Here is a 228,460-nt window from a genome sequence, read left to right as displayed (position 1 = left end):
AGACTCCGGAGAGATAGAACTTGCTGGCAAGGTAGTGTCCATTCGCCGCCCAGCCGATGCCGAAGCGCTGGGTATTGAAGTCATTCACCAGGACCGCCATTTGGCTGGCCGTCTGACCGTTGCCGAACAGTTGTACCTTGGCACGTCGAAGAGTGCTGGGCTGTGGCGTAACGAGCGCAAAGTGCAGGCAGCAGCACGTGCCGACATCCTGCGCACCACCGGACAAGAATTGGATGCTGCAGCGTTTGTTGATGAGCTCAGCGTCGCCCAGCAGCAGCTCATCCAAATTGCCCGGGCCGTGCTAGCTGAACCCAAGGTACTGATCCTAGATGAACCAACAGCGCCCTTGGCCAACGAAGAAGTAGAACAACTCTTCGGCACCGTCCGACACCTGCGCGATCAGGGCGTGGGAATTATTTTCATCTCCCACTACCTACAAGAACTGCAATCGATCACCGACCGAATTACGGTGCTACGCAATGGCAAAAATGTCGGTGATGCAAGTTTCGCGGCCGGAGACAGCATTGAAGATGTCATCGGGCTGATGCTCGGTAACCAAGTTAATGAGTTTTCACACCAGAGAACTCGGGCATCAACCAGTGCTGATGCCCCGGTACTTGAATTAGCTGAACTATCGGTGCAGGGAAAGCTCAACGGAATCAACCTCACGGTGGCGCCTGGCGAAATCGTCGCAGTCACAGGACTACTGGGGTCGGGAATTGAGGTGCTGGCCGATGCCGTTACCGGCAACCTTGCACACACAGGCTCCGCGCTATTACATGGCAAAGCGGTCACTTCTGCCGCTGATTTTGTCTCCCGCTCTGGAGCCTACGTCCCGTCGAACCGGCACCAAGATGGCATCTTCTTGCGCAATACGGTGCGCGAAAATATTGCCGCCGCAAGCCTACGCAAACTGGGCCGCCGACTTGGCCTGCTCGATCCGAGCAAAGAACGCGAGGTGTCCAAGGAACTGGTGCAACGTCTAGATATCCGCCCGGCCAATGTTGAAGCAGTAGCCTCCGGTCTATCTGGCGGTAACCAACAGAAGAGCGTCTTGGCCCGATGGTTGGCCAAGGGGTCCGACGTGCTGGTCTTAGACCAGCCAACCTCCGGTGTGGATGTCGGAAGTCGCGCACATATTTATGCGCAAATTTCCCAATTGGCTCAGGACGGGGCCGCGGCGCTGGTGGTCAGTGTGGATCTGGAAGAAGTTGTGGGGCTCGCCGATAGGGTACTGGTGCTTTATCGCGGGCGTATCATCGCCGAACTACCAGCTGGCCAGGCGAGTACCGAAAAGATTTTGCAGTTGGCTTCCAGCGGGCAAGCTGCTCAAAACCCACTCGAAGAGGTGAACGCATGAGTTCTACCCTGACTCCCGTAAGCCAAGATCCCGTGAGCGCCGAGCGCTCGGTGCGTACCAAGAAACCAAGCTTCGCGGCCTGGATTGGCTATGCCGGTATTGCCGCTGTGCTTCTGCTATTTATTTTCGGTTCGCCGTACTTTTTGACTGCTTCAAATATTCTCACCATCTTGACCCAGGCATCGGTCTTCGGCATCGCCGGGGTGGGGCTGGCCATTGTCATCATCGCCGGCGGGGATGATGTGCTTAATGGTGGTATCGATCTGTCCACCGGTGCGGTGGCAGGACTTTCTGGAACGGTCACCGCTCTGGCGGCGGCCAGCGGAACACCGGGGTTCTTAGCGGTGCTTTACGGTGTGCTGGTCGCTACCGCGATCGGTATTATCAACGGCATTTCTGTCACCTTGGGTTTACGCCCGCTGCTTGCCACCTTGGCCACCATGGGAGTGGCAGCCTCCCTCGAACTGGTCTTCAGCCAAAACCTCAAGATCGCTGTAACAGGTGGCTTTTTTGAAGCTGCCCGCAGCAGCGTATTCCTCGGCATTCCTCTGGCAGCCTGGTTGATGGTGCTCGTCGGCGTCGTGGGCTGGTGGGTTTATAGCAAAACGAGCTGGGGTGTGAATTCCTACGCCGTGGGCCAGAATCCGACGGCAGCCCGGGTGGCTGGGTTGGATCCGCGCAAGTATCGCCTGGCTAGCTACGTGCTCAGTTCCGCATTGGCCGGGATCGCCGGAACACTGCTGGTGGCTCGGCTTTCAGCCGCGGTCCCCGGAATTGGAACCCAAATCCTGTTGGACATCATTCTGGTCGCCTACATGTCCATGATCTTCTCGCGCAGGCGGTTGGTCAGCGTTGTGGGCACCATCTTGGCTGCGGTCTTTGTTGCCGCCCTTGATAACGGGTTGACCCTCTTGGGTGTGGCCAGCCAATGGGTGGGCGCGGCCAAGGGGCTACTGATCTTGCTGGTATTGGCCAGCGTGACCTTGCGCGGAAGGAACAACCGATGAATACCACGCAGACCTTGAGCGCACCGCCGGCTCCACGACCGCTGACCCCGCCGGCCAAGGGGCCTAGGAAGCGTGGCACCCTTCAGGCTTCTCGCCTGGTTGCCCCAGCCACGCTGGCATTGATCCTGATCGTCTTCTCGGTGCTCAGCCCAGTATTTTTTAGTGTCGGAAACCTGGTGGGGATCCTGGGGCAAGTGGCTTTGCTGGCATTAGTTGCTATTGGCCTGACCCTCGTGGTGCGCGCCGGCGGCATTGACCTGTCCATTGGGGTGGCCCTGGATTTGGGAGCTCTGGCTAGCGCCTGGCTGATCAATGATGGGTACCGAGCCTGGGTGGCCGTCGTGGGTGGATTGCTCTTCGCCCTAGCTGTGGGACTGGTCAATGCACTACTCATTGTCATTTTGAAGATCCCAGCGTTTTTGGCCACCTTGAGTGTGTGGTTTGTGGGCACGAGCGTGCAACAACTGCTTACCGGTGGTGGGGCACCGATCTATCTTTCGGCACCCCTAGTACCCGATGGTTTTGCCGTGATTGGTCGGGGATACTTCCTCAACATTGATGCCGCCATTATTAATGCGGTCACCATCGCTGTGCTGGTGGCGCTCTTACTGGGCATTACCCGCTATGGACGCAAGCTCACCGTGGCCGGTGAACAACCTAGCGCAGCAAAGATCTCTGGGCTGCGCGTTAATGCGCTGATCGCCAGTGCCTATCTGTTGTGTGCGGTGATCGCCGGATTTGCCGGCATCGTGTTGGCCGCACGCTCCAATGGTTATGTTCCCGGCAGTGGTCAGGCCTATTTGATGGATGCCATCGGGGCGGTATTCATCGGGGCCACGATCTCTCGCTATGGGCGTGTGTCCGTGGGCGGAACGCTGATTGGTGTAGTGATTTTTGGCTTGCTGGATAACGGACTGAACCTGATCGGACTGTCCTTCTTCTTCCAGGACCTGGCCCGTGGACTCGTACTGCTGGCCATCTTGCTCGCCGCCGTCGTGCTCGGGCGAAACCAGGGTCAATCGTCCACCGGGATTTTCGCCCAGCTGCGCACTGCTAAGAAGCACATATCAACCACAGGAAAAGGAAACAGTAACTCATGAGCCAGCGCATTCACCTCAACGCCTTCGACATGACCTGCGTGAGCCATCAGAGCCCGGGACTGTGGCGCCATCCGCAGAATCGAGCCGATGAATACAACACCCTGGAATATTGGGTGGAGCTGGCGCAAACCCTAGAACGCGGTGGTTTTGATGCGTTGTTCTTGGCCGACGTCTTGGGCATTTATGATGTGTACCAAAACTCCAGTGGCCCAGCCCTATTAGATGCTGATCAGGTTCCATTGAATGATCCGTTCATGCAAGTTTCCGCGATGGCCGCGGCTACCAAGAACCTTGGCTTTGCGGTGACTAGTGCGCTGACCTATGAACAGCCTTATGCGTTAGCCCGTAAATTCTCTTCCTTAGATCACCTCACCCGTGGCCGGGTTGGCTGGAATGTGGTGACGAGCTATCTGGAGTCGGCGGCACGAAATTTGGGGATGACCCGCCAGCTAGATCATGATGCACGCTACGACATTGCCGATGAATTCATGGAAGTGGTCTACAAGCTTTGGGAAGGCTCCTGGGAAGAGGGAGCAGTCGTCAAGGACCGGGAACGTGGGATCTACACCGATCCGAGCAAGGTGCACCCGATTAACCATCAAGGTCAGCACTTCAATGTCCCGGGCATTCACCTTTCAGAGCCATCGATTCAGCGTACGCCGGCGATTTTCCAGGCAGGTGCCTCATCTCGTGGTCGTCGCTTCGGTGCACAACATGCCGAAGGGATCTTCCTGAACTCCATTAATACTGCCGTCACCCGCAGGCAGACCGATGCGATCCGTGACGAATTTGAAGCGGTGGGCCGGCCTCGAAATGCTGCAAAAATTTATGCCCTGATGACGACGGTGGTGGCTGATTCAGATGCGCAGGCAGAAAAGCTTTACCGTGAGTACCAGTCCTATGCCTCACGTGAAGGGGCTATGACCTTCTATGGCGGATGGTCAGGTTTGGATTTGAGCCAGTACGCGGTGGATGAAGAACTGAAATATCTGGAGACCAACGCGGCCCGCTCCGCCCTGTCGATTTTTACCACCGCGAACCCAGAACAGAAGTGGACACCGAATTCGATTGCCGACTACCTCGGCGTGGGTGGCATCGGCCCGGTCCTGGTGGGTTCGGCCGAAACAGTGGCCGATGAAATTGAGCGTTGGGTGGATGAGTCCGGGCTGGACGGAATCAACCTGGCCTACGCCATCACCCCGGGATCCTTCGAGCAATTCACCGACTTGGTGGTTCCGGAGCTACGCAAGCGTGGACGAACCTGGGCCGGCTATGAAGGGAATACGCTGCGCGAATATTTGGCCGGAGAAGGACAACGACGAGTTGCTGACGATCACCCGGCAGCGGCCTACCGTGGGGCTTATGCTGGCCAAGCTTCCGCAGCAGATTCCAAGGCTAGTCAAATCCCAGAGGCTGTTTTAGGCGCCAAATGACATATGAGTAAATATGACGGAATTTTATTACCGTTTCAGAGCGGTGAACGTGTCGAAAAATGACGATGTTCCGTCCTGTGACCTCGTGACTTCCGCCAGCCATCGCGCGGTGATTCACTGAAAGAACACACCATCCAGAGCGGCTGAGAGACCTGGCTCCGCGACGCCGCAGCAAACCTGCATCCCGCAGTAAGTGCTAACGCCAGGTTCGATGGATCTGCAGAAAATTCTGCGTCCTTCGGAATCCACAGTCCTAAGGAGAACGAAGATGACGGTTATCAGTACCCAGCTACCGCGCGTGCCTTACACCGGCACCGCCGATGAAGCCGAGCTTAATCACTGGCGCGAGATCGCACAAAAGGTCGCCGACCAGCTGGCTACCGACGCCCTAGAACGCGACCGCAAGAATGCTCAGCCCTTCGCTGAGGTGCAGTTACTGCGTGAAGCTGGCTTGTTGAACCTGCTGGTGCCGACCGAATTTGGTGGCGCCGGGGCACACTGGGAGACCGCCTTTGAAGCGGTCCGCATCTTGGCAACGGCCGATGGCTCAATTTCTCAGCTGCTGGCCTACCACTACGTGAACCAGTCGGGCATTGCCTTCTACGCGGCGCCTGAAACCCAAGCCCAGTGGTGGCAGCGCACCGTTGAGGGCGGCTGGCTGTGGGGCGATTCGGTCAACCCGGTTGATCCCACGTTGACCCTCGTGCCTGAGGGTGATGGCTTCCGCCTCAATGGTGCCAAGCGGTTCTCCACCGGTTCCGGGGTAGGCGAGGTTATCGTCATCAACGCGGAAGTCACCGAGGGCGAACGCAAGGGCCAGGTGCTGGCCTTCATCATCGACCGTGACCGTGAGGGCCTAGAAATCGTTGATGACTGGGACTACCTAGGCCAGCGACTGAGTGCGTCGAACTCGCTGAAGTATCACAATGTACGCATCGAGCCGACTGATCTTCTTGGTGAAGTCACCGATGAGCCGGTCTCGACCCTACTGACCCCGGGCATCCAGCTGGCCTTCGCGAACTTCTACCTGGGTATTGCTGAGGGTGCCTTGGCCCGTGGCAAGCAGATCTTGTTGGGGCGCAAGAACGCGTGGCTGTTCTCGCAGGCTGAGACCTATTCCCAGGATCCAATCTTCCAGCGCACCGTGGGTGAGCTCAAGGCACGAACTGCTGCCGTGGCAGCGTTGACCGAAAAGCTGGGCCGCAAATTTGATGCACTGCTCTCCAAGGCAGGGGAGGTGACGCAGCCCGAGCGTGCGGCGTTGGCTGTTGAGATTGCTGAAGCGAAGGTGGTGTCCACCGAGGTAGGCGTTGAGGTGGCCAACCGGATCTTTGAAGTCACCGGATCGTCGTCGACTGCGAACAGTGTTGGCCTAGACCTGTTCTGGCGCAATGTGCGCACCCACTCACTGCACGACCCGGTGGACTACAAGAAGATTGAGGTCGGCGCGTACTTCCTCCGCGGAGAATCTCAGCCACTGTCGCTGTACACCTAAAAACTTTTCTACAGATAGGAAACTGAGATGACTGTACTTGCCACAGGTAATCGGTTGAACCAGCTCAAAGCCCGTTTCGCCCCTCTCTTTGAACAGATCGCGGACGGCGCTGCCGAACGTGACCGCAGCGGTGAACTGCCCTATGAACAGGTTGCCCAGCTGGCTGCCGCCGGGTTCGGCGCGATCCGTGTCCCTGAATCTCATGGTGGGGCAGGGGCCACGCTTCCCGAGCTCTTTGAACTCTTTGTTGATCTGGCCGCCGCCGATTCAAATATTGCCCAAGCGCTGCGCGCGCACTTCGCTTTTGTGGAAGACCGACTCATTGCCACCCCGGGCCCGGGACGCGATAAGTGGTTGGCACGCTTTGTTGATGGCGAATTGGTGGGCAACTCTTGGACCGAAGTCGGGACGGTGAAGGTCGGGGACGTGATCACCAAGGTCACCCCGGATGGCGAGGGTGGCTTTAAGATCAATGGCACCAAGTACTACTCCACCGGTTCCATCTTTGCCGATTGGCTAGACACCTATGCCGAGCGTACCGATACCGGCAAGCGCGTCATCGCTGCAGTGAATCGCCACCAACCAGGCGTGGAGTTGGCCGATGACTGGGATGGCTTTGGGCAGCGCACCACCGGTACTGGAACTTCCACGTTCACCGATGCGATTGTGGCCGAAGAAGATTTGATCGACTTTGATACGCGCTTTAAGTACCAGACCGCTTTCTATCAGCAGGTGTTGTTGGCGGTGCTCGCCGGGTCGGCTAAGGCTGCCGAGCGTGACTTCGCCGCTGAGCTGAAGGCTCGCAAGCGGACCTTCAGCCATGCTGCAGCCAATGTGGCGGCCGAGGATCCGCAGCTATTGCAGGTGATTGGTGAGGTGTCGGCGGCTGCCTTTGCTGCTGCGGGAACCGTGGAGCGTGTTTCGCAGTCCTTGCAGGGCGCTTATGAATCGGCGTTGGCGCTCCAGGCCGGTCAGATTTCATTGGAAGATGACGAGGCGGCCAATGATGCTGCCGAGTTGGCCAGCGCGCAGGCCCAGGTAGTGCTCACCCCGTTGGTGCTCAACGCCATCACCCATGCCTTTGATGCGTTGGCCGCTTCGGCGACCAGTGTCTCGAAGAACCTGGACCGTCATTGGCGCAATGCGCGCACCGCGGGCAACCACAATCCGTGGGTGTTCAAGGCGCGTTTGATTGGAGATCTTGCGGTCAACGGTACCGAGCTGCCACGCGTCTGGGCTATCGGAGCTTCCAAGTAACCACGATTGATCTTGCAGGCCCAGCATTCTTTGCCGATGCTGGGCCTGCAGTGTTTAACGGATCGCAGAACCTGTGTGGAGCCTGCGCTGAAAGGCAAGCTGTCTTAAACCGTGAATTCTTTTGGGTCAGATAAGCTTGCCGAGTTGGCACAAACTCAGGAGGGTCATGTCTGAGCACGAACGCAGCCGGTTGGAACGCTGGTTATTGCCGCAGGGCAAAGAGCCTGACCCACGTTTTACCCTTGCCAATGAGCGTACCTTTTTGGCGTGGATCCGAACCTCCTTGGCATTTCTTGCCGGTGGCACGGCCCTTGAAGCTTTTGCGACTGATGCGTTTCCAACACCGTTGCGCACCTGGCTGGCTGTACTGATCATTGGCATCGGCATCCTGATTGCCGGTGGGGCTGCCATTCGCTGGGTTCGAGTTGAGCGCAGTATGCGTTCGGGACGTCCTTTGCCGATTCCGGGCATCGTGCCCTTATTAGCCTTCGGCGCGGTGCTGGCCTCACTGACGGCTGTGGTCATTATTCTGGGGTTGGGCAGTTGAGGGAAGAAGCCCCTGAGGTCAGCGATCCTGGATTGCAACCTGAGCGAACGGTGATCGCTTGGAGCCGGACCATGATCTCCTTTTTGGTGGCCAGCGCGGTGTTCCTGAGGTGGTTGCCACACTATGGGCTGGGCATGATTTTGTTGCTTTCACTCTCCTCGGCTGTAGCCTTCGGAATTCTCTTTTCGCAACGCGCCCGGTACCGAAAAATGCTTCAGGGCGTGCGCGCTGAGCGCCTTCGTGCAGATGTTGTTGCCGTGGTACTTACCTCTTTGATGATTATGGCGATGGGTGTGTGCGCCATCATCATGGTGATTGAAGATAATTGAACCGCTAAATGAATAGCGTGGCTAAGTGTCGTGGATGTCACTAGAAAATGAGAGCCGTGACACTGGTGTACGAAACTAGAATTGTTGAAGACTTTCAACAATTTTGAGGAACACCATGACCGCTCAGGGACAACCAAAAAGCCCATTCAACTTCATTCAGGTCGTCATCGCCGCACTGGGCGCCGGCTACCTCAACGCCATTATCTTCTTCATCGGTATCGCATCTGGCGCATCCATGAAGGTGGGCTCCAACCCTGAGAAGGTTGTCGGATTCGACAACATCTTGCAGTTCACCTGGTTGCCACTGCTGGTCTTCGGCCTTGTTGTCTTCTTGATTGGCCGCGCTAAGAAGGGCTTCGTCAAGGTTGCCCAGTGGATCGGTTTGATCATCGCCGTTGTTTCGATGATCTCCCCAATCATGATCTCCGCAGACGTGGCCACCGGTGTGACCCTGAGCGTGATCCACGTAGTGACCGGCGCTGCCTGGTTCTTCGCCGTGCATTACGGCAACAAGAAGCTCCACGTAGCTTCCAAGGACGTTGTCGTGGCCTAAGGCTGCAAGACACATAAAGCTTCGGCGCCGCAGGTGAAAACCTGTGGCGCCGAAGCTATTAACAAGATGTTCGCATTGGTGCGGGCGCTTCTGGGCGCCTGATCGCTAGGTGAGGACGAGTGCAGCTCGGTAGCGTTGAGACTCAAGCACCGACATGGCATCTAATTCTTCTGGCACCACGGGCAGACAGGTCGCATCAACCCAGCTCTCGGAACTGCTTTGATTCACCCACGAATCTTCGATGACCAGGACGGGACTTTCTGCAGTGCCGGTCACCCCGTGGCACAGGACCCAATGCGGAACGTCAAAGCCCAACATCTTGTCCAGAGACACCAAAAGTAATACGCGGGCTCCATTGGCCACAGCATCCTTGATCTCACTAATTCCGAGACGCTGAGTGCTGATATCAAGCCCTTCGGTATGAGCTCGAAGTCGTGATTGCCGTTGAAGAATTTCACGCCAATCACGCTCGGCCTCGGGATAGTAATCCACCATCACCGGTTGATCAGTATCCAGCCACACTTTCACCTGGCTCTGCGGCCAACGCTGAGTCAGCGTGAGCCCCAATTCAATTGGTTCACAGGCCATAAAGTTGGTGGCCTGACGCCACAGCAACAGCTCTGCGATGCGCAGTTCCTCAAGAGTCTGAATGCTCGATGTTTCATGGTGTGCGGTCAGCGAAGCAACTGCAGCGCAGGTGAAGTTCTCACTTTGCTGGTAGTGGGGAGCCTGAAGATATTGGGCAGGGTTCAACCAATGAACCAAGCCGGCAACTGGCGCTGATCCGGCGTCTTGCCCAGCCCTGCGTGGAGAAGGGAGGCGTTCGAATCCAAGCTCTTGGGCTACGGCGAAAAGCTGCGGATCTTCCGTCCACAATTCCCATTTGACGCTGGCAAGACCTTGCCGCTGGGCAACATTGAGAACCTCACTGACAACCCGCTTTCGCTGCTGTTCAGAGCACACAAGAACGCTAGAAATTTTCACATACGCACCGGCAGAACGTGCCGTGAGCAATGCACATCCTTCAAGGACACCATCAACTGATTGAACAGTTAACAGCCTCGCATTAGCGGAGGATAAATCACGCTCCCAAACATCCTCCAAAGCACCCAGCTGCGACATTTGCTTCGGATGTACGGACGGGTCAAAGTCTTGGATCGTGACCTCAGATGCCGATGAATGGGTCATGAATACTTTCTGTTGTGTGGTGGTCGAGACGAAGCAGAGTGATCAATGAACACTAACTACGTGAACGATAGAGCAGCCAAATGAAATACGGCGTGCCCAGCAGGGACACCACCAGTCCGGCGGGAATCTGCGCTGGAGCAATCACAGTTCGTCCCACAGCATCGGCTAAAGCTACCAAAAACGCCCCGAAGAGAATCGACACTGGAACAAGTCGGTGATGGCGAGAACCAACCAAGGACCGGGCCAAGTGCGGGGCGATCAACCCAACAAAACCAACAACACCTATGGCCACCACACTCAGGGCAGCCAGCAGTGCCGCGATGGCTAGGGCAATGAGTCGGGTGGGCGCCGTGGCAACACCTAAAACCTTGGGCAGGTCCTCATCTACAGCGAGAAGATCGAGCTTGCGGCTCATGAGCAGAACTATTGGAAGAGCCAGCACCAGCGCCACGGTTACAGGGATAACATCGGTGAATTCTCTGCCGTAGGTTGATCCGGAGAGCCACGTGTAGATTCGCGGTGTCTCCCACGAGTTGATACTCAGCAGCAAATAGGTGGTGACTGCGGAGAGCGCGTACCCCGCCCCGATGCCGATGAGCACAAATCTTTCCGGGGAGAAGCCTTTACGCCAGGCTAAGGCCGCGATCGCTACGAAGGTCGCCAAACCGGCAACCACCGCAAAAATCACCAGCAAGGATCGAGAACCGCCAAAAATGGTCACCACAATGGCCGCACCCAATCCGGCACCGGCGGTGATGCCCAGAATTCCTGGTTCTGCCAGCGGATTACGTACCGTGCCCTGGACTAGGCAACCCGCAAGTCCCAGTGCGGCACCGGCACACAAGGCCGCCGTGGTTCGTGGAGCACGTTCGGAGAACGCCCTGTCGATGAGTGTTGGCGCGGCATCTTGCAGCCACAAGGCCAAGTCGCCTAACCGCAGCAAGATGCTTCCGGATAACAATCCAATGACCGTCACGAGGATCAGTAACACCACACCCAGTACAAGGGCGAAGATGAAACGACGACGGCTGCGTAGCTTACTGGCCACCTGCAACGGGTTACGCGAATTTGAAGCTTCCGGCAATCTCAGGGCGAGGACGATAATAAGTACCCCACCCAAGACCGCAGTGGGGACACCGGTGGGAATGGATGCCGCGCCCTGCGCGCCGAGCAGCGCACGGAGCACTACATCGGCTAACAGGATCAGTAAAGCCCCAATAAGTCCGGTCGCCGGGAGCAAAAAGAGCTGGCGACGTAACACCGTGAGTTTGCGTGAGAGTAGACGCGCAAGTACCGGGGCGCCGAGACCCACAAACGCAATAGGCCCGGCAAGTGAAACGGAGACGCCGGTAAGAACCACTGCGCAAAGGAGGGCGAAAATACGGGTGGATCGCACCGGGATTCCCAGCACCATCGCGTTTTCATCCCCAAGAGAAAGCACGTCGAGTCTGCGAGAGAGCAACAGGCAAACGGCAAAGGCAATCAGCATCACCGGCAGGCTGCGCAAGAAGGCATCGAGATTTAGCTGAGCGAGCGAGCCTGACCCCCAGGCGAATAGCCCGGTGGTGTTTTCCTTAAAGAGCAGCAGGACAATTCCGCTGCCAGCTTCCAGGGCCATCGCAATGGCTGAACCAGCCAAGATGAGCCTGGTGGTGGCACTTCCGGAACTGCGTCCGGCCAGCGCAAGGACAACGCCGGCGGCGAGTAAACCACCGGCAAAGGCGACAAGACTGGAGGCCAGCGTCGATAGGCTCAAGCCCAGAGCAGCGACAATACAGAGCGCAAAATAGGCGCCAGAGGTGACCGCTAAGGTATCTGGCGAGGCTAGTGGATTGCGGGTCACCGATTGCAGTAGAGATCCTGCGACCCCCAAGGCGAGCCCTACCGCAGCGCCCGCGCACAGGCGTGGCAAGCGGGAACCGGTGAATATCTCGGAGGCTTGGACCCCTCCTACGCTGGTGTTATCTCCGGTCAGTGCCCGCAATAGTTCTGAGAACCCCACTCCGGAAGTTCCCTGAGTTAAGTGCCAGGCACCGACCACGAGTACTGCGACCAGCAAAGTCGCCAGTACCCCCACCCCGGCCGCGACATGGGTGCCGTTGACCGGGGTGATCGATGGTTGAGCTCCGGGAGTCGGAGCATCAACACCGCTGGGTAGTGCTGGCGACTGTGTGGTTTGTTCTGCAATCTTCATGAAAGCGGTGTACTACTTGGCTTTCGAAGTGGAGGTGATGGCGTCGGTGAAAGCATCAACAGCTTGGCTGGTGGACTTTGGTCCGCCGGCGCCCCAGATGTTCGGGAACTGGTAGGTGCGGCCTTCCTTGACGGCGGTCAGGTTCTGCCAGATCTTGCTGGATTCAAGTTCGGTGGTCCATCCGGTACCGGCATCGTTGGAGTAGAAGAGATTGGCTTCTCCGACACCGGCCAAGCCTTCCACATCGGTCTGGGCCAGCCCATATTCCTTATTCACGCCACCCGAGCCGAAGGACTCATTGATTTCATCGTTCCAAGCTGGGGTCAGCCCAAGTTCCTTGCCCAACTCGGTGAACAGTGCGCCATCGGTGTACGGGCGGATGGTGAGATTTGAGCCTTCAACCCAACCGTCAAAGAACAGGAAGTCGGTGGTCTGAGGTTTCACGTCAGCCACTTCCTGCTTCTTCTGAGCCAGGTGGTCATCGAATTCCTTCAGCACTGCCTCGGCACGCTCGGTGCGGCCGGTGGCGGTGGCAACCTGAGAGAAGACATTCTTCATGTTGCCGATGGGATCTGAGGAATCATTGCCCTTCAGGGCGAGGACCGGCACGTCGCCCTTGTCCAGCTGGGAGAGTACAGGGTCGTCTTCGCTGAAGGCATCAACGATGATCAGATCCGGGTTCAGTGCATAGATGGAATCTAGATCTGGTTCGCCGCGCTCGCCGACTGATTCAACGCCTTCAGGCAGTTTTTCGGCACTGACATAGGTGTTGTACCCATCGGGCGAAGCGACACCGACAGGGTTAACGCACAGGGTCAGTGCGTCTTCAATTTCCTGCCATTCGAGGATTACTACGCGCTCGGCGGGCTTGTCCAGGTTCAGGGACCGTCCGAGGTCGTCTGTCATTGATATTGGGTCGGTGCTGGTTTTGGTGGTGTCTTCCGAGCAGCTTGCCGAAGCGGCGGTCGTGTTTTGTGCGGCTTCTGAGCTGGAGGTATCGGTGACACCGCAGGCTGTTGCGGAGAGAAGCAGCGCCAGGGCGGACAGGCCGGTGACAGTGCTACGTGCGAGTGTAGACATGAAATTCCCTTGATGTTGTAGGTGTTGGTAGTAAAAATGTGGGTCAGCGTTGTTGGTGGCGACTGACTGGTTCAATGCGCAGCATTCCGGTGTTGAGATCGGTGTGTACCTGCACGGTGATCTCATAAACCTCTGAGAGGTTTTCGGCCGTGAGGACTTCTGCTGGTGTTCCGGAGGCGTGAACCTGTCCGTGGTTCATCAGAACCAGTGAATCGGCTAGGGCGGCTGCTTGGTTCAAATCGTGTAGGACGATGCCGATGGCTAGAGCATTCTCTCGTGCTAGGTCATGAACGAGATCCAATGTTTCGACTTGATACCTCAAGTCCAGGTGGTTGGTTGGCTCGTCTAAGAGCACCACATTGGTTTGTTGGGCGAGGCATACGGCCAGCCAGACGCGTTGAAGTTCACCGCCGGAGAGTTCTCCTGCAGCTTTGTGAGCCATATTTGTGGTTCCGGTCAGGTCCATGGCCCGTGCAATAGCGGCGCGATCTTCAGGGGATAGGCCGGCGAATCCGCGTCGGTGTGGGTGGCGGCCAAAGGCGACAATATCTGCCACCGCTAAGCCCTCAGGGGTGGCATGGGACTGGGAGAAGAGCGTGACTTCGTGGGCGAAGTCTCGCCCATTCAGGGTGCTGATTTCACGTGGTTGGCCGAGTGGGCCGGTCAGCGTGATGGACCCTGCTGCGCGCTCGTGCAACTTGGCCATGGAACGTAGCAAGGTGGATTTTCCGCTGCCGTTGGGACCGATGAGCGCGGTGATTTCTCCCGGCGCCAGGCTGATGGAGGCGCCCTCAACCACGGTGGTTTTGCCATAACGCAGCACAACGTTCTCGGCGTGCATGCTACCGGTTGCACTGAGCGTGTGTGCGGTCATGGCAGCCACGTGGTGTTGTTAAAGGACAAAATACGTCCGTGCTGAGTATGGATTTTCACTTAGGTAAGTCTAAGTTAAGTCTCTACTGTCAGCAATCGATGATTCCTGACAGATAATCAGGTTTTTCGGTCAAATATTCGTATTTCCGCTAGTAAATGCGCCAGGAGTGGATCCCATAATGCGGCGAAAAGCGTCAATAAAAGTGCTTGGCTGCGCGTAACCTAAGAGATCCGATACGTCCTGAACGCCTTCGCCGCTAGCCAGTAATTCTAGGGCGCGATGAATCTTCACCGCTTGGCGCCACTGCGCAAAAGACAGCCCGGTGGATTCTCTGAAAGCCCGAGTAATGGTGCGTGCGCTTACGCCGCTGTCCGTTGCCCACTGCTCAAGAGATCGATGATCTGCAGGCTGAGCTAACAATTGATCGGCGATGGCGCGGATTCGTGGGTCATCGGGAAGTCGCAGTGCTAATTGGTTTTCAGAAGGCTTGAGCACGTCAAAAACTACAGACTCCGCTCTGGCCCGGGCAGCTTCGTCGAGATCTTTCTGGGAGAGGTGGATCAATAAAGATTCCAACAAAGGTTCCATCGTGACGATTGTCGGTTCTCTAAATGCGGGCGATGTCCGTTCAAGGGAAAAGAAGGCACTGAAGAGCTTAATGCGCGCGGTCAGTCGACCACCGTGGAGCTTTCTGGCGGGGATCCACAAGCCGTACCCTTCGGATACGGTGAAGATCTGCCCTTCAATTTGGGCGGTGAGCGTCCCCTCGCGTGCCCACAACAACTCATGGGCCTCATGGAAATGAGGCTCCCACTCCGTAGATACCTCAATGGCGTGCGCTTCACTCAGAATCACAAATGATGAAGTGGCTCCACTGGGCAAGGCCGTTGCCTGTGCCAAGGCAGTATCTGGCTCACGAGGCCAGGCGCCGAGCCTAGACGCTGGGGTGGATGGGTTGGTCATGTTAGAAGTATAGAAAGCGAAGCTGGCCGGAGAATAAGCCGGTGACGTTGATGCTCAGTTTGATTGTGGGCTCAATACGTAGTGGTCAAGCTGGTCGGTGTGGACGGTGAGAGTGAATCCGCGCTTGGTGAGTAACTTCGCGGAGATCGTATTTCCTGGAGCGACTCCTGCACTGAGCGTCGTGAGGCCAAAGAGTTCAGGAACCATGACTAGGGTTTGATCCAGCATCGTCCCGCCAACACCACGTCCCCAGTGCGCGGGGGAGACCCAGTATCCAATTTCAATGCTGTTTTCCTGACGGGTGGAAAAGACGACCCCAACCGCTTGCCCCGCCATACTCGCCACGAACCAACGCGATGCGCCAACTTGATTCAAATCATCATGCTGCAGTGCAGAGACGATGCAAGCATCGATGTCCTGCTGATTCCACGGTTTCCCGTAACCGATAAAGCGAACCACTCGTTCATCTGATGCCAGGGTGGCAAAAAACTCTGAGTCGGTGCCTGAAAACGGACGCAGCAGCAGCGATGAAGAGGTCAATATGTGCTCACTTTCGGTAGTGAAGAAAACAATAGCGGTGAGATGGATTCAGCGACGAGTTCTGGTGACGAAGTGGCTCAACCGTGGGCGACAATCTGAATCATCAGCGCGGTAATGATGGGTTTCTGAAATGCGGTAGGAGAGGGGAAGATATAAGCTATGAAAAGTATTGTTGCGATCTTCCGGGGCGATAGCTGGCGTAGTGAGCGCGCTCGTCTCTCTTTGCAGTATGTCGCTTGGGCAATCGTTGCTGTCGCAACCAACTTGATCTTGATCCTAGCCGGTTGGCCTGCAGCACCATGGCGATTTCTGGTAGCCATTTTTGCCGGACTTCTGGGATCGGTCATTATGCGTTACTTGCTCGGCAAGGCTAAACCGCAACCAATTCAGAAGTAGACTCCAACAACTAGGTAATACCGTCGCTCTCAGAAGCCAGATTGGGCAGGACGACAAAGCTTGTTTTCCGGATAACGGCGCGAGTAAGGCCTGTCGCCTTGCGGAATCTTGATGAGATTCAGCATGTCAACAGCGCACATTTTGTATCACCTACCAGTAAGCATCATGCAAAAAATTGAAATTTCGACACTCAGCTACTCCTATTCTTCTAAAGCCAGAATCTTACAGAATCTGAACGTCACCTTCATGCCAGGACGAACGGCTTTGTTGGGTCCAAACGGTGCAGGAAAATCCACGCTACTGTCACTTATGGCCAGCGTAAATTCCCCCTCCGCGGGGACAGTTGAGTTGTCGACGCCTCGCGGAAAACGAATCAGTTCCCGTCAATTGAGTAAGTACCGCCGGTCCGTTGCGTGGTTGCCGCAAGACTTTGCACCTGTCTCCGGGCTCAGTGTCTTGGAGCACGTCTGGTATGCCGGGTGGTTAAAGGGGATGTCGCGATCTGCAGTGAAAGAAGCGGCTCCAACGGCACTGGCTTCAGTCGGGCTAGAAGCATTGTCTGCTAAAAAAGCGACCGAGCTATCCGGGGGACAACAACGGCGGCTGGGGATCGCTGGTGCGTTGATTCACCGGGCGAGTGTGGTGCTCCTCGACGAACCCACAGCGGGTCTTGACCCCGGGCAGCGTGATCGATTCCGACAAATTCTGGCGTCACTTGATGATGACCAAATTACGGTGGTCTCCACACACCAGACCGAAGACATCGATGGGTCATTTGACTACGTGGTAGTTCTTGTTGACGGAGCTGTCAGATTTAGTGGCACCGTTGGCGATTTTATGGCTGTGGCGCCATCCAGCGCAGTAGATCCTCGAGATCGAGTTCGGCTGGCTTACGCTACGTTTGTTGAAGGTGAGATCTAAGGGTGCTTCCTATATCTCGGCGTCCAGCTTGGTGGCTTCTTGCTCCCTGTGTGGTCCTAGCAGCGTTGTATGTACAACAGTATGTTTCTGAAGACAGCATTATCGCTAATGCGCAGGCAGCAGTTGCTGCTTCGGCTTTATTGCTAATCTTTTCTGCGTCATTAGTCAGTGTCTCGGCTGCTTTAGAGGTTGGGCGTGACAGGGCAAGTCGAGGAATGATGGAGACCGCAGTGCGGGGCAAAATGGCAGTTGTTGCTGCCCGCCTGTGGCCCAGCCTTGTAGCTGGCGCCATCGTTCAATTCGTGGGGATTCTCTTACTTTTGGGCAAAGCTGGTTCCTCACCTAATAGCTTCCCCGTCCTTATCGCAATCGGATTGCTCTGTGCTTTGCTCTTCCATGCTGGCATCGGAATTTTCCTCGGCACTTGGATGCGACCACGTTTTGCGGTTCCGTTGGCTTTGGCAGTCTCCTACCTGTGGCTCGGATTCGCGTGGTCCTTTGATTTTGTGCCAGTGAGGTACTTGGCAGGGCTTGCCTTGGACGGTTGCTGTTCCCCAACTGAAACCATTGACACCGCAGCAGTTGTTGCTCTGATGGTGTTTTCGATTCTGGGCTTCATCGGCTTTGTTGTTTTGGCATCGGGAGTCAGCGACCGAAAGCTGCTTCCCCGTGGGCGAGCAAACTGGTTGCGCGTAGCCGCAGGTATGTTGACGATAGTGCTGGCTACATCTTTGGGTATTTTTGTCGCCCGCGACGTGGCAGTAAACCCAGTGGTACCTCGCCCGATTTCGGAGACTGAATGCTCTACTACTGTTCCAGAGGTCTGTCTCTTTCCTACGCAGCTGGCACGTGGCGATACTCGTCAGGTTTATGCCGACACATTCGCGGCGCTCTAGAACCAAGGAATGCCGAAGGTCAACAAAGTCATTTCCGCTAGCACTGAACAAGAACCGGTCTTATCAAAAGCGGGCGTTGCCAACGTTGTGGCAGCTCCGGGGCAGTCCCGCCGGAGCGCGCTAGAATCTGCTGCCAGCACCTATGCTGTGGCTCTTTCCTACATGTAGTGCCCGGAAGATACTTCCCCCGATATCTACGGGTGGGAAGAAGTATTAAAAGTTTGGTCTGTTCAGGTGGCAGCTCAGCAGGTACTTAGCCCTAGTGAAAGGGCAGGTCTACCAGATGCGAGCACCTTAGAATCGATTTCGATTCCGGGAGAAACTAATTTTTCAGGGCAGTGGGACAAGCTGAATAGGCTAGACGACGAGTCCCAGGCACAATGGGCCGTGGCAGCATATGGCCAGCTCAGCAAATGCCAGCTTCCCGAACCGGTAAATGTTGGTACCAAATGACATGGGCGTTAAAGGCACGACGCTATTGGGTGATTATTGTTGTCGCCATCGTGGCAAGCGTAGCGGGAACCACGGCGGGGAATGTTGATCTACCCATACCGTTCCTTAGCTCGTTGTTGGGGCCATCATCCATGCCTGCGGCTGTGATCCCTAGCTTGGTTTTGGCAGTGGTAGCTGGCGCGATGATTCAGTCTGCTGAGTTGTTTTGGACGGCCACGTCAGTAAGAAATGTCGTTGCACATTCGATGGTTTCGGCGGTGGGAATTATCGCAGTTGTAGTGTTCACGTCGATCCTGACAGGAACGTTTGTACACGATTACGCATCAGCTTGGCTACTGGTCAGGGACGTCGTTGGCTTCTTGCTGTTCTGGTCCTCCGCGCGGGCGCTTGGAGCCCGGCGACTCGCCGGGCTCGTTCCGGTAGTTTATTTGTTGCTTGCCTCAGCGTTTGCTCGTAATTCTGTGGGTGAAGTTCGAGGGTGGGCGTGGATCTTGGAAAGAAACCTAGGGAATCCATGGGCGATCGCTACGCTCGTCCTGGGCAGTTTACTGACCGTGATATACGTTCTTCGGCAGAGGCCTTTAATAGGCAGAACTACCAGTGCGCGCGACTAGCCAAACTTCCTTCCGCTGTCCAAGGTTGCCTGCGCTTGCCGTAACAAAGGTTCATCCACCATTCGCCCGTCCAAAGAAAAGACCCCAGGATGCTTTTTAGCCTCTGCTAGAACGCGTTCGGCCAGCTTCACCTCGGCAGCGGTGGGCGCATAGGCCTGACGAATGATCTGCATTTGATTCGGATGAATTGACGCTTTGGCGGCAAAACCAGAGGCCTTGGCATCTTGAGATTCTATTAATAGCCCTGCGGTGTCAGGGATATTCAAGTACACCGAATCGATGGCAGCTTTCTTATTTGCTACGGCATGGATCAGGACTTGAGACCGCGCAAAACTAGCTATCTGACGGTAGTTTCCGTCATCATGGCGTGAAGAGGTTCCACCGAGTGAAGCGATCAGATCCTCAGCGCCCCACATGAGCGCCACCACGTTGGGCGCCGCCGCAATCTGTGCAACATTGGCAATGCCGGCGGCCGTTTCGCACAGCGCTACCACCTCGTAGTCGGTCAGTTGTGCTGGTTCGGCTTGTGACTCGACCTTGGGCAACATCACCGTGGTGTAGTTGGTTTGCTTTAGGGCCTGCAGGTCATTGGCGAAGTGCTCGGTATCCACCGGGTTCACTCGCACGATGGTGCGCGCTGGATCCAGAGAACTTTGAACTAATGCCACTCGCGCGGCGTCCTTGTTCTCAGGGGCGACGGCATCTTCTAAATCAATAATCACAGCATCGGCGCGCTGCGCTGCCTTAGCATAACGCTCGGGCCGGTCACCGGGGCAGAAAAGAATTCCTGGACCCATCAAGAAATTACCCATTGTCAGCCGCTTTCTTGGAATCTTCGTGGGCTTGTTTGGTCCACATCAGGCAGGTGCGCGTGGCGGTTGCAACGATTTGTCCGTGCTGGTTGCGTCCGGTGTGCGTCATTGATGCTAAGCCCTGACCTGGACGCGACTTTGAGGGACGTAATTCGGTGATTTCAGTTTCCGTATAAAGAGTGTCACCGTGAAACATCGGATGCGGGAAACGCACATCGTTGATTCCCAACTGCCCAACAATAGTTCCCTCAGTCAGCTGAGCTACCGACTGACCGATCATGGTACTCAAGGTCAGCAAGGAATTAATCAACGGTTTTCCAAAGGGCTGGGTGGCAGCCCACGCAGCATCGAGGTGCAGTCCCTGATTGTTCATGGTCATCGTGGTGAACGCGATGTTATCCGCTTCGCTCAGGGTCCGTCCTGGCTTGTGCGCGTAACTGGCGCCTAGGACCAGCTCATCAAAATACAGTCCGCGCTGTTCAATTCTTGGACCGCTCATGCCGAATGCTCCTGTTCTTTGACTTCACTTGGTTCAACGCTGGCAATGACCTGTTGAGCCTTAACCGTGTCGCCAGCCTTGAGCGCTGACAGACTAACAACGCCATCGGCCGGGGCGAGTAACTGATGCTCCATTTTCATGGCTTCCACAATCGCCAGTACTTGCCCGGCAACAACCTGTTGTCCATCACTGACCTGCACCGAAATGACGGTGCCTGGCATGGGGCTGAGAACGTCAGGAGAATAGTGACCCGACTGCTTGGCAAGTGTTGCTAGCTGACGTTCCAACAGTTCTTCGCGGGGCACTTTACGCACAGCGGCACTGAACCCGGACTCGTTGAGCCACAGCGTTTCATCGGGAGCAAAAGCATGCACGATTAAGGTGCGTTCCTGATTGATCTGGATGTCCGTGCCGTATTCGGTTACGGAAAATTCTTCGTCGGCAATAGTGACCTGGGTGCCTTCGGTGGTTGGTTTCAGCCTGGTTTCCACCAGTGCCTGGCCATCATCAAAATATTGGGTGATCGCATGGTGCCGCTGTGCCCGCCACCCATCACGTGCTCCCCAAGGTGTGGCGGTGGCCGGTAGTTGCCTGTAGGCAAGGTGGGCTGCCAAAGCTAGCTCGCGCGGTCCGGGTGTACGGAAAACGAACCGGTCCATGGTGCGTTCAATCAGGTTGGTATCCAGCTTGCCCGCGAGAACATCCTCATCGGCCAACAGCAAACGTAGATACTCGTTATTGGTGAGCACCCCTAGAACGACGCTGCGTTCCAGGGCCTGATCCAAGCTCTTGAGGGCTGCTGCTCGGTCTGGTGCCCAGGCGATCAGCTTAGCGAGCATGGGATCGTAATGGGCGCTAATTTCTAGCCCATCGCGCAGTGAACTATCTACCCGTATGCCCTGTGGCTCACGAACTTTCAGGATCGTACCCACCGAGGGCAGGAATCCCGATGCTGGGTCTTCTGCATAGAGCCGGGCCTCGATGGCGTGGCCTTCCAAGGAAGTGTCTTCTTGGCTAAAGTCCAGTGCCTGGCCGGCAGCAATGCGTACTTGCCAGGCCACCAAATCCAGTTTCTGTCCCTTGAGACGCACTACTTCTTCGGTGACAGGATGTTCCACTTGCAGCCGGGTATTCATTTCCATAAAGAAGAATTCGTCAGGGTTTTCATCACTGACCAAAAACTCGACGGTGCCTGCCCCCACGTAGCCCACCGAGATGGCAGCGGCCACCGCGGCCGCACCGATGCGTTCACGGATCTGCGCCCCTTGGGCAAGGTTTTCAAACAGCGGAGCAGGAGCCTCCTCAATGACCTTCTGGTGGCGACGTTGTAACGAGCACTCGCGTTCGAAAAGGTGCACCGTATTCCCGTGACTATCAGCCAGTATTTGCACCTCAATATGCCGAGGGTTGCGCACCAAGCGTTCAAGGAACAAGGTGTCATCGCCAAAGGCGTTCAGCGCGGTGCGCCGAGCACTAGCTAGGGACTCAGGTAAGTCCTCCAGGGACTCCACGGCGAACATGCCCTTGCCACCACCGCCGGCCGAAGGTTTGATCAGCAGCGGGAAGCCAACCTCGGAGGCAGCAGCGAGAAGCTGTTCATCAGTTAGGCCGGGTTCAGCGATGCCAGGAACCACCGGAACCTGATGGGACTGCACATGATTTTTGGAGCGAATCTTATCGCCCATGAGATTGATGGAGTGCACCGGTGGACCAATAAAGGTAATACCGGCAGCCTCTAAGGCACGAGCGAAGTCCACATTTTCGGAGAGGAATCCATAGCCCGGGTGAACCGCTTGGGCGCCGCTCACTTTGCAGGCATTGATGACCGCGTCGATGTTCAAATAGCTCTCATGCGCGGGGGCGGCTCCGATGCGTACGGCGGTATCGGCCAGGGAAACATGCAGGGCCCCGGCATCGGCATCCGAGTAGACCGCGACGGATTTGATGCCCAGAGTGCGTAGGGTGCGGATGATGCGCACAGCAATTTCTCCGCGGTTAGCCACCAGGACCGTATCAAAGAGTTGGGGGTTCATACTGAGCTCTCCTGACTACATCCGGAAGAGACCAAAACTGGTCTCTGGCAGTGGGGTGCGGGCACAGACATCGAGGGCCAAGCCGAGCACGCGGCGAGTCTCGGCCGGATCGATCACCCCGTCGTCCCATAAACGTGCGGTGGAATAGTACGGGTTGCCCTGGGTTTCGTACTGTTCACGAATCGGAGCCTTGAAGCGTTCTTCCTCTTCGGCGCTCCAGGTTTCTCCGGCCGCTTCTAGCCCGTCACGTTTGACCGTGGATAGCACCGAGGAGGCTTGGTTGCCACCCATGACTGAGATGCGCGCATTGGGCCACATCCACAAGAAGCGTGGGGAGTAGGCGCGGCCACACATCGAGTAGTTGCCGGCGCCGAAGGAACCGCCGATGATGACCGTCAGCTTGGGTACTCGGGCGGTGGCTACGGAGGTGACCATTTTGGCTCCGTGTTTGGCAATGCCATCGGCCTCATAGTCGCGGCCCACCATGAAACCGGCGAGGTTCTGCAAAAACAGTAGGGGGATGCCCCGCTGATCGCAGAGCTCGATAAAGTGTGCACCCTTCACCGCGGATTCGGAGAAGAGCACCCCATTATTGGCAATGATGCCCACCTGGTGGCCGTGGATCTGCGCGAACCCGGTGACCAGGGTGGTGCCGTATTCGGCTTTGAATTCATGGAATTTGCTGCCATCGACCAGTCGAGCGATGACCTCGTGCACATCATAGGGCGCGTTCACATCCACCGGGACAATGCCGGCTAATTCGCTGGCGGGATACAGTGGTTCGGTGACCGCTGAGGTGATGTCCCAGGCCGGGGTAGGGTTTGGTGGCAGGGTGGCAACGATGTCGCGGATGATCATCAACGCGTGCTCATCATTTTCGGCCAGATGATCTACCACCCCGGAAGTCTTCGCATGCAGTTCGCCTCCGCCGAGTTCTTCGGCGGTGACCACTTCACCGATGGCGGCCTTGACCAGGGGTGGGCCGCCTAAGAAGATGGTGCCCTGGTTGCGCACAATGACACTCTCATCGCTCATTGCTGGCACGTAGGCGCCTCCTGCGGTGCAGGATCCAAGGACTGCAGCCAGCTGCGGAATTTTCTTGGCGGAGAGCTGTGCCTGGTTGAAGAAGATCCGACCGAAGTGCTCGCGGCCGGGGAACACTTCATCTTGCATGGGTAAAAATGCGCCTCCAGAATCCACCAAATAGATGCAGGGCAGGCGATTCTCTAGGGCGATTTCTTGAGCGCGTAAATGCTTTTTTACGGTCATCGGGAAGTAGGTTCCGCCTTTGACGGTCGCGTCGTTGGCGATGATCATGACGTGCCGGGAGTGCACCATTCCGATGCCGGCGATCATGCCGGCTGCCGGGCTGGCCCCGTCGTACATGTCTTCGGCGGCCAAGGGCGCGATTTCGAGGAAGGGCGATCCCTCATCAAGGAGTTGATCCACGCGCTCGCGGGGCAGTAGCTTGCCGCGATCCTTGTGACGGTTACGGGATTTTTCGGATCCACCGAGCTCGGCGCGGGCAAGGCGTTGCTGTAATTCGGCGAGTAGTGGTGCATTGGCTTTGGCGTTGAGCTCAAATTCCGTGGGATCCAGGTGAGAAGAAAGCGTCTTCACTTTTCAGTCCTTCACTTCAGGTTCGCTGGCGATGTTCGGGGGTGTGGGAAGGTCTTTGCTGGCCAGTGGCGCTTCGTTGGACACCGCGAGCATGCGCATGGCTAGGGCGATGAAGTTCAGTTGGACTTGCGGTAATGAGAGCCGGCCGTCCCGGCGGTACCAGTGGGAGGCTCCGGTGCCCATTTCCATCATGGCTAGCCTGGTGATGCCCAGATCCACAGTGCTAAACACGCCCTGCGTTGCGCCTGCTTGAAGGACCTGGGCAAAGAGTTGTTCGTACTCATCACGTAGGCCCTGCATTTGCGCCGCATTTTCGGCGGTCAAGGCGCGCATTTCATGTTCGGCGACGCGCGAGGTTTTGGGGTTGGTGGCGGTGAAGCCGACGTGGAAGGCGACGAGTAGGGCCAGTTGTGTAGTGGGGTCATTGCTGGTGGCCAGGACCTGACGGGCACCGTCGATCATGGAGTTCAGGCAATTTTTGATGATGCCTACCAGTAGTTCTTCTTTGCCGCCGACATAGTGATAGAGCGTGGCTGAATTCAGACCCACGGCGGAACCGAGTTCACGGATTCCGGTGGCGGCAAAGCCTCGTTGCGCGAAGCAAGAGACCGCCGCTTGCTGGACTGTTCCCAGTTCCAATGGACACCACCTTGTGTTCCCAATCAATCGATTGATAGTGTCCATCCAAATCGAAAACCTGTGTGGTGTCAATCACTTTTGTGATGGGTTGTGAAGTCATGCTCGGTCCAAGGGTGCGAAATATTCGGGAATTCGTTTATGAATCAAATGCAGAACAATAGACTTCATGATGGTATTTACCAAAAAATCTGAGTTAATGACATTCAGGTGCCCACGAATTACGACCGGAGAGCACTATGCCACAACCCATTGACAGCGTCGTCAACACCAGCGCAACCAGCCGCAGAAAGCTGATTGCTGGTGCGACCGGCCTGCTAGCGCTCGCAAGACTCAGCGCCTGCGCGAACGAGAAAACCGTACAAGCCGCCACCGCCAAACACGTCTCCGCTCCCAAGACCTCAGACGATGTGCTCATAGAACTCACCGAAGGCAATAAGAGATTCGTTGCAGGGCAGGTGCAGCGCCCAAACCAGGATTCGCATCGGCGTGATGAGCAGGCCGAACACCAGAGCCCCTTCGCCTTGGTCCACGGGTGCGTGGACTCGCGAGTCACCCCGGAGATGCTTTTCGACAAGGGGATCGGAGACCTCTTTGTCACCAGGACCGCGGGTGCGGTCCTGGATGACACCCTGGTGGGCAGCATGGAGTTCGCCGTTTCCGCGCCCTACTCGGTGCCCCTTCTGGTCATCCTCGGTCACACCGCCTGCGGCGCGGTGACCGGAACCCTCAAGGCCATGGAAGCCAACCCGGAGGATCCCGCGTTGCCCGGCGAAATGGATGATTTCGCAGAACAGATCGCTCCGGTAGCCCGTCGCCAGAAGGTTTCGGGATTCGGCAGCGAGGCGGTGGACCAAGTGGTGAAAGCTAATGCGCTCGCCGTTGCCAGGCAACTCGTGGAACGCTCGGCGATCATCAGCAAAGCTGTGGAGGAGAAGCGAACCCGTATCGTTCCGGCTCTCTATGACCTGGAATCCGGGGAAGTGAGCTGGCTGGAAGCATAGTCCTGCGCCGAGCTCGAAGTTAAAGCGAAATCCCCGCCGGTTATACCGACGGGGATTTCAACGATCATCACTCGCACCTTCAATGAGGTAGTTACTACGTTACTCAAGCTTTCTATGCTCGGGCTGAGCACAGGCTTCGCAGTGGCAATGTATCTCGGTGCGAAAGCGAGAAGTTAATTGACGAGGTAGCTACGCAGATCATCCAGGATCTGCGAGGCGCCAGTTGGGCCGAGGCCCAGGAACCAGACGTCGTCGTTCACGCGAATGGCCTGATCATTCTGCACGGCCTTGAGCTGCTTCCACAGTGGGCCCTCGATCGCGGCCTTTTCGCCGGTCGCCTCAGGGGTTCCGTAGGAGGTGTAGAAGATCCAGTCCGAGTCAGCGTCGGTCAGGTTCTCTGCGGAAATTTCCGCGGCCAGGTCATCAATGTTCTGGTTATCTGGACGCTTGAGCCCGGCATCGTTCAGGATGACACCAATCAGTGACTTGTTGGCGTAGAGGCGAATCTTCTCTGGCATGAAGCGCAGCAGTGAAATCTCAGGATCTCCCTGCACGTCATTGCCCAGGGCGGTGGCCTTGTCCTGATAAGCGTTCAGGGTTTCTACTGCCTTGGTTTCTTCGCCGAGTGCTTCACCGGCAAGCAGGAAGTTTTCCTTCCATGGGAAGCCTGGGCGAATCGAGAACACGGTTGGTGCAATGTCGTTGAGCTGGGAGTAGAGCTTATCGGCACGCAGCTGAGAACCAATGATTAGGTCTGGTTTGAGTGCCGCGATGGATTCCAGGTTCAGTTCCTGAATGGTGCCCACGGTCTTGGCATCCTTGACCTTATCGGCCAGGTAGCTAGGGATCGGGCTGGAACCCTCGGTGGAAGGAATGCCCACCGGGGTGATGCCCAAGGAGACCACGGCATCTAATTCACCGGTATCTAGAACCACCACGCGCTGAGGCTTGGATTCTAGGGTGGTGGTGCCATTGGCGTGGGTGATGGTGCGGGGGAACTGGCCTGCTTCGGCGTCGGAACCGAACTTGGCGGTCTCTTCATCTGCGGTGGTGAAGTGTTCGCCGCCGATGGCAACGTCCTTATTGCCGGAGCTGGTATCGGTGGTGGACGCGCCGCAACCGGCGGTCAGGCCGACTAGCGCAAGGGCGGTAGCCGAAATCATGGTGCGGCGCCACATGGAGCCGATCTTCAGAAAATTCACATCGCAAATATACCTTATTTTGCTAAGGCTAACCAAAGCATTTTGTCGCTCATTGAAACAGAAACACGGTAAAGTATTCACGTTCCCCGCATTAGCTGAAACGAAGGGCGCCGGTCATTAGCGCTAATCTCAAACGGCCCACAACCCCTGCGCCCCACACCGTCGGCGTCGGTCGACAGCTGGTTCTTCTTGTCGGGTTGGCAGTGATCTTGCTGTTGTTAGTTTTGGTATCTCTGGCTATCGGATCACGAGCCTTGCCCATCGATGTGGTGATACAGGCGCTGACTGATACGGAAGCCACCGTGGAGCGCAGCATCGTTGTTGAGTCTCGACTGCCGCGGGCCATACTGGCTGTACTTGCAGGACTGGGCTTGGGAATTTCTGGGGTACTGGCGCAAAGCCTGACCCGCAACCCGTTAGCCGAACCCGGAATTCTCGGAGTTAACGCCGGAGCCTCTCTGGCCATTGTCGTTTCCGTAGGATTCCTCGGCGTGCAGGGTTTTAACGGGTACGTGCTCTTTGCCTTCCTCGGTGCGCTACTGACCACCGCCGTGGTTTATCTGGTGGGAATGCCCAGGCCCGGATCCAGTGATCCGGTGCGGCTAGTGCTTTCTGGTGTTGCTATCGGAGCGGTGCTCACCGGTGTAGGCACCGCGTTATCCCTGGTTAAACCACAGGCCTTTGATCAGTTGCGTGCATGGACCATCGGCTCCTTGCAGGGCCGCGATTCCTCAATTGTGCTGACCCTTGCCGGATGTCTTTTAGTCGGTGTCCTGGTGGCGGCCAGTTGCGCTCGTTCGCTAGATACCTTGGCGCTGGGCGAAGACAGCGCCCGTTCCCTGGGAACTAACGTGGGACGGACCCGAATACTGGTGCTGCTGGCCATCACGATACTGGCCGGGGCGTCCACGGCAGCGGTGGGTGCCATTGGATTTATCGGGTTAATGGCACCGCATGCGGCCCGGCGACTGGCCGGGGCACATACCGGATGGATCATGGCCTTTACCGCGCTGATCGCCCCGATGCTTTTGCTCTGCGCCGACATGCTCGGACGAGTGATGCTTCCCGGAGAACTGCAAGCCGGTGTTGTCGCGGCGTTCCTCGGGGCACCGTTGCTGATCATGATTGCTCGTGGACGTAAGGCGGTGGCCCTGTGAGTGTAAAAACTAAACTGCGTGCACCGAGCACCGTACTGGTCTTGCTGGCGTTGTGCCTGTTGGTTTCGGTGTTTGCGATCTCCGGTGGCGAGTATCAGATGACGCCATGGCAGGTGCTGAAAGTACTGTTTGGTCAGGGTGAAGGCATTGAGAACATGGTCATCTGGCAGTGGCGCATGCCTCGGGCCGTGGCCGCATTGCTCTTTGGGGCGGCCTTGGCTCTCTCCGGCGCGGTCTTCCAATCATTGACCCGGAACCCCTTGGGATCTCCGGACATCATTGGTTTTTCCACCGGTGCTTACACCGGCGCGCTGATCACGCTTACGGTGCTCGGCGGTGGATTTGTTGCCACCAGTTTGGGAGCTCTGACCGGTGGATTGCTTACCGCGCTCTTGGTGTACCTGTTGGCTTGGCGTAACGGTACCGCAGGGTTCAGATTGATTCTTGTGGGCATCGGTATATCTTCGGTGCTGGCCTCGTTCAACCATTTTTTGGTGCTCCGCGCAGAACTTGATGTGGCCATGGCCGCCGCCGTCTGGGGGGCCGGAACCCTGAACGGATTGACCTGGCAGTCGGTAACCCCAGTCGGAATTCTTGTGGTGCTGGTGTCAGCGCTACTCTTAGCTAACTCGTCGCAGCTTCGAATGCTGCAGCTAGGTGATGACCTGTGCCGGGCGCTGGGCATGCGGGTAGAACGCACCAAATTGTTATTGGTCGTGCTGGCGGTGTTCCTTGTTGCCGCGGTGACATCTCTGGCCGGTCCGATTGCCTTTGTCGCCTTGGTAGCCCCACAAATTGCTCGTCGCCTCGCCGGAAGTGCCGGACTGCAACTAGTTCCTACGGCACTTGTTGGAGCACTATTGCTTGCGTCCAGTGATCTATTGGCCCAGCGCTTGTTCGCCCCGGTGCAATTACCGGTGGGCGTGGTCACCGTCTGCTTTGGCGGTCTGTACCTGATCTATTTGCTGAACCGACGAACAACGAAGGTGTAGGTTCTTCACGGCCGCGACGTTGTGAACCGCGGGGGACTAGCCCGCGATGATCACCTCAACGTTGGCTTTTTTGAAGGGGGCGAGTTGAGTTTTATCAGCCTGCGCGTCGGTGATCAGAGTCCAGCCTTCGGGCAACATGGCCCAAGCGTGGAACGGGTGCTGATTGAGTTTGGAGCTGTCGGCCAACACAAAAATGCGCTGTGCTCGGGAAGCCATTTTTTCTTTGAGACGCGTCTGAACCAAGTCTGCTTCGCAGATGGCCTCAGGGGTCACCGCGTCAGCTCCGAGGAACACGGAATCAAAGCTCATTCGCTCCAGAGAATATTCGGCCAAGGGTCCCACAAAAGCTGCACTGCGATGTCGCAGGGTTCCACCGAGGCATTCAACATGAACCGATTCCGCCTCGGCTAATTCCTCCACCACCACAAGGGAGGTGGTGGCTACGGTGAGCTCGCTGGCATCACGAAGTTCGTGGGCCAGTGCAGCGACCGTGGAACCTGAATCAAGCAGGATGGTTTGCCCTTCGGACACCAAGGCGCGTGCCTTGCGTCCAATGGCGCTTTTGACAGCAGAATTCTCCATGTTGCGTTGCCGGAAGGTGGACTCGATGACCGGAGCCGTCAGTGGCATGGCGCCACCATAGGTCCGAGCGATCTTGCCCTCGACGGTTAGTCGAGAAAGATCACGACGGATCGTTGAAGCGGTCACGCCGAAGCGCTCGGAGAGTTCCTCAACACTGGCCAAACCACTGGTATTGGCTAGTTCAAGGATCTGCCCTTGGCGTACCTTTGCGCTGGTTGACATGAGTCCCTTTCCCTCCCGGCACGGTGAATCTGCTACGCCGAGTGTATCGGCATTGCTGTAGTTCCTTTACTTGACCGGAACCGATGCCAAATTCACTGACTGCTGTAGAGCCTCAATCATGCTGCCCACCTCAACAATGCCCTTGCCGGCAATATCAAAAGCGGTGCCATGGTCAACTGAAGTACGGATCACGGGCAAGCCCACGGTGATGTTCACGCCAGCTTCAATGCCAAGAACCTTGACCGGGCCATGACCCTGATCATGGTACATGGCGACAATGAGGTCGTAGTCGCCACGGCCAGCTAGGAAGAAAGCGGTATCGGCAGGCAGGGGGCCGATCGCGTTAATTCCCTCTGCCTGAAGCTTTTCAAGTGCGGGGATGATCTTTTCTTCCTCTTCGCCATAGCCGAAGAGGCCATTCTCGCCGGCGTGCGGGTTGATGGCGCAGACGCCGATTTTAGGGTTGGGATTGCCCGCCCGAACCAGTGCTTCATGACCACGGCGGACGGTGCGTTCAACCAGTCCCGGTTCGATTTTCTTGATTGCGTCGATCAAGCCGATGTGGGTGGTGACGTGAATGACCTTGACCTTAGGCGTTGAAAGCATCATGGATACCTCATCAACACCCATGAAATGGGCAAGTAGTTCGGTATGCCCTGGGTAGATGTGTCCGGCTTCGTGCAAGGCGGCTTTGTTCAGTGGCGCGGTGCAGATGCCTTGAATTTCACCGCGCATGCCCAACTCACAAGCGATCCGGATGTAGTGATAGGCGGCGTTACCTGCTTCGGCAGAAACCTTGCCCCATTCGAGGTCTTCAGAGAGCAGGTGTGGGTCGATGACGTTAATACGACCAGGGGTGAACTGAGCTTGAGAGACTTCGGTGATTTCCACGATGTCTACTGCCAGACCCAAAGCTTGGGCGCCAAGGTTCAAGCGGTGACAATCGCCGATAACAATCGGGCGACTGATCTTGTAGGCGTTCTCATCAATGAGGGCTCCGACGGTGACCTCGGGGCCGACGCCGGATCCATCGCCCATGGTGACTGCGATAAATGGTCGTGTATCTAGGGTGGTGGTGCTCATGGATGTTGACTCCTGTGAAAGAGGGGCGCGGAGGTTGCGCAGGGCGGTTAATGCTTGGGGGAGTATGTTTGGGCTTCCGAAGGAGCCGGGTTTTGATCCAACGAGGCGGCCATCGGACGCTTGAGAGATGACTACTCCGGGTTCTAGCTGCTCAAGTGGTGTTAGCGACGTGACGTTGAGGTCATCAAGGATCGCGCGGGCCGTTTCTCCACCGGTGAGGAAGAGGTCTGACTCGGGGTGTTCGGCAAGAAAGCCGGCAGCCTGCTGGCGTAGTTCTTGAAGAACAAGTGCTGGCTCAGAAGCATTGCGCGTTGCGCGCAAAATAACTGCTTCGCCTGGTTTGGGTGACGGCAACTGATTTACTGACTCTTCGCAGGGAATCCCTGCGTTCTCAGCAATATCAAGTTGTTTACCTGATGGGCCGGAGGCTGAACCCACGACCCCAAGAATTGGGCGAACCGCGGTGCTTGAGTTGGCAGATTCCTGTGCAGAATTTTGCGGTGAAGCTGTCGTGGCCGAGGCTAAGCTACTGGCCAAAGCCGCGTTAAGAGCTCCCGTACCGACCAGGACGCTGCGTTCAAATATCTCGGGGTGAGTTTCCCGTAGCTCAAGCCAGGCCTTGGCGATGGAGGATAGATCTTCTTCCGTCGCGCAGTCGAGAATGGCTGTTGAAGTTGAGCTCACGGCGGCAAGAAGGCGCGGTGCTAAGTCCTCATCCCTCGGGTCAGAAACAAGGGTGCTCTCCAAATCGCCGAGTAATTCCGCGATAGATTCCGGTGCTTCACGTGGCTCAACTTGCCAAGCGTCGGTCGCGGAAAGCGGAAGTCCGTCCACGAGAGGTTTGCCGTTCTCAACGACCCGATTCATGTGTGGCAGTGCGCCGGCGATGATCAGTTTGTACCCGTTGTTAGCCAGGGCGGTGAGTTCTGCATTGAGATTGCCGCGCCATAATGAATCGATCTTTTTGAAGATGATGGTGTCGACTGATTTCATATGGCTTAGTGACTGAATGCGCTGGTAGGCCGCGGTTGGTTCTAGATAGCGACTGTCGGTATCTACAACGAGGCTTTGATGCGTTGTCTTCGATGGGATCGCTGTGTAATCCAGTGAAATCTTTGTTGAGAATCCGTACTCGTTCCATGGTGAAGAGACTTCGCAGGCTCCGGAAAAGTCGTCTGCGAGAATCAGGAAGTTCTGGTGATCCTTGGTCATCTTGGTGCTTGTCACCTCCTTGAATTTACTCCCGGAATCTTCCGGGGGCCGGTGTGCTTTTGAAATCATCATGACACAGTTGCGCGAAATGCGCTATGCCTATTGCGCATTTCGCGCAACCGTGACAAAGTGACATGAGTTACAAATCACGGTGAGTGAATGGCCCTGCATCCAAATGGGGCAACGCGCTCCAGAAAGTCGATTGGGAGGTCGAAGATGACCGGACGATTCTCAGCTCCTGGGATGTCCAGACGTCAGCTGTTAAAGCTGGCCGGGGCCGCGGGGCTCTTTGCGGCGGTGGGTGTCAGTGCCACCGCGTGTGCAGGTCCTACTGGTTTGCCGGGCAAAGATACGCTGACCCTAGCCCTCAACCGTTCTTTGGTGTCGTTGGATAATAAGTTGAACCAGTTCGACGCGGCGGTCACCGTACAGCGCGCGGTCCGCGAAGGGCTCACCGCCATCGGCCCAGACATCTCTCCGATTCCTGTGCTTGCCGAGTCAATGGAAATGACTTCAGATACGCGCTGGACCGTCAAACTGCGTGACGGTATCACCTATTCCGACGGACGCCCGGTCAAGCCCAAAGACGTGGCCACTGCACTAGAAATGTATGCGAAAGTGCAGGGGTCGTTCGTTGCCAGCTTCTTCCCGGAATTTCCTACCGTCACCGAAGTCGACCAGCGGACCTTCTACCTAGATTCCAAGGGTCCCATCCCCATCTTGGATGCGCTCATGGCATTGATCCTGATTTCTCCTGCTGAAGATAACAAGGCAGAAGAACTACAAACCGGGGTGGGCACCGGACCCTATGTTGTACAAGCCTTTGACCGTGGCGCGGGTACCTACACCCTGATCCGTAACGAGAAGTATTGGGGCGAAGCGGCCTCAATCAAGCAGGTTAATGTTCGTTTCCTTCCTGAAGAGTCTTCTCGTGTCATTGCCCTTCGAAGTGGCGAAGTCGACGTGATCGACTCGATTTCACCGAACTCCATGGAGCAGTTGCAAGGGCTGCCGGGCGTCAGCATCGAAACCGCCTCATCTCTGCGCCTGAACCAGATTTTCTACAACTTCCGCAAGCCAAAATCCCACCCACTCTCGGATGCGAAAGTCCGTGAAGCACTATCGTTCGCCATCGATGGCAATGCACTGGTCCACGATGTCCTCATTGACACGGTGGAACAGGCACAGGGAGTGACCCCGACCAGTTTGTTTGGCTACGCCAAGACTGGAGATTACGTTTACGACCCGACCAAGGCCAAGTCGATGCTTTCGGAGCTCGGTGTTGATGACCTGAAACTCAAGATCATTTGGGAGACCGGCGAGTTCCCTTCAGACACCGCCATCATGGAAGCCCTGGTGCAGATGTTTGGGGATATCGGAGTAAAAACCGAACTCCAGCAATTTGAACCTGGCGGAAACATCCTGCAATGGCGCCAAGGTAAGGAAGGTGACTGGGATTTGCTCGGCAATGGTTTCTCCAGCCCCACCGGTCTAGCCATCACGATGTTGCAGGGTATGTACGCCGGCACCGCTGAAAAGGAAAAGACCCGAGACACCTACCAGGGCTACGTCAACAATGACGTGGAGCGCAAGATTGCTCGCGCAGCCTCGGAGGTAGATCCAAACAAACGTGCCAACTACCTTAAGGTCGCCCAACAGGCAGTGTGGGATACCTGGCCTTGCGCGTGGGCCTTCACCCCTAAATCAATTCTTGCCCGCCGTAACCGCGTGCAAAACCTGGAACTATCCGCCGCCAACGCCTACCCGCTGGCCCGCGTGGGATTGGAGAGCTGAGCTGTGTTGACCTATCTTCCAAAACGCATCGGGCAGGGACTTCTGACAGTGTTCCTCACCGTGTCAGTAGTCTTCCTCCTGATCCGTATGGCACCGGGTGACCCGGCAGCCTCTTTCGCCGGCCCGCTGGCCACCAATGAACAGCTCGCCGCGGTGCGAGAACAATTTGGCTTGGATAAGCCACTGTTGCAGCAGTACGTGATCTTCATCGGACAGTTGTTCACCGGTCACCTAGGCCAGTCGTATTCATTCCAGGCCCCTGCAGTGCAGGTAGTGATGGACCGCTTGCCCTACACATTGACGCTGGCTACCAGTTCCATTTTGTTGGCTGCCCTGGTGGCCATTCCCCTGGGCATGTGGATGGCACGCCGTTCAGACACGGACGCCGAACTTGGCGTGAACGTGCTGACCATCGCCGGACAGTCCATGCCTGACTTCTGGACAGGCATCATGCTGCTCACCGGTTTCTCGGTGCTCATTCCACTGTTCCCAGCTTCTGGCTTCACCACTTGGGGTGGTCTCGTCTTGCCGACTATCACCGTTGCGATCCTGCAGATTGCTTTGGTTTCACGCATGGTCAAACGTGAAATGGTCACCAACTTCAACGCACCCTACTTGAATATTGCACGTTCCCGTGGCGTCAGCGAACGAGTGCTGACCTGGAAGTACGCTCTAGGAAATGCTGGAATTCCGGTATTTACCGCACTGGGTACCCGCTTTGCTGCCATGCTCAACGGTGTGGTGGTTGTTGAAGTAGTCTTCGGCTGGCCCGGTGTGGGTTCGCTGATCGTCCGCGCTCTAGAAACCCGCGATTACCCCCTGATTCAGGCCACCGTGCTGATCACCGCCCTGCTGGCCGTGGTGGTTCAGCTATTGATCGACCTGGCCTACCCACTGCTGGACCCACGGGTCCGCCTCGGAAAGGCAGCTTCGGCATGAGCACAACAATTTCTAACCCCACACAAGCACCGCAATCCGCACGTAGTTCAGCGGTCACCAAGCAGATGCTTAAGAAATCTTCGGCTGCTCGACGGGCTCGTTCAACCCGGATCAAACTCTGGCTGGGCACCATCTTGACCCTGGTGGTGGTCGTACCGATCGCTCTGGCGAATCTCCTACCCATTGCCGACCCCAATATGCAGGATCTCGGTGCCCGCCGTTTAGCACCGCTCGTTGATGGGCACCTATTTGGAACCGACCAGCTGGGACGCGATTTGCTCGCCCGCGTACTCTTCGGCGGTCAAACCTCGCTGATGATCGGCGTGCTGGCAGTTGTTGTCTCCGGGGCCATCGGTGTGATCCTCGGATCCATTGCAGGGTTCTACGGCAAGTGGGCCGACGTCATCATTTCCCGTGTGCTTGAAGCACAAATGTCACTGCCACTGCTGATGATGTTGCTGCTCGTGGTGGCACTATTCGGACCTTCCATCCCAGTGATTACCGGTGTCATCGCCATCGCCCAATGGCCTGAAGTCGCACGACTGACCAGATCATTGGTGTTGGTGGAACGAGAAAAGCCGTATGTGGATGCGGCCAAGACCTTGGGTCTACCCAAACTGCGTATCTTGGCTCAGCACGTGATCCCTAATGTTTTCAAACAGGCCAGCCTGGTGATCCTGCTCTTGCTGGCACAGGCAGTGCTCCTAGAAAGTGCCCTGTCCTTCCTGGGAGCTGGACCTCAGCGTCCGTTCTCCACCTGGGGCCGCCTGATTTCTGATGGTCAGGACTACATCACCACTTCGTGGTGGATGGTCACGTTGCCAGGTCTGTTCATCGTGGTACTGGTGGTCGGGGTTAACCTGCTGGGTGATGCCTTGCGTGACGGTAACCTGCGCCGCTCTTCAAAGAAGGAGGGTAAGTGATGAAGGATCAAGACACCGCAGTTCTCGAAGTCTCAAACTTCACCGTTGAACTCATGACCGACAACGGCATCTTCAAAGCCGTCAATAACGTCAGCTTCCGAATTGGCCATGGCGAAACGGTCACCATCATTGGCGAATCCGGCTCGGGTAAGTCCACCACCGCCATGGGACTGCTTCAATTATTGTCTCAGGGACTGGCCGCGTTATCTGGTCAGGTGAAGATCAAAGGTGAAGACGTTTTAGCTAACCCCAAGGCGATCACGAAGTTCCGTGGTCGTGGCCTAGCTTTGATCCCGCAGGACCCGATGACTGCGCTGAACCCGGTGGCGACCATTGGTTCTCAACTGCGTGAAGCGATCAAGGTTGCTGGACGTATTACCGGTAAACAACAGATGCAAAGCAAGGCCGTGGAGCTGCTCGAACAAGTACGCATTCCGCGGGTTGAAGAGCAACTGAAGAAGTTCCCGCATCAGCTTTCCGGAGGCATGCTGCAGCGTGTGCTGATTGCTATTGCTCTAGCCAGCGAACCAGAGCTACTGGTGGCCGATGAGCCAACCAGTGCCCTGGACGTCACAGTTCAGGCAGGAATCTTGGATTTGTTGTTGGAACTACAGCAGACTCGTGGGATTTCTGTCTTGATGATTACGCACGATATTGGCGTGGCAAGGCTAGTTTCAGACACTATTCATGTGATGAAGTCTGGCAAATTCATTGAGTCCGGTCCGGCAGCGCAGATTGTCGATGCACCGTCTGAAGAATATACCCGCGCTCTGCTCTCGGCTGTACCTCGGCTCGGTGAGTGGGATGAAACTTCGATGGTTGCCAAGGGAGCATCATGAATCAGCAAGCACCGTTCTTGTCGGTTAAGAACCTGACCGTTGAATATGCAACACGTGATGGCGTGTTCCGTGCCGTCGATGATGTTTCCTTCGACGTGCAGCGTGGAGAAACACTAGCCGTAGTTGGTGAATCCGGTTGTGGTAAATCCACCATCGCGAAATCCATCATGCGACTGATCAAGCCGGCTCACGGACAGATCCTGCTCGATGGCACCGACCTGGTAGCGCTCAATGACAAGCAGCTACGTCCCTTGCGACGCAAGTTCCAAATGGTCTTCCAAGATCCCTATGGTTCATTGGATCCCAGCCACAGTGCTGAACAGATCATCACCGAACCTCTGCGGATCCATAAAGAAGGAACACCAAGTGAGCGCACCAAGGAAGCGCTTCGACTCTTGGACCGGGTAGGGCTGCCAGAAACCGCGTTGCATAAGCGTGCCAATGAATTCTCCGGTGGACAACGCCAACGTATTGGCATCGCCCGAGCACTGGCCTCGAAACCAGAACTGCTCGTCTGCGACGAAGCTACCAGCGCACTGGATGTCTCAGTCCAAGCACAGGTACTCAAATTACTCTCCGAGATTCAGGAAGACACCGGGATCTCCTATGTCTTCATCACCCACAACCTGGGTGTGGTGCAAGAAATTAGCCAACGGGTCATGGTGATGCAACGTGGAAAGCTCGTTGAGCTTGGCACCACCGAGCAAGTGCTCACCACGCCTGCCGAAGAGTACACGCGTAGGCTTCGCCGGGCCGCCCTTGACCCCAGCGTGATGGAAGGCGTGAAACCACGCCACATCTTGGCCGGACTGACTAGCTGAATTAGCAACTGACGAACGAGGAAACAAAGACGATGCAAGAGAAAAATCCGGCCCAACTGGTCCTAGGAACGATGACCTTCGGGGATACCGCAGACGCGGCAGCCAGCGAAGAAATGCTCAATGTGGCTCTGGACGCGGGGATTACCCACATCGACACCGCCAATGCTTACGTTGGTGGTGCTACCGAAGAACTGCTGTCCACCTTGCTTCAGGGCAAACGCGACTCAGTGTTCCTTGCCTCCAAGGCAGGGATGCCTCATGCTGACGCCGGAGAGGATTCCCCACTATCTCCGGCGGCTCTGCGCCGCAGCGTTGAAGCGTCGCTACGAAGGTTGAACACCGACCGTTTGGATCTGTTCTACCTCCACCAGCCTGATTACGTTGCTTCGTTGGAAGACACCCTAAGCGAAGTTGCCAAGCTGTACCAAGAAGGCAAGATTCTCTCCTTGGGTGTTTCTAACTTTGCAGCCTGGCAGATTGCTCAGGCCAGCCACGTTGCCGAATCCGTGGGCGCACCCCAGCCGGTGGTAGCGCAGCAGTTGTACAACTTGGTGGCGCGACGAATCGAAACCGAGTATTTGCCATTCGCGAAAGCTACTGGGGTGCAGACCATGGTCTACAACCCACTCGGTGGTGGATTGCTCACCGGACGCCACAGTTTCGCGCAACAACCACAAGAGGGACGCTTCGGCAGCTCTCGACTGGCCAGCATGTACACCGAACGCTACTGGGATGAAGACCTCTTCAAAGGCATCGAAGAACTGACAGCACTGGCCAAGGACGCCGGCATCACCCTGATCGAGTTGTCCCTGCGCTGGCTGGCCTACCACCAGGGTGTTGACTCCCTCCTGCTTGGTGGCTCCAAAGCCAGCCAGCTGGAATCCAATATTGCCGCCATCGCCAAGGGGCCATTGGAACAATCCCTCGCTGATCACGCCGCCGCAGCCACCGCTTCGCTGCACGGCCCAATGCCTGCTTACAACCGCTAAACAGAAAGAGAACCCACCCCATGACTTCAGCAGTTGCCACCGAATTTGCCCGTAAGATCCGTGACCGTGAACCGGCCGTCGGCTACTGGGTAGTGCTAGATTCACCCGTATCCACCGAACGCATCGCCCGCCTGGGCTACGACTACGTTGCCCTCGACGCACAGCACGGCCTAATTGGTTATAACGGTATGCTCACCGGGCTGATGGCCATTGACGCTTCAGGCCAGGCCTCCGGTGTGGTGCGTGTAGAAGCCAACAATGCCACCGCCATTGGTAAGGCATTGGATGCTGGCGCTGTCGCAGTGATTGTGCCACTGGTCAATGATGCCCAAGACGCCGCCGATGCGGTGAAATACGCCAAGTACCCACCTCACGGAATCCGCTCCTACGGACCAATGCGCTCTGCGCTACGTGTGGGCCCTGTCCCGGCAGAATCAGATGCCACCACGATGGTCTTCGCCATGATCGAGACCCCCGGCGGCCTGGAGAACGTCGAAGAAATCGCTGCCGTTGAAGGGCTAGACGGACTGTATGTAGGTCCCAGCGACCTTGCCCTAGCCATCGGTGCCGCTTTCCCCGGCGATCCTGCCATCAAGGATGAATTTGAAGCAGCTCTGAAGCGAGTCAGCGCGGCAGCAACACAAGCCGGCATCGCCGCCGGTATCCACAATGCCAACGGTGACTTGGCCCAGCAACGCTTGGGCGAGGGCTACACCTTTGCCACGGTGGCTTCGGACCTGACCCATTTGGAAGCAACGGCAGCAGCCCACCTGCAGCAGGCTCGCTCCTAGCCACCCAACGAGACAGCAAGGAAACAGACAATGTCGTTGACCGAATTCTCCACCATCACCACCGACGGGCAGGTCCATCAGGACGGGCCGCTAGCCTACGCCTACCTGCCAGCACCTACAGTGCAATCGCACGCAGCCAACTTGATGACCCTGGGTAACGGAAACCTGGGTTGTGTCTGGTTTGGCGGAACCCAAGAAGGAGTAGCGGATATCAGCATCTACTTCTCCACCTTGCAGCGTTTGTCCGAGGGAGAGTGGGCAGAAAATTGGTCAGCGGCACAGCAGTTGTCCTTCGATAGCACTCGTTCGGAGCAGAACCCGATTCTTTACCGTCACGGTGAAGAATTATGGCTGCTTTACACCGCCCAGCATGCCGGAAACCAAGACACCTCAGAAGTGCGCCGTCGTATTTCCATGGACGATGGCAACACCTGGTCAGAACCGCAGACTCTGTTTGCCGCTACCGAGCACGGCGGTGTTTTTGTCCGTCAGCCACCGGTAGAGGTTGATGGTCGGCTGTTTGTGCCGGTCTTCCGCTGTGCCACCGTTCCGGGACAAAAGTGGGTGGGAGACTTTGATGACTCCGCGCTGATGGTCTCAACCGACGGCGGAGCAACCTGGGACGAACAAATTATTGAGGGGTCCACCGGTTGTGTGCACATGAACATTGCGGCGCTCGCCGACGGCACTCTGCTGGCACTCTATCGCAGCCGTTGGGCTGACTGGATTTATGTCTCGCGTTCTGAAGACGGTGGGGTGAGTTGGAGCGTGCCGGAGCCGACCGAATTGCCGAATAACAATTCATCGATTCAGTTCGTTTCCATGAAAGATGGACGCCTGGCGTTGATTTATAACCACTCTCAAGCCGATGAACAGACCGAACGACGTCTATCTCTGTATGACGAGATTGATGATGAAGGACTCGACTCCAACGTTGATGGCCCGGTGGTCTTTGAACCGGTAGCTACTGAAGATACTGGTGTACGCAAAGCCTTCTGGGGCACCCCGCGTGCACCGCTGACGGTGGCGATCTCAACGGACAATGGCCACAGTTGGCCACACCGTCGGAACCTTGAAGTAGGCGATGGTTATTGCCTGTCCAATAACTCTCGCGAGGGTCTGAACCGAGAGTTCTCCTACCCTTCCATCCATGAGGGTGCCGATGGGGCATTGCACCTGGCTTACACCTATTTCCGTCAGGCGATTAAGTACGTCCGCATTGATCCGTCATGGGTTAGTGCCCAGGAGGTGGACGCTGATGCCTAGCGCACTGGTGACCGGTGTCAGTTCAGGCATTGGAGAAGCGATCGCTCTTGCCTTGCTTGATGCTGGCTATGAGGTTACGGGTCTGAGCCGTCGAGAACCCGGAATCGACAATGCCCGGTTTAGTTGGCGAAACGTTGACTTAGGCGATTTGAATCAAGTTCAAGATGTTGCCAAGCAAGTGGCGACTCCAGATCTATTGGTTCATGCCGCGGGCTTCATGGCTACAGGATCTTTGGGGGAGCTCAAGGCCAAGGATTTGGCAGGTATGCACGCGGTTCACGTGCAGGCTCCCATGGTGCTGGTTAATGCGCTGGCACCAACGATGGGCGATGGTTCGCGCATCGTGCTGATTGGTAGTCGCACCATGAGTGGTGTTGCCGGAAAGAGCCAATATGCTGCGACCAAGTCGGCCCTTGTTGGGCTATCGCGTAGTTGGGCCATGGAGCTGGCGCCGCGGGGGATCACCTGCAATGTGGTAGCCCCGGGCCCGACGGACACCCCGATGATGGTGGATCCACGACGTGCCGGAGTTCCACCGGTTACCCCGCCGTTGGGTGCGTTGGTGGATCCTGCCGATGTGGCCGCGCTGGTGTTGTTTTTGGCTGGGGAGCATGGCAAATCGATCACCGGCCAGGTGATGACCATTTGTGGCGGTGCTTCGCTTAAGGGCTAGAAAACAAACCGTACGGAAAATGTGGTCGCGTGTAGTGATGGCTTTACGCGACTACATTTTCTCGAAACCTGCTAGTGCACAGCTTCGAATCTACTTTGGAAGTTGGCACGGTCTCTGGATTGCGCGTGAGCTCATGTTGGAGCGACGCCTTGCCCGTGTATGTGAATATATAGTGGCGTATAACAAGAACTTATACATGCCTATATTTTGTTAGGACGAGGCAGCGTCCTTGAGCCTAGACCCAATCCTTATCATCTGGGAGCGGGTATGGCACCAAGGTGTTGGCCGGTCGTAGCTTCGTAAGTTTCGCCCTTGATCCTTCTCATCTAGTGGTCCAGCTCTAACGATCGTTGTAACTCCTGATCGTTTAGGGTGTGGCAATGATCGATAGAAACCACCCTTCGAAAGTAAAGCTAGGCGCGCACGCCAATTTTCCGTTCAATCATCATCGCGAGAAGGCTCACCGCAATCGCCTGGACAGCGAGCAGGTTAATGAGCACAACCAACTGCACTAGGCCCGCTTCTAGTGGGCTGGCGCCACCAAGGACCAAACCAACAAAGGCCCCGGGAAGAGTCACTGTGCCCACAGTCCTGGTTTGGTCCAAACCGGGAAGAAGCGCTTCGGCAGCAACTGGACGGCCCACTAGATTGCGGGCTGCGTTCTCGGGGAAGCCCAAGGCCAGGGCGGCTTCGACTTCACCAGCGCGCTGGCTCAGCTCCTGTTCGATCCGTCGACCTGCCAAGTTTGTCGCACTCATTGTGCCACCGATGAGTTGACCGATGACGGCAATGACGGCCAGTGGGGTCACCGGAAGTACCCCGAAGCCAAACATGAGTTCCACCACCGGTGCGACGCCACCGAAGATGACACTGGCCGGGACCCACCAACGCACCGTTTCTATGCGTTGGGTGGAGGTGAATACTGCGACCCCCAGCATCAAGAGCAACAGTGCGATGGTCAGTATCCACGAGGTGGAGACCTGACTGATGATCAGGGCAATGAGAATCAGCTGAATCAGGGCGCGCCCTGCTGCCGAGAAGATCTTCTTCGCCGACAGGTCCAAGAAGCGACTGGTAATAATCCCCGTGGCGCCGACCACTATTGCCAGCATGACCCACATGGGCCATCCGGTGTTTAAGAGTGTGCTGTTCACTAGTGTCCTTCTATATTCGGGTCTAGCTTAGAGCACCAGCCTTTTGAGCCTTAGTAGTACACCGCCAAAGGACCATTGGGACCTGGGACCACATTTACCGGCGTCTCAAATACTTCGGTAAGGATCTCATCTTGCATGATCTGTTCCGGGGTACCAAACTGAACGACCTTGCCGTGCTTCATGGCGCAAATGTAGTCGGCATAGTGACCGGCGAAGTTGATGTCGTGCAACACGATCACGATGGTGCGATTCAGCTCTTGGGCCGCACGCTTCAGGTGCTGCATCATGATGACCGAGTGCTTCATGTCCAGATTGTTCAGCGGTTCATCTAAGAGAACGGTATCGGTGTCCTGCGCCAACACCATGGCCACGTAGGCGCGCTGGCGCTGTCCACCGGAAAGCTCATCGAGGTAGCGGCCTTCCAATTCAACCAGATCCAGGAAGTCGATGGACCGCGAGATGATTTCTTCATCCTGCTGGTTCAGTCGTCCCTTGGAGTGGGGGAAACGTCCGAAGCCCACCAGCTGACGCACGGTCAGTCGGGTGACGAAGTGGTTTTCCTGGCGCAGGATCGAGACGATCTTGGCCAGATCTTTGGAATTGGTTTTGGTGACGTCGTAGCCCGAGACTTCGATGCTTCCCTCGTCAATGCCCAGTAGGCGACCCACCATGGTAAGCATGGTGGATTTACCGGCGCCGTTGGGGCCGACCAGCGCGGTCAGGCCTCCGGTGGGGATTTCTAGGGTCACCGGGCCGATGGCCACGGTAGAACTGTACTTTTTGCTGACAGCGTTGAGGGTAATCACAGTCGGCCCTTTCGCAGGATGAAGATCAAGAAGGTAATGCCGCCCACGGCTTCGATGATGATGCCCACCACGCCCTGGGCGTAGAACAGGTTTTTCATGATGAAGTAGGCCCCGGCCAACACAACAAATCCGACGAGGAATGACATCGGGTAAATATAGCGGTGGTCGTACGTGTCGGCGAGCTGGTAGGCGAGGGTCGCAACGAGGAAGCCTAAGAAGGTCAACGGGCCAATCAGCGCGGTAGTGACCGCCATCAAAATGGACACAAAGAAGAGGGTCTTCATGACTTCGCGGCGGTGGTTGATCCCCAGATTGATGGTGGTTTCCTTGCCCAGGGCGAGGATATTCATCTTCTTTGAGGACAGCACCAAATAGCCACCGGCAATGATTACCAGTGGGATGGCAACCGGCATATAGCTCAGATCCGCATTGGCCATCGAACCGAAGAGGCGCGCGGTGAGCACATCAAATTCGCTGGGGGTCAGCAGGCGCTGCATGAAGGTTGATACCGAGCCCAGACCGGTACCGATGATGATGCCCACCAGCAGCATGATCTGAATATTGCCGAGCTTGCCCGACAACAGCCATCCGTACAAAGCCACGGAAAGACCCACCATGAGGGCCACCTGCAAAACGAACTGGCCGACCCCGGTGAAGAAGGTAATGCCAGCGACGCCCAGGAAGAAGACCGCCCCGGTCTGCACCACCCGGTAGAGGGATTCAAAGCCCATGATGGACGGGGTGATGATGCGGTTATTTGTGACCGTTTGGAAAGCAACGGTGGCAATAGATTGGCACAGGGCCACGATCACCATGGTCAAGATGTTGCTGGCGCGCAGTTTGGCGATCACCCAGAAGCCGGTGGAACCCACCGGCATGGGGTTATCCCAAGCCAGCAAACCAAAGGCGAAAAGCACTGCCAGCGCAATTAGAATCCCGAGGGTTACCCAGTAGCGTTTGCGGATTTTGGCGGTGGGGAGAGGACCGGCAGAGCGCCCCTGATGGTGCGTTGAGGTCACGGGAGTAGTCATGAGATTAGCCAACTTTACGCTGCCTCAACAGAAGGAAAATGAAGACGATCGCACCCAGGACGCCGAGGATCAGGGAGACCGGAACCTCGAAGGGCATGATGATCGTGCGGCCCACAAGGTCACAGACGGTGGTGATGGCGATACCCAGCAGGCACACCCACGGCAGGTTGCTGCGCAGGTCATCACCGCGGACCAAGGAGACGATGTTTGGAACGATCAGACCCAAGAACGGCAGGTTGCCAATGACCACGGTGACCACGCCGGTGGCGATGGCGATCAGGGCGGTGCCCAAGAGCATGACACGTCGGTAGTTCAGCCCCACGTTGGTGGCGATTTCTTCGCCGAGACCGGCGACTGTGAAACGGTCGGCGACGATGTAGATTGCCACGGCGACGAGTGCGACAATCCACAACACTTCGTACTGGCCGCGGATCACTGAGGTGAAGGAACCAGCCAGCCAGATCCCCAAGGACTGCAGCTTATCGGTACTCAACGCGAAGAAGGTGGAGAAGGCGCCGACCACCGAGCCAAGCATGATGCCGACAATCGGGACGGTCAGCGAGGCCTTGAGGGAAACGCGTTGTAAGAAGAGGAAGAAGACCATGGTGCCGATAAAGGCAAAGGTGATCGCCACTCCCATTTTTGCCAGCAGGCTGGCGCTGGGGAATAGGACCAGCATGGTCAGTAGCCCCAGTCCGGCCCATTCTGTGGTGCCGGTGGTGGTGGGCTCGACGAAACGGTTTTGGGTGAGCAATTGCATGACCAGCCCACTCATGGCCATGGCCGCTCCAGCGAGTACCAGTGCAATGGTGCGTGGAATGCGGGTGATGGCGAACATTTGCGCGCCGTCGTCATTGCCAAAAATGTCGTAAACGCCGGTGAAGAGTGAGAAGGCCAGGAGTATGAGGACTCCGAGAATGCCTAGGGCGAGTTTGCCGGTGAAGACCTTGGAATTGGCCCTGACCGGTGTGGTCGTGGTTGTCATGGTGCCGCCGTGAAAAAGTGTGGTGGAAAAACAGTTTTAGTGGCGACGCCGGAATCCGGCGTCGCCACTAAAACTGAGGGCAATGCATATTTATTACTTGGCTGCTTCCAGAGCATCAGCGAATTCGTTGAGGAATTCGGTGTAGGTCTGGATACCTTCGTTGGTGTAGGTATCAGCTGGCATGACCACAACGTGGCCTTCCTTCGAAGCGGTCACGTTCTGCAGTGCTTCGGAGTTCTCCAGTAGGTCCTTGGCTGGCTTGTAGTCTGCACCATCGGCGGCTACGGCTGCATCGCGGTCCATGACGATGATCCAGTCTGGGTTGGACTTGGCGATGGCCTCAACCGAGACGTCGTCACCCTCGTGGTCGGTGGAGGAATCTTCGATTTCCAGTGCTGGGGTCAGGTTCAGGAAGTCGAACATTGGGCCAACGGTGCGGCCGGTGCTTGGTGCCGAGTAACCCAGCTCGCCGCCGGAAGCGATCAGACCCATGACGGTGTCCTCGGTGTTGTAGGCATCGGTGACGCGCTTCTGGGCTGCTTCGAAGTCGTCAACCAACTTCTTGGCTTCGTCCTGCTTTTCGAAGATTTCGCCCAGGGTGGTGACCTGACGCTCCAACTCGGTGTTGAATGGTTCGCCGTCACGTGGGTCAAGCGAAACAACGGTGGCGTTAGGAGCCAGTTCCTTGAACTTGTCGGCGTGCTGGGTGTAGCGCTGACCGTTGATGATCAGGTCTGGATCTACGGTGACCACGGACTCAAGGTTTGGTTCCTTGTGGCTGCCCAGGTCAAGGATGTCCTTGTCCTTGGTGTAGGAAATGGTGTCTGGCATGAGCGATACGGCACCTGCCGAGAGCTTGATGCCCCACTCGTCCAGGGTCTCAAAGGTGCGGTTGTCGGTGGCAACCACTGACTTGGCTGGTACCTGGACGCTCTTTTCGCCGTCATTGTCGGTGAAGGTGACGGTCTTGGCGTCCTGCGCGTTGTCATCTGCCGCGGTATCGGTGTTGGAACCGCAAGCGGTCAGGGACAGGGCGGCAATGCTAAGAAGAGCTGCAGCGCGAAGCTTCATGGAGGCCATGGTTTCCTTCGTGTTATGGCAACCTTCGTTGGTTGCGCGAGCGAATGATCTGTTAATTAGCTTAGCCTTATCTGATCTAATGAAAGCAAATCCAATTACTGTCAGCTGTGTCACTTTGTGGGAAATTTTGAGCCCAATTTTTTGTGAATTAGCCTGCGGCTTTGCGTCAGCTAGCTGTTGACTGGGGCATTAGGCGGAAAATAACCACTAAAAATATTCTTTATTTAGCTGTCAAGTAAGCGGGAAATTGCTAGCCTTGAGCCGTCATAATCGCGCCGAAGTTTCGATATGATGCGATCATGACTGCTTCCTTGGCCGAAGTTCGCTGGCCGATCACCACAGCACGGCTGACCCTGCGCAGATTAGTTGAACAAGACCTAGAAGCCACCTGGAGTTATCGCAAATTGCCCGAGGTCTCTGAATGGATCACCGCCGCACCCGAAGATTTCGAAACCTACAAAACACAATTTCTTGAGTCAGGAAAAATTGACCGTGACATTGCTGTTCAGATCGAAACCGCGCAGGGCCCGCGGCTGATCGGAACGGTGATGCTGTACATCAAGGATGCGTGGGGCCAACGCGAGGTAGTCGAGCAGACTTAAGCGGTAGAAGCCGAACTCGGTTGGAGTTTTGACCCGGAATTTGCTGGACAGGGCTACGCTACCGAAGCGGTGAGCGAAGTGTTGCGGATTTGTTTTGAAGATCTGAAATTACGCCGGGTCGTGGCCGAATGCTTCACCGCCAACGTGCCGTCTTTCAAGCTCATGGAACGCGTGGGAATGCGCCGAGAATCCCATCAAAAAGCCAGCGGTCTGCACCGCAGTGGCCAATGGTTGGATGGGTATTCCTATGCCATGCTCCAAAACGAATGGACACAACAATATCGGCCATAGGTTAAGTGCTAGCGCTGCTGTTCTTGCCGTGCGGAATGCAGGACTAACCCGAGTAATTCTTGGACTTCCTCGGCGCGCGACTTCCAATAACCGGTATCTAAACCGAAGCCCATCAGCGCTTCATCAGCCCGCTTTTTGAAATAGTCCCGATGGTCCTCCAAAGCGTTGGTGAGGTCGGCGAACTGATCATTGCTCAGTTCTAGATTCAGGGTTTTATGCTTCATCAGCGTTCATCCTGTGTTGATTGTTCAAGCTATATTTCGAGGCTACGCCCACAGAAATTGAAGCGGAACTGGCATTGAGCCTATTACCAGATTGGTGTCCCCAGCGGTTGCGGGAATAGGTTTTGGTTCAGTGGGGTTATGCCCACCGTAGGGAAGTAAGAACAGTGATCAGAAGGAGTAGTACATGTCTGAAGAACGTCGAGTAGTCCTTATTGGTGGCCATGGCAAGGTGGCCTTGCTGGCCGCTCCCAAGTTGGTTGCCCGTGGCTTTGCCGTTGATTCGTTGATTCGCAATCCTGACCACTCCGCAGAGATCACCGCGACCGGTGCCAACCCGGTGGTACTTGATATTGAAAACGCTGACGTTGATCAGCTCGCCAATGCTTTCGCTGGTGCCTCGGCCATCGTCTTTTCGGCCGGTGCCGGCGGTGGAAATAAGGAACGTACCCGAGCCGTGGACTTTGACGCGGCCGTTCGTTCCATTCAAGCGGCCAAGCAAGCTGGTGTGACCCGTTTCGTAATGGTCTCCTACTCGCGGGCTCTGGTGGATGTTGACCAGCTTGACCCAGAAAACTCTTTCTACACCTATGCCAAGGCCAAGCATGACGCCGATGCAGTTCTGCGTGAGAGCGACTTGAACTACACCATTCTTGGCCCCGGTGCGTTGACCCTGGATCCTGCCAGCAAGCAGATCCAGCTGGCAGATGAACAGGGCAATGTTGATGGCCAGGCTCCTGCGCCAGAGAATGGCAAGGTGTCGCGTGAGAATGTGGCCGAGGTGATCACTCACGTTGTAGATACCGAAGCTGCAGTGCGCGCTACGGTGAACTTCTATGACGGTTCCACGCCGATCGCTGATGCAATCAGCTAAACAATTCGTCGACAAATTATCCCTGCATCCGCGTGGTTGCAGGGATTTTTTGTGCGCTCGACAAAAGTGGCGTCGTAACGAAACTGTGCATGTGAAGTGTGCTCGCAACATGCGTGGGGGATCAGATGGTGTTGCCCTACGCTAGGCACAGATCCGACCGCAGCGAAAGAAAACCACTATGCCTAATGCCCTCAAACCCCGAGACCCAGCGAGAACACATCTGATTTTGATGCTTGTTCTAACCTTTTCGACAGGAATTATCGACGCCGTCGGCTACCTAGGTCTGGACAGGGTCTTCACTGGAAACATGACCGGCAATGTCGTGATTCTTGGAATGGCACTCATGGGCGCCGACGGTCTGCCGGTACTCGGGCCGCTTATCGCCTTGGTGGGTTTTGTGCTCGGCGCAGCCATTGCCGGACGAGTATTAAAGCGCGAAGCTGCGGGGTGGAGTCGACGCACTACCGCGCTGATCGCAGCGGTGGGTATTTGCTTGACGCTGACATCGCTCGCATTATTTGCTGGCCTACAGAATGTCTCTGAAGCTGCGGCCTTGTCTGTTACTGGTTTTATCGCAGCTGCCATGGGGCTACAGGCGGCCACCGCACGTCACCTTGCGGTTAAAGATGTCACCACGGTGGTGGTTACCTCCACGTTGACCGGCCTCGCCGCGGATTCCCCATTGGGTGGCGGTAGCGGCAAGCATTGGGAGCGGCGTTTGCTGGCCGTAGCGCTCATTCTTATCGGTGCGGCCGCAGGTGCTGGGTTCTTGCAGGTACACATTGGCCTAGGCGTTCTGTTCACAGGTGTCTTGGCCATTGGCGTGGCGCTTTTTGGAGAACGTTCGCGTCAGCAGGAGCAAAACGCGGATGCTCAGGAAATGGCTCAAGCCAACTAAGAACTGGCTTTCATATATGCGGCACGCCTAGGTGCCGTACAAAAAAGTTTGGTCCCGATGCCGAAGCATCGGGACCAAAACTTTTGTCATCACTCGCACCTTCATGAGGTACTTACAACTCTAAACGCGCAGTCTGTGCACTAACTGGGATAGGCCTGCGCATTCACTTGGTAATAAGAGCTGAACTCAGCGGCCACCCGGTGAGCACCTTCGGACGTGGGGGAGCATAGGTGCGCACTTTGGAAGTACTGAGCCCCAACCGCACCAAAGATTCAGCGATGGTCACCGCGGCACGCACCCCGTCAACGATCGGTACCCCGGTGGCTGCCCGGACCTGTTCTTCGAGTTCGGCCATGCCACCACAACCAAGACAGATCACCTCCGCCTTATCCTGCTCCACCGCGATTTTGGACTGCTGAACAATTGCCTCGACCGCACGCGCCGGGTCAGATTCCAGTTCCAATACCCCGAGCCCACTGGCGCGGACCGAGGCCAGTCGGTCGGTCAGGCCTGCTAACTTCAGCCGGTCTTCAATCAGTGGAACCGTCCGGTCCAAGGTGGTGACCACGGAGTACTTATGGCCCAAGAATTGTGCGGTGGACGCAGCAGCTTCGGTAATATCCACCACCGGCACCTCCAGTAATTCCTGCAGGCCCTCGCGGCCGTGCTCTCCATAACCGGCTTGGATGACGGCATCAAAAGGTTCTGGGTAGCTCATGACCTTGTCCATGACCGCCAGTGCGGCCAGGTAGCTTTCAAAATTGCCCTCGCAGGAGTCCGCCCCGAAATCTGGGGTGAGCTCGATAATCTCGGTGCCCGGCGAGGCAACGGCTCGTGCTGAGTCGCCGATGGCACGGGTCATGGAGGCAGTGGTATTCACGTTCACAATGAGAATTCGCATGACGCTCCTAGTGTGTTGGTGCCACGGCGATGGGCTCGCCGTCGATATCTGCAAGGTCATGTTGACGCTTGGCCAACGCTAGGTAGGCGATAGCGCCAGCTCCCGAACCGAGGAACCAGGCGAAGGACCCCACCACGTGCAGGGCCGGCACGAAGGCCAGCACCAATGCAATGACGGAACTGATGACCAGGGCACCCACCGCACGATAATTCACACCCCGGGTGAAGAAGTAAGTACCTTCAGGATTGGTTCGGTACAGGTCCATGACATTGATCCGTGCCTTACGAATCAGCCAGTAGTCGGCCATGATGATGCCGAAGAGTGGGCCAAGCAAGGCCCCTAAGCCGCCGAGGAAGTAGTTGATGATTTCTGGGGAGTTATAAAGATTCCATGGCAAGATCACCAGCCCGATGACCCCGGAAATCATGGCGGCGCTACGGAAGTTCAGCTTCTTGGGGAAGAGGTTGGTCAACGCGTAGGTGGGTGCCACGAAGTTTGCCATGAGGTTCACGGCGATGGTCAGTACCAGCAGAGCCGCGGAAGCCAAGAGCAGTAGGAAGGTATTGGGAATCGCCGAGACCACATCCGAAGGTGAGGTGATGATGGTGCCGTTGATGGAGAACTGTGTTCCGGTCAGTACCACTACGATGGCTCCGAAGAACAGCATGTTCAGTGGGATGCCGAAGAAGTTGCCTTTGACGATGGACTTTTTTGATTGGGCGCCACGGGTGAAGTCGCAGAAGTTCAGGACGAAGGTGCCATAGATGGAGACCCAGAGGGCTGCTGCGCCGAACATGGAGGCCCACATGGCTCCGCCGGTTTTGGTTTCGCCGGTGCTCAGGGAGATGCTGAACCCGGACTCAATGAGCATCCAGATGGCCAGGGCCAAGAAGGTCACCAAGATGACAGGACCGGCGAAAGCCTCGTATTTGCGGATCATTTCCATGCCATAGGACACGATGATCAGCTGTAGTACCCACAAGGTCACGAAGCAGATCCAGCCTAAGGTGTTCAGGCCCAAGAAACTGGAATCCTGCAGTCCTGCGGCGCCCGGGGCTACGGCGATGACCATCACCGAAAGCACCTGAGAAGCCAGGTAGGTTTGAATGCCAAACCACGCGATGGCCACCGCTCCACGAATGAGGGCGGGGATTTGTGCGCCGTTAATGCCAAAGGCGATACGGCTCATCACTGGGAAAGGGACGCCGGTTTTTTCGCCCATGAATCCGGAGAAGTTCAACAGTGCGAAGAGTAAGACGGCCCCGATGCCTAAGGCGCCGAGGATCTGACCTGCGCTCATGCCCAAGGCGAAGAGCCCGATGGCGAAAGCGTAATTACCCAGTGAGTGCACGTCGTTGGCCCAGAGGGTGAAGATGCTGTAGGCGTTCCACGAGCGTCCCTGACGGGTGGTTGGTGCCAGATCCTGGTTGTAAAGGCTGGGGGAGAGTTCGTGGGGGTTCGCGGGGTCTATGCCTTGGCCGGTTGTCGGCGCGATGATTGGTTCGGAGGAAACAGTCTCCGAGAGTTCTTGCCTCATGGTGAGGTCCTTTTCTCAAGAAGCACGCTGAAGGCAGGGCAAAGCCACCAAAAGTTTTTGGGTGCAAAAAAATCGCGGGGCTGCCAACGTGCATGCGCAAAAAGCTGGTCTATTCGTGATTGGTCAGTTGCGTGGATCCACAAAGGGGATCGGAACACGCGTTACGGATAGATCGGCTGGCCGAAGTTCCGATAGAACTCCGCGGGGGTGCCAACAACTGGCTGGGCTACGAAGGCCTGGTGCCAGTCTGGACGTCCTGTTGGACTTCCTATGAGTCGTGCGCTCATGGCTGCTCCTGAGTTAGAAATATTCACTCCGAGATGTGTGCCACATCACCTGCCCCTCAACTGTAAGTCGGCGCAGACGCTACCGCAATAGAGAATCGAGATTTCATATCTCGGAAATGAGCAAGAAACTCGGTTGACCTCTAGCTGGACTCAAGGCGGGAGATTCTCATTGTTTCTTACGGGAGGGTTTCGCATATTAAGCAACGATGACGCGCCCCTCGACTGACAACGCTGGCTATAGATGAGCGTCGGGAGAGTATGTAAGAAGTCGGCGATTAAGGGTTGACAGTTTATTGCGCGGCGACTTACTGTTTTCATAAAGCAAAACCTAAATTCCATAAAGCGGAAACTTAGGAACGATGGTCTTGGAGGGAAATCCGGTGTCTTACACTCTGAATTGCTCGATTCTTCTGACGGAATTGCCACTACTGGAGCGCGCTGAGGCAGCACGCCAAGCAGGATTCGACAGCGTCGAATTCTGGTGGCCATTTGCTGAAGCAGTACCCGGCGACAAGCAGGTTGATGAATTCATCGCTTCACTGTCCAACGCTGGCGTCCAGCTGGACGGACTGAACTTCTTCGCCGGTGATATGCCTGCAGGAGATCGCGGCTTAGTTTCTTGGAAGGGACGCTGCAGCGAATTCAAGGACAACGTTGATGTCGTCGCCGCCATCGGTGAAGCCACCGGTTGCACCTCCTTCAACGCCCTCTACGGCAATCGCCTAGAGGACTACACTCCCGAAGAGCAAGACGAGCTGGCCATCAAGAACCTTCTGGCCGCTACCGAGGGTGTTGCGAAAATTGGTGGCACCGTGCTGATCGAACCAGTCTCAGGAACCGAAGCCTACCCGCTGAAGACCTCCGCCGACGCCCTCAAGGTTGTCGAGGCAATCAAGACTGAGGGCAATAACAACATCGCCCTACTCGCCGACTTCTACCACCTCTCGGTCAATGGCGACGATGTCCCTGCCCTGATCGAAGCGCATGCCAAGGACTTCGGCCACATCCAAATCGCTGATGCACCAGGTCGCGGCGCCCCGGGAACCGGAAACCTGCCACTGCTCGACTGGATCAACCGCAGCGTCGAACTGGGCTACACCGGCAAGGTTTCCCTGGAATATAAGCAGGATCGCGCCACAGCTTTCGACTGGCTAACCACCTCCACGGCCAACGCCTAAAGATCCACACACCTAAGACTTTGGAGAACAACATGTCACAGAATGTAGCCTTTATCGGCCTCGGAATCATGGGCCTACCAATGGCCAAAAACCTCGTCAACGCCGGCTTCACCGTCACCGGATTCAACCGCAGCCCCAAGGCCATCGACGACCTTGTGGCCGCCGGAGGCAAGGGAGCCACATCCATCGCTGACGCCGTGAAAGACGCCGACATTGTCATCACCATGGTTCCCGACTCACCCGATGTCCAAGGCGTTGTCACCGGAGAAGAAGGCGTTTTTGCTAACGCTAAATCCGGGGCACTGTGGATCGATAACTCGTCGATTCGCCCGGACGTGGCAGTAGCTCTCGCCTCCGAGGCACGCGAAGCCGGGCTTCGTCCCCTGGACGCACCAGTATCCGGCGGCGAAGCCGGAGCCATCGAAGGCGTGCTCTCGATTATGGTCGGCGGTGACACCGCAGACTTCGAGGCAGCCAAGCCGGTACTCGACGCCGTCGGCAAGACCATCGTGCTGGTGGGTCCTTCGGGCTCCGGCCAAACGGTGAAGGCAGCCAACCAGCTGATCGTCGCCGCCAACATCCAGGCGCTGAGCGAAGCGGTCGTCTTCCTCGAAGCCTATGGCGTGGACACCGACGCAGCGATCAAGGTGCTAGGTGGCGGGTTGGCCGGTTCGAAGGTGCTGGACCAAAAAGCCCAGAAGATCCTTGACCGTGAATTCGCTCCCGGCTTCCGCCTAGCCCTACACAACAAGGACATGGGCATCGTTACCTCGGCCGCCCGCGAAGCCGGCGTCGTCTTGCCACTGGGTGCCTTGGTCGCCCAGTTGGTTACCTCCACCGTGGCCTCCGGAGACGGAGCATTGGACCACTCAGGTCTCTTCCGTGGCGTGCAGCGCCTAGCCGGCAAGGTTGAAGCCCCGCTTCCAGCCTAAAACCCACACATCTTCCTACGGCGGGCGGCGCTGGTAGCGCCTGCACCTCAGATCACGGCATGCACCACCGATGCTGGTCTCGTTGGCGACTTTTGTACACGGTTAGTCGATAGCGATACCGCAGGTGGTGTGTGAGGGCTTCGTTCCGGCTCGTTACCGACATCTGGTGCTCAAGGAGTAGGCGTTGTGGTGACTCATGCGCCGTGCCGTCTGCCGTAGGTTCTTTCTTTCTTTCTTTCTTCTCAGTTACCCACGAACAGTTTGCTTGTTCTTCTTAAAGGACGTGTTTGCCATGACCAAGATGCGCGCAGTAGATGCCATCGTTCAGATCCTGGAAAAGGAGGGCGCCACCGAGGCCTTCGGCCTGCCAGGAGCCGCCATCAATCCACTGTATTCAGCGATGAAGGCGCACGGCGGCATCCGCCATACGCTCCACCGCCACGTTGAGGGAGCCAGCCATGCTGCTGACGGTTACTCACGTGCCACCGGAAAAATCGGTTTGTGCCTAGGCACCTCGGGCCCTGCTGGTACCGACATGATCACCGGGTTGTACGCGGCAATCGCCGATTCAATTCCGATGCTGTGCATCACCGGGCAGGCGCCGACCAACGTGTTGCACAAGGAAGACTTCCAAGCGGTAGACATCGAATCCATCGCCAAGCCAGTGACCAAGTACGCCTCCACCGTGCTCGAACCTGGACTGGTCCCAGGCACTTTCGCCAAGGCCTTCCAGATCATGCGCTCTGGCCGTCCCGGCCCAGCACTGATTGACCTGCCAATTAATGTGCAGATGGCGGAAATTGATTTTGATATCGACGCCTATGAGCCTTTGCCGGTGCTAAGCCCGCAGGCTACCCGTGGCCAGGCAGAAAAAATCGTCGACCTGCTGCTCGGTGGTAAGAAGCCAATGATCATCGCCGGCGGCGGCGTGATCAACGCGAACGCCAGCGAACAATTAGTGCAGCTGGCCGAAGAGCTGAACATCCCAGTCTCGCCCACCCTGATGGGCTGGGGCGTCATTCCTGATGACCACCGCTTGCAGTCGGGCATGGTGGGTATCCAAACCCATACGAAGTACGGCAACGCGAGCTTCTTGGAATCCGATGTTGTTCTGGGCTTAGGTAACCGCTGGGCTAACCGTCACACCGGGGCACTGGATACCTACCGTGCCGGGCGTAAGTTCATCCACGTGGATATCGAAGCCACCCAGATTGGCCGCGTGTTCTCACCAGACCTTGGCATAGTTTCCGATGCTAAGGCCGCCATCGAAGCCATCTTGGACGTGGTGCGTGAACGCAAGGCCGCCGGCACCGTACCTGACTATTCGGCCTGGGCCGATGAGTGCACCGCACGCAAATCCACCGGGCACCGCAAGACCAACTTTGAGAACATTCCGATTAAGCCACAGCGCGTGTACCAAGAAATGAACGCGGCTTTCGGCCAGGACACCACCTATGTCTCCACCATTGGTCTCTCGCAGATCGCCGGCGCACAGATGCTGCACGTGTACCAGCCACGCAACTGGATCAACGCCGGACAGGCCGGCCCGCTGGGTTGGACCGGACCGGCAGCATTGGGTGTAGTTCGCGGCAAGCCGGGCCAGAAAGTCGTGGCACTCTCGGGGGACTACGACTTCCAGTTCATGATCGAAGAATTGGCGGTCGGTGCACAGTTCAAACTGCCATACATTCACGTGGTGGTGAACAATTCTTACCTCGGATTGATCCGCCAGTCCCAGCGTCCCTTCGAGATGGATTATCACGTCTCCTTGGGCTTCGATAACATCAACTCCCCAGAAACCAACGGGTACGGTGTTGACCACGTCAAGGTGGCCGAAGGCTTGGGCTGCAAGGCAGTACGCATCGAGGATCCAAGCCAGCTCGCCGCAGGGTTCGCCCAGGCCAGCGAACTGGCAGCAGAACATCAGGTACCGGTGGTGGTTGAAGTGATCTTGGAGAAGGTTACTAACATCGCCATGGGTGCACAGCTTGATGCAGTCAACGAGTTTGAAGACCTGGCTGTTGGCCCCGATGATGCACCAACCGCGTTGGTGCCATTGGGTGTCGCGGCCACTGTGGGAGCCTGAAAGGCAGTCGTCGCTGACCTGTAGACCCACAGAAATCTTGGCGCGGAGCACCGGTTCACCTTTCGGGTGTGCTCCGCGCCACTAACCCCTAAACTGGCATAGAGCTGCCAGATACAGAAGAACTTCAACGAGTAGGAACACCTCATGAGCCTGAACGAAACCCTTGGCCGCAATGACGCCGAATCCGGCACCGAAACAACACTCTTTGACCTCGTACTGCGTGGTGCACGGGTACTCACTGCTCAGGGGATTGCGGCGCGTGAAGTTGGAGTCCGCGACGGCAAGATTGTGGCCGTGGAAGAATTCGGCGCAGGGCTCGAAGGTCACCGTGTTATTGAGGTCGCTGACGATGAGGTACTCCTGCCAGGGCTGGTGGATACACATGTTCACGTTAACGAGCCAGGTCGTACCGAATGGGAAGGTTTCGAATCGGCCACGAAGGCTGCCGCAGCCGGTGGAGTAACCACCATCGTGGACATGCCATTGAACTCCATTCCACCTACCGTGAATCTTGAAGCACTAAACATCAAGCGTGAAGCGGCCAGCAAGAATGCCTTCGTTAACGTTGGCTTCTGGGGTGGAGCCGTCCCAGGTAATAAGAAAGACCTGCGGGAATTGCATGAAGCTGGCGTCTTCGGTTTTAAATGCTTCCTCCTGCACTCAGGTGTCGACGAATTTCCGTCACTGAGTGTTGATGAGATGGAAGAGGACATGGCTGAATTGCAGTCCTTTGACTCATTGATGATCGTGCACGCAGAGGACTCGCAGATCATTGAAAATGCTGAGCAAGCTTCCGGCCCAGAGTATGCAGGGTTCCTCAATTCCCGTCCCCGCTCTGCCGAAAATACCGCCATTGAGCAGGTGATCGAGCGTGCTCGTAAGACCGGGGTACGCGCCCACGTACTTCACCTATCCAGCTCTGACGCGCTGGAAATGATTCGTACCGCCAAGGCCGAAGGCGTGAAGCTCACCGTTGAGACCTGCCCGCATTACCTGACCTTGCTGGCCGAAGAAATCCCGGATGGCGCCACAGCGTATAAGTGCTGCCCACCGATTCGTGAAGATGCCAACCGTGATTTGTTGTGGAAGGGCCTGGAAGAGGGCATTATCGACTGCATCGTTTCGGATCATTCGCCGTCCACCGTTGACCTGAAGGACGTCGAAAACGGCGACTTCGGAGTCGCATGGGGCGGGGTTGCCTCCCTGCAGCTGGGCTTGCCACTGATCTGGAGCGAAGCAAAAAAGCGCGGACTGAGCCTTGAACAGGTCATCACCTGGATGAGCGTGAACCCTTCCAAGCTGGCTGGATTGACTCACAAGGCTGTCATTGAAGCTGGACGAGATGCTGACTTTGCGATCTTCGCGCCGGAAGAATCTTTCGAAGTTGATGTCAAGAATCTGCACCACAAGAACCCCATCTCTCCTTATCAGGGTAAGAAGTTACACGGGGTGGTACGCCTCTCAATCATTGCCGGTAGCGACGTAGATTTCCAGACTCCGCACGGTGAACTGATCCGTCGCGAGAACTAATAAATTGGCTTAGATCTGCTCCCTGCGTCCACGAGGAAAATTCACGGTTGCAGGGAGCATCGCCATATCTAACACCGAAGACATGGGTGTCGCGTAACGAACCCATATCAATTAGCTGAGAACCGCGATGAACCGGTCGTTCACGATTTAGGGTGGAGTCCTATGGGGACAATGCAGCGGATACTTTCGATGTCAGGATCAGGTATGGATACGAATTCTGCTCCATCTTTGCTAACCAAAGAGCTCAGCGACCTGTCTCTGAACGACGTGCTACTCGTTTCGTTAGTCATCGCAGGCATCGTATTGTCGGTTGTGCTGAGCTTTGGCGTGAAGACCTATCTTCACCTGCGAAAGACCTCTAAAGCCGAGATTGAAGACGAAGTCACAGTAGATGCACCTAAGCAATTGAGCGCGATAAGTGCACCCGCTACCTCATTCACAGGGGGCCCGCATTCCAGACGGGCGGCGATGCCTGGGGGGTTACGCAATTCTGCGCCAGCCATGAGTAAGTTTGAAAACGGTAACTGACGGATTTTTTCCTTCACCCTAACTTTCACGGCCAGAGTCGGTAAGAATGCAGGACTTGGCCGTTGCCGGATTAGGATCAACGCATGACGGAAAATATCGTTCAACCTTTGCCACCGGTCAATTATGAAGTGGCTGCGAAGATGTGGACTGACTATCTAGCCCATCGAGGCATTCGTGAGCAGGATGCGCCGCATCATGTGGTTGAGTCTTTCGGAGATCATCCTGCCTTGGCCGAAGAGCTCTTGAATGAAATTCTGCACGGAACCAAAGGGCAACCTCATCGTTGGCTCGCGAATACGATTACTATGACGAGCGTGTTCCCCAGCCCGAAGATCACTGCATTATTTGCGACGGGGCCGGACAGCCGCAAGCAATCTTGCGGGTCATCAGCGTGCAGCGTGCCAACTTCTTTGAAGTGGATGAGGAATTTGCTGCCGCCGAGGGTGAAGGGGATTTGAGCTTGGCCTACTGGCGCCGCGAACATGAAAAGTTTTGGCGAAGAACCCAAAAATTTATTGGCCGCGACTGGTCTCCTGAAGATACACGGCAGCCAGGCGGTGAATTGATCTTGGAAAGATTTGAGATCTGCTGGCCAGAAGAATTCGCAGACTAAAGTTCTCATCCCGGTGATTGTTGTACTTCGCCATGAACTGCGAGCGATGGAAATTCCGGCGTAGGCTGGGCGCAGAAGCTTCGATCACCGTGAAGCAAAATCAGGAAAGGTTGACCATGTCGATTGTCATCATCAATGCACTGTCGGTTCCTGCGCAGGCCGGAGACGAGCTGGAAAAGCGCTTCGCGGCACGCAAGCAGTCGGTAGATTCCTCGCCAGGTTTTGAAGGTTTCAAGCTGCTTCGTCCGGTCAGTGGCGAGAACCGCTACTTTGTATATACGCAGTGGGCCACGCGAGCGGACTTCGAGAACTGGCGAGACCAGCGTTCGGGTGCCGCCCACGCCGGTAGCGAGGGCAAGAAGCCTGTAGCGCAGGGCGCGGATTTGATGGAGTTCGAAATCGTAGAACTCTAAGCCGAGCTGGAACCAGGCGATGGGGAGGGAAGATCCACTGGATCTTCCCTCCCCTTTTGCACGCTTGGGCCCGGTTTGATCAATCGACGCGCAGCGGAGCCGAGGCGGTGGCTCGGGACGTGTGGATGACCGAATGGATCACCAGTGCCACGCCCAGGACGATGCACAAGATCGCGCCGATCATGAACGTCATATTGATGCCCGCAGGGGTGGCAGCTCCATTGGATCCTGCATGGGTGGCGATGATGGCGGCCGAAATCGCGGTGCCGAAGGAAGAGCCAACGGTGCGCAGCACCTGGTTGAAGCTGACCGAGCTTCCCAATTCCTGGGTGGCGACGCTGCGGGCAATCAACGCAGGCATCGCCGCGTAGCTGGCGCCCATGCCAAGGCCGAAGACCAGCATGCTCACGAGGATTTCCCACAGCTGCGAGTGCACTAGCCACAGCAGGGTACCTGCCAGTGACATGATGACCGCACCAAGAGGCAGCATGATCTGGATGCCCACCTTCTTGGCCACAGCCCGGACGATCCGGTTGGCCGTGAAACTTCCGACGGACAGCGGGAAGATGACAAACCCGGCCCAGAGCACCGGAAGGTTCAGGCCGTATCCCGTGGATTCCTCGGCTTGGGCTACCAAGGAGGCAACCGACATGCCAATGTACAGTGCTGCGCCGAGCGCAATGGCGGAAATGTTGGCAAGCAAGACATCGCCCTGCTTGAGCGTTCGCAGGTTGATCAGCGGGTGATCCAGCTTGTTTTCAACCAGCACCCAGACGGCCAGGATGGCGGCCGCAACGACCAGGAGCACCAAGATCGGCAGCGAACCCCAGCCCCATTTCGGACCCTCCGAAATGGCCAAGAGCAGGGACCCCAGGCCAAGGGCCAGCAGGACTGTCCCCAGGTAGTCGAACCGGTGGGAGGCGGCCTGGGTATCCGGCCCCGAGGGCAGGACCTTCCAGGCAACGATGATGGTGGCAAGAACGAAGAGTGCGCCAAACCAGAAGGCGAAGCTGTAGTCGAACAGTCCGGCGATGATGCCGGTCAGCGGGTAGCCGATGCCAATGCCGGAGGAGACCGTCACGGACAGCGAGGAGATGGCGGGCTGGACCTTGCCCTGCTCGATGTACCTTCGGGCGATGGAAATCGTGATGGGCACGATGCCGTAAGACAGGCCCTGCAAGGAGCGGCCGGTGAGGAACAGCGGGAAGTTCGGCGCCGCTGCTGCCAGGACGGAGCCAACGAACATGATGCCCAGGGAAACCATCAGCAGGCGTTTCTTGTGCGGCCCGTCGCTCAGGCGGCCCAGGATCGGCGTGGCGATGGCGCCGGCGAGCAGGTTGACCGTCAGCATCCATTGCGCGGTGGCCACGTCGACATTGAACCGCGAAGCAATCGAGGGGACCAGCAGCATGCCCAGCGAGGAGACGATGGCTGTGGACAAGGCGGCGAAGACCAAAGCTGGCAGCAGCGCTTTTTGATTGGGCGGGTTCATGGGTGCACCGCCTTCCTGATTTTCGCCAGGGCGGGGATGGCGTCGCGGACCAGCTTCAACTCCGCGCTACTGAGTTCTTTGCCGATGGCATCTTTGAGCGCTTGGCGCCCGAGGGCGATTTCGGCCTGCAACTTCTGGCGTCCGGCCTCGGTGAGGCGGAACCAGAGCTTGCGGCGGTCCGATTCATCCTTGTGGCGTTCGATGAATCCGAACGATTCCAGTTCCTTGGTGCTCAGCGAGATCGCTTGTTGGCTGACGCCGATGGCGTGGCTCAGTTGCGTGGCGCTGACGTGTTCTTCTGCCGCGAGAGCCCGGAGGATGCCGATTTTTCCGGGAGAGATGGTTCGCGCTGAGTGCACGATTCCTAACATCGGGAAGATCGCGTCAAAGAGAAGCTGGGGTAGGTCGTCATCCTCCGAAGAATATTGCATAGCTATAGAATACAATTAACTTGTGCAAGTTTGCTGAAGATCCTAGGGCGCCGAGCGAGAGTTCCGAGGATCCAGGGGGCGGGGTGTGACTCGTCCGGGATGGCTGGTCGCCATGCGTGCCATTGAGCCGGAAACTGGTGGCGAGGTGTGCGCTTGCCGGTAGTTTGGCATGTCGAGACTCGAAAGCTCCCGGGCGCGCTTTGAATGGCTTGGCACTTGACTTGGCGCAGTTCCTGTCCCGCGCGGTGGACGTTGATGGGATCCACCGATGGTCATTTGGGGGTGCTAGGCCCTTGGTTCCGCGTAACGAGCGCACCCTGTTGCGCGGAAGAAAAACCTTGACCCGCCCAGAGAGGTGTTCTAGGATTCACAGTAACCTGATATACCAAGTGGATATTAAGCCGACCAGCTTCACGGCGTTTTTTCCGTGCCCCGCTTTCCGGTTGAAATGCTCTGGATTCCGCCGGATCCACTTGAATTCAGGAGTGTCTTGCCGTGCATGCTGAGCGAGGAAAAATTCCATGATCTCCACAGAAACCGTCACCAACTATCTTGAGCGTCTCGCCTCGCGAGCTCCCGCACCCGGGGGAGGGGCCGCCGGTGCACTGCACGCAGCCCAGGCGGCGGCACTGGTGTCCATGGTCGCTGAATTCACCTCCGGCCCGCGCTATGCCGAGGTGCAGGCGCAAGCTGCAGGCATCGCGGAAGAAGCAAAGAAGCAGATGCGCGAAGCGCTGTTCGCGGCCGAAGAAGATGAGCGTCTTTTCGGGCTGCTCAGTACGGCCTATGCCCTGCCCAAAGATACCGAGGAGCAGAAGGCCAGCCGCCGCGAGGCCATTAACCGCGCCACTATCGATGCCGCGGCCCCGCTGGTAGCCACCGTCGAAGTAGCGTCCGGAGTCATCAGGCTGGCCCAGGAGCTATTGCCCATCGGCAACCGCTCGGTCTCCAGTGACGTGGCTGCCGTGGCCGAAGCCGCCCGCGCCGCTTTGGGCACCGCGCTGGTCACCCTGGAGATGAACATCGCCGCCATCAAGGATCAAGCGGAACGCGAACAGCTGAGCCGTGCGACCGGCCAAGCGAGTGAAATGATTGGCCTGGCCGAAGAGCTCAGCACCGCTGTCCGCTCGGCGGTGTCGGCATGACGGCCCGGCGCCTGGGTGGCAAACCGGTGGCCGATGAGATCCGCGCGAGAACCGCTCATCTGGTTCAGGACCTGAACCGCGACGGCTTCACCGCCAAGCTGGCCGTGGTGATGGCCACCGGGAACGAAGCGACCGCCTGGTACGTGCGTTCCATCGAGCGCGCGGCGGCGCAGCAGGGCGTCGACTGCCAGGTGCTTCAGATGCCTGAAGCCAGCCAGGACCAGCTGGCGGCGGCAATCACGGCGCTGAACAACGACGAATCGGTGCACGGAATCATCCTCCAGACCCCCTTGCCTGAAGGCGTGGATACCGCGGTCCTGGTGCAGCTGATCGACCCGGCCAAAGACATCGATGGAGCCAATCCGCTGAGCCTCGGCCGGCTCAGCGTGGGCCAACCCGCTTTTGCCCCGGCCACCGCGCGTTCGGTGATTGAGATCCTCGAGCATTACCGGATTCCGCTCTCCGGCCAGCATGTGGCCGTGGTAGGGCGCTCTGCCGTGGTGGGCAAGCCTCTGGCCCAGCTGCTGCTGCAGCGCGATGCGACCGTGAGCGTCTGCCATTCCAGAACCTCCAAGCTGGCTGATTTCACCAAGGCCGCTGCCGTCACCGTCATGGCCGTCGGCCGTGCCAACCTGCTTACCTCCCAAGAAGTTGCCGATTCCTCGGTAGTCATCGATGTGGGCACGAACGTGGACGAAGACGGCCAGCTGGTCGGGGACGTGCACGCGGCTTCGGTGCAGCCCAAGGTGCGCGCGCTCAGCCCGGTCCCCGGAGGCGTCGGAACCGTGACCACAGCCCTGCTGATCTGGCATACCGTGCAGGCCGCCGCGAAAGTTTGCGAGTCGATCATGTGGAGAGGAGAGCCCATGGCCACACGCCGGTAGCAGTACGCCAGCGTCCGGGTTCTGCCTTGGCGGGCAATCCAGTCCGCCGGGCCGCGAAGGGTGCTGGAACGGCCGGTGCCAGGCGCAGCGATGATACGACACGGGCCGTTCCGAGAGCGTGATGACAGGGGATCTGTTGAACGGATACGGCCCGGACAACCGCCGCATCATTAAATCTGAGGATTAATGATGCGGCGGTTTTCGCTGTCTTGATGCTGGGTTGGCCCGAATTTATGTACCCGCCGATTGGCCAGCGTACCCGTTCCGGGCCGCGGGCGCGGCGCAATGCGGAACCAAGGCTGGGCGAACCTGGCGCCCGGTGCCCACTTAAAAAGCTTGAGGACATCGACAATCGATGTCCTCAAGCCTTGGAATTCCGCCGTGCTGTCCCGCGCGGGACGGCGCCTAGTTCACCGGGGTGGCAGGATCCTCGCCGCGCAGCACCGCCAGCGTGTTCTCGCAGGCCAGCACCGCCATCGCGGTTCGCGTTTCCACGGTCGATGAGCCCAGATGCGGCACCAGCGCCACGTTCTCCAGCTCCAGCAGGTCCGGGTGGAGCGCTGGCTCCTTCTCGAAGACGTCCAGCCCGGCGCCGGCGATAACGCCGTCGCGCAGGGCCTGCGCCAGCGCTGCTTCGTCCACGATCGGGCCGCGGGCGGTGTTGACTAGATAGGCTTCCGGCTTCATCGCCGCCAGCTGCTCCGCCCCGATCAGGTGATGGGTGTTCGGGCCGTAGGGGCAGTGCAGCGAGACGACATCGGAGATCGCCAGCAGCTCATCGAGCTCCACCCGGCGGGCACCCAATTCGGCGGCGATTGCCGGATCGATCTCGCTGCGCGACTGGTAGACCACCTCCATGCCGAAGGCCTTGGCCCGGCGGGCGGTGGCCTGGCCGATGCCGCCCATGCCCACCACGCCCAGGGTCTTGCCCTGCAGGCTGGAGCCGAGAAGGAAGAACATGCCCCATTTCCAGGGGGTTCCGGAGCGGATCAGTCGTTCGCCTTCGCCCAGGCGCCGGGTGGCCATGAGGATCAGGCCGAAGGCGATATCCGCGGTGGCCTCGGTCAGCACTCCCGGGGTGTTGGTGGCGCGCACTCCACGGGCGGAGCAGTCGGCCACGACAATGTTGTCGTAGCCGACGGCGACATTGGAGACCACCTTCAGCTGTTCTCCTGCGGCGTCCAGCAGTTCCGCATCCACGCGCTCGGTCAGCAAGGTGACCAGGGCATCGGCCCCCGACACCTTGGCCAGCAGCCCTGCGCGGGAGATCGACTGCTCGCCGTCCCACGCATCGACCTCGTGCTCGGCGCGCAGCTTGTCCAGCGCGGCTTCCGGGATCCGCCCGGTGACGACTACCTTCGCCATTACGCCGCGATCCAATCGCGCAGCCGGCCCAGGCCCTCGCGGATGTCCTCGGTTTCAATGCCCGAGTAGGCCAAGCGGATGTACTGGCGCTTCTCGCCGGGCAGGCGGCGGCCGAAGTGCTCGCGGGTGCAGAAGGAGACGCCGGTGTTCTCAAGGGCTGCGGTGGCGAAGTCGCCGACGTCGGTGAATCCCTTGCGCTCCATGGCCTCGGTGACATCCGGGAACAGGTAGAAGGTGGACTGCGGCACGGCGACGCTGAAGCCCGGGATCGAGTTCACGATCTCGCAGGCGACGTCGCGGCGTTCCTTGAGGGTGTCGAGCATTTCTTGGACCGGTTCTTGTGGCCCGGTCAGCGCGGCGATGCCCGCCCACTGCACATAGTGGGTGGTGCAGGACTCGTCGTTGGTATTCAGCTTGCTCATCACCTGGGCGATCTCAAGCGGTGCCACGGCGCAGCCAAGGCGGGAGCCGGTCATCGCGAACTTCTTGCTGAAGGTGTAGAGGATGACGGTGCGCTCGGCCATTCCCGGAAGCGCGGCGATGGAGCTGGACGCTCCCTCGTAGCGGGTTTCGAAGTAGGCCTCGTCGGAGAGCACCCAGAGGTCGTGCTCGATGGCCAGCTGGGCCACGGCTTCGCGTTCGGCGGCCGTGGATTCGGCGGAAATCGGGTTCTGCAGGTCGTTGTAGATGATCGCCGTGGTGTTCTCGGTGATCGAGGCGCGCACCTGCTCCAGGTCGATGGCGAAGCCCGACTCGGTGGGCACGTAGTTATATGGCACAGCGGTGCCGCCGAGGTACTCGATCTGGGATTCGTAGATCGGGAATCCGGGGTTCGGGTACAGCACTTCCTGTCCCGGATCCATCACTGCCTGCAGGAACTTGGTGATCACCGGCTTGCCGCCGGTCATGACCACCACGTTGTCGGCAGTGAATTCCATGCCGCGCCGGGAGCCGATGTCATGGGCCAGGGCTTCTCGCAGCTGCGGGATGCCGGGGCCTGGGCAGTAGCCGGTGTAGCCCTCGGAAATGGCCTGGCTCATGGCCTCGACAATGTGCGGCGCGGTGGGGATGTTGATGTCGCCCAGGTGGAACGGGTAGACGCGGTTGCCCTTGGCCTTCCAAGCCGCGGCGGCCTGTGCCACGCTGAATGCCGTCTCGGTGCCAAGCCGGTCAAGGCGTTGTGCCAGTTGTTGCATAGTGTAGATCCTTCGTTGGTTGGGAGTGGGCGCAGGGCTGCTGCGCGGATTCCATGGTGAAGCCGCGGACGGCGAATGTTTCCGCCTTCCGGGCCCGCCTCTTCCGAAGAAGAAGTTACTCGGAAACCTTAGCCAGGTCCGGGTACAGTGGGTGCGCCTCGGCGAGCTTCAGAACACGGTCCTTCAGCTCTGGAAGGGCAGCGGTATTGCCGTCGGCACCTGCGATCAGAGTCTGAGCAATGATCTCAGCTACCTCAGCGAATGCCGCCTCCGAGAAGCCACGGGTGGCCAATGCTGGGGTACCAATACGCAGACCCGAGGTAGTCATCGGCGGGCGTGGATCGAATGGCACCGCGTTGCGGTTCACCGTGATCTCCACCTGCGCCAGCAGATCCTCGGCTTGCTGGCCGTCGAGCTCCGAGTTGCGAAGGTCAACCAGGACCAGATGCACATCGGTGCCACCGGTCAGCACGCTGATGCCCTTAGCTGCAACATCTTCCTGGTTCAGACGCTCAGCAAGAATGCGGGAGCCAGCTAAGGTGCGCTGCTGACGTTCCTTGAACTCTTCGGAAGCAGCGATCTTGAAGGCTACTGCCTTACCTGCGATGACGTGCTCCAGCGGGCCGCCCTGCTGGCCTGGGAAGACTGCGGAGTTCAGCTTCTTGGCGATTTCAGCGTCGTTGGACAGGATGATGCCGCCACGAGGACCGGCGAGGGTCTTGTGGGTGGTCGAGGTAACCACGTGTGCGTGTGGCACTGGCGATGGGTGCAGACCAGCTGCAACCAGACCTGCGAAGTGTGCCATATCCACGAACAGGTAAGCGCCGACCTTGTCAGCGATCTCGCGGAATCGCTTGAAGTCCAGCTGACGTGGGTAGGCCGACCAGCCTGCCACGATCATCTTTGGTTGGTGCTCTACGGCCAGGCGCTCGACCTCGTCCATGTCCACCAGGTTGGTCTCTTCGTTCACACCGTAAGGAACGATGTTGAACAGGCGACCGGAGAAGTTCAGCTTCATGCCGTGGGTCAGGTGTCCACCGTGTGCCAGGTTCAGACCCAGCACGGTGTCGCCTGGGCGAACCAGTGCGTGGTAGACCGAAGCGTTAGCCTGGGCACCGGAGTGAGGCTGAACGTTGGCGAAACCTGCACCAAACAGTTCCTTGATGCGCTCGATGGCCAGGGTCTCAATGACGTCGACCTCTTCGCAGCCACCGTAGTAGCGGCGACCTGGGTAGCCTTCAGCGTACTTGTTGGTCAGTACCGAACCCTGAGCCTGCATAACAGCCTGAGCGGTGTGGTTCTCCGAGGCAATCATTTCCAGACCGCGCTGCTGGCGAGCCAGTTCAGCGTCGATGCGCTGCGCGACCTCCGGGTCCAGCGTGCTGAGGTCTTCGGTCAATGAGCTGATGGATAGATCCTGGGTGCTGATCAACGATTGCTCCCTAATGTATGAATTGCAGACAACTGATATATCAAGAGTTCATGACAAGGCTATGAGCCGAATCCTGATGAGTCAATAGGAAGGAATAACATTCCTGCCCAGGAGATGGCGCAAGCTGCTCGGCGACTACACGCCACAGCTTGCGGCGCCCATCCGATGGCCCACGCTGGCTGGGCATGAACGCGCTGTTGACTAGGGTAGGATGAAGACCGCAGACCCAACGCGAGTCGCTGACCACAGCGCTGTTCTGGAGCCAGGGTCCTGCTGCCTCCTTGATCAAGGAAGCTGTGAACTACCGATGCTCGACCCTCAACACTCTTGTCGCGCCTCAACATGACGACAAGCAACGATTGCCTGCGCGCTTGGATACCGATTCTCTGCCCAGGACCCATCTGCCAGCCCGGGCCGAGGCGCCCGGGCAGAAAACCCAGGAGTAGCTTTGCCCCGTTCCCATTACGCGCTGGCCCTGGCCGCCAGCGTCCTCCTCGTCTTTCAGCCGCTGGGACCAGCTGCAGCCGACGAAACATTGACCGTTTCCAACCCGGCGTCCACCAGTGATACCGGGGCGTGGGCTTCGAGTTCCGTGGCTATTCCCGAAGGGCAAAGCCCGCGTTCGGTACAGGGGCTGATCGAGACCACCGCCAGCAGTGGAGAAATCCAGCTGCGTGTCGGCCAGAAGATTCTCAAGACCTTCCCAGCGCAACAGGCAGGAGAGTTCGCGATCGACCTGGATGAGTCGGCGCGCACGTTGTTGGCGGACGGGGCAAGTGACGGCCGCCTGAGCGTGGGCGCAAGATGGGTCCCGGAGGACGCTGCCGGGCGTTGCCTGACAGCGCAACCCGAAGAGGTCAGCCTATCCGACCTGCGCATCAAGGTCGAGGGCGAAGCGGCCGCCCCGCAGTCGATCGCCCAGTTCTTCGCCATGTCCCCGAAGCGCGTTGCCATCCAGGCTGCCGACCAGTCCGCAGCGGCCGCGATGACCGCTGTCCCGGCGATCGCCACGGCATTCAGCGATGCCGATGTGTCCTGGGAAGCCAAGAACCCTGATCTGACGGTTCGCTTCGACGCAGCGGGCGGGAAACTGAAGCTGAAGCTGGACCGGGCGGGCACGACCCTGACCGTGTCCGGGGATGCACAGGAATTTGCGGGGTTGGACTCGGTGCTGCGCACGGAGGCCATTAGCCTTGCCACCGGCACCGAGACCACCGCCGAAGTCACGCCGGACGAGCCGGTGCGATGGGCGCCACCCGAGGAATTGAGCCTGAAGGATCTGGGGCTTGAGAATCCACGGTTGGAAGGATACGGGCAGTCCTCGCTGTATACCGGGGTTGACGAAGCCGACTTCGGCGCCAGCATGAACAGCGTGCAGATCCACCTCGAGGGAACGCACAGCGCGCTCCCGCGCAGTGCCGAGGCGGCATTGAACGTGTACTGGAACGACAGCCTGGTGAGTTCCTCCGTGCTGGATGCACAGGACACCTCCATCAACACCGACATAGCCGTGCCCGAAAGCCTGGTGAAGGGGCGCAACGGCCTGCGGATCCAGCTGGATGCCGCGGCTGTCGGAGCCGAATGCCGCACGGCCGGATCGCTGCCGGTCCAGGTGCACCTTGACGGCGCGGCCAGCTCGATCACCCCGGCCTACGGCACCGGCACGACCCAAGGCTTCGAGATGCTGCCCCAGGCCGCTTCAGGCCAGATCGGCCTGGCACTTGGCCAGTCCGCGGAACCATCCGACGCCTACCTGCTGGCCACGGGTCTCTTGGCCTCCCTGCAGCAGGCCAGTGGTGTTCCGCTGCAGGTCACGCTGCTGCCAGAAGAGGAGGTGGCGTCCTCCCCGCTCAGCGCTATTGTCGTCGGGGCCTCGGCGGACACCATCAATGAGCTGGGTGCGCCACTGCGCCTGGAGGCAATGCGCACCATCGACGCGCAGATGCTCTCTGCCGGGGTCGGCACCGAGGCGCCATACGCGGCACTGCAGGCATTTACCAGCAACTCGCGCACCATCCTGGCCGCCGGTGGCTGGGCCCCGGATGATGCCACCGGCGCGGCCGAGGAATCGCGGACCGGTGTCAGCTCGCTCTACGCCGACCTGGCCCACCAGGTGCTCGCTTCCGAAGGCGGATGGTCCGCGCTCTCGCGCAATCTGCTCATCGCCCAGCCGAATGCTGAACCGGTGCTGCTGGAAAGCAATTCCGTCGTACCCCAGCCATCGCGCACCGATGACTACCGGATTTATGGGTGGTGGGCCGTCGGCGGACTGGCCGTGCTGGTAGGGCTCGGTGCTGCCGGCGCCCTGGTATACCGACGCACCAACCGCAAGGCGCGGGCGCAGGCGGAAGCCGAGGCGAAGGCAGCCGCCCCATCTGCCGCCCACGATGAGCTCTAGTTCCGCGGCGGCCACCGCACCGGTGGCGCCAGTTCGGTCCGCACTGCGCGGCTGGCGGCGCGCCTGGCAACTGCTGGATGCGCCGCCGGAGGACCGCAAGGTCCCCGGCACCCTGCTGATCGCCGGCTTCGTGCTGGCAGTGTCCCTTGGGGCCAGCGTATATACCGTCAGCACCGGCTGGGCGTTGGCCTATTCGGATGCTCAGAGCCACCTGACGATCGCCCGGCGCATCGTTGATTCCATGGCTCCGGGCTTCGCCCAGCTGGGCACCGTGTGGCTCCCGGTGCCGCACCTGCTGCTGGTGCCGCTGGTCCAGCTCGATCCGCTGTTCCATTCGGGGTGGGCCGCCGCGCTGCTGGGCAGCTTCTCGCTGGCCGGCACCGCGGCCGGCCTCTACCGCATTGTGGCCAGGCTCGGTATCGGGCGTGCCGGGAGGCTGGCCATGGTCCTGATGCTCGTCGCGAACCCCAGCGTGCTGTATCTGTACACCACCGCGCTCACCGAACCGGTGCTCCTGCTCTTTCTCGTTGCGGCGCTCGCCGGTCTCACCCGGTGGGCGCTGGGCACGCGGCGCATGAGTGCAGGGGAGCTGGCCATCTTCGCTGGCCTGCCTACGGCCGCGGCCATGCTCTCCCGCTACGAGGGCTGGATGCTGGCGCTGACCGGGACCATTTTCGTGATCCTGGTGACCATCAGGCGCACCCGCTCGTTGCGCCAGGTCATGATCATGGGCGCCGGATTCGCCTGGATCCCGGCATTGTCGGTGCTGTGGTGGCTCGCCTACAACTGGGGCATTTATGGCGATCCGCTGGAGTTCATGTTCGGCCAGTATTCGGCCAGCGCGCAGCAGTCTTCCATTAGCGGCAGCGGCCTGCTGCCCACCAAGGGAAACCTCGGATTGACCCTGGTGACCTTCCACGCCTCGGTGCTGGGAACCGCGGGGACGCTGCTGCTGGTCTTGGCGGGCGCCGGATTGCTCCTGGCCGCCTACCGCTGGCGCTTGTCGACGGCCGGACTGGTATTCTGGCTGACCGCCAGCGCCTACGTCTTCGCGGTACTCAGCATGTACATGGGCCAGACCGCCATCAACAACGCCCACTCCTTGCCGAGCACCTGGTGGAATAACCGCTTTGCGATGACCGCCATGCCGCTGTATCTGGTGGCCGCCGCGTTGGCTGTGGACCGGGTATTCGCGCGCTTTCCGGCGCACCGGGCAAGGGCGGTGCTGGCCGGGATGCTGCTGGTCGCGACCGTGCTGCAGGCCAACTGGTGGGCCAATGGGCCGATAGCTCGTGTCCCCGTGCTGGCCGAGGCGCAGATGAGCCGGGACTCGACTCGCTACTCCACCGAGGCCGCGCGCTGGCTCTCCGAGCACTACGACGGCGGGTCGGTGCTGATCGATGAGAGCGCGCGTGGCAATTCGGTCATTCCACTGCTGGGGATCGACATCTCGCAGATCTACCTGCGGGCCTCGGGTGATTTGTTCGACCAGGCCCTGGCCAATCCGGCAGCGCACGCACGCTGGATACTGCTGAACGTCGAGGAGGAAGGATCCGCCATCAACTCGGGCCCGGTGGATCTTGTGGATCAGGCGTTGACCAGGCTGCCGGCAGTCCGGGCGCACTACCACACCGTCTACAGCTCACCCACGCATGCCGTGTTGCAAAGGAACGACTGATGAATACTCCCTCCATGCCTCTGGGGCAGTTGCTGATCGAGCATGGCCTGGTGGATCAAGCGGCGATCGACCGCGCCTTGGCGGACCAGCGCCGCGAAGGCGGCCGGCTGGGCCGCCACCTGCTGCTCAATGGCTCGGTCGACCGCCGCGCGATGTACCGGGTGCTTGCCGCGCAATGGCAGACCGAATTGGTGGACCTGGTGGCAGATCCGCCGCAACTGGATCTGCTGGTGCAACTCGACCACACCTGGGCACTGTCCTCCACATGGCTGCCCTACCGTTGCGAGGGCGAGAGCACGGTCATCGTCACCTGCGAGCGTCCGACCGAGCTGATGCTGGCCGAAGCCGAAGAGCGCCTGGGCACACCGGTGCGGGTTGTGGCGACCACCGACTGGGACATGCAGCAGGCGCTGCAGTCCGCGTTCCGCCGAGAAATGCTCTATGACGCCTCCGATAAGCTCTCCGCCGAGGAGCCCTCGGCGTCAGCGCGCGTGGCGCTGACCACTTGGCAGAAAGTGCTGCCTGTGCTGCTCGCCGCGGCGCTGGCCGCCGGTTTGCTCCTCGACGTGCGGCTTACGTTGATCATTGTGCTGTTCATCGCGAATATCAGTTTCGCCTCCAGCATCCTGTTCAAGACGCTGGCCAGCATCAACGCCCCGATCCAGCGGGCCCGCGAACGCCTGGGCGCGCGCCTGCTACAGCGGTGGCGCAAGGATCTGGGGGTCGCCGTCGATAGCGGTGGACGCATCCCGGATGATGAATTGCCGGTCTACACCATCTTGATCCCGGCCTTCCACGAGGCCAATATCATCGCGAAGCTGCTGGATAATATCGGGGCGCTGGACTACCCCCGCTCCAAGCTCGAAGTCCTCCTGCTGCTGGAGGAGGATGACGCGGAAACGATCGCGGCCGCCAAGGCCGCAGCTCCGCCAATGAACGTGCGGATCCTGGTGGTGCCCCGAGGCGTGCCACAAACCAAGCCCCGCGCCTGCAATTACGGGCTGGCGCTGTCCAGCGGCGAGTTCTGCGTGATCTACGATGCCGAGGACCGCCCCGAACCGGACCAGCTGCGACTGGCCATTGCTGCTTTCCGCGAGGATGAAAGACTCCGGCGCGACGTGGATCCCACCGCCCGACCGCTGGTGTGCGTCCAGGCGGCCTTGAATTACTTCAATGCCGAGCACAACGTGCTCACCAGGATGTTTGCTGTGGAATACTCGCACTGGTTCGACTCCATGCTGCCTGGCATGGAGGGCACCGGCATCCCGCTGCCGCTGGGCGGCACGTCGAATCATTTCCGCTCTGCGCAGCTGCGTGAGCTCGGCGGCTGGGATCCGTGGAATGTCACCGAGGACGCGGATCTGGGACTGCGCGCCAGCGTGCGGGGATTCCGGGTGGGGATCATCGACTCGACGACCTGGGAGGAAGCCTGCTCCAAGGTCCCGGCGTGGATCAAGCAGCGCACCCGGTGGATCAAGGGCTACATGATCACGGCCGCCGTCAACATGCGTCGTCCCCTGCGATTCGTGCAGCGCACCGGGCTCGGGGGAGCCGTGGGCATGATCGGCCTGATTGCCGGGACTCCGCTGGCGTTCTTGTCATACCCGCTGGTTCTCGGGTTCACGATCTTCACCTATGTCGGTGTCCGGTTTATCGGGCTACAACTTCCCACGGGTTTGCTGGGTCTGGGGTGGGCGACCATGCTCTTTGGAAATGCCATGATGATTCTGGTTTCGGGGCTGGTGTCCTGGCGCCGCTACGGAGTCAGGGTGGCCGTTTTCGCGGTGCTGAACCCGGCCTATTGGGTCTTGCACTCCATCGCTGCCTGGCGTGCTGCGTACCAGATGGCACGCACTCCGCATGTCTGGGAGAAAACCCCGCATGGGCTCGACGAGGAGGAAGGCTTTGCCCTGCCAAAGACGAAGGCCCAGCGGTCCTCGACACCCGGAGAACTTTGAGCCCTGCGCTGCCGCGGGATGCGTTGATGGAGGTGCTACTTCGTCTGATCGCTATTGATTGACCGTTGCCTGCGGTTTGCAATGGTGCTGAGCACATAGGTCACGACCAAGTTGGCGGCGATCGCTAGGACCCATCGAAGAAGCATCGGGATATCGGTCAGCATATCCAGCGCCACATTGGCAGCAAACGCGACGATGACGCTGGTGATGACGATCATGTAGGTGCGCATGAGGTCGACTCTTCACGTGATCTGCCGAAAAATCAATGGACTGGCCCTTCTACTGGTTCTGTCGACCCATCAGATGCTGTAACTGCCCGAAGATATTTCTGGTGATATAGCGTTTGAGGATTCGTTTGATTTCCCGATTGCTCATTCCTTCTGCGGTGCGCTTCTCAACATATGCCTTCGTGTCCTTGCCATAATGCATCCGCGATTTGGCAATCACATCGACGGCTAGGTTCAGCAGTCGATCCCCCTGGCGGTTCAGGCGGTTGCGTGTAGTGTTCCCCGAGGACGCCTGTAGTGGAGCAACGCCGGCCATATTGGAGAAGGCCGCCTCGGAGCGGATCCGTCCCGTATGCGAGTAGGCCACGAGGATCCATGCCACGGCCACTGCACCGAACCCGAACTGTGACTGGAGGTTCGGTGCCAGCTGTTCATCAAGCTCGCTCATGGACGGCCTATTGGCTTTGAGCTGCTTGTCTGCGTCCAAAATACTGACTGCCAGTCGGATGGCCTCCGCGCGTGCGTAGCGTTGCTCCACGGTGTCGCTGCGATGTTCCCGCCAGCTGCTGATCTGGCGGACCTGCTGGTCGTTCAGGGCAGTGCGTGGGTCGATTCCCAAGTCGAGCTCGCGGACCAATGTGTTCAGAGCGTTACGGTTGGCCGTACGCTGGGATTCCATCCGGTGACGGCTAGCTACCAGCACATTCAACGCTGAACGGACTCCTTTGCCGCGTAGTTGTAACAGGCGGTCCACGTCCTGGGAAAGGATTCCCATAGTTGCGGCGATTGCATCAATCTCGTCGGTTTTCCCTACTCCGGCACGGTCATTTTTCCGTGGGGGTTTGACCTCAACCACCGTTATTCCAGCTTCGGTCAGGACGTGGGTGATGGTCGCCCCGTAGGAACGGGTACCTTCCACTGCTGCGAGTATAGCTCCGTGGATGTTGCGACGGATCCAGGCGTTGGCTCTTTTCACTCCCAGGGTAGTTACGGGGAAAGCTTGGCAGCCGACCCTGACTCCGGTGTGGGTGTTGATGATGGCGTAGGTGTGCGGAAATTTTCAAGTCAAGTGAGACCAATGAGTGCTAAACAGCTCTCATTTCTTCTCCTTCAAAAAGTCTCGCCTGCTCGTTAATCCAAGCCACTTCAGGCATCTGCAGCTTCTTCGGCAACCTGCGCTGCCCAAAGCGCTCAGGATGCTCATCCCAAGCTTCCTGCAGTGCAGTCAACCTCTGATCATCAACGCGCCCGGTCATCCCGAAATGCACGTCGGCAGGCGTATGGAAACCAATCCCTGAATGCCGGTGCTGCCCGTTATACGCCTGGACAAACCGATCCATGAATTCCCTGGCATCAGCCAACGAACCAAACCGTTCCGGAAACACAGAAAGATACTTCAACGTTTTGAACCATGCTTCGCTGTTCGGGTTGTCATTGCTGACCTTCGGCCGCGAATGCGACTTGAGCACATCCAAATCAGCCAATAACGCCGCCACTGGTTTGGAGGTCATCAAGGTTCCCCTATCGGCGTGCACTACCTTCGGCACCTGATCATCAGCGAACACCTGGTCGATTAACCCACGAGCTAATTCCCCCAGGCTCACGGGCATGGACCTGGCAGCCGACAATGTAACGCGAATAGATATCAATCATCACGTACGCATCGAAATACACGCCTTGCGCGGGCCCGGCAGGCTTGGTGATGTCCCACGTGAACACTTCGCCAGGCTGGTATGCGACCAGCTCCAGGACCTTCCGTGCCGGATGCCGGGTCTGCCGGCGGCGTTCAGCTACCTGCTTGGCACAGCGCAGCAGCCGATACATGCTCGACACCGAGCACAGATACGTCCCCTCAGAGAGCAACGCAGCATGGATCTGTTCCGGTGCTTGATCCACGAACCGCTCGCTGTTCAGCGTTTGCAGGATCGTGGTTTCTTCGGCTGGGGTGAGGTTGTTCGCCGGATCCGGGCGAACAGTGTTCGGCTGCGACGAGTACCCGGAACGTGCGGCATGCTGGCGGCGGTTCATCGTAGCCCTGCTCACCCCGGCCAGCACACTGTCTTCTTCGGTTTTCATGACCGGTGCTCCTTTGAACCCATTAATTGTTCAAGGTCGGCCAACCGTCGGTAGCAAAGTCTTACATCCACGTTACGACTGGCGTCCGTTTTTGGTGCCGTGCCCCTAATCAGCAATCACCTCGCTGCCATCCAATCCCGGTGGCAACACCCCCGGACTATTGGATAAGCAGGGGCAAGACACCACGCCGGGATTGGCCGGCCGACAGTACCTATCATCCTCGGGTGAAGGAACTATCAACAAGGTAACGGGCCGTGCCGGAACTCGCTATCGTAGTCGTCCTCGATGAGGAACGTGCCGGTGTCATTCGCCCATGCGAGCAGTGCCAGACGTGCCGAGACCGGCAGCCTGCCGCCGAGCGGGTACTGATGGCTGGGCGTGAGTAGCACGGCGTCGAACGGCTCGTGACTTTGCATGAGCGAGTCCGGGTCCATGCCGCCGTCCTTGACCTGGATCGGGAGCGCGCCCAGGCCGCTGATGACCCTTCTGGCCGTGGGGTAGCCAGGATTCTCGGTCGCGATTCGCGCGCCCCGCGGACCTTGGGCCCGCAGCCCTTGCAGCAGCAGGCCAAGTCCGTCGCTGGTGCCTGCCGTGACCACGATGTCCTCGAAACTGCACTGGACACCTCGCACGGCGCGCAGATGATCGGCGATCAGCGAGCGAAGCTCCGCATCGCCTACCAGTGGCGGCGGCTGGGAGGGAAGATCGCGTTTGATGGTGGTGCGCCAAGCAGCTACCCAGTCGCGGTGTGCGTGGAAACTGGTCGAGGGGCTGCCCGGGGAGAGATTGATCTTTGCAGAGGCATGGCCGGACGCGGAAGATCCGGAACTTCTTGGTGCGTGCTGCGGCGCAGTGGGCGCGGCCACTGCCGCTGCGGGTGGAAAGGCATCCGCGACGAAGGTGCCCGAACCGGGGACGCTGAGAACATATCCCTCCCGGCCAGGTCCTCGTACACGGACACGACGGCGCCACGCGAGACTCGCATCATGGATGCAAGGGTGCGGGTCGATGGCAGGGGATCACCGGCGCTGACCTGCCCCGAGAGCAGCGCTGCGCGCAATTGCTCGGTCAGATGCTGTCGTGCAGTGTGCTCGGGTGCCCGCGCATTCTGGAGCACGAGGTTCATGGGAAAGGCATGACGCAGGCCCCAATCTTACTGGTCTAGGAATATCTCCTCTTTCCGGCATTGTCCCCGGACCAGAAACGTTCATAGGGTGGCAAAGTGGCCGTGCAAAACCGGAGACGTCCGGTGCCCATGTCCTGTGTCTTGCCCAGAGTCCAGAAAGCGCCGAAGTACCCATGACCAATGTCCCTGTTTTGTCCGTCCGCTCAAGCCCTCCGATGAAAACCGGTGGCGTGCGCTGTTCCGCGAATATCGGGCCTTATACCAGCTTGAAGAATCCGAAGAAGTCGTTGCGCGGGTCTGGGGATGGTTCATGGCCTCCGGGCATGAATGCCAGGCCCCGGTTGCCGAGTCGCCGGACGGCATCGTGGCCATCGGCCACTACCGCCGTTTCGCGCGTCCTTCCACCGGTACTGTCGGCTTGTGGCTGGATGACCTTTTCACCGCCCCTGAAGCCCGAAACATCGGAGCCGCGCGTGCAATGATCCAGCGGCTCACGGAATTAGCGGGAGCGGAGGGCCATTCAGTCGTGCGGTGGATTACTGCCCAGGACAACCATCAGGCGCAGGGGCTCTACGAGCAGGTCCCGGTCCGCGCACGCTGGTTGACCTATGACGCTGCACCAGCGCCCGTGCCGGCTTCGGGACAGGAAACCCGATGAGGGCCAATGAGTACGGCCAGCCCATTGACGAACCGGTCGCGGGCTGGGCACCGGCCAGGCTCCCGGATGCCGCAACGATTACGGGGCGATATTGCACGTCCGAGCAGCTGGACCCTGACCGGCACGCGGACAGCCTCTATGCCGCATACTCGGATGCTTTCGATGCACGGGACTGGACCTACCTGCCCTACGGTGCCTTTGCCACGCCGGGAGCCTACCGCGACTGGGCAATCGCAGCTTCGGAAAGCCACGATCCCAGGCACTATGCCGTTGTCGATCATTCCGCCGGGCGGGCCCTCGGCACCATCGCGCTGATGCGGCATGACCCTGGCAACGGGGCAATCGAGGTAGGGCAGGTCGTCTTCTCCCGCTTCCTGCAGCGCACCCCGATCGCGACTGAGGCGCAGTATCTACTCATGCGGTACGTCTTCGACGATCTCGGATACCGCAGGTATGAGTGGAAATGCGACAGCCTCAACGCGCCCTCCCGCAGGGCGGCGGAACGCTTGGGTTTCCTCTACGAGGGAACATTCCGTCAGGCGGCGGTCTACCGAGGACGGAATCGTGACACCGCTTGGTTTGCCCTCACCGACGGTGATTGGCCGTCGGTGCGCGAAGCGTTTGAGCAGTGGCTCGCCCGCGGCAGCTTCGCCGCAGACGGCCGTCAGCGCATCTCCTTGCAGACCCGCTGAGCGGCGCTTCGATGAGGGCAGGAGTACTCCGCCCCCGCAGACAAGCAGAGGAGGCCGACCGCCTGGGGATCATCAAGCTGCGTTGGCCCGCCAGCGCATGGAAGCGGAACCCGCGCGTGGCTCGAATCCCTAGGCAGAGCCGATGATCCGGTAGCCGGATCACCTTGTGCCACAACCCGGGTCGTCGAAGCGTTTACCTATCGCCGATTGCGCACTGCGATCTGCGACCAGCTCGACCATTTTGCCGTCTGTCAGTTCGGACCGGAAGTTCCGCTTGAGCGTGTGTTCTCACGACAGAAGCTGGGGTTGCCCAAAACTAGTGGACAGCGGTCCGCATCATGCAGCCTGCGTGAGCACTCCTGCATCCGACAAACCCGTCCGGACAGACTTCGCCCGGAGCACGTGTGCAAACTACACCGGCGGCACCATCCCCAGCTTCGAATGAAGACGCCGGAGGTAATAGAAAACCCCGATCCAATGCACGAGAGCAGTCTTCGCTTCAGCCTGCGTCAGCCAAGAACGACGGTCAAAACATTCGTACATCAACGTCGACTCAAACGACTACTGCATCGCGTTGTCCCAAAGCGCTCCGGTACGTCCGACCGATTGCAGGACACCCAATTATTTCGCTGCTTCCCATAGTTGGATTGATGTGAATTGGGCCCCGCGATCTGCGTGGAACACGATGTCCCGAGGCAGCTCGCCGCGCAACGTGCGAGCCATCCGTAGCGCCCGTTCCACCAGGTCGGTGTTCTACACCGAATCCATAGCCCAACCCGATACTCAGCGCGAGCACTCGTCGCGAACAGCACACAGATACAGCCATCCTGCACGAGTCCGCAGATAGGTGATCCCACTTGTCTGAGACAAGATCCGGCAGGTGATAGGCATTCGCTCCTGGAATCGTTGTCACCGGTTTGAAGCGCCGCGGGCTGATCCTTTGATTCCCTTGCCGGCGCATCGAGGAAGATATGTTTTCGGGTCCACCGGCTCACTTACTCTCGCTAACTGGACGGCCACACGTGGTGCACCATTTCTTTACCCACGTGCCGAGGGTTTGCTCGCCGATGTTCAGCTCTTTAGCGACCGCGGTGATGGTTCGTCCGGTATCGATGAATAGGACTGCTGCTTCGCGGCGGTACTCCTGGTTAAATGTCCGGGGCTATGTACCATATTGCCCATTAGTGGCATCCTCTCAAATTTGGGATCTGTTGATCCCGCTTATCCGGATGTCCACTAATTCAGGTCAATCTCGGGAATCTGCTGCGTCGAATAGATTCGAGGCTACGTCAAGATTGCTTCAGTCTTGTTTCAAAAGATCTGGTTGCTCGATACCTTGGGCAGAGACTCGGACGACAGCAGCAGTGGACAAGTCGTAGAATAAGCCGACCAGATTTAGCGATCCCTCAGCAACACGAGCACTTATTCGCGGGTGCTTTGACAGATTCTCCAACTGAACAGCAACGTTCACTAGGGCAAGCTGATCGATACGAGAGTATCCTGCGGCTTCGGCATCCAGCCGAACGGGGTGTTCTGTTGACAATGCTTGGCGACTCTCAAACATGCCTTTCAGCCATTGATCAACCGGAGCGTCACCCTCGTCGTTTAGGTGATCATTTCCGAGAAGGGCGGTCATGGCACCACAATTTGAATGACCACAAACGGTGATGGTATTGACATCGAGTCGGTCAATTGCGAATTCAAGGGCGGCCTCAAAAGACAGGTCACTGCCTGCTCCACCGACAGAATTGCCCATGTTGCGAACAGTCAACATGTCACCAGGGCCACTCGAAGTGATGACATTGGGGACTACCCGTGAATCCACGCAAGTAAGGAACAGGGTGGAGGGATCCTGCCCCTGCGCCAGCAGTTTTGCATCTTGCATCATCAACGCAGCGTTGTGCTGATGGTATTTGCTCACTCCACGTAACACGGGCAAACCGTCCACGTTTGAATTGCCAGAAGCCACGTCTGGATGTTGCCAGCGTTTCCAGGCAGCTAGGCCACTGCTCAAGACGCCAGTGGAAAAACCGCGTCTAGGAGAACCTTGTGCAGCGTCGGTCAGACGACGCGTCCCGTAGTCTTCAACATGAACAATTCCTCCATTGCTTTCGTGTTGGCTTCGCCATGCTTCGACAGCTTCGAGAACAGAAAAATCAATGAAATCAGCTTCGATGTGGAGCAACACGGTCGCACTGGCAGGAATTGAGTAGAGCTCGCGATTTATACGGGGAAGAGACAGGAAACTGCAGGAACCCTCTATGCCTACTCTCCAGACTGCGCGGCCATCTTGCATCGGAAGTCGTTGCGTGTTGACTGAACTACGGGCGACCCTGAACAAGACTAACGCCATGGCAAGTCCGACGCCCACAAGCACACCTTCGAGCAGGTTAGCGAAAACTACCAGAGTGACTGTTACAAAATAGACCAAGAAGTCTCCAGTACGCAAAGCAGTCTTGATGTGAGCGAATTTGACTAACTGAACGCCGATAATAACGAGCAGGCCTGCCAGCACAGACTGCGGAACCATCATGATCACCGGGGCGAGAAAAATGGAGAATACCAGGACCCACAAGCCATGCAAGACAGCAGATGCGCGTGTACGGGCTCCTGCATCAACATTGGCAGCGCTCCGAACGATGACGCCCGTGACTGGTAGTCCTCCGAGCGCGCCAGAAGCCATGTTTGCTGCGCCCTGACCAATGAGTTCGCGATTAAAGTTGGTTCTCGGTCCGGACTGCATTTTATCGACGGCCACAGCGCACAGTAACGATTCGACGCTGGCAATCAACGCCACGGTCAGAATGCCGATGAATACAGCTCCCCACATGCCCTGAGGCAACACTGGGGCGCTGATGGCTTCCAATAGAGAACCGTCGAACTTGATGCGTTCAACAGAATCGCCGAACCCAATCGATAGAAGTGTCACAAGCACCACGGCGGCTAGTTGTCCGGGGATCTGCTGAAAAAACCGCGGGAGCTTTTTCCAGGAAAGAAGGATCGCTATCACGCTTGCACCAAGAATCATGGCCTGAGGGTTAGCGTCTCTGAAGCTCTCGGGAATAGACATGAGATTACCAAACGCATCGCCACTTGGAGTGGATCCCAGGACGACATGTAGCTGTTGCAAGACGATCGTGATCCCAATGCCGGCGAGCATGGCATGAACAACCACGGGTGAGATGGCCAGCGCTGCACGGCCAACGCGACTGATGCCCAACAGAATTTGGAGTACTCCTGCAGCAAGAGTGATTGCGCATGTAACCTGCCAACCGAATTGGTCTACCAATCCAGCTACGATAACGGTCAGCCCTGCAGCCGGCCCACTCACCTGAAGTGGTGATCCTCCAAGGCAACCAGCAACAATACCGCCCACAACCGCAGCTATGAGTCCGGCCATGACGGGGCCCCGGAAGCTACGGCGATCCCTAGCGACAATGGAAGCGCGACAAGAAACACGACGATTGAGGCGGATGCATCCTGCCTCAAAGTCGATCTTGAAGGCAACTCCATGAATCTGCGCTTTGCGGTGGATTGAGTTTTCGAGATGGATGTTCTCATGGCCGCCCTTTGTGTACTTGTTCCTGGGATGCAAGAACTCTGTGCGTCGGATACGTTTAATTCTCGATCCTACAGATTAATTAAAATATCCCGTTCAAGATGGCCCCACTATTTCACGATGTTACGAACTGAATATTGAAAATTCCGAATGTGACGTGGCGGCAAAGAGCAGATTACTCACACAATAAGTTCCACTGGAAGTCGTCTGGCAATAAGCTATTAATGTTTTGAATAATATTTTTCAATCTTGAGTATCTGAGAAGATCTGCGGCGCATAGGGCGCTTTCCTTCCGTCCCGACTCATAGAAAGTACGGACAACAGGCTGGCCCCGCGCTCACATATGCAGTGTTGAAATCATCAAGACGTGATAATTCTCGGCATTGAATCGTGCGTTCAGTTGGCTGCCTGCGTTCTTTCCGCAACGCCTCGAGCTCATCGGTGCTCGGTCTATCCCCTGGCCGGCATCAACCTGGAAGTGCGACACCCAGCGAGGCAAGGATTCCGGCCCCACATCCAGCTTCGGTGCTACGGCCTTGCAAGCCGCGTACATGGAGGGGTGCTCGGAGAGCCGGTCGCGAATCATCCGCGCGGCACGGTCACGGACTGCGGCGAAATTTTTCGCGGGCATGGCTGCTATCTCTTCTAAGAAAGACAGCGGCATCAAACCCGGGATGATTCAGGCACCCAGATGAATCAATGAGGCCGTCCGATTGGGCCCATTCGCAGAATACGTCAGCAAATGCATTTGGTATTCCATCCCAGTAAGCATTGCGGGATACCGGGGATCCAGTGCATGCAGCGGCTGCCACGGTGCTGTGGTGCTTGTCTGAAGCGCCACAGCACCGGGCTGCCCTTCCGCAGTCAGGCGGGCACCGCCGCGGCCGGTGAGTAGTCGCGCCGTAGCGCACGACCACCATCAATATCGAATACGATGTGCGCGATCCTTTGGCTAGCGGGTCGCCGCCGTCCGGGAACGCGATCGCTGAACCCAGCCAACAATCACATCGATGAGCATGAACAGCGCGAGGCTTGCCCCCATCAGCGGCAAGAACAGGCCCACGAGGACCGCTGCGGCCAGAACCGGAAGGGCCGCCCACCACGGGGCCCGCAACAGGCCGCCCCGGGCTGGAGCCTTGCCCATGCGCCGAGTCGGGTTTTTCGTGGGTCGGCGTTTCCACCACATCGCATACCCCAGTACCACCATGGCGGCGATGGTGGAGGCCACAAGGAACAGCAGGATCTGGTTGGGCAACCCGAACATTGAGCCCATGTGGATGTCGATGCCCCAGCGGGAGAGCTTCGCGGCCAGGCTGAAGTCCTTGAAATCGACCCGGTCCACGACCTGAAGCGTCTGGCCGTTGATGGACACGGCATCGACCTCGGTGGGGTAGGAGTGCTGGATTTCCTGGACCACCCAGGCCTGGCCCTGCGCAGCGGGCGGCTTGATTTCCACCAGTCCGGTGTTGACATTGACTTCCTGGCCGATGGAGAGCATCGTGTCGAATGCCGCCGGGCTCACGGAGTCCCCGGTGGGTGCCGCAGCAGCTGCGTGATGGTGGGCATGCACGTCAGCGGAACTGTCCCCAGAAGCAGTGAGATCGGTGTTCACCGAGGGGGTGCCCCAATTCAACGCAGTGCGCAATTCACCTACGTTGGCGCCACCGTAGGTGGACCACGTGATCCCGGTGGCCGAGAGGAAGAACGCGCCGAGCAGGACCCAGATCCCCAAGGATCCATGCCAGCTGGCTAGCCGGCGGTAGCCGGTGCCCTTGGTGTTGGGGCGCAGGAGGTCTTTTTTGCGTTTGGTGCGCCTGATCCGCACAATCCATAGACCTAAACCGGCAAGGGCGATGATGCCCATCCAGGAGGCGGCCAGCTCGCTGTACATGCGCCCGGGTTCCCCCAGCTGCAGATTGCGGTGCAGCTGGTCGATCCAGGTGCGCAGGGGCAGGGCGCCGCTGGTGCCGTAGGCGGTGAGGTCGCCGCGGATGTCAGCAGTGGCGGGGTCCACGAAGATCGCCCGGGTTTCGCTCTCGCCCAGTGCCGGGTCGGCATACATCACCCGGGTGGTGTCCCCGGGGTTCGGCGCTGGACGCACCGCGACCAAGGCCTCGCTACTGCCCATGTAGTTGTTGGCGGCTTCGACTTGCTCCGCCAGCGGCAGATAGGACTCGGCAACGGGTGCGCGCAGTTCCTCGGCATAGACCGCCTGCTCGATCTGTGGCGTGATGGCGTAGAGCGCACCGCTCACGGCGGCGATGAGGATGAACGGGCCGATGAAAATGCCTGCATAGAAATGCAGCCTTAGCAGCAGCTGCCTGAACCAGCCTTTGCTGGCTGGGCGCGCGGGGATGGAAGGCGGTGGGGATTCCGGGGGTGCGGGGTCCAGAAGTGTCATGTGTTGTCCTTGGCAGAAGAGAAGCGACGAGGGGCGCTAGTGCGTGAAGAGAGCTTCACCGATGAACCCTCCCTCGGCGCAGCCCGGCGGGATGAGGAACACGGCGGAGCCGATGGGCGTGGTCCACTGGTTCAATGCGTCCAGTTCGGCCAGCCGCTTCTGCAACGGAATGTATTGGCGTTCCACGTTTTTCTGGTAGGACACGAAAATCAGCCCGGAATCGGACATCTGCGTTCCGCTGGGCTGCTCATCGTAGTTGTAGCCCCGGCGGAAGATCCGCTCGCTGGTGTTCTCCGAGCGCGCTCGCCGGATGTGGGCCTGGTCAGCGATGACCGGGAATCCCAGGGCCGTCATGGCGCCGAAATCCGGTTCATCATGCTCATTGGTTCCGGTGGTTGGTGCGCCGTTGCTCAGGGTGCGGCCCACGCTGAATTCCCGGCCGGATCGATCCACCTCATCCCAGGTGTCAACGTCCATGTGGATGCGGCGGATCACCATGGTGGTGCTGCCGTCCTCATTCCACACCAGGGACGTGAAATCATCGGTGGCCGGTGCCGGGTTCACGGTCCCGTCGACCTGTCCGAACAGGTTGCGCATCGTCGTCCCGCTGGCTTCCGAGCCCCGCGAGCGTCGGAACCCGGTTTGCACCCATTTCACCTCGCAGAAGCTGCGGGCGTCCTTTAAGAGCATGCGCTGGGTGTGGGCGAGCGTGAAGGGGTCATCCGAGCCCAGGTGCAGCAGCAGATCCCCGTCATTCCAGCGTTCCTGCAGTCGATCGATGCTGAACTTTGGCAGCGGCTGAATGTCCGCGGCAGAGGAACCGGCCATCTCCACCAGCTTTGGGCCGAAGCCGAAGGTGACGGTCAGGCGGGCCGGCACCGTCGCCAATTCGGGTTCGGTATCCGCCAGGGCCGCCTCGCCCTGGGTCAGCCGGGCCGCATCGTCGGTGAGCAGCCGAAGCAGGCGCATGAGCCCCTCGCGGTCCACGCCATTGCGCAACGTAAGCGCCAGATAGACGGCATGGGCCTGGGGCGCGGTAGCAATTCCTGCTTGATGCTGACCGTAGAAGGGGATCACCTCCTGGCCATGGAGTTCCTCGGAGGCTTGCGCCGTGGTGCCGCGCCCGGCCAGCGATTCCACGCCCAGGGTGGCCACGGCCCCCAGGCCGGCCGCGGCCCCGCCGAACAAGATCCCGCGGCGGCTCGGGCGCAGGGCGGAGTCAGATTCTTTGCGTGCCATCAGTGATCGTGGGTGCTTTCTGCCGGGGCATCGTCCAGGTCGCCGTGCTCGCTCCCGTGGTAATTCTCGTTCGCTCCGGCGAAGTCCTTGACCGGAGCGGAGAATTCGAGGGTGCTCTGATCAGAGAACTGCAGCGTCATGCTGACTTCGCTGCCCGGGGCCAGTGCCTTGGGCAGGTCCATGAGCATGATGTGGCTGCCTCCGGGCTCCAGGTGGAGCTCGCCGTGGGCGGGGATGGTGAAACCACCGGTCTTTTCGCGCATGACCATGGCCCCGGATTCGTTGGCCACGGTTTCGTGCAGCTCGAGGTCATCGGAGGCCGGGCTGGTGACAGCAGTGACGGTGACCTCGTGGTCGCCGTTGTTCACGATGGTGCCGAAGCCGGCGGTCATGCCATCGTCCACGGCCTTGAGCCAGGGATCTTTCATGGTGGCTGACGCGCCCTGCGCGGGGGTGCTGGAGTCGCCAGCGCCAGTGGCGGCGCATCCGCTCAGTGTGACGGCGGCTGCCGCGCACAGGGCAGCGATACGTAGGGTCAGGGAATTTTTCACGGATCATCCTAGGAAGTCTGGAAGCAGCAAGGGTGCTTCACGTCGGGGGTGCTGGAGCCTTCGCGTGGCGCGTGGTGCCCATCGCGGGCGCGCTGGAAGCAGGGTGCAGCACGGGAAAGGAACGGCCCGGGATACCGGGGCTGTACAGGGCGGAAGCGCAAGCAGGGCAGGCCAGGGACAACGGGGTGCAAGGCCCGTAAAAAGGGGTCGGGAAATGGATCTGCTGGCCGTGGGCCAGAGCTGCCGTGTCTTAGGCCGTGGTGAACGAGGGCGGGCCGCGGCGGATCACTGACGTGGTATCAACGGCCAGCGTGGCTGCTGGGATGTCACGCGATTCAACCGCTGCCACGCGTGGCGTGAACGGATGGAAGACGTAGTTGACAAGCGCCAGGACAAATTTCCAGGTGAGAACATCAACGATGTTCGAGATGCCGATCAAGACCTGTTCGCTGCGGTGCAGGACCAGCACCGTGGCCAAGGCCGCGCCCAGGTGGGCGAGTACCATGGTGCTCTCGCCGTGGCTTGACGCGGCATGATGCGCCACGAAGGTGACGTCGAGGTTCAGCGGCGTGCCGTGATGCAGGTGAGGCCCATTGGCGGCGGCCATGGAGCTGCCTGAGCCCATCGAGAACAGGAAATGGAAAAGCAGCTGGCTGAAGCCGACCATGACGGCCAGGCGCCACAGGGTGAATTGCTTGCCGCTGAGCAGCATGCACACAAGCAGTGACAGGGACAGTGGCAGGGCGATGTTCAGCAGCGAGGGGACCGGGCCGCCCGCGAGCATATGCGAGGCCAGGGAAACGAACGTCGCGAAGAGCGCTGCGCTCGTGCCTCTGAGGGCGCGTGCTGAGCGGGGAGAATGGGCCACAGGATCAGTATTCCAGATCGCTGGCGAGAATTTGACATTGCGTAGAAGTCCCGGATGCCACTGCCGCCAGCCCTGCGGCAGCTCGGTGCGGGGCTACTGCTGGTCTGCTTCGGGGCGTTCTTGCTTCGGTGCGCGCAACTGCCATAGCCCCAGCGCAGTGACGAAGGCCCCGACCACCAGCTGCACAATTGAGCCCGTTATCGAGGTCGAGGGGGAGCCGGTAGCGTCGGCCAGCCGCAGCACCGACAGCACGAGCACGACCAGGCCGGAACCAACGACGAGCAGCCAGGAGAGCCGGTTGTTCCTTGGGGTGTCCTTCATGGGCGGAACTCCTTTCAGGGCGGTGAGTATGCGTTCACCCACGAGTCTATGAACTGGCCTGTGCCGATGTCGAGCAGTAGCGGCCGCCGGAACCACCGCACCCTGCTGGTATACAGGTTCGCGGTGCAGGTTCCGCGGTTAATCTACGATGGCTGCATGAACTCCAGCCGCAGCCATGATCAGCCCCAGGACTACCAGCTTGTGCTCTTCCGCGATGACTTGCGCACCGCAGACCATCCGGCGCTGTTGGCGGCCCGCGACGCGGGTCCGGTGGTGGGTCTGTACATCCTGGACGAGGATTCTGCCGGGATCAGGCCGCTGGGCGGCGCGGCGCGCTGGTGGCTGCACCACGCGCTAGCGAGCCTGCGCGCCTCGCTCGAGCAACTGGGCATTCCGCTGGTGCTTCGGCGCGGAGCCACGGTGGAGATCCTCCAGGAGGTGGTGGCCGAGGGCGCCGTGGCTGCGGTGCACTGGAACCGGCGCTATGGCCAGGCCGAGCGTGCCGTCGACACCGAGCTCAAGAGCACCTTGGGCGAGGCCGGGATCCCTGCGCACAGCTATGCCGGGACCCTGCTGCACGAACCGTGGGAGCTGCTGACCCAATCAGGCACCGGCTACAAGGTGTTCACCGCGTTCCATAAGGCGTTGTGCGCCACCGACATCCGCCCACCCCAGCCCGCGCCGCAGCGGCAGGCCTCGCCGCCGGGAAAGACGCCGCCCGGCGAAGATCTGGAGAACTGGGGCTTGCTGCCCACCTCGCCGGATTGGTCCACCGGCCTGGCCGAAGCATGGACGCCGGGGGAAGCGGCGGCCCATGAGCGCCTGGATATGGTGTTCGACGAGGTCGCCCGGGATTACCAGGACCTGCATGATCGCCCCGACCGCGATGGGACCTCCGCGCTGTCGCCAGCGCTGCGATGGGGGCACCTCAGCGCGCACCAGCTGTGGCACGAGCTCAGTGCGTTGGCCCAACGCGCCCCGGGGGCCGCCGAGGGCGCGTTGGGACTGCGCCGCCAGGTGGCATGGCGGGATTTCTGCTGGCACCTCTACTACCATCACCCGGAACTGCCCACCGAAAACCTGCGGGCGGAGTTTGATGATTTTGATTGGTCCTGGCCCGGGGATTCGGCCCGGGCGGCGCACCTGGCCACGGCCTGGCAGCGGGGCCGCACCGGATTCGCGTTGGTGGATGCCGGGATGGCCCAGTTGTGGCAGACCGGCTGGATGCATAATCGCGTGCGCATGGTGACGGCCAGCTTGCTGGTCAAGAATCTGGGGCTGCATTGGAGGGTCGGCGAGCAATGGTTCTGGGACACCTTGGTGGACGCGGACCTGGCGAGCAATACCGCCAATTGGCAGTGGGTGGCTGGCAGTGGCGCCGACGCTGCGCCCTATTTCAGGGTGTTCAATCCCGAGCTGCAAGCCAAGAAGTTCGATCCCTCGGGCAGCTATGTGGCGCGCTATGCGCCGTTGGCCGTTGAACCGCTGGTGGATCTGAAGGAATCGCGGCAGGCGGCGCTCGATGCCTACCAGCACATGAAATCTGCCCAGGGAAAGTAATTCGGGGGAGAGTGCTCGGGGCCGTGAGCGCCTCGCACGTCGGCTGCGCTGCGCAGGACGGGGCGCGGCCGCCAGTTTTCTGCACATGACTTTTCTGCACAAGACAGCGGTGGGCAGCTCCCGCCGCTTAATGGCTGGGAGCTGCCCACGCGATGGTGCCGGAGAAGCGCAATGCTGGCTACTGCACGCCGGCGGTTGCCAAGGCTGGCCGCGATGGCAGCTGGTATCTATTGCTGGCGGCGCCGGAACTGTGCATGGCTGGACAGGAAGGAATCACGTGGGCCACGGCGGTGTGCTGCCAGAATTTCACGCGGAATTCGGCAATGGTCGCCGATGCGACCCGGTCGAAGAACGCGCCGATGGTGGTGAACGCGACGGAAGGTGCAACAACACGCAGCGCCGATTGCGGGGTGGTGATGTGCAGCATGCGCAGTTCTTCGCTGCGCGGGTCGAGCATGGCGACCAGCGCCGCCCGGCCGTGGACGGAGACCATCGCCATCACGTCATGCAGTGGTTCGCTGGGACGGGTCATCACGATGGGCATGCCCGGTGCCCAGCCAAAAGAAGCTAGGTGGGACTTGCCCTCACGGGTGGCGAGAAAATCGGCGACCCTGACAGCGGTCTGGGTTCTGGCAATACGACCTGGCATTGTAGATACTTCCCTTTCTTGCATTCCTCAGTGAATATGGTGCTGCGCGGGGTGCGGTTTCGACGGGCCGGAGCCTCGTTGATCACCCTGTGTGCGTGCAGAGCCGAACGCTCCGCACTGGCCCTGGCGGGCCTAGGCCATGCTCAAATCCGCGGATTTTCCTCCTGTCTCCGGCCGCCAGCCTTGGGTGGGGGTCAGGGTCGGGGTGGCGAATGGGTCATCCAGCCAATCTGTGGAGGCATCGCCCTTGTCCAGGTCTTCGGGTTGTGTCAGGAGATTTTCCCGGCCGGCCACCGCGAACTGCAGGTTCCGCACCTCGAACTGGATGCCCAGCAGCTGCTCCATCTGCGGCAACAAGGTGTCATTGACATACTGCATGAGCTCGGTGACATCTTCTTCGCTCGTCGCGGTGCAGGCCAAATTGGCAATCAGCTTGTCAGGCGTGCCCTGGATGGTGCAGATCGCCGAATGCACCGTGCTTCTGCTTCTGCACTCCTGGGTGCCGAAGGATGCGATGTTCTGCATCCTTGTGATCCATGCTTCGTGGCCCGTAGTACTCGTATCTGCGGGAACTGCTAAATGCTCTTTCATCCTGCGCTCCGGCACTCTTCGCTGTTTCGTAGTAGAATATATGTAGACTGGCTAACTATTAGACAGGCTACATTATTTTTTTCAGGAGACGCAAGCTGGAATTTCACAAGAATCAGTGGAAGGCCGGCAAGACTCTTGGGCATTGTGCTCGTATCCGAGGAAGGGAGTTCTCATGAGTCGCTATGAGGCCAGTGGATATTGGTATGGTGAGGGCCAATCGGCTCCGGAAGCCGTTGACCTGTTGAACCTCATGCGCCGCTACCGTGACGCAGAGCGGAAAATGCGTGCCCAGACTCGCGGATCCATGGGCATGAATGAGACCGACATGACCGCCCTGCGCTTCCTCTTGAGGGCGCACCGCAAGGGCGAGGTGCCTCGCCAGCGCGATTTCGCCGAGGAGCTGGGCATCTCCAATGCCTCGGTATCAGCGCTGATTGATCGGCTCTGCCGCGATGGATACGCCGAACGGATCATGCATCCGGCCGACCGCAGATCGGTGGGCATTGTTCCGACCCGGCACAGCGACACCGAGGTGCGCGAGACTCTGCAGCAGATGCATGAGCGGATGATGTCCGCCGTCGATGGGCTCAGCGCAGATGAGCGGAGGGCCGCAGCGAAGTTCCTGCTTGCCCTCATTGCCAGTGTGGAATGGAATGAGCATGACCTCGGCCAGTCGGCGCAACGCGATCATGAGCTGCGCGATGTCCCAGGGAGCAACCTGGCGTCCTCATGACCTGCCCGCTGGAACCCCGCGCCACCTGAGCGCGACGGAAAGGGCAGCGAGTTGCTGGAAAAAACCTCAAGGCAGATGCCACAGTGCCGCTGCACGCGTAGGTTGAAGCCAAACGGAAACAGGTGACCTCACACAAGTTAGGGTGATTTGAATGCCGCGCAGGCGCATCGATGTCAGTGTCAGCCACGACGAGTTCGAAGATCTCAACAACGCGCTCGAAGACCACCGTGATGGTTTCACGGATCTGGCGAAGGAAGCAGCCAATGGCTTTGGCCTGGAACCCGAGTACTGGTCGGGCCGGGCCAGCGAGGTGCAGAACCTGCTCGAAAAGGTCCAGGAACATAGCCGCGAAGAAGCCGACACCGCCGGCGAGCCGGCGCAGTCCGATGAGCCCGCGCAGGGACTGGAGCGCGGTGGGCAACCGGATCCGCGCGACTAGCCATTGCTCACCTCCGGATGGTGCGCGGCGCTGCTGAACCTTGCCCTGCGGACCTGCTGCGATGCCACTCGGAAACATGGCAGTGGATGGCGCCGACGATGCGTTGGCGCCATCCACTGCCATGGCTCTTGGTTGGCCGGCCGCTAGGCTCGCTTGCGGGTCAGTAGCCCCCAAAGGACCAGAACCACGAGCGAACCGCCGATGGCCAGCAGCCAGGTCGAGGGCGACCAGAACTGGTTGATTCCCACATCGAAGACCGCGGAGCCGATCCAGCCGCCCACCAGGGCGCCGACGATGCCCAGCAGCAGCGTGGCGAGCCATCCGCCTCCCTGCTCTCCCGGTTTGATGGCCTTGGCGATAGCCCCGGCGATCAGTCCCAAAACGATCCATCCGACAATGCCCACGGTTTCCCCTTTGCTCGGTTTCATGGTGCCTCGGTAACGGGTACCGGCACCGTCTTCCAAATCAGCAAGGTACTAGATGCGCCCTGGCCGTCGCCGGAAACCTGGGTGCCTCCTGGGAGCCTAGTCGTGGCGATGGCCGGAAAATAGCCCTGCCATTCAGCACAGTCCGGGCCGGGCGTGCAACGGGCCCCGGCGGGAACCGCGCTCTGCGGCGTGCCGGGCTAGGCCGTGCGGAACCCCAGGCCCTTCTGCTCCAAGGCGGAGCTCAGGATCCTGATCGCCTTGGGGCCGACGCCATGAATGGCGAGCAGCTCCTTTTCGGTGCACCGGCAAATCTTTTCCAGGCTGTCCAGTCCGGCGAGCTGCAATTCCCGCGGGGCGGTTTTCCCCAGCTCATGGGGGAGGTCTCCGACGGGACGCACATCAGGTGTGGCCATGGGGTCTCCTAGGGTAGCGAAGAATCCGGGTCTGGCCACAGGATACCGAAGCTGAACCGGCTAGGCCAGAGGCACCTGCCGATCAGCTCGCCGGCAGCGAAGGCGTCGCGGCCAGTTCTGGCCCGGCCGCCGGAGCCTGTAGCGACGTGGACACGGCGCGCGCGGCGTCGAGTCCGCTTTCGATGGCCCCGTCGATGAACCCGCCCCAGCCATTGGCGAAGTCCGAACCTGCCAGGTGAAGGAGGCCCTCCGGGCGCTGCAACTCGGCCAGCGACTCGGTCAGGTCGCTCGTGTAGTGCATGGGCCAGGTGGACTGCGAGTACGGGTCGTCCACCCAGTTGTACCCGGCGGCCTCCAGTACCTCCAATCCGGGAACCAAGCGATCCAGGTAGCGTTGGGCGGCGGCGAGATCCTCGACATCCACCGCGACCGCATCGGGGCCGAAACACACCAGGGTTGTGGTGTCTTCCTCGAAGTATTCGACCTGGACGAAGTTCAGCGGGGCATCTTCCAGGCCCAAGGCGACAAATCGCTGTTGCCGCCCCTTGACCTTGATGCACAGCTTGGCTCCGCGGCCAGCCTGCCCGCGCTCGGCCGCCTGGCGCTTGATCGGGGAGAGCGCCGGTAGCCACGCTGATTTCCTCGGCGTTGCTGGTGATCGAAGCCACCGCCTGCCCAAGGTGCAGATCTCCGCTGGCGACGGCGCACCAGCGAGGCGCCTGGCTGTAGTCGGCGCGGTCCAGGGAGCCGTTGAAAATCCGCGCCCAGAAGGAACGCAGCAGCTGGCACTGGTGCTCGGGAAGATCCCAGCCGGTCGATGGCCTCGGAGGGCGTGAGGCCGTCGATCCGTGCCACCTCCTTGCTGGACAGCGGGGACCAGGGCAGCGGTAAGTGGTCGGTGATTCGCTGCATCATCGATGTGGAGATCGATGATGCAGCGCTCGTGCGTTTGGAGTACTAACCAGCTAGCGAAGTTCGGATTCCGTCGATGGCTGCAATTCAAGGTGAACCAACGCGCCGTTGTCATTGGATAGATTCATCGTGGCGCCCAAGGCCTGCGCCTGACCGCTAGCGATGGTCAAGCCCAGTCCGATCCCACCACCCTTGGACACAAAGCGTTCCGGACCATTGTCTAAGACACTGCTCGGGAATCCCGGGCCCTGATCATGGATGCTGATGCTCCGGCCCCGAGTGCTGATCGTGATCGGCCCTTCACCGTGGGCCCACGCATTGCTGATCAGATTCTCTAGGATGCGCTCTAACCTTCGCGGTTCAACAAGCACTTCGCTACCTTCGGCGCTCAAGTGAAGTTCTAGTTCGGCGCACTGTTCCGGGCGTCGTCCACGGATATGCCCAATGATCTCGGCAACACAAGGATCCAACTGAACGGTGGCCAAATCGGCCGACTCGATGCGCGACTCCAACCGGGAGACTTCCAACAGATCTTCAACGAGGTTCCGCAACTTGGCCACCCGATCCTGGACTAATTGGGTGGGGCGGGAGTCGGGAAGCAAACTTGCCGCCGTCACTAAACCGGTCAATGGGGTGCGTAGCTCATGGGCTAGATCTGCAGAGAATCGTTGCTCGGCAGCGATTTTGGCATTGAGTTCACGGGCCATCGCGTCAACGGCCCCGGCGAACTCATCGACTTCATCCCGCCCTCCGAAGGGCTTACCAATCGAGTCTTCCACCAGCACTCGACGCTCGCCGGAAGCGATGGCCCGGGCCGCGTGGGATCCCTTGGTCAGTCGCTTGACCAGTCGTGAAACAATCACAATGCCAATGGATGACACCAAAACAAGGGTGGTGATCCCGGCCCACAACAGGGCAGTGTCAACACTTTGGCGCATCTGCTGGCTACTGGCCCAGGACACCGAGAGCGAGAAGACCGCCGGCTGGGTTCCCAAACTGACCGGCGCCGCCGCATAAATCACTTCCTGCCCATCAATCAGGGCGCGGTAGGTAATGTACTGGCCCGCCTTGGCAGCGTCCCGCGCCTCATCGGGTAACTGCGGATCATTGACCTTGGCACCAAGAATGCTAATTCCAGTCTCATCCAGAATCCGCACCGCTTGCTGCAGCGAAGTGGTGGCTTCCTCACGCAGTCGCTGTTCCTCGCTGAGATTGATCATTTGGCGGACCAACATGGCCGAAACCAGCAGTGTCAGCAGCACCGAAAAAATGGTCATCCCGGTGATTTTCCAGCGCAGGCTCATCCGAGTTCATCCTGCAGCCGGTAACCGAATCCGCGCACGGTTTCGATCCGGCCGGCACCGATTTTTCTACGCAACCGTTGTACGTGGACGTCGATGACACGGTGATCAGCTTCCCAGGTGTAGCCCCAGACCTCGGCCAGGATGTCGCTACGCGACACCACCGCACCGGGGGTTTCACTGAGCATCAACAAGATTTTCATCTCGGTCGGGGTTAGATGAACTTCCTGCCCATCGAGCAGCACCACCAACCGGTACGGGTCGATATTCAGACGCTGCGTTTTTGACGCGGGACCTGCCGGGACCGGGGTGGTGGCCACCGGCCGGTCCGCGCGCCGCAAGACCGCACGCAACCGGGCATCAAGGACCTGCAGGTCGAAGGGCTTGGCCAGGTAATCATCGGCTCCGGCATCTAAACCGGTGACCATATCCAGGCCTTCACCGCGTGCCGACAGCATGATCACCGGAACAGTGCTGAAGCTGCGCAACTCCCGGCAAACCTGAGTACCGTTCATAGTTGGCAACATGACATCAAGCAGGACCACGTCCACCGGGTCATCTTGTTCTAACCTGCGGAAGAGTTCGAGTCCTTCCAGGCCGTCGTCGGCGCCGAGAACCTGGTAACCCAGCCGTTCAAGACCGATGGCGGTAGCTTCGAAGATGACTGCATCATCCTCGATCATCAAAATCCGGATACCAGTGGGCCTCATGGCGTGACCTCCTGATTTTCCGTGGGGTCTACCGAACTTTCGAAGGAATCGGCCTGGACGAATTGTCCATCTTGGTAGCGGAACATCCGCACGGACCACCCCGAGGGACAACACATGGGGTCATCTGGTTGGTAGACCGCTTCCTGAGCCACCAAGCTACCTTCCTTGCCGGCACTCAAATACACGTCGCTTCCACCCACTGCTAACGCGATCGATGGTTTTCCGTGATCGTCTCGGATGGCAAAGGACGCAAAACTGTAGGCATCGCCAGCGGTGCTCACCGAATAGTTTTGGAACTTCTCGCCGGCAATTTCAAAGCTTGGCAGGGCGAGCAGGCATTTATCGCAATCGGTCAGGTATTCGCGGATATCTGACTCAGAGTTCTGATCGGTGGCGACAAGACTGAGATCAGTCTTCAACAACACCGACCGAACCTCGGAGGGCGTAAATGGCTTTTCCCACTCCTTCACGTCACCGTCAGATGGGCTGCTCGCTGTGACTGCCGGCATTGAGGACGCGGTGGGTGATTCGACCCTTAAAGCATCGGTGGTGCTGCAAGCGCTCGTTCCCAAAATCAGCAACAGAACGTAGAGCATTGAGATAGCCCGCCGTACACCCACAAGGATCCTTTCCCATTTTTTGCTTTCGATGCACCCTATGGTGCGACACTGCCAATTATGCCCGGGATCATCGGTGAAAATGCGCGAAACTGCCGGTATTGAATCCGTCGATTGTGTAACAAAATTGATGCAGGGGCGTTAGCTGGCTGAGAGTTGTTCGTCGTGGCGAATTGGAAATATCAGTTATGTGATTCAGCCAGTGCTTCTTTCCGCAGCCCCGCCGCAGTCAGCGGACGACAATACTCAACCAATCAACCGCAATCTTGGTCTTGATGGCCTGCGAGGCATCGCCGTGCTGGCTGTCATGACGTATCACTTCTGGCCGAGCTTCCTACCGGGCGGGTTTCTCGGGGTGGATCTGTTTTTCACCCTGAGCGGTTTCTTGATCACCGGAGGATTGCTCAGGTCCATGGCGGGCAGGCGATTCCCGGACCTGCGCGGCTTCTGGCTACGTCGGGTTCGACGACTAGTTCCAGCCATGATTCTGGTGCTCGTTCTGTGCACCGCGTTGGCCCTGCTGGCCGTGGGACAACTTCCGGCAGGGCTTCGATGGCAATGGGCCGGGGCGCTGACCTACACCAGCAACTGGATGCAGATCGCCCACGGCAACAGCTATTTCTCCTCCGTAGAACCACTCTATTTTCAACATTTTTGGTCCCTGGCGGTCGAGGAACAGTTCTATGTGCTGTGGCCGTTAGTGTTGGTTCTCTTAGTTGCACTCTTGCGAAGACGTTCTGCACTAATGTGGGGAATCCTCGTGGTGGCAGCTGCCTCAGCGGCAACTATGGCTTGGGGCTTTGATGCCTCGGCAGACTCTAGCGTGTTGTATTTCGGAACGTGGACTCACGGTTTTGGACTGCTTCTAGGCTCGGCCGGTGCAGTGGCCTGCGCGGACGGACAGGTGGTTCGCCGCGATAGATCACAGCGGGCCCGAATGCTGATTCAGTTATCGCAGATCCTCATTTTGTGCTGTCTGTTGGTGGCCTTCGCCCTGCTTCCCGATACCTCGGCCATCGCCTACCAAGGCGGAATGGCCCTGTTCTGTGTAGCGGCCACGGTGTTGATGACGACCCTGAGAAATTCTGGAACTTGGGGATATACCTTGCTCAGCCAGAAATACCTGCGGTGGTTAGGCCATCGCAGTTATGGGCTATACCTCTGGCATTGGCCACTGCTGGTCTTGGCTCAGACGATCTTTCCACCTCAAGCGCAGACGGCCGCGGTCTTGTGTGTCATCCCGTTGATTTTTCTGGGGGCCCAACTATCGTGGCAGTTTGTCGAGCAGCCCATCTTGCAGCATGGTTTCACACTCACCTTGAGCCGGTGGGCCAAGAACATTGCCGGCAGAATCATGCAGGTTTGGAATGGTGCCACGAGAAGCTTCGGCGCGGTGGCCACGCTCTTAGCCTTGGTGCTCGTACCGCTGTGTGCTGCCTCCGTACTGATGGCTTCGCCAGCTCAGGGCCAGTTGGAACAACAGCTGGCCCTGGCCCAGATTGCCTTGGACGAAGAAGCGAAGGCTCCGGTGGTTGAAGAACAACAGCCGCAGACAACAAATGATGCACAGCGCGACAACTCGACAAAGAAGCCGTCGAAAAATGATACTGCGCCAAGAAAATATACCGGTCGAGACGTGACGGCGTTGGGGGATTCGGTCATGCTGGCTTCATCGCCACAAATGCTCAAAAAGCTGCCAGGGATTTCGATTCATGCCTCGGTCGGGGCGCAGATCTGGGATGCACCGGCACGACTGCGCGAGCTGAAAGGCGCCGGTGAACTGCGCAAGGTGGTAGTGGTGGGTCTGGGTACCAATGGCGATGTACCAGCTGGAACACTAGAGCAGATCCGGTCAGTGATCGGAGCCAAGCGTGAACTGTTGCTGATTACCGCCTCGGCACCACGGCAGTGGATCAGCCATGTTAATGACAGCCTGCGCGCTGCGGCCGAGTCAGATTCCAGGACTCACATTGTTGAGTGGGACCGGACTGCTCCCACCGTTGATGACATGGCTCGTGATGACATTCATCCTGGACCCCACGGTGGCGCCGCTTATGGACAACTGCTGGCGGACGCCGTGCGGAAACTCTAACGGCGGATCATGAAGGGGCCAACGGCTGCGAACTCGGAATTTTATACCTGTATATAGGAGAAGGTTGGATACCGCCCCAAAGCGGTACCCAACCTTTAATACGCGTCGCTAATATTTGTCGCTAAAACCTATCGGTCATCTTTAGCTGGCCGCGGTAGCCAGGGAAAGACCGCGCAGGCGCTCCATCTGTGGATCGTAGAGTGGATCATCCACCACGGTGGCGGGGATCTTCTGTCCGAAGTATTCGATCTCTACCGCGTCACCGGTTTCTACCGAAATCGGCAGCCATGCGTAGGCGATCGGTTTGCGGACCGTGTAACCGTAGGCGGCACTGGTGACATACCCCGAGGCCTTGCCCTCCACGAATACCGGTTCCTTGCCCAACACCACGGACACACCGTCATCGATGGTCAAACAGCGCAGGCGCTTGGTGGCGGCGGCAGCTCGTGCGGCCAGGGCCGACTTGCCCACGAAGTCCACGGTCTTGGCAGCCTTGACCGCGAAGCCCAGGCCAGCCTGTTCTGGTTCGTGCTCGCTGGTCATATCGGTACCGAAGGAACGGAAGCCCTTCTCCAAACGCATGGAGTTGAAGGCCTCACGGCCACCGGCGATGATGCCCTCTTCTTGGCCAGCCTCGAAGATCACATCCCACAGCTTCGCGCTGACATCGGCCGAGGCGTAGAGCTCCCAACCAAATTCACCCACATAGGACAGGCGCATGGCGGTGACCGGAATGCCCGCGATGGAGATCTGCTTGGTACGGAAGTACTTCAGCCCATCGTTGCTCATATCATCGTCGGTAATTTTGTTCATCACATCCAGAGCCAATGGGCCCCACAAGCCGATACAGGAGGTGCCGGCGGTGATATCGCGGATCGCTGCCCACTGGCCCGGGTTGGCCGCATTGTGCTTCTTGGCTTCACGGTTCAGGTAGGCGACGTCCACATTCGAGTTGATACCGGCCTGGTAGACCTCGTCGCTGATGCGCGCCACGGTGATATCACTGGTGATGCCACCGGCTTCATCCAGTAATAGGGTGTAGCTGACCATGCCCGGGGCACGCAGCATGTTGGCGGTGGTCAATCCCTGCAGCAGGGCTCCGGCACCAGGACCGGTGACTTCCACACGTCTGAGCGGAGTCATATCAAACATGGCGACCGCGGTGCGGGTCTTCCAAGCTTCCACCGCGGCGATGGGCGAGTGGAACTTATTGGACCAGCTATCACGTTCTGGGGCAGCCCACTCGGCGGGCAACTGATCAAGCAGCGCAGCGTTGGCTTCGTACCAGTGTGGACGTTCCCACCCGGTGCCTTCTAAGAAGAAGGCACCGAGCTTTTGCTGACGGGAGTAGAACGGGGAGGTGCGCACGGCGCGCGGTGCGGTGCGTGGTTCCAGTGGGTGGCGCACATCGTAGATCTCCACGAAGTTCTGCTGCGAGGTTTCGCTGACATACTCCTTGGTGGTCTGCACGTCCTCGAAGCGGTTCAGGTCGCAGTCGCTCAGATCGGTCTTGGAGGTACCGGTGACAATTAGTTCTGCCACAGCCTTGGCGATACCCGGTGCGTGGGTGACCCATACGGCTTCGGCAGCGTAGAAACCATCAACTTCTTTGGACTGACCCACCAGTGAGCCGCCATCCGGGGTGAAGGAGAAGATGCCGTTGAAACCACGCTGGATCTGGGTATTGCGCAGATCCGGGAGCAGTTCCTGGGTGGCTTCCCATTCGTTGACAAAGTCCTCGGGGGTGAATTCCAGGGAGGAAGGCATCTTCTCGTGGGTGATCTCCTCTGGGCGGTAGGTCTTGAGGGTGTCAAGATCCACCGGCATCGGGCGGTGAGCGTAGGAGCCGATACCGATACGATCTCCCCACTCACGGTAGTAGAGGTCGCGGTCCTGGTAGCGCAGGATCGGACGGCTGGCCCCATTGGGTAGCTCATTAACTCCGGCCAGTGATGGGGCCGGAGTGGTCCAGACAAACTGGTGGCCCAGGGGCAGTAGCGGGATGGAGGTGCCGACCATCTCGCCGATCTTTGGTCCCCAGAATCCGGCGCAGGAAACCACAATGTCTGCTTCGAAGCGTTCTTCACCGCAGATCACCGCGGTGACCTTGCCGCCACGCTGTTCAATGTCGGTGACGATGGTGCGATCCCGGAATTCAACACCGGCAGCCTTGGCCCGTTCCATCACCAGGGCGTTGCCCTTGGCGGCCAACGCTAGCCCGTCACCCGGGGTGAATAGTCCACCTAAGACCTTGCCCTCGGCAAGCATCGGGAACTTCTTTAAGCACTCGGCAGCGTCGATGACTTCTGCCTGAACCCCGTAGGAGCGGTTCCATCCGGCACGACGGTGCAGGTCCGCGAGGCGTTCTTCGGTGGTGGCGATTTCTAGGCCACCGACCGGCAGGAAGGAACTGGTGCCATCGGCACCGATCAGGGAGCTGAGCTTCTTGATGGTGTACTGGGCGAACTCGGTCATGGACTTGGACGGGTTGGACGAGTACACCAGCCCGGGGGCGTGCGAGGTGGAGCCGCCAGGAATGTTCAGTGGTCCTTGCTCAATGACCAGGGTATTGGTGTGGCCGAGGGTGGCCAGCTCGTCGGCCAGGTTGGCGCCGACGATGCCGGCGCCGATGATGATGACCCGAGGGGAAACGGGGGACATGGTGACTCCTAAAAAACTGTTGGCTAAATCGTGTGGTTATGCGTCGATGATCAGATCCGTTTGGGCGGTGGAACAGCAGGGCAAGAACTTTCCGGCGGTGATCTCCCTGGCGCGGATGCCGCCCTGGTGATTCATGTTCACTTCACCGGCAAGCTTGACCACTTTGCAGGACCCGCACATACCCTCTTGGCAGTTGGCACCGATGCGCACTCCGGCGCCCTGGGCCACGCCCAAGATCTTTTGGTCCGGGTTGATCTTGACGTTGATGCCGGTGCGCACGAAGCTCATGGTGATCGTGCCTTCACCCACGGTCTCAAAGTTGGAGGTATCCGGCGGGAGTTGCTCATCGATCGGTTCCGCCGGTGGGACAGGGGCATCGGCAGCCACGGCGACCAATTCCTGCCCGCCGGCTTCAATGGTGCCGGTTTCGTCGTATTCCGGTTCGTACATGACCAACTCGGGTGGCTGGCTCTCGTAGAATTCCTCCACCGACTCGGCCACTTCCTCGGCGATGGATTCGGCGAGCACAATTTCCTTCTGGTATTCCAGCAGGGTCTTGCGGTCCCCGGAGAAGAACTCCATGAACACCGAGGTGTCATCCACCCCGAGCCCGCGAAGTAATTCTGCGGCCGAATTCAGGTAGCCTTCCGGGCCACAGGCGAAGACCTTGCGGCCATTGGCGTCCGGGGCGACCTCTTCGATCATCTTCGCTGAGAGTCGACCGGCGAAGCCCTTCCAGCTCTTGGGTTTGTCGCGATCTCCCAGGGAGTAGTGCACCTCGATGCGCGGATCCACGCTGGCGATATATTCCAGCTCCGGCCAGAAGGCGAAGTCCCCGGGCACGGTGCCGTGGCATAAGACGATCACATCGGCCTGTCCGGGCAGGGTGTGGATGGTGCGCACCATGGACATGATCGGGGTGATCCCCGCGCCGGCGGATAAGAACAGGTAGCGCGCTCGCCGGTCGGAGTCCCCGAGGTGGAAGGCACCGACCGGTCCGAGCATATCCAGCACCATGCCCGGGCGCAGGTTTTCGTGCGCCCAGGAGGAGACCAGACCCTTAGGGTCGCGTTTAATGCTGACATTAAAGGTCCACGGCACGGTCGGGGCACTGGAAATCGAGTAGCTGCGGTCCACCATCTCTTCACCTTCGCCGTACACCGGGAAGGCAATGTTCAGGTATTGTCCGGCGCGGAAGGCCAATGGTGCACCGTCAACCCGGCGGAAGACGAAGGTCATCAGTCCGCCGGCTTCCTCGATGTTCTGCACGCATTCGGCCAAGAACTCCTGGGGGTGCCAAGGCCCCAGCGCCTTGGCGGCGGTGGCCGCCTGGTCCTGGGTGCCTAGTACCCGGTTCCATGGCATTTCCAATCCGCGGATGCGCTGTGCGGTGGAGGTGCCTACGACGATGGTTCCTTGACTCATGCCAGGTGCTCCAGCACGCGCTGGGTGTACCAGTTGATGAAGGCTTCGACCTGGTATTCGCTCTTCATGTAGGGACCTGGCTGGTAGGCAGGGCTGGCTGCACCGGTTTGGCACAGTTCCACAAAGGCCTTGTCCTGAATGTTGGTCTGCTTCCAGGTGTGGGTGAGCTTCTCCAGATCGTAATCGACGCCCTCGACCGCGTCATCGGCGACCAGCCAGGTGGTGCGCACCAGGGTCTGGTGTTCGTTGATCGGGTAGGCGCCGAAGGTGATCACGTGATCGGACTGGAAGTGGAACCAGGAGTTGGGTTGTAGGTGCATGGAGCAGCGGCCCAGGCGGAAGTCGCGTAGATCGCCGAGCAGTTTTTTGGATAGGCGGTGCCCGTCGGGGGAGAAGGATTCACCGTCGCCGTCCAGGGATTCGCGGGAGATGCGGATGCCGGCCACGCGGGTGTCGAGTTCTTCCACAACCTCGTAGGGCAGTCCGTAGCGGCGGCAGCGTTCTTCTAGGGCAGCCTGCGCATCCTTATTGCGCTGCCAGACTTCTTCCAGATGCGGTGGGACGATACCGTCGGTCAACCCCCAGGTGGGGAACAGGGAGCAGGCGAGTTCTGGGTGGCCGTCGCAGTGGTAGCACTCGCGGTTGTTTTCCATCACCAGTTTCCAGTTGCCTTCTTCGATGATGTCCTGCTGGTAGGCGACCTTGGCGCTGCCCAGATCATGGGGCGCCATGTAGGGTTCGAAAATCTGTGACACGTCGTCAAAGTCGGTGGGTGGTTCTTGGGCGATGGACACGAAGATGAGCCCGGCGTGGATACGCCCGTGGGCCTTCTTGAGAGCGAAGCAGTTCTTGTCGAAGTCGATTTCGCCTGGGGCGGAGGCGTGGATCAAATCGCCTTCGGGGGAGTAGGTCCAGGAGTGGTATCCGCAGACCAGGTTGCCGGTGCTGCCCGAGGCTTCGGTGAGGACGCGGGCGCCACGGTGGCGGCAGACGTTGTGCAGGACGTTGACTCCACCATCATCGTTGCGCAACACGATCAAGGAGTGTGGTCCGTAGTCGAGAGTGACGTAGTCTCCAGGTTCAGGAATTTCTGCCACGCTGGCGGCGAAGAGCCAGTGGGTGCCGAAGATGGCTTCCATTTCGACCTTGAAGATGGCTGGGTCGGTGTAGAACGGGGCGTCCAGTGAGTAGCCCTTGCGCCGATTGGTGAAGAGTTCGGTAATCTCGTTGAGCTGATCAGCCTCTAAGGTTGAAGCGAGTTTGCCGCGTGTGCTGCGCGCTGTGCTTACCGAAGCAGTCATCTGTTACTCCTAGAAAAGCAGGGCGCCGTGCGCCCTAGTGTTGTGGTTGCGCGGTGAACTGGATCACTCAATGGATCATCCGCATGCAATGAGACTAGGAAGAAATAGTGTCCATGAAAAGCGCAAGATTTTGAATGAAATCGTGCACAATGAGTGCATGATTGATCCTCGCTTGAGCACCCTCAGGGTTTTCTCTTCCACCGGTAATGTGGCGCGCACCGCGGAATTGACCGGATATTCCCCCTCCGCCGTTTCGGCTCAGCTGCGCGAGCTGCAACGTGGGCTGGGTATGGAGCTACTGGTCAAGGAAGGGCGCGGGGTGCGCCTGAGTGCCACCGGCCGACATTTTGTGGCGGGCTTGGACGCGATTGTGACGCAGTGGGAGCTGCTGATGGCATCCTCGCGGAACGCTTCGGGGCAACTCCAAGCCAGCTTTGGCCTCGGTGGATTCTCCACCGCGGCCGCTGAACTGCTCGCCCCGCTGGCCGCGAAGTTGCGTGCCACGCGGCCAGAGATGGAAGTGCGACTGGTGGAAGCTCAGCCGCAACGCTGCCTGGATCTTTTGCTTTCCGAGCGCATTGACCTTGCGGTGATCGTGGCGAGCCAATCGCAAACCGGATCCTTGGTGCAGGCTCGCTTTGAGCAGACGGTGCTGCTTGATGATCCGTTGGACGTGGTACTGCCTGCGGATCATCCGCTGGCCATGAGCAAGTCGGTGTCCCTGGATCAGTTGGCCGATGACCCGTGGATCACCGAATCCGAACAGTCGGTGTACCGGGCACTTTTTGTTGCCGCCTTCACCTCGCTGGGTGTCACCCCACATATCGCGCACGAGGCGGTGGAGTGGGAGACCATGATTGCTTTCATCGGCGCCGGACTGGGCGTGGGACTCTTGCCTCGGCTGGCTACCTTGGCGCATGCGGAGAACGTGGTGCGACGACGTATCACCGGGGTCGCTCGGCCCTCACGTCGTATCGTTGCGGTGGTTCGCAAGGGCTCTTTGAGCTCTCCGATGATCAAGGAATCTTTGGAAATTTTGCAGGAGACCGCCAAGGGAATTATTGCGCAGCGGGCCGCTGAGGAGCTGGACTAAGCCCGAGTTTGCTCACTGCCAAGCCTCCAAGCAATTTTCATCATGGGGTATTGACATACGTCACACTCATGAGCAGACTTTCCTACATCCGATTAGTATCCAACTAATATTTCATGCGAAAGGTCTGGCATGGGAAACTTGGCAGTCAGTTATGCAGGAGCGGGTAAAGTCGAATTGATCGACACCCCCTACCCGGAATTTGAACTAAAAGACGGACCGGGGGTTCACCCGGCCAACATCGGACGCAAGGTGCATCACGGGGTCATTCTCAAGACCATCGCCACCAACATTTGTGGCTCTGACCAGCACATGGTGCGCGGTCGAACCACCGCACCGGAAGGTCTGGTACTCGGACACGAAATCACCGGCGAGGTAGTCGAAGTTGGTCGTGACGTTGAATTCCTGAAGGTCGGTGACGTCGTTTCGGTACCTTTCAACATCTCCTGTGGACGCTGCCGAAACTGTAAGACCGGGCAGACCGGCATCTGCCTGAATGTGAACCCAGATCGTCCGGGCTCAGCCTATGGTTACGTGGACATGGGCGGCTGGGTCGGCGGTCAGGCGGAGTACGTGCTGGTCCCGTACGCGGACTGGAATGCCCTGAAGTTCCCGGACCGCGACCAGGCTTTGGAAAAAATTCTTGACCTGACCATGCTCTCGGATATCTTCCCTACCGGCTACCACGGTGCCATCGGCGCCGGTGTCACCGTAGGTTCCACCGTCTACGTGGCAGGTGCAGGTCCCGTAGGCTTGGCGGCAGCAACTTCGGCCCAGTTGCTGGGTGCAGCCACGGTTATCGTTGGCGATTTGAATGCGGATCGACTGGCTCAGGCACGTAGCTTCGGTTGCGAAACCGTTGACGTCTCCAAGGGGGATCCAGCCGAGCAGATTGAGCAGATTCTCGGGGTTCCCGAAGTGGATTGCGGCATTGACGCCGTGGGCTTCGAAGCTCGCGGTCACGGTCATGACGCCGGCAAAGAGCAACCGGCCACCGTGCTGAATTCACTGATGGAAATCACCCGCGCCGGCGGTAGCTTGGGCATCCCAGGACTCTATGTCACCGGGGACCCAGGAGCTAGTGACGAAGCAGCTAAAGTCGGGTCACTGTCCATGCGCTTCGGCCTCGGTTTCGCCAAGTCACACACCTTTGTCACCGGTCAGTGCCCGGTCATGAAGTACCACCGTGGGCTCATGCAGGCCATCCTCTCCGACAAGGTTTCGATTGCCAAGAACGTGAATGCCACCGCCATTTCACTCAAGGATGCACCACAGGGTTACGCCGCGTTTGATGAGGGCGCAGCCCAGAAGTTTGTACTAGACCCACACGGTCTGATCGGCGCCTGAGTACGCGCCAATTAAGCCTGCCGTAACTGCGGGGCCATGACACTGATGCCTGAGCCCCGCAGTTATCGCGGTATGCCCGTCAATGGAGCCGGTTGCCTGCCATGTCATGCCCGGGTGAGGGCCACAGCTCCTTCCCGATTCCCTACATCACGATTTTCTTCGTGATTTCCCCGTAGGCCATTCGTCGAGGACCACACCCAACCGGCGTTGTGCCTTCCCTCATTGAAGGACAAACAATGAAGAGCACCGAGCAATCTGTTAAAGACCTCGTTAGCGAACTACATTCAGCACGAAAACGTAAACCACGAAGATATCTCTCCAGCGGCACCGACTATTGGGTGTTTGGCATCGCTGGAATCTTGACCCTCGCTTTTATCGTGTGGGGCTTTGCCTCACCGGAAGGTTTGGGAAGTGCCGCCTCAACCGCACTCGACTGGGTCATCACCAACACCGGCTGGGTATTTGTTATTGCAGCCACGGTGTTCACCATCTTTGTTCTTGTGGTGGCCGCCCGAAGTTTCGGCCGTATTCCACTGGGCAAAGACGGCGAGAAACCACAATTCAGCACCGTCTCATGGATCTCCATGATGTTTGCTACCGGCATGGGCATCGGTCTGGTGTTCTATGGGGTTGGTGAACCACTGTACTTCTACATGGTTCCACCACCAGAAACCGTTGGCGGACAAACCTCGGCCGCCGTGGGAACCGCCATGGGCACCACCCTCTTCCACTGGACCCTGTTCCCGTGGGCGATGTACGCCATCGTTGGACTCGGAATGGCCTACGGCAGCTTCCGTCTGGGACGGCCACAACTTTTCTCCTCCATGTTCTCTTCCATCTTTGGACACCGTGCGGTGAACGGCTGGGGCGGAAAAACCATCAACATCTTGGCCATCCTGGCAACGCTTTTCGGTTCAGCCTGTTCACTGGGTTTGGGTGCACTGCAAATTGGCGGTGGTATTCAGTCCGCCGGCATCATGTCATCGGTAGGATCCGGTGTCTTGGTATTGATCATTGCCATTCTCACCGCAATGTTTGTTGCCTCAGCCGTCTCCGGTATTGAGCGAGGAATTCAATGGCTATCCAACATCAACATGGTGTTGGCAGTGGCACTGGCCTTGGTGGTTTTCATTGGTGGACCGACATTGTTCATCCTGAACGTTATTCCCAACGCAGTGGGATCCTTCATCGCTGACCTGCCGCAGATGGCATCACGCACTGCCTCCTCTGGAGACAGCGATACTGCCAGCTGGTTGTCCTCGTGGACCATCTTCTACTGGGCTTGGTGGGTTTCATGGACCCCATTTGTGGGTCTGTTTATTGCACGCATTTCGCGTGGTCGCACCATCCGTCAGTTCGTTACCGGTGTTCTGCTCGTTCCATCAGCAGTCACCCTGTTGTGGTTCGCCATCTTCGGTGGCGGCGCCATCGGTATTCAGGAGCGTGCCGAACGCGCAGGCGATATGGGTCAAGCGCTGACCAGAATGGTGGATGGCGCACCAGATATCAACTTTGACTCTGTGCTCTTTAGCCTGCTGGAGGCGTTGAAGCTCCCAGGCTGGATCTCCACCGGTCTGATGGTGCTCACCGTCGTATTGATCGCCATCTTCTTTGTTACCGGCGCCGATTCTGCCTCCATCGTGATGGGAGCTTTGAGCGAACGAGGCGCCGAAGAACCGACCAAAAAGTCCGTGATCTTCTGGGGTGTATCGGTAGGTGCCGTCGCCGCGGTGATGCTACTGGCTGGCGGTGATCATCCTGCCGAAGCCCTGAACGGGCTGAAGAACATCACTATCGTCTCGGCCCTGCCCTTTGTGCTGGTGATGTTGCTGCTTTGCGTAGCCATTTGGAAGGACCTGAGCCGAGACCCGCTGGTTCTGCGTGGAAAGGTAGCCCAAGAGGTCCTGGAGCAGGCGGTCGATGAGGGAATTGATCGCCATGCCGGAGAGCACTTCTCCTTGATGACTTCCGAACAGCCGATTGTTCAGGTCAATGGCGATGATCCGGTGATCTTGCCACCCGCAGAGTCATCACCGGTTGCCAAGGGCAAGCCGGATCTGGAGACGAACACAGATCTAGATACAGATCTAGAACCGGAAGGTGCCGGAAAGTAATAGAAACTGTGCCTAGCGCCCTGTGACCTGTGGGTTATGGGGCGCTACGCAGTGCCTGCTCAAAGTGCGTGACGTGATCGGTGACCAGCTGTGCCGCCAACTCGCCATCGGCGTCCAAGATGGCACGTAGCAAGGCCGAGTGCTCTTTGATGTGTTCGGCAATCGGTGGCATCTGGTCAATCACCAGGCACCAGATGCGGGTCACCAAGTTATCCAAGCGCACTAGGGTTTCTTCCAAGTGCTTATTGGCGGCAGCTTTGTAGATCAACCGGTGGGTGTGAATATCGAGTAAGAGTAGCGAGCGCTGATCCAACTGAGGATCCAGGGCATCGATACGTTCCAGGCAGCTGGTGAGTTGTGCCCTGATTTCTGGGTCTTTATTGGCGGCTGCATTGCGGGCAGCTAAGGGCTCAAGTACCTGACGCATCTCAGAAATATAGTTCAGCTCATGGAAGTCCACTGCTGTGGCGAAAGTTCCGCGGCGAGGATAGGAGACCACGAGGTGATCAGTTTCCAAGCGCTTAAGTGCTTCGCGCATCGGAGTGCGTCCGACGCCTAGCTCTTCAGCCAACTGAGGTTCATGAATGGGATGAGTCGGTGCGATCTCAAGGAGCATCAAGCGGTCACGGAGCGCCGCATAGGCGCGGTCAGCCATTGATCCCTGCTCTGTAATGGTGCTTGAGAATTCCATCGTCACCGAAAGCCCGCTTTCTTCACTGTTCAAAAACTCTTTTGCAATAGTCAAAGGTTATCGCTTCATGGCGCTTTGATGGATTTTTCTTTCGATTCCAGCTTCTCGTTGCTTCAGTTTGCGCTGAAAGTCCGGGGATGGAAAGAAGTTAAAAATCGCGAAGGAAATTCTGTTGACGCTGTGCTGGGGGACACATAGTATTGTGATCAGCTATTGATATATCAGTCTTTCGGTTAGGAATTTCGACCAGAGCGCAGTCGAAAATCCTCAGGGGTGGGCCGGATGCAACCGGTTGTGAAGCAAGAAATCTCTCAGCATCGGTTCGCACTGTAAAAACCACACCACTTCACCACATCAGTTCTCAACTATCACCACGAGCCATGGCGAAGCTAACGCTAACTCGGCGAACGCAAGGAGCGGCACGATGACCGAACCGAACAATAAATACGTCCTGACCTTCACCTGTGCCGAACGCCCAGGCATCGTACATGCGGTCACCGGCCTGCTGTTGACCCATCATGGCAATATCCGGGAACTCAAGCAGCATGATGACCAGCGCTCCGGCACCTACTTCCTGCGCATCGAATTCGAGATCTCTTCCAGCGAAGGCAACGCACTGGATATCGCCGAGCTTGAATCCAGCCTCAAGGACCTGGCGGATGAGCACCAGGCCAGCTGGGGCTTGCGGCCAGCCGGACAGAAGAAGCGCGTACTGATCATGGTCTCCAAGTTCGGCCACTGCCTGCACGATCTGCTGTTCCGCTCGCGGATCGGTGAGCTCCCAGTCGAAATCGCCGCAGTGGTCTCCAACCACCCGGATCACCGCCAGCAGGTCGAGTGGAACGGCATCCCGTTCTTCCACGTACCAGTCACCGCGGCGACCAAGCCTGAGGCCGAGGACAAACTGATGGAATTGGTGGACCGCTTCGACGTGGATCTGGTGGTGCTGGCCCGGTACATGCAGATCCTCTCCGATGACCTGACCCGCAAGCTCAGCGGACGCGCCATCAACATCCACCACTCGTTCCTGCCCTCGTTCAAGGGTGCGAAGCCTTACCACCAGGCCTTCGAACGCGGCGTGAAAACTGTGGGTGCCACCGCGCACTACGTGAACAGCGAGCTGGACGAGGGTCCGATCATCACCCAGCGGGTCCAGGAAGTGGACCACAGCTACGAGCCGGAGCATTTGGTAGCGGCCGGCCGCGATACCGAGTGCAAGGCCCTGTCCGACGCAGTGCGCTGGCACTGCGAGGACCGCGTCTTCCTCGATGGTTCGCGCACGGTCGTGCTGCGCTAGTTCAGCCAAGAAGAAGGAAAGCCAATCACGGATGACGGTTGCCGTGATTGGCTTTCTATGTTAAGCAGTATTCTGCCTCCTCTGCGGGCTCGACGTCGAAACCACCAATAATCTGTCGGCCTCCGCCACGTGGTTCCGAAACGCTGACGGTGGGCAGTTGTTATTGGCCCGCCGAAACGCGACATGATGGATAACGGCTATAACCAGGGCTAGTCGCCTTGTTGAGCGTCAGGGAACTCCACCCTTGGTTGGAAAGACGGCAGCAAAACCTCGCCCCTGGCCACGAGGACGCAAGTGCACTATGGGCAATAATGTTGAAAGTGGAGCATACCGAACAACATTTCCTGAAGGACTTTAATGAGCCGCTTTTCTTCTCCCGATAGCTCTCGTAGCATTGCCCGGGTGTCGGCGAGTACCGCCATGTTGGCGCTAGCAGTGGGCCTGGCCGGATGCGGTGCGGTTGAATCCTGGGACAAAGCCACCTCTGATGCCTGGTCCGTGACCTATGAAGTCACCGTCACCGGAGGCACGAGCAACAGCCTGAAAGACGTGTCCTACCTTGAAGCCGAAAAGCGTGGCGAGGATTCCACCCCAGTGACTGAAGAATCCGTCAGTACAACGGAAACCACAGGCAAGAAAAAGGACAAGGTATGGTCCGTAGAAAGCATGGTCACCGCCCAGAAGGATGCCTCGGTCGCCGCGACACCAGATAAGGACGTAACTGCGACCTGCCGGGTTCTCTTGGACGGCGTCAGGGAAATCGCCTCGAAAACCGGTGCCCCAGGTGAACGCGTCAAGTGCGATGTCACCACTCCGGCGTTTAAGGAGTAGGTGAATCACTGCGCCCCTTGGCTCTTCGGCTGAATGCCGGCTCCAAGCTGTTGTTCGGCGATCTCCAGCATTTTGACGGGCTTTTTGAGACCTCCTCCACAGCCGGCAGAGAGCCACCGCGATAGAGTGGCAACTGGTCTTTATTAGCAATTCGCACCACAGGAACGGGATTTACAGCAGTGGGCAGTGGAATGCGTGTTGGTTCAACCGGCCACGATCAATCTGCTCAAATCCAAGGTGATTCCAGCAGGGGTGCCCCGAAGTTCACCGAAATCCCCGCGTTCCTTGGCCGTATCTGGCGTCTGAGCCACGCACGCGTTTTCCGCTATCTTCTGGTGATCAGCGTCATCCAGCTGGTGAACGGGTTGGGTGTCTTGCCTGCCATTCGGTATCTTTTCGGGCTGGCTCTTGAAACCAGCCACCTTGAGAACGTCACCGACCGGACGTACACCGTGCTGTTGAGCCAGCCCATTTCCGTGCTGTTGCTTGCGGCCATTGCCGTTCTGGCTCTGGCCGCCGTGAGCCTCCAATTTGTCGCACTGATTGTGATGGTCAATCGGCAGCAGTCGGGTCGACCGCCAAACCTCGGCGAGATGCTTGCCGACACCCTGACCTGTTTGGGCAGGCTGCTCAGCTATCCGTCGCCGCTGCTGATGGTCTATTTCTTCCTCGCGCTGCCGCTAGGCGGGCTGGGCCTTTCTTCGGTGCTGATTCAAGGCGTCGGAATTCCCCCGTTCATCACCCGCGAGTATCTGAAGGTTCCGCTCAGCACTGCCATCTACGTATTGATGATCGGCTCCATTCTCTGGGTGAATCTCCGCCTGGTCCTGACCTTGCCGATGATGGTTGTCGGAGAGAGGAAATCGTTGCCGGCGCTGGTCGGAAGCTTGCGTGCAACGCATAAGAACTTCTTCAGGTATCTGGCCCTGGTTGGACTGCCCCTGGGCCTGGCAGCATTGTCCGCCTCGGTGCTGGTTGAAGCCCTGGTCTGGATCTCGGACCTTGCAACCAGCCTGATGACGGAACGAAGCTCGGCCCTGATTGCCAGCGTGTGCATCGGGCTGGGCCACACAGTGGGCTTCATGATTATTGGCGGCGCAACAGTTGTTGCCCTCCAAATCCTGGTTGCTTTGACGCGGGATCGGCTCGGTCTCACATCGGAATTTGAAGTCCGGGCCAATGACCGTCGAACAGTCCCGGCACGTGCTGCCCATGCTTCGGCGGGAACGGTGGCCTTCGGGCTCGCCGTGGCGGTGAGCTTCTATGCAATGCCGGCTTCGGGGCAAACCGTTTCCGGTGCGGAAGACACCAAGATTCTCGCGCACCGCGGTTATTCGACCAGTGGTGTCGAGAATACCCTCGGGGCACTGGATGCGGCCGCCCAGCACCACGCGGATTATGTTGAGGCAGATTTCCAGCAAACCAAAGACGGGCATTCTGTTGCCAGCCACGACACCAACTTGCTCATGGTGTCCGGGGTCAACAAGAACATCTATGAGATGACCTTGGAACAAGTGCGAAATGTGACGGTGTGCGAAGGCGGGTTCACCGATCGCATTCCCACCATGCAGGAGTATCTGGAACATGCTGACGAGCTGGGGATCCCGGTCCTGATCGAGCTCAAGGTGACGGGCCATGAATCCAAGGGGTATCTGGACCGTTTCCTTGAAGATATTGATGCCACGGGGACAACCACCAAGAACATCTACCATTCGTTGAGCCCGACGGCAGTGAATGAAATCAAGCGCGAGCGTCCCGAGCTCCGCGTTGGCCTGACTGTTGCCATGAGCGTAGGCAAGCTGCCGCGAGTGAACTGCGACTTCTACACGTTGGAACAGGCATCTTTTCGTCCAGAGCTCTTGGACCAGGCCCACGAGCAAGGCCAGGATGTCTATGTCTGGACAGTTAATGATGAATCCACCATCCGTGAATTGCTCAGCCTGCCGGTGGACGGGATCGTGACCGATGCGGTGGAACTGGCCATCTCCGACCGCCAAATGGTGGCCAGCACTCCCGCCTCGGAGTATCGGGTGGGCTATGCGCTGGCCTATCTGGACGTGTTCCGGTAGCCCCCGCACCCGCTGCTTGTGAATAGGCTGTGCGGATCAGCTGAATCCGGTAAACAATGTACAGTTCAAGCAATTGCTGGCCCGGAATGCGCAATACTTGGAGGAAGCATCAATGGCCGCAGGAAGATACTGCGGCCGGAAGGGAATGATGGACGCTTCAGGCGACAGTAGATCTCACAGGTTTTACCCTCTGCCCGGCAGGAATGCCCGTGCGCACCGGATGGTCAGGGGGGTGTAGATAATGCAATGGTTCTCGCTGCTCCTGGCGCTGCTCCTCATTCTGGGCTGCGCGCTCTTCGTCGCGGCCGAATTCTCGCTGATCACGGTTAACCGCAACCAGGTGAAAGACGCCGCGCAACGCGGCGACCGCCGTGCGGCCGGCGTGCTCAAGGGCATGGGCACCTTGTCCACCCAGCTCTCCGGAGCCCAGCTGGGCATCACACTGACCAACCTGGGCATCGGCTTCTTGGCCGAGCCGGCCATCGCGGCGCTCTTATCCGGACCACTGCAGCAGGCCGGGCTCGGCGAGGCTGCCGCCCGGTCGGTTTCCATAGCCCTGGCTTTGGTGCTGGCCACCGTCCTGACCATGGTGTTCGGCGAACTGGTCCCCAAGAACCTGGCCATCGCCAAGCCCTTCGAAACGGCCAAGGCCGTGGTGGGTTTCCAGCGCGGCTTCAGCGCCGCGACCAGGCCTTTCCTCGTCTTCTTCAACGGCAACGCCAACTGGATCATCCGCCGCTTCGGCATCGAGCCGCAGGAGGAGCTGGCCTCGGCCCGCTCCGCCGAGGAACTGGTCGCGCTCGCCGGGCACTCCGCCCGCCAAGGGGTGCTGCCCTCGGAAACCGCCGAGATGCTGCGCCGGACCGTGGCCTTCGGGCACCGTCGCGGGCGGGACGCGATGACCCCTAGAGCCAGGATGGTCACCGTCGGCGCGCAGCACTCCGTGCATGAGGTGCTGCAGCTGGCCGCACGCACCGGGCATTCGCGCTTCCCGCTGGTTGACGGGTCGGGACACCGTGTGAGCGGCCTGGTCCATATCCGCAGCCTGCTGCCTGTTCCCCATGAGCAGCGCCGGCACACCCCGGTGGGCGGCTACGCCCAGCGGGCCCGACTGGTCCCGGACACCATCGAGCTCGATGAGCTGATGGACCAGCTGCGCGGCGACGGGCTGCAGCTGGCGGTGCTGATCGACGAGACCGGGGATGTGGCCGGGATGCTGACCCTGGAGGACCTCGTCGAGGAAATCGTCGGGGAAGTGCGCGACGAGCACGATGCCACCGGAACCCCGGTGCAACCGCTCTCCGCGAACAGCTGGCGGCTGGACGCGGCCCTGCGCCCGGATGAAGCCGGCGAAGTGCTGGGCTGCCAGATCCCGGAGGGGCCGGACTACGAGACGCTGGCCGGCTTGCTGACTGTGCAACTCGGTGCCTTCGGCGCAGTTGGCGACGAGATCAGCCTCGTGGTGCCGGGCCTGCCCGGTGCGCCGCGCAAGCAGCTGGTCTTCCGCATCCACGCCACCGAGGGGCAGCGCATCGCCACTGTTGACGTGGCCGTATCCGAACTTGATGAAGGGGAGCTGGCGCGATGAGCGATCTGCTGGGCATCCTTGCCACGATAGTGCTGCTCGCAGCGAACTTCTATTTTGTCGGCGCCGAATTCGCACTGATCTCCGCACGCCGAAGCATCATCGAGCCGAAGGCCGTGGCCGGCAGCCGCAGCGCCAAGGCGACGCTGTGGGCCATCGAGAATGTCTCCCTGGTGATGGCCGGTGCGCAGCTGGGCATCACCGTCTGCTCGCTGGCCCTGGGCTATGTCACCAAGCCGCTGGTGAAGTACGCGGTGGCCGGTCCCTTCGAGGCCCTGGGTGTCCCCGCGGGCCTGATCGACGCGCTGTCCTATGCGATCGCGCTGGTGCTGGTGACCTACCTGCATGTGGTGCTCGCTGAAATGGTGCCAAAGAACATTGCCCTGGCCGGCCCGGAACGCATGGCGCTGATCCTGGGACCGAGCATGGTCCTGGTGGTGCGCCTGCTGCGCCCGCTGCTCTGGCTGATGAATGCGATGGGCAATCTGGTGCTGCGGATCTTCGGCGTCGCGCCGAAGAACGAGGTGGCCAGCACGTTCACCCGTGATGAGGTCTCGTCCATGGTGGCCGAATCCCGGGAAGGCGGCATCCTCGATGCCCAGGATGAGCAGCTGCTGATGGGCGCGCTGCACTTCGATGCGCGGCGCATCGAATCGGTGGCAATCAGCTTCGATGCCGTCCAGACGCTGCCCGAGCACTGCACCCCGGAGCAGATCGAGGCGGCGGCCGCCCGTGGCTTCTCGAGGTTCCCGCTGCTCCGGCCCGATCGCACCCCGGTGGGCTATGTCCACGTCAAGGACGTGCTCGGCGTCGAGGCGGCGGAACGGTCCAGACCCCTGCCGCGCGGCCTTATCCGCGCGCTGCCCTCCTTCGAGCCGCAGCAGAGCGTGCGCACCGCGTTGCGCGAAATGCAGCTGGGCGGAGCCCACCTGGCCCTGGTGCGCGAGCGCGCCACGGGCGCGGTGCACGGCATGGTGACCCTGGAGGACCTGCTCGCCGAGCTGGTCGGCCAGATCAGGGACGAGCCCGCGGGCACCTAGCGGCCGCGGCGTCGGCGTTATCGCCTGCCGATAATGCTTCTTGGCGGGGCCCGGTGCGCCACGAGAGACTGGCACCAGGCCCTGCTGCCGCAGGGAGAACATGCTGTGGAAGGGATACCCTCGTGTACTTCATTGTCGTCAAATTCCATGTGAAATCCGAGGCCGCGGAAGGCTGGGAGGAACTGGTCAGGCCGTTCACCGAGGCCACGCGCAACGAGCCGGGCAACCTGTGGTTCGACTGGTCGCGCAGCCTGCAGGACCCTGACGAGTACGTCCTGGTGGAAGCGTTCGCCGATGATTCCGCGGCGGCGCACGTGAACAGCGCCCACTTCAAGCAGGCGATGCTCGACATGGCCCCGGCATTGCGGGAGACCCCGCGGATCATCAGCCGGCAGATCGAGGGCGATGCCTGGGACCGCATGGGCGAGCTGGAAATAGACTAGCCCGGCAGCATGGCTGACGCCCTTGACACGGCTCTGGGGCCCGCAACGGGCAGGACACAGGTTGAATCTGCCGGTCCCCCTCGACAAGATGGTGGCATGGGATATAACGATTCGCTTGCCGGCCTGGCCTCGGTGCAGAAGGCCTTCGCCCTGCTCGACGTGGTGGCGGCCCACCGCCGGGGCCTGGCCGCGAAGGAGATCGCCAGCGAACTGGCGATGCCCCTGCCCACCGTCTACCGCCTGCTCAAGACGCTGACGCTCTCCGGGCACGTGGTGCACCTGCGCGAGGAGGGCCTGTACGCGCTGGGCTACAAGCTGCATGCCCTGGATACCTCGCTGCGCCGCCAGGTCGGCACCCCGCCGGCGGTGGCCCGGCTCATCCGCGAATTGCATCAGCGGGCCGATGCGGCCGCCTACTATGCGGTGCACCGCGGCGAGGACATCGTCGTGGCCCATGTGGTCGAATCCCCGAACCGCCCGCGCATCACCCCGATGGGCTTCGGCTTCAATGACGCGGCCCACGCCACGGCCTTCGGCAAGGTGCTGTTGGCGGCCATGGAGGCCGAGCGCCGCCAGGGCTATCTGGAGAAGCACGGCATGCCCTCCATGACTTCGGCGACCATCTGCGACCCGGAGCGTTTCGCCACGGAACTGGCCGCGGTGCGCGCCGAGGGCCTGGCCATCGAGCGCGAGGAGTTCATCCGCGGGGCCTCGTGCCTGGCCGCCCCGGTGACCACCCCGGCCGGCCAGGTCGTCGGGTCGGTGGCCGTGTCCATGGATCCGGCCGAATTCCAGCAGCGCCACCTTGAGGTGGCGCTGCTGCTGCGCGACGTGGCCTCCAGGGTCAGCCGCGCGCTGCGGGGCACCTCGCTGCTCGACGCCGGCGGCGCCGGGTAGCCAGCTGCCCCGCACGGGGCTACAGCCGGCCCTGTGCCATCTGCTCGATGAGGTACTGAGCCTGCCGGATGGCCAGCGCCACGATGGTCAGGGTCGGGTTCGCCGCGGCCCCGGTGGTGAATTGCGAACCGTCGGCGATGAACAGGTTCGGCACATCATGGGCCTGCCCGAACGAGTTGAGCACCCCGTCCTCGGGCCGCTCGCTCATGCGGGCGGTGCCCAGGTTGTGCGTCGAGGGGTAGGGCGGGGTATGGTGCGTGGAGCGCGCCCCCACCGCATCGAAGAGCAGCGAGCCCTGCTGGTAGCCGTGCGCGCGCATGGCCGCGTCGTTGGGGTGGTCGTCAAAATGCACGTTCGGCACCGGCAGCCCCAGGCGGTCGGTGACCGTGGTGTTCAGCGTGATCCGGTTGCCCTCCTGCGGCATGTCCTCCCCGGTGATCCACAGCCCCGCGGTGTTCAGGTAGTCATCGAGCAGCGCGGTGAAGCCCGGGCCCCACCCGCCGGGTTCCACGAAGCTGGCCAGGAAGGCCGGTCCCAGGGCGATCGTTTCCATGTAGTAGCCGCCGCAGAAACCGCGCTCGGGATCATGCCGGGATTCGTCGGCGATCAGCCCAGCCATGGTTTCGCCGCGGTGCATGTTCACCGGCTGGTCGAACTTCGCATACACGCTGCCGGTGGTGTGGCGCATGTAGTTGCGCCCCAGCTGCCCCGAGGAATTCGCCAGCCCGTCGGGGAAGAGCGGCGAGGCCGAGAGCATCAGCAGGCGCGGGGTCTCGATGGAGTTCCCGGCCACCGCCACCACGCGGGCCTTCTGCCGCTGCGCGTTCCCGTCGGCATCAATGTAGATGACCCCGTCGACGAGCCCGGCCGCGGTATGCGTGACCTGGATCGCGTGGGATTCGGGGCGCAGATCGAGCAAACCGGTGCGCAGGGACTTCGGGATTTCCGAGACCATCGTGGACCATTTGGACTTGTTCTTGTCGCCCTGGAAATTGAAGCCGTCCTGGATGGAGGCCGGCCGCCCGTCATAGGGTTCGGCATTCGTGGCGTAGGGGCCGGTGGCGTAGTGCCGGTAGCCCACCCGGTCGGCCCCGTTGGCCAGCACCTTGTAGTTGTTGTTCGCCGGCAGGGCCGGACGACCGTGGCGGTGGGTGCTGCCCATCTTCTTCTCGGCGAGATCATAGTAGGGCGCGAGGTCCTGAAGTCCCAGCGGCCAGTCCAGCAGGTTCGCCCCGTCGATGTGGCCGTAGGTGCTGCGGGCCTTGAACTCATGCGCCTTGAAGCGCGGGGTGGCCCCCGACCAGTGCGTGGTGGTGCCGCCGACCGCCTTGACGATCCAGGCCGGCAGGTTGGGGAAGTCGCGGGCGATGCGCCACGACCCGGAGGTGGTGCGCGGATCGAGCCAGGCCATCTGGTTGAAGGCGGCCCACTCGTCCTGGTGGTAATCCTCGTTCTTCAGGTAGGGGCCGGCCTCCAGCAGGACTACCTTGACCCCCTTGGTGACCAGCTCGTGGGCCAGTGTCCCTCCGCCGGCGCCGGAACCGATGACCACGACGACCGAGTCGTCATCCTGGTCGTGGGTTGCTGAGAGTTCTTCGTTGCTCATCGGGTGCTTCCTTCCTGCACGATTCCTGAATCGCCGAGGATGTTCTGAACGGGCGCGGTGGTGGCCGCCGGCGCATAGGCCTGGACGGTGTAGGGTAGCGGGCCCAGATCCGGGACCGGTTCGGCGCTTTCCTCGATGCGCGGCTCGGGCAGCCAGCGAAGATCGTTGAAGCCGCGGTGCAGGTAGCCGCCCTTGGAGAAGGACTCTCCCTCGTAGCCCAGGGCCTGCTGCACTTCCGGGTCGTCGTAGAGGTTGAGCACCACGGTGCGGCGGATGAAGGCGAAGAATTCCAGATCCGCGATGCGCTTGAGCACCGCCAGCGCCCGGTCATCGGGAAGGTCCAGGAAATGCTCGTCGCTGAGCGTATCCAGGGTCATCAACCCCTGGGCCAGGGCCATGCGGAACCAGCTGGATTCCGCGGAAGCCTCGATGATCTTCTCGCTCATGCGCTCGTAGGGGCCGTCCGGGAAGCTGGCATGCGGAAAGGACACCCGGATGATCCGGGTGAGTATCTGCCGGGCCTCGTCGGAAAGTTCCAGGGCGTTCAGGGATGAGTATTTCGCGGGGAACACCATTGTTGTCACCTCGATTAGTAGACGGTCTGCTCGGCCTCCCGCCCCGGATCCGGCCGGATCGGGGCACGAAGCCTTAACAGGAGTCTGTAGCGTGCGTCACAGTGCCGCCAGTGCCGTTATCGGCTGGTGAGAATGCCCCGGTGCCCTGCGCCGCATCGCGGGAACGGGCATTCTCGCTGTGCGAGAACGGGGCTAGGCCAGGTGGCCGGGCCGGGGACAAGCTGGGCAGACTCGATCAGGCGCACCGCCTATCGGGATGACCGGGCAACAGCTACCAGGAGGAATCACCATGGCAGGATCCACCGCAGGAGTCGCACTCATCACCGGAGCGGGACGGGGAATCGGCAGGGCTATCGCCGAACGCCTGGCCGAGGACGGGCGGGACATCATCGTCGCCGACGTTCCCGACGCTCAGGAGAATATCACTGCGGTCATCGCCGCCGTCCAGGAGCGCGGGCGCCGCGCGGTCGGGGTCACCGGGGATGTGTCGAACCCCGAGGACGTGCAGCGGATGATCGAGGAAGGCACCCGGGAGCTCGGGGACCTGACGGTGTTCGTCGCCAATGCGGGCATCGCGCAGGTTGATGAAATCCTCGATGTGGCCCCCGAGGCGCTGGACCGCATGCTGGATGTGAACATCAAGGGCGTCTTCTACTCCTACCAGCTGGCGGCCAAGCGCTTCATCGAGCAGGGCACGGCCGGGAAGATCATCGGCGCGGCCTCCATTGTGGCCTTCCGCCCCTTCCCGGTCCTGGCGTCCTATTCCGCCACGAAGTGGGCAGTGCGCGGGCTGACGCAGGCCGCCGCGATGGAATTCGCCAAGCACCGCATCACGGTCAACTCCTACGCCCCGGGAGTGGTGGGGACCGCGATGTGGGATCTGATCGACGAGCGGTTGACCGCCCGGGACGGGACCCCGCGCGGCAGCGCCCTGCAGGCCCAGGTGGACAACATCCTGGCTGGCCGGGTGTCCGAGCCGCAGGACGTGGCGAAGCTGGTGTCCTACCTGGCCGGCCCGGATTCGGATCACATGACGGGGCAGACGGTGCTGATCGACGGGGGCATCAATTTCTCCTGAGTGCACCGCGGCCAGGCCAGGCTCCGTGGAATGCTGCGGCACCACGGGGCCTGGCCCGCGCCGTTCCGGCGCCCGCCGGGAAGCTAGGCCTTGGGAAGCAGCGTGGATCCCAGCGATTCCAGTGCTCCTGGCACGACAGAAAAATACGCCCAGACGCCGCGCTTCTCACGGTGCAGGATCCCGGCATCCACCAGGATTTTCAGGTGGTGGGAGACGGTCGGCTGCTTGAGCCCCAAGGGCCCAGGCAGGTCGCAGACGCAGGTTTCAGCGTCTTGATTCGAGGAAACGATCGAGAGGATGCGCAGGCGATTGGGGTCACTCAAGGCCTTGAAGCGAGCGGCCAGCAGTTCGGCTTCCTCCAGCTGCAGCATGCCCTCGCCATGTGCCGGAACGCAGCATGGTGCGTCGATGCTTTCGGCCGGTTGTGGAGGTTCACTCAAGGTCTTCGTGCCCATGTCCCGCGCTCTCTGGGGTGCTCAGTTAAGAGATTCACAAACGTCGATATTTTCCATCATACTCAAGATATCGATGTTCGTCGATGTCTATCTTTGGAGTGATGAAGTCAGTGACAGCCACGCCTGTGCCCGATACTGCCCCTGTGGCCCAGAAACTGTCTTTCCTGGACCGCTATCTCGCCCTCTGGATCCTGTTGGCCATGGCCGCCGGACTGGGCATGGGACGAATCTTCCCGCAGCTCGGCGAGCTACTGGACCGCTTCACCGTCGCCCGGATCTCGGTGCCCATCGCCATCGGCCTGCTGGTGATGATGTACCCGGTGCTGGCCAAGGTCCGCTACAACGAAACCGGCCGCGTGCTGGCCGACAGGAAGCTGATGATCACTTCCTTGGTGATCAACTGGATTCTGGCCCCGGCCTTCATGTTCGTGCTGGCCTGGATCTTCCTAGCTGATCTGCCCGAATACCGCACCGGACTGATCATTGTCGACCTGGCCCGCTGCATCGCCATGGTATTCATCTTGAATGACCTGGCCTGCGGCGACCGCGAGGCGGCCGCAGTGCTGGTGGCCATCAACTCGGTCTTCCAAGTGCTCGCCTTTGGTGCGTTGGGCTGGTTCTACCTCCAATTGCTGCCCTCCTGGCTGGGGCTGGAAACTACCAGTGCGGAATTCTCCATCGCAGCCATTACCGTTTCCGTGCTGGTGTTCCTCGGCATCCCATTGGTCGCTGGATTCTTGACGCGCACGCTGGGCAAAAAAGCCAAGGGGCGCGAATGGTACGAAGGAAAGTTCCTGCCGAAAATCGGGCCATGGGCGCTTTACGGTTTGTTGTTCACCATCGTCCTGCTTTTCGCCTTGCAAGGAGATCGCATCATCTCCAATCCCTGGGATGTGCTGCGCATGGCGCTCCCACTGCTCACCTACTTCGTGGTTGTCTTCGGCGCCGGCATGCTCATCGGGCGAGCGCTGAATCTCGGCTATCCCCGCACCACGACACTGGCCTTCACCGCTGCTGGCAATAACTTCGAACTGGCCATCGCCGTGGCCATCGCCACCTTCGGCGCCACCAGCGGCCAGGCCCTCGCTGGCGTTGTTGGCCCGCTGATTGAGGTGCCGATCCTCGTGGCCCTGGTCTACGTGGCCCTGTGGTCACGCAAATTCTTCCCCTCCACTCAACTCGCTACCACGTCAGTTTAAGGAACAACAAAATCATGACTGATAGCAACAAGCCCTCGGTGCTTTTCGTCTGCATCCACAATGCCGGCCGCTCGCAAATGGCCGCTGCCTACCTCTGGCACCTTTCCGAGGGGCGGATCGAGGTTCGTTCGGCAGGCTCCGCCCCGGTCGATTCCGTCAACCCCGCGGCCGAGCAGGCCATGGCCGAGGAAGGCATCGACATGTCGGCGGAAACCCCGAAGATCCTCACCACCGAAGCGGTCAAGGAATCAGATGTCGTGATCACGATGGGCTGTGGGGATACCTGCCCGATCTTCCCCGGCAAGCGCTACGAAGACTGGAAGCTGGATGATCCGGCCGGCCAAGGCGTTGACGCGGTGCGCCCGATCCGCGATGAAATTCGCAGCCGGATCGAGACCCTGATTTCTGAGCTATTGCCAGCCATCTAATCACCCGCTGTTCTTATCAAGCTGAGGAGCATTCCATGAATCAGTCCCATCCAGTGATTGTCGTCGGTGCCGGGCCTGTCGGTCTGGCCACCGCGGCGCACCTTCGCGAACGCGGGCAGGAAGTACTGGTTCTGGAGGCGGGGGATCACGCGGGCGCGGCCATGCAAGAATGGGCGCACATCATGCTCTTCTCTCCCTGGCGGTACAACATCGATTCCGCTGCCCGGCGCCTGCTGGAAACTCCGTGCGAGGGATACCCCGGGGACTGGGTAGCGCCACGGCTCAGCAAGCTGCCCACCGGCGGCGAGCTGGTGCGCGAGTACCTGGAGCCACTGGCGGCCCATCCTGAATTCGAACCGCGTGTTCGCTACGGTCACCGCGTGGTGAAGGTCAGCCGTGTGCTGGAAGATGGCCGAGGCGCCGACAACGCGCGCACCGCCGGACGCAATGACGCGGCCTTCCTGGTGCGCGCGGAAACCGCTGATGGCGCGATCGACGTCATCGGCCGGGCCGTGGTGGATGCCAGCGGCACCTGGAACCAGCCCAACCCGGTCGGCCGAGCCGGCGTCGAGGCCATCGGCGAAACCGAAGCCCGCGAACGCGGTTTCATGGTGGGCGGCTTGCCGGATCCGCTGGGCGCGGACGAACCGGAATTGGCCGGGAAGTCGCTGCTGGTGCTCGGTGCCGGGCACCCGGCGGCCAACACCATCATCGCCCTGGGCCGCTTGCAGAAGAGATACCCGGACACCACCATCCTGTGGGGACTGCGCGGGACGGCCAACCCGATCCGCCTCTATGGAGGCGGAGCCGCTGATCAGCTCCCAGCACGGGGCCAGCTGGGCACCAGCCTGCGCCGACTGGTTGAGCGCGGCAACGTGCAGGTGCTGGAAAATGTTGCCGTCGCCTCCGTGACATCGGGGAAGCAACTGGCAGTGACCCTAGGGGATGGGCGCGAGCTGGCCGTAGACCGCATTATCGCGGCGACCGGTTTCCGCCCGGACCTGCAGATGCACTCCGAGTTGCGCCTGGATCTGGATGAAAGCGTGGAAGCACCGCGCCAGCTGGGGCCGCTGATTGATCCGGAAGTCTATAGCTGCGGCACGGTCAGCGCCCACGGGGAAAAGCTGCTGGCGCATCCTGAGAAGGGCTTCTACGTCGTGGGAATGAAAAGCTACGGCCGCGCGCCGACCTTCTTGCTGGCTACCGGCTATGAGCAAGTGCGTTCAATCGCCGCCGCGCTCTCCGGGGATGCCCACGCCGCTGATCGGGTGGAGCTGCAGCTGCCGGAGGCAGGTGTTTGCTCCACGGATCTGGCTGGCTCCTGCGATGCGCCGGAGCCAACGGGTTCCTCGTGCTGCACCAGTGGTCCGCAGCCGGTGGTGCTCGGGGTGCCGACCGGAACGTTGCATGGGAACACGCAGTTGGCCGGGCGGGCCATGAACAAGTAGAGGCCACCGGGCCAGCGTGCCGCATTGCAGGGGCTTGTGAGCAGGCCCAGGGCGCCCCCGGATGAGTCGACACACAATTTCTGCGCTCAAGGGTCAACGTTTATCCTGTACCGTACGCAAAATGTCTGCAACGACCCCTGCAGTTTGAACTTTTCCCAAGTGAGGCAGCCATGGCAGAAACACAAGACCCCCCATTACCGGCGCAGCCGGACCCCCAGGATCCCTCCAACCCCGGGACAGAACCCAAGAGACTTCGATCGCGCCACGTGATGATGATTACCCTCGGCGGAATCATCGGCGCAAGCTTGTTCGTCGGTTCGGGCAACGTCATCCGCTCGGTGGGACCAGCGGCAATCATCTCCTACCTCATCGGTGGACTGCTGGTATTCCTTGCCATGCGGATGCTCGGCGAGATGGCCGCCGCACGACCAACGATCGGTTCCTTCATGGAATACGCCCGGGTAGGGCTGGGCAATTGGGCCGCTTACCTGGTGGGCTGGCTGTACTGGTACTTCTGGGTGGGTGTGCTCGCCTACGAAGCAGTGCTCGGCGGTGAAACCCTGAACTCCTGGTTTGCCTTCCTCCCCGCCTGGGCCTGGTCACTGGTACTGATCCTGATTTTCATCGGGACCAACGCCATCTCGGTGCGCACCTTCGGAGAGGTCGAATTCTGGCTGGCGAGCATCAAGGTCCTGGCCATCGTGGTCTTCCTCGGCGCTGGCCTGCTCTTCGCCTTGGGCCTATGGCCTGATGCCGAAATCTCCGTCAGCAACCTGTGGGATCACGGAGGCTTTGCCCCGAATGGCTTCGGTGTGGCGCTGACCGGTGTGGCCCTAGTGATCTTCTCCTACTTCGGCACTGAGATCGCGGTGATGGCAGCGGCCGAGTCGGAAGACCCAGCCAAGGGAATCAAGCAGGCAACCAGCACCGTGATCTGGCGTATCCTGCTCTTCTTCGTCGGCGCCGTACTGATCATCACCATGGTGATTCCTTGGGATGAGCTGCCTGAACCAGTGAACGTGGCCGCCGCGCCATTCACCAAGGTCTTCGAGCTGCTCGGCTTGCCTGGAGCTGCGATCATCATGCAGCTGGTCATCTTCACCGCGGTGATTTCCGTGCTCAACTCCGGTCTGTATTCGGCCTCGCGCATGTTCGCCGCGCTGGCTGACCAGGGCTTCGCCCCCAAGTTCGTGGCCCGCCGTTCCAAGAACGGCGTCCCGCTGTGGGCGCTGGTGGCATCCACTTCCGGTGCGGTCATCGCAACCATCGTGAACTTCGCTGCTCCGGATTCGGGTGTCTTCGACTTCATCATGAACTCTGCCGGCCTGGTGGCATTGTTCGTCTACGTCTTCATTTCGCTGACGCAGATGCGCTTGCGTCAGAAGATGACAGCGGAAGAGGTTGCGGGCTTGAAGCTGAAGATGTGGCTGCACCCGTGGCTGAACATCCTGCTGTTTGTCGCTATCGCCGGCGTGCTGGGAGTCATGCTCAGCTCCGAGAGCGGTCGAACCCAGGTGTGGACCAGCTTGCTGGCCACCGTGGTGCTCGTTGCCTTCTGGCCACTGGTGCGCAAGAACCTGAAGAAGCGCGGAACACCGCAAGATGCCACAGCAATTCACGACGACGCCAATAGCGAGCGCATCAGCGAGCACTAGGGATCGTCGATCAGGTGACAATCGCCCTCAGCCATTCATTATGGCTGGGGGCTTTTGCCGTCCTGGCCAGGAGCTTTGGAAGACGCCGCGAGGAACGCCTACCCGCGAAGACCGGGCATGGACCGAAGCAACGCTGGGGTCAATACGGGCAACGATGCGCCGGCTATAGATTCTTGTGATCAACGATCAGTAAGACCTGGTTCGCTGTTCGCTGGACGCACTGCTTCGTAGATGCCACTGCCTAGGCTTCGGACCTGGGTGTACCGTTTCTCCATTTTTGAACCGGAATTTGATGATTATCAATCTGGATCGCGCCAGAAGGGCACAGATATTCTGCCTCCAGGGCGGCCTTTTGGTCCTCCGCACCAGGTTCATCCTGCAGCAGCTCTGCAAAACCGCCATTTTCTGGGCGATTCTGACATATCCGCGGAGCAGTGAACCCGTAATTGCCCGAGGCTACAGACATGGCACCGTGAACTTTAATCTTCATTGTCAGCTCCACTTTGCCGTTCTTTAGCGTCAGCCACGGTATCTCTGGACCAAGGGACATGCGTAGGGATCTTGAGTCCGCAATCCCACCTGATTCAGGTACGAAATGACATGGAACAACGCTTCCGACAAGCTCTTCTCGGTGTATCTAATGCCGAGTTCCTTGCAATGCTGACGGACTAGGCCATGCGTTTCAGGCAGTTGTGGGCGCGGGGATGATCGGAAACAGATGGTGTTCAAGCTGGTATTGTAATCCGTCCATCAGAAATCGAATCAGGGGACCGTCGCTGATATTTCGGGACATGAGAACCTGACGTCTTAAGAAGTCAAGATGAACTCCCCGGGGAACTGTTGGCATCCCGATGTGATTGAGTGCGAAAGCACCGCCCAACATGACCCCGAAGACGACTAGCTGAACACCCAGGAACGCAAGGGTCTTTCCCGGAGGTAGGTATGCCAATAGGAACACCGCAAGAGCGCTATGCCTGGCAATGATCATCAGCAGTTCGACTATCCGATGTCTGACTCCAGAGGTGAAGAGCAACATCTTCAGCGAAGCCACGTGCAAGTTCAATCCTTCAAAACACAGCAAAGGAAGGAAGAACCATCGTTGAAAACGAGATATCTCAGCAGGAAATCCTCTTCGGCGGATGGTGGCTCCAGGGGTGAGAACCAGCACCGTTGAATGAACATCCGGGTCTGCATCTTCCTTATTCGGGTTGGCGTGATGCGAATTGTGTTTTGCCATCCACCAGCTGTAGCTCAGGCCCATCAGCAGTGCAGAAATGCAGCGCGAGTCCATTCGTTCCATGCTCGTGAGGCAAAGATCGAACGATGTGCTGCTTCGTGGGGCAGGAACCCAAGTTGCGTCAAAACGACGCCTGCCAATATCGCTACGGCAAGTTGAAACCAGGTATCGCCGAGAAAGGCGACCGCCACCATGGTGCCCGCCAGTGCAAGTATCCATCCGAGGATGGACGCTGCGTAGTAGGCATGTCTGCGCCGAGCTAAACCCGCGTCATGCACCTAGGCACTTAGCTGACGGTAGCTTTCGTCGCAGCGATGAGAATTCATGAGGAGCCTCGATGCAAGATGAGATTTCCTTGGACTTCCGATGGCGCCGGCAGAGCCCTATGGGTACACCATAGGCTCAGCAGTCTGCCACGTATAGATTTAACAGCTGATGTACAGTGTGGCGAGAAATTGTGAGCGGCCAAGAACCGCCTGCATAGGCGAGGGAAGTACTTTGTCATCCGTCAATACCCATATGAAAGTCTAATGACCAGCTAGTAGTGATCGAGAGGAATGCAGGCTATCGTGAGGAAATGACCTCTTCTAAGATTTCCCTCGGCGCCATCAACATGACCGCTGAAAATCCGCAGGCGCAAGCGACTTTCTGGTCGGCAGTGACCGGCAATGAAATCTCCGGTGGAGGCGACAGCTTCTATCTTGCGCCGAACGGGCCAGACGGATTTGGAATGTTCTTCCAACCAAGCAGCGAACCACGTCTGCAGTCGCAGGACTCGCATATGGATCTGACTGTTCCTTGGGGCTCCCGTGAAGAGGAAGTCCGGCGAGCGATCGAGTTGGGCGCAACCTACAAGTGGGATGTCCTTGAAGAACACGAACACGTTCAGTGGACCACCCTTGCGGATCCAGAAGGCAACTTGTTCTGCATCGCTGAGCATCCACCGGTGAGCTAGCCAGACATCAGTTCTTATTGTCGGAAGACTCTGGTGAACCCCACACGCGCCGCAATATGTCCCACGCCTTCTGATCCATCAGCGACGTAGGGGTGATTGAAAGCCGAGGGACATGGCGTTCCTCGGCCAGTCGCAGTTCATATTCCAACGTTTCGGGGCTAATGGCGTCGTCTTTGTCCCGCAAGCCGATCTCGATGCCAAAGCGAGCCTGGTTCTGTTCACTATAGAATTCGGCTGTGAGTCTTGTAGTAGCTGGTCTGGGATCCGCTGGCAAGGTAGGAACCAGGCCTCCCACGGTCGAGAGCATGACTCATAGTGGACACGACCCTCACGGTGTCATTCGGGAGAATTGTCTGTTCCCGGTAGTGAGCGGCCGGCAGCTAACCGGCCCACCACGGTAGCCTGATCAGAAGACTGTCCACCCTATGGGGTGTGACCCATCACAGTGTTGCTCCGACGGTGACCTTTCTCCCGGACTGGTACCGGCCGCATCCCGGCCGAATGCCCCATGCGTGAAAATGAAGGATCACTTCAGCCGCATGCCTATCATCTCGCAGACCGTCATCAAAACATACTCCTACATCATCGGCATGGATACCCACGCGAAAAAGCATGTCTATGCCATCCTCGCCAACACCGGCGAGCACATCGAAACCCGCGACTTCCCCACCGCTGAGGCAGGCATCAAACGCGCCATTATCTGGGCCGGGCGCCGCACCGGCAGGGACGCTAGCACCTTGTGGGTCATCGAAGGCTAAGCCTCCTACGGGACCGTGCTATCGCTGACAGTATGAGCTGGATTACGTGTTCACTAGTTGCGTGGAACCCCAAATACATTTATGAACATTAAAGGCGTGGTACCAACTATTTTTGAGTTTCTAAGGGTAAATCAGTGAACGCAAGATCCTGGCTCTTACGCCGGCCCCCTCGCTGTGCCCCGGCTCCGGCAGCGATCACGATAATGATGCCAAGGGCCTGGAGCCAGGTTGGGGTCTGGGCCAAAACGAGCAAGCCGATAAGAATGCCAAAGGCCGGTTCGATGGAAAGCAATGTACCAAAAGCGGTGTGCGTCATTCGCTTCAGGGCCAGCATCTCCAAACCAAAAGCGATGACCGGGGTGATGAGGGCAATGCCTGCGGCAGCTGGTAGGGTCCACCACGCAAAATCGCGGCTGATAACTTGTGGCAAACCCACCGGCATCGTTGCGATGGCCGCCACGGGAATGGTCAGCGACAAGCCGCTGATTCCCGAGAAGCGATCACCAACGTGTTGAGTGAGTATGTTGTACAACCCCCAACAGGTTCCGGCACCCAATGCGAACAGCACACCTACGCCGTCGATTTTCCCGTGCCACGGTTCGGTGAGCAGTACAACGCCTAGAACGGCCAAAATTGGCCATATCAACGCCTTGCGGTTTTTGCTCATGATCCCCGCAACAGTGAGCGGACCGAGGAACTCGATGGATACGGCAGTGCCCAGAGGGATGCGGTCAACGGCTTCGAGGAACAACGCGGTCATAAAACCGGTGACCACGCCTAGCCCGATCAGCGCTGGGGTGTCTTGCTTGCGAATACAGCGGAACTTTGGGCGCGCGATGATCCAAAGGAAAACAACACCAAAGCACATACGTAGCCATGCTGTGCCGCCGGCGCCAACCTGCCCGATGACAAAGACGGACGTGGCGTTGGATAGCTGGACTGCCAGCATCGCGGTAACTGCCAAGGTCCACGGCGGCAGACCGTTCAGTGTGGAGCGAGGGCTCACTGGGCACCTACCATCCGCTTGGAAACTTGTACTGCGGTGCCCAAAGACTCCAAGGCTTGGCTCAAGGATTCGCCGGTCGCCTCCAGCTCTTCATCGCTCATGGGTGCCAAAGCATCCAAGATGAAGAAAGCATTAGTGGTGTCTTGGGACGGCGCGGTGCGCTTACCTTGGCGCCAGTTCCAGCGGCGGCAGGTCACCCCGGTGTTATCTCGCCAAATCACTTCGCCTGTTTCAGGGTTTTCAAGCACCGCTTCGCCGCCAGCGGTCGTATCAAAGGATTCATCCCCGGTAGCACGGGTGAGCGTGGCCGGTCCGTCGTAGAGATCAAAGTCTTCACCACCAAGCGGAATTTGATGTAGCACAGAAATGGCGTTGTAAATATCAGTCAATGCATTCACGCGCGGTAACCCTGCACCCGCGCGACGAGTGAGTGCTTCGAGGCTATTGCGGGTGCGCTGAGGCTTGGCACCAAAACCGCGGTAGGCCTCGCGCCAGGTGCTGATCTGTGGCAGCTGGTCCACTGGGGTCGCGGCCAGCAGCGCATTAGCGTGGGCTTCTGCCTTGTTGATCAATTCATGAGCAATCTCAGAATTCGCCCGTGGGTCGATACCCTCAACCACCAGCAACAGTGCGCGGTAGTCCGGGCGTAGTTCTAGGACTGACGGGTCAATAGAGCAGCCGTAGAGGAATTCGGTGGGGGTCAGCCTATTCGTCATTGCTGTTCTCCGTCTTATGTGTGTGGCCCACACCTGGTTCGAATACGCACAGGCTGAATGTGGCGGTGGTCTTGTGAATATTTGAGTAAGAGTGGATGGTGTCCCCGTCAAAGGACATGGCATCACCGGCTTTGAGCTCATGGGATTCACCATCAACTACTACGGTGATAGAGCCTTTAAGGAGATGCAGAAGTTCGCGGGTTCCTGCAGCGTGGGCTTCGCTCTCGTGGCGCTCGCCGGGAGCTAAATTCCAGTCCCATAACTCAAGTACTTCAGGGGCTTGGGTGCCAGCCACCAGAATTCCTCGGCCGCCATTCTCACCGTTCCACAAGACGGCGCCTTCGCCTGCCCGCGTCACATTAGAATGGCGTGCTTCCGGTGGTTCGACCAAGGCGGGCAGTCCTAGTCCCAGCGCATCAGAAATCTTGAGCAGAATGCTGACGCTGGGATTGGCTGTTCCTTGCTCAACGTTGATGAGCATGCGGCGGCTAACCCCGGCATGCTCAGCGAGCTGATCCAGCGTCCATTCGTGCTTTTTGCGCTCGTTTTTTACTCGCGTACCGATGGTTTGCGCGAGCCGTTCCGCGTTGATCTCCATGAGTGCATCATACTGCACTAAAAGTGCAAAGACCATGTTTAGTGTCCGGAATGACCGTAATTTCGGGGCGATAGAGGACCTGTCATATGGGCGAAATTCATTGACCGGCACCAATTGATAACTTAGGGTAAACAAAAAATGCATATAGGTAATCCACCTCACGCCATATGCCTACCTAAAAGCGTCCGAATCCGGACCTCAGCCTTGGGAGAACCGTTGAGCACAGTTGCACCTACCGAAAGCGACGTACTGGCCGCCGCCGCCAAGATCGTAGAAGCATTTGGCACGACAAACACTGAAGAATACTTCTCACACTTCGCGCCAGACGCATCCTTCATTTTTCATCCCGAAGCATCCCGCTTAGATGATCGCGCTAGCTACGAAAAGCTTTGGGACAGCTGGCTAGCTGATGGATGGCAGGTCACCGGTTGCCAGTCCACTTACCAACTCGTTCATGTTTTCGCTGGCGGTGCAGTCTTCAGCCACAGCGTGGCAACACAAACGCGCAGTGGAAATGATCCAGAGAACTACACCATTGACTCTTACGTAGAACGTGAAACTATCGTTTTCCGCCTCGAAGCAGACGGTTCACTCATTGCAATCCACGAGCACCTTTCAACCGTGCCGGAGCAAGCGGCAACTGAAGCCACCGGTGAGACCGCATGAATCTCTACCGCAAATTTGAACAGAAGCTAGAGGCCGGCGCCGAAAGCTCCGGCCCGATTCGCGGACAGCTGGGCACCGGCCGTATTGGCATGATCTGGCTAGCAGCCAACCTCGTGGTCACCACGCTCTTGACCGGCACATTCTTTGTACCCGGACTGAACTTCTCACTTGCACTGGTGATGATTGTTGTCGGCACGCTAATCGGTGCCGTCATCTTGGTCCTGGTAGGAAACATCGGCACTCGTACCGGGCTGCCCACCATGGCCATCACACGCGGTGCCTTTGGTGCTCGCGGTAGCTTGCTGCCGGTGGCAGCCAATGTCATCGTGCTGATGGGCTGGAGCTGGGTGCAGGCCATGCTGGCAGGTGTCACCGTCAACTACCTCGTTGATTCGATGACCGGGTTCAGCAATCCCGTCCTATTCTCCGTGATCTGCCAAGTCTTTGTCGTGACTCTGGCACTGTTTGGGCATGAAGGAATTTCGAAAGTTGAACCCTGGCTTGCTGTCTTGATCTTGGCCATCATGGCCTACGTCTTTGCCATGGCCTTCGGCAAATATAATCCTGAAGAGTTTGCTGCGATTCCGGTTGATGCCTCCCTTGGATACACACCGTTCATCGTTCTGGATATCGTGATTGCCACGGCGATTTCCTGGACCGTGCTTTCGGCGGATATCAACCGTATGGCTCGCAATACTCGTGCCAGCATTGTCGGTTCAGGCATTGGCTATACGCTTTCTACCGTCTTGGCCATGATCCTTGGCGCCACTGCTATTGGGTACGTCATCCTCTCCGGTGGCCAAGCAACAGAGTTTGACCCAACAATTCTTGTTGCAGCCTTTGGTGCCCCACTGGCTATCGCCATCTTCTTGTCAGTAATGGCTACCAATACAATGGCCGTCTACGGAATGATCACCTCGGTGGTCAACTCCCGTCCCGAACGTAAGTTGCCGTTCTTGGCCACAGCTTTGGTAGTTGGCGCAGTATCTATCCTCGGAGCTACCTGGCTAGCACTACTGGATCAGTTCACAGATTTCTTGACACTCATCGGTGCATTCTTCGTTCCGGTCTTCGCCATCATGATTGTGGACTACTACCTGCTTAAGCGTTCGCGCTACACGCGTGACATCCTGCGCCACAGCGGTGGTGCCTACTGGTACCGCAACGGAGCGAACCCGATTGCCGTTGGCGTGTGGGTGGCCGGTGCGGTTGTCGCCTACCTGCTGACCTACATCTTCCCCAGCCCAATTGGCGCCACGGTTCCATGCTTCTTTGTCAGCTTCCTGCTCTACCTAGCTCTGTCATGGAAAAACCGAGATCAGGGCCACACTGCACCGTCTGAGCACCTGGTAAGTGAGGAACCTCAGAACGTCAGCTGAGCGGCAAGAGCGCACGGTCTGGGACTTACATCTGAATCCGCGGCACCGGTAGCCATCGCTTCACTTCTACACATAGACTTGCGAAAAACGGGACGAGTCAAGCTCATAGCTACTGACCTGGAAATGACCGTCAGCAGTGTTATCCGTCGTAAGAATGTGAGTAGTGACTATGGAAGTTACCGGTGCTTTAACACCCTTCAAATCACCGATTGTGAAACTTGAGAGGCTATTCGATTCAAGTGAGATCGAGCTTTTCGCCAAGCTGGATTCACTGCAACTTTCTGGCAGCACCAAGGAACGCACTGCTGAATCTCTGATCACTGCGTTCTTAGAAACAGGTGAGCTCAAGCCTGGCGGAATGGTGGTGGAATCAACCTCAGGTAACTTGGGGATCTCCCTGGCCCGGCAATGCATCGTGCGAGATATCAACTTTGTTGCCGTGGTTGATGAAAACGCCAACAAATCAGCGCTAGACATCATGCGCGCCTACGGAGCAACCGTAGATCTTGTCATGGATCCACCCGATGGCAACAGGCTAGCCGCGCGCCGCAAACGGGTCGCGCAACTGCTGTCCGAAAACCCTGGTGCGGTGACCACCAACCAGTATGGATCCGCGCGCAACCCTGAGGCTCACTACTCTACGACCATGCCAGAAATTATGGAGGCGATGGGAGGAGAGCTAGATATGCTCTTTGTCGCCACCAGTACCACGGGCACGATTCTCGGATGCCAAAAGTACGTGCGAGAACATCAGCTCAAGACAAAACTGATTGCGGTGGATGCACTTGGCTCAGTGCTCTTTGGTGGCCAATCGGCAGAACGGCGCCTGCCCGGTCTGGGCGCAGGAATAGTCCCTGATCTGTCCCTAGAAGTGCAGCCCGACGAAGTTTTCCGTATCCCTGAAATTGAGATGGTTCGTGGCTGTCGACTACTGGCCAAGCGGGAAGGCATCCTTGCCGGAGCCTCTACCGGAGCAATTGTCGCGGCCATGGGGAAAATGCTCCCAGACATTCCCCAGGGCTCACGGGTTGCCTTCTTGGTGCACGATTCCGGGGTTCCCTATCTACACACCGTTTACAACGATGAATGGGTGCAAAAAACTCTTGGTGAGTCACCTCAGTCTGCGAACTTGTCTGAGTTAGAAGTTGGCGCTGGACGATGATCCGCATAGCGATGATCGGTGGCGGCCCAAAGTGCCTGTTTGCTCTGTTGGAACTCAACGATGTGCTCAGCGACAACGAATGCCAAACTGTTCAGGTTGATGTTTATGACCCCTACCCGCCGGGAGCCGGACGGGTATGGAATACCACGCAGCCCAAAGAACTGAGGCTGAACGTCAACTCGCGCATAATCGACGCGTCTTCTAGTCTGTGCGAAAAGACGTTTGATCAATACAGGCAGCCGCATGCTTCGGATAAAATCCAAGACGTCTTTGCACCACGGGCCGAGGTCGGCGCATACCTCAGCGAGCAATTTGAACTGTTGACCAAACACGGTGAGCTATCGGTATCCCATCGACCGCTGGTGGTTCAGCGGGTTCAACGGCAAGGCGAACAGTGGGCAGTATCAACGACTTCTGGTGCTGAACTCTATGATGAAGTTGTCCTTGCTACCGGCCACGGGTTGGCAGGCTACAGGAATGAAGAGCAACCGGTTTCAACAATTCCCGCAGCAGCGCTGAGCGTGGAACAAGCCCCTGAAGCCATCGCGCAAGTACCAGCTGGAAGTAGGGTCAAGATTCGCGGTGCCGCACTGACAGCCTATGACGTGGTCATGGTCTTGACCGAAGGGCGCGGTGGCCGTTGGGAACCTGTTGCCGATGATGCCGGGGGTGCGCTGCGATATCTGCCCAGCGGAAACGAGCCAGCGCTGATCACGATGGTTTCTCGCCAGGGTATTGCGATGACACCAAAGCCAAGAGACATTGGCGAAGACCTGCACAGCGTTCTGGGCATTTACCAAACTCAACTGCGTGCCTGGGCGGGCTCTTCAACGCCTAATACTAGGAAAATGTGGAGCATCCTGCTGGACTGCGCGAAGCACATCGCTGATTTCAGCGGCGTACCGGCCACCAAGGAATCACTCTGGGACACCGTATGTACCGGTAGATCCGCACAATTCTCAGAACATGAGCGACCTTTTGAACAATTACGCTATAGCCTCGAAGCTAACCGTGGACTAGTAAGCGGAACCCATGAATGGGTGTGGGCGGTAACTTGGTCAAAGCTATATTCAGAACTGGTCCGTGCGCTCTCTAGATATAACTGGAGCCACACCGAGCGAGGAGAATTTAACCTAGCAGCAAGCAACCTTGAACGTATGGCCTTTGGCCCACCAGAGCCCACAGCACAAAAACTGCTAGCCCTGCACGACGCGGGGATCCTGCGTCACCAACAATCCGTAGCCAGTACAGCTAGTACTGATCAAGGCGAAGATCAAAGAACAGACACCGTTGAAATAGACTCTGTGACTGCCGCGGCGGGCGTGCTCACCGCCGCAGCTCCTCACGGCAAACCAGCGAACTCCCTCATTGATGGCCTGTTGGCGGCAGGAGAAATCATGATTAGGACCGGCGAGCGCGGACTACTCACCGACACTGACGGAACCTGCATCGATTCACAGGGTCAGCGCAATGAGTCGTTGAGCGCTCTGGGGCGTCCGACGGAGGACCCTACCTTGGGTCATGACACCTTGAACCGAACTTTGCATACCGAGTACCGAGAATGGGTCAAGCGCATTGCAACGCAAGTGACCGTTCAAAGCCAGAAAGTAGCTTATTGATGCCACCGCTGATGCACGGAACCCTACCTCTGACGGCCCGTCTGGAACCATGGATGACAGAACTTGTTGAGAATCCTAAACTCTGCCAAGAACTACTCACCAAGTATGGGTCACCACTAAACGTTCACAACTTCTCATCGATGGCACGGAACATCACCGAGCTACGTGAGGCAGCGGCTGAATATGAGGTTGACTTCCAAATCTATCTAGCGCGCAAGGCCAATAAGACCCTTGGTGCTATCGACAAGGCTTTTGCCGAAGGCTGCGGAGTGGATGTAGCAAGCTTCCACGAATTAGATCAGTGTCTGAAGCGTGGAATCAGCTCCGATTCATTGATTGTCACCGCTGCGGTGAAGTCCCAAGCCCTACTTGAGCTGGCAGTCCAGAACAATGTGGTGCTGAGTCTAGACAATGAAGATGAAGTAGATGATCTACTTCAGATCGCTAACGCTACGAACACTCCAGCCCGGGTTGCCCTGCGACTGGCTTCAGCTGATCCGCAGATCTCACCCACCAGATTCGGACTGAGCGCAGAGCGTTGGCTGGAGTTTTTGGGTGGCGTCACCAATCAAGAGGCGCTCGAAGTCATCGGTGTGCACTTCCACCTCAACGGCTACGACGGTGGGCAGCGCGCAGCAGTGCTGCAGGAGTCACTGGACTTAGTTGATGCGCTGCGTCAGCAAGGTCATTCGGTGAAGTTTGTAGATATGGGCGGCGGTATTCCCATGTCTTATCTTGATGATTCAATCCAGTGGAGAGGATTCTGGGAGGCGCTCGCCGAGCTGCCCGAGGGGGACGAATCTTTGACCTGGAAAGCTGACCGGCTTGGTGCCACGGGCCCGCAGGCCAGCAAGGCCCTATATCCGTATCACCAGCAGTTGATTCGTGGTCCGTGGCTAGAACAGATCCTGACTACCAAGGGAGCTGATGGATCTCAAAGCGTAGCCGAGATGCTCAATGAACGCGGGATTCAGCTGAGGTGTGAACCGGGGCGCTCACTGCTCGATGGCTGTGGGCTCACGCTGTCCCAGGTGGCCTTCACCAAGGAACGCAGTGATGGCGTAAGCCTTGTGGGTCTCCATATGAATCGCACCCAGTGCCGTTCAACGGCTGCAGATTTCCTGGTTGACCCACTGCTGGTCAAGACGGCGGGTAGACATTCAAGACAGCTCGCACCGTACAGCGGCTTCCTCGTAGGTGCTTATTGCATTGAAGAAGAACTCATCTTGCGCCGCCGCTTTGAATTCCCGCAAGGCGTAGCCAAGGGCGACATCGTGGCGTTCCCAAATACCGGGGGATACCTGATGCACATTATTGAAAGTGCCTCTCATCAATTGCCACTGGCCAAAAATTTGAAATGGGATGACGGGCAGTGGGATCTTGACGGTATTGATGAGATTCGTCTGGGATAAAGCCATGTAAGCGCCGGGTTTTGGTCAATTGACTGTTTGCCCTGACACAGTGAGAATCAAGGTATGACGCGAATCTTGAAACCTCTCGGTCGTTTTGATTTGGCGTCACTGGCGCAGGGCCGATTCTTCATGACGTTCATCTTCTTGTTCACTGGATGGACTCTGCTCTCTACAGTCTGGGGATTAGAAGATCTTGATGAACTGACGCTGGCGCCGTGGATCAATGCGCGCAGCTTTGCAGGACAGATTGCCGAAGCGTTTGCACTGCTGACTCATCCGGCGCTGGTATTTGCTTTCATTCTGGCGATGGCATTGTGGACCTTGCGACGCCGGATACGACGGTTGGCCGGAGCACTGGGAGCAGTAGCCTTCGTTATTCCGATAACCGCTGGGATTCAGTTCATTACCAACCAGCCGCGTCCGGCTTCGCCCTTTGAAGATTCGCTGACCTATCAAATCTCCGCTTATCCCTCGGCCCATATGGTGGCGGTGTCTGTACTTGCCTGGGTGCTGGCGACCCTGGGCCATGCACAACGACTAACAACTAGTTCAGCGTTGCGTTCGCGACTTATTGCTACCTTATTGATCCTCATGGTCTTAGGCGATCAATGGATAATGCGTACCCAAACAACAAGCCAGCTCATTGGCGGAGTCCTGTTGGGAATCACGTGGGCCAGCGGCGTCCTTGTGGTTACTGGGGTAGGTCCGATACTTCAAGGGTGGGCCGGGCTGGGCCTACCCGTTGAACAAAGTGACAAGCGTGCTGCGGTAATTTACAACCCCACCAAGGTATTGGACTTTGCGCTGTTCAGACGACGTGTGGAGTACGAGTTACAAGCTGCAGGGTGGAAGCCGCCTTTGTGGCTAGAAACCGAACGTGAAGACCCCGGGGGCAAGATGTCTCAGCAGGCTATCGATGCCAACGTTGATGTGGTGATCGTGGCCGGAGGCGACGGCACGGTTCGAATGGTCTGCCAGGAATTAGCCAATCAAGGAATCCCGGTTGCACTGATTCCGGCGGGTACCGGAAACCTGTTAGCCAGGAACCTTGGAGCCTCACTAGATGAGAGCGAAGCCATCCGTACCGCTCTTGCTGGTGAAGCGGTTCCCATTGACTTGATCAGCTGCACCACTGAGGCAGGAAACTCTGTTTGCGCCGTGATGTGTGGTCTAGGTTTTGATGCCAAGATTATGGGCAATACCAATCCAGAGTTGAAAAAGACCATCAAAGCCGTAGCCTACGTGGTAGCTGCGGCACAACAGTTCAGCCTCACACCTTTTGAATGTACTCTCACCATCGATGACCAGCCGATTCAACACCATTCTTCGATCATGACCCTCATTGGCAATGTCGGCCGATTGATGGGTGGAATCAACTTGATCCCTTCCGCCGTCCCCACAGATGGAAAGATCGACGCCATGATCGCTTCGCCCACCGGAGCTCGGGAACTAGCCTCCATAGCTAGAGGAATTGTCCTAGGCACCGATGCGAAGTCGCTGAGCTATCAGCAGGGTCAGGTCATTGAGATTCGAGCGGATCAGCCGGTGGCCTGCCAGCTGGATGGTGACTACGCCGGAGAATCCACGTTCTTCCGGGCTGAGATCATGCCGCAGGCACTATCCATCATGCTTGATGCTGGCGGGCCTCGCCCGTGGCAGAACTAAATCAGTCGAGGCACTGCCAGTGCATAAGTCAAAGGGGGTTCAAAAAGACGACGTTTTGAACTTAGATCACCGTGAGACTGGATGTATATCGGGAACGCCCCGGTTCTAGGAGAGGAAAGTGGTGAGCATTCGTAAGGCAGTCGTCGCTGTAGCCCTTTTAGGAACCGCAGCGTTCACTTACCGCTTGGTTCGCCGTATCGCGTACTAAGCCAAGAGAGCCAAAGTACGCGTTGCAAGGCGCGGCAGGGTGGGAACTGAACAAGTAAGTACAGTTCCCACCTTGCGTCATTTGATCATTTAACATGCCGGCTGAGCGATTGAAGTTATCCAAAAATTTCAGTAGTAGACCAACAGCGACAGACAGCAAAGTGTGCCACTGAGGTCAATGACCAAAGAGGTTACCGCGACGTTGAACGAATCACGAGATTTGTATCAAGCTGGACACTCTCGCATTCTTCGCCTTGAATGTTCTTCAAAAGTAGGTCAAACCCCCTGCGCCCAATCTCATGCATCGGCGAATGCACGGAAGTCAGGCCAACTCCGCTGGCAAGGGGAGTGTCGTTATATCCAACTACCTTCACATCTTCCGGAACCTTAAGACCGCGCTCGCGTAGAACACCTAAAGCGCCAATGGCGGCGAAATCGTTGACAGCGAATATTGCTTCCGGAATGCCGTGTGCATCGAGCAGATCACGAGTGGCTTTTTCGCCACTAGACGTATCGAATCCACCGTAAGCGATGTGGCTGACAGGAAGATGAATTCCCTGTTCTGCTAGAGCTTCGATGAAGCCTGTTGTGCGATCAATCGACGTGGACATTCGGTGATCACCAGCGAGTAGAAAAATTTTCTTTGAACCAAACTCCGCGAAGTGTTCACCCACGAGACGCCCGCCCATTTGGTCGTTGCACGTGACAGATAAATGTCCTGGAGATCTGCGGTTGACCAGGACAAATGGTACTTTTTCTTTATCTAGAGACTTCAACGTCGCCCCATCAAATGGAGTGTCGCCAAGGATGAGTCCGTCGATTCTGCGATCCAAGAATTTACGGACACGCAGGTCGTGGGTGGCGGGTTGGTCTAGAGAATTTGCGACGACCGCGGCGTAACCGTGTTCGAGTGCAGCTTCGTCAATTCCTTCATACATGGTGGCGAGCACGTAGTCCTGAAGTCTTGGAACCACGACGCCGATCAGGAGAGATTTAGCAGTTCTTAATGAAGCGGCGTACTGATTCTTGACGTATCCCAGTTCAGTAGCGAGGTCATAAATCTTTTGGTTCGTTTCGGGCGAAGCCCAGCGAGAGTCGATACCAGATGGATCATTGAGTACGCGGGAGACCGTCGAAGGGCTCAGTTCTAGCGCCTGAGCTAACTCCTTGAGTGTTACTGCGCTTTGTCTGGCCACGTGCTCACCGCCTTTCCTGCGGTCAAAGACGACTTTGGTCTTTGTGTCATTGCGTTGCCAGTCTACTTTATGAAAATTTTCCCTTGCGCCAAGTAAGCCCCGTCACTTATGGTGTTCTACGACACAACACAAACGTTTGTGGCAATCGTTTGTGTAGTTGTCGACAAAGCAAAGAAATTGAGGGAAAACGAATTGACGAGAGTTCACATCATCGGTACCGGAGGGACGATTGCCTCTAAGCCTGAAAGTGCGAGTCGTTCAAATGATCTCGACGATTCGACTTCCGGGGCTGTCGCTTCGGTTGGCATCGCGGACATCATTGGGGTGACATCCGTAGAGGGTGACCTGGAAGTCTCGTCGGAGGACCTCCTGCTAACCGGTAGCTACGCCTTGGACATGAGTCAGATCTTGATGATCGTCGATCAAATACAGAACCGGATCAAGGATCCGCACATCAACGCGGTGGTAGTAACTCATGGCACTGACACCATGGAAGAAACGGCGTTTCTAAGTGAGCTTGTCAACGACGGTTCTAAAGCAGTTATTTTTACTGGTGCGCAGCGTTCAGCAGAGCATGCGGATACAGATGGTCCGCGAAATCTCAGACAGGCGATCTTGGCAGCAACCGATCCAAGGGTGAGCAGTATGGGCGCGCTGGTGTGCTTTGACGGTGTAGTTCAGTCGGCAAGAGGCGTACGAAAGTCTCACACCACAGCTAGTCAGCCGTTCTCAGGCGGAGCAACGGTGGCAACGTTCCATGACAACAAACTGGAGATGGTCGCTACTCCTGACCGACGCTCGACTTTGGCCTTACCTGCCAATGGCTTTGGTTCAGTCCGAATTGACGTCCATTTCGCCTATCCCGGTTCTGATTCTGGTGAATTGATCAAAGCCGCACGTGGCGGTGCGAATGCAGTCGTCTTGGCGGGTACAGGCGTTGGGAACGCAGGTCCTGGTTATGTTGAAGCGGTCATGCACCTGACTGACATGGGAGTGCCAGTTGTTTTAGCTAGCAGGGCACCATCTGGACCAGTGGTTCCAATCTATGGCAATGGCGGTGGTGTGGATTTGATTGCCGCAGGAGCAGTAAGCGCTGGAGTTCTTAGCCCGTTCCAAGCGCGAATATTGGCGGCTTGCCTCATTACTCAAGAAGTTTCGGTTTTCGAATTCAAGGAACTATTCAGCAGCTATCGCTGAATAAGAAAGGAAAGAAAATGTCCAAGAAGATCTATGTATCTGTCGGTATCGATGTTGACGCAGTAGGAGGATGGCTCGGCTCCTACGGTGGCGAAGACTCGCCAGGCGACATTTCACGCGGCATGTTCGCGGGAGAAGTCGGCGTCCCACGCCTGCTTCAACTGGCGCAACGACGCGACATTCCAGTGACTTGGTTTTGGCCAGGACACTCAATTGAAACCTTTCCAGAGCAGTTTGAGCGGGTTGTAGCCGCTGGGCATGAAATCGGTGTCCACGGATATTCGCACGAAAATCCGATTGCGATGACCCGGACTCAGGAAACTGAGATTCTCGACTACTGCACTGATCTCATCGAGCGCCGTTCAGGTAAGAAGCCAGTTGGATATGTCGCACCGTGGTGGGAATTTTCAAAGGTGACTAACGAGATCCTGTTGGAACGTGGTTTTCTTTACGACCATTCTCTGATGCACGATGATCACACTCCGTATTACGTACGTGTGGGTGATTCGTGGACGAAGATCGATTACGACGCCGCCTCAGCCAGAGACTGGATGAAGCCATTGGTGCGTGGGGAAGAAACCGATCTCATTGAGATTCCGGCGTCCTGGTACTTGGATGACCTTCCTCCCATGATGTTCATCAAGTCGAGCCCAAATAGCCACGGATTCGTCTCGCCCCGTGACGTTGAACAGTTGTGGAAAGACCAATTTGACTGGGTCTACCGGGAAAAGGATTACGCGGTATTCCCGATTACCATCCATCCAGATGTTTCTGGGCGACCACAGAACTTGCTGATGCTAGAACGGCTATTTGATCACATGCAAAGCCACGATGGTGTCGAATTCTCCTTCATGGAAGATGTTGCACGCGACTTCGCAAAACGATCACCGCGCTCCGCGGGATAACCCTTCGCATCTAGACCTAAGGAAAATCATGTCCGATTCCAGTACCAACGTTCGCGGTCCTGTCGCCCCATGGGACGTTGCCGTGACACCGAAAATGATCCGTAACGTTTCGATTGTCTGTTTCGTGGCCTGGGTAGCTTCAGTCTATGACTTCACGCTTTTTGGCACTTTGCTGCCACTGATTGCGGAGGACTTCGGTTGGAGCACAGCGCAATCCACGACGATAAACACCATTGCTCAGGCGGGCGTATTTCTTGTTTCTCTCGCCGTTGGCCCCATCATCGATAAGTTGGGCCGTCGAAATGCCTTGGTCATTCTTATGATCGGTGGCGGCATAGCTTCGGGTGTGACCGGATTAGCCGGCGGAGCCGTGGCATTTGTGATCATTCGTTCCGTGACGGGTTTATCCCTGTCAGAGGAAGTGGTGAACGCCGTTTATCTCAGCGAGATCTACAAGGATGTTAAGAACAAAGGGTTCTTCTTTTCTGTTGTTCAAGCTGGATATCCGATCGGGGCTCTCGTCGCAGCTACCATGTCAGCGCTCCTGTTGCCCGTTATAGGGTGGCGCTGGAGCTTTGTGGTGGCTGGAACCGCGGCTGTAGCTGTCGCGCTGTGGGCCACGCGCCTGCCAGAATCGCCAACCTTCGCGGCCATCAAAGAGGCGAAACGACGACAAGCTGTTGGGGACCTGGATGGGGCCAAGGCGCTTGTCGACGAACATGGACTAGCGCTAGGCGAAAAATCTAAAGGTGGCCTCAAAGAAGTATTTTCCAAGGGGCTACGTAGACATACGATTTTCCTTTCCCTTGCCTGGTTCTTTAACTGGATCGGCATTCAGGTTTTTTCGGTTCTGGGTACCACCGTATTGGTGGGGGCCAAGGGCGTTTCGTTTGAAAATGCGCTCGTAATTCTCATTGGTGCCAACGCTGTCGGGTTCATAGGCTACCTTTTCCATGGCTGGCTGGGAGACAGGATCGGTCGTCGATCCACAGTGATATTCGGCTGGTTTGCGGGTGCCGCTTCAAGTCTGTGCATGCTGCTTATTCCTGGCAGTACATGGTTCGTTATCGCAATGTATGGTCTAACCTTGTTCTTCCTGACGGGACCTTATTCAGCGTTGCTTTATTACATGGGAGAGTCGTTCCCAGCTCACATTCGAGGTACTGGCGCGAACGTTGCTCACGTAATGGCCCCGGTAGGTGCAATCGCGGGTTCAGGCGTACTTAGCCTCGTTCTCTATTCGGGATTTAGCATGACTGCCGCCGCGATCTGTAGTGGAACACTGGGACTGCTCTTCTCAGCCCTATGCATGCTTGGAACCAAGAAAGTTGAATCCGAGGACAGGGATTCCTCGGACCTCGTAAATGAAGGAGTAACGGCATAATGACGGTACAACGTGACGACGGCCTAGAAGGTAAAGTTGCGCTAATTTCCGGAGGAGCAAGCGGGATTGGACAGGCCTTAGCAATTGCTTATGCCAGAGCCGGTGCACGCAGCGTGGTCAACTATTTTCCACAAGATCCGCATGATGCTCAGGAAACGGTAAAGGCAGTAGCGAATATAGGTGGCGAGTGCATTGCTGTTGCCGCCGATGTGCGAAGTACAGAAGATTGCAATGGACTCGCCGACGCCGCTATCAAGCACTTTGGACGCCTTGATATTGCAGTAGCGGCTGCTGGCATTCTCCGACGGGATCCACTGGGACAGATGGAAGATAAAGCTTGGTCAGACATGCTAGATGTGGATCTTACTGGGGTAATGCGCGTGTTCAGAGCTGCTTCTTCCAAGATGACTGATGGCGGTGCGGTGGTTGCAACATCATCCATCGCTGGTGGGGTTTATGGATGGGAAGAACATGCTCATTACGCCGCAGCAAAATCCGGAGTTCTCGGACTTTGTCGCTCGCTAGCAGTCGAGCTTGCTCCACGGAAGATTCGAGTCAATTCAGTAATCCCGGGTCTCATCCGTAGCCCACAATCCATGGACGCAAAGAATTCGCTTGGCGACGCGGGACTGGACGCGGCCGGCAACATCATTCCGTGGGGAAGAGCCGGAACTGTTGATGAGGCAGCCCGAACCATTCGCTTCCTCACTAGCGATGATTCAGCGTATATGACTGGACAACAATTAATTGTTGATGGCGGGCTAACTGTTCGCTGGCCAAGCTGAGCCGGTCAAAGAAACGAGGTCAAGAATGAAGACGCTAGACAATAAGGTCGCAGTCATCACCGGCGGCGGCAGTGGAATTGGAGCCGAGATTGCCCGACTCTTCGCACAGCATGGTGCCAAGATTGCCATCCTAGATCGCGATGCTGCGGCGGGGGATGGTGTGGTTGGTCGGCTCCAAGCTACGGGAACTGTTGCGATATTCAGAGCGGTTGATGTGACTAGCTCGGAGTCGATGCGCATCGCGTTTGACTCTATTGTTGATGAGCTAGGTGGCATTGATATTTTGGTGACGGCTGCCGGAATCCTTGATGAGAAGCCATTCGTTGACATGACCGAGCACGATTTTGACCGGACCATCGATATCGACCTAAAAGGTGTATTTCTGGCAGGGCGCTGGGCTGTTGATCACATGAAACAACGTGGAGGCGGCCGCATCATCAATATCGCCTCACAGTTGGGAATCAAGGGTGGTACTGGATTAGTGCATTATGTGGCGGCCAAGGCTGGGGTCATTGGTATGACCAAGGCGATGGCCTTGGAGCTTGCCGGTGAGAACATACTGGTAAATGCCATCGCTCCTGGACCTATTGAAACGCCTTTGCTCAACGGGGTCACTGAGGAATGGAAAAAGGCGAAACAGAAGGAATTACCACTGGGCCGATTTGGTACTCCGGCGGAAATTGCTCCTACCGCTTTGTTGCTTGCTTCGTCTCCTGGCGGCGACATATATGTTGGCCAGACGCTGGGGCCCAACAGCGGCGATGTAATGCCGTAGGGGGACTAGTCCAATATGTGTGGAGCTTGCCCAGGGGGCATTCGAGTTTCAACGACTACCGCTGAACTGAACAAGTTTCAACTCAAGCGACGACTGTTGTCAGAGTTTAAACAGTGTCTCGCTCACGGGTGCACACTTACGCTTAGCGGTGATCAGTGGATACTACGACGACGGACGGGGCGCTTAGTCGTGTACCCAGACGTCGAACTAATGATCTCAGATTTGGGTGGCCCTTGTCGGTCGGACTGGAGAAGCGATCGTCATCCGGATCGAGTGCTTTCAGATATCTTGCACTTACGCATAATCCAGAGTTGAAATAAGCCAGCTCGGGGTTGCTTAGACCCGTGGTGAAATGTAAGCGACAAAGTCGAATGAGCTTGTTCGTAAGCACATGAAGAGACACAAACAGCCGATGCCCACTTACGAAAGTTGGCATCGGCTGTTTGGAGTATCCGGATGAAACAAGATCTAACCCACGTGGACCCATGGGCGCCGTTGCAGATTCGGCTCTGCTTCACGTAGGACTTCACGGGTCAGCGGTGCAATCTCACCCTGTCCAAGGAAGATGAACTTGGCGAGGTTGAGCAGCGGGTTGCCTTCGGTCCAACGGAAGTAGATGTGTGGCATTACCTCGTAGTTATCTCGGATAGCCATGGCAATGGCCGCAATGGAGGTGGACACTGACGGTGCTGTTGCTTCAAGGATCCACTGGCCATGACGGGTAATACCGCGTACCTCAATATCTTGAGCGAAGTCCGAATAATCGCTGACCTTGATTTCCAAAAACACCACCGGGGCCCGCTGGGGGATGTGGCTGGCCAAGATGGCATGCTGATGCTTATGCAGATAGCGACGCTTAGAAACCTTGACCGGCTCATGGGCAATGAGTCGTAGCAACCCAGCACTGCTTGCCTTGCGGATGATTTCTACCGCGCAGTCATCAAACATCACCGAGGTGGCTCGAAGTTCGGTGGAACGACGGAAGCGGGAGAGCAATGACACGACAAGCACCGCTGCAATGAAGAACGCAGCAATCTTTAGACCATCTGGGCGCTCAACACAGTTGACCACCGTCGTATATATGAAAACCAGACTGGTTGCCCCGAAAAGCAGTGCCTTACCTTTTTCACCTCGGCGTCGTGCCGAAATGGTGACAGCGATGGCCGCGGAACTCATCAACACCAAGACACCGGTGGCATAGGCGGCACCCTGTGCGTCAACGCTGGCCTTGAAGTGAACGGTGATGCCGATGGCTACTAACAAGACCACCAATACCAGTGGGCGCACGGCGCTGGCCCACGCCGGAGCCATACCAAAACGTGGCAGGTAGCGGGGGATGAGGTTGAGTAGTCCGGCGAGCGCCGAGGCGCCGGCAAACCACAAAATCAAAATGGTTGATACGTCGTAGACGGTGCCAAATCCGTCTCCCATCAAGTGATGAGCCAGCCAGGACAGGGCTCGGCCGTTGGCAGAGCCGCCGGGTTGGAATTCTGCGGCAGGGATCAGCACCGTGGTCACGATGGAGGACAGCACTAGGAAGCCACTCATGATCAGGGCAGCTGTGGTCAGTAACTTCTTTGCGCCCTTGATGCGTCCGGCAGGATTAGCTTCGGTATCGCCGGGAGCTTTGGAGATCTGTGGCATCACGGCGACACCGGTCTCAAAACCAGATAGGCCCAGGGCCAGTTTGGGGAAGACGATCAGGCAAACCAGAAGCATCATCATGGGATCCCCGTGTGCAGTGAACAGGGAATCTATCCAATTGGTGACTGAGATTGGGTGCCCGATGATGTTGGCTGCTGATACGGCGATGATCACGAGGTTCAAGGCCAGGAAGGAGAAGACCAAGGTGACGGCAATCCAGATGACTTCGGTGAAGCCACGGAGGAAGAGTGCGCCGAGCAGGATCAGCAACACCAGGGTGATGGGTACTTCCTTGCCGGTGAACCAGCTGGGTGTGAAGGGGTTTTCAATCAGGTGAGCCGAAGCATCCGCTGCGGAGAGCGTCGCGGTGATCATGAAGTCGGTTGCTGCGAAGCCCAGGAGCACTAGGACAAAGACTTTGCCCTTCCAATGAGGCATCAGTCTTTCCAGCATGGCGATGGAGCCTTGGCCATGTGGTGATTCGCTAGCAACTCTGCGATACACGGGCAGGGCTGCGAACAGGGTGACGGCAACAAGGATCAAGGTGGCAAAAGGAGCTAGTGCACCTGCGGCCAGCGCGGCAATGGCCGGCTGGTAGCCAAGCGTGGAAAAGTAGTCCAAACCCGACAGGCACATGACCTGCCACCATTTGGCACCATGCTTGCCGGAGTTGTTGGGGTCTTCCTGGCCGACAGAACTGTCGGTCAGCCAGCGCCGCAACCGTGAGGGCACAGTGGCTTGTGGTGCCTGTTTCGACCTTTGGGGCGACTCAATTGTTTTGTTCACGAAGATGAACAGTACGCCTGAATACGAGATAAAGAACCACTGAAGAGCAAAAATTTTTTGCTCGCTGACAGAGTCCGGAAATAGTGGGACTTCCGCCCATTCTTCACGGGACTTTCTAGGGGCGAGGAGCAACGATAGATTCTGCTCTGCTTTCTTTGAATATATGATTTGACGTGAGTTTTTAAATGATATTCGTTGGTTAGAGGTGAGCTTCACTTCTCTTGAATGAGGGAGCGTTCAGGCTTGGAGAAACGCAAAAATTTATGCAAAAAATACTGTGTCTTGCAGCACATGAAAACCGTGGCATAAAGCGCATATCAAGATTTTTGATCAACGCATTAAGAGGGCGTTAAGAGGTGGTCTACGCTCAATCCGTTTGGGGTGCAATAGAAAGGCAAGGGAGTCACGTGTTGGTGATGCTCACGTAGTCATGACGTCCATGTAGGTCTTTGCCGAGCAACTAACCCGATATCGCGTCATCGGATTTCTTGGTGGCCTTGACTCGTCTCGCGGAGAACCCCGCTCTATTCCGGTACGATCACTTCATACCGGCCAAGGAACTCGAACACCAAGGAGTGCTATGGATGTGTCGACTACTCCGCCGTCAACTCACCCCCTCATTGTTGTGGCGCTCTCGGGGCATGCGGGGTCTGAAGCATTGTTTCGCCAGGCATTAGTGCAAGCCTCACAGTTACCTAATGCAGAAGTGATGGCAGTTCATGTCCTTGAACGCGGAACAGAGACAACAAGAAGCGAAAAAGATACTGAGCTGGCACACTTGCGTGAACTCGTAGAAAGTTCTGGCGCCACTTGGCATATGGTCCTCGGCCAAGACATCAGTCAGGCACTGCTTGGATTTGCTCGAAGCACACAGGCCACGCACCTCGTGGTTTCCGGGGCGCTCGCAGGAATGAGCAACCGTCGACTAGTTCAGCAGATATCCCTGCAACTATTGCAGCGGGCCACTGCGCCAACAGATCCACAAATCCTGATCATTACAGGTCATCAAGAAGCGAAGAAGACTGCCCGCCTCACACCCCAAAACTCTCAGCCAGTGCACCATCCCCGTGGGCCTCGGTGGATATTCGGATGGATCCTGGCCCTCGTCGGACCGCCACTAATAGGCATTGGCTTCTTGCAAGGAAGCGATGAAGGCGAACTGCTCACCCTGAACTTCTTAGGTCAGCTGACCCTAGTGGTCTTTGTGGCACTTTTGGGCGGTTGGTGGCCTGCAGTGACTGCTGCCCTGCTGGGCACCGGAATTCTGAACTGGTATTTCACCCCACCCACCGGGCAATGGCATATTCATGAGCCGCTCAATGTGGTGGCACTAGTGCTCTTCTTATTGGTTGCGGCTGGTGTGGCTCGAGTTGTAGACGTGGAAGTCAGGCGCACCACCGAAGCCGGGCAAGCTAGACACCAAGCGGACACTCTCTTTGAGCTATCCGGCGGTGTGATCCGTGAGGGCTTGAGCGTTCCAGCCCTCCTGGAGTGGCTCTGCCGTTCCTACGCATTACGCGGGGCTGCGCTGGTTCACCAAAGCACCGGCTCTAAGGTGGCTTCAGCGGGAGAACCGCCTACCGGCCATGAGACCAGCGACTATGTAATCACGGTGGATCCTGAGCATGTACTGCTCATTGAAGGGACTCCGCGAGAGGCTTCAGATCAGGGGATCTTTGAGGCTTTTGCTGGGCGAATCGCTGCGGTGCTGCAACAGCGGGAACTTGCTGAAGCACGTCTGAAAGCCCAAGAGTTATCCGCTGGAAATGCGATGCGTACGGCCTTGCTTGCTGCGGTATCCCATGACCTACGCACCCCATTATCTGGGATCAAAGCTTCAGTTTCTAGCCTTCGCATGCAAGATGTGGTGCTCAGCGAAGAAGACACCGCAACGCTACTGGCCACCATTGAGGATTCAACGGACCAACTCAGTGAACGAATCGAGGATTTGCTAAATATGAGTCGAATTCAGGCCGGTGAATTGGTGGTGCACCGTAGTCCTATCCAGGTTGAAGACTTGGTGGCTTCGGCAATGCGTGATGCGGCTGGGCAGGTGAATCCGGACCGCCTGCAAATCCAGCTTCCAGAGGACTGCCCGCGGGTACGTACAGACTACGGGTTGGCAGTGAGAGTGCTAGCCAACCTCATGGAAAATGCGGTGCGTCATGGCGGGAACGGTACGGTGCAATTACAGGCAGATTCCACCGACTCCGAGGTAAAGATCCTTGTCATTGACCACGGTACCGGGGTTCCACAAACAGAAAAAGACAGGATCTTCCGTCCCTTCCAACGGAACGGAGACCGGAACAATAACAGCGGGTTGGGCCTGGGATTAGCCGTAGCTCGTGGCCTGGCCCAGGGCATGGACGGTCACGTGAATGTGGAAGATACTCCCGGCGGTGGGGCCACTATGGTCTTTACCCTGCCGATATTCAAGGAAGAACTATGAGCGCTACGGTACTAATCGTTGAAGATGACGTTCAGATAGCCCGCGCCCTGCTGGTCAATCTGAGGGCACGCGGTTACCGCACGCTCCACGCTGCCACCGGAGTGCAATGTCTGCAGTTGGCGGCCGATGAACATCCTGATGTGGTTTTACTCGATTTGGGATTACCCGACCTTGAAGGTGGGGAAGTGATTGACGGGATTCGTGGGTGGTCAACGATGCCGATAATTGTTGTCTCTGCCCGCCATGATTCACATAGCAAAGTGGATGCATTGGACCGTGGCGCCGATGACTTTGTCACCAAACCATTTGCCATGGATGAATTACTGGCCCGGTTACGCGCTGCACTACGCCGCGCACTGCCAGACCCACGCCATGCAGTTGTGGAAACCTCTGATGGGCGGTTGCGCATTGACCTTGCCAGTCACTCGGTGAGCGTTAATGGTGAGGCGGTGCGGCTGACCAAGCTGGAATGGCGCGTGTTAGAAGTACTGGCCAGCAATCCTCATCGGTTGATTGGCGGTAGCGAATTACTGACCACGGTATGGGGTCCAGAATATGGGGCGGAAGCGAATTACCTGCGGGTGTACATGTCGCAGCTACGCACCAAGTTAGAACCAGAACCTTCTAACCCACGATACTTTTTGACCGAGCTTGGTATGGGTTATCGTTTTACGCCGTAGTCAGGTAGAAATCTCTAGAATGTCTTGCCCGAGTAACCTAACTTTCGGGATATCTGGGCAGCGGTAGAGCCCATGACTGATTTGAGCGCTTTCATCCGTTCATCAAGCATATAGGGGTTAGTAGCTGACATGATGATGGCGGCAATGATCTGACCGCTACCATCACGGATAGGCGCAGCTACGCAACGGATCCCGGGTTCATTGTCTTCTAAGTCCAGAGCGATTCCTTCACTGGCGTAGGTTTTCATACGGCTCAAGAAAGCCTCTTTAGTTTGATGTGTGGCCTGTTCCACCGGTGACTCAGAATCAAAGGTCGCTTCCCAGCGTTCAGGAGTGTCTAGTAACAAGGCCTTGCCGATGCCCGTACGGCTTAGTGGCAAGCGTTGTCCTACGCATGAGCGCATTTGCGCTCCGCGGGTACCGGTACTGATCGCGGTGATCCTCGGGCCGCTGGCGGAAACCGAGTTGCGCCGTGCACTGACGGTGTCGGAAGGCGATATTGGAATCCTGGTGGACAGCTCCATCACGGTCATCCTCTACACCGTCCTCGCGCTGGCCCCTGCATTCACCGGCATCAAGCACATGCGCGAGAAGAAGAAAGCCAAGGCACTGGCCGAAGAGCAGGGCCAGCCGGCCAACGCCTGAGCATCCTATGCCCAGCGCAGCAGGCCTTGCCGACTCCACGGTGGCAAGGCCTGCTGCATGCAACCAAGCCTTGCAGCAGGCAACGTCCCCCATTCGCGGCCGGCAGCTGGATGCTTCCTGAGTGCGGCTTGCCTTCGTTGGTTGCTCAAAGCACAGTGGGCAGTGGTCGATGAAAGGAGCATGAATATGCCAGATCTAGCAGGCAAGAAAGTCCTTGCGGCAGTTTCCAACCGCGGAGTCGAGCAGGATGAGCTGAAGAAGCCAGTGGAGCACTTGCGCCAAGCCGGTGCTGAGGTGGTGATCGCGGCCCCGGAGGCCGGCCAGGTCGAGTCGCTGGTTGGCGATTGGGATCTGGGGGAGGTCTTCGAAGCCAGCGAAGCACTGGCGGCAGTGGACGAGCAGGATTTCGACCTGCTGCTGATCCCCGGCGGAACGCTGAATGCCGACAACCTCCGCTTGGACGCCGACGCCCAGCGCATTGCCAAGTCCTTTGCCGGTTCGGGCCGGCCGATCGCTTCCATCTGCCATGGGCCATGGCTGCTGGTGGAAACCGGATTGGCCAAGGACAAGACCTTGACCTCGTACACCTCGATCAAGACCGATGTGGTCAATGCCGGCGGCACCTGGAAGGACGAACAGGTTTTCCGCTGCCCGGCGAACGGCTACGTGCTCATTACCTCGCGTAATCCGGACGACCTCGACGCGTTCAGCAGTGCCATTGCCGAGGAGCTCAGCTCCTAGCAATTGGCGGCCAGCCGGTCCAGCCGCCGTCCGAGCCAGCTTTCCGAACGGCGGCTTGGCTGTGCTGGGACCAGAGCCCGGCATCCAAGTCCTTGGTGATCCAAGGGCACGGAACCGCCGTCGAGGAAGAGCTGAGTATCGAAATCCTCCCGCAAACAGCGGGTGAGTTCCGCTGCCCCAGCTGGAAATCCTGCGACAGCGAATTCGCCTGGATTCCTGGGATTCCCGGTGTCTGGCGGTCTCGGCTTTTCGAACCGTTGCGTGTAGCGAAGGCGCTGAGGGCTTTGCCATGAACTGCATTGACGAAGCGGGCACCCCTGCATGCCGGGGTGCCCGCTTCGGCAATTCATTGTCTTGTCATGCCGCGTACGGGTCCCGAGGCTGTCCGGCCGCCTTCCGGGAGAGGCACAATCCCAAGGCAATCATGAGCGCACCGAGCCCGAGATGCAGCCAGTTATCTGCATCATTCACGGGAATGAGGTTGGCTGCACTGTCGAAATCAATGACCTTCCCGTAGACCCGCAAGACCAGATAGATGATTCCGCCGCCGATGAGGTAGGTGCGGGAAGCAGGCACGGTCCGAGCCATCAGGTAGCCGGCGACACCGAAGAGCAGATGCACGGCATCGTGCAGGTACGAGACCTGGAAGATTCCCAGCAACTTGGCCTCGGGGTCGTGGCCGTCACCTGAGAGCGATGCGTAGTTGGTGGTGATTCCAGGAAAGAATCCGAGGACGCCGACCAGAAAGAACACGATGCCGACCGCCAGCGCGGCCTTTTGCATCAGCGGACGTGCTTCTACGACAGGATCTTTTGGATGTTCCATGATCTTGCTCCTGCACTCTGGCTGTTGCGATCGGAAGGAACCGCTGGACCGGCATGCTGGCCGCCGTCATGCTCTCCACGCTAGAGGATTGCCAGTTGGATGGCAGGGGAGTCTTCAAGTACCTAGGGAACGCCCAGCAATGGCGGTGCGCGGATCGGGGCGGAATCCGGCGCAAGCCTGATTCCGCCCCGATCACCGCTGCATGCAGGTTGGGCTCCGGCGCTAGCGGGTCTGCCGGCCGCCTTCCCAGCCCTCGGCTTGCGCCTGTTCCATGCGCAATTGCGCTTCGCGGCGCTCTTCCTCGGTGATTGCTTCCTCTTCCAGGCTGACTCGCTCGACCGGGTCAACAGCCTTCTTTGCAGCGGGGCGTTCCTCGTCCAAGGCCACCTTCTGCTCGTCCCCAGCCAGTTCGCCGCTTGTGCCGGCGGGTGCGGATTCCGTGATGGGCTCGCGCTCATGCCGCGCTTCCCCATGGCTTAACGGCACGGTGGTTGCCGCATGCCGGGTGGCCACGTGCTTGCGCAGGCGTACTTTGCCGGTTTCCACGCCTTCGATACCCACCTGCGGCTGCTCCTCGGAATCGACGGCAGAGGACCTTGGAGCGCCGGCTCCCGGACCGCGCACGTCTTCCCGCGAATACTCGGCGCGGGCATCGGTGTCCGGGACGCCCGGCTGCACGGCGGCCTGGTCCGCTTCATGATAGGACAGGCTGTAGTAGTGGTAGAGCTCCTGCTCCTGCTCTGGCGTGAGCTGGCCCTCGGGGTCGATGTTCGGGGCGTCCTTGACGGTCTGCTTGTCATAGGGCACCGAGAGCGTATCGCCTGCGACGGTCGCCTGGCTGAGCGGAACGAAGCTCTCGGAGAGGCCGAAGAGTCCGGTGCGGACCGTCGCCCATTCCGGTTGCCCGCTGCGGTCATCAAGGAAAATCTGGCCGAATTTGCCGATCTTCTGGCCGTCGGGGCCAATGACGGTGCCGCCAATTGCGCTGAGTTCCTGAAGCTGTTCTGTGCTGATCATGGCTCTGTCCTCCTGCTGCGTTCGACTTCGGATCAATCCAGTAATCTCGATCCGGCTGGCCAGTAGCCGGCCGGGTGAAGCTGCGCCTCCAATTGGGCGTGACGGCCCGCAACTCTGCGTCTTGCGGTGCTTTGCCGAGCCGCGGTGAATCGATCGTCGCACACTACGCAAGCGCCCGCGCCGGGGCTTGTACTTGCATGGCCGCAAGCTCGGTAGCAGCTGTGAAAAGCAGGCAGCAGGTGCCCGGGGCAGCCATCGGGCGTAGGGCCAGGAGGGTGAACGGGTGCCTATGGACAGCCGCGTGCGTCGCTGCGGCGAAACTGGAAAACCGCTGGGTTTCGTGCCTGGAACGGCCGTCCCGGCTAGCTGCGGTCTAATGTTCAGTTCGTACTGCTGCCCAGGGAAGGCGAACCAGCATCCATGAACAGGACCTTTGGGATCGAGGAGGAATTCTTCCTCGCGGATCCGGCAACTGCCGCCCCGGTGCCGATGTCTGATCGGCTCAGCTCCCAGCTGCTTGGCCTGGACCTGCCGGGCACCACGGTCCACCGTGAACTGCTGGCCAGCCAGCTGGAAATCGTCACCGGAATCTGCGCCTCCGCGGAGGAAGCCCTGGAAGCGCTGGTGCGGCGGCGCGCCGCCATTGAGCGGATATGTCGCGAATACCACGTGCTTCCCTTTGCTTCGGGAACGGCGCTGCAGCTCACGAGCGCTACGGACTTCACCACGGGCCAGCGCTACGCGACCATCCACGAGTTCGTCCCGGGGATCGCCCGCGAGCATTTCATCAACGGACTGCACATCCATGTGCATATCCCGGATGCCGCAGCCGGAGTCCGGGCGCTGAATGCCTTGCGCGGCTGGTTGCCGCTGATTGCGGGAATTGGCGCGAACTCTCCCATCTGGAACGGGGAACTGACGGGTTTCGCGTCATGGCGGACGGTGCACTACCGCAGGTGGTCTGCGACAGGCATTCCGCCGGTTTTTGCGACAGTGCATGAATACCAGCAGCGGGTGGAGGACATGATTGCTTCCAGGGCGCTGCTCGATCCGGGCCACATTAGCTGGGTCGCCCGCTTGTCGGTGAACCATCCGACCATTGAAGTCCGCGCTGCGGACACACAGATGACAGCCGGCGAATCCGTCGCCCTGTCCCTGCTCATCCGGGCCATTGTGGATACCGCCTCGGAAACTGACGGCTCTGCCGTCACGGCAGCATCCGAAGTGCTTGACCTGGGCCTGTGGCAAGCAGCGAAATCTGGAGTGGAAGGCACATATTTCGATAGCGAATCAAGGACCTCCGTGCCTGTCAAGGTCGTGATCCAGCGGGTGCTCGACTACGCGGGCCGGGCATTGCATCGCAATGGCAATGAACAGTTCGTAGCCAATTACCTGGACTCGCTCGCCACTTTCGGAAATGGAGCCACGCGCCAACGTGAGAGCTGGAACCAGGGCGGAGCGAAGCAGGTAGCCGCTGATGCTGCCAAGCTGTTCGCGCAAGCCTGACAGGTTCTTGCAGGAGCAACGCGAACAACCAGGGGAGCGGCGCGCATGGAGAAATACCGCGGGTTCGGCAGAGGCCTACTATCAAGGCAGGGAGTCGATCCTGCATGAACGGCCAGCACGGGGGTGCTCGGGCGGAGGAAAGTGATTCCTGCATACTCGCAACATCGAGGGGGAATCATGAGCACTCCAGCTGCAGTACCCGGGAGCATGACCAAGGAGCAGAAACGCGTCGCGGGAGCGACCATGGTGGGCACCACCGTGGAGTGGTACGACTACTTCGTCTACGCCAATGCGGCGGCCCTGGTCCTGGCCCCGCAATTCTTCACTCCCGCCGAAGCGTCGCTGGGATCCATCATCGCTTTCGCCACCGTCGGCATCAGCTTCCTCTTCCGCCCGTTGGGCGCGATCGTGATGGGCCGGGTGGGCGACAAGTACGGCCGCCGAGCGGTGCTGATCATCACCCTGGTCTTGATGGGTGTCGGCACCACGCTGGTCGGCCTGCTACCGACCTATGCGAGCATCGGCATCTGGGCTCCGATTCTCTTGATCATCCTGCGTATCGTCCAAGGCTTCTCCGCCGGCGGGGAGTAGGGCGGTGCGGCCCTGATGGCAGTGGAGCACGCGCCGGATCATGCCCGCGGCAAGTTCGGCGCCTTCCCGCAGCTCGGTGTTCCCGCCGGCATGCTGCTCGCCTCGGCCGTCAGCGCGATCATTGCCGCAATGACATCGCCTGAGCAGTTCAGCGCGTGGGGTTGGCGTATTCCGTTCCTGCTCAGCTTCGTGCTGATCCTGGTGGGCTACTACATCCGGCGCAGGGTCGAGGAATCCCCGGTCTTCGAGGAAATGGCCCGGACCAATCAGACCGAGTCGGCCCCGCTGTCCACGCTGTTCAGCAAGCACCCCAAGAAGGTCATCCAGACGACGCTGGTTTTCATGGGCAACAACACTGTCGGGTACATGCTCACCGGCGGCTTCATCCTGGGCTATGCAACGAACAAGCTGGAACTGCAGGCTGGCGACATGCTGAACATCATCACCATCGGCTCGCTGGTCTGGCTGATCTCCACCTGGATCGGCGGAGTGGTCTCGGACCGCATTGGCCGCAAGAAGATGTTTATCATCGGCTGGGTGCTGTTGCTGGCCTGGCTCTTCCCGTTGTTCCTGCTCATCGAAACCCGGAACCTGGCCTGGGTCACCGTGTCCCTGGTAGTTTTCGGCGCTTTCATGGGCTTCTCCTACGTCCCGTTGCCGGCGCTGTATGCCGAGCTGTTCCCGGCCCGCATCCGCCTGAGCGGTTCCTCGATCAGCTACGCCCTGGGCTCGGTGATCGGTGGCGCGTTCGCCCCGACCATTGCCGCGGCGCTGGTGGGCCAGTTCAATACCACCGTGGCGGTCTCGACCTACCTGTTCATCTAGGTGGGCGCTTCGGTGATCGCAACTCTGACCTTGAAGGACCGCACCGGAGCTGATTTGTATCCGCAGGAGGACATCACCGGAGAATCGGGAGGCCACACAGAAGAAGCCGGGCCCGAGCATTTATGAGGTCTGATGGCGATAGGGCAACTAGCTGCCCGTAACATCTCTGATACAAACTGCTGATAACTTGTCGCTCATGACGTTGTCCATTGAACCCGCAGACTTCGAGGACCCCTCCCTGAGAGCTTTCCTTGAAGCTCACCTTGCTGACATGGCGCCGCAGTCGCCGCTGGAGTCCCAGCATGCCTTGGACTTGGCTGCGCTTCGCCAGCCAACCGTCCGGCTCTGGGCAGCGCAGAAGGACCATCGCATAGTGGGCACTTGTGCGTTGGCGGTATTGGAGCCGGGCCACGAGGAGCTCAAGAGCATGCGGACGGACCCGGACTTCCGCGGGCAAGGCTTCGCTTCCCGGTTGCTGCTCCATGCTCTGGAGGATGCCGCGCAGCGCAAGCTATCGCGCATATCCCTTGAAACGGGAGCGATGGAGTTCTTCGCACCCGCGCGCTCGCTGTACCGAAAGCACGGCTTCAAGCAATGCCAGCCCTTCGGTTCCTATCAGGAGGACCCCAACAGCATCTACATGACCCGGATCCTCAAACTGGACTAACTCTTGGGCAGGGCGCTGCCAGGACTTCTTGTGCCCGTTGGGGCAATGGCAATGTAGGACACCAGATTCGGTCGATTCCGGGCAAGGCTGGAGTGCCGCCAAGGACTGGCTGCAGCAAGCTTGCTTTCAGACCCGCCAAGAGCCCGCCACTGGCAGATAGCTCTTGGCCATGGCGGGCTGATTGGATGTTTGAGTAGGCCGCACCGGAGCAGAGTTGTCTCCGCATGACCGGGCGGGCGTCGGCGATTCGGGCGGGGAGGCAGGGCCGAAGCACCTGTGACTTTTCTGGTGGTACAGGTCAAACCCAAATGGCACGACTGAATCGTTGGGGCTAGGCCCGGCTGCCGGGCTCAGGATCATATGCGGAGTAGGATGGGCTAATGAATCCATCCCCGTATCTGCAAACCCGCCGCCGCTTCGTGGCCGCCTCGCCTTCAGAGATCTTCGAACTGCTCAGGGATCCGGCCATGCACCCGGTCATTGACGGATCCGGAACGGTGCGGGCCTCGAACACCCAGGAAAGCAAGCTCACCCTGGGCAGCGAGTTCGGCATGCAGATGCGCTTAGGGGTCCCGTACCGGATCAGTAATACCGTGGTGGAATTCGAGCAGGACCGGCAGATCGCCTGGCGGCACTTCAGCGGGCATCGGTGGCGCTACGAGCTGGAAGCTGTCGGGTCCGGGACCATGGTCAGCGAAACCTGGGACGCGAGCCGGTTGCGGCACAAGTGGCTGCTGCGGCTGATGGGCTTTACCCGGAGCACCGGGCCCAATATGGAACGCACCTTGGAACGGCTGGCAGCGCAGTTCCCCGAGACCACCGAGTAGGCCCCCTTTGCCCTGAGTAGCTCGTTGATAGGTGATGGCCGGACTAATTGCGGCTTCAACGGTGACTGAGGGGTGATCGAAAAGTCCGTCGTGTGACAACGTGGTTTGTCCGATATCCGTGAAAATGGCGTAAGCAAATATTCTATCAATGAGGGCCATTATCCAGAGACTTACTCAATATGGTGTAGATTCCGTGGTTTACATTGATCGGAAGCCGTTCATGATGCTCCCGCAGTCCCCGCATGTACTCCACGCCTACGTATAAAGTCCCGGAACGAGTTCCATTGGGACGCCACCGGACATCGACCTGCACGTCGTCGAGAACAACCTGGAGCTGGGCCGCCACACTGGGAAAAGCATGTTTAGATTCGGCAGGGATGCGAAGGAAGCTCCGCGTACGGTCCTTGTCCGTAACTGGTTGTGAGTGAACCCATAACTCGGCAGGCGAAGCATCATCGGGTTCCATGGAAGTATCGCTTGGTGTTGAATGCGCCGATACTTTGCAGTTCAATAAACCGTGGCGCTTACGCTGGCCGTTGCCTATGTCAACATTGGCAAATGGAGCCACCCTATCAACGTCAAACAACTGCCGGCGACGTTCGGGTTCCACACTGGCGGCAAATGCAGCCAGCATGGTTTGTTCACGGCTAGAGACATCGTCGCACGATGCGAAATGAACGTACAACTGATCGAGACTTTCGAGAGTCTTCAGCCACCAACCACCGGCATGTGGCGCTCGCGCGCCTAACTCAGTCGAGTAGTACTGTTCAACTCGACTTCGAATTGAAGTGCTTGCCATGCCGATGTAGAGGAGTGGTTCGTTGGGGATCCAGAAGCGTCCAATCCGATCGGCCAAGGTGCTCGGCGTCGCTAGAACTCCGTCGACGGAGGCCTTGGGGCAAGCCGACAGTAGTTTGGCGAAGGCTGAGGGTGAAGGCGAATAACGATCGTGGTCCACGAATCGAGAATCCGGGTTAGCGGCCAGGCTGACGCAGTAAACGCCCGGAACGTTTGGAAGTTCGAGTTCACCCCATTTTGTTACGCCAGAGGAGTGTAGATCTGCAACGGCAAATAGCTCTCGAATTGTTAATGGCACGATGAGAATTTATCGCAAGTTTCCCGCTCAGCTGTCTGCTCTCGAACGTTAACGCTGCTCTTTCATGCCGATCCAGACAGAACAAGTCAAGGACGATAAGGTAAAGCCCTGGAGCAGCACGTGCAGCGACTCAAATAGTCCCCTCTGTCCAGTAACCTAACATCATGGATATCGGTAATGACCAAAACGCGTTCGTCTTGGGTGAAGGAATCTTTGAGAGTCTCATTACCGATCACTTGGCAGGCCGGCTTCAGTCGCTGTCGGACTACAAGCAAACAGTAGAATCGATATTTCCGAAGAACGCACCGGGTGAACTGGCCAGCTATCTTGGTCGCGTAATTGAGCAGCGGTTTGGTGCGCTCCAACCGGACCAAATGATTGATCTGTCTAACCAGATACTAGACATGGTCGGGCACTCTGAGGATGTACTTCCAGGCCCTCAGAAACTTTTGGAGTTGCAGCGTGACGATGCAATTCGGGTGCGTTCATTTAAACGGCCCCAGACGTCATTGAGCGCCGCTGCCCTGCTCACGAACAGCCGCGAAGACCCACAACTTGCAGTTGAGCTGCGGGCAGAACTTTCCTCAGCTGACCGCGTTGACTTGCTTTGCGCCTTTATCAAGTGGGAGGGTCTGCGGCTGCTGTCTGAATCGCTTGCGACGCTCAAAGACCACGGCATCCCAATAAGAGTGCTTACCACAACATATATGGGTGCCACCCAGCGCCACGCAATCGATGAACTGGTTCGCCGTTTCGGGGCAGAGGTCCGTATCAACTATGAGACTAATGCGACGAGGCTTCATGCCAAAGCTTGGATGTTCCACCGAAATTCCGGTTTCGACACTGCCTACGTCGGAAGCTCAAACCTTAGTCGTCCCGCACTGCTCGACGGACTGGAATGGAATGTCCGACTCTCGGGTGTAGCAACACCAAGCTTGCTGCAAAAATTCTCGATGACCTTTGACAGCTACTGGGAAGACGACGCCTTCGTTCCATACGATCCCGATACCGACGCAGAGCGACTGGACGCTGCACTGAAACGTGCAGGCGGAACAACGGCTGAACGAATGCTCGGATCCACTGGCTTGGAAGTACTTCCGTTGCTGCACCAAAAGGAAATGCTCGAAGAACTAGAAGCTGCCCGCACAAACCGCAACGAGCACCGAAATCTGGTGGTCGCGGCGACCGGAACTGGCAAGACCGTACTTGCGGCACTCGATTACAAGCGATTGTGCGAAGCTGCTGGCCGGGAGCTCACCCTCCTGTTCGTGGCTCACCGCAAAGAAATCCTTGACCAATCACTCAAGACGTATCGCCGTGTTCTGGGTAAGGGTTCCTTTGGCGAGATGTTCGTTGATGGGCAAAAACCAAAAGTTTGGAAACATGTTTTTGCCAGTATCCAGTCCCTAGCCGCTTTCGGGCTGTCCAAGATCGACCCGCAGGCCTTCGATGTAGTCGTGATCGATGAATTCCACCATGCCGAAGCATCTTCATACCGCAAGCTCATTGAGCATCTGAAGCCCATCGAGCTGCTGGGACTCACCGCAACACCCGAACGTGGCGACGGCGTCAATGTGGCGGACACCTACTTTGGCGGACGCATTGCCGCGGAACTGCGCCTGTGGGATGCCCTGGACGCAGATCTCCTCGTTCCTTTCCATTATTTCGGTGTGGCGGACGATGTAGACCTCACTTCCATCGAATGGAAGCGCGGCTCCTACGATTTGGAACAGCTGAGCAATGTGTACACGGGCAATGACATGCGTGCGCTGAAGATCATCAACGAACTGCGCGATAAAGTGCTCAGCACGTCCATGATGCGTGCACTGGGTTTCTGCGTCTCGGTCCAGCACGCGCAGTACATGGCCAAAGTCTTCAACGAGGCGGGAATCCCTTCAGCCGCGATATCAGGTAATTCAAGTACCGAGGAACGCGAGGGAGCGCTGGCTAAACTGCGTGCTCGCGAACTGAACTGTATTTTTGCCGTCGATCTTTTCAACGAGGGACTCGACGTTCCGGAGATCGACACTATTCTTCTGCTACGCCCCACGCAGAGCTCGACCGTCTTCCTGCAACAACTCGGCCGTGGCCTCCGACGAGCAGATGACAAGGCAGTGCTTACGGTCTTGGACTTCATTGGCCAACAACGTCGGGAGTTCCGATTCGACGTGAAGTACCGTGCCTTGCTGGATGTTCCGCGCAAGAAATTGGAGCGCATCATTGATGACGGTCCGCCCGGACTTCCCTCGGGTTGCCAACTCATGCTCGACCGAGTGGCGCGCACGATCGTGCTAGAGAACATTCGATCGCAACTAAAGCTCAATAAGCCTGCATTGGTAAACGAAATCAAGTCGCATGGGCTGACTGCCTTGGACGACTATCTCGATGAGTCCGGTCGCGATGTCAAAGACATCTATCGCAAAACGGGAGATTCGTGGACTGAATTGATTCGTCGAGCAGGATTGATCTCATCGCGTTCACCTTGGGAAGAAGAGCTGAAGCGAATTGGCGACGACCAATTAAATGAAGAACGTGAGCTTCTTAAGCGGGTTACTCGGTTCCTTCACGTTGACGACGCGGAGCGCGCTGATGCGTACTCGGCGTTGCTTTCAACGAGTGCCCCACGCTATGCAGAGTTGGAACCGCGAGTCCGAATATTTGCTCGCATGCTGTTCTATACTTTTTGGGACAACGGCGGTGGGTTTGTTACCTATGACCAGGGACTGGATTACATTCGTGCCAACGGATACTTGGTTGAAGAGCTGCGAGCTGCGTTTACACGAGGTGTGGACCGCGGAGCTCACGCACCTAGGAGGCTTCCTCTAGGACTGCAGCAGATTCCGCTGTATTCGCATTCCACATACTGGCGCTCTGAGGTCCTTGCTGCACTTGAATACGGATCTTTGGAACTCGGCAAGGGAGTCAACCACCGTGAAGGGGTTGCATGGTGTCCTCAGTCGAATACGGACGCGCTCTTCGTGACATTGGACAAGGATGAATCCGTTCACAATCCAAATACCCTCTACAAGGACTATGCGATCAGCCCGCAGCTATTTCACTGGGAATCACAGAACGCCACAAGTCCAACCAGCCCTACCGGTAAACGCTACTTGAACCGAAAAGAGCATGCCTCGCATATCTTGCTTTTTACCAGAGACGCCGCGAGGGACATTGACGGGCTGGTATTGCCTTTCACATGCTTGGGCACAGTCGATTATGTGAAACACGAAGGTTCCAAACCCATCGCCATCACGTGGAAGTTGCATCGAGAGATGCCGGTCAACGTATTCACATCAGCGAATGCAGTGGCTCGTTGAAAATCTGGCCTTTATTTTGATGACAGTGAGAACTACCTGAGAAGTTCTGCGCAATTAGGAAGATGGGGAAAGGCATGCCGGAAAAGCTTATAGCCGCAGACGGAGCCGAACAATGGCCGCCGATCCGTCTTCTGATCGACAATGACACCGGAATAGACGATGCCTTGGCGCTCGCGTATCTCTGCGCCTGCGATCATGTGAAGATCGAGGCCCTCACCAGCACGCCTGGAAATGTCGACGTAGAACAAGTCGCTGCGAATAATCGTGCTCTGCTGGCGCTCTGCGGACGCCCCGAAGTTCCGGTACTCATCGGTGTAAGGGAGCCCTTGCAGATTCCTCTAGTCACCACACCGGAAACTCATGGTCCGCAAGGCGTGGGCCACGCGACTCTTCCAGACCCAATGTCCCCAGTGTCTATGGATCTCGATGCCATTGATTATTGGATCGAAGCAGCCCGCGCGAACCCTGGCGAATTAACCGTTCTCCTAAGTGCACCGCTGACAAACTTCGCTCTGGCACTTCGCCGCGAACCACGTCTTCCCTGGCTGCTTCGCAAGGTAGTGATCATGGGCGGCGCCTTTTACTACCAAGGCAACACCACGCCTACCGCGGAGTGGAACACACACGTAGACCCGCACGCCGCCAAGGAAGTTTTTGCCGCCTACACAGCCGCCGCTGAACAAGGATTGGACTCTTCGAAGCTGCCGATCGTCTGTTCGCTGGACACCACAGAGCGCTTCGAGATGCAGCCGGACTTCCTGACGAGGCTCTCCATTGAAGTTGGATGCGCTGAATCAGAAATAGTCCAGGCTAGCGACCCGGAGGGGACATTGAGCAAATCCTCGAATCAACTGGTGCGCTATCTCTCCGACGCCCTGCGGTTCTACTTCGAGTTCCATCGCCAATACGACCAGGGCTATATAGCCCACGTGCACGACTTCTTTGCCGCTGGCGTTGCCGCCGGCACGCTGGACTACGAGACCCGCCCCGCAACGGTGGACGTAGAAACAGATTCACCATTGCTCTTTGGTACGACAGTGGCTGACTTCCGCGGGCTGTGGGGCAAGCCGGCGAATGCCCAGGTGGTCGTGGCAAATGATCCAGAGGCAGGGTTTGCCGAGCTGGTCCAGCGCCTAGGTGCGCTGGCAAGGAAACTCAACGAAAATTCCTGAGCGCAGGCAGTTGGGCTAGAATCGTCTACCGGGTCGAGGTGACATAGACCCGCCATTCGCGCGTCGCGGGAGCAATCCCGCGCGCAGCCAAACTCGTATCCCAGGATTGCCTCATCATGTCACCGAATCTTCTTTTGCCCGAAGCATCCGCGACCCAGCTCGTGCGCCGCAGGGTGCTCGGCGCAGCTGGAACCCTGTTGCTCGTTGGAACCTACCTGTTCCTGGTCATCACCCAACCCACGGGAATCGTCGAAGGCCTGGGCCAGGGAGTTGCCTTGGCAACTTTCGCCGCTTACCTGATAGCTGCCATCCTGCTGCTGCTCGCAGTCCTACCGGATCTGCCAGTTTCTGCCCTGACGCTGATCCCGGTCGCCCTTGCGCTGAACATCATCCTGGGTCAATTCGTCGGATCCGTCATGGTCCCGCTCTACCTGGATTCCATCGGCACCGTATTGGTAGGCTTCCTGGCCGGACGCCGTGCCGGTGCCGCCACCGGTGTGCTCAGCACCCTGATCTGGTCGCTGTTCGCTCCCACTGTCTTGCCATTCGCTGCAGGAGCCGCGCTGGTCGGTTTCCTTGCGGGAACTGCCGCCCGCTACGGCGCCTTGCGCCGGCCATACCTTGCCCCAATCGCCGGTCTGGTTTCCGGTGTGCTGGTGGGCGTGGTCTCTTCCCCAGTGGCTGCCTTCGTTTACGGAGGAACCTCGGGAGTCGGCACCGGCGCAGTAGTTGCAGCCTTCCGCTCCATGGGTGATTCGCTGCTCTCCGCAGTCACCAAGCAGGCACTGATCTCTGATCCAGGAGACAAGGCCATTGTCTTCCTCATAGCAGCGCTGCTGATCTTCGCCTTGCCGAAGCGCCTGAGCGGTTCCTTCGAATTCATCCGCCGATACAACGTGCTGGGCAAGAGCGGAAACAAGTAGTACACCGATGAAGCGCCGCATCACCGAGTTGCACCCTTTTACCGTGCTTTGCCTCGCCGTGTTCACGGTTGCCGTAGCCACGGCTGCCAGCGTCTGGTGGTTGAGCTGCGCGGTGATAGTGACGTGCCTGGCCATCGGCGCGGTGGCGGGCAAGGTCCGCAAGCTCGCGGCGCTCAGTGGTGCAATCATGCTTCCAACCTTGCTGTCCTTGCTGATGATTCATGGACTGACGTCATGGGATTCTTCACCGGTGATCGCCGCATGGGGTCCAATCAGCCTGACCCGTGGGGGAGTGGAGATTGCAGCAGCATTGGCTTTGCGCACAGCTGTGCTGGTGGTGGTTGGTTTGCTCTGCGGTTTGCTGATCGACAAGCACCAGCTGGTGGCGGCCATCGACCTGTCGCCAGCTCCGCCGCAGGCGGGGTACCTGCTGGCGTCCACCTTGTTCCTTCTTCCGCAGATGATGGAAAAGCAGCAGGCCATCGGCGAAGCCCAAGCTTTGCGGAAGGCAGGAACCGGCCGTGGCTTGGCCGGCTGGCTGCAACGCCTGAGGCTACGAGCGGTGCCGCTGGTGCTCTCCTCGGTGCAGGATGCCCATGACCGTTCGGCTCATCTGGCGGCACGCGGTTTTCCAGCCCGCGGCGAGCACAGCAGATTGCGCCAGGTCGCAGATTCGCAAATACAGCGAGGAGTCCGCTGGGTTGCCGTGCTGTGTTCGGTGCTGGTGCCGGCAGCGATTCTGGTGCCATTCGGAGGTGCCGCATGATGGACATGGAACACCGTGCACCTGTCGAAAGCACATCGGCGCTGCACCTCCGGCTGGGAAGCTTCCGCTACGCAGACGCGGATCACGATACCTTGCGCGCAATCGAGCTGGAATTATCGCCGGGGTCCCTGACGGTCATTTCCGGCGACTCTGGATCCGGGAAATCAACATTTGGCGGGGTACTCGCTGGTATGCTCCCGCGGCAGGGAGCCGACAGCTGTGAGGGAACATTTATCCTGGCGGGTCAACGGATCGATTATTCTCCGGAGCATTCACCACGAATTGACGTCGCCGGCTGGGCCAAACATGTTGGCCTGTTGCCGCAGGATGCCAGCCTCTACCTGTCACGGATTCGACAGACTGTTGCTGAGGAACTGGTCTTCGCCCGGGAGAACGAAGGAATGCCCCGCGAAGAGATGGCCGAGCTCATCTCCGAGCTTTCAGCACGGCTGTCCATGGAGCATCTGCTGGAACGCGATCCTGCCAAGCTTTCCGGAGGCCAAGAACGCTTGGTCGCCCTGGCGGCGCTGTCAGTTGCCATGCCTTCCATCATCGTGCTGGATGAACCGCTGGCAGGCTTGGATTCCAAGGCAACCGAAGCAGTGACGGAGATGATCACCCGGCTGCGTGCCGCGGGCACCGCGATTGTGGTGCTGACTCGGACAACTGAAGCATGGGAAGCCGAAGCGGATACGCTGTTGACCTTGGCGGACGGAACCTTGCGGCCTGCAACGGGAACAGCTAGAACCGCAGCGTCGAGTTCCAAGCCGAGTGGATTCGCTGCCGCAGCAGCATCTGAAAAGCCTCTGCTGGCCTTTGCCGGAGTGCAACTCGGATACAAGGGTGCCAGTGCCCCGGTCCTCTCCGACCTCGATCTCGAAGTCCGTGCAGGAGAATGCGTGGGGCTGGCCGGTGCCAATGGGACGGGCAAGACTACCCTGCTTAAGGCTGCCGCGGGCCTGCTCAAGCCAGTTGCCGGCAAGTTGCGGGTGGCAGCCGATTCCGGGATGCTCCTGCAAAATCCGTCGGACCAGCTCTTCGAGCGAACGGTAATCCGGGAGATTGCCTTTGGCCTTCCCAAGAAGGGCATTCAGCGCGCCCGGGTGCCGCAAATTCTTGAGCAACTGGGTTTGGCGTCCTATGCCCAGACCCATCCTTATGAGCTGCCGGCTTCGGCCCGACGTCTTGTTGCCTTGGCTACCGTGCTGGTGCGCGAACCACGGCTGCTGCTTCTTGATGAACCAACCGAGGCGCTGGATTCGGCGGGGCTTCAAATCCTGAACGAGGTCATCGATTCGGTGCTTGAACGCGGGGGAGCGGTGCTGTTCTCTTCCCATGATGAGCGATTCATCGCGCGTACTGCCCATCGGGTGCACAGAATGCCGCGATAACAGCGGGGAAACTGCTCACTGGACCTTGTTCAACAGACTGCCCTGGCCGTTATCCAGCTCATATTTCCAGCCGAACTGGAATACGTCAACGGAAAACCTAGTTGGACTATGCAAGTACAAATTCCACTTCAGGAGTCTTATCCCATGGATCTGTTTTCCCCTCTCGCCCTCGGCGACCTCAAGCTGTCCAACCGCTTGGTCATGGCACCGCTCACCCGTTCCCGTTCGGGCAAGGACGGCGTGCCCAACGCAGATGTAGTCGAGTATTACCGCCAGCGCGCGTCCTTGGGCCTGATTGTCAGCGAGGGCACCTACCCGAGCTTTGCCGGCCAGGGATTCGTCCGTCAGCCGGGCCTAGTCACCGAGGAGCAGATTGCCGGCTGGAAGAAGGTCACCGACGCGGTGCACGCCGAAGGCGGCCTCATCGTCGCCCAGGTCATGCATGCTGGCCGCGTCACCCACCCGGAAACCACCGGTGTCGACTACGTCGAAGCACCCAGTGCCATCGCGGTTGAGGGCGAGTCGCGCACCTACACCGGAAAGCACGCCTACCCGGTTCCGCATGCACTGGGTTCTGAAGAACTCCCACGGATCATCGAGGAATTCGTGACTGCTTCGCGCAACGCCATCGCCGCCGGATTCGACGGCGTGGAGCTTCACGGTGCCAACGGCTACCTGTTGCACGAGTTCCTGGCACCTTCGGCCAACACCCGCACCGATAACTATGGTGGCTCCCCGGAGAACCGGGCCCGCTTTGTCATTGAAGTAGTGACCGCGGTTGCCAACGCCATTGGCGCTGGGAAGACCGGCCTGCGCATTTCGCCGGAACACAATGTCCAGGGTGCGCTGGAAAACGATCGCGCGGATGTGCTGGCTACCTACACCGCGCTGGTTCGGGGCATCGCGCAATTGGGGCTGGCCAACCTGAGCATCCTGCACCATGACCCAGCCGGCGCGCTGGTCCAGTCGCTGCGCAAGGAATTCGGCGGACCGGTGCTGCTGAACACCGGCTTCGCAGAGATCACTACCTATGAGGAAGCCGCTCGCGTGGCTGCCGAAGGCTGGGGCGAAGCCGTTGTCGTGGGCCGCCCTGCGATTGCCAACCCGGATCTGGTGCGCCGCTGGAAAGAACAGCTGCCGCTGAACGAACCGGATTTCGCGACCTTCTACACCGAAGGTCCCAAGGGCTACATCGACTACCCGTTCTGGGAGAACTGATCACGCCAGCTGAATAGCAATGCCAGCGGCTCCGTCCAACCTGCATTGGATGGAGCCGCTGGCTCTTTGTCGTGTTCTGGCGGCCGTTAGCCGAACCAGGGCTTCTCGGCCGCGGCGAGCGTCCCGTCGTTCTTGGCCATGTTCAGCCACTGGTTGACGTACTCCTGGAACTCATCATCGCCCAGCGGCAGCAGGTAGGCCTTCTGCGAGAAATTGAACGGCTTGTCCGGGTGCACTGCGCACAGCTCGGGATGCTCATTGGCCACCCACCGGGTTTCGGAGGCATCGGTGGTCATCACATCCGCCCGTCCGGCAATGATCTCATCGAAGATCTTGTTGTTGTCCTCGAAGCGGATGATTTCCCCGTCGGGATAATTCGAGTCTGCGAATTTCTCGTTGGTGCCGCCGATCGGGGTGATGGAACGGACCCCGGGCTGGTTGATTTCCTTGATCGTGTCGTACTTCTCCACGTTCTCGCACAGGGTGATGGGTGTCTTGCCCTCGTCCAGTGTGGCTTCGCTGTAGTAGGCCTGCTGGGCACGTTCCATGGAAATGGAAACCCCGCCTACTGCCATGTCGCACTTGGAGAGGAAGTCCGGCATCAAGTCCTTCCATGAGGTCTGGATGAACTCGGGTTCGACGCCCATGGACTCGGCAAGGTCCTTGGCCATCGTGATGTCGATTCCCGACCATTCCCCGGTTTCCGGGTCGAGGTAGGTGAACGGCCGGTAGTCCCCGGTGGTGCAGACCTTCAGCGTTCCGGCTTCAATTACGCTGGCCAGCCGGGTGCTGTCGGAAGCTGGCTTCTGGTCGTCGCCGGATTCCGGGGCTGGAGCCGAACAGCCTGAAAGGAACAAGGCCGCGCATAGGAACAGCAATGGCAACCGGCGGGTGATGGACGGATTCTTCTGTGAACTGTCGGTCATAGTCCATCAATCTATAAGTGGTCCAAGTCAGGGCACAAGACTTCCGGGTTTTCTTGCGGAAGCGGAAATCAGCTGGCGGAAGGAACCGCAGCGGTGATGTCCAGCGCGGACACGAGGTCCTTGCTGTGCTGGTGTTCCGGGTCAGCCAGGAAATCGTCGAGGGGGCGATGCTCCACCAGCTCGCCCTCGTAGAACACTGCCACGTCATCACTCACATAGCGGATCACGTCCATGTCGTGGGAGATGACCACGAGGCTCAGCCCCATTTGCTCGCGCAAATCAAGCAGCAGGTCGAGGATGTGGCGCTGGGCTACCGAATCCAGTGCCGAGGTGGATTCATCGCAGATCAAAACCTGCGGCTCGGTCAGCAGCGCACGTGCGATAGCCAGTCGCTGGAGCTGGCCGCCTGAACACTGGCCCGGCCTGCGATCCAGCAATTGCTCGGGCAATCCCACCTGGGCTATGGCTTGCGCCATGCGCTCGCCGGCCTGGATTGCCGGCAGCCGGTGCACCGCCGCGCTCATCGAAGTGCGGATGGTAAGCCGGGGATCGAAGGAAGAATACGGTTCCTGGGCAATGACCTGCACCCGGGTTGCTTCGCCATTATGGTGCGCATGAATGATCCGACCGGTGGTTGGCTGTTCCAACCCGGCCAGCAGCCTGGCAAAGGTGCTCTTGCCGGAACCTGAGCGGCCCACCACACCCAGGACCTGGCCACCGTGCAGGCGCAAGCTCGTGGGGTTCAATGCTGCCGGGCCTTTTGCGCGGCGCGTATAGTTCTTGCCCGCATCCACCGCCTCGAGCAAGCATGCCGAATCCGTCGCACGGAGCGTGCGCAGAGGAGGCAAGCTGGCTTCGACCAGCTCGCGTGTCTTGGAGTGGCGGTCCTTGGAGAAGATCAGCGCGGTAGGGCACTGGTCCACAATCTGACCGTCGCTGACTACTACAACGCGATCCGCGATGTGCTGGATGCTGGCTATGTCATGGGTAACGAACAGGACGCCTACGCCGCGCTCCTGCTGCTTGCGGCGCAGCAATTGCAGCACCTCGGACTTGAGGATCGAATCCAAAGATGATGTCGGTTCATCGGCCAGGATGAACTCCGGATCAGCGGCTAGGGCGATGGCAAGCATGGCGCGCTGGGCCATCCCGCCGGAGAGCTGGTCCGGGCGTTTGCCGGCAATCTGCTTGGCGGGAGAGAGGCCTACTTCCTGGAGCAAGGACAGCACCCGATCCTCATGCTGGCGGGCTTTGCCCCAGCCGTGGGCTCCCAAGGCCTCGAGCAGGTGCGCGCGGATGGTCAACCGCGGGTTCATCACGCGCTTAGGCTGTTGGAACAGCATGCTGATGCGTCGTCCGCGCACCGAGTCCATGGCCTTGTCATCCAGCTGGTCCAGCCGCTGGCCATCGAGCAGGATCTGCCCCTCGGCGCGCAGTTGTTCAGGCAGCAGGCCCATTATCGCCTTAGTCAGCAGGGTCTTGCCGGAACCGGAGCGCCCGACCACCGCCACCAGTTCCCCGGAACGCAGCGCGCCACGGGCCTTGGACAGCAGCAGCTTCTGCCCGGAAACGACGGACAGGTCGATGAATTCAAGTTCTTCAGCCATGGGTTTCCGCCTTGGTTTCGGTGTCCAGCACGTCCTCGCCGCCCAGCACGTGGGTGATGCGGTTGCCCAGCAGGGTCACGCAGAAGCTGACCAGGAAGATGGCTGCGCCCGGTGCAATCATGCCCCAGGGGGAGCGGATCGCATGAGGCTGGGCCTCGGCCAGCATCGAACCCCAGTCGGACTGCGGCGGCTGGACTCCGATGCCCAGATAGGACAATGAGCCGAGCAATACGAGCAACAGGCCGAAGCGCAAAGCGGCCTGGGCCAGCACCGGACCCGCGACGAAGGGCAGGACATGATGGCGCAGGATGAACCAGCGTGAAGCGCCCACATGCTTGGAGGCCTCGACATGGTGGGTGCTCAATGCCTGGGCCGCCATGGAGCGCACCAACCGCGCCGTGGGGGTCCATGCCACGACGCCCACCGAAAGCACCATGGTGGAGAATCCGGGACCCATGACCGCGATGATCAGCAGCGCAATCACGATTTCGGGCAACGCGAGCAGCAAGTCGTTCACGCGCAGGAAGAGCTCATCCAGCCAGCCGCCGCGCACCGCGCTGAGCAGGCCCAGTGCGGTGCCCACCAGCAGCGAGAACAGCGTGGTGATCAGTGCTACCGATAGCGAGAACCGGCCACCGTGCAGCACCCGGCTCAAGGTGTCGCGGCCCAGGGCATCGGTGCCCAGCAAGTGGGCCAGGCTGGGTGCCCGCAACCGGTCCGCCAGGCTCTGGGCGTTGGGATCATAAGGGGAAATCCACGGGGCGGCGATGGTCAGGATGACCACTGCCAGCAATATGAACGCGGGAGGGGAAAGCAGGATTTCCCTGGAATGATTCCTAGCCATGCCGTACACCAATCCTCACATTGGGGTCACTGATCTTGTGCACCAGGTCAACGATTCCGGTCACCACCACGGCACAGGCCACGACAACCACCACGCCGCCCTGGGCTACCGGGATATCGGCATCAACGATGGAGTCGAAGATCAGCCTGCCCACGCCGGGAATGGCAAAGATAACCTCGACAATGACTGAGCCGCCCAGCAACCCGGCAAACCAGACACCGACCATGGTCCACAATGGCAGCAGTCCGTGTGGAACCACGTGGCGAACCAAAGCCTGGGTGCTGCTCAGCCCGCGGGCACGAGCCGCCAGCACATATTCAGAGTCCAGAGCCTGGCACACCCCCGAGCGCACCGCGACGGTGAAGAAGCTGATGGGGCGCAAGGCCAGAATGAAGACCGGGAGCACCAACGAGGCAGGGGAATCGAACCCGGCCGAGGGCAGCAGCGAGAAGCGCACCGCGAAGAGCAGCACCAGCAGCGGAGCCAGCGCGTATTCAGGGATCGCAATGAGCGCATGAGTGATGGAGGTGATGAGCCTATCTGGCCATTGCCCGGCGCGGGTGGCCGAAGCGACGCCCAAAAGGATGGAGGCCACTATGGCCACCAGCAGGGCGCTGCCGGCCAAGGATAGGGTGACGCCAATGGCCGGGAGCACCTGGTCGGCTACCGGGGTGCCACTGATATGCGAGATGCCCATGTCTCCGGTGGCGAACCGGCCCAGCCACCTTCCGAATTGCACCAGCATCGGGTCATGCAGGCCGAATTGCTCTGCGTAGGCTTGCACCGTTGCCTCGTCGGCGGCCCCGATGTCCATGCGTGCGCGCAGCAAGGAGCGCACGGGGTCCCCGGGGGAAACAAAGGGGACCAGGAATACCGCGAAGGATGAAAGCAGAACTGCTGCGCCGAGTCCAACAACTCGGCGCAGCACGGTAGTTAGTGGTGACACGTTACTTGGTCTTCGCCAGGTCCTTGGTCATCACGTAACGGGTCAGCGGATCCTGGACGTAGCCCTGGACCTTGGAGCCAACGCCGTCGATGGCCTGCTCATTGACCAGCCAGACGTTCACGGCGTCCTCGGCCAGGATGTCTCCGGCCTGGCGGTAGAGATCGTGGCGCTTGGTTTCTTCCTTTTCCACCAATGCCTGGTTGATCAGCTTGTCGTAGTCCTTGTTGCAGTAGTGGCTCAGGTTGTAGCCTCCCTCGCAGGTGTAGTCGGACTGCAGGAAGCCGATCGGATCAGCGATGTCGATCATCCGGTTGCGCTGGCTGAGGATCATGTCGTACTTGCCGGCCAGCACATCGGGCTCCGCGGCGCCGTAGGACTTGGTCACTACGTTGGCCTGCAAGCCGATCTGCTTGAACTGTTCCTGGATGATGGCGCCTACCCCGGCGAACTCAGCGCGCTCGGTGATGGCAATGATCTCCAACGGCTTCTCTTGCTTGTAGCCCGAAGCCTCAACCAACTTCTTGGCTTCCTCGATGTTCACCTGTGGGACACCCAGATCCGGGTTGGCCCATGGCTCGCTCGGGGCAAAGGGGCCGGTGGCAGGCTGCGCTGCACCTTCGTAGATGCTCGCGGCCATGGCCGGCAGGTCCAAGGCCATGGTGGCGGCCTTGCGCAGCTCCGGGTTGTCGAATGGAGCTCGCGAGTTGTTCAGGTACAGGGTCGAGGTGCGAGGCGAATCGGCCTTGAGCACGCTTATCTTCTCATCGGCCTCCAGGGTAGCCAGGCTGGTGGCCGGGATGGACATCGAGATGTCCGCTTCGCCGGTCTGCACCTGGGTGGCACGGGTGGCGCCTTCGGTGATGTAGCGGATTTCTCCGCCAGCCAGCTTCACTTCGCCGTCCCAGTAATTCTCATTGCGGTCCAAGGTCAGGGACTGCCCGGCTTTTCGGAGACCGGGGCGAAAGGCCCGGTGCAATGATTCATCGGATCGATGCCCTTGCCGGTGTACGCGGCAGGGGAGAGCACACCTGCGTTCACGCTGGCCATGCGGTAGGGCAGCAGCGGATCCGCGCCGGGGGTGGTGACCCGCACGGTATCAGCGTCGAGGGCTTCAACCTTCTTGATGGTCTTGGGGTTCACCGCACGGGCCGGTGCGGTCGCCTTGAGCACATGGTTGAGTGAAGCGGCTACGGCTTTGGCATCCATGATGGTGCCATCTTGGAATTCCACGTTCTTGCGCAGCTCGAAGTCCCATTCGGTGTCCGAGGACTGCTTCCAGGAGGTAGCGAGCATCGGTTCGACGGTTTTGGTTCCCTGGTCGTATTTGGCCAGGGTTTCCAGGCAGCCGGCGATGGAGAGCACGTAGGCGTCGTCGCTTTCCAGCGCCCAATTGGAGACCGGGGCACGGAAGTTGGCCACGACTACCCGGGCCTCCGGGTCCGCTGCTTTCTCCGGAGCGGAGCTGGCGGAGGTGGAGCTGCAGGCGGCCAGCGCGAGGGCAAGGGCCGCGAATCCTGCGGCCGCGCTCAATCGTCCAAGTTTCATGGAAATCCTTCGGCATTACGTGATGGATTGGCATCTAATGCAATAGTGCCTTGGTAAGCGTACCCTAATTAGCGGCCTTGTCTTGCTGATAATTACCCCGCTTGAAAACCGGAAGGAAAGCACCCGTGCAGCGTTCTGTAAGAGTTGAAGCTGAGTAGTGCAAAGTTGGGGTGCCGTATGGAAATTTTTCGCAGATTAAGCGTCATGTGTCGCAGTTCATGCACCCTGGGCAAGGACACCTGAGCGTCGCACGAGTAATGCGGCGAGCCAAGCAGCAAGGCCCAAGGGGAGCATGAGGAAAAGCCAAGGCAGGAAGCCGGGGATGAGATCCTGGCCGGCCTGCGCCAGCAGCCACCCGACCAGCATGTTCCCCACCAGCACAGCCAGGCCGCCGCAGCTGGCGAGCAGGCCGAAGTAGGATCCAGTGGCGCGGTGCCCGGCGAATTTTGGAACCAACGACAAGGCCGTGGGATGCACGCTCATATGCCCCAAAGCCAGCAGAGTGACCGCGCACAGAATGCGGATCGGACCAGTCTGCTCGCCGAAGGCAGAGGCCGGGAGGAACGCCAGCACGCCAATTCCCAAAACGCTCGAGAAGTACCCGCAACGCAGGGTCGCCGCCGTGCCGATCCGTGCAGCGATCCAGGCGACGGGCAATTGCAAGCCCAAGGTCAGTACAGAGATCCAAGCGAATACCAGTCCCAGCCACTGGGTGGGCATGCCAGTGCGTCGCAATTCCAGGGGGATGGCCAAATAGAGCTGGTTGTATGCCAGCAAGTCCGAGGCATGCAAGGCGCAGAACGCCACGAACTTCCGGTCCGCAAGGCAGCGCCGCAGGCTGCCGGGCTGGTGCTTCGGCTGTTCCGGGCTTTCCGAGCGATCGCGCGAATAACTGTCCGGGGCGGGACGGCGCAAGGCTGCAGCGAGGAACAATCCGATGGCGATGAAGAACAGCGCCCCGAAGCGTGCAACTGTTGCGAACCCCCAGCCCCACAGTGCAGCCCCGACCAGCGGTCCTGTCACGGCGCCGATCTCTCCGGTAATGCTCAGCCAGGCAAACAGGGAGGCCCGTTTGGCTCCTGTGGCCTGGCACCTGTCGCGCGCGGTCTGGGCCGCGCCCACCAGGATGCTCAGGCCAGGGGAGAAGAGCGCTCCGCCGAATCCCGTGAGCAATGTGCCGAGGATAAATAGCCAGAGCTGCGGGTCGCCTACGGACAGCGAGGCCGCCAGTGTGGAGAACCCCGCGGCGCGTACCGCGCAACCAATGAGAATCATGCGCCGGGCGCCGAAGCGATCGGCCAGGCTGCCTCCGGCCAGGAAGAGCCCTTGCTGGGCGAAGGTCCGGACACCCAGGATCAGGCCCACCGCGGTACCTGCTAGCAGGAAGTCGTTGGCTAGCACTACAGCAAGGAAAGGAACCACAGCGTAGAAACCGATATTGAACAGCGTCTGTGTTCCCAGGAGCACCGGGACTTCGAAGCGGGGGGTGCTGGATTTCATGGACCTCGGGGAACGTGTTGGTTCGGCTAACCGCTAGCGGCGGCCTCGATATCGGCAGGGTGGACTCTCCGATCTTAGCCAACGCCGGTGCCCTGGGGCGGATCCTGCGCGGTGGCGCCGCGCTGTGCGATGCGGACGGGGCCGAGGAAGCTTGCTGCCCTGCGCAGGACGTCATCCATGGTTTTCAGCTCGCACTCCCAGAGCGTCAGCGATTCCCAGCCAAGCGCGGCCAGGTTATCGAGGTTGCGCTGGTCCCGGGCGATATTGGCATCCAGCTTGGGATTCCAATATCCCGTATTGGATGCGGGGCGGCGCTGGCCCACCGGGCAGTCGTGGCCGTGCCAGAAGCAGCCGTTGACGAAGATCGCCTTGCGCCGGGCACTGAAGACGAGGTCCGGGGAACCGGGGAGCTTCCCGCCCCGCAACGGGATCCCGGGATGCAAAGAGTGCAGCTGGGCAACTTGCTGTGCAGGCAGGATGCCGTGCACGCGGTAACGGTACCCGGCGGCATGCAGGAATCGGCGCAAGGCCAGTTCCGGCCCGGTGTTCTTGCTGGAAATGCGCGACATGAGCCGCGAACGCTGCGCCGCCGACATGATGTCCATAGTCCATTGTGCGCCGCTAACCAGGCCGTGCGTTGCTGGCTGGGCATTGACTGGATGGCTTGCTGAGGCCATCGGGTGAAACCTTTTGCAACGGTTCTCAAATCCTGGCGGCCGCAGTAGCTTGGGTGCTGGAAGCACCGATCGGCATTGGGCCGGTCGGGAACAGGCAGGAAGATTCGAGGGGGAGCCATGCGAGCAGCACGGTACTACGACCAGAAGGACATCCGGATCGAAGACATCGATGAGCCGGTGCTGAAGCCCGGAACGGTGGCCATCGATGTTGCCTGGTGCGGCATCTGCGGCACCGATCTGCACGAGTACCTGGAGGGCCCGATCTTCATCCCGCCGGCCGGGCATCCGCACCCGATCTCGGGGGAGAGTGCGCCGGTGACCATGGGCCATGAGTTCTCCGGAACCATTACCGCCCTGGGCGAGGGCGTCACCGGCCTCGAAGTCGGCGAGAACGTCGTGGTGGAACCCTACATCATCCACGAGGATGTGGACACCGGCGAAGGCCAGCAGTACCAGCTTTCCCGGGACATGAACTTCATCGGCCTGGGCGGCCGCGGCGGCGGGCTATCGGAGAAAATCGTCGTGGAACGCCGCTGGGTGCATCCCATCGGCAAGATCCCACTGGATGAAGCCGCGCTGATCGAGCCGCTGTCCGTGGCCCACCACGCCTTCGTCCGCTCGGGCGCCCAAGCCGGGCAGGTGGCCATCGTGGGCGGGGCCGGCCCGATCGGACTGCTGACCGCAGCGGTGCTCAAGGCCAAGGGGCTGACGGTCTACATCTCGGAGCTCTCCGAGGCCCGCAAGGCCAAGGCGCGGGAAACCGGGGTGGCCGACGAGGTCTTCGACCCGAGGGACGGGGACGTGGCCGAGAAGGTGCGCGAAGCTACCGGTGGCCGTGGTGCGGATGCCGGATTCGAGTGCTCCTCGGTCCCGGCGGTGCTGGACATGCTCCTGGACGCGGTGGCTCCCGGCGGGGTGATCGTCAACGTCTCGATCTGGGGGCATAAGCCTGAAGTGGACATGCCCAAGCTGGTGCTGAAGGAAATCGACCTGCGAGGCACCATTGGCTACGCCAATGACCATCCGGACACCATTGCATTGGTGCAAAGCGGCAAGCTGGATCTGGCACCGTTCATCACCGGGCGCATCGGACTTGATGAGCTTATTTCCGAAGGCTTTGACCAGCTGATCAACAACAACGAGGAACACGTGAAGATCATCGTTGATCCGCGGGCCTAGCCAGCAATCCTCGGCTATGGGGGCCAGCCGGATACCTGGCACTGGCCCCCGGGCTGCGGCTAGTGGTGGTGTTCTGCCTGTTTCATCTTTTGAATGATTCCCGGGTCGATGTCTCCCGAATGATGAATGCCGTGTTCGGAATGAGGTACCGCCAGTTCTCCGGCGGACGAGGCTGCCAACCCCAAACTGGCAACCGCCGCAACCGCAACTGAACTGGCAAACATGCCTCCGAGGACAACTAGGCTGCTGGACCGCACTGCCCGGTGCGGAAGGTTCTTCCGCCGCTTGCGCTGCCACATGAAGACCGACAGCACCGACAGCTCAAGCAGCAGCAAGGAACCAATGGTGAGATCCAGATTCTTCGCTCCCTCCGGGAACCCCCAAAGGCCGGCAAGAATGCTGGCCAAATGCACGGAGGAGACGAGCACCAGGCAAGGGACGGCGAGATTCACGGCAGGGGCCGCTGCCTTCAACAGGCTGGCCACGGCGTAGACCAGCGCCATGCCTGCCCACACCGCGGATGCTATCGCGCCGAGCCACGCCCACCATGGTGCCGGGGCGGACCCGATCCCGAACGTCGATGCCAAGCTGGCGGAGGAAGCCGCGGCCAGCGCCGCGACTCCTAGACCAGCGATCCCGGCGTATAGGCCGCCGAAGGCAACGGAGCCCGCAGTTGCATCTCGCCCTTGCATGTGAGGTTCGGTGGCAGGGGCCGTCGCCTCGGGGGAATTCATGACCGTGCAGTATGGGCTGCTGGAGTCCGGTCCTGGGACAGGCCGACCGACAGCAGGACAAGTGCGCTGGCCAGATGCAGGACGTTATCTGCACCGTTCAGGGCAATAATGTTCAATGCTGTAGAAGCCAAGAAGAGCCCCAAAATGCCAACGAGGAGATAGACGGCGCCCACCGTGGTGTTGGCGAGCTTGGCAGCACGTACGGATCCGAGCCCTGCAATAAGCAGTGCTGCGCCGATAGCCAGGTGGATGACATTGTGCAGTGGGTTGACCTCGAAGATGATCAACTTCCCGCCCTCTGTGGCGAAGAAATCCACGCCGGCAGTGACAAGGAATCCGAGCAGGCCGACTAGGAGATACACGGCTCCGAAAATTGTTGCGAGCAAGCGGTTAGGCGAAGTGCGCATGGCAATCAGTCCTTCCTGGGACACGGATTCTGTTCCGCGTCGAGTTCTGCGGGTTCCGGGAGGAGCCCTGTAATGGTTCTTCGGAGGAACATGGCAAACGGATTGGTCTTGGCTGGACTTATTTGCAGGCATTGGGCGCAAGCGAAGCCGCAGACAGGCAGCGGGTCAGGGTAACGAGCGGCACGGGAACGATTATCGTGGAGCCGATGGCTTCATCTTCCTGCTGGCTGGTTCCTCGGCAAATGTGAGGGACCGAGGCGTAGCGCTGCTGAAGTATCTGGCGACGCGATCCCCGATTGCAGCCGAACGCTGGAATGATTTATCCATTGGACGCCGGCCGTAGCTTCACTTACCTCAGGTGCCGCAGCTGCCCTGTCCAGTTGGCCCGGAACGTGCCAGCGCGCTTAGGCCGGGAAGGAGTTCTTCAGCTTGCATCCCCTCGGAGTTTCATCTGCTCATAGGCGTCCAATGCCTCGCGCCGCGATTGCTTCAGATCCACGATTGGCTCCGCGGCCACCGGTGCGAATCGGGAGGCATAGCTTCCTTGCGGGTCGAATTTCTTGGCCTGCAATTCCGGATTGAAGACCCTGAAATACGGAGCAGCGTCCGCGCCGCTGCCAGCAACCCACTGCCAATTGGCGGTATTGCAGGCAATGTCCGCATCCACCAAGGTGTCCCAGAACCAGCGCTCGCCGACCTTCCAATGCACCTGCAGGTTCTTGACCAGCAGGCTGGCTGCAACCATGCGCACCCGGTTGTGCATCCATCCGGTCTGCCAGAGCTGCTGCATGCCCGCGTCGACCAGGCGAAAGCCCGTCTTACCGCGCTGCCAAGCGGCGACGTGGCCCGCAGTTTGCGGATCGTCCTCCGGCCATGCCCAGTCGAAGTGGTCGAACTCTGCGCGAAGGTTCCGCTCCGGCAGGTGCGGGTGATGGTAGTACAGGTGCCAGCAGAAGTCTCGCCAGGCCAGCTGGCGCCGCATTGCGGTGGCCCCTTCGGCTGCTTTGGGATTCTCAGCGGCAAGCCGGCCCAGAGCATCCCACATCTCGTGGGCGCCCAGATGCCCCCAACGCAGCGCAGGAGACAGGGCGGAAGTTCCGTCCAGATCGGGCCGGTCATGGTGAACCGGATAGTCTTCGGCGATTGATTCCAGGACCTCTTCGAGCCGTTGGCGCGCAGGCACTTCGCCGGGTTCCCACCGCTCTGCCAATCCTGCAGTCCAATCCATTGTTGCCGGCAGCAGTTCGAGTTCTTCCAGTTCGAGACCGGAGGGGATTGCCGATTCGGTGACGTGATCTTGGGCTGCAGGTGCTGGGAGCGGCGGCCTGATGGTGCTGTCGCGCAGGGCATTGTAGAAAGGTGTGAAGACCTTGTAACCGGTTTCGTTCTTGGTCATCAGTTCCCACGGTTCGTGCAATAGCGTGCCGGGATAGCTGTGAGCTTCGAGTCCGAGGTCGCGTAGTGCGGTTTTGGCTTGGGTATCCACCTCGCGTTCCGGTTGACCATAACGGCGGTTCCAGTGAACAGCCCCGGCCTTGGTTTGCTTGGCCAAAGCCGGGATTTTCTCGTCCGCTGAACCTTTAGACAGGACAAGCGGAATGCCTAGTTCCACCAGCGACGCCTGTAGGCTTTTCAACCCTTGGTGCAGCCACCACTTGGCCGCACCACCCAACGGGCGAATGCCCGGGGAATCCTCGTCAAGAATGAATACTGCGATCACTGGTCCTGCGGATAAGGCGGAGGTTAGTGCGGGATTATCTGCGGTGCGCAGGTCATCGCGGAACCACATGAGCTGGACTGGCGGTGGCGAGTGGTTCATTTGAGTGCTTCCCTTTCGATGCGCTAGTCAGGTAGTTAGCTTAGCTAATTAGATCCATGCACGGTTCCAACCTGCGTCGTGGGTCGGAAATTTCGGGCACTGAATCATGTTTTCCCTCGTCAAGACAGTGGCAGAAACCTTGGGCTTGCCTGTGTGAGGGTGACGGCAGTGCCCGACACGGACTCGGCTGAGTACAGCTGAATCATTCCTGCAATGAATACTGGTCATCTGGCGGCATCTGCTTGCCAAACGCCCAGGCATTGCTGGCAGACTGGGCTGTGGACACTAATCGATGCGAAATCCAAGGAGCGGCATGAGCATGTATGCGGTAACCAACCCTGCCACCGGCGTCGTCGAGGCAACCTACCCGACCGCCACCGATGAGCAGATCCAGGAAGCCATGGCCAAGGCGCACAACGCCTACACCCAGTGGTTGGTCTCCGCGCTGGAGGAGCGCGTCGCCCTGCTTGAGAGCGTGGCCGACATCTATGAGGCACGAGCCGAGGAACTGGCCGCGATCATCACCCGCGAAATGGGCAAGCCCATCAAGCAGGCGCTGGGCGAAATCGGCATCGTGGCGGCAATCTACCGCTACTACGCCAAGAACGGCCCGAAGTACCTGGAGGACGAGGAGCTGGAAATCGCCTCCGGCGGCACGGCGCTGGTGCGCAAGGAATCCGTGGGTGTGCTGTTGGGTATCATGCCGTGGAACTTCCCTTACTACCAGGTGGCCCGCTTTGCCGCTCCAAATCTGATGAACGGCAACACGGTTCTGCTCAAGCACGCACCGCAGTGCCCTGAATCGGCTGCCGCCATGGAAGAGATCTTCCGCGAGGCTGGTGCCCCAGAAGGTGCCTACGTGAATATCTATGCCACCAATGATCAGGTTGCCGACATCATTGCTGACCGCCGGGTCCAGGGTGTTTCGCTGACCGGTTCCGAGCGTGCAGGTTCGGCTGTGGCCGAGATTGCCGGACGCAACCTGAAGAAGGTCGTGCTGGAGCTGGGCGGCTCCGATCCATTCTTAGTCTTTGACGACGCGGACATTAATCGCACCGCCAAGCTGGGACTGCGTGCACGTTATGGCAATACCGGTCAGGCCTGCAACGCGGCCAAGCGATTCATCGTGGATTCCTCGGTGTATGAAGACTTCTCTTCTGCACTGGTTGAGCAGGTTTCCGGCATCAAGGTCGGAGACCCAACGGTGGAAGAGAACTTCGTGGGCCCACTATCCTCGGTGGCAGCTCGCGACGGATTAGCCGAGCAGGTACAGGATGCCATCGATAAGGGAGCGACGGTACTGACCGGTGGCAAGCCAATTGATGGTCCGGGCGCGTTCTATGAACCAACGGTATTAGCTGGGGTCACCGAGAAAATGCGTGCCTTCTCCGAAGAGCTCTTTGGCCCAGTTGCCGTTTTGTACAAGGTAGACGGCGAGGAACAAGCAGTAGAGCTGGCAAATAATTCGGACTACGGTTTGGGAGCCTCCATCCACACTCAGGACACCGAGCGCGCACAACGTATCGCCGCCCAGCTGAGCAGTGGCATGGTGGCTATCAATGAGCCATCCTCCACCTCACCTGAGTTGCCATTTGGTGGCGTGAAGCGTTCTGGCATCGGCCGTGAACTGGGCAAGTTTGGCATGGATGAATTTATCAACCGCAAGCTGGTGAAAATCGCCGGACGCTAGATCGGGCGATGAGCGGCGGCGCTCAGGTGAAGTGCAGGACATCCTTGCTTCACCGGAGCGCCGCGTGGACGTCGGTTCTTCGCCCTAGAGGCCGAGCGACTTCCGCAGGTGCGCGACGTGGCCCTTGGCCTGAACCGCGTATTCAATCTGGGAAATCTTTCCCTGCGGATCAATCACCGCGGTGGAGCGCAGGGTGCCGGTAAAGGTCTTCTCGCCGACCGTCTTTTCGCCGAAGGAACCGTAGGCCTTGGCCACGGCATTGTCCGGGTCCGAGAGCAGCGGGAAGTTCAGGGATTCGTCGTCGGCGAAGCTGGCCAGCGCGTCGGGGGCATCGGGGGAGATGCCCAGCACCGCGTATCCGGCCGCCTGCAGCGAGCCCAGGTTGTCGCGGAAGTCGCAGGCCTCGGTAGTGCAGCCGGGGGTGGCGGCCTTTGGGTAGAAGTAGACAATGACGCTCTGTCCTGCATAGTCAGCCAGCGAGACGGTCTTGCGGTGCGCGTCGTCGAGGCTGAAGGCTGGCGCGGCATCGCCAGGCGCGAGGGCGGGGGTGGACTCGGACATGATCTCCAACTTTCGTATTGCGGGATTTTATTTTCATTCTAAGCCCAGGGCGATGAGGCCGCTAGGCTCCACGCCAACTTTCCTGCAAGGTTGCTGGAGCGGCCTGCGGCGGCCCGGATCACTTCCTAGGGTGGAAGAATGAACCTGCCAGAATCCCCGGCCAGTGTGGTCGGACTGATAGCCGACCCCGGCACCGCCGATGCCATCGCCCAACGGGTGGCCCCGCGGGTTGAACGAGCCCTGGGCAAGGCGCATCCGGGCGCCGGCGCCTGGGATGTGCGCGTCGCCCCGTTCTCGCTGCCGCTGGGCGAGACGGGCACCGTGGATCTGCGGGACAAGGTGCCGCAATTACGCGAAAAGCACGGCTGGGACTACATCATCTACCTCACCGATGCCCCGCACTATCTCCGGCAACAGCCGGTGCGTTCGGTGATCGCCGCCGACGCCGCTTCGGCCGTGCTGTCCCTGCCCAGCCTGGGCCTGGCCCGGACCCGCGCGGTGGCCACAGCCCTGGTCGAGGTGATTGGCGAACTAGCCACCGGCCGCCAGCCTGCCGGCCCGCTCACGCCGTGGGGGCGTGCCCTGAGTGTGCACCACAGCGGCCGCGATCCCGAGAGCGGGAAGGACCGGATCTCGAGCATCACCGGGCTGCGCGGCCGGCTGCTGCTCATCGCCGGAATGGTGCGCAGCAATCGGCCGTGGAAGCTGGTCCCGAGGCTCACCTCGGCGATGGCCGGCGCCGTGGCCACCGGCGCCTTCGGCGTGTTCTACACCAGCATCTGGTCCATGGCCGACTACCTGTCCGTGCACCGGCTGTCGCTGATTACCCTCGCCAGCATCACCATCCTCACGCTCTGGCTGCTGCTGCATAACCGCCTGTGGGAAAGCCCCAAGGGCGGGCGGCGGCGCGAACGCCTGCTCGTCTACAACGCCGCCACCGTCTTGACCGTGGGATACGCCGCCGCCGCGATGTACCTGCTGATGTTCCTGGCCCTGCTGGGCGCCTCGCTGATCGTGATCGATCAGCAGTACCTGGCCTACCAGCTGCGCCACGAGGTCAATTTCTCCGACTACGTGAACCTGGCCTGGCTGGCCTCCTCGCTGGGTACCATGGGCGGCGCCATCGGTTCCAGTTTCGACGATGTCGCAGAAGTGCAGCGGGCCACCTTCAGCCAGCGCGAGTATGAGCGCCGCAACATGGACTTGAACATCACCACCGGCGGGGACGAGTCGGACTGAGCCCAGGTTCTAGGGCTGGTTCTTGCCCCCGTTCACGTGCACCGTGGATCCGAGAATATAGGACGCCTCGTCACTGGCCAGGAATACATAGGCGGGGGAGACTTCCACCGGCTGCCCGGCACGGCCCAGCCAGGTATCGTGGCCGAACTCCGGCAGCGCCTCGATTGGCTGGCCATCCGAGGGCTGCAGCGGAGTCCAGATGGGGCCGGGCGCCACGGCGTTGACCCTGATGCCGCGCCTCGCCGCCTGGCTGGCCAGCGACTTGGTGAAGTTGCTGATCGCGCCCTTGGTGGCCGCATAATCCATCAGGTGATCCGAGGGATCAAAGGCCTGGATTGAGGTGGTGTTGATGATCGATCCGCCCTCGGGCAGCACCTTCAAGGCCGCCCGGCTCAGCGCGAACATGGCGAAGATGTTCACGTCGAAGGTCGCCTCGATCTGCTCGTCGCGCAGCTGCTCCAGCGACGGGACGCTGACCTGCTTCCCGGCATTGTTCACCAGGATGTCCAGCCCGCCCAGGGCCTTGGCCGCCTGGTCCACCAGGGAGTCGCGGTAGGAGCGCTCCCGCAGGTCTCCGGGCAGATGCTGCACCTGGACCCCGGCCTCGTCCAGGATGGACGCAATCCGGATGGCGTCGGGTTCCTCCGCGGGCAGATAGGCCAAGGCCACGTCGGCCCCCTCGCGGGCGAAGGCGATGGCCACCGCCGCCCCGATGCCCGAATCGCCACCGGTGATCAAGGCCCGCTTCCCGGTCAGCCGGTCACGGCCGCGGTAGCTGCGTTCGCCGTGATCGGCGCGCGGTTCCAGCTTCTGGTCCAGCCCGGGTTCGGGCTGGCGTTGTTCCGGCGGGCTGATGCGTTCCTTGCCTGCGCGTTGCGTATCCTGCGATAGGTGCTCGGACATGTGCTTCCTCCTGAACTGGCGATGGGACGCCCGGGTGCCTGGGCTGATGGCGTCCGTCGTTGCCCAGTGTTCCGCCGCCCGGATAGCAACTGAACACGCAACCGGGGTTTTAGCGTGAATGGCCAGCTTGCATCCGGCGTTAATTCAGCTTCCTGCCGGGTTCCGGGAATCGTGCTAGGGACCGAGTCTGGGATTTGGCGCAAAGACTTGGGGGTCTGCTATCAATCGGGCGGCATACTGCCTAAGGTGGAGATCCAACCCAGGGCGAGGAGGAGAAGCATGGCCAGCAATTCGCAGAGCCGCATCAAGGACGAGGAACTGTATGAGGAGCTGCGCGAGGAAGGCAACTCCAAGCAGAAGTCCGCACGCATCGCCAATGCCGCGGCCCGCGATGGGCGTTCGGCCGTCGGCCAGCGGGGCGGGAAATCCGGCGATTACGAAGACTGGACCGTGCAGGAGCTTCAAGAACGAGCCAAGGAGGTTGGCATCGAAGGCCGATCGAAAATGCGCAAAGCGGAAGTGATCAAGGCACTGCGCAACTCCTGAACCACCCACCGGTCGAAAGGCAGGGACATGGCCGAACGAGACGACGCTGAGCCTGAGGATCGTGAACAGCGTCAAGAGCAAGAAGTCCGCCGCGGAAAGATCAACGACGCCGCGGATCCACCAACAGATGAAGATGAGGACCGCTTTGATGCGGGATAAGCCGAAGAACGCGTGAAAGGAACTGGCATGCAGGAAAATCAGGCAGGGAAGAGCGGCCACCGTCCGGGACTATGGCTTATGGTCGTCGGCGGGCTCCTGGCAGTGGGATTCGCTATTTACGCGGTGCTGGCAGCACCGGACAGCACCTCCGGTCCGCTATGGATCGTGGTGGGCTGGGGCGCACTGGTGTTCCTCTATGGCCTGTACCGGATGATCCGCGGCCGGAGCAGCATCGATCACCGTGCCGGCGGCACGGATGCGAACGGAATGTAGCGCGGCCAGTCGATCGCGGGTTGTTGCCGTAGCCCCACCACGGAAAGGAAGAAGATCATGGGAATCTTGGACAAAGCCAAAGACCTCATCTCCCACGCCACCGACCGGATCAATGACCCGGACAAGGACGTAGTGGAGAAGACCTGGCCGGCGGGCCAGCCCGACGACGAGCATCTGTCCGGTGGCGAGGGCGACTCGGGCACGGACGTCGATAACGGCGACGGGCAGCCTGTCCAGCCGCCGCAGCCCACGCAACCGGTGAACGGTGCCGATCCCGAGCTGGATGATTCGATTGAGGACCAATACGATCCGGGCTTGGACGACGAGCACCTGTAGCCGGGCGCCGGGGCGGACTCCCCGCCCCGGCGACCACCGCATCAGCACGCCAGGCCAACGAAATGGGGAACCGCATGACCTTGAATAATTCGGAATTCGACGAGGTACGCCAGGATCTGGACGTCGATGAGCCGCTCGATGGGCGCGATGGGCAGCCGGTCGAAGGCTCCTCGGATGAACCCTCGGCATTGGACGCCGAGGATCCGCTGCACGGGGCGGAGCAGATCATCGAGGAGAACGACACCGCGGTGCTGGCCACAGACGAGGCGACGGCCGCCGAACCAGCGGAGGGCATCGACCCGGAACAGCCCTGAGGGCAACGGGCCGCCCCGGGCCCAGGGGCCTGCGCCGGCTTCGGGTAGTTCAGCGCGACCGCAGCGGAAAGCCAGTATTGCCAGCAAGCTGACGATGGCGCGTAGCGGGACATCCTGTGCGTTTGGGCCAGATGCTTGAGCTTGCTGGCGCACAGTGCCAGTGTGGACCCAGGAGGGATAGAACATGAGTACCCAGGATGTTCTCGACAAGCAGCAAATCAGCGCGTATCTGAAGGACCTTCCGCACTGGCGCGAAGTGCCCGGAGCCATCTCGGCGGTCTACCAATCCACCACGGCAGCGCAATCCATCGAGCTCTTGAGCGAGATCGCCGGGGCCGCCGAGCTGGATCAGCACCACCCCGACGTGGACTGGCGGTATAACAAGATCTTCGTGACCACGACCTCCCATGATGCCGGCGGCAGGGTCACCACCCGGGATATTGCCTTGGCCGCAAAGATCTCCGAGCGGGCCGAGGCGCTGGGCATCAGTGCGCAGCCGGAGCTCATCGGGGTCGTTGAAATCGCGATCGACACCGCGGACCGGAAAGCCATCGGTGCCCAGTGGGCCGCGGGCCTGGGGTACAAGGAGGCCAGCGATGGCAGCCTGGTGGACCCCAACCATCGCCTGCCCTCCATCTGGTTCCAGGAAACCTCCACGCCGAACCCGAATCGGTTGCACGTGGATTTCTGGGTTCCGCATTCGGCCAGCGGTGCGGTGCTCGATGCCCTGAAGGGCGCTGGGGCGGAACTGGATGGGGAATCCGCCCCGAGCTTCACCGTGGCCACGGACAGCCAGGGCAACCGGTTCTGCGTCTGCACCGAACAGGATCGGTGAGCCGGCCGCCCAGCAGGTGAGTTCAGTGGTTGGCGAAAATCAATCGCAAGGATGATTCAACTTGTCGGTGGATCAAACTAGACTGGCATTTGCCCTTCAATCACCGCGCCCTTAATCCGAAGTGGCCTGGTGCCGGAGAGCCTGATGCCAGCGAGGATTTTTCCACATGCTTCTCAAGCTCATCTTGAAACACTCCAAACCCTATACGGGTTGGATTATTGCCGTAATCATTTTGCAGTTGGCCACCACCATGGCCACGCTTTACCTTCCCAGCCTGAACGCCAAAATCATTGACGTAGGCGTCGTGACTGCCGATGTTAATTACATCTGGCGCACCGGCGGAATCATGCTCATCGTGGCACTCGTGCAGGTGGCCACCGCGGTAGCCGCAGTGTACTTTGGCGCCAAAACCGCCATGAGCGTAGGCCGCGACATCCGCCAATCCGTCTTTGAGAAGGTCTCCACCTTCTCTGCTCAGGACGTCAACAAGTTTGGTGCCGCCACCCTGATCACCCGTGGTACCAACGACGTGCAGCAGATTCAGATGTTGACGTTGATGGCGTTGAACTTCATGATCAACGCTCCGATCATGTCCATTGGTGGTGTGGTCATGGCCATCCGCGAAGACCCGGGACTCTCCTGGCTGGTCTGGGTATCGGTACCACTGGTGCTGATTGTTGTTGGCCTGCTAGTCATCAAGCTGATGCCACTGTTCCGCGAGATGCAGGTACGTATTGATGGCATCAACGGGGTGCTGCGTGAGCAGATCACCGGTATCCGCGTGGTTCGAGCCTTCGTCCGTGAAGAGCATGAAACGCAACGCTACGACGATGCCAACCAGAAGCTGACCAATCTCGGCGTGAAGGTTGGAAATCTGTTTGTGCTGATGTTCCCGGCCATCACGATGATCCTTCACCTTTCCACCGCAGCAGTGCTCTGGTTCGGTGGTCACCGCGTGGATAACAGTCAGGTAGAAGTTGGCGCTTTGACCGCGTTCTTGCAGTACATGCTGCAAATTCTGATGGCAGTCATGATGGGTACCTTCATGGCCATGATGATTCCTCGCGCTATGGTCTCGGCTGACCGTATTTCCGAGGTCTTGGACAGCGAACCATCCATGCAGGATGCACCTGACCGTGAGCTCCAGTTGCCAGAACCTGGCACCGTTGAGTTCAAGGACGTGACCTTTGGATACCCAGGTGCAGAAGCACCAGTGCTCTCCAACATTTCCTTTACTGCAAAGCCAGGGCAGACTACCGCCATTATCGGTTCTACCGGTGCCGGTAAAACGACCTTGCTGAACTTGATCCCACGACTGTACGACGCCACCGAGGGTGAGATTCTCATTGGTGGTGTCCCGCTGAAGGAATTGGGTCGTGAAGCGATCTCGCAGAACATCTCCGCTGTTCCGCAGCGTCCGTACCTGTTCTCTGGAACCATCGAGAGCAACCTGCGTTTTGGTGCTCAGGATGCTGAAGAAGAGGAACTCTGGGAAGCCCTACGCATTGCCCAAGCCGACGGATTTGTCTCCGAACGTGAGGGGCAACTTGAGTCGAAGATTTCTCAGGGTGGTACCAACGTCTCGGGTGGCCAGCGTCAACGTCTGTGCATCGCGCGCGCCTTGGCGGCCAAGCCTAAGACGTACCTCTTTGATGATTCCTTCTCGGCACTCGATGTGAGTACCGATGCCAAATTGCGTGCGGCCTTGGTGGAACCTACCAAGGATGCCGCGGTGATTATCGTGGCACAGCGCGTTTCCACGATTACGGATGCTGATCAGATCTTGGTCTTGGATCACGGTGAGATCGTGGCGCGAGGAACCCATGAAGAACTCTTGGAATCCTCGGAGACCTACCAAGAAATTGTGACATCCCAGCTGAGCGTGGAGGAGGTGGCCTAAGTGGCAAAGAAGCAGAAAAATACACAGCCTGAACAGCTTGATACTGAGCTCGCCGAGATTGACGAGTTTGAAGTTTCTGCCGGTGCAGATGACTGGAGCGGTGGAGCCCCCGCACGTAAGGCTGAGCACTTCTGGCCATCGGCCAAACGCCTCGTTGGACTCATGGCCCCATATAAGTGGGGAATGGTCTTAGTCTTCGCGTTGATCACCGTTTATGTAGTGCTCTCGGTGGTTGCACCGCGCGTTCTGGGTAAGGCCATGGACGTCATTTTTGCTGGCTTGATTGGCAAAAACATCCCAGCCGGCACCCCTGCTGAGGCGGTGATTGAGCAGCTTCGTGCATCGGGTCAGAGTACTCAGGCCGATATGCTCTCTAAGGTGAATTTTGTGCCCGGTCAGGGCATTGATTTCACCCAGCTGTCTCAGTTCATCCTGATTGTGCTCTCGATGTATTTCGTAGCTTCGATCTTCTCGTGGGCTTCAGGATGGTTGCTCAATAGGCTGGTCATGCGCGTGGTATACAACCTGCGTAAGGATGTTGAAACTAAGCTCAACCGCTTGCCACTGAACTACTTTGATACCCGCCAGCGTGGCGATGTGCTCTCGCGCGTCACCAACGACGTGGACAACATCCAAAACGCGTTGCAGCAGGCACTGAGCCAGTTGGTGCAGTCCATCATGACGGTCATCGGAATTGTCATCATGATGTTCGTGGTCTCTTGGCAGATGGCGCTCATCGCGCTGGTAGCCTTGCCACTTTCCGGTGCGGCTGCTGGCATCATCGGTTCAAAGGCGCAGAAGTTGTTCACCGCGCAGTGGAAGAACACCGGTGCGCTGAACGGTCAGATTGAAGAGTCCTTCTCCGGTCACGAGCTGATGAAGGTCTTCGGCCGTGAAGATGACATGGTGGACCGCTTCACTGCCCGCAACGAAGAACTGTACAAGGCAAGCTTCGGTGCGCAGTTCGTTTCCGGCATGATCATGCCAGTGATGAACTTCGTTTCTTACCTTTCCTACGTTGGTATCGCCGTTGTTGGTGGTTTGCGCGTAGCTTCTGGTGCAATGAGCCTTGGCGATGCTACGGCATTCATTCAGTACTCGCGTGAGTTCACCCAGCCTTTGGGGCAGATCGCAGGTGTCGCGAACATGTTGCAGTCTGGTGTGGCTTCGGCAGAGCGTACCTTTGAACTCTTGGATGCTGAAGAGCAGGATCCGGAAGATGCGCAGGCGACTTTGCCTGAGCGTACCGATGGTCATGTGTCATTCCAGAATGTTTCCTTCTCCTACACCTTGGACAAGCCATTGATTGAGGACTTGTCCTTTGACGCGGATCCGGGGCATACCGTGGCTATTGTCGGTCCTACCGGTGCGGGTAAGACCACGCTAGTGAACCTGGTGATGCGCTTCTACGAGCTGAACTCCGGGAAGATCATGGTGGATAACCATGACATCACCCAGCTTTCGCGCGCTGATCTGCGTTCCAAGGTGGGCATGGTGCTTCAGGATGCTTGGCTCTTTGGTGGCACCATCATGGAGAACATTCGCTACGGCCGACTGGATGCTACCGATGAGGAAGTCATCGCCGCAGCCAAGGCAACCTTCGTGGACCGCTTTGTGCGTGCCCTGCCCGATGGCTACGACACCATCATTGATGAAGAAGGTACCAACGTCTCTGCTGGTGAGAAGCAGTTGATCACGATTGCACGTGCGTTTGTGGCCAACCCATCCTTGCTCATTCTTGATGAAGCGACCAGCTCGGTGGATACGCGTACCGAACTGTTGGTCCAGCAAGCGATGGCTGCCTTGCGCAGTGATCGCACGAGCTTCGTGATTGCTCACCGTCTCTCAACGATCCGTGACGCTGACACCATTTTGGTGATGGAAGCCGGAAAGATTGTGGAACAGGGTAACCATGAGCAGTTGCTCAAGACCCAGGGTGCGTACTACCGGTTGTACCAGTCGCAGTTCGCTGGTCCAGCTGAGGATGTGGATGCAAATCCTGATACCGCGGCAGTTCCTTCGGTAACTGCTGGTGCGCCGGTCGTTGCTGACGCAGCGCCTGAGGCTAAGGAAGAAACCGAGTAGCTTCTACTTATCGGTTGGCCCCGACCCAGACAGTTGATTCAACTGCCTGGGTCGGGGCTTTCTCTTTGGTGAATATTTCGAGTCATCGATGGCAAGAGTGCACCGCGAAGGTGATGCAATGGAGTCATGATGCTTCGACAGCTGGAATACCTGATTGCGCTATCACGCGAGCAACACTTTGCTCGCGCAGCCGAGGAATGCGCTGTGTCTCAGCCTGCGCTCTCCGAAGGAATCAGAAAGCTGGAAAAGGAACTCGGAGTGCCATTGGTCCGCCGTGGCCATGCCTTTCAAGGGCTCACCGTCGAGGGGCAGACCGTACTCAAGTGGGCACGGAAACTCGTCAAAGATCACGAGTCACTGAAACAGGAAGTTTCGCATCACGAAGCCGGGCTGACCGGGACCCTTCGGGTAGGCACGGTTCCTGCGGCGTCATCAACTGTCGTGGCACTGACCAATGCTTTCGCCCGAGAACATCCACTGGTGAACATCAAGGTGCAGGCAAGTCTTCATTCGGCCGAGATCGTTCGACAGATCCGCAACTATGAACTTGATGCCGGGCTCATATATGCGCAGCCACAAGATGTGGAAGGGCTGCGGAGTTTCAGATTGTATTCAGAAGAGCATGTGCTTCTTACTTCTCCGCAGATGCAGATCAGCCCGGGACAGAGCTCGTGGACTCAAGCATTGCAGCTTCCCTTGTGTCTTCTTGATTCCTCGCTACGTGGGCGGCAAGTGCTAGATCAAGCGCTGTTGCAGCACGGGCTGAAAGCAAAGCCGCGAATTGAGTGCGACTCGATCGTGACCTTGTTGGCGCATGTTGCCACAGGACGTTGGGCGAGTATCGTCCCGCGCCAATGGCTACCGCCGATTGGAGACCTGCCAGACATCGTGCAGACCCAGCTAGATGACCCGAAGGTTACGTCGGAAATTTCGTTGGTCATGGAAGATGAAGAACCGTTAAGTCTTATGTCTCAAGCGTTAAATCGGCTAATTTTTGAGATTTTTCCTCAAGAATAAATCTCTCTGAATAGTGATGATAACCATGTCCGATGAATCGATTGGTTCTAATTGTTTGATCTGATCAAGTGAAATCCTCGAAGCTAAGTGCAGAAACCCCAACCGCCCCGGCGGTGGATTCCCTGTACCGAGCAAAGAGGAGAGCGTCATGGAACGCATGGTTGACCCGAAGGCTGCACGGTTCTCGTGATGGCCGAACGTTCGCCGTTTTCGTTGAGCCTCTTGCCCTCTCTTCGACACAAGCTACGGCCAAGAACCCATTGGCAACTATTTCTGATCTCGCACAGCCCGGAACTCAGACCGGCACTTCGGGTGGGTTTAGGACTCGGGATTCCAGGCACCGCACTGTTGCTGACGGAGCGCAGCGATCTTCTGGCCTATGCCGTCTTCGGTTCTGTTGTCGGGATGTATGGGCGAGACCCACGCAGATTACAACGGCTTAAAGATCAGCTGCTGGGAGCGGCGCTGATGCTATGCGCCGGAATCTGTGGCATCGCCGTGGCACCACTGGGACTGCACGGATGGACTCTATTGGCCGGCGGCATATTTTGGGCTGTACTGAGTTCAGTCGTGGCAGACCATCACGGGTTGAAACCCGGCGGCGCATTCTTTCCACTCTTTGCCTTTGGCGCATTAGGTACCCTACCGGTGGGTGAAACCCTTGCCCTAGACGGGTTGGTCGCCTTCGTTGCCACGGCACTGTTCAGTATTCTCTTGGGACAAATGGCGCGCTTTGGACCAGCTGCCGAATACGGAATAAAGACCCTGCCGATACCGTGGCCAAATATCGGACGGAGAGCCGTAACCTATCTAGTCGTCATCCTCGTGGCCGGCAGCATTGGTATTTTCCTGCACGCCGAACATCTGCAGTGGACGATGGCAGGAGCAGCCGTTCCGCTGGCTGCAGGTAATGCTCGGGGCCGAATCAAGCGGGGAGCTCATCGAATTGCCGGAACGCTGGCTGGCATCGCCGTGCTATTGGGACTTCAACTTCTGGAGCCCAGTGAACTGGTCATCGGGTGTTGCATCATCTTGCTCATGTTCCCCACCGAGGCCTACATGGTTAGGAACTATGGTCTTGCCCTGAGCTTCTTCACACCATTGATCATTCTCATGCTTCAGTTAGCGAACCCCGTGATTGGCATTCAGATGGTGTGGGACTGCGCCATGGGGAATCTGCTTGGTGTCATCGTCGGGATTGTCGTCGCTGCCATCATTGAGCGGAGGCCAAGACTGCAATACTCCAGTGGAGTCGTTGGATGATCGAGACATCGCCAGAGGCAACCACCTTCTCAAGATAAGGTCTGGTTCGAAGGCGGACTTTCTGACAAGAGAATAATTTGCGAGAAATAACGAAATAATTGATGAAGCCTCTATTCTTCACACCTTCGCGAGACCTAAGCTGGCCGCGAACTCGCATTTTCATCGAGGGAAGGAAGAAAGCATGTCTGATACATCCGTGCCTACTGTTGGCGCAAAACTTTCGGCAGAATTCTTGGGCACATTTGTGCTGGTCTTCGGTGGCTGTGGTTCGGCCATCTTCGCGGCAAAGGTCATTGCCGATGAGTCCGTCAACATGGGGATTGGATTCCTTGGTGTCGCTCTGGCCTTCGGCCTGACGGTACTGATCATGGCCTACGCAGTGGGGCATATTTCTGGAGGTCACTTCAACCCGGCGGTCACCCTGGGCACAGCGTTTGCCGGGCGTACCCCATGGAAGGATGTTGGACCGTACATCGTTACTCAGGTTGTTGCTGCCTCGGTAGCCGGTGCGGTGCTGTTCTGGGTTGCTTCGGGCAAGGATGGATTCAACGCGGTAGATTCTGGCTTCGCTTCCAACGGATATGGTGACCGTTCGCCCGACGGCTATTCGCTGATTGCAGCGTTGGTGGCCGAAATCGTGCTTACGGCAATCTTCCTCTATGTGATTCTGGGATCCACCGATGACCGTGCGCCTAAGGGGTTTGCGCCTTTGGCCATTGGCCTTTCGCTAACCCTGATTCACTTGGTATCGATTCCGATTACCAATACCTCGGTCAACCCAGCTCGCTCCTTGGGCGTTGCCTGGTTTGCAGGACCCGAAGCATTGGGGCAGGTCTGGCTGTTTATCTTGGCGCCAATTATTGGTGCAGCTATTGCGGGAGTGAGCTACAAGGTTCTCTTCCCAGCATTTGTCGACAAGGGGCGCGAAGGTTTCGACCGGAACTAAGCACTGAACCTTGTAGACCCAGATTGTTTGTGTCGGGGCTCGGCGGTGAACACTGATGGCTCGGTGTTCACCGCCGAGCCCCGACGTATGTCTAAGACACATACATCAGGGATAAAGACGGATCCGCGTCTGCTCGCTCACGCCTGAGGCAAATACATAGCTAAGACCATTAGGCTTGTACCATGCAACAATGGCCAGAGCACCCAGTTCAATACATGGCTGTACGGCCTAAGCAACGTGTCTTTAACGCCGGAAAATTCAGCAAAGGTGACCTGTTTACGGTCATCGCCTATGTGGTCTTTTTTATCGGTGGAGCGGCCAGTCTGATCACGCTCATCCCGGGCTACATGACAGCGTTTTCCACGCAAGAGCAGGCACTTTTTGGGATCAACCTCATCCTGTACGTCACGTTCTTCGTTTTGGCGATGATCCAGTGTGGGCCTCAGTTCTTCGACTCCTTTAAAACCATGCGCTACCACCCGTGGGCGAAGTGGCTAATGCTGCCCGGTGGTTGGATCCTGACCATCATGGTCAATGCGTTAATTGCAGGTCTTACCGGTCAAGCGGTGACCAGCGAAAACCAAGCAGCCCTCGAAGGGATGGCAACGACAGTGCCACTTCCTGTGATGCTGGTGGTGACAGCGCTCTTTGGGCCGTTTGTTGAGGAGTATTTCTTCCGTCATCTGCTCATTGGCAAGCTCTCACGCAAACTCAATGTCTGGATATGTCTACCCATTTCCACCGTGCTCTTCGCAGGAATTCACTTCATCGGTGCAGGCATAGGTTCGTGGTTTGAAGTAGTTCCGTACGTCATGCTCGGTATCACGATGGGCCTTGCCTATATTCTCAGTGGCAAGTCGATGGCCTATTCCTACATGTTGCACGTACTGAATAACACCATCGCGCTTCTGGTCGTTTACCTTCTCTACCCACTAATCCCTGCAGGAGTCTAAAGCAGTGCCTTTCGCAGGACATGAACCACAAACCCCTGCCTATCGAGGAATGCTGCTGGCCCTATTTGCCAGCGGTGTTGCCACCTTCTCACAGCTTTATGCCGTGCAGGGGCTCTTGCCGGTGATCGCGAACTACTTCCAGATCACCTCATCGCAGGCGGCGCTGGCAGTTTCTTCAGCAACCTTGGGACTCGCTTTGGCAGTGACTCCGTGGGCTATCATTTCGGACCGAATTGGCCGGCGCAAAGTTATCTGTGCGGCCTTGATTGCCTCAGTCCTCCTCGGATTGCTCAGCACCCAGTCACCGAATTTTGAGTCGCTGGTAGTCATCCGATTCTTTGAAGGCATTGCGCTGGCCGGGGTGCCTGGATCTGCGTTGGCTTTCCTGGTTGACGAGGTCAGCCCGAAAGCTGTTGCAGTAGCCAGTGGCACCTACATTTCGGGAACCACCCTGGGTGGGTTGGCCGGGCGCCTGGTCGCCAGCTTTATCGGGGAACCCGCGGGATGGCGCTGGGGGATCGCGGGGGTAAGCATCATGGCTGGGCTAGCCACGCTGTTTTTTTTGATCAAGGCTCCCACCGCACAAGGGTTCGCGCCCATCAAAGGCCAGAACCTGCGGGCCATCGCGGCAAAGTTTGGACAAGCTTTGCGCGGGAAAATGATGTTGGTTTACGCTCAGGGATTCCTGCTCATGGGTGGTTTTGTCGCGGTCTACAACTACCTCGCCTTCCGGTTAGAAGCCCCGCCGTATCTGATTCCATCCTCGCTGGCAGCCTTGGTGTTCTTGGCCTACCTTTCGGGAACCTATACCTCGGTGGCCAGTGGCAAGGTGGTGGCCAAAATTGGCCGTCGTAATACCCTGCGCCTGAGCATCGCATTTAGCGCCGTAGGCCTGGCGCTCACCCTCGCCGGAAATCTCATCGTGATTGTCATCGGACTACTCATCTTTACCGCAGGCTTCTTCGCAGCCCATGCGGTGGCCAGCGGTTGGGTTCCGGTGCTTGCCTCCGAGGCTCGCGCTCAGGCTTCCAGCCTCTACAACCTGCTGTACTACGTGGGTTCCTCGGTGCTGGGATGGCTGATTGGTATCCCATTTATGCACTATGGCTGGGACAGCGTGGTGCTCTGCGTAGTGGTTCTGCAAGCAGTCGCGATGATCTTGGCATCATTCCTCTCCAAACGCGACCCATCTTTGGGTAAAGCATAAATATTCCCATATGGGAATGTTTTATTTTCTGGGGTTTCAGGTCAGGTGGTCGAATTCTCCAGAAACCCACCGTGCGTAGCGTTCTGCGGAAAACTGCACAATGCGGTGAGCATCAGACCGGATACAAGCAGCGAAATTATTGTAGAGACGATCAAACTCCAGATCCTCCAAGCTACTGGCCATGCGTCGTACCACCCCAGCCGAGAGTGGAATGCGGTTGGGATAGCTGCGAAGAAAAGTCACGTTGCCATCGGCCACCGGGAAGATAGCGTCCCCAGCTAAAAGCACTCCACGCCCATCTGCTCCGGATTCCCAACAAGCAACGGTGCTGCCCGGGAAATGCCCGCCCAATTGCCGCAGCCTCACCCCGGGGAGCACTTCAAAGTCTTCGCTCCACCACGTGATCGCCGCAGAAGAATATTGCACCCATTGGGCATCCTTGTGAGCCACGTAAATAGGAATATCACCGAAGGCTTGGCTGTACTGCTGCTGGACGCCGTACATATGTGGATGGCTCGCCACGATTCCGGCTAACCCGCCACGGGATTCAAGCCAAGTAACGGTCTGTTCGGTGATGAGTCCTGGAACATCAAAGAGTAGGTTGCCTCCGGTGGTCTCAACTACCAACGCACTTTGACCGATGCCGATTTCCGGGGAGGAGAGTGCTGTGAGCCCGGGTTCAAGCTCAGTGAGGGTCAGCTCGTGCCCGGTAGCTACCAAGTCTGGGGTTCTCACCCAACGTTGGGTGCCACCGGGGATATATTGGCGTTCATCCGCGCAGATGGGGCACAGTCCCTGGGGTTGGGGACCTGGTGGAAATTCCACGGCGCATCCGGCGCACTGCCATTGATCGAGGGGAGGAGGGTTCATGGGTACGGTGCTCCTTCTGGCCACGGGTTTGTAGCTTCTAAGGTGGTTTCCAACCTAGCGGCTTTCTCGCCATGGCGGTAGGGGCCTTGATGCGATGCTCCGCATGAGGGCCGTCAACAAATGGTGAAAGAACTCCATGCTTCGTAGAGTAGGGAGGGTGAGTTCCTCTACCCCCACCAATTCTCCGCAGAACATCTCTCGGCAGATCCTCGCCCTCGCAGTTCCAGCACTGGGCGCGCTGATCGCTGAACCGCTCTTCTTGATGGCCGATTCAGCAATCGTCGGTCATTTGGGAGTCGATGAACTGGCAGGTGCTGCCCTAGGAACCACGGTGTTACAAACCGCGGTGGGACTCATGATCTTCTTGGCCTACGCCACCACCCCGGCGGTCGCCCGAGCCATTGGCGCAGGACGGCCAGGACAGGCCATGGCCGCAGGGCGCGATGGTATGTGGTTCGCGGTAGTTCTGGGAATTGTGCTCACCGTGCTCGGCTACCTCGGTGCGCGCCCCTTGGTGCATGCCATGGGATCTGATGGGCTGGCAGCGGACTTTGCCGTGGACTATATCCACTACTCTTTGCCGGGTCTCACCGCCATGTTGCTGGTACTGGCTGCCACCGGTGTATTGCGTGGAATGCAAGATACCAAGACACCCCTGGTGGTTGCCACCGTCGGTTTTGGGCTCAACATCGTCTTGAATTTTGCCCTAGTTTACGGTGCGCATATGTCGGTGGCTGGTGCGGCGTTGGGAACCAGTATTGCCCAATGGCTCATGGCCGCGGTCTACCTGTGGATGTTGTTGCCACGAATCCGCAAGCAGGGCGTATCGCTGGCGCCAAGTTGGTCAGGGTTCATTTCCACCGGCCAGGTCGGATCATGGCTGATGGTTCGTAATCTGACCATGCGTGCTGCCTTGCTGCTCACCGTCGTGGTCGCAACCAACGCTGGAACCCAGACCCTCGCCGCCCACCAGCTGGTATTTACCATCTTCAGCTTCCTAGCCTTTGCTCTTGATGCTCTCGCCATCGCAGCTCAGGCGATGATTGGCCAAGAACTGGGCCGCGGAGATGCGCAACGAGTTCGTGAACTCACCGGAATCATGAGCCGCTGGGGCATCTACTTTGGGGTGGTCACCGGGCTATTGCTCTTGGCTACTTCGTGGGTGTTCCCGATGATCTTCACATCGGACGACCAGATCCGCCAGTTGACCACAGTCGGCCTATGGGTCCTAGCGTTGTCCCAACCATTGTGTGGTCTGGTGTTCGTGCTCGATGGTGTGCTCATCGGTGCCGGGGATGCCCGCTATCTGGGTCTTGCCAGCATTGTGAATCTGGTGGTGTATGCTCCGATGTTGTGGGCTGTCTCGGTCCTGGCTCATGATCCGCGCGCAGCCATCTGGTGGATCTGGGTGGCCTTCGCACTGGGCTTCATGGCTTCACGCGGTGTGACCCTATGGATCCGTGCCCGTGGCACCGGATGGATGCGCCTAGGCCACTAGTTAGGAAGAGGACTGCGAGCTGCGGGCAAAGGTCAGCAACCACAACAAGTAGGCTCCACCGAGGGCACCGGTGACCAGTCCCACCGGGATCTGGAAGGGCGCCAATAATCGTTGGGCCAGTAGGTCTGCGAGGACTAAGACCATCGCGCCCATGGTGGTGGATGCCGCTACGGAGATTCCTGGGGCACCAGATAATTTTCGCGCCAGCTGTGGGGCGGCCAGTGCCAAGAATCCGATGGGACCTGCGGTGGCCACCGCAATGGCTGCTAGAAGAACGCCGACGGCCATTGTTCCCAGGCGGGCGCGTTTCAAATTCACGCCGACACCAAAAGCGGTGTCTTCGCCCAGTTCCATGATGCGTAAAGCCCTTGAAGCAATCAGGGCTGCCGGGATGGCTAAGGCCACCACACAAACCAGTGGAATGATCGGTCCCCATGAAATGGCGTTCAGGCTACCGTATTGCCAAGATTTGGCGGTTTCTGCGTTTTCGATGCTGGCCCGCGAAATCAGATAATCATTGACCGCAGCCAGCATCGCAGCGATAGCGACACCAGCCAGAATGATGCGGTCCCCACTCATGAATCGACGCAGCGCAAAGAGCAAAACTACCGCGGCAGTCACCAGCCCACCGATCAGCGTACCGGCCATAATTGAGGCTGCGCTGTTTGCTCCAGCCAGGAGGATCACCAGCAGGCCACCGGTGGCAGCGCCCGTGGTGAAACCAACAATGTCCGGACTACCCAGAGGGTTGCGTGAGACGCTTTGGAAGATCGACCCGGAGGCGCCCAGTGCCGCGCCGACCAGCAGGGCTGCGATGGCCCGTGGCACGCGTTGATCAAGCACAATGAACTGATCAAGTTGTGACCCGCCACCAAAAAATACCTGCAAAACATTGTCCGCAGAGAGCTGGTAGGTGCCCGTGGCTACAGTGAATCCCGCCACCGCTACAGCACCTAGGAGCAAGAGCAGGGCCACGATACCTGAACGTCGGTGCACCAAGATGGTGGCGCGTCCTACCGTGAGTAGCCAGTAGCCGCGGGGGATGAAGCGAGTAGAAGTGCGCATTACAGAACCCGCTTTCGCAAGAGTAAGCCCAGCAGCACGGGCGCGCCGACAAAGGCGGTGACGATCCCGACTTCCAGTTCACCGGGACGGGCCACAACGCGGCCGAGGATATCAGCGCTGAGTACCAGTAGTGGACCAAAAATTACGGAGAACACTAAGAGCGTGCGCTGGTTGATGCCGATAAGTAGACGCAGTACATGCGGAACCACCAAGCCGACAAAGCCGATGGGTCCGGCGGCCGCCGTTGCACTGCCACACAATAACGTGATGGCTAGTAGCGTCAGCACTCGCACCAGCCCCATTTTGGTTCCCAAGGCTTTGGCCTGTTCATCACCTAGGGCCAGTGAGTTCAGAGCCGGCCCGGTGATAAAGGCAAGGATGAGTCCCAGAAGAACCAGCGGCAAGATTTGTCCCGGAATCTGATCTCCGCGATCGGCCAGAGAGCCAATGACCCAAAAACGGTAGGAATTGAAGGTATCGGTATTAAACATCGTGATAATACCCGTGCAGGCGCCGAGGGTGGCGCCCAGTGCGGTGCCCGCGAGTACCAACCGGGAATGCTCGGTAATGCGCGAGCGTTGCAGGCTGAGTACATACACAAAACACGAGGCAAGCGCTGAACCGAACAGCGCAAACCAGATGTAGCCCGAAGCGCTACTGACCCCAAAGAATGTCAGGGCGAGAACCACACTCAGGCTGGCTCCGGAGTTCACCCCCAAAATGCCGGGGTCTGCCAATGGGTTGCGGGTCAGGGCCTGCATGAGTACCCCCGCCACACCCAGGCTGGCGCCAACCAGGAGAGCCAGGGTGGTGCGGGGAAAACGAAGCTGCCACACGATCAGAGATTCACGCGAATTGTCGTGGGCAAATAAACCATGGAACACCTCGGTGGCACTGAGGTTTTTGGAACCGATAGCCAGGCTGAGTACCACTAGTAGGCACAGCATGAGCAACCCCACACTGGCCACACACGCCATCCTCGCACCTCGCGGAAGACCGGCAGATCCGCGGGTTTTCGCCACTGCAGACCCCTCCGCAGTGGTTAGGTCACGGCTCTTGTCCATAATTTCACTCACTTAGGTAAGTGTAAGCTTAGCTCATGCGTTTTAGAGAACTGCGATCCTTGACCCTCATCGCTTCCTTGGCAGTTGCCGCCCTGACTTTTACTGGCTGTACCGCAGAATCATCGGCTAATTCGACCGATTCCTCCGGATCAGCCCAGCAGGCGGCGGTGAGCTATAACACCCCACGAACCATGCCGGAAGGTAAGGGCAGTGGCGAAGCCGACGGAGTATTCCCACGCACGGTAGTGCACTTTGCCGGACAGACAGAACTGAAAACTGAACCGAAAAAAGTGGTCGTTATTTCCACTGGCCAAGCCGATGCAGTGATGACTCTGGGCATTGTTCCCACCGCATCCACCGCTGCGGAAGGAGCCGGGGCCATTCCGCAGTACCTGGTTGATGCCTTCCCTGATGACGCATCAGAGCTGAAAAACATTACCGATGTGGGAAGCCGAGTTAACCCCGACATTGAGACCATCGCCAACATCAAACCGGATCTGATCATGATGAATGAGGCGGGCAAAGATCCTCAGGCGCTCTACAAAAGCCTGAGCGCAGTGGCGCCTACCGTGGTGACCCAGGGGACCGGCCGCTACTGGAAGCAGGACTTCCTACTCTTGGCTGATGCCCTAGGAAAAACCGAACAGGCCCAAACTTGGCTTGATGAGTACCATGCTGATGCGCAAAGCTTCGGAGCGTCGGTTCAGGGCGAACCGACCATCTCCTTCCTGCGTAAGAGTGAGGATCGCACCAGAGTCTACGGCGTTGCCTCTTTCACCGGATCGGTGGCCGAAGATGCAGGACTCAAGCGACCAGAAACCCAGCAGTTCACTGACGACACCTCGGTAGACATTAGCTCCGAACAGTTGGATCAGGCCGACGGGGACTGGATCTTCTACTCCGTCCAAGGCGGTAATGAAGCAGAATTGACTGACCTCGCATTGTGGCCAACCCTGAGTGCGGTAGCTGACAAACAGACAGTTTCGGTGGATGACGATGCCTTCTACCTCAACGTTGGTCCTACCGCTGCACGTTCGGTACTTAACCAGCTGAAAACAACTCTTTCAAAGTGAAGTCCCGTTTATCGGCACAACAGCTCACCCTGAGCTATCCCAGTGCCACGGCTCCAACGCTGAAAGATGTCAGCGTGCAGATTCGCCCCGGTGCCCTCACAGTCATCATCGGGCCCAATGCCTGCGGTAAGTCGACGCTCTTGCGCTCATTCGGAAGAATTCTGAATCCGGAATCTGGTCAGGTTTCTCTGGATGACACCGCGATACATGCCTTTGGTAGCAAAGAGTATGCGCGTCGCGTCGGGTTGCTGCCGCAGTCGGCAGTGGCCCCGGATGGCATCACCGTCAGTGATCTGGTGGCGCGCGGACGCTATGCCCATCAAGGGTTATTGCGCCAGTGGTCCGAAAAGGATGAAGAGGCGGTGCTCACCGCATTGGAACGCACGGGCACCACACAACTCGCTGACCGCTATGTTGCTGACCTGTCCGGAGGGCAACGGCAACGTGTGTGGATCGCCATGGCGTTGGCGCAGCAAACAGAGATCTTGTTGCTCGATGAGCCGACGACCTTCTTGGACTTGGCTCACCAGCTAGAAGTCCTTGAACTATGCCGGGAACTGACCGATCAGCATGGCACCACCATCGTGGCGGTACTGCATGATCTGAATCAGGCAACACGTTATGCCGATGAAATGATTGCCATGAAAGACGGTGCTGTTCTGGCTCAGGGTGCCCCTGACCAAGTAGTGACCGAAGGGTTGGTGGAACAGGTATTCTCGGTGCGGTCCCGCGTGATCTCTGATCCGGAAACCGGCACCCCGCTGGTGATCCCGTTGGCCAGTGATCGGCTGAGTTCACGCCGTGGCTTAGTTTAGAAATGGTTCAAACTCCTGCCGGAGATGAAGCGAGAAGATCGCTTTGCCTCCGGCAGGAGCTGTATTCTCAACTGTCCGAATCTTCCTCTTTGGTTTATTTCCCTATCTGGTCGCCGTGGGCCGGTCCTGGGAAGAACCCAACGAGTCCAGTTAAAAGTTCCGGGTTCCACCAGGACCAGTCGTGTCCACCGCTCAGAGATTCGAAATCCACGGTGGCAGCGGAGGGCTGCTCCCATAGGTGCCGCAAGAGGCTCAAACATCCATCATGAATATCCGTTTCATAACAGCCAGCTTGAATCTGCACCTTGGTATCGGTGGGAAGCGCGGTGATTTCTTCACAGAGGTTGGTGTGCCACAGCGAGGGCGACTGAGCCAAGGCGTTGCCCACCAGTTGCGGATAATGACAGACCAACAGCAAGGCTGCGAGTCCGCCAAATGAAGCCCCGTTGACCAGAATGTCTTCACGGTGAGGCGAAATTTGGTAATGCTTGCGCGCCCACGGCAGGAATTGTTGTGCGATTGAGGTGGTGGTTCCCTCAAGCACGGGCAGTTCCTCGCTGCGGATATCTACGGTGGTGCTGTCGATGAACAGCACATGTAGTGGTGCCAGCTGACCAGTGGCAATTGCAGCGTCCAAGGAGTCTGCCACCGCAAGGAAGCGTGCATAGGTGGCACCGTCGTGCACAATCGCCAGTGGCGTTGGACCGTTGGCGTTGGCAGGCTCATACATCCACAGATTGCGGGGGCGCTGGCAATTCTCATCAAAAACTTCGTGATGGTGTAGCCGAGGATGCGTCGCCTCAGGCGTGCCTGCGGACTCACCCCAGCCACCGATGGCCGGCCCCACTCGGTGCAGATCCGGGGTAGCGGTGGCTAGATATTCAGGAACCTCGCTGGCCGGAGCATAAGCCAAGGACACCGGGGCACCATTCATGCTGGCGCCCACCAATGGGTTGTGCTCATCGAGTCCGCCGGCATCGGTGGCCAGTCGAATGGGCCGACGTTCAGTTTCGGTACGCCATGCCGGCAGACCTTCACCGCGGTGAGTGGTGATGCGGTAACCGGCACGCCAATCCGCAGAAACGCGCAAGGTCACCGCCCACAATCCATCGGTAACTTGCTCAAATTCGCTAGATTCTAGGTCGCGGTGATCTACCAGCGCATTGGCCGAGAGGATCGCCGCGCTAAATGGGGCCTCATGCTGTTTTTCAACGAGCAGGAAGTGGGCATACACCCATTCAGGATCCGCGGTGGCTTCAAAAACCGGGGTGTGCAGCTCGCCGGCAAGTAGCCCTTGTTTCCAGTCCCGTAACTGATCACTGGAACGGGCGGCAGCTAAATAGCCGAAAGAACGTAACGACCTCGGTGTTGTTTCGGGCTTAGTGTGCATGTTCTTCATGTCCCGGTCGCTCGTAGGTCATTTCATCGGAGACCCGGTCATGGTCCGAGTCGTAGGCGTAGGACACCTCATCAAGACTGCGATGCCAATAACCAATGATCAGGCGATTTTCCTTGGGAATCCCCGCCTTAGCCGCCCACGATCGGGCAAAGCGCACCACCTCGGATTCGGCTGAAACCCACAGGTTCAGTTCTTCTGGGTTGGACAGTTGATAGCTTTCCATCGCTGTGATCAGGTGGCGGGTAGTACCCGCTGGAGCCCCGGCCCGCGATAACCAGGTGATGCGTACCCCTGCCGGGGCATTGAGCTCATGGATTTCTTGGGCATCGGCGACCTCGATAAATACCTCACCCGTCTGGTCGTCTGGCATGTGTTCGAGGGTGTCGCTGATGGCCGGTAGCGCGGTTTCATCTCCTAGCATCAGGGCAGTGCCGCCGGGCTTGAGTACGCGTCCGCCACCACCGAAGGCGCCGAGCTGACTGCCCTGGCTGATCCGCTCCACCCAGGCACTGGCCAGTCCTTCATCGCCATGACGGACAAAGTCGATGGCCATCCGTGAGGCGTCGGCATCCAGCCAGCGGACCGTGTAGGTGCGCACCCGTGAGCGTTGATCACCTACGAAGGCCCAACGACCGGTGGCGGCATCACGTTCTGGGAAGTCGAGGTCTTGCCCGGGACGCGGGAAATAGATCTTGATATTGGGTACCGCTGGTCCATCGGTGGCATAGCTTCGTACGCCCTCACCGTGGAAGATGACGCGGCGCATGCGCGGGGTATAGTCGAGGATTTCTTCGACAATCAATCGATGAGCACTCACGGTGATCACTCCTTAGTTGTAGGACAGTCTTAGTTATTAGCGCCGTGCCGGGGTCCGGGTGAGCAAGAACAATAGGTAGAGGCCACCACCAAGTGCCGTGGCCATACCGATGGGCATTTGCCACTGCATGGGTAGCTGTTGCAAGGCCACATCGCAGCCAAGTAGCAGTACCGCACCGGTCAGCGCTGCCGGCACGATAGGCACATTGCGTGAACCAATCAGTTGACGAATAATCGCGCCCGAGGCCAGCGCAACGAAAGCTACCGGGCCGGCCGCTGCGGTGGCCGCCGCACTGAGGCAGACTGCCGTAAAAATCGTCACCCGGCGTACCGTTTCGGCCCCGACGCCGAGGGCACGGGCGGCATCATCGCCCATTTCCAACAGGGTCATTCCGGTGGAATGCCATAACAGCACCGGGAGTAGGAAGACCAAGGCCAATAAGACCAGGAGAGCATCGGTCCAACTGCGTCCGCCCAAGGATCCGGTCAGCCAGAGGTTCGCCTGGGCTGCCAGATCCGCGTCCCCCTTGGCCAGTAACAGGGTATTGGCTGCGGAGAGCATGGCGGCAACACCAATGCCGATGATCACCAGACGTTGACCTCCGGTGCGCGCCCCTGCATAGGACAAGAAATAGACCAATGCAGCGGTGAGTAATCCGCACACCATGGCTGCCGCGGCGGTGGCCAGTGCCCCGGCATTAAACACGACGATCTGGGCCACGGCTCCGGTGGCGGCCCCGGTGGTGAAGCCGATGATATCTGGGCTTCCCAGCGGGTTGCGGGCAATGGATTGGAAGCTCGCTCCGGCAGCCCCCAGGGCTGCGCCCACGCCGATCGCGGTGAGCACGCGCGGTGCACGGATGGATCCGATGACCAGTTGGTCTCGTTGACTTCCGTTGCCACTTAGGGCGCTGAGTACTTCGGCCGGGGAGAGCCTAATGGTTCCGGTGCCCAAGGCCAGGATCGCAAAGACGCTGAGGAGCACCACGAGGGTGATCAGCACCGTGCGCCGGCGCAGGGCCGTGTAGTGGGTTTTGGCCATTAGCTACCTGCCTTGAGCATGCGCCGAGCTAGCAAGATAAACAGTGGTGCACCGATCAGTGCGCTCATCGCTCCGGCACCGACCTCGTCGGGAATGACGACTACTCGGCCAAGGATGTCGGCAATGAGTAGAGCTAAGGCTCCTAAAGCCATGGACAGCGGAAGCAGGCGCTGGTGTCCCGCGCCTACCAGCATGCGTGCGGCATGCGGCGCAGCGAGGCCGATGAAACTAATCGGGCCGGCCGCAGCGGTGGCGGCTCCGGGAAGTAAAACGATGCCAAGCAATCCAAGAATCCAAGCGCGTTGTGAGTTGATCCCGAGCGCCTTGGCGGAGTCCTCGCCTAGGGCCAGTGCATCGAGGGTGCGTGACATGCCCAGGGCCAAAACGGAGCCAACGAGGATCACGACCAGCGTGGTGGGTAAGACATCGTAGCCTCGGCCTTGCAGTGAGCCGGTGGCCCAGGAAGCATACTTGCTTTGGTTCTGAGAGGTTCCACCAATAATCAAAATGGTGGTGGCTGCTGCGAGCATGACCGACAATCCGGCACCGGCTAACACCATGCGGGAGAGGTCATTGCCGCGGGTACTGCGTTGGCCGAGGATGAACACGGCAATGCTGCTGGCCCCAGCCCCTGCAAAGGCGAAGAGCATCAAGACCGCTGGCTGGATCACCCCGAAGGTAATCGCCAGGGCCACCGCAAAGGCGGCACCTGAGTTCACGCCGAGCAGACCGGGTTCGGCCAGCGGGTTACGTGTCAAAGATTGCATCAGAGCTCCGGCCAAACCTAGGCCGGCGCCGACCAAGATGGCCAAGAAGGTACGCGGAATACGTAGTTCATGCACCAGCAGGTGTTCGGTATTGGAAGGATCAAAGTCGGTGATGGCGCGCAGGGTTTCCGGCAAGGAAATGGAGGCCGAGCCAACAGCGAAGGAGCAGAACATCAGCAGACAGAGCATGACCAAGGCCGCCGCCCACCACAGCAGTGGTGAACGGCGTCTGGTTGAAGTGCGAGTTTGGAACACGAGGCCTTACTTCGACAGGGAAGGGAAGTCGTTCTCGAAGTAGTCCAAGATCTGGCTGGATGAGTAGTAATCCAGACGAAACGAGTTGGCTAGCGGGAAGACGTTCTTGCTCTTGACCGAAGGCAGGTTGGCCAGCGTTGGATCTTCGAGGAAAGTCTTGGCGGTTTCATCGGTGGCTGCAATCAGGAAGGTTGCGTCCCCGGTCGCCGACTTGGCCAGACCTTCATAGGAGGTGAAGACAAAGTCATCACGCTTCTGTGGGTTGGTGCTGTACTCTTCCGGTGGTTCGACAACGTCAAAGCCCAGCGACGTGATTAGTCGCGAGTGCGGCCCGGTGGTTTTACCTACTGGTGAGGCTGAACCCTTGTTGTAGGAAACGATGGAGGCGGTAGTGCCGGCTGGAATCGCGAGCTTTTCCTTGACCTGCGCTGCACGCTCATCAAATTCTGCGATGATCTTTTCCGCTTCGGCCTCGTGGCCGGTGGCTTCAGCCAACTGGCGGGTCAATTCTGGCCAGTCTTTATCGGAGTAGTTCACCACGATGGTGGGTGCGATTTCCTTGAGCTGGTCGTAGTGGTCCATCACCGAGTCAGCGCCGGAGGTGGAGACCACGATCAGATCTGGGTCCTGGGCGATGATCGATTCCAGATCAAAGTTGCCAATCTTATACAGTGGCTGCACGTCGGCTGCGGTGGCTGCCTCGCTCCACTGAGTGAAGAATCCGTTGGAGTCAGCCTCTGGGCCTGGGGTAGTGATGGTGGTGGCCGCGACCGGTGCGTCGATGGCGAGCAAGGATCCGGTGGTGGACATTGCGGTGTTCACGATGCGCTTGGGCTGTTCCTCGATGGTTACAGAGCCCTTTTCATCGGTGATGGTGCGTGGCCACTGGCCCTGCTGGGCGTCGGAGGACTCAGCTTGGCTGGTTTCCGATGTGGCGGAGCTGCTGGCGGTGCAGGCCCCGAGGCCTAACACGAGGGCCGCGGCCACGGTGGTCGAAGCAATCGTACGAAGGTTAATACGCACCTGGATTCTCTCCTTGGTGGTGGCTTGCCTGAGGCTGCGCGGGGCAGAATCCTGGGGCAAGACGAGCGAGCAATAACGAGATAGAAGACTATCCTTAGCCACTTAGGGTACCCATACATCAAAGATCGCTGGAAAGCCCGAAACGGGTTAATAAGTCCTAGAAAATCCGTGAATGTCAGGTATCGAGCAACAAAGACAATTTGTCGTTAATAGATATTTCTCTGACCGAAACTCGTTGACTGTCGTATAGATCCAGGTCGGTAGCCGCGTGAGGTGAGGAAAGCGCGGGAGAAGTTTGGAACGTGCTCATAACCTACCCAACGAGCCACTGAAGGCAGTGAAAAACCAGCACGGAGCATGCCCTCTGCGCGCTGCAACCGATAGTCGGTCCACCAAGCAGTGAGAGTTTGGCCAGTGGATGCGCGCCATGAACGCTGCAGACTCCGTAGGCTCAAACCGTGCTCTGCTGCTAAGTCGCTCAGGGTACTTTTTCCGGCCGTATCCGCCATTAATCGTCGCGCGATGGTGTTCAGGCTCGGCTCCTGAGGCCAACGCAGTCCGGGGTAGTGGGTGGCTTGTTCCAAGAGACGAAAGACATCGCTGCGATCAAAGTGCGGTGGGCGCAGCGCGGTGATGTGGGCAATGGCCCATCGCAGTAATTCAGGTTCAGAATCGGTTGGCAGTCGTATCGGTAAGCGCAGATCCGTTCGTTGCTCACTGGGGTCCAGCCGCATGCTCAGTGGGAAGAAGAGTGCACCGGAATCGATGTCCAGACGTACCGAATAGCCATCTGGGATGACCAGTAATTCGCCAGCTTCCAAACGCTGGGTATGGATCTGAGATTCATCGGCTGAAGGTGGCATCACGCTCACCGAGCCGCGTCCTTGGTAGGCCCATAGGGCATATCGGTGCTGTGGAAAACGCATCCAGCGCGTAGACAGGGCGGGAACCGGTTGCCAATGGCCCTCGTGTGCAGCCGGAGAACGAGAGGTGCGGCAGCTTTCACGAAACTGCCTAAAGGTCATGGAATATTCACGGGTGATCTGTCTGCGTAGGGTTCGCTCTGTAGTTCCCGCCGCGTCGGCCACGGCGCTCAGAGTCTTCGTCGTGTTGGGATTTTGCCCGAGGAATCTGCGAGCCCGTTCCAATGCCGGGTGTTGCGCCGGTGGCAGGGATGCTGATGGCGTCTGGTGAATGTCAACAATGAAATGCGTCAGATGCTCCACCACTCGCGCCGTGGGTAGTTGTCCTCGGTGTAAAGGGGAGAGAGTGAGAAGCATGAGGTAGAACATCCAGCCGGTTTGGCCCGGCGGCACTTCAATGCGCAGTAACTCGCCAATGCCCGGCCCGCTATGGCGTGCCGGGATGAGGATGGCCAAGGCTAAGCTGTCTGCTGCGTGCTCCACCATGTGGGCTGTGCGCTGAGGAATCCACAGAGCCTGGCCCGGGTGTAATTCGATGACCTCATTTTCAAAATGTACGCGCGCGGTGCCTTGATGGACCCAGACCACGATGGTGTAGTTCAGATTGCATTTCCATGCGACCTGCACGTCAGCATTTAGCGTGGGGTAGGCCAACTCCTGTTGGTGTACCAGCGGACTAGTGGTCTGACTTAACAGGTCAGCAGTTGGGTTCTGGGCACTCACCAGGACTAGCTTTCTTCGAGCATCGCCCGACGGATCGAATCAAGATGCTCGCTCATCGCTTGTTGTGCGGCGGCGGCATCTGAGTCTTGGATCGCGGCCAGGATGCGTTGGTGTTCGGCGAGTTCTTCGGATTGCGACATATAGGGCTGCATCGATGGCAACACGTAGTGGGCCCGTGCCGTTTGAGCCAAACAGTTTTCCAGACTCGCGGTAATCCTTGAATTGCGCGAGGCTGCGCACAGCTCACTGTGGAAGCGACGCGCTGCATGCATTGAGGCGATGGGATCGCTGACTGCTAATTCTTCCTGGGCCTTGAGATGTTCGCTGAGGGTGGCGACAAGTTCTGCCGAATGCCGTGTGGCTACCTGCCCTGCCACATGAGGCTCAAGTAGCCGGCGTAGTTCTAAGACTTCGTAAACATCGTTCAGAGAAATGGCGCGCACGAGATAGCCCTTTTTGGGTAAAACCTGAAGTAGACCCTCGCTGGTCAGCTGACGGAGTGACTCGCGTACCGGAGTTTTGGAAACCTCGAATTCTTGAGCCAGGGCCGGTTCGATGACCACGGTTCCCGGCGCAAGTTCGCCGCGGTTGATGCGTTCACGAAGTGTGTCGGCGAGTTTCTCGGAAAGCGAGCTGGCCATGGTTCTTTAATTCTTCCGGTCGTAACTTTATGACCTGCGCTAGGTGCTGATCTGATGAACACTTTAGTCTGGGTAGAAATATATTTCAGGAATCTTACGGGATATTCACTCTTCGCAAGGATCAACTTCGTGAGCATTGCATCAACTGCTGTGACAGTAGGGCAACAACGTCAGCGTCGACGAGCCTTCTAATTGGACCCGGGCCAAACAGCGAATCCTGTACTAAACAACTAATAGATCAAAAGGAGCCGTCCATGGGTAATCTCAAACGACAACTACCAGATGTGGCTGAACTGATCAGCCTGATGAAATTCAAAGTCCCTTCAACAGATCGACGTGCCGCTCGCCTGGCCAAAGCAGCGGATGTTTGGGATCTGCGGAAAATTGCGCAGCGCCGCACTCCGACCGCAGCCTTTGACTACGTTGATGGAGCCGCAGGGCGAGAAATCACGGCCAAGCGTGCCCGAGAAGTCTTTGACTCGGTAGAACTATTGCCTCGAATCCTGCACGGCACCGCGCACTCGGATCTATCCACCAGCATTGCTGGGGCACCGAGCAAACTTCCCTTTGGCATTGCCCCGACCGGGTTCACTCGTTTCATGCACTCCGAAGGCGAAATCGGTGGCTCGCGGGCAGCCCAAAAAGCCGGCATTCCCTTCAGCTTGTCCACCATGGGGACCCGATCCATCGAGGAAGTAGCAGCTGCAGCACCCCAGGGGCGCAAATGGTTCCAGCTATACCTCTGGAAAGACCGCGAGAAGTCCAAAGCCCTGGTGGAACGCGCTGCCAAAGCGGGTTTTGATACCTTGCTGGTGACCGTTGATACGCCGGTGGCAGGGCAACGTCATCGCGATACCCGTAACGGGATGAAGATTCCACCAGAGCCGACGCTCAAGACCTTCCTGGATGCCTCTTACCGTCCAGAGTGGTGGTTCAATTTCTTGACCACCGATTCATTGAAGTTTGCCTCACTGTCAGACACTTCGGCTGATCTGCCGACCATCATCAATTCCATGTTCGATTCCTCCTTGGACTTTGACGATCTGAAATGGATCCGTGAACTTTGGAAAGGCAAACTCTTCGTTAAGGGTGTATTGACCACGGAGGACGCCGCCAAGGCCAAAGCTGCCGGTGCTGATGGTCTGGTGGTTTCTAACCATGGTGGGCGCCAGTTGGACCGTGCTCCCATTGCCTTTGAAGCACTACGCGAAGTGCGGGCCGAAGTCGGCGAAGAAATGGAAATCATTCTGGATTCCGGCATCATGTCCGGCGCGGACATTGTCGCTTCATTGTGCGCAGGCGCTGACTTTGTACTGATCGGCCGGGCCTATCTTTACGGACTGATGGCCGGCGGTGAAGAAGGCGTCACTCGCGCTATTGAACTGCTGGCGAAGGAAGTAGAAGTGGCCATGCAGTTGATGGGTGCCGCTTCGATCAAGGGTCTCGATGAGTCGTTGATTCGAAGGCGCTGCGGGGAAGCCCGATGATCTAAACATGCAGAAGGTAAATCTTCGGACTTCGCGACTTGATGTTTACATAATCAGCCTTGCTTCGAAATTCCAGTTTTATACCCTTCAGATTCCGGTGGATGCAAAACTTGAGCATCCATCCGAAGAGGGATTGTTGCAGCTAATTCCTCCCATGCTTGCATAAAAGTGCTTGCGCATTGTCGGACCGCTGCCACGCTCTCGGCCTCTGAGCGGATCTCATTCTCCTGATGAAGCGCGATCAGGCTGATGAATGCATCAAGTTGGTTCAGTAGGTCGATCGGGTGATCGTTATATTTCCCCCGAGGATGATCAGCAAACCAAGAGCGAACGGCGATTCCGATATAAGTCAGCCGAGTTTGCAGTGGGGGATGCGTCGAATCATCTGATTGCGGATCAGCAGAGGACAAATTTTGACCGTGGTTTGCACAAATCAGTGCAATATAGCTACCAAGTAACGCGCGGTAGGCATCTTCAGGGTCGCCAGACTGAGTGAACTTTTGACAAATTAATGCAACCGATACTAAATCTGCTTCGAGTTCGTCAACCCATTTAATAGGTAATTCCCAACGAACCGACTCAGAATCAGGACTGAGTAATGGTAATACTAATTCTTTTGCTTGCCGTGCTCTACTTCGGGCGCCCCCCGAAGACGTGTGTGTCAAGAAATGATGGGCAAGTTCGTGGCCGATGATAAAACTAACGCAATTGGCTACACCGTTGTCGATTTCTGAATTGTTACGCTTTGCAACCCTTCTGTAGATGGTGTGATCACCGGCGAAAATGACGGTATCGTCCTCCCATATTTGCTTGGCGCGATCGAGAGCGTTCCATGAGCTAAAGAAGCTTCCAAAGTCTGGACTAGGAGCTAGAAGTTCGGTGCCATAAAGATGGTTCCCGATAGCATCTCGCATAACAAACCGGAACTCGTCAAAGGCCAAGACGTAGGCTTCTAACGCCCAGAGGTACTGAAGATTGACTTCCACGATTCCGCGAACATCTTGATTCCATGCCGATGCATTAATCTCCCCTAGAGGGGCGATTCCAACGAAAATGTTCTTCCCAGTGGCAGTCCATTCTTGTGGAAGGGAAGAGACTAGCTTGTCAACAGTTCTTGAGATCTCCGGGCAATTGGAGTTTGTCGGTTTCCAAAACATCCATGAACGATCCGTATCGTTCTGCATTCTTCGGAGCTCGTCGGCATCGTTTGGACCAGCTTGTTCTGCCAATAGTTCAGCTGCGTACCACCAAAAACTGCGGTCGTCTTTGAAATTGTATTTATTCAGAAATGTACCGCGTGACTTGTGAAGCTTCCACATTTCAATCCTCAATCCAATTGGTTTCTGACATAGAAAAGCGTATGGTTTGTAGGCTGATCGATCGCATACGTTACGTAGAAAAATAACCTAGTTTCCGATTTTTCCTCATTGTTTGGAATATTGGCGGGCAACAAAGCTCGAATAGGTTGCACCAGTGCGAATCGCGGAACGCCACAAGAGGGTACTGCATGCTTCGCGTCCGGATGCTGCTTATGTCGGTAGCCTTTATCCCTATGGAACATCGCCGAACTGGCGGTTAGTTCTATGCACGGTAGAATAGAAATTGTGCCTGCACCAAAAACCACCCCAAACCAAGCCCAAGATGTTTTCCGCCCAGTCTTCTTGCGCGGACTAACAGCTCTGGCCTACGCCCTACTCTCGATCTTCTGGATCGGAGCGGACGAGAAGGTCCTTGCCTATTCGACGGCAGGGTTCCTCGTAGTCACCGGCGTTTTTATGTGGCAGTACGTGGTGGTTGAGAGTGCACCAGAGAAGTCCCGCGGCGCCTACGCTGCGGGCGCTGGGCTGATGCTCATGGCCGGCATTGCCACTATCTTCGTCTCCTCCGTGGCATGGATCGGTTATATCGCAGCCTTCGCCTTCCTCGTCTCTGGTCTTGCCGAACTTTATGTTTTCGCCAAGCTTCGCGAAGCCTTCCCACCGTTTAGAAACCAGTTGGTCACCGGTGCTGTCGGCGTGATTTTGGCCATTGCACTGTGCTTCAGCGGCGGCATGGATGCACACGGACTCTTTGGCCTGATTGGTGGCGGCACCATTGTCTTTGCAGTCTTCGAGCTGATTGCCGGCTTCGGTCATCGCCACGAAATGAAGGCTGAATCAGCCAACGCGGCGCAAACGCCGGAGCAAAAAAACAACTAGTCTTGAAGTCTGCAGGAAAAGTAGAAACGGAGTTTCTGGTGGGAAACAACAAAAAGAAGCAGCCGTGGAGCCAATCAATTAAGGGCCCACTGAGCTTCTCGCTGGTGATGGCGATTATCGCCGGAGTCGTCGGCCTGGTCAGTTCCACCGGCGGATCACAGAATCCACTGCGTTTCGACATTGGACTTGCCTGCTTCGGAATTGCCTTCGTCGCCTGCTTGCTGATCATCTCGGTGATGACCATGGCAGGTAAGGAAAATGATCCAGACCTGGGCAAGGGGACCGGAGTGAACCGATCCTCAGCCAATCCGGACAAGAAGTTTGAAGACTGATAATAGAGCTTAACCACGCATAACGCGCTGGGACTGTCCATTACAGATAGTCCTGGCGCGTTATCGTTTGTACCAAACACGTATCAAGGATTTTCCCGTGAGTAGCAACAGCACCACCCCGCCTACCGGACGCACCCCTTTGGGAGCGCAGCTGCTCCGACGTAAATCCATCAATGCGATGTCTCAGGAGGCTGCTGACAACGCTGGTCTTGGCACACTCAAACGTTCTTTGGGTGTGACCCAACTGGTCATGATCTCTGTGGGAGCAACACTTGGCACCGGAATCTTGGTGATCCTCGGATCCGCGGTTCCAGTGGCCGGTCCTGCTATCTGGATTGCCTTTGTCCTCGCCGGTTTTACCGCGCTGCTCTCTGCCGTTTCCTACGCCGAAATGGCGGGAATGGTCCCGGTTTCTGGTTCCAGCTACTCCTACTCGTACGCAACTCTTGGCGAAGGTGTCGCCTGGATTTGTGGCTGGTGTTTGGTTTTGGAATACGCGGTGTCGGCCGCTGCAGTGGCGGTGGGCGCCGGAGCCTATGTGAATCAGACCTTAGAAATTTTTGGTTTGTCGCTGCCTGAAAGCTTGGCCGGTGGTCCGAGCGAGGGCGGGATCATCAACCTCTCGGCACTGCTGGTGGTGTTGCTGGCAACTGTACTGTTGGTGCGCGGCGCCCGTGAGTCGGCAATGGCCAATACCATCATGGTGTTGGTGAAGATCGCGATTCTGATCTTCTTTGCGATTGTCGCCTTTACAGCTTTTGACGCAGGGAACTTCGCCCCGCTCTTGCCTATGGGGGCAGCCGGGGTGACCGGTGCTGCCTCGATGGTGTTCTTCTCATACATTGGTTTTGATGCTGCATCAACGGCCGGTGAGGAAGCGAAGAATCCGCAGAAAGATCTGCCCCGAGCCATCATGATCGCCATGGTCCTGGTCACCACCATCTACGTGTTGGTCGCGGTGGCAGCGATCGGTGCCCGCCAGTGGGAGTGGTTCGCTGATTCTGAGGCGGCCCTGGTGCAGATCGTTTCCGAGATCACCGGGCAACGCTGGACGGTGCTGGTCTTTGCGCTGGCTTCAGTGATTGCCATCATTTCGGTGGTACTCATGACCATGTATGGGCAGACGCGTATCTTGCTGTCCATGGGACGCGATGGGTTGATCCCACGGTTCTTCGCAAAGGTTTCGCCCAAGACCCACACCCCGGTAACCGGCACTGTTGTTACCGGTCTGGTGGTCGCGATTGCCGCCTCGTTGCTTCCGTTGGGCCAACTGGCCGAAGCAACTAGCATTGGCACACTTTTCGCCTTCGCGTTGGTAGGTGTTTCGGTGATGTACCTGCGTAAGACTCAGCCAGATACTCCTCGCACCTTCCGGGTTCCGCTGTACCCGGTGACACCGATCCTTGGTATTGCTGCCTGCCTGTTCTTGATGTTCAACCTGGCCGGAATTACTTGGATAGTCTTCGGGCTGTGGATGATTGTCGGTGTCAGTATTTACCTCGGCTACGGACATCGCCATTCACGGCTCGGCGCTATGAGCCAGACTTCTTACCAACAAGAATTGGAACTCTAAAGAATTCATCATGTGCTAGGCAGTTAGCTCACCGCTAAGCTGTGTGGTGGAACACCTTCACAGATTCTTAGGAGTGTCATGCATCAGGAACCCGTCAGCACGGCCGACCTTTATGACCAGCACGGCGAGGCCCTGCAGTCAGTCTCGGTGCAATTCCAAGATTTTGGTGGGCGACTTTCTTTCCACGGACCTGCCCGTACCGTGAAATGCCACGAAGACAACGGCCTGATCAAGGAAATATTGAGCTTCCCAGGCAACGGTTCAGTGCTGGTCGTTGATGGTGGTGGATCGCTACGCTATGCGCTGATGGGCGACATGATTGCAGCCAACGCCGAATCCAACGGATGGGCCGGGGTGATTATCTACGGAGCGGTGCGTGACCGCGCGGCGCTGGCAGAGCTCGAACTCGGCATCAAGGCTTTGGGAAGTAATCCGCGCAAAACAGTCAAGCGTTCGCATGGCGCGGTAGATGAGGTACTGAGCTTAGGAGACGTGAAAGTTCGCCCCGGTGCCATGGTTTATGCCGACATTGATGGGATCCTCATCGAGCACTAACCGCCAAGGTGCCTAGCGTTCTTGATCTGCTGCAGGTTCCCACTCAGCACGGAAATCCTCGGTGCTCAGATTTTCTAGGTCTTCGCGAATCTGTACGATCAGGCGTTCGGCTTCTTCCAAGCTAGAGGTGGTGATGCGCAACATCACCGAATCGTCCACGCGTGAGTGAACCACAACCTGCGGTTCGTTGGCCTCAAATTCGGCATCACCCAAGGTTGCTGAAGCTAATGCGACAACCCAACGTCCAGCCGCTTTGAGCGGACTGCTGTGGGCGGCTTCCAGACGTGCCTCGTAGTCATCTGATGCGTGCGTTTCCTGAGACATGACCTGTCCTTTCAACTACTGCAATTCGGATATACCGACGGTGTGTTCATCATAGGACGTGCTTCGGGTAAAAGGCGAGAAACACCGTGCTGCGTGATTCGCCATCATGACTTGGTTGAGGAGCGTCCGGATTTTCGTGCACGGTAAGCACGCACATGCTCGCGGTTGGCGCAGTTGCCGATGTCGCAATACATTTTTGATCGGTTTCGCGACAAATCGAGCAAGGCATTCTGACAGTCGCTGGAAGCACAAATGCGCAATCGCTCAATGCCGCCAGTGCGAATCACCTCAGCCAAGGCCATGGCGGCGTCTACTGCCAAACGGTCATACAACGGGGTACTGGTCGTTGTCGCGTGCAGGTGATAACCGAGGTTCTCACTTTTAATCAATTGCGGTTGAGCGTTGGCGTTACGCAAGATCTGATTGACGCGAAAGACGGCGTCATCTTCCTCTCCCGTCCAGATGCTCTTGAGCTGGGCACGCAACTGACGGATGGAACGCAACTCTGCCTGGTTATGTGCCCTAGAACCTTCAAAGTTTTCAGAATCGAGAAACTCATCCAGATCAGCGACGGTGGAGAGCATATCGACAATCTGAACTTCAGTGTTTAACAGATTCACGATGGTCTTCAGCGAGGCTTCGATATCTGGGGCAAAGGTCATAATTCGTTCCTGAGCAGGGGATGGATTGACTGTCTTCCCAGCCTAACCGTATCGTCATGCCCATATGCTTAGTTGCCCCTGTGCAGGGCAGAAAATTCTTCGTGAAAGACGACATCACCCATGAACCAACCAACAGGTTCCGAGGTGCCAGTGGGCACGGGCGGACCATCAGTGCGTAGTGCCAGCCAGGCCAAGGGAATCTGGATCGCCTTGGCTTCTTCGGCGGCCTTTGGCATCTCTGGTTCCTTTGCGCGTGGCCTATTTGAAGCGGGATGGAGCCCGACCGCCGCGGTAGCTGCTCGCATGGCTGGGGCTGCGCTAGTGCTCGCCATTCCCGCCGTCCTTGCTATGCGCGGGCGTTGGATCTTGGTACGTACCAACTGGCTTTCAATCCTGCTCTTTGGCCTCTTTGGCGTCGGAGCTTGCCAGCTGTGCTATTTCTTGGCAGTGCAAAGACTTGACGTGGGTGTGGCACTCTTGCTGGAGTATCTTGCACCGGTGCTCATCGTCCTGGTGTTGTGGGTTAGGCATCAAAAGCGGCCATCGGTAGCGACCATCGTCGGCACACTACTATCGTTGCTCGGCCTTGTTGCGGTCTTGGACCTGACTGGTACGTCCAAAGTTGACCCAATTGGAGTTCTTTGGGGACTGGGTGCAGCCGTGGGGTTGACCGTGTACTTCTTCATCAGCGCCAAGGTCGATGGTGCCTTGCCGCCAATCATGCTTTCGGCCGGAGGTATGGCGGTCGGCGCGTTAACCATGCTTTTGGTGGGAGGGCTGGGTATTTTGCCCTTCACCTTTGCCACGGGAACCGGATCCATGGCTGGTTTTCAAACGCCGTGGTGGCTCGCTTTGGCTGGGCTGATTCTGATTGCAACGGTGTTTTCCTACACCACCGGGGTGATGGCAGCTAGGGAACTAGGCTCCAAGGTTGCGAGTTTCATTTCATTGACGGAAGTTCTTTTCGCCGTGCTCTGGGCCTGGATACTGCTGGCTGAATTGCCGGGCCTGGTTCAACTGTTCGGTGGTCTACTGATTGTGGCGGGCGTGGTGTTGGTGCGCGTTGATGAATTGCGGGCGGTCCGCAAAGAACGCTGACTAGTGGGCTGATCTGCGTCTGATGACAATGTGGGTGCACGCAATAACAACTTTTCTTGAGTGATCCACGACACACTGAATCTCAGGCTTTACGATCCACGGTGATGTGGATTGTTGACATTAGAGGAAGTGGGTTTGCCGTGGGCAAGGTATCTGTCATTGTGGTCGGTGCTGGTTCGGCGGGATCGGTAGTCGCGCGACGGTTGATTGATGCCGGTGCGGATGTCACCGTGTTCGAGGCTGGGGGAGAAGATACTAATCCCGCAATTCATGACCTTTCTCGACTCGGCGAGCTGTGGCACAGCCCGGATGATTGGGACTACTACACCACCCCCATGGAAGGTACCGCAGGTAAGAAAGTGCACCTGCCACGTGGCAAAGTCTTAGGTGGTTCACACGCGCTCAACGCGACCATCTGGGTTCGCTGCGCGCAACAAGATTTCGATGGCTGGGCCCAAGAATGCGGCTCACAGTGGGCTTGGGACAAAGTCCTGCCGATCTATAAAGATATGGAAGATTTCTCCGGTGGCGCCAGCGAGGTTCATGGCGTTGGCGGTCCCATTCCGGTAGACAATGACTACCAGCTAGATGATATTCACGCCTCGATCATCAAGGCTGCCGAAGAAACTGGCATCCCCTTCAACCCTGACTACAATTCTGGGACGCTTGATGGCGTCTCCAAAGAGCAGGTCAATATCGTTGATGGTCAGCGCATCAATACGTGGAAGTCTTACTTGAAGCCTGTCCGTGGGCAAGCCACCATCATCACCGGTGCGGAAGTGCATTCGGTGATAGTTGAGGGCGGTGCCGTTACCGGGGTGAACTACCGGCAGGACGGACAGATGCGACAGCTGAACGCTGATCATGTGGTGCTCAGCGCTGGCGCACTGGGCTCCCCGCAGATCCTGCTGCGTTCCGGTATCGGGCCGGCGGCAGAGCTGCAGGATATTGGCATTGATGCTGTTCATGACCTACCGGGTGTGGGGAAGAACCTGCATGACCACTTGTTGGCACCGGTGATTGCCGAAACGACGACACGCGATATTCCGGCACCACGTCAGGGTGTCTCAGTTTCGCAGTCGCACCTCTTCGCAAAGTCACGCGAAGATCTGGAAGTGCCAGATACTCAGCCGATTTTCTTTGCTGTACCGATGTACTCGCCAGGAATGGATCCTGTAGAGGGCACCGCTTTTACCTTGCATTCCGGAATCGTCACCCCTTATAGCCGAGGCGAACTCACGCTCAGCGGTCCGGGACTAGATGACCCGGTGAATATTGATTTGAATGCACTGGCAGATCCTCGGGATATGGAAGCGTTCTTATTCTCCATCAAGCAATGCCGGCAGATGGTCCAGCAAGATGCGCTGGCGGGAAGCTGGGGAGCCAAGGAAATCTATCCGGGTCCTGAAGTCCAAGACGACGAGCAACTTGAAAACTACATTCGCAACAATGTGGTGACCTATCATCACCAGGTGGGAACCTGCGCGATGGGTGTCGGCGAGCACGCCGTGGTAGATCCAGAACTCAAGGTTCAGGGTCTGAACGGTTTGCGAGTGATTGATGCATCGATCATGCCGAAAATTACCACTGGCAATACCAATGCGCCATCGATCCTGATCGGGGAGCAGGGAGCTAAGTTCATGCTCAAGGAGCTTGGGTTGGTGGATTAAAACAACATAGTTGCTACGGGTAAGTGGAGTCGCAGATGTGAGTCACGAGCCCGAACCGTCTAGTGGGTGGGCTCCGATTTTCGAGATGCTGACCCGGGCAAACAGCCATCGCGTACTTCGTGTGAAAACTTCTAGCTCATGCTTGGAGTACAAGTACAATGATGAGTGCAGACCCCCCCTCATACTCTTGAGATTAAGGGGGTCTAGCTGTTTAACCTCAAACTTGTTGTGGTCATGGTCGAGGGCACGTAGAGCGATTTGATTCTTGCTTGAAATTGCATGGCCTAGCCAGTGCTGTGAAACTGGGATGCTTTGCTGCGTGCGCAGTTGATGAAACGTTAGTGGGGAGTAGCTATTAGACCTAGCGCAACAAAACGTCTACAGGAAAATTTATCTGTAGGCGTTTTGTTGCGAATGGTTGGATTTGGAATGAAGGACAAAGGAACATCTGCGCCAGCGGGGTTGTCTCAGGCCCTGCACTCCGGCACTAGGGGACTATCTCGTAGTGCTTTGTCCCGCGGTGTGAAAGCGGGGCGACTGGATCGTATAGCCCGCGGGATCTATCTTCCGGCCGATGCTCCACCGACAGACCGGGAACAACTATAGGCCGTCGCACGCCGTCCTGACGCGACAATTAGCCTGATTTCAGCACTGGCCTATTACGATCTCACTGACGAGGTCCCTAGTGCTTTGGATGTGGCGATCCCGCGTGGTGCTCGTACACCGCAAACCGAGAGGGCAATCAGCTGGCACCAATTCGATAAGAGCACTTTTGATTTGGGCCGCGAAGAAATAATGATCTATGGCAGCTCGCAGCTGATCGGGATTTATTGTCCTGAGCGTACAATCGTTGATTGCTTCCGCCTGAGATCTTCTGTCGGGTACGAAATTGCTCGGTTCGCGACAAAAGTGTGGCTGCATCGTGGCGGCAAACCGGCAGACCTGATGCAGATGGCCATGAGACTGCCGCGGGCAAAGTCATTAGCGCTCAATACCCTGGAACTGCTGTCATGAATGCTGACGAGGCCTACTGACTATCCGAGTTGACGGTGGCTAGGCCCTGCTACTGAAGTGGAACTTAGGCCTAGACCACCCGAGAATGATGGGTCGACTTTCTTGGCGACCTTTGTCGAATAATTGACTCATAACGAAATAGTTTCGGCGTGAAATGATATGTTGGAACAATGAGCGATTTTCTGATTCCGCAGTTTCAATGGAATTCCCTGAGCTATCTGACCTCGCGGGCGGGGCGGGTTGGTACTCAAGAACTCACTGAGCTCATGGAATCAGAATCGCTGACCCGCAATCACTTCACGATTGTCTGCGCGCTCGCCGAGTTTGGAGGGATGTCGCAGAATGATCTGGCTCAGCGGTCTAACCTGAATCGCGGTCACTTGGTGGCGTACCTTGACGAGCTTGCAGGGCGCAAGATCCTCGAAAGAAGTGTCGACCCAGCAGACCGGCGCCGCAATATCATCACCCTGACCGAGGTGGGCAAGAAGTTCACCGCCAAGGCGATCGCTGCCGCTCAACGCAGTGAAGCCGAAGTCTTTGGTGCGCTCGATGCTCAACAGCAAGAGACCCTGCGCACCCTATTGCAATTGGTTGTTAGCACGGATGGTGAAGCGCGCTGATGAAACGACATGTCAAAGAAGTATTGACGCGTTCAGTCGTTGTTGCTCCCCGGCGTCCATCGGTGATTCCAGCAGCCAAAGCCGCCATTGCACTTGGTATCCCGCTGATCTTGGTGAGCGCTACCGGGCATTTAGATTGGGCCATGTACGCGGCCTTCGGAGCCTTCTGTGCGGTGTTTGGCCGCTTTGATGCGTACGCGCCACGCTTCTGGCAACAATTATCGGTCGGGCTGGTACAGCTGGCGGCCATGCTGCTGGGCACCTTCTTCTCGCTGATCCATGCACCGTTTATTATTTGTGCGCTGGTGCTTGCGGTGATTGGCTTTGGGGCAAACTACGTCTCCCGCGCTGCGAGGTGGATGCCGCCAGGACCCATTTTTGCTGTATTCGCCGGCGGGGCATGCATCAGCATTCCTGCCACCACTCACTCCTTTGTTGGTGTGCTGTTGGTTGGTGGCGGAACGATGATCTTTAGCCTGCTCTTTATGCTCGGGCTCTCGCTACGCCGATCCCATCTCTTTCATACGCTCCGCGCTGGATACTCTTGGGCACCATCGTCACGGGCCCTGCGCGAATCAGCACAAATGGGGCTGGGCGTATTGCTGGCAGGTATCGCTGCCGAACTTCTCAACGGAGGCCACTGGTATTGGGCCAGCCTGGGAGCCATTGCAGCGGTAACCGGAATCGACGCCTATGCTCGGGTGGCCCGCGGGCTGCAACGTAGTGTCGGAACATGCGTTGGTGTGGTGCTCACCGCTGCGGTGCTCGTCTTTGAGCCACCGATCTGGGTCCTCTTGGCCGTCGCGATCATCGGTCAGATCTGTATTGAACTGGTGATTCTGCGCAACTACGCCATCGGTATGGTGTTCATGACCGTGACTGCATTGTTGATGGTTCACATAGTCTCCCCAGAGCCCGCCTCCAGCCTGCTCATCGACCGCGTGGCCATGACCGCACTGGGCGCCGCTGTGGGTGCCGTGCAGAGCATTATCATCGGAATCATTGCCAGCCGGCGCCAAATCGTCAGTTAGGAAAAACAGTAGTCCCGCACCTAAGGAACACGGTGCGGGACTACTGAAAACGGTCTAACTCAACGACAGTTACCGACGGGCTTCCTGTTCCAGGTGCTCATCACTGTGGCCGAAAGCCTTGCTGTCCCGGTAGGCGGCAGCTTCGTAGCGTTCGTGGGCCACCTTGCCCATGTGGGCAACGCGCAGTGCTTCATGCCGCGGATTGCGTCGCACAAACAGGTACCCCACGCCCAAGATCAGGAACCAGCTCGGTGTGACCAGCAAAGCGACCAGGGTGTCAGGCTGGGTGGTCAGCGCCCACAAGATGAACCCGAAGAAGCCCAAGACTACATAGGGCATAACCCGTCCGCCGGGAACCTTAAAGTTCGATGCATCGTGCAGGTGCGGTCGACGAGCGCGGAACACCAGGTAGCTGAGCAGGATGATGGTCCACACGAACATGAAGCACAAGGCCGAAACGGTGGTGACCAGCGTGAAGGCCTCCATGACTGAATCGCCACTGTAGAGCAGGACCACGCCGGCGAGCAGGAACATGCACGAGAACATTAGGGCGTTTCTTGGGACCTTGCGGCCTGAAAGCTTCTTGAAACCACTTGGCGCATCACCTTCCTGAGCCAAACCACGCAGCATGCGGGAAGTGGAGTAGATCCCGGAGTTGGCGCTGGAAGTAGCGCTGGTGAGTACCACGAAGTTGATGACGCCGGCCGCGCCGGCCAGGCCTGCTAAGGCGAACATTCCCACGAAGGGGGAGTTCTCCGAGGAGAACAGCGTCCACGGCTGCACGGTCATCAAAATGATCAAGGCGCCGACGTAGAAGAAGAGAATACGCAGCGGAATGGAGTTGATGGCCTTGGGCAGGGTCTTCTCCGGGTCCTTGGTTTCGGCGGCGGTGGTGCCGACCAGTTCGATGCCAACAAAGGCGAAAACCGCAATTTGGAATCCGGCTACGAAGCCCATGAATCCGGTGGGGAACATTCCTCCATTAGTCCACAGGTTCGCTACCGAGGCGGTGGCATCATTGTGTTGGAAGCCGGTAATGATCATGACCAGACCCACGACGATCAATGCACCAATGGCCACGATCTTGATCAGTGCAAACCAGAATTCGGTTTCACCAAAGGCCTTAACGGTAGCCAGGTTCAGGACCAGCAACAGGGCGATGCACGCCAATGCCGGGATCCACAACGGCAGGTCACCCCACCAGAAGGCCACATAGTGGGCGATGGCGACCACGTCGGCGATGCCGGTGACCACCCAGCAGAACCAATAGGTCCAGCCGGTGAAAAATGCTGCCCAGGGACCCAAGAGGTCGCCGGCGAAATCGGCAAAAGTCTTGTAGTTCAGGTTGCTCAGCAAAAGTTCGCCCATGGCGCGCATGACGAAGAAGAGCATGAAGCCGATGACCATGTAGACGAAGATGACCGATGGGCCTGCCACGGAAATGGTCTTGCCCGAGCCCATGAAGAGTCCGGTGCCGATGGCACCGCCAATGGCGATGAGCTGGATGTGCCGATTAGAAAGTCCGCGTTCGAGTGTGGGATCAGAACTGGTGGTACTCATGCTGGTTGCCTTCCAGGAGTGTGGCGTGACGCCTAGCAACTTTCTTTGCTGAGAACGCCAATATCGCCTGGCTCCGGGAAGACAACGATAGCCAGATGCACTAAGAGCAACTGCTAGCTATGCCCATTGGAGAGAGCCAGCGAACTGGTGAACTACAAGCGTCACTGTTCGTGGTCCCTCCCCAATCTGTATAGTGACCTGAGAGTTTTCGCTTGGACCCGACTACTGGGCCAAACTTGCTCCTTCGGTGAGCGCAGAATACTCTGCACTGCTTTCCAGAGTTGCCTTCTCGTGGCGGTGCGGATGCCTGAGAGTTTCCCGGGGAGGAAATTGCTCCTACGGCGCCCGCCCTTGGTGAGGACGGGACTCTCCCGCCACGCATCAACGGCACAAATGGTGATTGCTATCACAGTATGCGCAGAATAATGAATGTGATGCAAGTCGCACACGTGAAGATGTCGCGCGATCCTCAGGGTAGACCCTTGTCGGGGTTCGCCTAAAAGTGGCGCAAGGGGTATTCGCGTTCAGCTTCCGATGGTCATCAAGTGATGGATAGCCGTGGCCAAGAGTCCGCCACCGATCAGCAAAAGGGCTGCACCACCAAGTAGGGCGATGGCGCGGTCCGCCCAAGCATGGCGCTGCAGCCCGCAGGTGCGAACGAGCAGGATTGTCAGGCCCCACCACAATCCGGAGCCAAGGATAATCGTGGCGCACAGGGTGATGGTGCGGATCGTCGTGTGTTCGTCGTGGCCAATGAACTGCGGCAGGATCGCGGCGAAAAATAGGAGTGCTTTCGGGTTGGTGGCGTTGGTGGCGAAGCCACGTACAAACCCGGTGGGCGTTCGCGGTGCCACTGTAGGGGAAGCCACCTGCGTTCGGCGAAGCCCGGAGCGCAGCATGCTGTAGCCCATCCATAAAAGTACTCCGGCACCGAGTACCTGCACGATGTCCAATGCACCGGGGATTGAAAGAATTAGTGCAGTGACCCCTGCGACCGCCAATAGTGTGTGCAGGGTTAACCCGCCCAGGATGCCCAGCGTGGTGGACGCCGCCTCGCGTGCGCCACGGGTTGCTGAATTCAGGACCAGTATGAGGTCGGGGCCGGGGACCGCTAGTGTCACGAGCAGTGCCAGGATGAATGCCACCCAAGATTCCAATGCCAAAGTTGAACTCCGATTTATAGACAAATTCTTCCAACAAGATATGCCCCGGATTCGTTAGGGTTGAGGCATGGATGAATCGCAGAAGAAATCAGAGAGAGTTCCCGAATTGGATTCGGTTGATTGGGCAATTCTTGAATTGCTGCAGGTTGACGCGACGATTCCGAATAAAGACATCGCCGCCAAAGTAGGCATCGCCGCTAGCACCTGCCTGGAACGGATCAAGCGCATGCGTCGCAACGGCACGATTACTGCCACGCGGGCCCATGTCCTGCCCAGCCTGCTGGGCCGCGGCGAACAGGCCTTCTTAGGGATCCAGGTCCGTCCACACGCTCGAGAAACCGCCAACGATTTTGTGCAGAAGGCCCTAGCCCTGCCTGAGACGCTGGCGTTGTATAACGTCAGCGGTAACGACGATTATCTGGTCCACGTAGCGGTGGCCAATAGCACCGAGTTACAAAGCCTGATCATCGACAAGCTGTTGGCCCTGCCTCAGGTGGTGCACTGCCGTACGCAACTGATTTTTGTTGAGCCGTGGGTGGCCCCGCTGCGGCATCGCTAAGTTTGCTGGCCGCTGGCTGTCTTGGCCAAAGAACGCCACAGGGGCGCTGACACCTCGATAGGTGTCAGCGCCCCTGTTCAACTAGGCGCTTGGCTATTTGCCAAAGCGGCGTAACCGCAGCGAATTCGCCACGACCAGCACCGAGCTAGCTGCCATGGCAGCGCCCGCAATCATTGGGTTTAGCAAACCCAGGGCAGCGATCGGGATGCCTGCGGTGTTGTAGGCGAAGGCCCAGAATAGGTTCATCTTGATCGTGGATAGGGTTTTTGCCGAGAGATCGATAGCGGCGCTGACCTGGTGCAGGTCATTGCCCATTAGGGTGATGTCGGCGGCTTCAATGGCCACGTCGGTGCCTGAGCCCATGGCGATACCAAGATCTGCCTGGGCCAGTGCTGGGGCATCGTTGACACCGTCGCCCACCATGGCCACAACCTTGCCTTGGGCTTGTAGTTCGGCAATGGTCCGCGACTTATCTGCGGGGAAGACCCCAGCGAAAACATCTGCCGGATCGATGCCTACCTTGGCTGCCACCTTCATGGCAACCGAGGGGTTATCGCCGGTGAGCAGAACTACCCGCAGGCCACGTCGTTGTAATTCGGTGATGGCTGCGGCCGAGGATTCCTTGATCTGGTCGGCCACCGAGATGACAGCCTGGAACTGTTGGTCCACCGAAACTAAGATCGCAGTGGCCCCTGCAGCTTCAGCCTCTTCTAACAGTGCCTGAGCAGATGCATCGAGCACGGTGCCCTGCGCTGCTAACCAGCTGGGGCGCCCAACAACAACGCGCTGGCCATCAACAAGTCCCATCACGCCGCCACCGGGCTCCGAATGGAAATCGGTGGCCTGAGCCAAGGGACCAAGTTCTGCCCCCGCACGGGCGATAGCCTGAGCGATCGGGTGCTCCGAATGATGTTCTACGGCCGCCGCGAGCTGCAGGATCTCATCAGCGTCTACCCCAGCAACCGGGGTGGTGCCCGTATGGGCCATGATGCCGGTGGTGACGGTGCCGGTCTTATCCAAGACCACGGTGTCCAGCTTGCGAGTATCTTCCAAGACCTGCGGGCCGCGGATCAAGATCCCTAATTGCGCGCCACGACCGGTACCGACCAGAAGCCCAATCGGGGTAGCCAGACCCAGAGCACAAGGGCAAGCGATCACCAGTACGGCCACCGCAGCACTAAAGGCTTGATATGGATCGGAACTGATCAGCCACCAGATACCAAAGGTAGCCAGCGCAATGGCCAAAACAATGGGAACAAAGACTGCAGAAATACGGTCAGCTAATCGTGCAATGGGCGCCTTACCCGACTGGGCTTCGGAGACCAGCTTGCCCATCTGGGCCAGGGTCGTTTCCGCGCCGACTCGAGAAGCCTTGATGACCAAGCGTCCTGAAGTGTTCAGCGTTGCGCCAGTGACTTCGGAACCAACCTTGACTTCCTGGGGCACCGATTCGCCGGTCAGCAGTGAAGTGTCTACCGCACTGGATCCCTCGACGACGACGCCATCGGTGGCGATTTTCTCTCCGGGGCGCACCACAAAGTGGTCACCGACCTGCAATTGTGCTGCCGGAATCTTGACTTCTTGGCCATCACGCAGAACTACCGCGTCCTTGGCCCCCAAGTTCAGCAGGGACTTCAGCGCATCCGAGGCTGAAGACTTGGCGCGATGCTCTAAGTAGCGACCCAGCAGGAGCAGGGTCGCCACCACGCCGGCGGTTTCAAAGTAGAGCGCGTGCTCAGTCATCGCCATGCCGGTATGCGCCGTCATCTGCGGATCAAGGATGAGCTGAATGGCAGAGAAGAGGTAGGCAGCCAACACACCCAAGGACACCAGCGTGTCCATGGTGGAGGAGAAGTGGCGAGCGTTGATCGCCGCTGCCTTATGGAAAGGCCATGCACCGTAAAAGACCACGGGTGTGGCCAGCGCGAACGCCACCCAACCCCAGTGCGGGAACTGGGCAACCGGGATCATCGAGATCACGAACAGTGGAATGGTGAAGACCGCCGAAACGATCAGTCGCAGCAAGAGGTGGTTGGGTACTAGATGCTCGTGGCCGGAGTGCTCGTCATGCTCACCGTGTTCGGGAACTGCCGGTTTCTTGAGCGTCGCCGTGTATCCGGCTGCTTCAACGGTGCTGATCAGCGTTTCGTCGCTAACACCCTGGGGTACCTCCACCTTGGCGGTCTCCAAGGGGAGGTTGACTGAGGCGGTGACCCCGGGGAGTTTACCGAGTTTACGTTCCACCCGGTTCACGCATGAAGCGCAAGTCATGCCTTGAATATCTAGGTCTACGGTGCGTACTTCGGGTTGCGCTTGTTCTGGCGCGTGGGAAGACATTTTTACCTTGCACTTTCTTGCCACCTTTGGTGGCGTGGTGCCTGGCTGATGAAGCTAGGCGTTGATTGCTTCTACGGTGTAACCGGCCTCGTCAATGGCTTCGCGGATGCTCGATTCGCTCAGCTTCTCGGTCGAAGTGACGGTGGCGGTGGAGATGCCTTGGGCATCGAGAAGGACGTCGACGTTCTGCACACCGGATAGTTCTTTGAGCTCTTCAGTGACCGATGCGACGCAGTGGCCACAGGTCATGCCCGAAATTTTGATCTCGGTTTGGTTAGTGAGCGGTGTGGCTTGCTCACGAGTAGTGATCTGAAGTCCCTGTGCTGGTGTGGCGTTGTTTTCGGAGGAGCATCCGCAGTTGCAGCTCATGATCTTGCTCTCTTTCGATGAATTCTGTGTGAATGTGTTTTGAGGATAAAGAAGTGGCTATCGCACGAGTCGGGAAATCGCTGCCGTGGCTTCAGCGATCTTTTCCTGAACGATGGTGGGGTCGCCGGTCTCGATGGAAGACTTCGCCGCATCAACCACACAATGGCCGATGTGATCATCGATGAGTTGCACGCTGACCTTG

211 protein-coding genes, 7 pseudogenes and 3 riboswitches (2 of these 221 cut by a window edge) are annotated in these 228,460 nt (G+C 58.5%); of the genes and pseudogenes, 120 read left to right on the top strand and 98 right to left on the bottom strand.

What is annotated here, in order from left to right; genetic code table 11:
* From QMQ05_RS15890 to QMQ05_RS15850, 9 genes are all read left to right on the top strand, one after another.
* A protein-coding gene (locus QMQ05_RS15890) for a sugar ABC transporter ATP-binding protein (protein WP_345471611.1) crosses the window boundary here: on the top strand, positions 1–1,360 show its 3' portion. 179 nt of this gene lie to the left of the window's left edge; the window shows 1,360 of its 1,539 coding nt (coding positions 180–1,539); its start codon lies beyond the left edge, outside the window; its stop codon occupies positions 1,358–1,360.
* The gene (locus QMQ05_RS15885) at positions 1,357–2,367 is read left to right on the top strand and encodes an ABC transporter permease (protein ID WP_345471609.1); all 1,011 of its coding nucleotides are present in this window, start codon (positions 1,357–1,359) and stop codon (positions 2,365–2,367) included. The genes QMQ05_RS15890 and QMQ05_RS15885 overlap by 4 nt, the downstream gene beginning before the upstream one ends.
* A complete protein-coding gene (locus tag QMQ05_RS15880; protein WP_345471607.1) occupies positions 2,364–3,467 on the top strand; it encodes an ABC transporter permease in 1,104 nt (367 codons plus the stop codon). Before QMQ05_RS15885 ends, QMQ05_RS15880 begins: the two co-directional genes overlap by 4 nt.
* Complete coding sequence (locus QMQ05_RS15875; RefSeq protein ID WP_345471605.1) at positions 3,464–4,900, top strand: LLM class flavin-dependent oxidoreductase; 1,437 nt, start codon at positions 3,464–3,466, stop codon at positions 4,898–4,900. The genes QMQ05_RS15880 and QMQ05_RS15875 overlap by 4 nt, the downstream gene beginning before the upstream one ends.
* Positions 4,901–5,027: 127 nt before the next feature.
* Positions 5,028–5,118, top strand: a riboswitch (SAM riboswitch).
* A gap of 50 nt (positions 5,119–5,168) precedes the next feature.
* The gene (locus tag QMQ05_RS15870; protein ID WP_345471603.1) at positions 5,169–6,395 is read left to right on the top strand and encodes an acyl-CoA dehydrogenase family protein; all 1,227 of its coding nucleotides are present in this window, start codon (positions 5,169–5,171) and stop codon (positions 6,393–6,395) included.
* Between the two features lie 27 nt (positions 6,396–6,422).
* A complete protein-coding gene (locus QMQ05_RS15865; RefSeq protein WP_345471601.1) occupies positions 6,423–7,652 on the top strand; it encodes an acyl-CoA dehydrogenase family protein in 1,230 nt (409 codons plus the stop codon).
* Positions 7,653–7,818: 166 nt separating this feature from the next.
* Complete coding sequence (locus QMQ05_RS15860; protein WP_334123074.1) at positions 7,819–8,199, top strand: YidH family protein; 381 nt, start codon at positions 7,819–7,821, stop codon at positions 8,197–8,199.
* Positions 8,200–8,270: 71 nt separating this feature from the next.
* Positions 8,271–8,528: a hypothetical protein gene (locus tag QMQ05_RS15855; protein ID WP_345471598.1), complete on the top strand. Its 258-nt coding sequence runs from the start codon at positions 8,271–8,273 to the stop codon at positions 8,526–8,528.
* A gap of 115 nt (positions 8,529–8,643) precedes the next feature.
* The gene (locus QMQ05_RS15850) at positions 8,644–9,081 is read left to right on the top strand and encodes a DUF6069 family protein (protein ID WP_345471596.1); all 438 of its coding nucleotides are present in this window, start codon (positions 8,644–8,646) and stop codon (positions 9,079–9,081) included.
* Between the two features lie 105 nt (positions 9,082–9,186).
* Here QMQ05_RS15850 and QMQ05_RS15845 read toward each other — a convergent pair whose 3' ends face one another.
* The 6 genes from QMQ05_RS15845 to QMQ05_RS15820 form a co-directional block, all read right to left on the bottom strand.
* A complete protein-coding gene (locus QMQ05_RS15845; RefSeq protein ID WP_345471594.1) occupies positions 9,187–10,269 on the bottom strand; it encodes a peptidase C39 family protein in 1,083 nt (360 codons plus the stop codon).
* A gap of 52 nt (positions 10,270–10,321) precedes the next feature.
* On the bottom strand, positions 10,322–12,463 hold the full coding sequence (locus tag QMQ05_RS15840; protein WP_345471592.1) for an iron ABC transporter permease: 2,142 nt from the start codon (positions 12,461–12,463) through the stop codon (positions 10,322–10,324).
* A 12-nt stretch (positions 12,464–12,475) separates the two neighbouring features.
* A complete protein-coding gene (locus QMQ05_RS15835) occupies positions 12,476–13,543 on the bottom strand; it encodes an iron-siderophore ABC transporter substrate-binding protein (protein ID WP_345471590.1) in 1,068 nt (355 codons plus the stop codon).
* Between the two features lie 43 nt (positions 13,544–13,586).
* Positions 13,587–14,417, bottom strand: a complete 831-nt coding sequence (locus QMQ05_RS15830; RefSeq protein WP_345474792.1) for an ABC transporter ATP-binding protein — start codon at positions 14,415–14,417, stop codon at positions 13,587–13,589.
* A gap of 129 nt (positions 14,418–14,546) precedes the next feature.
* Positions 14,547–15,380, bottom strand: a complete 834-nt coding sequence (locus QMQ05_RS15825) for a helix-turn-helix domain-containing protein (RefSeq protein ID WP_345471588.1) — start codon at positions 15,378–15,380, stop codon at positions 14,547–14,549.
* A 54-nt stretch (positions 15,381–15,434) separates the two neighbouring features.
* A complete protein-coding gene (locus QMQ05_RS15820; RefSeq protein WP_345471586.1) occupies positions 15,435–15,920 on the bottom strand; it encodes a GNAT family N-acetyltransferase in 486 nt (161 codons plus the stop codon).
* A 159-nt stretch (positions 15,921–16,079) separates the two neighbouring features.
* Here QMQ05_RS15820 and QMQ05_RS15815 point away from each other — a divergent pair, with 159 nt between their 5' ends.
* The 3 genes from QMQ05_RS15815 (at position 16,080) to QMQ05_RS15805 (ending at position 18,133) form a co-directional block, all read left to right on the top strand.
* Complete coding sequence (locus QMQ05_RS15815) at positions 16,080–16,316, top strand: hypothetical protein (RefSeq protein ID WP_345471584.1); 237 nt, start codon at positions 16,080–16,082, stop codon at positions 16,314–16,316.
* 111 nt (positions 16,317–16,427) lie between these two features.
* Positions 16,428–17,237 carry an ATP-binding cassette domain-containing protein gene (locus tag QMQ05_RS15810; RefSeq protein ID WP_345471582.1) on the top strand — a complete coding sequence of 270 codons (810 nt, stop codon included), beginning with the start codon at positions 16,428–16,430 and terminating at the stop codon, positions 17,235–17,237.
* A 2-nt stretch (positions 17,238–17,239) separates the two neighbouring features.
* Positions 17,240–18,133: a hypothetical protein gene (locus QMQ05_RS15805; RefSeq protein ID WP_345471580.1), complete on the top strand. Its 894-nt coding sequence runs from the start codon at positions 17,240–17,242 to the stop codon at positions 18,131–18,133.
* Positions 18,134–19,196: 1,063 nt separating this feature from the next.
* Here QMQ05_RS15805 and QMQ05_RS15800 read toward each other — a convergent pair.
* The 5 genes from QMQ05_RS15800 to QMQ05_RS15780 are packed head-to-tail and all read right to left on the bottom strand — an operon-like array spanning position 19,197 to position 24,803.
* A complete protein-coding gene (locus QMQ05_RS15800; protein WP_345471578.1) occupies positions 19,197–20,012 on the bottom strand; it encodes an HpcH/HpaI aldolase/citrate lyase family protein in 816 nt (271 codons plus the stop codon).
* On the bottom strand, positions 20,005–20,511 hold the full coding sequence (locus QMQ05_RS15795; protein ID WP_345471576.1) for a MaoC family dehydratase: 507 nt from the start codon (positions 20,509–20,511) through the stop codon (positions 20,005–20,007). Before QMQ05_RS15795 ends, QMQ05_RS15800 begins: the two co-directional genes overlap by 8 nt.
* On the bottom strand, positions 20,508–22,544 hold the full coding sequence (locus QMQ05_RS15790; RefSeq protein ID WP_345471574.1) for a biotin carboxylase N-terminal domain-containing protein: 2,037 nt from the start codon (positions 22,542–22,544) through the stop codon (positions 20,508–20,510). The genes QMQ05_RS15795 and QMQ05_RS15790 overlap by 4 nt, the downstream gene beginning before the upstream one ends.
* A 15-nt stretch (positions 22,545–22,559) precedes the next feature.
* On the bottom strand, positions 22,560–24,143 hold the full coding sequence (locus QMQ05_RS15785) for a carboxyl transferase domain-containing protein (RefSeq protein WP_434063203.1): 1,584 nt from the start codon (positions 24,141–24,143) through the stop codon (positions 22,560–22,562).
* Positions 24,144–24,167: 24 nt separating this feature from the next.
* On the bottom strand, positions 24,168–24,803 hold the full coding sequence (locus tag QMQ05_RS15780; protein ID WP_345471570.1) for a TetR/AcrR family transcriptional regulator: 636 nt from the start codon (positions 24,801–24,803) through the stop codon (positions 24,168–24,170).
* A gap of 236 nt (positions 24,804–25,039) precedes the next feature.
* Between QMQ05_RS15780 and QMQ05_RS15775 the strand changes: the two genes are divergently transcribed.
* Positions 25,040–25,804 carry a carbonic anhydrase gene (locus tag QMQ05_RS15775; RefSeq protein ID WP_345471568.1) on the top strand — a complete coding sequence of 255 codons (765 nt, stop codon included), beginning with the start codon at positions 25,040–25,042 and terminating at the stop codon, positions 25,802–25,804.
* A gap of 173 nt (positions 25,805–25,977) precedes the next feature.
* Here the strand turns inward: QMQ05_RS15775 and QMQ05_RS15770 are convergent, their stop codons facing one another.
* Positions 25,978–27,006, bottom strand: a complete 1,029-nt coding sequence (locus tag QMQ05_RS15770; RefSeq protein ID WP_434063157.1) for an ABC transporter substrate-binding protein — start codon at positions 27,004–27,006, stop codon at positions 25,978–25,980.
* 203 nt (positions 27,007–27,209) lie between these two features.
* On the opposite strand from QMQ05_RS15770, the gene QMQ05_RS15765 reads away from it, so the two are divergent.
* A complete protein-coding gene (locus tag QMQ05_RS15765) occupies positions 27,210–28,163 on the top strand; it encodes a FecCD family ABC transporter permease (RefSeq protein ID WP_345471566.1) in 954 nt (317 codons plus the stop codon).
* The gene (locus QMQ05_RS15760; RefSeq protein WP_345471564.1) at positions 28,160–29,155 is read left to right on the top strand and encodes a FecCD family ABC transporter permease; all 996 of its coding nucleotides are present in this window, start codon (positions 28,160–28,162) and stop codon (positions 29,153–29,155) included. Before QMQ05_RS15765 ends, QMQ05_RS15760 begins: the two co-directional genes overlap by 4 nt.
* A gap of 36 nt (positions 29,156–29,191) precedes the next feature.
* On the opposite strand, the gene QMQ05_RS15755 is transcribed toward QMQ05_RS15760, so the two are convergent.
* Both QMQ05_RS15755 and pdxA read right to left on the bottom strand, forming a co-directional pair.
* Positions 29,192–29,959: a DeoR/GlpR family DNA-binding transcription regulator gene (locus tag QMQ05_RS15755; RefSeq protein WP_345471562.1), complete on the bottom strand. Its 768-nt coding sequence runs from the start codon at positions 29,957–29,959 to the stop codon at positions 29,192–29,194.
* 66 nt (positions 29,960–30,025) lie between these two features.
* On the bottom strand, positions 30,026–32,269 hold the full coding sequence (gene pdxA, locus QMQ05_RS15750) for a 4-hydroxythreonine-4-phosphate dehydrogenase PdxA (protein ID WP_345471560.1): 2,244 nt from the start codon (positions 32,267–32,269) through the stop codon (positions 30,026–30,028).
* 201 nt (positions 32,270–32,470) lie between these two features.
* Here pdxA and QMQ05_RS15745 point away from each other — a divergent pair, with 201 nt between their 5' ends.
* The 9 genes from QMQ05_RS15745 to QMQ05_RS15705 are packed head-to-tail and all read left to right on the top strand — an operon-like array spanning position 32,471 to position 41,289.
* A complete protein-coding gene (locus tag QMQ05_RS15745) occupies positions 32,471–34,048 on the top strand; it encodes an ABC transporter substrate-binding protein (RefSeq protein ID WP_345471558.1) in 1,578 nt (525 codons plus the stop codon).
* A 3-nt stretch (positions 34,049–34,051) separates the two neighbouring features.
* Complete coding sequence (locus QMQ05_RS15740; RefSeq protein WP_058255856.1) at positions 34,052–34,987, top strand: ABC transporter permease; 936 nt, start codon at positions 34,052–34,054, stop codon at positions 34,985–34,987.
* Positions 34,984–35,910 carry an ABC transporter permease gene (locus tag QMQ05_RS15735; RefSeq protein WP_345471555.1) on the top strand — a complete coding sequence of 309 codons (927 nt, stop codon included), beginning with the start codon at positions 34,984–34,986 and terminating at the stop codon, positions 35,908–35,910. The genes QMQ05_RS15740 and QMQ05_RS15735 overlap by 4 nt, the downstream gene beginning before the upstream one ends.
* Entirely contained in the window at positions 35,910–36,749 is an 840-nt protein-coding gene (locus tag QMQ05_RS15730) for an ABC transporter ATP-binding protein (RefSeq protein ID WP_345474788.1), read from the top strand. The genes QMQ05_RS15735 and QMQ05_RS15730 overlap by 1 nt, the downstream gene beginning before the upstream one ends.
* The gene (locus QMQ05_RS15725; protein ID WP_345471553.1) at positions 36,746–37,570 is read left to right on the top strand and encodes an ABC transporter ATP-binding protein; all 825 of its coding nucleotides are present in this window, start codon (positions 36,746–36,748) and stop codon (positions 37,568–37,570) included. The genes QMQ05_RS15730 and QMQ05_RS15725 overlap by 4 nt, the downstream gene beginning before the upstream one ends.
* A gap of 32 nt (positions 37,571–37,602) precedes the next feature.
* Positions 37,603–38,559, top strand: a complete 957-nt coding sequence (locus QMQ05_RS15720; RefSeq protein WP_345471551.1) for an aldo/keto reductase — start codon at positions 37,603–37,605, stop codon at positions 38,557–38,559.
* 20 nt (positions 38,560–38,579) lie between these two features.
* Positions 38,580–39,350 carry an HpcH/HpaI aldolase family protein gene (locus QMQ05_RS15715; RefSeq protein ID WP_345471549.1) on the top strand — a complete coding sequence of 257 codons (771 nt, stop codon included), beginning with the start codon at positions 38,580–38,582 and terminating at the stop codon, positions 39,348–39,350.
* Positions 39,351–39,380: 30 nt separating this feature from the next.
* The gene (locus QMQ05_RS15710; RefSeq protein ID WP_345471547.1) at positions 39,381–40,616 is read left to right on the top strand and encodes a sialidase family protein; all 1,236 of its coding nucleotides are present in this window, start codon (positions 39,381–39,383) and stop codon (positions 40,614–40,616) included.
* The gene (locus QMQ05_RS15705) at positions 40,609–41,289 is read left to right on the top strand and encodes an SDR family NAD(P)-dependent oxidoreductase (protein WP_345471545.1); all 681 of its coding nucleotides are present in this window, start codon (positions 40,609–40,611) and stop codon (positions 41,287–41,289) included. Before QMQ05_RS15710 ends, QMQ05_RS15705 begins: the two co-directional genes overlap by 8 nt.
* 413 nt (positions 41,290–41,702) lie before the next feature.
* Here QMQ05_RS15705 and QMQ05_RS15700 read toward each other — a convergent pair whose 3' ends face one another.
* The 5 genes from QMQ05_RS15700 to QMQ05_RS15680 all read right to left on the bottom strand — a co-directional run bounded on the left by QMQ05_RS15700 (position 41,703) and on the right by QMQ05_RS15680 (position 46,345).
* On the bottom strand, positions 41,703–42,443 hold the full coding sequence (locus QMQ05_RS15700) for an ABC transporter permease (protein WP_345471543.1): 741 nt from the start codon (positions 42,441–42,443) through the stop codon (positions 41,703–41,705).
* Positions 42,444–42,493: 50 nt separating this feature from the next.
* Positions 42,494–43,249 carry an iron ABC transporter ATP-binding protein gene (locus tag QMQ05_RS15695; RefSeq protein WP_345471541.1) on the bottom strand — a complete coding sequence of 252 codons (756 nt, stop codon included), beginning with the start codon at positions 43,247–43,249 and terminating at the stop codon, positions 42,494–42,496.
* Entirely contained in the window at positions 43,246–44,280 is a 1,035-nt protein-coding gene (locus tag QMQ05_RS15690; RefSeq protein ID WP_345471539.1) for an iron chelate uptake ABC transporter family permease subunit, read from the bottom strand. The genes QMQ05_RS15695 and QMQ05_RS15690 overlap by 4 nt, the downstream gene beginning before the upstream one ends.
* A 4-nt stretch (positions 44,281–44,284) precedes the next feature.
* Positions 44,285–45,265, bottom strand: coding sequence for an ABC transporter permease (locus QMQ05_RS15685; RefSeq protein WP_345471537.1), 981 nt, complete (start codon positions 45,263–45,265; stop codon positions 44,285–44,287).
* A gap of 93 nt (positions 45,266–45,358) precedes the next feature.
* Positions 45,359–46,345, bottom strand: a complete 987-nt coding sequence (locus QMQ05_RS15680) for a siderophore ABC transporter substrate-binding protein (protein ID WP_345471535.1) — start codon at positions 46,343–46,345, stop codon at positions 45,359–45,361.
* Between the two features lie 299 nt (positions 46,346–46,644).
* On the opposite strand from QMQ05_RS15680, the pseudogene QMQ05_RS15675 reads away from it, so the two are divergent.
* Positions 46,645–47,238: pseudogene (locus tag QMQ05_RS15675) on the top strand (GNAT family N-acetyltransferase).
* Between the two features lie 8 nt (positions 47,239–47,246).
* On the opposite strand, the gene QMQ05_RS15670 reads toward QMQ05_RS15675, so the two are convergent.
* Entirely contained in the window at positions 47,247–47,462 is a 216-nt protein-coding gene (locus QMQ05_RS15670; protein WP_334122083.1) for a hypothetical protein, read from the bottom strand.
* Positions 47,463–47,646: 184 nt separating this feature from the next.
* On the opposite strand from QMQ05_RS15670, the gene QMQ05_RS15665 reads away from it, so the two are divergent.
* On the top strand, positions 47,647–48,333 hold the full coding sequence (locus QMQ05_RS15665) for an SDR family oxidoreductase (protein ID WP_345471533.1): 687 nt from the start codon (positions 47,647–47,649) through the stop codon (positions 48,331–48,333).
* A 178-nt stretch (positions 48,334–48,511) separates the two neighbouring features.
* Positions 48,512–49,231 carry a YoaK family protein gene (locus QMQ05_RS15660; RefSeq protein WP_345471531.1) on the top strand — a complete coding sequence of 240 codons (720 nt, stop codon included), beginning with the start codon at positions 48,512–48,514 and terminating at the stop codon, positions 49,229–49,231.
* 163 nt (positions 49,232–49,394) lie between these two features.
* Here the strand turns inward: QMQ05_RS15660 and QMQ05_RS15655 are convergent, their stop codons facing one another.
* The 3 genes from QMQ05_RS15655 to QMQ05_RS15645 form a co-directional block, all read right to left on the bottom strand.
* Entirely contained in the window at positions 49,395–50,132 is a 738-nt protein-coding gene (locus QMQ05_RS15655; protein ID WP_345471529.1) for an aspartate/glutamate racemase family protein, read from the bottom strand.
* 7 nt (positions 50,133–50,139) lie between these two features.
* Positions 50,140–51,669, bottom strand: coding sequence for an NCS1 family nucleobase:cation symporter-1 (locus tag QMQ05_RS15650; protein WP_345471527.1), 1,530 nt, complete (start codon positions 51,667–51,669; stop codon positions 50,140–50,142).
* Between the two features lie 161 nt (positions 51,670–51,830).
* Complete coding sequence (locus QMQ05_RS15645; protein ID WP_345471525.1) at positions 51,831–51,956, bottom strand: hypothetical protein; 126 nt, start codon at positions 51,954–51,956, stop codon at positions 51,831–51,833.
* 380 nt (positions 51,957–52,336) lie between these two features.
* Here QMQ05_RS15645 and QMQ05_RS15640 point away from each other — a divergent pair, with 380 nt between their 5' ends.
* The 7 genes from QMQ05_RS15640 (at position 52,337) to QMQ05_RS15610 (ending at position 59,236) form a co-directional block, all read left to right on the top strand.
* Positions 52,337–53,134, top strand: a complete 798-nt coding sequence (locus QMQ05_RS15640; protein ID WP_345471523.1) for a hydroxypyruvate isomerase family protein — start codon at positions 52,337–52,339, stop codon at positions 53,132–53,134.
* 32 nt (positions 53,135–53,166) lie between these two features.
* Positions 53,167–54,066: a 2-hydroxy-3-oxopropionate reductase gene (locus tag QMQ05_RS15635; protein WP_345471521.1), complete on the top strand. Its 900-nt coding sequence runs from the start codon at positions 53,167–53,169 to the stop codon at positions 54,064–54,066.
* A 292-nt stretch (positions 54,067–54,358) separates the two neighbouring features.
* On the top strand, positions 54,359–56,152 hold the full coding sequence (gene gcl / locus QMQ05_RS15630; protein WP_345471519.1) for a glyoxylate carboligase: 1,794 nt from the start codon (positions 54,359–54,361) through the stop codon (positions 56,150–56,152).
* 144 nt (positions 56,153–56,296) lie between these two features.
* Complete coding sequence (gene allB / locus QMQ05_RS15625; protein WP_345471518.1) at positions 56,297–57,682, top strand: allantoinase AllB; 1,386 nt, start codon at positions 56,297–56,299, stop codon at positions 57,680–57,682.
* A 204-nt stretch (positions 57,683–57,886) separates the two neighbouring features.
* Positions 57,887–58,210, top strand: a complete 324-nt coding sequence (locus QMQ05_RS15620) for a hypothetical protein (protein ID WP_345471517.1) — start codon at positions 57,887–57,889, stop codon at positions 58,208–58,210.
* A gap of 283 nt (positions 58,211–58,493) precedes the next feature.
* Entirely contained in the window at positions 58,494–58,823 is a 330-nt protein-coding gene (locus QMQ05_RS15615) for an ASCH domain-containing protein (protein WP_345471515.1), read from the top strand.
* Positions 58,824–58,939: 116 nt separating this feature from the next.
* Positions 58,940–59,236, top strand: a complete 297-nt coding sequence (locus QMQ05_RS15610; RefSeq protein ID WP_345471513.1) for an antibiotic biosynthesis monooxygenase family protein — start codon at positions 58,940–58,942, stop codon at positions 59,234–59,236.
* Positions 59,237–59,315: 79 nt separating this feature from the next.
* Here QMQ05_RS15610 and QMQ05_RS15605 read toward each other — a convergent pair whose 3' ends face one another.
* Together QMQ05_RS15605 and QMQ05_RS15600 are read right to left on the bottom strand one after the other, a co-directional pair.
* On the bottom strand, positions 59,316–60,728 hold the full coding sequence (locus tag QMQ05_RS15605; RefSeq protein ID WP_345471510.1) for an MFS transporter: 1,413 nt from the start codon (positions 60,726–60,728) through the stop codon (positions 59,316–59,318).
* Positions 60,725–61,159 carry a MarR family winged helix-turn-helix transcriptional regulator gene (locus QMQ05_RS15600; RefSeq protein WP_345471508.1) on the bottom strand — a complete coding sequence of 145 codons (435 nt, stop codon included), beginning with the start codon at positions 61,157–61,159 and terminating at the stop codon, positions 60,725–60,727. The genes QMQ05_RS15605 and QMQ05_RS15600 overlap by 4 nt, the downstream gene beginning before the upstream one ends.
* Before the next feature lie 521 nt (positions 61,160–61,680).
* Between QMQ05_RS15600 and QMQ05_RS15595 the strand changes: the two genes are divergently transcribed.
* Positions 61,681–62,304 carry a cyclodeaminase/cyclohydrolase family protein gene (locus tag QMQ05_RS15595; protein ID WP_345471506.1) on the top strand — a complete coding sequence of 208 codons (624 nt, stop codon included), beginning with the start codon at positions 61,681–61,683 and terminating at the stop codon, positions 62,302–62,304.
* A complete protein-coding gene (locus QMQ05_RS15590) occupies positions 62,301–63,188 on the top strand; it encodes a bifunctional 5,10-methylenetetrahydrofolate dehydrogenase/5,10-methenyltetrahydrofolate cyclohydrolase (RefSeq protein WP_345471504.1) in 888 nt (295 codons plus the stop codon). The genes QMQ05_RS15595 and QMQ05_RS15590 overlap by 4 nt, the downstream gene beginning before the upstream one ends.
* Positions 63,189–63,593: 405 nt before the next feature.
* Here the strand turns inward: QMQ05_RS15590 and QMQ05_RS15585 are convergent, their stop codons facing one another.
* From QMQ05_RS15585 to glyA, 3 genes are all read right to left on the bottom strand, one after another.
* Positions 63,594–64,553: a 2-hydroxyacid dehydrogenase gene (locus QMQ05_RS15585; protein WP_345471502.1), complete on the bottom strand. Its 960-nt coding sequence runs from the start codon at positions 64,551–64,553 to the stop codon at positions 63,594–63,596.
* Positions 64,553–65,749: a pyridoxal phosphate-dependent aminotransferase gene (locus QMQ05_RS15580; RefSeq protein ID WP_345471500.1), complete on the bottom strand. Its 1,197-nt coding sequence runs from the start codon at positions 65,747–65,749 to the stop codon at positions 64,553–64,555. The genes QMQ05_RS15585 and QMQ05_RS15580 overlap by 1 nt, the downstream gene beginning before the upstream one ends.
* A 115-nt stretch (positions 65,750–65,864) precedes the next feature.
* Positions 65,865–67,181 (bottom strand): serine hydroxymethyltransferase, encoded by a 1,317-nt coding sequence (gene glyA / locus QMQ05_RS15575; RefSeq protein WP_345471498.1) that lies wholly within the window; start codon positions 67,179–67,181, stop codon positions 65,865–65,867.
* Positions 67,182–67,629: 448 nt separating this feature from the next.
* Here glyA and QMQ05_RS15570 point away from each other — a divergent pair, with 448 nt between their 5' ends.
* Genes QMQ05_RS15570 through QMQ05_RS15560 form a run of 3 tightly spaced genes read left to right on the top strand, consistent with a single transcriptional unit; the run spans position 67,630 to position 73,215 of the window.
* Entirely contained in the window at positions 67,630–69,579 is a 1,950-nt protein-coding gene (locus QMQ05_RS15570; protein WP_345471496.1) for a cellulose biosynthesis cyclic di-GMP-binding regulatory protein BcsB, read from the top strand.
* Complete coding sequence (locus tag QMQ05_RS15565; RefSeq protein WP_345471494.1) at positions 69,569–71,257, top strand: hypothetical protein; 1,689 nt, start codon at positions 69,569–69,571, stop codon at positions 71,255–71,257. Before QMQ05_RS15570 ends, QMQ05_RS15565 begins: the two co-directional genes overlap by 11 nt.
* On the top strand, positions 71,257–73,215 hold the full coding sequence (locus tag QMQ05_RS15560) for a glycosyltransferase (protein ID WP_345471492.1): 1,959 nt from the start codon (positions 71,257–71,259) through the stop codon (positions 73,213–73,215). Before QMQ05_RS15565 ends, QMQ05_RS15560 begins: the two co-directional genes overlap by 1 nt.
* A 35-nt stretch (positions 73,216–73,250) precedes the next feature.
* On the opposite strand, the gene QMQ05_RS15555 is transcribed toward QMQ05_RS15560, so the two are convergent.
* From QMQ05_RS15555 to QMQ05_RS15535, 5 genes and pseudogenes are all read right to left on the bottom strand, one after another.
* On the bottom strand, positions 73,251–73,445 hold the full coding sequence (locus QMQ05_RS15555; protein ID WP_345471490.1) for a hypothetical protein: 195 nt from the start codon (positions 73,443–73,445) through the stop codon (positions 73,251–73,253).
* A 49-nt stretch (positions 73,446–73,494) separates the two neighbouring features.
* Positions 73,495–74,493 (bottom strand): annotated as a pseudogene (locus QMQ05_RS15550) (transposase); the annotation flags it as partial.
* Positions 74,494–74,527: 34 nt separating this feature from the next.
* A pseudogene (locus QMQ05_RS15545) lies at positions 74,528–75,503 on the bottom strand (transposase); the annotation flags it as partial.
* 251 nt (positions 75,504–75,754) lie between these two features.
* A complete protein-coding gene (locus tag QMQ05_RS15540) occupies positions 75,755–76,309 on the bottom strand; it encodes an aminotransferase class I/II-fold pyridoxal phosphate-dependent enzyme (RefSeq protein WP_345474786.1) in 555 nt (184 codons plus the stop codon).
* Entirely contained in the window at positions 76,252–76,644 is a 393-nt protein-coding gene (locus QMQ05_RS15535; RefSeq protein ID WP_345471488.1) for a GntR family transcriptional regulator, read from the bottom strand. The genes QMQ05_RS15540 and QMQ05_RS15535 overlap by 58 nt, the downstream gene beginning before the upstream one ends.
* Positions 76,645–76,732: 88 nt before the next feature.
* Here QMQ05_RS15535 and QMQ05_RS15530 point away from each other — a divergent pair, with 88 nt between their 5' ends.
* Positions 76,733–77,302, top strand: coding sequence for a GNAT family N-acetyltransferase (locus QMQ05_RS15530; protein WP_345471486.1), 570 nt, complete (start codon positions 76,733–76,735; stop codon positions 77,300–77,302).
* On the top strand, positions 77,299–77,994 hold the full coding sequence (locus tag QMQ05_RS15525) for a GNAT family N-acetyltransferase (protein ID WP_345471484.1): 696 nt from the start codon (positions 77,299–77,301) through the stop codon (positions 77,992–77,994). The genes QMQ05_RS15530 and QMQ05_RS15525 overlap by 4 nt, the downstream gene beginning before the upstream one ends.
* Positions 77,995–78,408: 414 nt before the next feature.
* Here QMQ05_RS15525 and QMQ05_RS15520 read toward each other — a convergent pair.
* The 8 genes and pseudogenes from QMQ05_RS15520 to QMQ05_RS15485 all read right to left on the bottom strand — a co-directional run.
* Positions 78,409–79,153: pseudogene (locus QMQ05_RS15520) on the bottom strand (IS3 family transposase); the annotation flags it as partial.
* A gap of 141 nt (positions 79,154–79,294) precedes the next feature.
* Positions 79,295–81,394, bottom strand: coding sequence for a bifunctional SulP family inorganic anion transporter/carbonic anhydrase (locus QMQ05_RS15515; RefSeq protein WP_345471482.1), 2,100 nt, complete (start codon positions 81,392–81,394; stop codon positions 79,295–79,297).
* Positions 81,395–81,890: 496 nt separating this feature from the next.
* A complete protein-coding gene (locus QMQ05_RS15510; RefSeq protein WP_345471480.1) occupies positions 81,891–82,184 on the bottom strand; it encodes a hypothetical protein in 294 nt (97 codons plus the stop codon).
* Positions 82,185–82,505: 321 nt separating this feature from the next.
* Entirely contained in the window at positions 82,506–83,954 is a 1,449-nt protein-coding gene (locus QMQ05_RS15505) for a PepSY-associated TM helix domain-containing protein (RefSeq protein ID WP_345471478.1), read from the bottom strand.
* A 36-nt stretch (positions 83,955–83,990) separates the two neighbouring features.
* Positions 83,991–85,193: a Dyp-type peroxidase gene (locus tag QMQ05_RS15500; protein ID WP_345471476.1), complete on the bottom strand. Its 1,203-nt coding sequence runs from the start codon at positions 85,191–85,193 to the stop codon at positions 83,991–83,993.
* On the bottom strand, positions 85,193–85,744 hold the full coding sequence (locus QMQ05_RS15495) for a copper chaperone PCu(A)C (protein WP_345471475.1): 552 nt from the start codon (positions 85,742–85,744) through the stop codon (positions 85,193–85,195). Before QMQ05_RS15495 ends, QMQ05_RS15500 begins: the two co-directional genes overlap by 1 nt.
* Before the next feature lie 250 nt (positions 85,745–85,994).
* On the bottom strand, positions 85,995–86,612 hold the full coding sequence (locus tag QMQ05_RS15490) for a hypothetical protein (protein WP_345471473.1): 618 nt from the start codon (positions 86,610–86,612) through the stop codon (positions 85,995–85,997).
* Positions 86,613–86,705: 93 nt separating this feature from the next.
* Positions 86,706–86,933: a hypothetical protein gene (locus QMQ05_RS15485; RefSeq protein ID WP_345471470.1), complete on the bottom strand. Its 228-nt coding sequence runs from the start codon at positions 86,931–86,933 to the stop codon at positions 86,706–86,708.
* A gap of 156 nt (positions 86,934–87,089) precedes the next feature.
* Between QMQ05_RS15485 and QMQ05_RS15480 the strand changes: the two genes are divergently transcribed.
* Positions 87,090–88,493: a cryptochrome/photolyase family protein gene (locus QMQ05_RS15480; protein WP_345471468.1), complete on the top strand. Its 1,404-nt coding sequence runs from the start codon at positions 87,090–87,092 to the stop codon at positions 88,491–88,493.
* 178 nt (positions 88,494–88,671) lie between these two features.
* Here the strand turns inward: QMQ05_RS15480 and QMQ05_RS15475 are convergent, their stop codons facing one another.
* Entirely contained in the window at positions 88,672–89,166 is a 495-nt protein-coding gene (locus QMQ05_RS15475; protein ID WP_345471466.1) for a hypothetical protein, read from the bottom strand.
* Positions 89,167–89,274: 108 nt separating this feature from the next.
* Positions 89,275–89,667 (bottom strand): hypothetical protein, encoded by a 393-nt coding sequence (locus QMQ05_RS15470; protein WP_345471464.1) that lies wholly within the window; start codon positions 89,665–89,667, stop codon positions 89,275–89,277.
* A 238-nt stretch (positions 89,668–89,905) separates the two neighbouring features.
* Here QMQ05_RS15470 and QMQ05_RS15465 point away from each other — a divergent pair, with 238 nt between their 5' ends.
* Both QMQ05_RS15465 and QMQ05_RS15460 read left to right on the top strand, forming a co-directional pair.
* Complete coding sequence (locus tag QMQ05_RS15465; RefSeq protein WP_345471462.1) at positions 89,906–90,466, top strand: MarR family winged helix-turn-helix transcriptional regulator; 561 nt, start codon at positions 89,906–89,908, stop codon at positions 90,464–90,466.
* A 151-nt stretch (positions 90,467–90,617) separates the two neighbouring features.
* Complete coding sequence (locus tag QMQ05_RS15460) at positions 90,618–90,905, top strand: hypothetical protein (protein ID WP_345471460.1); 288 nt, start codon at positions 90,618–90,620, stop codon at positions 90,903–90,905.
* Between the two features lie 143 nt (positions 90,906–91,048).
* Here the strand turns inward: QMQ05_RS15460 and QMQ05_RS15455 are convergent, their stop codons facing one another.
* From QMQ05_RS15455 to QMQ05_RS15445, 3 genes are all read right to left on the bottom strand, one after another.
* Positions 91,049–91,309, bottom strand: coding sequence for a GlsB/YeaQ/YmgE family stress response membrane protein (locus QMQ05_RS15455; protein ID WP_345474784.1), 261 nt, complete (start codon positions 91,307–91,309; stop codon positions 91,049–91,051).
* Between the two features lie 221 nt (positions 91,310–91,530).
* Positions 91,531–91,746, bottom strand: coding sequence for a hypothetical protein (locus QMQ05_RS15450; protein WP_345471458.1), 216 nt, complete (start codon positions 91,744–91,746; stop codon positions 91,531–91,533).
* An 82-nt stretch (positions 91,747–91,828) separates the two neighbouring features.
* On the bottom strand, positions 91,829–92,425 hold the full coding sequence (locus tag QMQ05_RS15445) for an FAD-dependent oxidoreductase (protein ID WP_345471456.1): 597 nt from the start codon (positions 92,423–92,425) through the stop codon (positions 91,829–91,831).
* On the opposite strand from QMQ05_RS15445, the gene QMQ05_RS15440 reads away from it, so the two are divergent.
* Together QMQ05_RS15440 and QMQ05_RS15435 are read left to right on the top strand one after the other, a co-directional pair.
* Positions 92,310–92,582, top strand: a complete 273-nt coding sequence (locus QMQ05_RS15440) for a hypothetical protein (protein WP_345474816.1) — start codon at positions 92,310–92,312, stop codon at positions 92,580–92,582. The genes QMQ05_RS15445 and QMQ05_RS15440 overlap by 116 nt on opposite strands.
* Entirely contained in the window at positions 92,579–92,707 is a 129-nt protein-coding gene (locus QMQ05_RS15435; RefSeq protein ID WP_345471454.1) for a hypothetical protein, read from the top strand. Before QMQ05_RS15440 ends, QMQ05_RS15435 begins: the two co-directional genes overlap by 4 nt.
* A 4-nt stretch (positions 92,708–92,711) precedes the next feature.
* Here QMQ05_RS15435 and QMQ05_RS15430 read toward each other — a convergent pair whose 3' ends face one another.
* Genes QMQ05_RS15430 through QMQ05_RS15420 form a run of 3 tightly spaced genes read right to left on the bottom strand, consistent with a single transcriptional unit; the run spans position 92,712 to position 95,094 of the window.
* Positions 92,712–93,962, bottom strand: coding sequence for a sensor histidine kinase (locus QMQ05_RS15430; RefSeq protein WP_345471453.1), 1,251 nt, complete (start codon positions 93,960–93,962; stop codon positions 92,712–92,714).
* Positions 93,959–94,669, bottom strand: coding sequence for a response regulator transcription factor (locus QMQ05_RS15425; protein WP_345471451.1), 711 nt, complete (start codon positions 94,667–94,669; stop codon positions 93,959–93,961). The genes QMQ05_RS15430 and QMQ05_RS15425 overlap by 4 nt, the downstream gene beginning before the upstream one ends.
* On the bottom strand, positions 94,666–95,094 hold the full coding sequence (locus QMQ05_RS15420) for a hypothetical protein (protein WP_334122106.1): 429 nt from the start codon (positions 95,092–95,094) through the stop codon (positions 94,666–94,668). The genes QMQ05_RS15425 and QMQ05_RS15420 overlap by 4 nt, the downstream gene beginning before the upstream one ends.
* Positions 95,095–95,476: 382 nt before the next feature.
* Here QMQ05_RS15420 and QMQ05_RS15415 point away from each other — a divergent pair, with 382 nt between their 5' ends.
* Positions 95,477–97,378: an acyltransferase family protein gene (locus QMQ05_RS15415; RefSeq protein ID WP_345471449.1), complete on the top strand. Its 1,902-nt coding sequence runs from the start codon at positions 95,477–95,479 to the stop codon at positions 97,376–97,378.
* Positions 97,379–97,519: 141 nt separating this feature from the next.
* Here the strand turns inward: QMQ05_RS15415 and QMQ05_RS15410 are convergent, their stop codons facing one another.
* From QMQ05_RS15410 to QMQ05_RS15400, 3 genes are read right to left on the bottom strand one after another with little or no spacing between them, the layout of a single operon-like run.
* The gene (locus tag QMQ05_RS15410; RefSeq protein ID WP_345471447.1) at positions 97,520–100,039 is read right to left on the bottom strand and encodes a GcvT family protein; all 2,520 of its coding nucleotides are present in this window, start codon (positions 100,037–100,039) and stop codon (positions 97,520–97,522) included.
* A gap of 36 nt (positions 100,040–100,075) precedes the next feature.
* Positions 100,076–101,464, bottom strand: a complete 1,389-nt coding sequence (locus QMQ05_RS15405) for a flavin reductase family protein (protein WP_345471445.1) — start codon at positions 101,462–101,464, stop codon at positions 100,076–100,078.
* Positions 101,461–102,765, bottom strand: a complete 1,305-nt coding sequence (locus QMQ05_RS15400) for an aromatic ring-hydroxylating oxygenase subunit alpha (protein WP_345471443.1) — start codon at positions 102,763–102,765, stop codon at positions 101,461–101,463. The genes QMQ05_RS15405 and QMQ05_RS15400 overlap by 4 nt, the downstream gene beginning before the upstream one ends.
* A 157-nt stretch (positions 102,766–102,922) precedes the next feature.
* On the opposite strand from QMQ05_RS15400, the gene QMQ05_RS15395 reads away from it, so the two are divergent.
* From QMQ05_RS15395 to QMQ05_RS15385, 3 genes are all read left to right on the top strand, one after another.
* Positions 102,923–103,858, top strand: a complete 936-nt coding sequence (locus QMQ05_RS15395) for a LysR family transcriptional regulator (RefSeq protein ID WP_345471441.1) — start codon at positions 102,923–102,925, stop codon at positions 103,856–103,858.
* Between the two features lie 129 nt (positions 103,859–103,987).
* A complete protein-coding gene (gene fdhA / locus QMQ05_RS15390; RefSeq protein ID WP_345471439.1) occupies positions 103,988–105,202 on the top strand; it encodes a formaldehyde dehydrogenase, glutathione-independent in 1,215 nt (404 codons plus the stop codon).
* Between the two features lie 236 nt (positions 105,203–105,438).
* Positions 105,439–107,316: a BCCT family transporter gene (locus tag QMQ05_RS15385; RefSeq protein ID WP_345471437.1), complete on the top strand. Its 1,878-nt coding sequence runs from the start codon at positions 105,439–105,441 to the stop codon at positions 107,314–107,316.
* A 34-nt stretch (positions 107,317–107,350) separates the two neighbouring features.
* Here QMQ05_RS15385 and QMQ05_RS15380 read toward each other — a convergent pair whose 3' ends face one another.
* Positions 107,351–108,007: a GntR family transcriptional regulator gene (locus tag QMQ05_RS15380; protein ID WP_345474782.1), complete on the bottom strand. Its 657-nt coding sequence runs from the start codon at positions 108,005–108,007 to the stop codon at positions 107,351–107,353.
* Positions 108,008–108,431: 424 nt separating this feature from the next.
* On the opposite strand from QMQ05_RS15380, the gene purU reads away from it, so the two are divergent.
* The 7 genes from purU to QMQ05_RS15345 all read left to right on the top strand — a co-directional run bounded on the left by purU (position 108,432) and on the right by QMQ05_RS15345 (position 116,169).
* Complete coding sequence (gene purU, locus QMQ05_RS15375; protein WP_345471435.1) at positions 108,432–109,304, top strand: formyltetrahydrofolate deformylase; 873 nt, start codon at positions 108,432–108,434, stop codon at positions 109,302–109,304.
* Positions 109,305–109,661: 357 nt separating this feature from the next.
* Positions 109,662–110,135 (top strand): hypothetical protein, encoded by a 474-nt coding sequence (locus QMQ05_RS15370; RefSeq protein WP_345471433.1) that lies wholly within the window; start codon positions 109,662–109,664, stop codon positions 110,133–110,135.
* A 191-nt stretch (positions 110,136–110,326) separates the two neighbouring features.
* Complete coding sequence (locus QMQ05_RS15365) at positions 110,327–112,204, top strand: glycerophosphodiester phosphodiesterase (protein WP_345471431.1); 1,878 nt, start codon at positions 110,327–110,329, stop codon at positions 112,202–112,204.
* A gap of 241 nt (positions 112,205–112,445) precedes the next feature.
* Positions 112,446–113,792, top strand: a complete 1,347-nt coding sequence (locus QMQ05_RS15360) for a hemolysin family protein (protein WP_345471429.1) — start codon at positions 112,446–112,448, stop codon at positions 113,790–113,792.
* On the top strand, positions 113,789–114,829 hold the full coding sequence (locus QMQ05_RS15355; protein WP_345471427.1) for a hemolysin family protein: 1,041 nt from the start codon (positions 113,789–113,791) through the stop codon (positions 114,827–114,829). The genes QMQ05_RS15360 and QMQ05_RS15355 overlap by 4 nt, the downstream gene beginning before the upstream one ends.
* A gap of 122 nt (positions 114,830–114,951) precedes the next feature.
* Entirely contained in the window at positions 114,952–115,272 is a 321-nt protein-coding gene (locus tag QMQ05_RS15350) for a putative quinol monooxygenase (protein ID WP_345471425.1), read from the top strand.
* Positions 115,273–115,368: 96 nt separating this feature from the next.
* Positions 115,369–116,169, top strand: coding sequence for an IclR family transcriptional regulator (locus tag QMQ05_RS15345; protein ID WP_345471423.1), 801 nt, complete (start codon positions 115,369–115,371; stop codon positions 116,167–116,169).
* 19 nt (positions 116,170–116,188) lie between these two features.
* Here QMQ05_RS15345 and QMQ05_RS15340 read toward each other — a convergent pair whose 3' ends face one another.
* Both QMQ05_RS15340 and QMQ05_RS15335 read right to left on the bottom strand, forming a co-directional pair.
* The gene (locus QMQ05_RS15340; RefSeq protein WP_345471421.1) at positions 116,189–117,775 is read right to left on the bottom strand and encodes a GMC family oxidoreductase; all 1,587 of its coding nucleotides are present in this window, start codon (positions 117,773–117,775) and stop codon (positions 116,189–116,191) included.
* Positions 117,772–118,350, bottom strand: a complete 579-nt coding sequence (locus QMQ05_RS15335; protein ID WP_345471419.1) for a hypothetical protein — start codon at positions 118,348–118,350, stop codon at positions 117,772–117,774. Before QMQ05_RS15335 ends, QMQ05_RS15340 begins: the two co-directional genes overlap by 4 nt.
* 289 nt (positions 118,351–118,639) lie before the next feature.
* Between QMQ05_RS15335 and QMQ05_RS15330 the strand changes: the two genes are divergently transcribed.
* Positions 118,640–119,428 carry an SDR family NAD(P)-dependent oxidoreductase gene (locus QMQ05_RS15330; protein WP_345471417.1) on the top strand — a complete coding sequence of 263 codons (789 nt, stop codon included), beginning with the start codon at positions 118,640–118,642 and terminating at the stop codon, positions 119,426–119,428.
* An 83-nt stretch (positions 119,429–119,511) separates the two neighbouring features.
* On the opposite strand, the gene QMQ05_RS15325 is transcribed toward QMQ05_RS15330, so the two are convergent.
* A complete protein-coding gene (locus QMQ05_RS15325) occupies positions 119,512–119,883 on the bottom strand; it encodes an ArsR/SmtB family transcription factor (protein WP_434063156.1) in 372 nt (123 codons plus the stop codon).
* 101 nt (positions 119,884–119,984) lie between these two features.
* Between QMQ05_RS15325 and arsB the strand changes: the two genes are divergently transcribed.
* The 4 genes from arsB to QMQ05_RS15305 all read left to right on the top strand — a co-directional run bounded on the left by arsB (position 119,985) and on the right by QMQ05_RS15305 (position 124,613).
* Positions 119,985–121,082, top strand: a complete 1,098-nt coding sequence (gene arsB, locus QMQ05_RS15320; protein WP_345471415.1) for an ACR3 family arsenite efflux transporter — start codon at positions 119,985–119,987, stop codon at positions 121,080–121,082.
* Between the two features lie 14 nt (positions 121,083–121,096).
* Entirely contained in the window at positions 121,097–121,510 is a 414-nt protein-coding gene (locus tag QMQ05_RS15315) for an arsenate reductase ArsC (protein WP_345471413.1), read from the top strand.
* A 35-nt stretch (positions 121,511–121,545) separates the two neighbouring features.
* Positions 121,546–122,958 (top strand): FAD-dependent oxidoreductase, encoded by a 1,413-nt coding sequence (locus QMQ05_RS15310; RefSeq protein ID WP_345471411.1) that lies wholly within the window; start codon positions 121,546–121,548, stop codon positions 122,956–122,958.
* Positions 122,959–123,128: 170 nt separating this feature from the next.
* The gene (locus QMQ05_RS15305) at positions 123,129–124,613 is read left to right on the top strand and encodes an amino acid permease (RefSeq protein ID WP_345471409.1); all 1,485 of its coding nucleotides are present in this window, start codon (positions 123,129–123,131) and stop codon (positions 124,611–124,613) included.
* A gap of 241 nt (positions 124,614–124,854) precedes the next feature.
* On the opposite strand, the gene QMQ05_RS15300 is transcribed toward QMQ05_RS15305, so the two are convergent.
* Together QMQ05_RS15300 and QMQ05_RS15295 are read right to left on the bottom strand one after the other, a co-directional pair.
* A complete protein-coding gene (locus QMQ05_RS15300) occupies positions 124,855–125,103 on the bottom strand; it encodes a ferredoxin (protein WP_345471407.1) in 249 nt (82 codons plus the stop codon).
* 192 nt (positions 125,104–125,295) lie between these two features.
* Positions 125,296–125,913, bottom strand: coding sequence for an acyl-CoA desaturase (locus QMQ05_RS15295; protein WP_216847365.1), 618 nt, complete (start codon positions 125,911–125,913; stop codon positions 125,296–125,298).
* 514 nt (positions 125,914–126,427) lie between these two features.
* Between QMQ05_RS15295 and QMQ05_RS15290 the strand changes: the two genes are divergently transcribed.
* On the top strand, positions 126,428–126,805 hold the full coding sequence (locus QMQ05_RS15290) for a VOC family protein (protein WP_172511708.1): 378 nt from the start codon (positions 126,428–126,430) through the stop codon (positions 126,803–126,805).
* A gap of 7 nt (positions 126,806–126,812) precedes the next feature.
* Here the strand turns inward: QMQ05_RS15290 and QMQ05_RS15285 are convergent, their stop codons facing one another.
* The gene (locus tag QMQ05_RS15285; protein ID WP_345471403.1) at positions 126,813–127,112 is read right to left on the bottom strand and encodes a hypothetical protein; all 300 of its coding nucleotides are present in this window, start codon (positions 127,110–127,112) and stop codon (positions 126,813–126,815) included.
* A 232-nt stretch (positions 127,113–127,344) separates the two neighbouring features.
* On the opposite strand from QMQ05_RS15285, the pseudogene QMQ05_RS15280 reads away from it, so the two are divergent.
* Positions 127,345–127,560, top strand: a pseudogene (locus tag QMQ05_RS15280) (IS110 family transposase); the annotation flags it as partial.
* A gap of 109 nt (positions 127,561–127,669) precedes the next feature.
* Here the strand turns inward: QMQ05_RS15280 and QMQ05_RS15275 are convergent.
* Genes QMQ05_RS15275 through QMQ05_RS15265 form a run of 3 tightly spaced genes read right to left on the bottom strand, consistent with a single transcriptional unit; the run spans position 127,670 to position 129,883 of the window.
* Positions 127,670–128,569, bottom strand: a complete 900-nt coding sequence (locus tag QMQ05_RS15275) for an EamA family transporter (protein WP_345471401.1) — start codon at positions 128,567–128,569, stop codon at positions 127,670–127,672.
* Complete coding sequence (locus QMQ05_RS15270) at positions 128,566–129,285, bottom strand: B3/B4 domain-containing protein (RefSeq protein WP_345471399.1); 720 nt, start codon at positions 129,283–129,285, stop codon at positions 128,566–128,568. The genes QMQ05_RS15275 and QMQ05_RS15270 overlap by 4 nt, the downstream gene beginning before the upstream one ends.
* Positions 129,275–129,883, bottom strand: coding sequence for a helix-turn-helix domain-containing protein (locus QMQ05_RS15265; RefSeq protein ID WP_345471398.1), 609 nt, complete (start codon positions 129,881–129,883; stop codon positions 129,275–129,277). Before QMQ05_RS15265 ends, QMQ05_RS15270 begins: the two co-directional genes overlap by 11 nt.
* Positions 129,884–130,099: 216 nt before the next feature.
* Here QMQ05_RS15265 and QMQ05_RS15260 point away from each other — a divergent pair, with 216 nt between their 5' ends.
* The 6 genes from QMQ05_RS15260 (at position 130,100) to QMQ05_RS15235 (ending at position 137,786) form a co-directional block, all read left to right on the top strand.
* Complete coding sequence (locus tag QMQ05_RS15260) at positions 130,100–130,549, top strand: YybH family protein (RefSeq protein ID WP_345471396.1); 450 nt, start codon at positions 130,100–130,102, stop codon at positions 130,547–130,549.
* Entirely contained in the window at positions 130,546–131,928 is a 1,383-nt protein-coding gene (locus tag QMQ05_RS15255; protein WP_345471394.1) for a purine-cytosine permease family protein, read from the top strand. Before QMQ05_RS15260 ends, QMQ05_RS15255 begins: the two co-directional genes overlap by 4 nt.
* A gap of 169 nt (positions 131,929–132,097) precedes the next feature.
* Positions 132,098–133,090 (top strand): pyridoxal-phosphate dependent enzyme, encoded by a 993-nt coding sequence (locus QMQ05_RS15250; protein ID WP_345474778.1) that lies wholly within the window; start codon positions 132,098–132,100, stop codon positions 133,088–133,090.
* Entirely contained in the window at positions 133,087–134,709 is a 1,623-nt protein-coding gene (locus QMQ05_RS15245) for an FAD/NAD(P)-binding protein (RefSeq protein ID WP_345471393.1), read from the top strand. Before QMQ05_RS15250 ends, QMQ05_RS15245 begins: the two co-directional genes overlap by 4 nt.
* Positions 134,709–136,121 carry an alanine racemase gene (locus QMQ05_RS15240; RefSeq protein ID WP_345471391.1) on the top strand — a complete coding sequence of 471 codons (1,413 nt, stop codon included), beginning with the start codon at positions 134,709–134,711 and terminating at the stop codon, positions 136,119–136,121. Before QMQ05_RS15245 ends, QMQ05_RS15240 begins: the two co-directional genes overlap by 1 nt.
* A gap of 63 nt (positions 136,122–136,184) precedes the next feature.
* Positions 136,185–137,786 carry a bifunctional phosphatase PAP2/diacylglycerol kinase family protein gene (locus tag QMQ05_RS15235; RefSeq protein WP_345471389.1) on the top strand — a complete coding sequence of 534 codons (1,602 nt, stop codon included), beginning with the start codon at positions 136,185–136,187 and terminating at the stop codon, positions 137,784–137,786.
* A gap of 398 nt (positions 137,787–138,184) precedes the next feature.
* On the opposite strand, the gene QMQ05_RS15230 is transcribed toward QMQ05_RS15235, so the two are convergent.
* On the bottom strand, positions 138,185–139,189 hold the full coding sequence (locus QMQ05_RS15230; protein ID WP_345471388.1) for a LacI family DNA-binding transcriptional regulator: 1,005 nt from the start codon (positions 139,187–139,189) through the stop codon (positions 138,185–138,187).
* A 108-nt stretch (positions 139,190–139,297) separates the two neighbouring features.
* On the opposite strand from QMQ05_RS15230, the gene QMQ05_RS15225 reads away from it, so the two are divergent.
* From QMQ05_RS15225 to QMQ05_RS15205, 5 genes are read left to right on the top strand one after another with little or no spacing between them, the layout of a single operon-like run.
* On the top strand, positions 139,298–140,386 hold the full coding sequence (locus tag QMQ05_RS15225) for an asparaginase (protein ID WP_246242402.1): 1,089 nt from the start codon (positions 139,298–139,300) through the stop codon (positions 140,384–140,386).
* A gap of 17 nt (positions 140,387–140,403) precedes the next feature.
* The gene (locus QMQ05_RS15220) at positions 140,404–141,291 is read left to right on the top strand and encodes a polysaccharide deacetylase family protein (protein WP_345471385.1); all 888 of its coding nucleotides are present in this window, start codon (positions 140,404–140,406) and stop codon (positions 141,289–141,291) included.
* 28 nt (positions 141,292–141,319) lie between these two features.
* Complete coding sequence (locus QMQ05_RS15215; RefSeq protein WP_172511699.1) at positions 141,320–142,675, top strand: MFS transporter; 1,356 nt, start codon at positions 141,320–141,322, stop codon at positions 142,673–142,675.
* The gene (locus QMQ05_RS15210) at positions 142,675–143,460 is read left to right on the top strand and encodes an SDR family NAD(P)-dependent oxidoreductase (protein ID WP_345471382.1); all 786 of its coding nucleotides are present in this window, start codon (positions 142,675–142,677) and stop codon (positions 143,458–143,460) included. The genes QMQ05_RS15215 and QMQ05_RS15210 overlap by 1 nt, the downstream gene beginning before the upstream one ends.
* 25 nt (positions 143,461–143,485) lie before the next feature.
* A complete protein-coding gene (locus tag QMQ05_RS15205; protein ID WP_058255783.1) occupies positions 143,486–144,235 on the top strand; it encodes an SDR family NAD(P)-dependent oxidoreductase in 750 nt (249 codons plus the stop codon).
* 468 nt (positions 144,236–144,703) lie between these two features.
* Here the strand turns inward: QMQ05_RS15205 and QMQ05_RS15200 are convergent, their stop codons facing one another.
* Positions 144,704–146,515, bottom strand: a complete 1,812-nt coding sequence (locus QMQ05_RS15200; RefSeq protein WP_345474777.1) for an amino acid permease — start codon at positions 146,513–146,515, stop codon at positions 144,704–144,706.
* Between the two features lie 736 nt (positions 146,516–147,251).
* Between QMQ05_RS15200 and QMQ05_RS15195 the strand changes: the two genes are divergently transcribed.
* Complete coding sequence (locus tag QMQ05_RS15195) at positions 147,252–149,114, top strand: ATP-binding protein (RefSeq protein WP_345471379.1); 1,863 nt, start codon at positions 147,252–147,254, stop codon at positions 149,112–149,114.
* Complete coding sequence (locus tag QMQ05_RS15190; protein WP_345471377.1) at positions 149,111–149,794, top strand: response regulator; 684 nt, start codon at positions 149,111–149,113, stop codon at positions 149,792–149,794. The genes QMQ05_RS15195 and QMQ05_RS15190 overlap by 4 nt, the downstream gene beginning before the upstream one ends.
* A 14-nt stretch (positions 149,795–149,808) precedes the next feature.
* Here QMQ05_RS15190 and QMQ05_RS15185 read toward each other — a convergent pair whose 3' ends face one another.
* Positions 149,809–150,174 (bottom strand): IclR family transcriptional regulator domain-containing protein, encoded by a 366-nt coding sequence (locus QMQ05_RS15185; RefSeq protein ID WP_345471375.1) that lies wholly within the window; start codon positions 150,172–150,174, stop codon positions 149,809–149,811.
* On the opposite strand from QMQ05_RS15185, the gene QMQ05_RS15180 reads away from it, so the two are divergent.
* Positions 150,152–150,439: a hypothetical protein gene (locus QMQ05_RS15180; RefSeq protein WP_345471373.1), complete on the top strand. Its 288-nt coding sequence runs from the start codon at positions 150,152–150,154 to the stop codon at positions 150,437–150,439. The two genes, QMQ05_RS15185 and QMQ05_RS15180, sit on opposite strands and share 23 nt — an antisense overlap.
* Positions 150,440–150,625: 186 nt before the next feature.
* Positions 150,626–151,180 carry a type 1 glutamine amidotransferase domain-containing protein gene (locus QMQ05_RS15175; protein ID WP_345471371.1) on the top strand — a complete coding sequence of 185 codons (555 nt, stop codon included), beginning with the start codon at positions 150,626–150,628 and terminating at the stop codon, positions 151,178–151,180.
* Positions 151,181–151,537: 357 nt separating this feature from the next.
* On the opposite strand, the gene QMQ05_RS15170 is transcribed toward QMQ05_RS15175, so the two are convergent.
* Together QMQ05_RS15170 and QMQ05_RS15165 are read right to left on the bottom strand one after the other, a co-directional pair.
* The gene (locus QMQ05_RS15170) at positions 151,538–152,005 is read right to left on the bottom strand and encodes a DUF4383 domain-containing protein (RefSeq protein ID WP_345471369.1); all 468 of its coding nucleotides are present in this window, start codon (positions 152,003–152,005) and stop codon (positions 151,538–151,540) included.
* A gap of 222 nt (positions 152,006–152,227) precedes the next feature.
* Complete coding sequence (locus QMQ05_RS15165) at positions 152,228–153,022, bottom strand: YsnF/AvaK domain-containing protein (protein WP_345471367.1); 795 nt, start codon at positions 153,020–153,022, stop codon at positions 152,228–152,230.
* A gap of 420 nt (positions 153,023–153,442) precedes the next feature.
* Between QMQ05_RS15165 and QMQ05_RS15160 the strand changes: the two genes are divergently transcribed.
* From QMQ05_RS15160 to QMQ05_RS15145, 4 genes and pseudogenes are all read left to right on the top strand, one after another.
* Positions 153,443–154,528, top strand: coding sequence for a carboxylate-amine ligase (locus QMQ05_RS15160; RefSeq protein ID WP_345471365.1), 1,086 nt, complete (start codon positions 153,443–153,445; stop codon positions 154,526–154,528).
* A 177-nt stretch (positions 154,529–154,705) separates the two neighbouring features.
* Positions 154,706–155,944: pseudogene (locus QMQ05_RS15155) on the top strand (MFS transporter).
* A 196-nt stretch (positions 155,945–156,140) separates the two neighbouring features.
* A complete protein-coding gene (locus tag QMQ05_RS15150) occupies positions 156,141–156,611 on the top strand; it encodes a GNAT family N-acetyltransferase (RefSeq protein ID WP_345471363.1) in 471 nt (156 codons plus the stop codon).
* 380 nt (positions 156,612–156,991) lie between these two features.
* Positions 156,992–157,438, top strand: a complete 447-nt coding sequence (locus QMQ05_RS15145; protein ID WP_345471361.1) for an SRPBCC family protein — start codon at positions 156,992–156,994, stop codon at positions 157,436–157,438.
* A 145-nt stretch (positions 157,439–157,583) separates the two neighbouring features.
* On the opposite strand, the gene QMQ05_RS15140 is transcribed toward QMQ05_RS15145, so the two are convergent.
* Positions 157,584–158,534, bottom strand: a complete 951-nt coding sequence (locus QMQ05_RS15140; protein WP_345471359.1) for a hypothetical protein — start codon at positions 158,532–158,534, stop codon at positions 157,584–157,586.
* A 164-nt stretch (positions 158,535–158,698) separates the two neighbouring features.
* On the opposite strand from QMQ05_RS15140, the gene QMQ05_RS15135 reads away from it, so the two are divergent.
* The 6 genes from QMQ05_RS15135 (at position 158,699) to QMQ05_RS15110 (ending at position 167,321) form a co-directional block, all read left to right on the top strand.
* Complete coding sequence (locus tag QMQ05_RS15135; protein ID WP_345471357.1) at positions 158,699–161,851, top strand: DUF3427 domain-containing protein; 3,153 nt, start codon at positions 158,699–158,701, stop codon at positions 161,849–161,851.
* 74 nt (positions 161,852–161,925) lie between these two features.
* Entirely contained in the window at positions 161,926–163,023 is a 1,098-nt protein-coding gene (locus QMQ05_RS15130; RefSeq protein ID WP_345471355.1) for a nucleoside hydrolase, read from the top strand.
* Positions 163,024–163,139: 116 nt separating this feature from the next.
* Complete coding sequence (locus QMQ05_RS15125) at positions 163,140–163,946, top strand: ECF transporter S component (RefSeq protein WP_345471353.1); 807 nt, start codon at positions 163,140–163,142, stop codon at positions 163,944–163,946.
* A 7-nt stretch (positions 163,947–163,953) separates the two neighbouring features.
* Positions 163,954–164,712 (top strand): energy-coupling factor transporter transmembrane component T family protein, encoded by a 759-nt coding sequence (locus tag QMQ05_RS15120; RefSeq protein ID WP_345471351.1) that lies wholly within the window; start codon positions 163,954–163,956, stop codon positions 164,710–164,712.
* A complete protein-coding gene (locus QMQ05_RS15115) occupies positions 164,709–166,103 on the top strand; it encodes an ABC transporter ATP-binding protein (RefSeq protein WP_345471349.1) in 1,395 nt (464 codons plus the stop codon). The genes QMQ05_RS15120 and QMQ05_RS15115 overlap by 4 nt, the downstream gene beginning before the upstream one ends.
* A gap of 144 nt (positions 166,104–166,247) precedes the next feature.
* A complete protein-coding gene (locus QMQ05_RS15110) occupies positions 166,248–167,321 on the top strand; it encodes an alkene reductase (protein WP_345471347.1) in 1,074 nt (357 codons plus the stop codon).
* A gap of 86 nt (positions 167,322–167,407) precedes the next feature.
* Here QMQ05_RS15110 and QMQ05_RS15105 read toward each other — a convergent pair whose 3' ends face one another.
* The 7 genes and pseudogenes from QMQ05_RS15105 to QMQ05_RS15075 all read right to left on the bottom strand — a co-directional run bounded on the left by QMQ05_RS15105 (position 167,408) and on the right by QMQ05_RS15075 (position 175,366).
* Positions 167,408–168,247 (bottom strand): transporter substrate-binding domain-containing protein, encoded by an 840-nt coding sequence (locus QMQ05_RS15105; protein ID WP_345471345.1) that lies wholly within the window; start codon positions 168,245–168,247, stop codon positions 167,408–167,410.
* A gap of 68 nt (positions 168,248–168,315) precedes the next feature.
* Positions 168,316–169,854, bottom strand: coding sequence for an ABC transporter ATP-binding protein (locus QMQ05_RS15100; protein WP_345471343.1), 1,539 nt, complete (start codon positions 169,852–169,854; stop codon positions 168,316–168,318).
* Complete coding sequence (locus QMQ05_RS15095; RefSeq protein WP_345471341.1) at positions 169,847–170,698, bottom strand: ABC transporter permease; 852 nt, start codon at positions 170,696–170,698, stop codon at positions 169,847–169,849. Before QMQ05_RS15095 ends, QMQ05_RS15100 begins: the two co-directional genes overlap by 8 nt.
* Positions 170,691–171,644, bottom strand: coding sequence for an ABC transporter permease (locus QMQ05_RS15090; RefSeq protein WP_345471340.1), 954 nt, complete (start codon positions 171,642–171,644; stop codon positions 170,691–170,693). Before QMQ05_RS15090 ends, QMQ05_RS15095 begins: the two co-directional genes overlap by 8 nt.
* Position 171,645: 1 nt before the next feature.
* Positions 171,646–172,937: pseudogene (locus tag QMQ05_RS15085) on the bottom strand (ABC transporter substrate-binding protein).
* A gap of 468 nt (positions 172,938–173,405) precedes the next feature.
* Entirely contained in the window at positions 173,406–174,689 is a 1,284-nt protein-coding gene (locus tag QMQ05_RS15080) for an MFS transporter (protein WP_345471338.1), read from the bottom strand.
* A gap of 74 nt (positions 174,690–174,763) precedes the next feature.
* Positions 174,764–175,366 carry a very short patch repair endonuclease gene (locus QMQ05_RS15075; protein ID WP_345471336.1) on the bottom strand — a complete coding sequence of 201 codons (603 nt, stop codon included), beginning with the start codon at positions 175,364–175,366 and terminating at the stop codon, positions 174,764–174,766.
* Positions 175,367–175,483: 117 nt separating this feature from the next.
* Between QMQ05_RS15075 and QMQ05_RS15070 the strand changes: the two genes are divergently transcribed.
* Entirely contained in the window at positions 175,484–176,545 is a 1,062-nt protein-coding gene (locus QMQ05_RS15070; protein WP_254591109.1) for a 2,3-butanediol dehydrogenase, read from the top strand.
* 59 nt (positions 176,546–176,604) lie between these two features.
* On the opposite strand, the gene QMQ05_RS15065 is transcribed toward QMQ05_RS15070, so the two are convergent.
* The 3 genes from QMQ05_RS15065 to QMQ05_RS15055 all read right to left on the bottom strand — a co-directional run bounded on the left by QMQ05_RS15065 (position 176,605) and on the right by QMQ05_RS15055 (position 179,505).
* Positions 176,605–177,279 carry a hypothetical protein gene (locus tag QMQ05_RS15065; RefSeq protein WP_345471334.1) on the bottom strand — a complete coding sequence of 225 codons (675 nt, stop codon included), beginning with the start codon at positions 177,277–177,279 and terminating at the stop codon, positions 176,605–176,607.
* The gene (locus tag QMQ05_RS15060; RefSeq protein ID WP_038993038.1) at positions 177,276–177,686 is read right to left on the bottom strand and encodes a DUF4383 domain-containing protein; all 411 of its coding nucleotides are present in this window, start codon (positions 177,684–177,686) and stop codon (positions 177,276–177,278) included. Before QMQ05_RS15060 ends, QMQ05_RS15065 begins: the two co-directional genes overlap by 4 nt.
* Before the next feature lie 424 nt (positions 177,687–178,110).
* The gene (locus QMQ05_RS15055) at positions 178,111–179,505 is read right to left on the bottom strand and encodes a cryptochrome/photolyase family protein (RefSeq protein WP_345471332.1); all 1,395 of its coding nucleotides are present in this window, start codon (positions 179,503–179,505) and stop codon (positions 178,111–178,113) included.
* A 313-nt stretch (positions 179,506–179,818) separates the two neighbouring features.
* On the opposite strand from QMQ05_RS15055, the gene QMQ05_RS15050 reads away from it, so the two are divergent.
* Positions 179,819–181,195, top strand: a complete 1,377-nt coding sequence (locus QMQ05_RS15050; RefSeq protein WP_345471330.1) for an NAD-dependent succinate-semialdehyde dehydrogenase — start codon at positions 179,819–179,821, stop codon at positions 181,193–181,195.
* Between the two features lie 84 nt (positions 181,196–181,279).
* Here QMQ05_RS15050 and bcp read toward each other — a convergent pair whose 3' ends face one another.
* Positions 181,280–181,756: a thioredoxin-dependent thiol peroxidase gene (gene bcp, locus QMQ05_RS15045; RefSeq protein WP_345471328.1), complete on the bottom strand. Its 477-nt coding sequence runs from the start codon at positions 181,754–181,756 to the stop codon at positions 181,280–181,282.
* Positions 181,757–181,894: 138 nt separating this feature from the next.
* On the opposite strand from bcp, the gene QMQ05_RS15040 reads away from it, so the two are divergent.
* Positions 181,895–182,995 carry a hypothetical protein gene (locus QMQ05_RS15040; protein ID WP_345471326.1) on the top strand — a complete coding sequence of 367 codons (1,101 nt, stop codon included), beginning with the start codon at positions 181,895–181,897 and terminating at the stop codon, positions 182,993–182,995.
* 9 nt (positions 182,996–183,004) lie between these two features.
* Here the strand turns inward: QMQ05_RS15040 and QMQ05_RS15035 are convergent, their stop codons facing one another.
* Entirely contained in the window at positions 183,005–183,898 is an 894-nt protein-coding gene (locus tag QMQ05_RS15035) for an SDR family oxidoreductase (RefSeq protein ID WP_345471325.1), read from the bottom strand.
* Between the two features lie 279 nt (positions 183,899–184,177).
* Here QMQ05_RS15035 and QMQ05_RS15030 point away from each other — a divergent pair, with 279 nt between their 5' ends.
* From QMQ05_RS15030 to QMQ05_RS14970, 13 genes are all read left to right on the top strand, one after another.
* Positions 184,178–184,444, top strand: coding sequence for a DUF7218 family protein (locus tag QMQ05_RS15030; protein WP_058255734.1), 267 nt, complete (start codon positions 184,178–184,180; stop codon positions 184,442–184,444).
* Positions 184,445–184,471: 27 nt separating this feature from the next.
* Entirely contained in the window at positions 184,472–184,603 is a 132-nt protein-coding gene (locus QMQ05_RS15025) for a hypothetical protein (protein ID WP_256123557.1), read from the top strand.
* Between the two features lie 12 nt (positions 184,604–184,615).
* Entirely contained in the window at positions 184,616–184,876 is a 261-nt protein-coding gene (locus QMQ05_RS15020) for a hypothetical protein (protein ID WP_141686315.1), read from the top strand.
* A gap of 57 nt (positions 184,877–184,933) precedes the next feature.
* The gene (locus tag QMQ05_RS15015) at positions 184,934–185,212 is read left to right on the top strand and encodes a hypothetical protein (RefSeq protein WP_345471321.1); all 279 of its coding nucleotides are present in this window, start codon (positions 184,934–184,936) and stop codon (positions 185,210–185,212) included.
* 74 nt (positions 185,213–185,286) lie between these two features.
* Entirely contained in the window at positions 185,287–185,526 is a 240-nt protein-coding gene (locus tag QMQ05_RS15010; RefSeq protein ID WP_345471319.1) for a hypothetical protein, read from the top strand.
* Positions 185,527–185,710: 184 nt separating this feature from the next.
* Positions 185,711–186,361 (top strand): 4a-hydroxytetrahydrobiopterin dehydratase, encoded by a 651-nt coding sequence (locus QMQ05_RS15005; protein WP_345471317.1) that lies wholly within the window; start codon positions 185,711–185,713, stop codon positions 186,359–186,361.
* Positions 186,362–186,527: 166 nt separating this feature from the next.
* Positions 186,528–188,261 (top strand): ABC transporter ATP-binding protein, encoded by a 1,734-nt coding sequence (locus tag QMQ05_RS15000; RefSeq protein ID WP_345471315.1) that lies wholly within the window; start codon positions 186,528–186,530, stop codon positions 188,259–188,261.
* Entirely contained in the window at positions 188,262–190,346 is a 2,085-nt protein-coding gene (locus QMQ05_RS14995) for an ABC transporter ATP-binding protein (RefSeq protein ID WP_434063155.1), read from the top strand. It begins immediately after the preceding gene.
* 126 nt (positions 190,347–190,472) lie between these two features.
* The gene (locus QMQ05_RS14990) at positions 190,473–191,363 is read left to right on the top strand and encodes a LysR family transcriptional regulator (RefSeq protein WP_345471314.1); all 891 of its coding nucleotides are present in this window, start codon (positions 190,473–190,475) and stop codon (positions 191,361–191,363) included.
* 312 nt (positions 191,364–191,675) lie between these two features.
* On the top strand, positions 191,676–192,626 hold the full coding sequence (locus QMQ05_RS14985) for an FUSC family protein (protein ID WP_345471313.1): 951 nt from the start codon (positions 191,676–191,678) through the stop codon (positions 192,624–192,626).
* Positions 192,627–192,807: 181 nt separating this feature from the next.
* Positions 192,808–193,572: an aquaporin Z gene (aqpZ, locus tag QMQ05_RS14980; protein WP_334122393.1), complete on the top strand. Its 765-nt coding sequence runs from the start codon at positions 192,808–192,810 to the stop codon at positions 193,570–193,572.
* A 182-nt stretch (positions 193,573–193,754) separates the two neighbouring features.
* Complete coding sequence (locus tag QMQ05_RS14975) at positions 193,755–194,525, top strand: CPBP family intramembrane glutamic endopeptidase (RefSeq protein ID WP_334122394.1); 771 nt, start codon at positions 193,755–193,757, stop codon at positions 194,523–194,525.
* A 4-nt stretch (positions 194,526–194,529) separates the two neighbouring features.
* Positions 194,530–195,732: an MFS transporter gene (locus QMQ05_RS14970; RefSeq protein WP_345471311.1), complete on the top strand. Its 1,203-nt coding sequence runs from the start codon at positions 194,530–194,532 to the stop codon at positions 195,730–195,732.
* Between the two features lie 36 nt (positions 195,733–195,768).
* Here QMQ05_RS14970 and QMQ05_RS14965 read toward each other — a convergent pair whose 3' ends face one another.
* Complete coding sequence (locus tag QMQ05_RS14965) at positions 195,769–196,602, bottom strand: MBL fold metallo-hydrolase (protein ID WP_345471309.1); 834 nt, start codon at positions 196,600–196,602, stop codon at positions 195,769–195,771.
* Positions 196,603–196,738: 136 nt separating this feature from the next.
* Between QMQ05_RS14965 and QMQ05_RS14960 the strand changes: the two genes are divergently transcribed.
* Positions 196,739–198,100: an MATE family efflux transporter gene (locus QMQ05_RS14960; RefSeq protein WP_345471308.1), complete on the top strand. Its 1,362-nt coding sequence runs from the start codon at positions 196,739–196,741 to the stop codon at positions 198,098–198,100.
* On the opposite strand, the gene QMQ05_RS14955 is transcribed toward QMQ05_RS14960, so the two are convergent.
* Positions 198,101–199,165 carry a FecCD family ABC transporter permease gene (locus tag QMQ05_RS14955; protein WP_345471306.1) on the bottom strand — a complete coding sequence of 355 codons (1,065 nt, stop codon included), beginning with the start codon at positions 199,163–199,165 and terminating at the stop codon, positions 198,101–198,103. It lies immediately after the preceding gene.
* Positions 199,165–200,142: a FecCD family ABC transporter permease gene (locus tag QMQ05_RS14950; RefSeq protein ID WP_434063202.1), complete on the bottom strand. Its 978-nt coding sequence runs from the start codon at positions 200,140–200,142 to the stop codon at positions 199,165–199,167. Before QMQ05_RS14950 ends, QMQ05_RS14955 begins: the two co-directional genes overlap by 1 nt.
* A gap of 122 nt (positions 200,143–200,264) precedes the next feature.
* Between QMQ05_RS14950 and QMQ05_RS14945 the strand changes: the two genes are divergently transcribed.
* Complete coding sequence (locus QMQ05_RS14945) at positions 200,265–201,302, top strand: iron-siderophore ABC transporter substrate-binding protein (protein ID WP_345471302.1); 1,038 nt, start codon at positions 200,265–200,267, stop codon at positions 201,300–201,302.
* A complete protein-coding gene (locus QMQ05_RS14940; RefSeq protein WP_434063154.1) occupies positions 201,299–202,117 on the top strand; it encodes an ABC transporter ATP-binding protein in 819 nt (272 codons plus the stop codon). The genes QMQ05_RS14945 and QMQ05_RS14940 overlap by 4 nt, the downstream gene beginning before the upstream one ends.
* A gap of 94 nt (positions 202,118–202,211) precedes the next feature.
* Here QMQ05_RS14940 and QMQ05_RS14935 read toward each other — a convergent pair whose 3' ends face one another.
* The 7 genes from QMQ05_RS14935 to QMQ05_RS14905 form a co-directional block, all read right to left on the bottom strand.
* On the bottom strand, positions 202,212–203,516 hold the full coding sequence (locus QMQ05_RS14935; protein WP_345471300.1) for an alpha/beta hydrolase-fold protein: 1,305 nt from the start codon (positions 203,514–203,516) through the stop codon (positions 202,212–202,214).
* Positions 203,497–204,333 carry a siderophore-interacting protein gene (locus QMQ05_RS14930; protein ID WP_345471298.1) on the bottom strand — a complete coding sequence of 279 codons (837 nt, stop codon included), beginning with the start codon at positions 204,331–204,333 and terminating at the stop codon, positions 203,497–203,499. The genes QMQ05_RS14935 and QMQ05_RS14930 overlap by 20 nt, the downstream gene beginning before the upstream one ends.
* Before the next feature lie 36 nt (positions 204,334–204,369).
* The gene (locus QMQ05_RS14925; RefSeq protein ID WP_334122403.1) at positions 204,370–205,374 is read right to left on the bottom strand and encodes a FecCD family ABC transporter permease; all 1,005 of its coding nucleotides are present in this window, start codon (positions 205,372–205,374) and stop codon (positions 204,370–204,372) included.
* On the bottom strand, positions 205,374–206,396 hold the full coding sequence (locus tag QMQ05_RS14920; protein ID WP_345471295.1) for a FecCD family ABC transporter permease: 1,023 nt from the start codon (positions 206,394–206,396) through the stop codon (positions 205,374–205,376). The genes QMQ05_RS14925 and QMQ05_RS14920 overlap by 1 nt, the downstream gene beginning before the upstream one ends.
* Positions 206,397–206,402: 6 nt before the next feature.
* Positions 206,403–207,521, bottom strand: a complete 1,119-nt coding sequence (gene fepB, locus QMQ05_RS14915) for a Fe2+-enterobactin ABC transporter substrate-binding protein (protein WP_345471293.1) — start codon at positions 207,519–207,521, stop codon at positions 206,403–206,405.
* A 104-nt stretch (positions 207,522–207,625) separates the two neighbouring features.
* A complete protein-coding gene (locus QMQ05_RS14910) occupies positions 207,626–209,065 on the bottom strand; it encodes a helix-turn-helix domain-containing protein (RefSeq protein WP_345471291.1) in 1,440 nt (479 codons plus the stop codon).
* A 5-nt stretch (positions 209,066–209,070) separates the two neighbouring features.
* Entirely contained in the window at positions 209,071–209,706 is a 636-nt protein-coding gene (locus tag QMQ05_RS14905; RefSeq protein ID WP_345471289.1) for a GntR family transcriptional regulator, read from the bottom strand.
* Positions 209,707–209,960: 254 nt separating this feature from the next.
* On the opposite strand from QMQ05_RS14905, the gene QMQ05_RS14900 reads away from it, so the two are divergent.
* Positions 209,961–211,193, top strand: coding sequence for an alpha-hydroxy acid oxidase (locus QMQ05_RS14900; protein WP_345471287.1), 1,233 nt, complete (start codon positions 209,961–209,963; stop codon positions 211,191–211,193).
* A gap of 53 nt (positions 211,194–211,246) precedes the next feature.
* Here the strand turns inward: QMQ05_RS14900 and QMQ05_RS14895 are convergent, their stop codons facing one another.
* Positions 211,247–212,512: a hypothetical protein gene (locus tag QMQ05_RS14895; RefSeq protein ID WP_345471285.1), complete on the bottom strand. Its 1,266-nt coding sequence runs from the start codon at positions 212,510–212,512 to the stop codon at positions 211,247–211,249.
* A gap of 285 nt (positions 212,513–212,797) precedes the next feature.
* Between QMQ05_RS14895 and QMQ05_RS14890 the strand changes: the two genes are divergently transcribed.
* From QMQ05_RS14890 to rraA, 4 genes are all read left to right on the top strand, one after another.
* On the top strand, positions 212,798–213,391 hold the full coding sequence (locus QMQ05_RS14890; RefSeq protein WP_345471283.1) for a DUF308 domain-containing protein: 594 nt from the start codon (positions 212,798–212,800) through the stop codon (positions 213,389–213,391).
* Between the two features lie 38 nt (positions 213,392–213,429).
* Positions 213,430–213,723 (top strand): hypothetical protein, encoded by a 294-nt coding sequence (locus QMQ05_RS14885; protein WP_231733545.1) that lies wholly within the window; start codon positions 213,430–213,432, stop codon positions 213,721–213,723.
* Positions 213,724–213,901: 178 nt separating this feature from the next.
* Positions 213,902–215,296: an amino acid permease gene (locus tag QMQ05_RS14880; RefSeq protein WP_345474772.1), complete on the top strand. Its 1,395-nt coding sequence runs from the start codon at positions 213,902–213,904 to the stop codon at positions 215,294–215,296.
* A 78-nt stretch (positions 215,297–215,374) separates the two neighbouring features.
* The gene (gene rraA, locus QMQ05_RS14875) at positions 215,375–215,851 is read left to right on the top strand and encodes a ribonuclease E activity regulator RraA (protein ID WP_345471278.1); all 477 of its coding nucleotides are present in this window, start codon (positions 215,375–215,377) and stop codon (positions 215,849–215,851) included.
* 12 nt (positions 215,852–215,863) lie between these two features.
* Here the strand turns inward: rraA and QMQ05_RS14870 are convergent, their stop codons facing one another.
* On the bottom strand, positions 215,864–216,175 hold the full coding sequence (locus QMQ05_RS14870) for a hypothetical protein (RefSeq protein WP_345471276.1): 312 nt from the start codon (positions 216,173–216,175) through the stop codon (positions 215,864–215,866).
* A 104-nt stretch (positions 216,176–216,279) separates the two neighbouring features.
* Complete coding sequence (locus QMQ05_RS14865; protein WP_345471274.1) at positions 216,280–216,837, bottom strand: CGNR zinc finger domain-containing protein; 558 nt, start codon at positions 216,835–216,837, stop codon at positions 216,280–216,282.
* A gap of 120 nt (positions 216,838–216,957) precedes the next feature.
* Between QMQ05_RS14865 and QMQ05_RS14860 the strand changes: the two genes are divergently transcribed.
* From QMQ05_RS14860 to QMQ05_RS14840, 6 genes are all read left to right on the top strand, one after another.
* Positions 216,958–217,935, top strand: a complete 978-nt coding sequence (locus QMQ05_RS14860; RefSeq protein ID WP_345471272.1) for an EamA family transporter — start codon at positions 216,958–216,960, stop codon at positions 217,933–217,935.
* A gap of 104 nt (positions 217,936–218,039) precedes the next feature.
* The gene (locus tag QMQ05_RS14855; RefSeq protein ID WP_434063201.1) at positions 218,040–219,605 is read left to right on the top strand and encodes a GMC family oxidoreductase; all 1,566 of its coding nucleotides are present in this window, start codon (positions 218,040–218,042) and stop codon (positions 219,603–219,605) included.
* 414 nt (positions 219,606–220,019) lie between these two features.
* Positions 220,020–220,211: a type IV toxin-antitoxin system AbiEi family antitoxin domain-containing protein gene (locus QMQ05_RS16925; protein WP_348537316.1), complete on the top strand. Its 192-nt coding sequence runs from the start codon at positions 220,020–220,022 to the stop codon at positions 220,209–220,211.
* An 84-nt stretch (positions 220,212–220,295) separates the two neighbouring features.
* Positions 220,296–220,619, top strand: coding sequence for a type IV toxin-antitoxin system AbiEi family antitoxin domain-containing protein (locus QMQ05_RS14850; protein ID WP_345471268.1), 324 nt, complete (start codon positions 220,296–220,298; stop codon positions 220,617–220,619).
* 170 nt (positions 220,620–220,789) lie between these two features.
* The gene (locus QMQ05_RS14845; protein WP_345471266.1) at positions 220,790–221,239 is read left to right on the top strand and encodes a MarR family winged helix-turn-helix transcriptional regulator; all 450 of its coding nucleotides are present in this window, start codon (positions 220,790–220,792) and stop codon (positions 221,237–221,239) included.
* Positions 221,239–222,270 carry an FUSC family protein gene (locus QMQ05_RS14840; protein ID WP_345471264.1) on the top strand — a complete coding sequence of 344 codons (1,032 nt, stop codon included), beginning with the start codon at positions 221,239–221,241 and terminating at the stop codon, positions 222,268–222,270. Before QMQ05_RS14845 ends, QMQ05_RS14840 begins: the two co-directional genes overlap by 1 nt.
* A 69-nt stretch (positions 222,271–222,339) precedes the next feature.
* On the opposite strand, the gene cycA is transcribed toward QMQ05_RS14840, so the two are convergent.
* A complete protein-coding gene (cycA, locus tag QMQ05_RS14835; RefSeq protein WP_345471262.1) occupies positions 222,340–223,830 on the bottom strand; it encodes a D-serine/D-alanine/glycine transporter in 1,491 nt (496 codons plus the stop codon).
* Positions 223,831–224,006: 176 nt separating this feature from the next.
* A riboswitch (glycine riboswitch) is annotated at positions 224,007–224,114 on the bottom strand.
* 1 nt (position 224,115) lies between these two features.
* A riboswitch (glycine riboswitch) is annotated at positions 224,116–224,214 on the bottom strand.
* A 140-nt stretch (positions 224,215–224,354) separates the two neighbouring features.
* The gene (locus QMQ05_RS14830) at positions 224,355–224,975 is read right to left on the bottom strand and encodes a LysE family translocator (protein WP_345471260.1); all 621 of its coding nucleotides are present in this window, start codon (positions 224,973–224,975) and stop codon (positions 224,355–224,357) included.
* A gap of 85 nt (positions 224,976–225,060) precedes the next feature.
* On the opposite strand from QMQ05_RS14830, the gene QMQ05_RS14825 reads away from it, so the two are divergent.
* Entirely contained in the window at positions 225,061–225,552 is a 492-nt protein-coding gene (locus tag QMQ05_RS14825; RefSeq protein WP_345471257.1) for an Lrp/AsnC family transcriptional regulator, read from the top strand.
* Between the two features lie 93 nt (positions 225,553–225,645).
* On the opposite strand, the gene QMQ05_RS14820 is transcribed toward QMQ05_RS14825, so the two are convergent.
* The 3 genes in view from QMQ05_RS14820 to QMQ05_RS14810 are tightly spaced (at most 57 nt apart) and all read right to left on the bottom strand, a layout consistent with a single transcriptional unit that may run on beyond the window.
* Complete coding sequence (locus QMQ05_RS14820; protein ID WP_345471255.1) at positions 225,646–227,889, bottom strand: heavy metal translocating P-type ATPase; 2,244 nt, start codon at positions 227,887–227,889, stop codon at positions 225,646–225,648.
* A 54-nt stretch (positions 227,890–227,943) separates the two neighbouring features.
* Positions 227,944–228,258, bottom strand: coding sequence for a heavy-metal-associated domain-containing protein (locus tag QMQ05_RS14815; RefSeq protein ID WP_345471253.1), 315 nt, complete (start codon positions 228,256–228,258; stop codon positions 227,944–227,946).
* 57 nt (positions 228,259–228,315) lie between these two features.
* A protein-coding gene (locus tag QMQ05_RS14810) for a metal-sensitive transcriptional regulator (RefSeq protein WP_334122422.1) crosses the window boundary here: on the bottom strand, positions 228,316–228,460 show its end. 185 nt of this gene lie beyond the right edge of the window; 145 of the gene's 330 nt are visible here — the last part of the coding sequence; its start codon lies beyond the right edge, outside the window — the gene reads right to left on this strand; it ends in the stop codon at positions 228,316–228,318.

The sequence above is a fragment of the Glutamicibacter sp. B1 genome (assembly GCF_039602135.1).
GTDB lineage: Bacteria > Actinomycetota > Actinomycetes > Actinomycetales > Micrococcaceae > Glutamicibacter > Glutamicibacter ectropisis.
This window is presented reverse-complemented; position numbering and strand designations above follow the sequence as displayed.

What these genes read in the sequence shown, in the direction of transcription:
- QMQ05_RS15535 (WP_345471488.1), bottom strand. Translation starts at nt 76,644, where the DNA reads ATGAACCTCGTGCTCCAGAATGCGCGGGCACCCGAGCACACTGCACGA.
- QMQ05_RS15335 (WP_345471419.1), bottom strand. Translation starts at nt 118,350, where the DNA reads ATGGTGTTCCCCGCGAAATACTCATCCCTGAACGCCCTGGAACTTTCC.
- QMQ05_RS15670 (WP_334122083.1), bottom strand. Translation starts at nt 47,462, where the DNA reads ATGAAGCATAAAACCCTGAATCTAGAACTGAGCAATGATCAGTTCGCC.
- QMQ05_RS14900 (WP_345471287.1), top strand. Translation starts at nt 209,961, where the DNA reads ATGGGTAATCTCAAACGACAACTACCAGATGTGGCTGAACTGATCAGC.
- QMQ05_RS15500 (WP_345471476.1), bottom strand. Translation starts at nt 85,193, where the DNA reads ATGGCACGCAAAGAATCTGACTCCGCCCTGCGCCCGAGCCGCCGCGGG.
- QMQ05_RS15880 (WP_345471607.1), top strand. Translation starts at nt 2,364, where the DNA reads ATGAATACCACGCAGACCTTGAGCGCACCGCCGGCTCCACGACCGCTG.
- QMQ05_RS15380 (WP_345474782.1), bottom strand. Translation starts at nt 108,007, where the DNA reads ATGGAATTCTCAAGCACCATTACAGAGCAGGGATCAATGGCTGACCGC.
- QMQ05_RS14825 (WP_345471257.1), top strand. Translation starts at nt 225,061, where the DNA reads ATGGATGAATCGCAGAAGAAATCAGAGAGAGTTCCCGAATTGGATTCG.
- QMQ05_RS14955 (WP_345471306.1), bottom strand. Translation starts at nt 199,165, where the DNA reads ATGCGCACTTCTACTCGCTTCATCCCCCGCGGCTACTGGCTACTCACG.
- bcp (WP_345471328.1), bottom strand. Translation starts at nt 181,756, where the DNA reads ATGTCCGAGTCCACCCCCGCCCTCGCGCCTGGCGATGCCGCGCCAGCC.
- QMQ05_RS15245 (WP_345471393.1), top strand. Translation starts at nt 133,087, where the DNA reads ATGATCCGCATAGCGATGATCGGTGGCGGCCCAAAGTGCCTGTTTGCT.
- QMQ05_RS15360 (WP_345471429.1), top strand. Translation starts at nt 112,446, where the DNA reads ATGCAATGGTTCTCGCTGCTCCTGGCGCTGCTCCTCATTCTGGGCTGC.
- QMQ05_RS15525 (WP_345471484.1), top strand. Translation starts at nt 77,299, where the DNA reads ATGAGGGCCAATGAGTACGGCCAGCCCATTGACGAACCGGTCGCGGGC.
- QMQ05_RS15800 (WP_345471578.1), bottom strand. Translation starts at nt 20,012, where the DNA reads ATGGGTAATTTCTTGATGGGTCCAGGAATTCTTTTCTGCCCCGGTGAC.
- QMQ05_RS14960 (WP_345471308.1), top strand. Translation starts at nt 196,739, where the DNA reads ATGCTTCGTAGAGTAGGGAGGGTGAGTTCCTCTACCCCCACCAATTCT.
- QMQ05_RS15565 (WP_345471494.1), top strand. Translation starts at nt 69,569, where the DNA reads ATGAGCTCTAGTTCCGCGGCGGCCACCGCACCGGTGGCGCCAGTTCGG.
- QMQ05_RS14845 (WP_345471266.1), top strand. Translation starts at nt 220,790, where the DNA reads ATGAGCGATTTTCTGATTCCGCAGTTTCAATGGAATTCCCTGAGCTAT.
- QMQ05_RS15005 (WP_345471317.1), top strand. Translation starts at nt 185,711, where the DNA reads ATGAGTACCCAGGATGTTCTCGACAAGCAGCAAATCAGCGCGTATCTG.
- QMQ05_RS14895 (WP_345471285.1), bottom strand. Translation starts at nt 212,512, where the DNA reads ATGTGGAAGCTTCACAAGTCACGCGGTACATTTCTGAATAAATACAAT.
- QMQ05_RS15815 (WP_345471584.1), top strand. Translation starts at nt 16,080, where the DNA reads ATGAAAAGTATTGTTGCGATCTTCCGGGGCGATAGCTGGCGTAGTGAG.
- QMQ05_RS15315 (WP_345471413.1), top strand. Translation starts at nt 121,097, where the DNA reads ATGACTGATAGCAACAAGCCCTCGGTGCTTTTCGTCTGCATCCACAAT.
- QMQ05_RS15585 (WP_345471502.1), bottom strand. Translation starts at nt 64,553, where the DNA reads ATGGCGAAGGTAGTCGTCACCGGGCGGATCCCGGAAGCCGCGCTGGAC.
- QMQ05_RS14815 (WP_345471253.1), bottom strand. Translation starts at nt 228,258, where the DNA reads ATGAGCTGCAACTGCGGATGCTCCTCCGAAAACAACGCCACACCAGCA.
- QMQ05_RS15385 (WP_345471437.1), top strand. Translation starts at nt 105,439, where the DNA reads ATGAAGAGCACCGAGCAATCTGTTAAAGACCTCGTTAGCGAACTACAT.
- QMQ05_RS15860 (WP_334123074.1), top strand. Translation starts at nt 7,819, where the DNA reads ATGTCTGAGCACGAACGCAGCCGGTTGGAACGCTGGTTATTGCCGCAG.
- QMQ05_RS15400 (WP_345471443.1), bottom strand. Translation starts at nt 102,765, where the DNA reads ATGACTGCTTCGGTAAGCACAGCGCGCAGCACACGCGGCAAACTCGCT.
- QMQ05_RS16925 (WP_348537316.1), top strand. Translation starts at nt 220,020, where the DNA reads ATGGTTGGATTTGGAATGAAGGACAAAGGAACATCTGCGCCAGCGGGG.
- QMQ05_RS15645 (WP_345471525.1), bottom strand. Translation starts at nt 51,956, where the DNA reads ATGAGCGCACGACTCATAGGAAGTCCAACAGGACGTCCAGACTGGCAC.
- QMQ05_RS15055 (WP_345471332.1), bottom strand. Translation starts at nt 179,505, where the DNA reads ATGAACCACTCGCCACCGCCAGTCCAGCTCATGTGGTTCCGCGATGAC.
- QMQ05_RS15590 (WP_345471504.1), top strand. Translation starts at nt 62,301, where the DNA reads ATGACGGCCCGGCGCCTGGGTGGCAAACCGGTGGCCGATGAGATCCGC.
- QMQ05_RS15865 (WP_345471601.1), top strand. Translation starts at nt 6,423, where the DNA reads ATGACTGTACTTGCCACAGGTAATCGGTTGAACCAGCTCAAAGCCCGT.
- QMQ05_RS15290 (WP_172511708.1), top strand. Translation starts at nt 126,428, where the DNA reads ATGACCTCTTCTAAGATTTCCCTCGGCGCCATCAACATGACCGCTGAA.
- QMQ05_RS15870 (WP_345471603.1), top strand. Translation starts at nt 5,169, where the DNA reads ATGACGGTTATCAGTACCCAGCTACCGCGCGTGCCTTACACCGGCACC.
- purU (WP_345471435.1), top strand. Translation starts at nt 108,432, where the DNA reads ATGACCGAACCGAACAATAAATACGTCCTGACCTTCACCTGTGCCGAA.
- QMQ05_RS14860 (WP_345471272.1), top strand. Translation starts at nt 216,958, where the DNA reads ATGAACCAACCAACAGGTTCCGAGGTGCCAGTGGGCACGGGCGGACCA.
- QMQ05_RS15510 (WP_345471480.1), bottom strand. Translation starts at nt 82,184, where the DNA reads ATGCCCGCGAAAAATTTCGCCGCAGTCCGTGACCGTGCCGCGCGGATG.
- gcl (WP_345471519.1), top strand. Translation starts at nt 54,359, where the DNA reads ATGACCAAGATGCGCGCAGTAGATGCCATCGTTCAGATCCTGGAAAAG.
- QMQ05_RS15125 (WP_345471353.1), top strand. Translation starts at nt 163,140, where the DNA reads ATGTCACCGAATCTTCTTTTGCCCGAAGCATCCGCGACCCAGCTCGTG.
- cycA (WP_345471262.1), bottom strand. Translation starts at nt 223,830, where the DNA reads ATGAGTACCACCAGTTCTGATCCCACACTCGAACGCGGACTTTCTAAT.
- QMQ05_RS15405 (WP_345471445.1), bottom strand. Translation starts at nt 101,464, where the DNA reads ATGAGTCAAGGAACCATCGTCGTAGGCACCTCCACCGCACAGCGCATC.
- QMQ05_RS15220 (WP_345471385.1), top strand. Translation starts at nt 140,404, where the DNA reads ATGTCCAAGAAGATCTATGTATCTGTCGGTATCGATGTTGACGCAGTA.
- QMQ05_RS15300 (WP_345471407.1), bottom strand. Translation starts at nt 125,103, where the DNA reads ATGAAGATTAAAGTTCACGGTGCCATGTCTGTAGCCTCGGGCAATTAC.
- QMQ05_RS15310 (WP_345471411.1), top strand. Translation starts at nt 121,546, where the DNA reads ATGAATCAGTCCCATCCAGTGATTGTCGTCGGTGCCGGGCCTGTCGGT.
- QMQ05_RS15235 (WP_345471389.1), top strand. Translation starts at nt 136,185, where the DNA reads ATGACGCGAATCTTGAAACCTCTCGGTCGTTTTGATTTGGCGTCACTG.
- QMQ05_RS15635 (WP_345471521.1), top strand. Translation starts at nt 53,167, where the DNA reads ATGTCACAGAATGTAGCCTTTATCGGCCTCGGAATCATGGGCCTACCA.
- QMQ05_RS15595 (WP_345471506.1), top strand. Translation starts at nt 61,681, where the DNA reads ATGATCTCCACAGAAACCGTCACCAACTATCTTGAGCGTCTCGCCTCG.
- QMQ05_RS15160 (WP_345471365.1), top strand. Translation starts at nt 153,443, where the DNA reads ATGAACAGGACCTTTGGGATCGAGGAGGAATTCTTCCTCGCGGATCCG.
- QMQ05_RS15555 (WP_345471490.1), bottom strand. Translation starts at nt 73,445, where the DNA reads ATGCGCACCTACATGATCGTCATCACCAGCGTCATCGTCGCGTTTGCT.
- QMQ05_RS15120 (WP_345471351.1), top strand. Translation starts at nt 163,954, where the DNA reads ATGAAGCGCCGCATCACCGAGTTGCACCCTTTTACCGTGCTTTGCCTC.
- QMQ05_RS15650 (WP_345471527.1), bottom strand. Translation starts at nt 51,669, where the DNA reads ATGAGGCAAGAACTCTCGGAGACTGTTTCCTCCGAACCAATCATCGCG.
- QMQ05_RS15825 (WP_345471588.1), bottom strand. Translation starts at nt 15,380, where the DNA reads ATGACCAACCCATCCACCCCAGCGTCTAGGCTCGGCGCCTGGCCTCGT.
- QMQ05_RS15450 (WP_345471458.1), bottom strand. Translation starts at nt 91,746, where the DNA reads ATGGCCACACCTGATGTGCGTCCCGTCGGAGACCTCCCCCATGAGCTG.
- QMQ05_RS15095 (WP_345471341.1), bottom strand. Translation starts at nt 170,698, where the DNA reads ATGGCTAGGAATCATTCCAGGGAAATCCTGCTTTCCCCTCCCGCGTTC.
- QMQ05_RS15035 (WP_345471325.1), bottom strand. Translation starts at nt 183,898, where the DNA reads ATGTCCGAGCACCTATCGCAGGATACGCAACGCGCAGGCAAGGAACGC.
- QMQ05_RS15730 (WP_345474788.1), top strand. Translation starts at nt 35,910, where the DNA reads ATGAAGGATCAAGACACCGCAGTTCTCGAAGTCTCAAACTTCACCGTT.
- QMQ05_RS15885 (WP_345471609.1), top strand. Translation starts at nt 1,357, where the DNA reads ATGAGTTCTACCCTGACTCCCGTAAGCCAAGATCCCGTGAGCGCCGAG.
- QMQ05_RS15295 (WP_216847365.1), bottom strand. Translation starts at nt 125,913, where the DNA reads ATGGAACGAATGGACTCGCGCTGCATTTCTGCACTGCTGATGGGCCTG.
- QMQ05_RS14925 (WP_334122403.1), bottom strand. Translation starts at nt 205,374, where the DNA reads ATGGCCAAAACCCACTACACGGCCCTGCGCCGGCGCACGGTGCTGATC.
- QMQ05_RS14945 (WP_345471302.1), top strand. Translation starts at nt 200,265, where the DNA reads ATGCGTTTTAGAGAACTGCGATCCTTGACCCTCATCGCTTCCTTGGCA.
- QMQ05_RS15130 (WP_345471355.1), top strand. Translation starts at nt 161,926, where the DNA reads ATGCCGGAAAAGCTTATAGCCGCAGACGGAGCCGAACAATGGCCGCCG.
- QMQ05_RS15110 (WP_345471347.1), top strand. Translation starts at nt 166,248, where the DNA reads ATGGATCTGTTTTCCCCTCTCGCCCTCGGCGACCTCAAGCTGTCCAAC.
- QMQ05_RS15560 (WP_345471492.1), top strand. Translation starts at nt 71,257, where the DNA reads ATGAATACTCCCTCCATGCCTCTGGGGCAGTTGCTGATCGAGCATGGC.
- QMQ05_RS15250 (WP_345474778.1), top strand. Translation starts at nt 132,098, where the DNA reads ATGGAAGTTACCGGTGCTTTAACACCCTTCAAATCACCGATTGTGAAA.
- QMQ05_RS15365 (WP_345471431.1), top strand. Translation starts at nt 110,327, where the DNA reads ATGCGTGTTGGTTCAACCGGCCACGATCAATCTGCTCAAATCCAAGGT.
- QMQ05_RS15205 (WP_058255783.1), top strand. Translation starts at nt 143,486, where the DNA reads ATGAAGACGCTAGACAATAAGGTCGCAGTCATCACCGGCGGCGGCAGT.
- QMQ05_RS14990 (WP_345471314.1), top strand. Translation starts at nt 190,473, where the DNA reads ATGATGCTTCGACAGCTGGAATACCTGATTGCGCTATCACGCGAGCAA.
- QMQ05_RS15720 (WP_345471551.1), top strand. Translation starts at nt 37,603, where the DNA reads ATGCAAGAGAAAAATCCGGCCCAACTGGTCCTAGGAACGATGACCTTC.
- QMQ05_RS15515 (WP_345471482.1), bottom strand. Translation starts at nt 81,394, where the DNA reads ATGGCCGGACTCATAGCTGCGGTTGTGGGCGGTATTGTTGCTGGTTGC.
- QMQ05_RS15080 (WP_345471338.1), bottom strand. Translation starts at nt 174,689, where the DNA reads ATGAAATCCAGCACCCCCCGCTTCGAAGTCCCGGTGCTCCTGGGAACA.
- QMQ05_RS15665 (WP_345471533.1), top strand. Translation starts at nt 47,647, where the DNA reads ATGTCTGAAGAACGTCGAGTAGTCCTTATTGGTGGCCATGGCAAGGTG.
- fdhA (WP_345471439.1), top strand. Translation starts at nt 103,988, where the DNA reads ATGGGAAACTTGGCAGTCAGTTATGCAGGAGCGGGTAAAGTCGAATTG.
- QMQ05_RS14855 (WP_434063201.1), top strand. Translation starts at nt 218,040, where the DNA reads ATGTGGATTGTTGACATTAGAGGAAGTGGGTTTGCCGTGGGCAAGGTA.
- QMQ05_RS15710 (WP_345471547.1), top strand. Translation starts at nt 39,381, where the DNA reads ATGTCGTTGACCGAATTCTCCACCATCACCACCGACGGGCAGGTCCAT.
- QMQ05_RS15840 (WP_345471592.1), bottom strand. Translation starts at nt 12,463, where the DNA reads ATGAAGATTGCAGAACAAACCACACAGTCGCCAGCACTACCCAGCGGT.
- arsB (WP_345471415.1), top strand. Translation starts at nt 119,985, where the DNA reads ATGAAGTCAGTGACAGCCACGCCTGTGCCCGATACTGCCCCTGTGGCC.
- QMQ05_RS15345 (WP_345471423.1), top strand. Translation starts at nt 115,369, where the DNA reads ATGGGATATAACGATTCGCTTGCCGGCCTGGCCTCGGTGCAGAAGGCC.
- QMQ05_RS15330 (WP_345471417.1), top strand. Translation starts at nt 118,640, where the DNA reads ATGGCAGGATCCACCGCAGGAGTCGCACTCATCACCGGAGCGGGACGG.
- QMQ05_RS15065 (WP_345471334.1), bottom strand. Translation starts at nt 177,279, where the DNA reads ATGAATTCCCCCGAGGCGACGGCCCCTGCCACCGAACCTCACATGCAA.
- QMQ05_RS15470 (WP_345471464.1), bottom strand. Translation starts at nt 89,667, where the DNA reads ATGCAGAACATCGCATCCTTCGGCACCCAGGAGTGCAGAAGCAGAAGC.
- QMQ05_RS15210 (WP_345471382.1), top strand. Translation starts at nt 142,675, where the DNA reads ATGACGGTACAACGTGACGACGGCCTAGAAGGTAAAGTTGCGCTAATT.
- QMQ05_RS15735 (WP_345471555.1), top strand. Translation starts at nt 34,984, where the DNA reads ATGAGCACAACAATTTCTAACCCCACACAAGCACCGCAATCCGCACGT.
- QMQ05_RS14865 (WP_345471274.1), bottom strand. Translation starts at nt 216,837, where the DNA reads ATGACCTTTGCCCCAGATATCGAAGCCTCGCTGAAGACCATCGTGAAT.
- QMQ05_RS15850 (WP_345471596.1), top strand. Translation starts at nt 8,644, where the DNA reads ATGACCGCTCAGGGACAACCAAAAAGCCCATTCAACTTCATTCAGGTC.
- QMQ05_RS15855 (WP_345471598.1), top strand. Translation starts at nt 8,271, where the DNA reads ATGATCTCCTTTTTGGTGGCCAGCGCGGTGTTCCTGAGGTGGTTGCCA.
- QMQ05_RS15755 (WP_345471562.1), bottom strand. Translation starts at nt 29,959, where the DNA reads ATGTCAACCAGCGCAAAGGTACGCCAAGGGCAGATCCTTGAACTAGCC.
- QMQ05_RS15135 (WP_345471357.1), top strand. Translation starts at nt 158,699, where the DNA reads ATGGATATCGGTAATGACCAAAACGCGTTCGTCTTGGGTGAAGGAATC.
- QMQ05_RS15265 (WP_345471398.1), bottom strand. Translation starts at nt 129,883, where the DNA reads ATGGAGATCAACGCGGAACGGCTCGCGCAAACCATCGGTACGCGAGTA.
- QMQ05_RS15460 (WP_345471460.1), top strand. Translation starts at nt 90,618, where the DNA reads ATGCCGCGCAGGCGCATCGATGTCAGTGTCAGCCACGACGAGTTCGAA.
- QMQ05_RS15725 (WP_345471553.1), top strand. Translation starts at nt 36,746, where the DNA reads ATGAATCAGCAAGCACCGTTCTTGTCGGTTAAGAACCTGACCGTTGAA.
- QMQ05_RS15270 (WP_345471399.1), bottom strand. Translation starts at nt 129,285, where the DNA reads ATGACGAATAGGCTGACCCCCACCGAATTCCTCTACGGCTGCTCTATT.
- QMQ05_RS15190 (WP_345471377.1), top strand. Translation starts at nt 149,111, where the DNA reads ATGAGCGCTACGGTACTAATCGTTGAAGATGACGTTCAGATAGCCCGC.
- QMQ05_RS15580 (WP_345471500.1), bottom strand. Translation starts at nt 65,749, where the DNA reads ATGCAACAACTGGCACAACGCCTTGACCGGCTTGGCACCGAGACGGCA.
- QMQ05_RS15100 (WP_345471343.1), bottom strand. Translation starts at nt 169,854, where the DNA reads ATGGCTGAAGAACTTGAATTCATCGACCTGTCCGTCGTTTCCGGGCAG.
- QMQ05_RS15610 (WP_345471513.1), top strand. Translation starts at nt 58,940, where the DNA reads ATGTCGATTGTCATCATCAATGCACTGTCGGTTCCTGCGCAGGCCGGA.
- QMQ05_RS15200 (WP_345474777.1), bottom strand. Translation starts at nt 146,515, where the DNA reads ATGTGCCTGTCGGGTTTGGACTACTTTTCCACGCTTGGCTACCAGCCG.
- QMQ05_RS15830 (WP_345474792.1), bottom strand. Translation starts at nt 14,417, where the DNA reads ATGACCGCACACACGCTCAGTGCAACCGGTAGCATGCACGCCGAGAAC.
- QMQ05_RS15355 (WP_345471427.1), top strand. Translation starts at nt 113,789, where the DNA reads ATGAGCGATCTGCTGGGCATCCTTGCCACGATAGTGCTGCTCGCAGCG.
- QMQ05_RS15025 (WP_256123557.1), top strand. Translation starts at nt 184,472, where the DNA reads ATGGCCGAACGAGACGACGCTGAGCCTGAGGATCGTGAACAGCGTCAA.
- QMQ05_RS15690 (WP_345471539.1), bottom strand. Translation starts at nt 44,280, where the DNA reads ATGACTACTCCCGTGACCTCAACGCACCATCAGGGGCGCTCTGCCGGT.
- QMQ05_RS15505 (WP_345471478.1), bottom strand. Translation starts at nt 83,954, where the DNA reads ATGACACTTCTGGACCCCGCACCCCCGGAATCCCCACCGCCTTCCATC.
- QMQ05_RS15175 (WP_345471371.1), top strand. Translation starts at nt 150,626, where the DNA reads ATGCCAGATCTAGCAGGCAAGAAAGTCCTTGCGGCAGTTTCCAACCGC.
- QMQ05_RS15165 (WP_345471367.1), bottom strand. Translation starts at nt 153,022, where the DNA reads ATGATCAGCACAGAACAGCTTCAGGAACTCAGCGCAATTGGCGGCACC.
- QMQ05_RS15215 (WP_172511699.1), top strand. Translation starts at nt 141,320, where the DNA reads ATGTCCGATTCCAGTACCAACGTTCGCGGTCCTGTCGCCCCATGGGAC.
- QMQ05_RS15305 (WP_345471409.1), top strand. Translation starts at nt 123,129, where the DNA reads ATGGCAGAAACACAAGACCCCCCATTACCGGCGCAGCCGGACCCCCAG.
- QMQ05_RS15145 (WP_345471361.1), top strand. Translation starts at nt 156,992, where the DNA reads ATGAATCCATCCCCGTATCTGCAAACCCGCCGCCGCTTCGTGGCCGCC.
- QMQ05_RS15050 (WP_345471330.1), top strand. Translation starts at nt 179,819, where the DNA reads ATGAGCATGTATGCGGTAACCAACCCTGCCACCGGCGTCGTCGAGGCA.
- QMQ05_RS15150 (WP_345471363.1), top strand. Translation starts at nt 156,141, where the DNA reads ATGACGTTGTCCATTGAACCCGCAGACTTCGAGGACCCCTCCCTGAGA.
- QMQ05_RS15660 (WP_345471531.1), top strand. Translation starts at nt 48,512, where the DNA reads ATGCCTAATGCCCTCAAACCCCGAGACCCAGCGAGAACACATCTGATT.
- QMQ05_RS15715 (WP_345471549.1), top strand. Translation starts at nt 38,580, where the DNA reads ATGACTTCAGCAGTTGCCACCGAATTTGCCCGTAAGATCCGTGACCGT.
- QMQ05_RS15015 (WP_345471321.1), top strand. Translation starts at nt 184,934, where the DNA reads ATGGGAATCTTGGACAAAGCCAAAGACCTCATCTCCCACGCCACCGAC.
- QMQ05_RS15325 (WP_434063156.1), bottom strand. Translation starts at nt 119,883, where the DNA reads ATGGGCACGAAGACCTTGAGTGAACCTCCACAACCGGCCGAAAGCATC.
- QMQ05_RS15430 (WP_345471453.1), bottom strand. Translation starts at nt 93,962, where the DNA reads ATGAGCCTGCGCTGGAAAATCACCGGGATGACCATTTTTTCGGTGCTG.
- QMQ05_RS15845 (WP_345471594.1), bottom strand. Translation starts at nt 10,269, where the DNA reads ATGACCCATTCATCGGCATCTGAGGTCACGATCCAAGACTTTGACCCG.
- QMQ05_RS15105 (WP_345471345.1), bottom strand. Translation starts at nt 168,247, where the DNA reads ATGACCGACAGTTCACAGAAGAATCCGTCCATCACCCGCCGGTTGCCA.
- QMQ05_RS14880 (WP_345474772.1), top strand. Translation starts at nt 213,902, where the DNA reads ATGTCTCAGGAGGCTGCTGACAACGCTGGTCTTGGCACACTCAAACGT.
- QMQ05_RS15790 (WP_345471574.1), bottom strand. Translation starts at nt 22,544, where the DNA reads ATGAACCCCCAACTCTTTGATACGGTCCTGGTGGCTAACCGCGGAGAA.
- QMQ05_RS15475 (WP_345471466.1), bottom strand. Translation starts at nt 89,166, where the DNA reads ATGCAAGAAAGGGAAGTATCTACAATGCCAGGTCGTATTGCCAGAACC.
- QMQ05_RS15835 (WP_345471590.1), bottom strand. Translation starts at nt 13,543, where the DNA reads ATGTCTACACTCGCACGTAGCACTGTCACCGGCCTGTCCGCCCTGGCG.
- QMQ05_RS15060 (WP_038993038.1), bottom strand. Translation starts at nt 177,686, where the DNA reads ATGCGCACTTCGCCTAACCGCTTGCTCGCAACAATTTTCGGAGCCGTG.
- QMQ05_RS14820 (WP_345471255.1), bottom strand. Translation starts at nt 227,889, where the DNA reads ATGTCTTCCCACGCGCCAGAACAAGCGCAACCCGAAGTACGCACCGTA.
- QMQ05_RS15070 (WP_254591109.1), top strand. Translation starts at nt 175,484, where the DNA reads ATGCGAGCAGCACGGTACTACGACCAGAAGGACATCCGGATCGAAGAC.
- rraA (WP_345471278.1), top strand. Translation starts at nt 215,375, where the DNA reads ATGCATCAGGAACCCGTCAGCACGGCCGACCTTTATGACCAGCACGGC.
- QMQ05_RS15875 (WP_345471605.1), top strand. Translation starts at nt 3,464, where the DNA reads ATGAGCCAGCGCATTCACCTCAACGCCTTCGACATGACCTGCGTGAGC.
- QMQ05_RS14905 (WP_345471289.1), bottom strand. Translation starts at nt 209,706, where the DNA reads ATGGCCAGCTCGCTTTCCGAGAAACTCGCCGACACACTTCGTGAACGC.
- QMQ05_RS15680 (WP_345471535.1), bottom strand. Translation starts at nt 46,345, where the DNA reads ATGGCCTCCATGAAGCTTCGCGCTGCAGCTCTTCTTAGCATTGCCGCC.
- QMQ05_RS14840 (WP_345471264.1), top strand. Translation starts at nt 221,239, where the DNA reads ATGAAACGACATGTCAAAGAAGTATTGACGCGTTCAGTCGTTGTTGCT.
- QMQ05_RS14965 (WP_345471309.1), bottom strand. Translation starts at nt 196,602, where the DNA reads ATGAACCCTCCTCCCCTCGATCAATGGCAGTGCGCCGGATGCGCCGTG.
- QMQ05_RS15410 (WP_345471447.1), bottom strand. Translation starts at nt 100,039, where the DNA reads ATGTCCCCCGTTTCCCCTCGGGTCATCATCATCGGCGCCGGCATCGTC.
- QMQ05_RS14870 (WP_345471276.1), bottom strand. Translation starts at nt 216,175, where the DNA reads ATGTCTCAGGAAACGCACGCATCAGATGACTACGAGGCACGTCTGGAA.
- allB (WP_345471518.1), top strand. Translation starts at nt 56,297, where the DNA reads ATGAGCCTGAACGAAACCCTTGGCCGCAATGACGCCGAATCCGGCACC.
- QMQ05_RS14975 (WP_334122394.1), top strand. Translation starts at nt 193,755, where the DNA reads ATGCAACAATGGCCAGAGCACCCAGTTCAATACATGGCTGTACGGCCT.
- QMQ05_RS15425 (WP_345471451.1), bottom strand. Translation starts at nt 94,669, where the DNA reads ATGAGGCCCACTGGTATCCGGATTTTGATGATCGAGGATGATGCAGTC.
- QMQ05_RS15705 (WP_345471545.1), top strand. Translation starts at nt 40,609, where the DNA reads ATGCCTAGCGCACTGGTGACCGGTGTCAGTTCAGGCATTGGAGAAGCG.
- QMQ05_RS15225 (WP_246242402.1), top strand. Translation starts at nt 139,298, where the DNA reads ATGGTGTTCTACGACACAACACAAACGTTTGTGGCAATCGTTTGTGTA.
- QMQ05_RS15810 (WP_345471582.1), top strand. Translation starts at nt 16,428, where the DNA reads ATGAGATTCAGCATGTCAACAGCGCACATTTTGTATCACCTACCAGTA.
- QMQ05_RS15465 (WP_345471462.1), top strand. Translation starts at nt 89,906, where the DNA reads ATGAGTCGCTATGAGGCCAGTGGATATTGGTATGGTGAGGGCCAATCG.
- QMQ05_RS15620 (WP_345471517.1), top strand. Translation starts at nt 57,887, where the DNA reads ATGGATACGAATTCTGCTCCATCTTTGCTAACCAAAGAGCTCAGCGAC.
- QMQ05_RS15030 (WP_058255734.1), top strand. Translation starts at nt 184,178, where the DNA reads ATGGCCAGCAATTCGCAGAGCCGCATCAAGGACGAGGAACTGTATGAG.
- QMQ05_RS15075 (WP_345471336.1), bottom strand. Translation starts at nt 175,366, where the DNA reads ATGGCCTCAGCAAGCCATCCAGTCAATGCCCAGCCAGCAACGCACGGC.
- QMQ05_RS15115 (WP_345471349.1), top strand. Translation starts at nt 164,709, where the DNA reads ATGATGGACATGGAACACCGTGCACCTGTCGAAAGCACATCGGCGCTG.
- QMQ05_RS15655 (WP_345471529.1), bottom strand. Translation starts at nt 50,132, where the DNA reads ATGCGAATTCTCATTGTGAACGTGAATACCACTGCCTCCATGACCCGT.
- QMQ05_RS14935 (WP_345471300.1), bottom strand. Translation starts at nt 203,516, where the DNA reads ATGAAGAACATGCACACTAAGCCCGAAACAACACCGAGGTCGTTACGT.
- QMQ05_RS15255 (WP_345471394.1), top strand. Translation starts at nt 130,546, where the DNA reads ATGAATCTCTACCGCAAATTTGAACAGAAGCTAGAGGCCGGCGCCGAA.
- QMQ05_RS15170 (WP_345471369.1), bottom strand. Translation starts at nt 152,005, where the DNA reads ATGGAACATCCAAAAGATCCTGTCGTAGAAGCACGTCCGCTGATGCAA.
- QMQ05_RS14950 (WP_434063202.1), bottom strand. Translation starts at nt 200,142, where the DNA reads ATGGCGTGTGTGGCCAGTGTGGGGTTGCTCATGCTGTGCCTACTAGTG.
- QMQ05_RS15240 (WP_345471391.1), top strand. Translation starts at nt 134,709, where the DNA reads ATGCCACCGCTGATGCACGGAACCCTACCTCTGACGGCCCGTCTGGAA.
- QMQ05_RS15285 (WP_345471403.1), bottom strand. Translation starts at nt 127,112, where the DNA reads ATGCTCTCGACCGTGGGAGGCCTGGTTCCTACCTTGCCAGCGGATCCC.
- QMQ05_RS15010 (WP_345471319.1), top strand. Translation starts at nt 185,287, where the DNA reads ATGACCTTGAATAATTCGGAATTCGACGAGGTACGCCAGGATCTGGAC.
- QMQ05_RS15370 (WP_345471433.1), top strand. Translation starts at nt 109,662, where the DNA reads ATGAGCCGCTTTTCTTCTCCCGATAGCTCTCGTAGCATTGCCCGGGTG.
- QMQ05_RS15685 (WP_345471537.1), bottom strand. Translation starts at nt 45,265, where the DNA reads ATGACAACCACGACCACACCGGTCAGGGCCAATTCCAAGGTCTTCACC.
- QMQ05_RS15395 (WP_345471441.1), top strand. Translation starts at nt 102,923, where the DNA reads ATGATTGATCCTCGCTTGAGCACCCTCAGGGTTTTCTCTTCCACCGGT.
- QMQ05_RS15000 (WP_345471315.1), top strand. Translation starts at nt 186,528, where the DNA reads ATGCTTCTCAAGCTCATCTTGAAACACTCCAAACCCTATACGGGTTGG.
- aqpZ (WP_334122393.1), top strand. Translation starts at nt 192,808, where the DNA reads ATGTCTGATACATCCGTGCCTACTGTTGGCGCAAAACTTTCGGCAGAA.
- QMQ05_RS15600 (WP_345471508.1), bottom strand. Translation starts at nt 61,159, where the DNA reads ATGCAATATTCTTCGGAGGATGACGACCTACCCCAGCTTCTCTTTGAC.
- QMQ05_RS15480 (WP_345471468.1), top strand. Translation starts at nt 87,090, where the DNA reads ATGAACTCCAGCCGCAGCCATGATCAGCCCCAGGACTACCAGCTTGTG.
- QMQ05_RS15775 (WP_345471568.1), top strand. Translation starts at nt 25,040, where the DNA reads ATGCCACAACCCATTGACAGCGTCGTCAACACCAGCGCAACCAGCCGC.
- QMQ05_RS15040 (WP_345471326.1), top strand. Translation starts at nt 181,895, where the DNA reads ATGAACCTGCCAGAATCCCCGGCCAGTGTGGTCGGACTGATAGCCGAC.
- QMQ05_RS15745 (WP_345471558.1), top strand. Translation starts at nt 32,471, where the DNA reads ATGACCGGACGATTCTCAGCTCCTGGGATGTCCAGACGTCAGCTGTTA.
- QMQ05_RS15340 (WP_345471421.1), bottom strand. Translation starts at nt 117,775, where the DNA reads ATGAGCAACGAAGAACTCTCAGCAACCCACGACCAGGATGACGACTCG.
- QMQ05_RS15485 (WP_345471470.1), bottom strand. Translation starts at nt 86,933, where the DNA reads ATGAAGGACACCCCAAGGAACAACCGGCTCTCCTGGCTGCTCGTCGTT.
- QMQ05_RS15795 (WP_345471576.1), bottom strand. Translation starts at nt 20,511, where the DNA reads ATGAGCGGTCCAAGAATTGAACAGCGCGGACTGTATTTTGATGAGCTG.
- QMQ05_RS15605 (WP_345471510.1), bottom strand. Translation starts at nt 60,728, where the DNA reads ATGAACCCGCCCAATCAAAAAGCGCTGCTGCCAGCTTTGGTCTTCGCC.
- QMQ05_RS15180 (WP_345471373.1), top strand. Translation starts at nt 150,152, where the DNA reads ATGCCCGTACGGCTTAGTGGCAAGCGTTGTCCTACGCATGAGCGCATT.